Source organism: Brachybacterium sp. sponge (assembly GCF_001613775.1).
Classification (GTDB): Bacteria; Actinomycetota; Actinomycetes; order Actinomycetales; family Dermabacteraceae; genus Brachybacterium; species Brachybacterium conglomeratum.
The window spans coordinates 282,886-509,935 of the sequence record NZ_LRMP01000002.1 but is presented as its reverse complement, the minus strand read 5'-3'; the positions used below and the strand labels follow the sequence as shown (position 1 = coordinate 509,935).

The following is a 227,050-nucleotide window of genomic DNA, read 5'->3' as shown; positions in this document are numbered from 1 at the left end:
TCAGGGCGAGGCCCCGGACCGTGCCGGGATGGCGCAGCGCGTAGAGCGTCGCGACGAGTCCTCCCGCGGAGTGGGCGAGGATCACCGGGGGCGTGCTGCGGCCGATGCGGCGCAGCGAGGCGCCGATCTCCTCGTCGTAGCGGCTGAGGTGGTCGATCTCGGTGGGCGTCTGACCGGGCAGGATGCTGCGGCCGTACTTGCGCAGGTCCAGGCCCCAGACGTCGTGGCCGCGGGCGCCGAGGTGGTCCATCAGGTCACGGTCGAAGACGTAGTCCGACCAGCCGTGCATGAGCAGCACGGGCGGGGTCCGGTCGGTGCGGGGAGCGTCGCCCGGGACGGGCTCGCGGTGGATGAGGCTCGCCTGCAGCGGTCCCTCGCCGTCGCTGCCGAGGTCGATCCGGTGGAGCGTGTAGCCCGCTCCGAGCACCGGGTCGGTGCTCACACGTCCTTGGAGCTCTCCCGCAGCAGCTCGACGACCTCGCCGCGGCGGTAGCGGCGGTGACCGCCGAGGGTGCGCATGTAGGTGAGCTTGCCCGCCTGCGCCCAGCGCGTGACGGTCTTGGGGTCGACATGGAACATGCTCGCGACCTCCGCGGGCGTCATCAGCTCAGCGGCGTCGTCCCCGTCGGGCACTCCACCGGGGTGCTGATCCGTGGAAGCGTTCATCGAGGAGGAGACCTTTCGCTGGGGGAGACGGCTCGAGACGGGACAGGGGTCCCCACTGCACTCGAGTACCGACACAAGACTACCCGGTAAGCTGTATGAGCCGGTAAAAGGCGGGCCGCGAAACGCCCAATTCCTTCGCCGGGCGGTGCTCCGCCTGTCACACCGGGCGCCGCGGAAGGGACGTCGGGCACGTCCGGAGGGTCGCGGTTCGCCGTCGGCCGGAGCGACCATGTACTCTGGGCATCCGAAACTAATGCCATCCTCCGGGTCGTCGAGCACACCCGGCACCCGACGCACAGGGGGTCAGATCCATGGGTCGCGGCCGACAGAAAGCCAAGCACACCAAGGTGGCACGGGACCTCAAGTACTACAGCCCGCCGACGGATCTCTCGGCGCTGCAGCGGGAGCTGCAGTCTCAGCGGAGCGAGACCTCCTCCGCCGACGGAGACGACTGGGGCGAGGACGCCGAGGACTGGGCCGACGAGGACGCCCCGTCCGCACATCGCCGCTGAGCGGCGCGCGGCAGGCTCCGCGGAGCACCGTGACACAGCAGGAGGGCCGACCCGATGGGTCGGCCCTCCTGCTGTGTGCGGGGTGACCGCTCAGACCCAGCCGGGGTGCTGGCCGGCGAGCATGACCGCGCCGCCCTCGACGCCCTTTGCGCCGGCGACGACGTGCTCGAGCGCATGGCCGGGCTCGGGCAGGGACTCTTCGGCCACCACCTCGCCGATCGCACGGGCGCCGAGGCCGCGCTCGGCGAGCACGGCCAGGACCTGGTCGGCCTGCTCCTGCGCGACCAGGGCGACCATGCCGATGCCCATGTTCAGCGTGCCCTCGAGGTCGAGCTGCGGGACGGAGCCCCACCCGGCGATGCGGGAGAACACGGGGGCCGGCTCCCAGAGAGCGCGGTCCACGCGGGCCGCGAGGCCGTGCGGCATGACCCGGGCGAGGTTCGCGGCGAGCCCGCCGCCGGTGACATGGCTGAGGGCGTGGACCGCGCCGGCGGTGCGGGCGTCGCGCAGCACGGCCAGGAGGTCCGCGGTGTAGATGCGGGTGGGCTCCAGGAGCTCCTCCCCCAGGGTGCGGCCGAAGTCCTCGACGCGCTGCTCGAGGGTGAGCCCGGAGGCGGAGACCACGGCGCGGACCAGCGAGTACCCGTTGGAGTGCAGGCCGGACGCGTCCATGCCGATCACGACGTCGCCCTGGCGCACCCGGTCGGGGCCCAGCAGGTCGTCGGCCTCGACCACGCCGACCGCGGCGCCCGCGACGTCGTAGTCCTCGGGGGACATCAGGCCCGGGTGCTCGGCGGTCTCGCCGCCGACGAGGGCGCAGCCCGCGAGGCGGCATCCCTCGGCGATGCCGCGCACGATGTCGGCGATCCGCTCGGGCACCACGGCGCCGCAGGCGATGTAGTCGGTCATCGCGATCGGCGCCGCGCCGACCACGACGATGTCGTCGACGACCATGCCGACCAGGTCCTGGCCGATCGTGTCGTGCACGTCGAGGGCGCGGGCGATCGCGATCTTCGTGCCCACGCCGTCGGTCGAGGAGGCGAGCAGCGGGCGGCGGTACTCCTTCAGCGCGGAGACGTCGACCAGTCCGGCGAAGGCGCCGATCCCGCCGAGGACGTCGGGGCCGTGCGTCGCCGCGACGGCCTCCTTCATCAGCTCGACGGCACGGTCGCCCGCAGCGGTGTCGACACCGGCGGAGGCGTAGGTGATCGCGTCGCCCGAGGCGGGGCGGGGGGTGGTGTTCATGCGTCCTTCCCGACGGCGGCCGGCTCGCCGGGGCGAGCCGGGAGGATGCCCTGTGCCCGGGCGACGGGCTCCGGCAGGGCGACCGGGTACTTCCCGGAGAAGCAGGCGGTGCACAGCCGCTCCTCGGGCTGGCCGGTGGCGGCGATCATCCCCTCCTCGGAGATGAAGCCGAGGGAGTCCGCGCCGAGCGAGCGGGCGATCTCCTCGATGCCCAGGCCGTTGGCGATGAGCTCGGCCCGGGAGGCGAAGTCGATCCCGTAGAAGCAGGGCCAGCGCACCGGCGGCGAGGAGATCCGCACATGGACCTCGGCGGCGCCGGCCTCGCGCAGCATCCGCACCACGGCGCGCTGCGTGTTCCCGCGCACGATGGAGTCGTCGATGACCACGAGACGCTTGCCCTGGATCACCTCGCGCAGCGGGTTGAGCTTCAGGCGGATGCCGAGCTGGCGGATGGTCTGGGAGGGCTGGATGAAGGTGCGGCCCACGTAGGCGTTCTTGACCATGCCCTGCCCGTAGGGGATCCCGGACTCCTGGGCGTAGCCGATCGCGGCGGGGGTCCCGGACTCGGGGGTGGGGATGACCAGGTCGGCCTCGACGGGGTGCTCGCGGGCGAGCTGGCGGCCCATCTCGGCGCGGGACTCGTTCACGCTGCGCCCGGCGATGCGGGTGTCGGGGCGGGCGAGGTAGACGTACTCGAAGACGCAGCCCTTCGGCTCGGCGGGGACGACCTGCTCGCTGTGAAGGCCCTGCTCGTCGACGATGACCATCTCGCCGGGAGCGACCTCGCGCACGAAGCTCGCGCCGCAGATGTCCAGCGCCGCGGTCTCCGAGGCGATGACCCAGCCGCGCTCGAGCCGGCCCAGCACCAGCGGGCGGATGCCCTGCGGGTCCCGCGCCGCGTACAGCGCGGTCTCGTCCATGAGGGTGAAGCAGTAGGCGCCGCGCAGGCGCGGCATGACGTCACGCAGGGAGTCGGCGAGGGTGCCCTCGGAGTTCAGCAGCGCGGTGACCAGGGCGGTGTCGGTGGTGTTGCCGCGGGCGATCTCGCCGGTGCGGGGCGTGCCCTGCCGCTCGTGGATCAGCTCGAGCAGCTCCTCGGTGTTGACGAGGTTGCCGTTGTGGGCGAGCGCGACGGTGCCCTCGTGCCGGGGGCCGAGGGTGGGCTGGGCGTTGGACCAGACGGACCCGCCGGTGGTCGCGTAGCGGGTGTGCCCGATCGCGATGTGCCCCTGGAGGGTGCCGAGGGAGGCCTCGTCGAAGACCTGGGAGACCAGTCCCATGTCCTTGTAGACCAGGATCTGCGAGCCGTCGGAGGTCGCGATGCCCGCGGACTCCTGGCCGCGGTGCTGCAGCGCGTACAGCCCGTAGTAGGTCAGCTTCGAGACGTCCTCGCCGGGGGCGAAGACGCCGAAGACCCCGCAGGCGTCCTGCGGGCCCTTCTCCCCGGGGAGCAGGTCATGGGAGAGTTTTCCGTCGCCGCGTGCCACCGGTCCATGATGCCACAGCGAGGACCTGCCGCCGCCGTGCGGTCCGTCTCGCGGGCAGGGCGCGCGAGGCAGGGGGTCGGCACCCGCCGGCCGACGCGATCCTCGACGCGGGAGGCCTGCGCTCGACCCCGGGGGCGTGCGCGCGGCCAGGGGACGCGGGCGCTCAGCCGCGGCGGCGGTCCTCGCGGCGGTGGCGGCGCGCGTCGACGAACGAGGCGATGGCGGCGAGCGGGAGCCCGATCACGACCATGGCCAGGATCACGAAGTTCACGACGCCGCGGAGGTCGCCGAATCCGAACAGCGGCACGCTCAGCAGGGCCAGGATCCCGGGCACCAGGAAGCACAGCAGGACCCAGAACCCGAGGGCGGGGGCGCGCCGGCGGCGGACGTACAGCGCGGTGCGCGGGCTCTCGGTCTCCTCTGCCTCCCCGGCCCCGTCGGCGTCGGTCGGGTCGCCGGCGGGGGTCGCGTCGGCGGTGTCCTCCGCGGGGTCCGTGCGGCCCGTCAGGTGCTCGCGGTCCTCGTCCTCGGGACGGGCCTGGGGGTTCTCGGTGGTGTTCACGGTGTTCACAGCTCTCCTGCGGCATCGATCGCCGCGGCGACGATCGCCGGGTCGGTCAGGGTCTCGGGGGCGTCGGGCTCGACGGGCGCACCGGGCCGCCGACGGGCGGAGAGGTGCACGGAGCCGACGCCGGAGCGGCGGACGAGGTCCACGACGTCGGCGGGGCGGACCCCTCCCCCGGCGCAGATCTCGACGAGGTCCTCGGCGGCGTCGACCATCGCGGAGAGGTCGTCGGCGCCGTCGAGGGCCCGAGCCTGCCCTCCCGAGCTGAGAACTCGGTGGATACCGAGGCCGATCGCGGCCTGGACGGCGGCGACGCGGGCCTCGCGCGAGGGCATCGCGTCGACGGCGCGGTGCAGGGTGAGGGTCAGTCCGCGGCCGACGCGCTGGGCGGCGAGGAGGGCGCTGTCGCGCACGGCCTCGAGGGCGGGGAGGTCGAGTTCGCCGGCCTCGGTGAGCACGCCGAGCACGACGCCCGCGGCGCCGGCGTCGACGACGGCGGCCGCCTGGTCCGCCATCCGCTCGATCGCATCGGCGTCGGCCGCGAACTCGGCCGGCCGGCCGAGGAAGTCCGCGCTGCTCGCCCGGGGGCGAATCAGCACGTGCACGTCGAGGTGGGGCTTCGCGTCCCGGGCGGCGACGAGCTCGCGGGCGCGGCGCACGGCCTGCTCGACGAGCTCGGGCGCGGGGGTGGTGCCGCCGAGGTCGAGGTCCTGGCACAGCTCGATACGGTCGGCGCCGGCGAGCGCGGCGACCTCGAGTCCGGCGAGGTCCTCCACGGCGATCACGACGGCGGGGCTCATCGCGTCCCCTCGGCCGTCGGCTCGCCGCGGTCCGGGGCCGACCCGTCGTCGTTCGGCGCCTCGCCGTCGGCGGGCTTCGCACCGGTGCCGCGGGCGGTGCGGACCGAACGTCGCGGGCCGGGCAGGGGCAGCAGCTCGGAGAGGTCGCTGCGCTCGCCCGAGGCGGTGACCCGGCCGTCCGCGACGGCGTCGGCCCAGTTCAGGTCTCCGGTGACGAGAGCGAGCCAGGTCGCGGCGTCGGTCTCGACCACGGCGGGCGGGGTGCCGCGGGTGTGGCGGGTGCCGGCGATGGCCTGGACCGCGGCGTAGGGCGGGACCCGCAGCTCCAAGGCACCGCCGGGATGCTCCTCGGCGAAGAGCTCCAGGGTGTGCCGCACGGCGGGGGCGAGCACCGGGCGGCGCGCGGCCGCGGGATCCGTCGCCCAGGCCGCGAGCGCGGCGCGGCCGGCCTCGGGGTCGGTACGGCGGGTCACCACGTCAGGCCGTCGTCTCCGGCAGGAGGTCGTGCACGGCGATGGTGTCGGCGCGGTCCGGGCCCACGCCGATGGCGCTGATGCGGCAGCCGGCGAGCTCCTCGAGGCGGCGCACGTAGGCCTGCGCGTTCTCGGGCAGCTCCTCGAAGGTGCGCGCCTCGGAGAGGTCCTCGGTCCAGCCGGGCAGGGTCTCGTAGACCGGCACGGCGTGGTGGAACTCGGTCTGGGTCATCGGCATCTCGCGGTGGATCACGCCGTCCACGTCGTAGCCGGTGCAGATCGGGACCTCGTCGATGCCGGTGAGGACGTCGAGCTTGGTGAGCACGATGTCGGTGAAGCCGTTGATGCGCACCGCGTGGCGGATCATCAGCGCGTCGTACCAGCCGCAGCGGCGGGGACGGCCGGTGTTCACGCCCACCTCACCGCCGGTCTTCTGGAGGTACTCGCCCCACTTGTCCTCGAGCTCGGTGGGAAACGGTCCGGCGCCCACGCGGGTGGTGTACGCCTTGACGATCCCGATCACCCGGTCGATGCGGGTGGGGCCGACGCCGGTGCCCGTCACGGCGCCGCCCGCGGTGGGGTTGGAGCTGGTGACGAAGGGGTAGGTGCCGTGGTCGACGTCGAGGAAGGTGGCCTGGCCGCCCTCCATCAGCACGACCTCGCCGCGGTCCAGCGCATCGCCCAGCAGCAGGGTGGTGTCCACGACCATGGGGCGCAGGCGCTCCGCGTAGGAGAGCAGGCCCTCGACGATCTCGTCGACCTCGACGGCGCGGCGGTTGTAGAGCTTGACCAGCAGCTCGTTCTTCTGGCGCAGCGCGCCCTCGACCTTCTGGCGCAGGATCGAGGCGTCGTAGAGGTCCTGCACGCGGATGCCGAGACGGCCCACCTTGTCGATGTAGGCGGGGCCGATGCCGCGCCCGGTGGTGCCGATCGCGCGCTTGCCGAGGAAGCGCTCGGTGACCTTGTCGAGGGTCTGGTGGTAGGGCGCGACGATGTGGGCGTTGGCGCTGATGCGCAGACGGGTGGTGTCCACGCCGCGCGCCTCGAGCATGTCGATCTCCTCGAACAGCGCCTCGAGGTTCACCACGACGCCGTTGCCGATCACAGGGGTGACCTGCGGCGAGAGGATTCCGGCGGGGAGGAGCTTGAGCTCGAACTTCTCGCCGTCGACGACCACGGTGTGGCCGGCGTTGTTGCCCCCGTTGGGCTTGACGACGTAGTCGACGCGCTCTCCGAGCAGGTCGGTGGCCTTGCCCTTCCCCTCGTCGCCCCACTGGGCTCCGACGATCACGACGGCGGGCATGGCGACTCCTGGGAACGATGTTTGGACTTCAGCACAGGTGACCGCGTGCGGTGCACAGGGCCGCGTGGATCCTACCAAGCGCCGTCCTGGAGCACGTCCGAGGGGTGACGGCGGGCGCTGCATCCAGTGGCGCTCAGCCGGCATCCGACCCCGCATGCGGCGACGGCTGCGCACTGGGCGCCACTGAGTGCACACGCACCGCCCGCGCTGTCCGGGCCGGCTCCGATCCTGCCAGGCCAGCGCAGGTCCAGCCGGTCCGGCCGGGCTCGCGCAGGCCCGGGCCGGGAGCCGGCTCAGTCCAGCAGGCTCGGGTCCGCCTCGCGCAGGAAGTCGGTGATGCGGTCGGCTTCGGGCTGGTCGCCGAGACGGCGGGAGACTTCTCCCAGCAGCGCGAGAGCCCGCAGCACGCCGCGGTTGGGGGCGTGGGAGGCGGGGATCGGGCCCTGGCCGCGCCAGCCGTTGCGGCGCAGCGCGTCGAGCCCCCGGTGGTAGCCGGTGCGGGCGCAGGCGTAGGCGGTGATCTCGTCACCGTCGCTCAGCGCGTCCTCGGCGAGGGTGGCCCAGGCCAGAGGGGAGTCCAGATGCCGGGCGACCACCTCGCGCGGCTCGCCCTCGACGAGCTCCTCGGCGACCTGGACGTCGACGAAGTCGTCGGGGAGGCGGGTCTCCGGGATGCCCAGGAGATTCCCGCTGGTGAGGTTATCGGTACGATCAGCCATGCAAGCATCGTAGGCGCAGCCGCCCGATGACCACAGAACAGAGTGAATCGCCCATGTCACACACGCAGGACGGCTCCGAGCTGCTCACCGGGCCCGGAGCCGGTGGGCTGCTCCGCTCGGCCGTCGGCAACTCGGGCGGGGTGCTGCACAGCTGGCAGCTCGACCACGTCGACCACCGCCCCGGCCGCAGCACCAAGGCCCTGTACCGCACCCAGGTCTCCTGGCCCGAGCTGGACGGCCCCCAGGCCCCGGCCCGGGAGGAGCTGTTCGGCGCGAGCGCCCATATCGGGGAGCGCGAGAAGAACCTCTACGTCGCCGAGCAGACCCTGGTGATGACCGACGGGGACATCAACGTCCGCGTGTGGCGCTATCCCCACGATCCGTGGCTGCCGATGCTCCCGCAGGTCTGCTATCCCGACATCGTCGGCCGCACCCTGCACGACCTGGGCGTCTCCCTCGGTCCGGACCCGTCCGAGCCGATCGCGATCGACGTCGTCTCCTACCGTCCCGGCCGGCGCGCCGTGCTGCGCGCCTCCCAGGGCCCCGCGGCCGTGTACCTCAAGGTCATGCAGCCGCACCGCAGCGGCGAGATCGTGGAGCGCCATCAGCGCCTGCTCTCCGCCGGGGTGCCGGTGCCCGAGGTCATCGCGCACCATCAGGGTCTCGTCGTGCTCGCGGAGCTGCCGGGCCGGCCGCTCGCCCGCGCGGTGATCGACGAGGGCGTGGACTCCTGCCGCGCCGAGGACCTGGTCGCGCTGCTGGACCGCCTGCCCGCCTCGATGTACGGCCTGTCGCTGCGGCCGCCGTGGACCGACTCGGTCGAGTTCTACGCGGGGATCGTCGCCTCCGCCGTGCCCGCGCTCGGGCCGCGCCTGGACGCGCTGGTGCGGGAGATCCGCGAGGGCCTGGCCGCGATCGAGCAGCGCATCGACATGCGCCCGCACGACGTCGTCCACGGCGACTTCTACGAGGCGCAGGTGTTCGTCCAGGACGGCAGGGTCGTGGGCCTGCTCGACATCGACACCGTCGGCCCGGGTCGCCGCGCCGACGACCTCGCCTGCCTGCTCGCCCATCTCAGCGTCCTCGCCGACTACGGCAACGCCGGGCGCATCGACCGCGGCATGCAGCAGCGGGTCGAGGACGCGATCCGCACCTGGCACGAGACCTTCCAGGAGCGGGTCGATCCGGTGGAGCTCGCACTGCGCTCCGCCGGGGTCGTGCTCTCGCTCGCGACCGGGCCGCACCGTCAGCAGGAGGCGGCCTGGGAGGCCGCGACCGAGGCGATCGTGCGCGTGGCCGAGGAGTGGGTCGCCGCGGCACGCCACGCGGAGCGGCAGCGGATCGACCGGGCCGCTGCGGCGCAGCCCGCGACGCCCGCTCCCGTCCCGCAGCCAGCCGCCCCGCAGCCGGGTCCGGCCGCCGGGGCGCAGCACGCCGCGCAGTCCCATCCGACGCAGGGGCCGACGGGCGTGCGGCAGGTCCCCGCCCAGGGCGTGCATGTGCCGAGCGGTCCCGGGATCGCTCCCCCGTCGGGCTCCTCGGCGGTCCACCAGTCCGCTCCGCCGCAGCGCTCGGCGCCCTCGCAGTCGGCACCGCAGCAGTCGGCCCAGCACCCGTCGGCCCAGCACGTTTCGGCCCCGCAGCACTCGGCACCGGCGCACCACTCGGCGCCGGCGCACCACTCGGCACCGGCCCAGCACTCGGCACCCCCTCAGCAGTCGGCCGCGCCGCAGTACGTCGCCCCGCCGCAGCAGCACGCCGCCCCTGACCGCTCTGCCCCGCCGCAGCAGTTCGCCGCACCGGTCCAGCAGTCGGCACCGACGCAGCCGGCTCCCCCGCAGGCGGCACCTCAGCAAGCGGCGCCTCAGCAAGCGGCGCCTCAGCAGGCCGCTCCCCCGCAGGCTCCGTCGCAGCCGTCCGCTCCCCCACAGGCTCCTTCACAGCCGTTTGCTCCCCCGCCGGACCGCCCGTCCGAGCCGGTCGACCAGCATCCCGAGGACGACTCCCCCACCCAGGAGCGGAGGATATCCTCGATCCCTCCCCGGTGATCCCCTCGATCCCTCCCCGCTGACCCCGCGCCGGCGGAGCCCGCACCTGTGCCACGATCGAGGGCATGCGTGCAGTGCTCCAGAGAGTCGACGGTGCCCGGGTCGAGGTCGAGGGCGAGGTGATCGGCGAGATCACCGGCGAGGGCCTCGTCGCTCTCGTCGGCGTCACCCATGAGGACGGCCCCGAGCAGGTCGCCACGATCGCCCGGAAGATCTCCGAGCTGCGGATCCTGGACGGCGAGCGCTCGGTGCAGGACACGGGCGCACAGGTGCTCGTGATCTCGCAGTTCACCCTCTACGCCGACGTGCGCAAGGGCCGCCGTCCGTCCTGGAACGGCGCCGCTCCGGCCCCGGTCGCCGAGCCGCTCGTGCAGCAGGTGGTCGACGCGCTGCGCGAGCGCGGGATCACGGTCGCGACGGGCCGCTTCGGCGCCCACATGCGGGTGGGGCTGACGAACGACGGGCCGGTGACGATCCTGCTCGAGGCCTGAGCACCCGAAGCCTCGACCCGAGGGTCAAACGCGCAGCATCCGGTGGAGCTCGGGGACGGTCGCGGCGTAGGGCAGGTCGGCGGCGCGCTCGGCGTCCCCGCCGTAGCCCCAGCCCACCAGCACCGCCTCGAGGCCGTGCACGGCGGCGCCCTCCGCGTCGTGCAGCCGGTCCCCCACCATCACGGCCCCGTCGGCCGCGGAGACGCCGAGCCGCTCGAGGACGCTGGCGATCACCTGCGCCTTGTGGGTGCGGCCCCCGGCGAGATCGGTGCCGCCGATCAGGTCGAGGTCCGCGGCGAGGCCCTGGTGCTCCAGCACCCTGCGCGCGGTGGTCTCGGGCTTGTTGGTCGCGATCGCGACGGTGCGGCCGTCGGCGCGCAGCCCGGAGATCAGCTCCGTCATCCCGGCGTACGGGACGCTGAGCCGGTAGCCCTCGGCGAGGTAGTGGTCGGTGTAGGCCAGGCGCAGCGCCTCGGCCCGCTCGGCGTCCATCCCCAGCTCGGAGCGGAAGGAGTCCACCAGCGGCGGCCCGATGAAGGACTGCAGGCGCTCCGCACCGGGATGCTCCTCGCCGCAGGCGGCGAAGGCCTGCTCGAGGGCGGCGAGGATGCCGGGCGCCGACTCGACGACAGTGCCGTCCAGATCCAGCAGCACGACGGGCACGGAGGTGAGATCACGGGAGGTCACGGCGGTCATGTCCCGACCATATCCAGGAGGCCGGTCGTGGGCGCCGGCGGCCCGAGGCGCGGGCACCGGTCCGATGTCCGCCCAGTGGCCGCCGATGGCCTCCGAATGCACGGCCGGCCTCGGCCCGCGTAGGCTGGGCCCATGACCTACACACTCGTGCTGCTCCGCCACGGCGAGAGCGACTGGAACGCGAAGAACCTGTTCACCGGCTGGGTGGACGTCCCCCTCACCGAGAAGGGACGCCAGGAGGCCACGGAGGGCGGCGATCTCATGAAGGAGGCCGGCATCCTCCCCGATGTCGTGCACACCTCCCTGCAGCGTCGCGCCATCATGACCGCGAACCTCTCCCTGGATGCGGCCGACCGCCATTGGATCCCCGTCAAGCGCGACTGGCGCCTGAACGAGCGCCACTACGGCGCGCTGCAGGGCATGAACAAGTCGGAGATCCGCGAGAAGTACGGCGAGGAGAAGTTCATGGCCTGGCGCCGCTCCTACGACACGCCGCCGCCCGAGATCGAGTTCGGCACCGAGTTCTCCCAGGACCAGGACCCGCAGTACGCCGACCTCGGCGATCAGCTGCCGAAGTCCGAGTGCCTCAAGGACGTCGTCGAGCGCTTCCTCCCCTACTGGGAGGAGGGCATCAAGCCCGATCTCGTCGAGGGGAAGACCGTGCTGATCGCCGCCCACGGCAACTCGCTGCGCGCGCTGGTGAAGTACCTCGACGGCATCTCCGACGAGGAGATCTCCGGCCTGAACATCCCCACCGGCCAGCCGCTGGTCTACGAGCTCGACGAGGACTTCCAGCCCGTCGAGAAGGGCGGCCGGTACCTCGACCCGGTCGCCGCGAAGGCCGCCGCCGAGGCCGTCGCCAACCAGGGCAAGAAGTGATCTGACCTCGCCCGACGAGAACGGCGCCCCTCACCCCCGGGTGAGGGGCGCCGTTCTGTTCCCGGCAAGGGTCGACCGGCTCGAGCCAAGCCGCTGACCTGCACGTCCCTTCCGGCTCGGTCTGTCAATGGGCAGTTCTCCCCTTCCCCCACGGCGTCCGGCGTGCATAGCGTCGAGAGGCCGGGACCTCCGGCAGCCGTGCACCCGAAGTCAACGACGAGGTACTCCTCATGACGACCATCGCACCCGACCGCAGGACGTTCCTGAAGACCCTGGGGGTGACCGCCGCGGCGGGACTCGGCACCCTCGCCGTCGCCCCTCGCGCCTCCGCCGCGCAGACCGTGCTGCCCACCGCCTACCAGCAGCAGCCGAACTTCTTCTACTGCGGGCCCACCGCCGTCGCGATCGCGCTCAGCGCGAAGGTGCAGCCCCCGAGCCTGGACACCCTCGCCGCCGAGCTCGCCACGACGAACAACGGCACGAACTTCGGCGCCGTCTCCCCCGTGCTCACCGCCCGGCTCCCGGGGGCGACCTACCGCGACCAGTGGATGGAGGGCACCTCCGCCTCGCAGGCCGATGCGGATCTGCTGTGGGAGCGGGCCACCACCAATGTCGACGACGGCTTCGCGACCGTGTGCAACTGGTGGGTCGTGGCCGGGGAGTACCCGAACTGGGGCGGGAACACCGGGGACATCTTCCACTTCGTGACGATCGACGGGTACGACGCCGCGCACCGCACGCTGCGGATCGCGGATCCTGCCGGGTCCACCCTCTCCGCCTCCCTGCCCAGCCATCACTGGCTGAGCGTGGAGCAGGTCGCGACCTACTGCGCGGGCCGCGGCTACTTCTGGTGAGGAGCGCCCGCCGCTGAGGCGCGTTGAGCGCACCCGCTCGGCCCTCGAGCCGACGTCGGCACCAAGGGGCGCATCTGTCGTCGGGCCCCGAGCCGGCGACGAGCCCGCGAGGCAGGACCACCGTCGGCCCCGCGGGGCGGAGCACAGATCTCCGCTCCGCGGGGCCGACGGCGTCCGACGGTCCGGCTCAGCGGCGCTTGCGGGTCCCGAACAGGGAGCGGCTGATCTCGCGGCCGAGCACCGTGCCGGCCGAGCGGAGGAAGGACTTCACGGCGGGGTTGCCCATGAACCCCTCGTCCTTCTTCGCGGACTTCTTCGCAGCCGGCTCCGCACCCTTCGCGTCGCCCTTCCCCGCGGCCTCCTTCTCCGCGGCCGCGGCATCCTCGGCCTCCGCGTCGGCCGCGGCGCGCTTCTGGAGGATCTCGTAGGCGGACTCGTTGTCCACCGCCTCCCCGTAGTCCTTCATCAGCGGCGAGGCCGCGGCGGACTCCTTGATGACCTGCTCACCGGCGGGCTCCATCGAGCTCTCCGGGGCGCGCACCGCGGTGATCGCGACCGGCGTCGGGGCGCCGTCCTCGCTCATCACGGTCACGATCGCCTCACCGGTGCCGAGCGCAGGGATGACCTCCTCGAGATCGTGCTCGGAGGTGGGGAAGGTCTTCGCGGTGGCCTTGAGCGCCTTCGCGTCGTCCGGGGTGAAGGCGCGCAGCGCGTGCTGGACCCGGTTGCCGAGCTGGGCGAGGACGTCGACGGGGATGTCCTTCGGGGTCTGGGTGATGAAGAAGATGCCCACGCCCTTGGAGCGGATCAGGCGGACGGTCTGGACCACCTGGTCCAGGAACGCCTTGGAGGCGTCCTTGAACAGCAGGTGCGCCTCGTCGAAGAAGAACACCAGCTTCGGCACCTCGGCATCGCCCACCTCAGGCAGCTCCTGGTACAGCTCTGCGAGCATCCACATCATGAAGGTGGAGAACAGCGCCGGGCGGGAGGCGACCCCGGGCAGCTGGAGGCAGGAGATCATGCCCGCGCCGTCCTTCGTGCGCAGCAGCTGTTGGGTGTCGAAGGCGGGCTCGCCGAAGAAGACGTCCGCGCCGGAGGCCTCGAAGGCGGTGAGGCTGCGCAGGATCACGCCGGCGGTCGCGCTCGAGATCCCGCCGATGCCCTTGAGCTCGTCCTTGCCCTCGTCGGAAGTGAGGAACTGGATCAGCGCGCGCAGGTCCTTGAGGTCCAGCAGCGCCAGGCCCTGGGAGTCCGCGTAGTGGAAGATCAGCCCGAGCGAGGACTCCTGGGTGGGGTTCAGCTCGAGCACCTTCGCCATCAGCACCGGCCCGAAGTCGCTGACGGTGGTGCGGATCGGGACGCCCTCGCCCTGCCCGCCGAGGGTGAAGAACTCCGTGGGCGCCGCCCGGGAGACCCACTCCTGACCGCGGGCGGCGGCGCGCGCGGTGAGCTTCTCGGAGGCGGTGCCGGGCACGGCGATGCCGGAGAGGTCGCCCTTCATGTCGGCGACGAACACGGCGGCGCCGGCGTGGGCGGCCTGCTCGGCGATGACCTGGAGGGTGCGGGTCTTGCCGGTGCCGGTGGCGCCCGCGATCAGGCCGTGACGGTTCAGCATCGAGACGGCGAGGTTCACCGGCACGCTCGGGTCCGGCTCGTCCCCGTCGAGCATCGCGCCGAGGTGGATGCGCGCACCCTCGAAGCCGTAGGCGGTGCGGATCGCCTCGGCCTCGGCCGAGCTCGCGGGCGGCGCGTCGGCGTCGGGCGCGGGAGCGTCCTGGGTCTCGGGCGTGGCGGGATCCTGGTGCGGGCTGGTCATCGTGGCCTCCTCGCCGGCGCACCGGCGCGCTCGTGGTCGGGACGCACCGATCGTAGCGGGAGGTTGGGGCTCACCCGTTACCGTGATCACATGAAGCCACCCCCGCCGGCCGAGATCCGCGCCGAGGACGAGCTCGCCGCCGCGGACGTGTGCGTCATGCTCACCGCCCCCTCCCGCACCGCCCTGCTCGAGAACCTCGGGATCACCGACCAGGACGCCTCCGACCTGCTCCCCCTGCTCGACGCCGCCGCGGCCGACGAGGAGGTGCTCGCCGAGGTGACCGCGGCCGCGAACCGCCTGCGCGCCGCCGCCGGGCTCGAGGTGCCCGAGGTCGACCTCGCCGCCGAGAAGGACCGCCACGATGCGCTCCAGCGGCGTCTCTCCCCCGGGGAGGGCCTGCTCGCGATCCTCGCGCTGCTGGTCTCGACCTCGACGGTGCGCGCCTGGCACACCGCCCGCGGCCTCACGCCCGAGCAGTCCTGGGAGGTGCTCGCCGACCTCGGCCAGCAGATGCGGGTCCACCGCGCCGGCACGGGACGCCTGGGACTCCACCAGCTGAACTGGGTGAGCATGAACTGGGCGGGTCGGCTCGTGCAGCTCGGGCGCCTCCAGTTCGACCTGCACCGCCAGCCCGTCGCCCTGCTCGCGGGCACCAGCTCGACACCGTCGGCCGACGGATCGGCTTCCGCGGCCGACGGGCCGGGCGGGCCGGCGGACGGCCCGGTCGCTCCGGCCGCAGGCCCTGCACCGTCGGCCGACGCCCCCCGCCGCTGGGTGCTCGGCACCCACATCCCGGCGCGCGGCCCGCTGGATCCCGCGGAGGTCGACGCCTCCTTCGACGCCGCGACCGCGTACTTCACGGAGCACTACGTGGAGCTCGGCGAGGGGCGCGGCGTGGAGGAGCCCGCGTTCGGCCACGAGTTCGTCTGCGACTCGTGGCTGCTGAGCGACCAGCTCGCCGAGATCACGGGAGAGGGCTCGAACCTCGCCCGCTTCGCCGCGCGCTGGGAGATGCTCGAGCGCTCCCGGATGGACGACGGAGCGCTCTTCTTCGTGTTCGGGCAACGGCCCCCGGTCGACGTCGCCGCGCTCCCCCGCACCTCACGCCTCGAGCGCGGGGTCGCCGAGCGCCTCGAGGACGGGCGCGGCTGGACCGGCGGACTCGGCCGCATGCTCCGCTGAGCCCTGCCCACCTCAGCCCGGGCTCGCGCGGCCTCCGGCTCAGATCTCGGTGCCCGACCCGTCGTAGAGAGTGAGCACCTGGTCGAAGGCGCGGACCGGGTCGATGCCGCGCCGCATAGAGATCGCGAACGCGCTGCGAGTCAGGGCGAAGCTCACCTGCACCAGGATCACCGCATGATCGCGGGCGAACTCGCCCTCGAGCGCCTCGGCGAGCTCCTCGACCAGCTCGGTCTGCATCGCCTGGAGGTTTCCGCTGGAGACCAGGTGCAGGCTCGGCTCCTGCTCCATGACCTGCTTCTTCAGCTCGCGCAGACCGCGGTCGACGGGGACGTTCGCAATCGCTTCGCGCATCATCGAGCGCATCGCCTCACGCGCCGGCATGACCAGGAGCTTCTCCCGCAACGAGGCGATTGCCTGTGCACCCTCCCCGCCGTTGATCCCGAGGATCGCGGACTCCTTGGTCACCCAGTGGTTGAAGAAGGTGCGGGTGGAGACCCCGGCGCGCTCGGCGATCATCTGCGCCGTGACCGCCGAGAGTCCGTGCTCGACCACCAGCTCGAGGGCGGCGCGGTGCATCGCCATGCGGGTCTGGCGCTTCTTCTGCTCCCGCAGGCCGAGCTCCTCCGAGCCCGCGGGGTCATGGTCATCGGTCGTCTGCGCGGAAATCACGCCCCCATCCTAGGTCCGACACATCACAAAATCTGCACTCGATGCAATAGTGCAGTCAGTGCAACAGTTCTGTAGTGTGTGCGAGTCACAGCCCGATGGGGTGCTGCGGCCGCCTCCCCACCGCACACACCCGAGGACCTCATGACTGCATCCACCACCCGGGCACCGCAGCCGGCCGCTGCGGAGCCCGCCGCCTTCACCGGCCTCGACCGCCAGGGCAAGCTCGTCTTCGTCGGGCTCATGCTCGGCATGTTCGTCGCCTCCCTCTCCCAGACCGTCGTCGGCCCCGCCATGCCGCGCATCGTCGCCGAGCTCGGCGGCGTGGAGCACTACAACTGGATCGCGACCGCCGCGATGCTCGTCTCCGCCGTCGCGGTCCCCGTCGTCGGCAAGCTCTCCGACCTCTACGGTCGCCGCTGGTTCTACCTCGGCGGCCTCGCCGTGTTCATGATCGGCTCCGTGCTGGCCGGCCTCGCCCAGGGATTCTGGTTCCTGGTCTTCGCCCGCGCCGTGCAGGGCCTGGGCATGGGCACCCTGATGCCGCTGAGCCAGACCATCATCGGCGACATCATCCCGCCCCGTCAGCGCGGCAAGTACCAGGGCATCATGGGCGCCGTCTTCGGCGTCACCTCGGTCGCCGGCCCGCTGATCGGCGGTGCGATCACCGACCACCTGGGCTGGCGCTGGGCCTTCTTCCTGACCCTCCCGATCGGTGTGGTCGCCTTCGCCTTCATCCTGCGCTTCCTCCACCTGGAGAAGGCCCAGCAGCACGGCAGGGTCGACCACTGGGGCATCCTCACCCTCACCCCCGGGCTCGTGCTCGCGCTGCTGGCCACCACCTGGGGCGGCGGCGACTACGAGTGGACCTCCCCCGTGATCCTGGGGATGTACGCGGTCGCCGCGCTGTTCCTCATCGCGTTCGTGGTGATCGAGACCCGGGTCGAGGAGCCGCTGCTGCCCCTGCACCTGCTGCTGCGCCCGATCGTTGCGCTGTCGGTCGCGGCCTCCTTCGCGATCGCGGTGGCGATGTTCGGCGCGATCATCTACATCCCGGTCTACGCGCAGGGCGTCATGGGCGTCTCCGCGACGAACTCCGGCATGATCCTCGTGCCGCAGTCGCTCGCGATGATCCTCACCTCGATCCTCGTGGGCCTGCTGATCTCGCGCACCGGCCGCTACCGCCCCTTCCTCATCCTGGGCGGCGTGGTGATGGTCGCGGGCTACCTGCTCCTGGCGAACCTCTCCTACGGGGACTCGCAGTGGCACCTGACCCTCGCGATGATCGTGATCGGCCTGGGGCTCGGCCTGTCGATGCAGGTCTACACGCTGGTCGTGCAGAACGCCGTCTCCCGCCGCGAGCTCGGCACCGCGACCGCCGCGATCCAGTTCTTCCGCAACATCGGCTCGACGGTGGGCACCGCCGTGCTCGGCACCGTGATGACCGCCTCGATGTCCACCGCGATCCCCGAGAAGATCGCGGCCCTGCCGCCCGAGCAGCTCGCCGCGCTGCAGAGCACGGGCGGCGCGGTCGACACCAGCACCCTCGAGAACGCGGTGCTGGACCCCTCCGCCCTCGCGAAGCTGCCCGAGTTCCTCGTGGACCCGGTGCGCAGCGGCCTGAGCGATGCGATGCACGACGTGTTCCTCACCGCGGTGCCCTTCGCGGTCCTCGCGCTGGTGCTCTCGCTGTTCATCAAGCACGTGCCGCTGCGCGAGACCGTCGAGACCGCCGAGGAGCAGGTCGCACAGCCCGGCCTCGACGCGGCCGCGGAACTCAGCGGCACCGGCTCCGAGCCGGAGGACCTCCACCCCCGCACCGGGCCGATCCCGGTCGTGGACCCCGAGGCCGACGCCGACGCGAGCGCGGGCCGGCGCCCCGTCGAGGACGGACGCGACCGGGTGACCACCGACCGCTGACCCGCTCGGCGGCCCACTGATCGTCGGCCGCCGATCGGCTCCGGCGACGCACCGGGCAGCATCTCCGAGAGCACCGTTCCACCCGCTCCACCCGGGCGGAACGGTGCTCTCGGCGCTTCGGTCAGGTCGTCTCGACGGGTGGGGCCGTGGCACGGGCCGGCGCCCCATGCCTCGGGAAGAACGCCCAGGCGCCCCGTGCCCGTCGTGAAAAGATGGGCGGATGCTGCTCGTGGATCACTTCCCGCCCGTCCTCCCCGCATCGCTCGAGGGGAGGGTCACCACGCGCCTGCCGATCCCGGCGGACGTCGCGCCGGTGTCCGCGCTGATCACCGCCTCGATGCGCCGCTACGACCCCGAGGCCGCGCCCGACGAGGCCGCGCTGCGCTCGCGCATGGTGGGGCTGAAGTCGTGGGCACGGCGCCAGGTGGTCGTGGTCCCCGTAGCCGCCGACGGCTCTCCCTCCCTCGACCTGCCGCCGCTGGCCTGGATCGCGCTCGAGGACCGCGCCACCGGCCGCACCAACGTCCAGTTCACGATCGCGTCGGAGGCGCCCGAGCGGGATGCGCTCGCCGCCTCCCTGCTGGAGTGGGCCGTCGAGGTCGGCGGGTCCTTCGCCCGCGCCCGCGGCGTGGAGACCTCCAAGCTCACCACCGATGCGAACGAGCTCGACACCGACAAGGAGCGCCTGCTCGCGGCGGCTGGCTACGAGCAGGTCCGCACCTGGCTGCACATGCGCCGTGATGTCACGGCGGAGGAGGCGACGTCGACGCCCGCCCCGCGCGATGGCACGCGGGTGCGCCGGGTCAACCTCCACGACACGGGCCTGCCGGTCGCGCAGGACGTCCGCACCGTGCACCGGATGCTCGAGGAGTCCTTCGCCGACCACTTCAACAGCTACCGCGAGTCCTTCGCCGAGTTCGCCCAGCGCCTCATCGAGAACCCGGAGCAGGCGGACTGGGATCACTGGTGGATCGCCGAGATCGAGCGGGAGGGCCGCTGGCTGCCGGCCGGCGGGCTCGTCGCCGCCCCGATCAGGGCCACCGCCGCCCGCGGCGAAGGCACCTATCTCGAGTACCTCGGCGTGCATCGCAGCGCACGCGGCCACGGGGTGGCGAAGTCGCTGCTGCGCGCCGCGATCCGCGACGCCGCCGAGCGGGGTCGGGAGTTCGTGGACCTCGAGGTCGACGACGACTCCCCCACCGGCGCCGACGGCATCTACGCGTCGATGGGCTGGGAGACCTTCGAGAAGACCCACTCCTGGCACGCGGTCGCCCCCTCGCACCCCTCGCGCCTGCTCGAGCCGCCGACGGAGGTCTGACGGGAGACCTGGCATTCATCGAGCACAGGTATACGAATGACGTATGCTCACGCTCAGTGAAAGGGTGAGATGAAGGATCTGGAGCTCGTGAGGACGATCGCCAGCGCCCCCTTGCGCACGATGCGGTTCCGCGATCTGCAGACCACCGGGACCAACACGTGGCGTCAGCTGGATTCCCTCGTGTCCGGCGGTGCGCTGCTGCGTCTGGCACATGGCATCTACACCGTCCCTCCCGATGGCCGAGATGCACGGCGCTGGCAGCCCGGGCTGGAGAGCGCTGGATTGGCGATCGCGACGGCGCGGCACGGCGAGCGCCGCACGATCCTCATGGGGATCGGTGCAGCCCGCCACTGGGGTGCCATCCCGCGGGCGATCGGCACCACGGTCATCGCGGTCCCGACCGCAGGCCATCATCCTCTGACGATCGGATCCGGAACCGTCCACTTCGTGCAGCGCGACCTCGACCTCGTCGACGCCGCCTTGGAGGAGACCGAGCTGGGTCGAGCACTGGTCACGACTCCGGAGCAGACACACGTCGACCTGCTCATGCGCCCCGCCCAGGGCGGCGACCGCGACACCTCGCTGACCGCGGCCGAAGCTCTCCGCCCGCAGCTGGATCCCGACGAGTACGCGCAGATCATCCGCACGGCGCCCCGGACGAATACCGCGATCCGTCGCACACTCGACGAACTCCGCGCATCACGATGACCTCTCGAGCACCAGGAGTACTCGATACAGGCGAGATGCACGAGATCGCCGAGCTCTTCGGTGTCGGGGAGGCCCAGGTGCGCCGCGACCACGTGATCTCCCACGCACTTGCCGCACTGTCGACTCTCGGGACGCACGACTTCGTCTTCTTCGGCGGCACGGCCCTGTCACGAACTCATCTGCCCGCTCTGCGCCTCTCCGAGGACATCGATCTGATCGCACTCGGCCCTCGGGCCGCCACCGCATCTGCTGTGGGGAAGACGCTCTCACGCCAATTGCGGAGGAGTCTCGGGCGCCCGCGTTTCGCGCCACCCCTCGAGGAGACGCGAGACGCCGATCCGTCGACGATGACGATCGGATCAGTGCGGGTCCAGATCCAGCTGCTCAGCGCATCGCATCTGCCTCCATGGCCGACCGAGATCGTCGACCTCGAACAGCGGTACAGCGATGCCCCGCCCGCCACGATGCGCGTCCTCACACCGGCATCCTTCGCCGCCGCCAAACTTGCCGCCTGGCATGACCGAGCCGCACCGCGCGATCTCTATGACCTCTGGGCTCTGGCCTCCGCCGGGATGATCGATCAGGACGCAGCGACCCTGTTCTCACGCTCCGGTCCGCTGACGTCACCGGAGGCCGTCTCGTTCGCACGGCTCCCCACGCCCGAGGAATGGGAGGCCGCGCTCGGTCACCAATGCCGGCCGGCGGTCACCGCCGACGAAGCCGCCGATGCCGTCCGCAGGGCCTGGGCGCGCTGAACGACCTCGACCCGACGACGAACGGGCCGGGGCCCGAGCCCGCACGCTGTGCGGCGGCTCGGGCCCCGGCCCGTTCGCGGAGGTCACGGCTCAGGCCGCGACGCTCACTCCCACTCGATGGTGCCCGGGGGCTTCGAGGTGATGTCGAGGGTGACGCGGTTGATCTCGGAGACCTCGTTGGTGATGCGGGTCGAGATCCGGGAGAGCACGTCGTAGGGCACCTTGGCCCAGTCCGCGGTCATCGCGTCGTCGCTGGTGACGGGGCGCAGCACGACGGGGTGGCCGTAGGTGCGGCCGTCGCCCTGGACGCCCACGGAGCGCACGTCGGCCAGGAGCACGACGGGGCACTGCCAGATGGTGCGGTCCAGGCCCGCGGCGGTCAGCTCGGCGCGAGCGATCGCGTCGGCGGCGCGCAGGATGTCCAGGCGCTCCTTGGTGACCTCGCCGATGATGCGGATGCCGAGGCCGGGGCCCGGGAAGGGCTGGCGCCAGACGATCTCGTCGGGCAGGCCCAGCTCGGTGCCGACGGCGCGCACCTCGTCCTTGAACAGGGTGCGCAGCGGCTCGACCAGCTCGAAGGAGAGGTCCTCGGGCAGGCCGCCGACGTTGTGGTGGCTCTTGATGTTCGCCGCGCCCTCGCCGCCGCCGGACTCGACGACGTCGGGGTAGAGCGTGCCCTGGACGAGAAAGGCGGTGGACGCCTTCCCGACATGCGCCGAGTCGCCCACGCCCTCGACGACGCCCTGCTCGCGCAGGATCTCCGCCTGGGCCTGCTCGAAGGTGCGGATGAACTCGCGGCCGATGATCTTGCGCTTGGTCTCGGGGTCGGTGACGCCGGCGAGCGCCGTGAGGAACTGCTCCTCGGCATCGACCATGACGAGCTTCGCCCCGCCGGTGGAGGCGCCGAAGGCCTTCTCGATCTGCTCGGACTCGTCCTGGCGCATCAGGCCGTGGTTCACGTACACGCAGGTGAGGCGGTCGCCGATGGCGCGCTGCACGAGCGCCGCGGCGACGGCGGAGTCCACGCCGCCGGAGAGGCCGCAGATCGCGGTGCCCTCGCCCACCTGGGCCCGGATCCGCTCGACCTGCTCCTCGATGACGTTGCCGGTGGTCCAGGACGGCTCGATGCCCGCGCCGCGGTGAAGGAAGTTCTCCAGCACCTCCTGGCCGCGGTCGGAATGGCCCACCTCGGGGTGCCACTGCACGCCGTAGAGCCGCTTCTCGCGGTTCTCGAAGGCGGCGACGGGGCTGGCGGCGGAGGTCGCGACGACGTCGAAGCCCTCGGGCGCCTCGGTCACGGAGTCGCCGTGGCTCATCCACACGTTCTGGTCGACGTCCTGGCCGGAGAGCAGCTCGGAGGAGGCGTCGAGGGCCTCGAGGCGGGTCGCGCCGTACTCGCGCACGCCCGTCGGGGAGACGGTGCCGCCGGCCGCCGCGGCCATCGACTGGAAGCCGTAGCAGAGCCCGAGCACCGGTACGCCGGCCTCGAGCAGGGCCGGGTCCAGGCGGGGCGCGCCCTCGGCGTAGACGGAGCTCGGGCCGCCGGAGAGGATGATCGCGCGGGGGTCCTTCGCGAGCATCTTCTCGACGGTCATCGAGTGCGGGACGATCTCGGAGTAGACCCGGGCCTCGCGCACGCGACGAGCGATGAGCTGTGCGTACTGGGCGCCGAAGTCGACGACGAGGACGGGGCGCTGGTCGGTGTCGGTCACAGGCGCGAGTCTACGTCGCGCCCGGGCCCCGGGGCGCCGCGGTCCGGCTCCCCCGAGGGCGAGCCTGGTCACGCCGGGCTCCGCTCCTCGGGCGCGGGCCCGGCACCGCGGGCCCGGTCGGGAAGGGGCCTGGCGGAAGCGCCCGGGCAGGAAGAGGCCGGACAGGAAGGGTCCGGTCACCCAGCGGTCAGACCCGCTCCTCGTCCTGGATGGTGGGGCGCCGCGCGAGATCGGACTCGACGCGCTGGTGGGTCCAGCGCTCGCCGAAGAAGGACAGCACGGGGACGACGCCGAAGAACATCAGCAGCAGCATCCGCGACAGGCCCCAGCGCATCTTCAGCCACAGGTCGAAGCCGAGCACCACGTAGACCATGTAGATCAGGCCGTGGATCGGGGACCACACCGAGGAGACCTGCTCCCAGAACGGGGAGGTCGAGGTGAACCAGGCGTCGCCGCCGAAGACGACATAGCGCATGGTCATGATGCCCACGAGCACCAGCAGCGCGATCCCCTCCACGATGGAGGCCACGCGGAAGCGGGCGAAGGAGGTCCTGGCGGCGACTTCGTCGAGGGGGCGTTCTGCGGGCACGGTCACACGTCCTTGTCGGGGTTCTGCTGGGGGGTGGGGCGGGAGCTCGGGGCGACGCCCGAGGGGGCGAGTCCGGCGGCGTGGTCCGCGCCGTCTGCCTGATCGGCGGCGGCCCGGTCGGCGGGGGCCGCACCGGCGTCCTGGTCGGGACCGGCCGACGGCCCGGGGCGCGGCCCGTCGTCGGAGGCCTCGGCGAGCAGCCTCTCGACCTCCTCGCGACGGTCGTCGAGCTCGTCGCGATAGGCGGTGCGCACCGAGCGCCACCACAGGTACAGGAAGAACACGCCGAAGGCCACCCATTGGAGGGAGTAGCCGATGTTCTGCCAGTCCAGGCCGCGGGAGAACTGGGACTCCGCCGCGGGCATCGGCGTGAGCGGGGCCTCGGTCTCGTCGAGTGCGAGATAGCCGGCGTACATGGGCGAGCCCCACTCGTTGACCAGCAGCGGGGTCGCGATCTCCCGCGCCACGCCGTCGGCGACGCCGCCGGAGGCGGACTCGCTCGCCTCGAGGCGTCCGGAGAGGTGGACCTCCCCCTCGGGCGCGGCAGGGGCGAGGGAGGGATCGAGCGCGCCATCCTCGCCGGTCACGTCCTCGGCGGGCAGCCAGCCGCGGGCCACGGGCAGGCGGGCCTCGGTGCCGTCCTCGAGCTCGACCAGGAGGGCGGTCACCACGATCACGGCGTCCTCCCCCTCGATCTGGCGACCGGGGACGAGCACCTGCTCGCCGGCGGCGAAGCGTCCGTCGGCCGTGACGATGTCGCCGACCATCTCGTTGGTGACGGCGTCGCCGACGCCGACCACCTCGCGGATGTCGCCGATCTGCTGGGGGCCGTCGGCCTTGTCGGTCAGCGCGCGGTGGGCGCGGTCCCACTGCCATCCGGCGAGGAGACCGCACACGATCGTCGCCACGATCACCAGGGCGAGCAGCCCGAGGAATCGGGGACGGAGGGCGACGCGGAGCATGGCCACCATGGTACGAGGCGGCGCCCGGACGGGGCCTGGAGAGGGACCTCGATCACGTCCGGGTGAACGGGCGACCGGGTCCAGGCCGCCCCACCTGCACCGTTGGGGTCCCCGTCGTCTCGGACCGTCGTCTCGGCGCGGTGCGCGGCGGCCCGTCGGCCGCTCCCCCGTACCCGAGCCGACGGCTCCCGGCCGGGACTCCCGGCCCCGTGCCACGGGAGGGCCGCGCGCCTATGCTGGGGTCGTGTCGCAGAGTGTCTATATCGCCAGCCCGGAGGGGATGACCGGCAAGTCGATGGTGGCTTTCGGTCTGCTCGAAGCCCTCGCCTCCCGATCCGATCGCGTCGGGGTGTTCCGTCCCGTCGTGCGCTCGACGTCCACGCGCGACTACGCGGTGGACCTGCTCATCCGCCATCCCGCCGTCGACCAGGCCTACGAGGACGCGATCGGGGTGGACCACCAGCTGGTCCTGTCCGATCCCGATGCCGCGCACGAGCGGATCCTCGCCCGCCATCGCGAGCTCGCCGAGCGCTACAGCGTGCTGGTCGTGCTCGGCTCGGACTACGACGACCTCGCCAACCCCACCGAGCTCGCCTTCAACGCCGAGGTCGCCGCCAACATGGGCGCTCCGGTGGTGGTGGTGCTCTCGGGGCTGGACCGCAGCCCGGACCAGATCGGGGCGCTCGCAGCGGTCGCCGTCGGCGAGTTCGGCGGCCACCATGCGATGCCGCTGGCCGTCATCGTCAACCGTGCCGAGGCCGCGTCCCTCGACGCCGTGCGCGAGGCCGTCTCGGCGAAGGTGCCCGGCGCGCTGGTCTCCGCGATCCCGGAGAACCCGGTGATCCTGGCGCCGACGGTGCAGGAGCTGAAGGACGCGGTGGACGGCTCGCTGCTGATGGGCAATCCCGAGTGGCTCGAGCGCGTCTCCGTGGGCACGGTCATCGCGGCGATGAGCCTGCCCAACGTCCTCACCCGCCTCACCGAGAACTGCACGGTGATCGCCCCCGGCGACCGCTACGACCTGCTCCCCGGTCTCGTCATGGCGCAGCAGTCGGGCACCTTCCCCGCGCTCTCCTCGATCGTGCTCACGGGCGGCTACGAGGTGCCCGAGGAGGTGGACCGCCTCATCTCCGGCGTGCAGCAGGACCTGCCGATCATCACCTCGGAGCTGTCCACCTTCGACACCGCGGTGCGGATCGCCCGCTCCCGCGGCCGGCTCAGCGCCGCGAGCGCGCAGAAGCTCGACGCGGCGCGTCGCGCGGTCGCCGAGCACCTGCCCACCGAGGAGCTGCTCTCCGCCCTCGAGGTGACCCGCAGCGAGGTGGTCACCCCGATGATGTTCGAGTTCGAGCTGCTGGCCCGCGCCCGCGGGGAGAAGAAGACGATCGTCCTGCCCGAGGGCGAGGACGAGCGGATCCTCGCCGCAGCCGAGTCGATCCTCGCCCGCGGCGTCGCGGACCTGGTACTGCTCGGCGAGGAGAACACGATCCGCGCCAAGGCCTCCCAGCTCGGCCACGACATCTCCGAGGCGCGCGTGGTCTCCCCGCACGATCCGGAGCACGTCGAGCGCTTCGCGGAGGAGTACGCGCGGCTGCGCGCCAAGAAGGGCGTGACCCTCGAGCAGGCCCGCTCGACGGTCCAGGACGTCTCCTACTTCGGCACGATGATGGTGCAGATGGGCGAGGCCGACGGGATGGTCTCCGGCGCGGTCCACTCCACCGCCCACACGATCCGCCCCTCCTTCGAGATCATCAAGACCAGGCCCGGCGCGAAGATCGTCTCCTCGGTGTTCCTGATGGCGCTCGAGGACCGGGTGCTGGTCTACGGCGACTGCGCCGTGAACCCCGACCCCACCGCCGAGCAGCTCGCGGACATCGCGGTGCAGTCCGCGACCACCGCCGCGCAGTTCGGCGTGGACCCGCGGATCGCGATGCTCTCCTACTCCACCGGCACCTCGGGCAGCGGCGCCGACGTGGACAAGGTGCGCGAGGCGACCGAGCTGGTGCGCTCCACCGACCCGTCGCTCGACGTGGAGGGTCCGATCCAGTACGACGCCGCGGTGGACGCCTCGGTCGCCAAGACCAAGCTGCCGGACTCCTCGGTCGCGGGCCGTGCGACGGTGTTCGTCTTCCCGGACCTCAACACCGGCAACAACACCTACAAGGCCGTGCAGCGCTCGGCCGGCGCGATCGCGATCGGCCCCGTCCTGCAGGGCCTGAACAAGCCGGTCAACGACCTCTCCCGCGGAGCGCTCGTGGACGACATCATCAACACCGTCGTGATCACCGCGATCCAGGCCCAGGCGGCCGACGCGGAGAACGCCTCGACGGACCCGACGAAGGAGAAGGCATGACCACCTCCGCCCACGCCTCCTCCGACAGCGCCGAGCACCCCCGGACGATCCCGGACGCCGCGACGGTGCTCGTGCTGAACTCGGGCTCCTCCTCGCTGAAGTTCCAGCTGCTGGACCCGACCGCGGAGGAGGTCTTCGCCTCCGGGATCGTCGAGCGGATCGGCCTGGACAACGGCGTCGCGCGGCTGGAGACGGGCTCGGTCACCCAGCCCTTCTCGGGCGAGGTGCCGAACCACGTCGTGGCCATGGAAGTGGTCGTGCGGCTGTTCGAGCAGGCGGGTCTCTCCCTCGAGGAGGCGAACGTGGTCGCGGTCGGCCACCGCGTGGTGCAGGGCGGGGCGCGCTTCTCGGCCCCGAAGCTCATCGACTCCTGGGTGCGGGACCAGATCAAGGACCTCGGCGCGCTCGCGCCGCTGCACAACCCCGCGGCGGTCGACGGGATCGACGCGGCCCGCAAGCTATTCCCCGCGATCCCGCACGTGGCCGTGTTCGACACCGCCTTCTTCACCACTTTGCCGGACGCGGCGCGCACCTATGCGCTGAACAAGCAGGTCGCCGACGAGTACCGGATCCGTCGCTACGGCGCCCACGGCACCAGCCACCGCTACGTCTCCGAGCAGGTCACCGCGCACTTCGCCGCGCGGGGCGAGGACACCTCCGCGCTGCGCCAGATCGTGCTCCACCTCGGCAACGGCGCCTCCGCCTCGGCGGTGCGCGGCGGCGAGCCGGTGGAGACCTCCATGGGGCTCACCCCGCTCGAGGGCCTCGTGATGGGCACCCGGACCGGGGACATCGACCCGGCCGTGTACGCCCACCTCTCCCGCAGCGCGGGGATGGACATCGACGAGATCGACACCCTGCTGAACAAGCGCTCCGGCATGCAGGGGCTGTGCGGGATGAGCGACTTCCGCGACATCACCGCCGCGATCCGCGACGGGAACCAGGACGCGGAGCTGGCGATGCAGGTGTACGTGCACCGGCTGCGCAAGTACGTCGGCTCCTACGCCTTCGTGCTCGGCGGCCTCGACGCGATCACCTTCACCGCCGGCATCGGCGAGAACGTGCCGGAGGTGCGCGAGCGCGTGCTCTCCGGGCTCGAGGGCTTCGGGATCCGCCTGGACCCCGCCCGCAACGCCGAGCGCGTCAAGGGCGTCCGGGTCATCTCGGCCGACGACTCGCCGGTGACCGTGCTGATCGTCCCCACCGACGAGGAGCTCGCGATCGCGCAGCAGGCGCTGGAGGTCGCGCGCGCGAAGCGCTGAGCAGGTCGAGCGGGCGGCGAGGTCGACCCGGCGGAGCACCGCCTCGCGCTCGCACGCGCTCAGGAGCTCGCGTCGGCGTCCGGGGCCTCGTCCTCGTCCAGCACGTTGGTCCCGCTCTCGTAGACGGAGGTCGGCGTGTAGACGCTGTAGGACGACGAGGTCGGGGTGTACAGCGAGCCGACGGCACGCTCGTCCGACGGCGCGGCGTCCGTCGACGCAGCGCCTGATGCCGCAGCATTCGTCGGCGCAGCAGTGGTCGGAGCAGCGCCGGTCGGAGCAGCAGCGGTCGGCGCAGCAGCGGTCGGCGCAGCATCGGTCCCAGCGGCACCCCAGGCGGCGGCGCTCGTCGGCGCCGGGTCCGTCAGTGCGGCGTCGGGTGGGGCGGAGTCGGGAGTCACGGTCCGGGCGGCGTCGGGACCGTCCGCCCCGGTCGCGCTCCGTGTCTCGGCGGCCGCGGCGAGCACCGAGGCCGTCGCGGCGAGACCCACGGCGCGGGCCGGATCCTCCAGGTGCGGGGTCGGGATCGCTCGGCCGGCCCGTCCTTCGCCGCAGCGCCGGTGGCCGGCGCGTCCGTGCGGGTCCGCTGCACGCGGCGCACGGTCCGGGTCCGCGTGACGGACGAGCGGGTCTCCCGGCGAGCGGTCCCGATCCAGGAGTCGTCGCCGGGCTCCTAGTCCTTCGCGTTCAGGTGCTTGATGGCCCCGGCGAAGACCCCGACGACCACCAGCATCAGGACGAAGAATCCCTCCATCGTCGCTCCCCCTCATCCGTCCACCACCGTCGGTCCGCATCGCTGCGGAGCAGTTCAGTGTGCCAGGCGCCGCCGCCGCGCGACAGAGCTCACTCGCACGATGCCGCTCTCGTCGAGCGCGACGAACCGCCCCGGTCGGCGGGCGCCGGCCAGCCGCGCCGCTGGATATCCTGTGCTTCGCATCCATGCGTCCTGAGGGGGAACCGATGACCTATCCGCCTGCCTACGGCCCTGCCCACAGCTACGCCCCGGCCCCGCGCCGTCGCCGTCGTGGGGTGAAGCGCACTGTCTTCGGCGCGCTCGGGCTCGTCGCCAACGCCGTCGGGCTCGTCGTGATGCCGATCGTCGCGGCGCTCATCGGCAGTGCGATGGTCATCGCCGGGAACACCGAGATGACGCCGCTGGACCCCTCCGGGGACACCTTCCAGGCCTCCTCATGGTCGATGTACACGATCGCCGCGCCTGCGGACGACCACGGCACGACGAGCTGCGAGATCGAGGGCGCGGACATCTCCGTCTCGCCGTCGGAGGCCCAGGACGTCTCAGTGGGGAGCGTGGACGGCGAGCCCTATTACGACCTCTACGACGTGCAGGTCTACGGCGATCAGGAGGTGAGCGTGACCTGCACGGGCGCCGAGGCCATCGCCCTCTGGGACGCGGGGATGGGAGGCATCCTGGTGAGCCTCGGGATCGGCGTGCTCCTGCCCGTGGTGCTCGGCCTCATCGCGCTGGTGATGACGATCTGGGGGATCATCGCGCTGGTGCGCTCCGCCTGAGCTCCTGCGCCGAGGAGCCTGCAGCTCGAGATCTCGCAGGGATCCCGACGCGAGGAGCTCGCGTCGCGCAACGGCGCGGCAGGCCGTCGCAGGTGTGCCTCCTCGCCGCTCAGCCGAGGGGGTCCGCGGCGCGTCGCTGCGCGGCCTCGAGGCAGGCGACGGCCCAGCCCTGATGGTCGTGGACGAACTCGTCGCGCCAGGTGATGCCGAGCGCCTCCGCCATCTCCCAGCGGTGCTGCGCGCCGAGCTCGCGGAAGGTCCCGCCGGGGATCCGCAGACGCTCCCGCTCCCTGTCGGCCTCCCCGTCGTGCACCGCACCCGGGAGATCCGTCGCGGCGGCGATGCGCTCGGAGCCCTCGGACCGTCCCGCTCCCTCGCCGTCCCGTGCGCGGGAGCGAGCACGGCCCTTCCTGCTCCGCGTCGCCTCCGTCGCATCCGCGCGGCGGGGCCGGCGCAGCAGGAGCAGGGGCACCTGGACCACGAGCCCCAGGGCGAGGGTGAGCGGGATCAGCCCGGAGCCGAGGTCGACCACCCAGCGGATCGAGAACCCCAGCAGGCCCGGCCGCAGCGCCCAGTGGTCCTGTGAGGTGAGGATCCACAGCGCGAGGAAGAACGCGGCCGCGAACAGGTAGTAGGAGCGCCGCAGCTTCGCCTCGAGGCGCATGTCCTCCTCGGTCATCTCCTCGTCGCTCATCGCCCCTCCTCCCGGTCGCCGTCATCATCGGAGAGGTCGTCCGACGCGTCCTCACCACCCTGTCCGGAGCTGTACAGGGTGGTGGGGGTGTAGACCGAGCCGATGTCGCCGGGGCTCCACAGCGCGTGATCGGATGCTGCCGGATCCGAGGAGACCGTCGCCTCCCCGCCGACAGGGGCGGAAGTCTCGGGATCGGAAGGCGCCGCGTCGGTGCGTTCGACGGGCGCGGACTCCCCCGCCTCGGTCACCGTCGCTGCCGTCGCCGTCGCAGCCGCCGCCGGGGTCCCCGCCGCCCGGCGGACCTTCGTCGGCCCGTCCTGGAGTGCGTGCAGGATCTCGAGGAAGCCCCGCGCCCCGCCCTCGGTCTCGTAGCGGCTGTGCCAGGGCAGTCCGGCCTCGTCCGCGAGGCCCCGCAGCTCGGCGATCCCGAGCTCGAGCTCCTCCCCCGGCGTGGCACCGGCAACGCCGATGCTGCCGTCGTCGGAGAAGACGAGGGAGTCGAGACGGTCACGGTCCCGCCTCCCGGCGCGCGGCGTCCCGCCCCGGGCACCGCCCTCACGCGCGCGGCCCGTCCGGGAGCTCGACGTGCCGGAGCGCGTCGCCCGGGCGCCGTCCGCACGGGGATCGTCCTGCTGCCGCTCGGCACCGGCCGCATCGGCGTGGCGGGGCCGTCGACCGAGCGCGACGGCGGCGGGAAGCACGGCCATGACCAGTACGAGCACCACGATCAGCAGCGGCACGAAGTCGTACATCGCCCAGGAGGCGAGCCGATGGAGCACGCCGAGATCGGAGGCCTGCGCGCCGCTGCTCATCAGGGACGCGAGGGACCGGTGCAGGTACCACCCCGGTGCCTCGTAGTCCGCGCCGTGGAACGGCCCGTACAGCAGCAGCATCACGACGGCGACGCCGAAGAGCCCGAGGCCGAGCACCACGAGCGGCCGGCGACCCCTCCTCGCCGCGGGCGCTGTCATCCCCGTCGTCTCAGACGGTGGTGACGACCTCGACCCGCTGGAACTCCTTGAGGTCGAGGTAGCCGGTGGTCGCCATCGCGTGGCGCAGCGCGCCGACGAGGTTGGTGGTGCCGTCGGCGGAGATCGACGGGCCGAAGAGGATCTGCTCGAGCGGGGCGACGGTCCCGACCGGGACGCGGTGGCCGCGGGTGAGCGTGGGGTGGTGCGCCTCGCTGCCCCAGTGGTGGCCGCGGCCGGGCGCCTCCTCGGCGCGGGCCAGGGCCGCGCCGACCATCAGGCCGTCGGCGCCGCAGGCGATCGCCTTGACCAGGTCTCCGCTGCGGCCCAGCCCGCCGTCGGCGATGACGTGCACGTAGCGGCCGCCGGACTCGTCCATGTAGTCGCGGCGGGCGGCGGCGACGTCGGCCACGGCGCTGGCGAGCGGGACCTGGATGCCGAGGGTCTCGCGGGTGGTCTGCGAGGCGCCGCCGCCGAAGCCGACGAGCACTCCCGCGGCGCCGGTGCGCATCAGGTGCAGGGCCGCGGTGTAGGTCGCGCAGCCGCCGACGATGACGGGGACGTCGAGCTCGTAGATGAACCGCTTGAGGTTCAGCGGCTCACGGCCGGTGGAGACGTGCTCGGCGGAGACGGTGGTGCCGCGGATGAAGAAGAGGTCCACGCCCGCGTCGACGACCGTCTTCCAGTGCTCCTGGGTGCGCTGCGGGGAGAGGGAGCCGGCCGCGGTCACGCCCGCCTCGCGCAGCTGCTGGATGCGGTCGCGGATCAGCTCGGGCTTGATCGGCTCCTCGTAGACGCTGCGCATCACCTCGACCACGCCCTCCTCGGAGGCGGCGGCGATGCGGTCGAACTGCGCGGAGGGGTCCTCGTAGCGGGTCCACAGGCCCTCGAGGTCCAGCACGCCGAGTCCGCCGTGCTCGCCGAGCGCGATCGCGGTCTCCGGGGACATCAGGGAGTCCATCGGGGCGGCGAAGATCGGGATGTCGAAGTGGTAGGCGTCCACCTGCCAGGCGGTGGAGACGTCCTCCGGGTCCCGGGTGCGTCGGGAGGGGACCACCGCCACGTCGTCGAAGCTGTAGCTGCGGCGTCCCCGCTTGTTGCGGCCGATCTCGATCTCGCTCATCACACCGGGGAGTCTACCGATCCCGGGGACCGCGACGGGCCGGCCGCCGGGGAGGGCCGCCGCCCCGGGTCGTCACAGCGGCCAGGCGGTGTTCACGTCCGGGGTCCTGCCCTTCTTCGTGAGCCACTCGTTCATGCCCTCGGCCCAGCGCCCATGCCAGCCCACCTGCTCGCGGTGGAGCTCCTCGAGGGCGGAGGAGGCGACCTGCGGGTACTTCGCGGCGATCGCGCGGACCACGTCGAGGGTGGCGGAGACGTCGACGTCGGCGGTGTGGAGGCGGCCGTCCTGCTCGAGGCCGTAGTGGGCGAGGACGTCGGTGAGGGTGCGCTTGCCCTTGCGGTAGCGATCCACGCCGCGGTCGATGACGAGCCCGTCGATCACGGGCGCGATGTCGTGGCCGAGCCGCTGGACGAGCGTGGGCAGGCCCAGGCGGGTCAGCTCGTTCTCGAGGATCGCCAGGTCGAAGCCGATGTTGAAGGCGACCAGCGGAACCTCCTTCCCGAGCGCCTCGACGATCATGCCCGCGACCTCGTCGAGCGCCTCGGCGGGCTGCATGCCGTGCTCGCGGGCGTGCTCGGTGCTGATCCCGTGCACGCGCTGGGCGGGCTCGGGGATCTCCACCCCCGGGTCGATCAGCCAGGTCGCGACGGTCTCGTTCTCGCGGCCGGGGCCGACGGAGTGCACGAGCGCGACCGTGACGATCCGGTCCCGCTCGACGTTCGTGCCGGTGGTCTCGGTGTCGAAGCCCAGCAGCGGGGCGTCGATCCAGGAGGGGGTGCTCATGCCCTCAAGGCTAGAGCCCGTCGCCCACAGCTCGTCCCGCACGGCAAGTGCTGTGGACGCGAGGGCCATGGGGAGGAATGATCACGGGGCACGACCCGCTTCCCGACCTCGAGGAGACCCGATGCCCGCTCCCGCCCTGTACCTGCACCTGCCCGGCACCGCCGCCGAGGCGCTCGATTTCTACCAGGGGGTCTTCGGCGGGGAGACCTCGACCGCGACCTATGCCGAGTTCGGTCGGACCGACGGCCCCGGCTCCGCGATCGCCCACGGCATGCTGCGTGGCGCGGTGGACCTGTACGTCTCCGACGCGGGCGAGCACGACGAGCCGTTCTCCGCCCGCGGGCTCATGGTCGCGCTGCTCGGCGCGGCCGAGCCCACCACGCTGCGCACCTGGTTCGCGGCGCTCGCCGAGGGAGGCGACGTGGTCGACCCGCTGCAGCGGCGCGACTGGGGCGCTTCCGACGGCCAGGTCCGCGACCGCTACGCGGTGCTGTGGCTGATCGGCTACGAGCACGGCACGGACCCGACGGCCGACGCCACCAGCACGCAGGGGGACACCACCATCACGCAGGAGTGACCGGGCCGTCGGCCGACGGAGCGCAGCACCGCCGGGTGCCCGATGACGTCGGCGCGACGAACCCGGCGGCCTCCCTCAGCGCGAGGAGTAGTTCGGGGCCTCCATGATCGCGGCCATGTCGTGGGGGTGGGACTCCTTGAGCCCGGCCGCGGTGATGCGCACGAACTTCCCGCGCTCCTTCAGCTCGGGCACGGTGTTCGCGCCGACGTAGAACATCGACTGGTGCAGACCGCCGATGAGCTGGTGGACGACGGAGCCGAGCTGCCCCTTGTAGGAGACGCGGCCCTCGATGCCCTCGGGGACGATCTTGTCGTCGCTGGGGACGTCGGCCTGGAAGTAGCGGTCCTTGGAGAAGGACTTCTTGCCGCGCGAGGACATCGCGCCGAGCGAGCCCATGCCGCGGTAGGCCTTGTACTGCTTGCCGCCGACGAGCACGACCTCGCCCGGGGACTCCTCGGTGCCGGCCAGCAGGGAGCCGACCATGACCGTGTCGGCGCCGGCGACGAGCGCCTTGGCGATGTCGCCGGAGTACTGCAGGCCGCCGTCGCCGATCAGCGGCACGCCCGCGGGGCCGCAGGCCTTGGCGGCCTCGTGGATCGCGGTGACCTGCGGGACGCCGACGCCGGCGACCACGCGGGTGGTGCAGATCGAGCCGGGGCCCACGCCGACCTTGACCGCGTCGGCGCCCGCGTCGACGAGCGCCTGCGCGCCCTCGCGGGTGGCGACGTTGCCGCCGATGATCTGGACGTCGGCGAAGTAGGGGTCGTTCTTCAGGGTGCGGATCATCTCCAGCGCCAGGCGGGCGTGGCCGTTGGCGGTGTCGACGACGAGCACGTCGGCGCCGGCGTCGCGCAGCTGGCCGGCGCGCTCGAGAGAGTCGCCGAAGAAGCCGACGCCCGCGCCGACGAGGAGGCGGCCCTGGCTGTCCTTGGAGGCGTCGGGGAACTGCTCGGACTTCACGAAGTCCTTCACGGTGATGAGCCCGGTCAGGCGGCCCTCGGCGTCGATCAGCGGGAGGCGCTCGCGCTTGTTCTTCCGCAGCAGGGCGGTGGCCTGCTCGGGGGTGACGTCCTCCGGCGCGGTGAACAGCTCGGTGGTCATCACGTCGGCGACGCGGGTGGTGGACCACTCGGCGACGGGGATGAAGCGCAGGTCGCGGTTGGTGCAGATGCCCAGCAGGCGCTGGCCCTGGTCGACGACGGGCAGGCCGGAGACGCGGAACTGGCCGCACAGGGCGTCGAAGTCCTCGAGTGTCGCCTCGGGGCCGATCGTGACGGGGTTCGTGATGCGGCCGGTCTGGGTGCGCTTGACGAGGTCGACCTGGTGGGCCTGGTCCTCGATGGAGAGGTTGCGGTGGAGGATGCCGATGCCGCCGTGGCGGGCCATCGCGATCGCCATCCGCGACTCGGTCACGGTGTCCATCGCGGCGCTGGCGAGGGGGAGCTTGAGGGTGATCTCCCTGGTGAGCCGGGAGGAGGTGTCCGCCTCGGAGGGGATCACGTCGGTCTCCCCGGGAAGCAGCAGGACGTCGTCGTAGGTCAGGCCGATGAAACCGAAGGGATCCGCGCTCGTCATGCAGAAATGCTACGTCCCGGCACGCGGTGACGGGCAGGCCGTCCGACGTGGGAACGGCCACGTCCTCGGCCCGCTCCCGCCCCGGGAGTTCACCCCGAAGTCACCACGAGGACACTTCTGGGCCTAGAGTGGCCGCGGCGCGCGCGGGCCGTCCCGGCCCTCGCTCCCCCTCCCCCGCCCCTCCTCACCCCGGGAACGCGACGATGGCACGCACCTCCGCCCAGGACTCGACCGACGCCCCCGCGACCAAGGGCTTCCTCGGTCCCGACCGCAACTGGCACCTCGGTGCCGGGCTGATGACCCTCGCGACCGTGGTCGCGTTCACGATCTGGGCCTTCACCCACACCGGCACCGACGTCAACGCCTTCCTGCTGATCCTCGCGATCGCGTTCGGGCTGTTCATGGCGTTCAACATCGGCGGCAACGACGTCGCGAACTCCTTCGGCACGAGCGTCGGCGCCGGCACGCTGACCATGAAGCAGGCGCTCGTCGTCGCGGCGGTCTTCGAGGTCTCCGGCGCGGTGCTCGCCGGTGGCTCCGTCACCGAGACCGTGCGCAGCGGCATCGTGGACCTCGAGGGCATGTCGATCGACCCGCTCGCGTTCGCGCTGATCATGATGTCGGCCCTGCTGGGCGCTGCGGTGTGGCTGCTGCTGGCGACCAGGATGGGCTGGCCGGTCTCCACCACCCACGCGATCATCGGCGGCATCGTCGGCGCGGCGGTGACCACCGGCCTGGTCACCGGCACCGGCGGCTTCGCCATGGTGCAGTGGGGCGAGATCGGGAAGATCGCCGTGTCCTGGATCCTCTCCCCTCTGCTGGGCGGCATCGCCTCCTTCCTCCTGTTCGGGGCGATCAAGCGCCGGATCCTCGCCCCCGCCGCCCGCGCGATCGCGCTCGGCTCGCGTGGCTACGACGACGCGGAGGACGACGAGGACGACGATGAGGAAGACGACGCGGACGAGTCGTGGCAGCGTCACGTGCCCGCCTCCGAGCGCATGACGGAGCTGCAGCAGTCCGCCTTCGCCGAGTCCGCGGCGCTGGACCTCACCCCGGGCGGCCCCGGCGCCGAGCTCGTCGAAGCGTCCGCGGGGCTGACCAAGAAGGAGCGCAAGGCGGCCCGCAAGGTGGAGCGCAAGGCCGCCTACCATGCCCTGGAGAAGCGGGTCCCGCCGCTGGCCGCGGGCGCCGCGGTGCTCCTGGCCGCGATGCTGGTGTTCAAGGGCCTGAAGAACGTGGGGCTGGAGCTCACCGTCGGCGGCGGCATCCTGCTGCTGACGATGATCGCGCTCGGCGTGTGGATGGCGACGACAATCTTCGCGCGCGCGCTGAAGAAGCAGTCGATCTCGCGCGCCACCTTCATCATGTTCAGCTGGATGCAGGTGTTCACCGCCTGCGCCTTCGCCTTCTCCCACGGCGCCAACGACATCGCCAACGCGATCGGCCCCTTCGTGGCGGTCCTCGACGTGCTCAAGACCGGTCAGATCGGTGCCGAGGCCGCGGTGCCCACCGCCGCCCTGATCGCCTTCGGCATCGCGCTGGTCTCGGGGCTGTGGTTCGTGGGCCGCAAGGTGATCCACACCGTCGGCACCGGTCTGACCGCGATGCATCCCTCCTCGGGCTTCGCCGCGGAGCTGGCGGCGGCGACGATCGTGCTGCTCGCCTCGGTGCTCGGCCTGCCCGTCTCCTCCACGCACATCCTGATCGGCGCGGTGCTCGGCGTCGGGGTCGTCAACCACGCCGCGAACTGGCGGCTCATGCGGCCGATCGCGCTCGCCTGGATCATCACCCTGCCCGCCGCCGCGGGCATCGGCGCGGTGGTCGTGCTGGTGCTCCGCGCGATCTTCTGAGGCCCCGGCCTCCCGGGCGCACGTCTCCGCGGCCCTCCGCCGCGGTACCCGCACCCCGGCCGCGTCCACGAGGACGCCGCCGGGGTGCGGTCGTCTCAGGGGCGCGGATCGCCGTCCCGGGGCTCCTCCCGCCCGCCGAGCACCCGGCGCACCCGGTCGAACTCGGCCTGGAAGGCGGCCTCGTCGTGCGCGTACTCCTCCCGCCAGGGCATGCCGAGGCGGGCGGCGAGCTCGCGGTGCGCCGCCTCGACGCGGCCGCGCCGCTCCTCCCTCACGAGCACCTCGCGGGGCGGCGCCGGACAGAATCCCGCCGCGGTCTGCAGGACGCGCAGTCCGTCGAAGGAGGCGGCGTCCCAGCCGATCTCCGGCACGACCCACTGCCGCACCTGCTCCTGCCCCGGTGCGCGCACGCCGATCAGGCCGAGGCCGCCGCGCACCGCGTCCCCCACCGCGTACTCGACCTCGCCGAGCGCGGCCCGGTCGCGGGTGCGCAGCCCCTTGCGCAGGCGCAGGGTGCGCGCCTGCTCGTCCAGGAGCACGACGGTGCGGGTCAGCAGCAGCGGGACCAGGGCCCACAGCGCGAACAGGGCCCAGAGGGCGAGGGCGCCCAGCAGCAGCTGGGTCCAGGCCGGGGCGAGCAGCTGCTCGAGCTGCCCGTCGTGCCCGTCCCGGAGCCGGGAGATCCGCCACTGCTGGAATCCCGCGCCGCCGAAGGGGCTCAGCAGCAGGGAGACCAGCGGCAGTCCAATCAGCGCGCCGGGCAGGTAGCGGCCGCGGATCGAGGGGCCGACGAGCACCTCGCCGGTGCGGGTGCGCCGCGGGGCGGGGGCGGTCGCGGCGGGGTCCGCGGGCGGGGTCGTGCTCACGATGACCAGCGTACGGTCCCCCGGAGCGCACCCGGTCCACTCCCCGCTCGGCCCCGATGCCCCGTCCCCGACCGGCCCTTTTCTGCAGCGGTTGTGGACAGTCGTCGTCGGCCGATGCGTTCTGGGCTACTGTCGTCTCAGCGAGCGCGCCGGGCGGGAGGGGCCCGTGGCGAGCGCGCCGAGGGGGAATGCCGTATGAGCGCACGCGTGCGCACCGCCCGTGGTCGGACCGCTGTGATCGGGGCGCTGGCCGCAGCGCTCGTGGTCTCGGGATGCTCCGGGCCGACGTCCGGCTGGCGGTTCCAGGGCAAGCCGCTGCACGAGGTCGAGGAGTCGCTCGCGACGATGACCGAGACCTGGCGCTCCGCGATGACCTCCGAGGGCGTCGAGGTGGCGATCCCCGAGGATGCGGGCTGCTATCTCCAGGTCGCCGACGACGAGCTGGTGGGCGAGGAGCTCCTCTGCGGCCCGATGGCCTTCATGGGGGCGGAGGCCACCCAGTGGGTGGTCGCACCGCTCTCGGCGATGCAGACCAAGGACGACTCCGTGCGACTGGTGCTCGACCAGGAGCCTGCCTGGGACCTCGGCACCGCGAACCCGAACTCGGTCCCGGTCGATGCCGAGGGCACCGAGGCGGATCTGGATCAGCAGGTCGAGCCGCCGTCGGCTCCGCCCGCGGAGATGGGGCAGGTGATCCCGCTGGGGACCGAGGAGATCGAGGCGGTCGAGGAGCCGTACGAGCTGGTCACGGTCGATGCGACGTACTCGATCACGACCCTCGGGGTGGTGCCCCAGGTCGGGCCGGCCACCGACCCCGTCGGCGCGCCCGAGGGCGGTTCCCTGATCACGGTGGGCGTCTCCCGCCAGGGTCACCAGGGCGTGCCCACATCGCCCACCAGCAAGGCGGTGCTGACAGTCGGCGGCGAGGAGATCGACGTGCCCGAGGAGACCAGCGCGATCGCGGTCGAGGGAGACGGCTCCGACGCCGTGATCGCCGTGGAGTACGACGGCAACACCCAGGAGTACGACCTCGCGACCGGCGAGCTCGTCGGCGGCAGGCCGTTCTCCGCCCGGCAGTTCGAACCGGTCAACGCCCCCGAGCGGGAGCTGATCGGCGACGAGAGCAAGGGCGAGTCGGCCTCGTACAGGTTCCGCCTCGACGGCGGCACGACCTCCTGGAGCGAGAGCGAGGGCTGGGCGGCCGACGGCAAGGACCGCATGTTCATGGACCTCTCCTTCGAGTCCGACATCCAGTTCGCGAACGACGGCGACACCGTCCGCTACCACGACAAGACGTATTCGCTGGCCTCGCTCTCGGTGACGGCCGACGGCGAGGAGGTCGCGGTGGACCCCAAGAGCATCGACCTCGCCCCGCGCGCCGACGGCGACTTCGAGAACCTCGGGACGGTCGCGAGCCTCGTGCTCGACGTCCCTGCCGATGCGGAGGAGATCACGATCGCGGCGTCCGTCGACGTGAAGGCCGTGCCGGTGCAGGACGAGATCACGAACTACATGCGCGAACACACCGACGGGGAGCCGGAGAGCATCTCGAAGACCCTCGAGCTGACCGAGGTCACTCTCAAGCCTCAGGGCGCGAACAGCTGATCAGCACGGCGCTCTCGTCGGTCCGCACTCCTCCTCACTCGAGGGCGGCGAGCCGGCGCCCGCTGCGGAACTCCCTCGCCTGCCCGGTCACCGGATCGGTGAAGGCGAGCGAGCGGGCCAGCAGTCGGAGCGGCCCGGCCGGCTCCGGGCAGGGCTCGGGGTAGAGGTCCTCGCCGGCGATCGGGGCGCCGCGGGAGGAGAGCTGGAGGCGCAGCTGGTGGGTGCGTCCGGTGCGGGGGCGCAGCCCCAGCAGCAGCGCACGGCCCTCCGCAGAGCAGGCCCCCGAAGCCCCGTCCTCCGTCGTGCCGGCCTCCCCGGCGCCGTCCGCTCCCTGCCTGCGTGCGGCGAGCACCTCGAGCTCGGTGTGCGCGTTCGGCGGGCCGGGCACGAGCCTCGCTGTGAGCTCGCCGCGCCGCTTCTCCATCCGGTCCGCGAGCTCGGCCCGCTCCCCGACGGTCTGCGGCAGCGTGCACCCGGGATCGGGCACGACGAGCGCCTCGTAGCGCTTGTCGACCTCGCGCCTCGCGAAGAGCTGCTGATAGGCGCTGCGCTCCTCGGGACGCACCCCGAACGCGAGCACCCCGGCGGTGCGACGGTCCAGGCGGTGCAGCGGCACCAGCTGCTCGATCCCCGTGTCGCGGCGCAGGCGGACCAGGGCGCTGGCGAGCACATGGGCCCCGCGGGGCATGGTCGCCACGTCATGGGGCTTGTCGATCACCAGCAGGTGCTCGTCGCGGAAGAGGATCGGCAGCGGCTCGGCCGGCACCTCCTCCGCGCGCAGCTCGCGGTGGAACCACAGCTCGTCGCCGGCGCCGACGGCATCGTCGGCCGCCCACGCGCGCCCGCGGGCGTCGACCACCTCCCCGGCGGCGAAGCGCTCGGCCAGCGGGGTGGCGGCCGGGTCCGCGAGGGCGGGGAAGCGTGCGAGGAGCATCGAGGCCGCCGGTCCGACGGGCGCGTCCCGCGGCACGAGCCAGCGCACCGCATCCAGACCGTCCCGCTGCGGCAGCGGGGGCGGGAGCCGTCGGGCGCGGCGGCGGGCGGCGCGGCCGGGCCGGCGCTCCTCCCCCGGCCCGCCCGTCGACCCCGGGCCCGTCGGCCCCGCGCCCGACTGATCCTCCCGTGGCGAGCCTGACGCCGACAGCCCTGACGACGGCGGGCCCTGCGGCGTCACAGCCCCCACACGGCGAAGGTCAGCACGTTGTGGCCGATGTAGAACGCCAGCAGCGCGAGCAGCAGCAGCGTGGGGTGGCGGTCCACGAAGGTCAGCGCCTGCGGGGCCTCGCGCCTCAGCTCGGCGGGGGTGATCGCATCGATGTGCTCGATGCGGATCCCCGCCTCGCGGGCCCGCTGCAGCGCCATCCGCTGAGCCCTCTCGCCGAAGAAGCGGCTCGACACGGCGAGGAGCCGTCGACCCTGGCGGTCCAGCACGTAGACGCCGTCGTAGGCGGTCTCCGGCGGGTCGAGCATCTCCGTGGGACCGGAGCCGCGGGCGATGTCCCGCACCGCGATCACGGAGCCGACCTCGTCCCAGCGGGCCCTGCGCGTGGGACGGAAGAGGCTGCGCAGCTCGAAGCCGTCCTCGTCCAGCTGCAGCCACAGCGTCACCACCCGCAGGGTCATCACGCTCGAGACGACGGCGACCAGCACCCACAGCACCAGCGGGAGGGTGAACAGGGCATCGTGCATGAGCTCCGGATGGCGCCAGAGCCGCTGACCGACGAAGCTGATGATCACGAGGAACTCGAGCACGACGGTGAACACGAGGCCGATGATCAGCGAGCCGATCACCACGGCGGCGGGCGGCCCGTAGGTCCGCGTGGGGAGGTCCCCTCCGGCGGCCGGGGGCAGCGTGTCCGGCGTGCTCATCACCACGGCTCCTCCGACTCTCGTTCCCAGGACGGTCCCGGCGCATCCCGGGCGGGTCCGCTCATCTTAGGACTCGCACCGGACGGGCGAGCGGATTGACCCGAGGAACGGACGTGCCCGTCGGCCCTGGTGGGACCAGGGCCGACGGGCACGTCACGGCAGGGCCGGAGCGGCCGGATCCTCCTCCCTCAGGAGGTCGGGACCGCGCCGTGCGTGGACGGGGTGAGCACGCTCGCCCCGCCGACCTCCGCGGCGTAGCTGAGGTACTGCACGTGGTTCTCGTAGCGGTCCAGCACGTCGTTGATGATCTGCTGGCGGGTGAGCCCGTCGACGTCGTAGCCCTCCGCGCCGGTCTGCGTGAACACCTCCAGGCGCTGGTAGGTGGTGCGCTCCTGCGCCTGGCGGGCGCCGAAGGTCGGCACCGGCGTCGGGACCGGGGCGACGCGGTAGAGGAAGTCGCGCTCCTCCCCCATCCGGATCACGAGCGTGTTGATCGCGATACCGTTCTCCTCGTCGATCTCCTGGGCGATCTCCGCCGCATAGCCCTGCTCGACGAACTCGCGCGAGACGTCCTCGAGGGCCGGGGCGACGGTCTGCGTCGAGAACTGCGCGACCGACCGGACGCTCGGGTAGGAGCGCATGTTCGCCAGGCGCTGGCGCCAGGACTTCTCGGGCGCGTAGCCGCCGTGGGCGGTGACGTCGGAGCGTCGCAGCACGCGGCCCTCGCGGTCGGCGCGCTCCATCCGCAGCGCCTTCGAGAAGCTCGCCATCACCAGGTAGGCGACGACCGTGACGGGCAGCCCGAAGATCAGCGTCGCGTACTCCATCGTGGTCACGCCGCCCGCGGTCAGCATCGCGATGGTCAGCAGCGCGGTCAGCAGCGCCCAGAAGATGCGCAGCCACTTCGCGCCGTCCTGCTCCGGGTCGGGGATGGTGGAGGAGAAGTTGCTCATCACCAGGGCGCCGGAGTTGGCGCTGGTGAGGTAGAACAGCAGCCCGGACAGGGTCGCGAGGCCGATCAGGAAGGCGGCGCCGGGGAACATCTCCAGCAGCGCGTACCAGCCCGCCTCGGGGCTGTCGATCGCCAGCTGCGCGAAGGCGCGGGAGGCCGGGGTGTCCTCGAGCACGACGGACAGGGCGCTGTTGCCGAAGATCGTCACGACCAGCAGGTCGCACAGCACCGGCGCGGTGATCGCGGCGAGCACGAACTCGCGCAGGGTGCGGCCGCGGGAGATGCGGGCCAGGAACATGCCCACGAACGGGCCCCAGGCCAGCCAGAAGGCCCAGAAGAACAGGGTCGCCCCGGCCATCCAGTCCGAGCCCCCGGGCTCGTAGGCCATGGTCTGCAGCGTGCGCTCGGGCAGGGTCGCCACGAAGCGGCCGATGTTCTCGACGATGGCGTTGAGCAGGAAGGAGGTCTTCCCCGTCACGAGGATGTACAGCAGCATCGCGCCGGCGCTCCAGAGGTTCAGCTCGGAGATCAGGCGGATGCCCTTGTCGACGCCGGAGGTGCAGGCGGCGATGGTCATCACGACGGCGACGATCACGAGCGCGATCTGCAGGCCGAGCCCCTGGGGCAGGCCGAACAGCCAGGAGAAGCCGACGTTCAGCAGCACCACGCCGATGCCCATCGAGGTCGCGACGCCGAAGACGGTGCCGACGAGGGCGAAGATGTCGATGACGTTGCCGGCGGCGCCGCGCACGCGCTTGCCCAGCAGCGGGTAGAGCGCGGCCCGGATCGACAGGGGCATCCCCCAGCGGTAGGCGAAGTAGCCCATGGCCATGCCCAGCAGGGAGTACATCGACCAGCCGGCCACGCCGTAGTGGAACATCGTCCAGATCACGGAGTCCTGGAGCGCGGCGGCGGAGCCGGGCTCGGCGTTCGGCGGATCGATGTAGTGGGAGATCGGTCCGGTGACCGAGTAGAAGAGCATGTCGATGCCGACGCCCGCGGCGAAGAGCATCGCGACCCAGGTGAAGAGGTTGTACTCGGGGCGGGAGTGGTCCGGCCCGAGCCGCACGCCGCCCTCCTTGGACAGCGCCACCCACAGCACGAACAGGATCACGAGCGTCACGGTGAGCACGTAGAACCAGCCGAGGTTAGCGGAGATCCAGGTGACGACCTGCAGCATCGTGTCGGCCGCCATCTGCGGGGCGAGGATCGTCCACAGCGAGAAGGCCAGGATGATCGCCGACGAGGTCAGGAACACGACCCAGTTCACGCGCGGGCCGCGGCGGGTCGCGGGCTCGGCGGCGGCCTCCGGCTCGAGCTCCTCGCGCGGCGCGCTCGGCTCGAGCGTCTCGACCTGCTCGCGCCTCTCCCGCTGCTCACGCTCCTCCCGGCGGTACTGGGTGAGGTCCTCCGGCCCCCTGGTGAGGTCCTCCTTCTTCACCGGTGCACGCTTGGCCTCGCGCTCCACCCGCCTCTCGCGACGGGGCTCGGCGCCGAGCTTCCCCCGGGCGATCTCGCCCGCCGCGCGCTCGCCGTCGAGCTGCTGGCGGGGGTTCTGCTCCTGGGAGGGATCTGCGGATCCGGACGTGCCCTCGGGATGGTCCTCGGGCTTCGGCGGCGTGCTCGATTCCTGCATGCGCTCCTCCAAGACGGTTCGGCGACGGTGGGCCGGTACCGGAGGTTCGCACACGACCTCGGGCCGCGCGGCGGCTCCCGAGGCATCCGGGCGGTGTGTGGGTCCACTGTGTCCCACCGGTACCCGGCTCTGTCACGGTAGATGAAAATTGTCTGAACGACAACTTGTCGGCAACCGAGATCGGTCACATCGGGCACGGGGGCGATGCGGGTCGCCGCACGGCAGAGCCGCCGCATCGGGGACGGAGGAGCCGTGGGCCTCCGCGCCGCCGGTGCCCGCACGACGACGGGGCGGGCGGCGCGGGTCTCCCCGCACCGCCCGCCCCGTCGGGTCGGACGCGATCGGCGGACGCCGATCGTCGACTCGGAGGATCAGGCCTCCTCGTCCTCGTCCTTCTTCTCGATGACCAGGGTCTCGGTGGTCAGCACCATGCCCGCGATCGAGGCCGCGTTCCGCAGGGCGGAGCGGGTGACCTTGACCGGGTCGATGATGCCGGCGGAGACCAGGTCGACGTACTCGCCGGTCGCGGCGTTCAGACCGGTGCCGACCTGCGCCTCCTTGACCTTCTCCACGACGACGTAGCCCTCGAGGCCCGCGTTCTCGGAGATCCAGCGCAGCGGCTCGACGACCGCACGGGCCACGGCGCGCACGCCCACGGCCTCGTCACCGGTCAGGCCGAGGTCGTCGACCAGCACGGAGGACGCCTGCACGATGGCGGAGCCGCCGCCGGCGACGATGCCCTCCTCGATGGCAGCGCGGGTCGCGGAGACCGCGTCCTCGATGCGCATCTTCTTCTCCTTGAGCTCCACCTCGGTGTGAGCCCCGACCTTGATCACGGACACTCCGCCGGCCAGCTTCGCGAGGCGCTCCTGGAGCTTCTCGCGATCCCAGTCGGAGTCGGTGTTCTCGATCTCGGCACGGATCTGCGCGACGCGGTCGGCCACGGCCTGGTCGTCGCCGGCCCCGCCCACGATGGTGGTGGAGTCCTTGGTGACGACGACGCGGCCGGCGTGGCCGAGCACGTCGGTGTCGACGGTCTTGAGGTCCAGGCCGAGGTCGGAGGTGATGACCTGGGCGCCGGTGAGCACGGCGATGTCCTGGAGCATGGCCTTGCGGCGGTCGCCGAAGGCGGGCGCCTTGACGGCCGCGCCCTTGAAGGCGCCGCGGATCTTGTTGACGACCAGCGTGGACAGGGCCTCGCCGTCGACGTCCTCGGCGATGATGAACAGCGGCTTGCCGCTCTCCACCACCTTCTCGAGCAGCGGGAGGATGTCGGCCACGGCCGAGATCTTGCCCTGGTGCAGCAGCACCTGCGCGTCCTCGAGGACGACCTCCTGGCGGTCCGCATCGGTGACGAAATGCGGGGAGATGAAGCCCTTGTCGAACTGCATTCCCTCGGTGAAGTCGAGCTCCATCGCGGTGGTGGAGGACTCCTCCACCGTGATGACGCCGTCCTTGCCGACCTTGTCGAAGGCCTCGGCGAGCAGGTCGCCGATCTCGCGGTCCTGGCTCGAGACCGAGGCGACCGAGGCGATCTGGGCCTTGCCGTCGACCGGGGTCGAGATCTCCCCGAGCTTCTCGGAGAGGGCCTCGACGGCCTTCTCGATGCCGCGCTTGAGGGCGGCGGGCGCCGCGCCCGAGGCGACGTTGCGCAGACCCTCGTGCACGATGGCCTGGGCGAGGACGGTGGCGGTGGTGGTGCCGTCGCCGGCCACGTCGTTGGTCTTGGTCGCGACCTCCTTGGTGAGCTGAGCGCCGAGGTTCTCGTAGGGATCCTCGAGCTCGATCTCACGGGCGATGGTCACGCCGTCGTTGGTGATGGTGGGGGCGCCCCACTTCTTGTCGAGGACGACGTTACGGCCCTTGGGCCCGAGCGTCACCTTGACGGTGTTGGCGAGCTTGTCCACGCCCCGCTCGAGCGCACGGCGCGCGTCCTCGTTGTACAGGATCTCCTTGGCCATGGATCAGGCCTCGATGATCGCGAGGATGTCGCGCGCGCCGAGGACCAGGAACTCCTCGTTGCCGTACTTGAGCTCGGTGCCGCCGTACTTGGAGAAGACGACCTTGTCGCCGACCTTGACGTCCATGGGGACGCGCTCGCCCTTGTCGTCGAAGCGACCGGCGCCGACGGCGACGACCTCGCCCTCCTGGGGCTTCTCCTTCGCGGTGTCCGGGATGACCAGGCCGGAGGCGGTGGTCTGCTCCGCCTCGAGCGGCTTGACGACGACGCGGTCCTCGAGGGGCTTGATGGAGACCGACATGCGGCTCACTCCTTCATGAAGAGACTGACTCTGTATGAGTTCGGGGTCGGGGCCCGGGTCCGATCGTCGTCGCGGTGCCGACCGGGACGGGTCCCTCGCGGCAGCTTCTGGCACTCTCGGCCATCGACTGCCAACGGCGCTCACTCTAGGACGACGGCTGGCACTCACGCAAGGCGAGTGCTAGATCTGAGCCGGGTGCCGGCTCGACGCGTCGCGCTGCACGCGTCGCCGCAGGCCACGCGACAGGAGGACGCCGAGGAGAAGGCCGAGAGCCGCGGCCGCGAACACCCCGATGATCAGCGCGATCCCAGGATCCAGCCCGGCGGTGGTCAGCGAGAGGACGCGATCACCGTACGCCTCGCGGTACCACTCGCCGCCCCGCAGGAAGGAGCCCGGGGCCAGCAGCAGTGCACCGAGGCAGCTGAGGATCAGCAGGAGGCCGCCGCACGCTCCCCAGCCGTGGAGCGTGCGGGCCCTGCGCCGAGCGAGCGGACGCTCGTGCACGACGTTCCCTGACTCCGCCAGCTCCGCGACTCCGGAGAGCGCGCCGATCACGATCAGGGACAGCAGCAGCGCCGCCGACGAGACGATCCCGATCCGCGGGATCGCGAGATCCCCGACCCAGTCCGGATCGATGCCCAGCACCCCCACCTGGATCCCGGTCGCGAGGACCACCAGCATGGCCGCGGCCTGGATCGCGATGCGGGTCCTGCCGAACCGGAGCGCGCGGCGACCGAGCTCGCGACGCTCAGACTGCCGCGCCTCCCACTCCGCTCGCCGGGCCCGCGCCTCCCCCTCCGCGACCCGCTGCGCGTCGATCTCCGCGGCGGCGACGGATGCCGCGGGCGCGTCCGGATCACCCCGGCCCGCGCGGTTCTCGGCGAGGAGGCGAGTGAGCAGCGGTGCGAGGACCAGACGGGAGCGCAGGGCCCGGATCGGGATGAGCCGGTCGCGGGTCTCCCGCGGCAGGTCGTCGAGGACGTCGAGGATCCGCCCCACCTCCCCCGGTCGCGGCAGCACCGACTGCACCTCGAGCAGCCCTCCGGGGTCCATCCGGTCCAGCTCCCGGACCGTCTGCTCGAGTCGGGGGATGAGCGTCTCGTATCCCGCCCGCCCCAGCGCGGGCAGGTCCAGTGCGGCGAGCCGGTCCTGCATCGTGCGGAGTTGCTCGGCGGCGACCCGGTGGTCCATGCCGATCAGCTCGGTGCGCACGCGCCGGCGGAGCAGAGCGTCGAGGACCTGTTCGGCGAGGTCGAGGACGACCCCGGCGCCGTCCTCGATCCAGCGCGCGAGCGTCGTGGCCGGCAGGTGCTCCTGGAGCTGTGCAAACGTCTCGGGGTCGGCGTCGAGGCCCCCGAGCCCGAAGGTCATGGTCCCGTCGTCGCCCGCCCCGAGCACCAGGTCGAGCTCCTCGAGGGTGGTGACCTCCTCGAGTCGTCGGACCTCGACGCCCTGGGCCCGCTGCACCTCGCGGCACTCCTCGAGGATCTCCTGCAGCACGCCGAGGCGTCGCACCGACTCCCGCGGGACGCCGAGCGCCAGGAGCAGCTGCCCGGCGGCGACCCAGAGGAAGGTCTCGTCGAGCCATCCGCGCATCCATCGGGGCACGGGCGTCCCGGAGTCCGCGCGGCGCGCGCCCGACCGACCGTCTCTCCCCCAAGTCATGTCCCGATTCTCGCCCACCCCGGGGAGTCGACGGGGCCGACGTCCGGGTTCTCGGAGCGCTGCGGCCTCCGGCTCCGGCGACCTCGGCCCCCGCGCCCCCGAAGGACGGCGCCCGCACCCCCGAAGGACGGTGCCCGCACCTCCGAAGGGCTCGAGAGATGCCCAGGTCACACCCTTTTTGTGAATCCGATAACTTGTCGTCCCCGGAGGCGTGACGCCGCCCCTGCGCGCGCGATAGGACTGGGGATGTCGAGACCGACGGCGCACCTGCGATCCAGGGCCCGTCCGCACCGCTCACGCCCCTCCGAACCCGAGGAGATTCTCCATGGCCTTCATCCGCACCCTCCGCTCCGCCCTCCGTCGCCGCGACGACCAGCTCGCGCAGGACATCGTCGAGGCGGGCGCGCACCGCGACCATCGCGCCGATGCCACCGCCTCCGTCGCCCGTCACGGCTCCCAGGGCATCCGCCCTTACGGCTTCGGCTACTGATCTCCCCCGGCGCGCGCCCTGCGCCGCCGACGACGACGCCCCTGCAGGCCGTGCCTGCAGGGGCGTCGTGCATGGCGCGGGCGCCAGGCCACTCAGTGCCCGGGCTCGGAGCGGCCGGGCGAGGTCCCGCCGGTCAGCGCCCGGCGGCCTCGAGGATCTGCGCGACCTGCTCGGGGGTGAAGCGGTAGACCGGGCGCTCCGCATCGGCGAGGGTGTCGCCGGCGTTCGGGAACACCGAGCTGACCACGCGCGGCGTCCCCTCCCCCAGCTCCACCAGGTTCACGCCGGACAGGGCGAGCGACTGCTCGTCCGCGCCCGCCCCGACGGGGTCGACGACGTTGGTGATCCCGGGGGCGACGTGCACCGGGATCCCGGCGATCTCGCCGGTCATCTCGTGGTGGTAGTGGCCCGAGAGCACGATCCGCACGTCGGAGCCGTCGAGCACCGAGGCGAGCTCGTCGAGCCCGTCGAGGTCGAGTCCGCGCAGCAGCGGGGTCGCCGCGACGAGCGGCGGGTGGTGGATCGCGAGCACGGTCCCGCCGGGCGCAGGCTCGGCGAGGACGCCGCGCAGCCAGTCCATCTGCTCGGGATCGAGGTGGCCGTAGCCGGCGCCGGGGACGCTCGAGTCGAGCACGACCACGCGGGCCCCGCCGGCGAGCGGCACGACCCGGTCCTGGCTCAGCGCGGTCCGCTCGCCCGGGACGACCGCCTCGCCGTAGACGGCGGAGACGTCGTGGTTGCCCATGACGATCGCGAGCGGCGCGTCGAGCGCGGCGGCGAAGGGGTCGAGGATCTCGTGGAGCAGGCGGTAGCTCTCGGCGGTGCCGTCCTCGGAAGCGTCGCCGGTGTGGACCACGGCGTCGATGTCCGCGAGGCCCTCCAGACGGGCCAGGAGCCCGCGCAGGGCCGCGGTGGTGTCGATCCGGTCGTAGTGGCGGGCGGACGGATCGCCGTAGAGGTGCGTGTCGGTCAGGTGCAGGATGCGCATGCCGGGAACGGTAGCGGCCGCAGGTGTCGCGCAGGTGTCGGAGTCGACCGGGTTCAGCCCAGCGCCCCCACCCATTCGCTCGCGCCGTCGTCGAAGACCTGGTGCTTCCAGATCGGGACGCGCAGCTTGACGGTGTCCACGAGCTCGTCGCAGGCGACGAAGGCCTGCTTGCGGTGCGGGGCCGCGATCGCGCACACGAGGGCGGAGTCGCCGATGGCGAGGGGGCCGACGCGATGGGCGACCGCGACGAGGACGTCCGGATAGCGCTCTGCGATCTCGGCGGCGACCTCGGCGATCACGGCGGGGGCGGAGGGGTGGGAGGTGTACTCGAGCCGGTCCACGCCGCGCCCGCCGTCGTGGTCGCGCACCACGCCGTCGAAGGTGACCACGGCGCCGCAGCGCGGGTCGGCCACTGCCTCCGCCATGGCGGCCACGGTGATCTCCTCGGTGCCGACCGCGGCATGGCGCACCCGCTGCGGGGCCTCCCCCATCGCGGGGTCGCCCGCGATCCGCAGCCCCTGGGCCTGGGCGTCGCCGCGCTCGTCGGCGCCGACCGCCGGGAAGGCGGTCGTACCGCGGGTGGGATCGGACTGGTCCGACGGGGTCGCCGGATCCGTCGCCTCCGCGATCGGGTCGGTCCCGCTCATCGCCGCCGTGGTCGTGGCGGCGCGGGCCGAGCCGGCCGAGTCGTCGGCCCCGTCGGCCCTCGCCCTGCTCTCCGGCCCGTGGTCCCCGCCGTCGCGCTGCTCGAGCAGGTGGTCCAGCAGCGGGTCGATCACGGCGATGCCGTCCTTCACCCCGCCGCGGGAGCCGGGCAGGTTCGCCACGAAGCTCCGTCCCGCCATGCCGGCGATGCCGCGGCTGAGCAGGGCGGTGGCCTTCGCCGACTCGCCCCGGCGGCGCACGGCCTCGAGGATCCCGGGCATCTCCCGTTCGATCAGCGGTGCGGTCTGCTCGGGGGTGACGTCGGTGGGGCTGATGCCGGTGCCGCCGGAGGTGATGACCACGTCGACCCCGTCGGCGATCGCCTCGGCGAGCGCGCGCCCCACTTCGGGGCCGTCGGCCACGACCTGCTTCTCGACGGGGGTCAGGCCCCGACCGCACAGCCATCGCTCGAGCCGCGGGCCGGTGCGGTCCTCGTAGGTGCCGTCGGCCGCGCGGGTCGAGGCGATGACGATCCGGGCGCTGCCGTGCAGGAGCGGCGGCGCGTCCGGATCCTCGCGCACCGTGCAGTCCTCGTCGGTGCGCCGGGCGGGCATCTGCCTCATCGTTCCTCCTCCTGCGTCATCGCTGGTGGCGCGCAGTCATCGCTGGTCATGCACGGCCATCGCTCGTCATGCGCGGCCCTCGCCGGTCGCGCGCGGTCATCCCTGGTCCTCACGGCGCCAGTCCCCGCTCTTCCCGCCGGACTTCGCGAGCACGCGGATCTCCTCGATCACGGCGAGGTGGTCCACGGCCTTGATCATGTCGTAGAGGGTCAGCGCCGCGGTGCTCGCCGCTGTCAGCGCCTCCATCTCCACACCGGTGACGCCCTTGGTGCGCACCCTCGCGGTGATCTCGACGCGGTCCCCGCGCGGGTCGAGGTCCACCTCGATGCCGGTCAGCGGCAGCGGATGGCACAGCGGGATCAGCTCGGCAGTGCGCTTGGCGCCCATGATCCCGGCCAGGCGCGTGGTGGCGAGCGCCTCGCCCTTGGGCAGGTCGCCGCTCGCGATCCGGGCCACCACGTCCTCCCGGGTGACGAGGACGGCGCGGGCGGTCGCCTCGCGGGAGGTGACCTGCTTGGCGGTCACGTCGACCATGTGGGCGGTGCCGTCGGCCCGCACGTGCGAGAGCTCGCCCGCGTCGGTCGACCGGCCGGCGGGGTCGGGGGCGGTGGTCATGAGTCTCCTCCGGGGATCAGCAGGGTCTCGAGCAGGTCGCCGTCGCGCACGACGGCGGTGCCGACGGGGACGATCGCGAGCGCATCGGCCGCGGCGTACCCGCCGATCAGGTGCGAGGACGCGCCGCCCACCAGGCGCACGTGCCCGGAGGGCAGGACCCTCGCCCGACGGTACTGCTCCAGGTGCTCGGGCGAGGACTCCTCGGCCTCGAGGCGGACGGGCAGGCGCAGCCGCCGGCGCGGCGGCGCGCCGAGGGCGGGGCGGGCGATCAGCTCGCAGCTCAGCAGCGCGGAGACCGGGTTGCCGGGGAAGGCGAGCCAGGGCACGCGCCGCCCGTCCACCTCGAGGGTGCCGATGCCCTGGGGGCCGCCGGGCTGCATCGCGAGGGTGGGGAAGGCGAGGGTCGTCCCGGGCAGTTCGGCGGCGTGGCGCACCACCTCGAAGGCACCCATGCTCACGCCGCCGCTGGTGACGATCAGGTCGGCGTCGTGCGCGAGGACCTCGTCGCGCAGTCGCTCCAGCAGCAGGGTCGCGTCGTCGGGTACGGCGCCGCGGTGGACCACCTCGGCGCCCGCCTCGGTGAGCGCGGCGGCGAGTCCGGGTCCGTTCGCGTCGTGGAGGGTGCCGGGGGCGGGCTCCGCACCCGAGGGGACGCGCACCTCGGACCCGGTCGAGAGCACCACGACCCGCACCGGCGCACCCACCTCGACCTCGCTCAGGCCGCAGGCGGCGAGGTGCGCGATCCGCGCGGGGGTGAGCATCTGCCCCTCGCGCAGCACGGTGTCGCCGCGGTGGGTGTCGGAACCGCGGCGGCGCACGAAGCGGCCGGGGGCGGCATCGGCCGGAGTGAGCGTCACGGTCTCCGAGTCCGTGCCGTGCGCGGAGTCCGCTCCTCCGGCACCCGCTCCGCCTCCCTCGGCACCCGCGCCGCCGAAGTCGAAGCGCCCCTGGGCGCTCTCCTCGACCGGGATCACGAGGTCCGCGCCGTCCGGGACCGGCGCACCGGTCATGATCGGCCGTGCCTGCCCGGGCTCGAGTCGGCCCGGCGCATCGCCGGCCGCGATCGTCGGCCCGAGCGGGAGCGTCACCGCGGCGCCGGGGCCCGCGAGATCGGCCGACGCGACGGCGAAGCCGTCCATCTGCGAGTTGTCCACCCCGGGCACGTCCACGTGCGAGCGCAGCGGCCGGGCGGCGACACGGCCGACGGCCCGGCCGTCCAGCGCGACCGGCTCGGTCACCCGCACGGCGGCGAGCAGCGCGACGGCGTCGGCCACGTGGTCGGCCAGCGGGCTGCGCTGCGCACGGGTCATCGCTCGGACCTCCTTCTCCTGTGCCTCATCGGCCCGTCCTGGTCCCCTCCAGTATGGCGCTCGCGACCGCCGCTGCCCGACCGGACTCCGGACGCGCGGGCCCCTCCCCCGTCCGGCCCGCTCCAGACTCCGCCCTTACCCGGTCCGGCTTCGGCCCTGACCCGGTCCGCGTCCGGTCAGCGCCTGGACCGTGCCCGGTCTGTGTCGCGTCAGTGCCCGGTCCCACCCCGAGGTCCCGCCCCCGCCCCGCCGAGTCGTCCTATCCTGGAGGGACCCCGGAGCTGCCGGGCCGCTGAGCAGGAGGTGCGCGCATGTCGTCCCGACGGGTCTCCCTCGGCATCCCGGTGCCGCGCCGCACCGACGAGGCGGCCGACGCGCTCCCGGACACCACCGACCGACCGGACACTCCGGCGCTCGCGGACCGCTTCGGACGCGAGGCCACGGACCTGCGCCTGTCGCTGACCGATTTCTGCAACTTGCGCTGCACCTACTGCATGCCCGAGTCCGGGATGGTGTTCCTCAAGAAGGACCAGCTGCTCTCGGTCGAGGAGATCGTGCGCCTGGTGCGCATCGGGGTGGAGCGGCTCGGCATCGAGCAGGTCCGCTTCACCGGCGGGGAGCCGCTGACCCGGCCCGATCTCGAGGAGATCATCTCCGGGGTTGCCTCGCTGGAGCGCCGCCCCGACATCTCCCTGACCACCAACGCGATCGGCCTGGACCATCGGGCGGAGCGGCTGCGGGAAGCGGGGCTCGACCGGATCAACGTCTCGCTCGACTCGGTGGTCTCGGAGACCTTCGAGCGCCTCACCCGCAGGCCCCTGCTGCACCGTGTGCTCGCCGGGATCGACGGGGCGCGCGCGGCGGGCCTGGACCCGATCAAGGTCAACGCGGTGCTGATGCCCGGGATCAACGACCACGAGCTGCCCGATCTGCTGGACTGGTGCCTCGAGCGGGACCTGCAGCTGCGGGTGATCGAGCAGATGCCGCTGGACGCGGACCACCGCTGGGAGCGCTCGACCATGATCACCGCCGGGGACGTGCACGAGATGCTCGCGCCCCGATATGCGCTCGCCCCGGTCGCCGAGCCGCGCGACGGCGCGCCCGCCGAGCTGTACGAGGTCGCCGACCGCGCCACCGGCCAGCACCGAGGCCGGGTGGGGATCATCGCCTCGGTGACGCGCCCCTTCTGCGCCGACTGCCGCCGCACCCGCCTGACCGCCGAAGGCCGCGTGCGCACCTGCCTGTTCTCCCGCGAGGAGACCGACCTGCGCACCGCCCTGCGCTCGGGAGCGGATGACGAGGCGATCGCCGAGATCTGGCGCGCCGCCCAGTGGGGCAAGAAGGCAGGCCACGGCATGGACCGAGCCGATTTCGTGCAGCCGGAGCGCCCGATGAGCGCGATCGGCGGATGAGGAGTACCCGATGACCGACACCGCAGCCACCGACGCCTCCGCACCCGAGATCGCGGTGCGCCTCTTCGCGGGCGCCGCCGCCGAGTTGGGGGCCGACGACGCGACCGTGCGCGCCCGCACCGTGGGCGAGCTCGTCCAGGCCCTCACCGCAGGTGCGACCCCTGAGGCGGCCCGGGTGATCGGTCGCTCGAGCCTCCTGGTCGACGGCGTGGCCTGCACCGATCACGGCCGCGTGCTCGCCCCCGGCTCGCGCGTGGACGTGCTCCCGCCCTTCGCCGGCGGCTGAGCCCGCACGCTGCCCGACCGTTGAGCCCGGGCACTTCCTGACAGCTGAGCCCGGGTCCTGCCCGGCGGCAGGGGTCGCGCCCTGCCGGGCCGTGTCAGAGCCGCTGGATCTCGACCTCGCTGCCGGCCAGCCCGTCGAAGCCGCCCGTGAGCGAGCGCACCCGGATCCCCCGCTTTGCGAGCGCCCTCTGCGTGCTCGCCGAGCGCTTGCCCGCCGCGCAGTACAGCACCGCGCCCGCGACCTCGTGATCGGCACCGCGCAGCAGCTCCCCCATCGGGAGGTGCTCGGCGCCGGCGACCATGCCGCCCTCGGCAAGCTCCCGCTCCTCGCGGATGTCGATCACCCTCGTCCCGGCCGCGAGCAGGGCGGGCAGCTCCTCGGCGGTGACCTCGTCGCGGGCAGGGCCCGTCGGCCCCGGCAGCCCGCAGGTGAGCATCACGTCCTCGATCTCCGTGACCGGCAGCCGCTGCGGGTCCCGGACCAGCGGCAGCTCGTCCCAGCGGGCGCGCAGCGCGTCGTAGAGTGCGAGTCGCCCGAAGAGCACGTCGCCCATCCCGGCGAGCACCTTCACGGCCTCCATCGCCATGGTCGAGCCGATCACGCCGCAGAGCATCCCGAGCACCCCGGCCTCCGCGCAGCTGGGCACCTCGCCGGGCCGCGGCGGGACAGGGTGGACGTCGCGATAGGTGACGCCGCGCCCGCCTGCGCCCCAGAACACGCTGACCTGTCCGGAGAAGGCGAGGATCGAGCCCCACACCAGCGGCAGGTCGAGGATCTCGCAGGCATCGGAGGCGAGATAGCGGGTGGGGAAGTTGTCGGTCCCGTCCAGGACGAGGTCGTGGCCCTCGAGCTGCTCGAGGGCGTTCGCGGGGGTGAGGGTCTCGACCACGGCGCGCACCGAGACCTGCGGCGACTGCGCGTGCAGGTGCTCGGCGGCGGCGACGGCCTTGGAACGGCCGAGGTCCGCCTCGGTGAACAGCACCTGCCGATGCAGGTTCGTCGCGTCGACGGTGTCGGGGTCGAACAGGGTGATCTCGCCGATCCCCGCCGCCGCGAGATAGGTCAGGGCCGGGGCGCCGAGCCCGCCCGCGCCGATCACCGCGACCCGTGCCCCGGCGAGGCGGCGCTGACCGGTCTCGCCCAGCTGCGGCAGTCGCATCTGGCGCAGGTACCGGCCGAGATCGTGCCGCTGCGCCGCGGGCCGGTCAGCCGGCACGGCGCGGTCGCGGATCCGGGGCGGGACGGGGACGGGCAGGTCGGCGGAGCTCATGGGCCCAGTCTCCCCCACGTCCCGCGGTGAGGTGCGACCTCGGTCCCGCAGACACCGGGCGCGCCGCCACGAGACCGGGGGTCCAGGCTCCGGGCTCGGCCCACGAGGTCCGTTTTCCGCCGGTCAGGTCAGGGCCGGCCCCACGAACGGGGACGGGGCCCCGGGCGTCTCCGCCCGGGGCCCCGTCCTCAGGGTGCGTCCGCTCAGCCTTCGAGCTTGGCGGAACCCGTCACGTAACCGATCTTGGTCCAGTCCGGCCGCTCGAAGCCCCACGCGCCGAAGTTCGCGAGGTCCTCGTTCTGGACGAAGAAGTCGTAGGACTGCCACAGCGGGACGACCCCGGCGAGCTCCCACAGGTTCGCGTCGATCTGGTTGATCAGCTCGAGGCGCGCGGCCGGGTCGGTCTCGACGGCTGCCTGGTCGATGAGCTTGTCCGTGTCCGGATCGCCGACCTTGCCGAAGTTCTGCTCGCCCTCGGACTTCCAGATGGAGTCGCCGGAGGAGAGGAACGGGTTGCCGACCCAGCCGAAGAGGGTGAGGTCGAACTCGCCGGGGATGACGTACTTCGAGAAGAGGTCCGTCGGCGGAACCTTCTGGACCTTCATGGTGATGCCCACAGCCTTGAGCTGCTCCTGGACCACCGGGACCACGGCCTCGTTGGTCTTCGAGCCGTCGTTGTAGACGTAGGTGATCTCGATCGGCGTGCCGTCCTTGGAGGCGACGAGGCTCTCGCCCTCGCCCTCCAGGGTGTAGCCCGCGTCCTCGAGCAGCTTCTTCGCGGCCTCGGGGTCGTAGCTGCCGAGGTCGCCGGCGTTGTCCTGGTACCCCTCCTGGTTGGTCATCAGGAGGTGGTTGTTCAGCGGCTCGGTGTTCTCCGGGTAGGGCATCGTGGCGTTGACCGAGAGGAAGACCTCCTCGCGGTCGATCGCACGGAAGATCGCCTGGCGCACGGCCTGGTCGGCCAGCGGCCGGCCCTCGGCGCCGTTGAGGGTGATGTGGGTCCAGTTCGGGCCGGCGGCCTGACGGAGCACCGCACCGTTGCCGATCAGCGGCTCGACCACCGAGTAGGTCGCCGGGACGGTGGTCTCGATGACGTCCAGCTGGCCGTTCTGGAAGCTGGTCGCGGTCGCGGCCGGATCCTCGATGGTGGTGAACAGGACCTGCGAGAGGAACGGCTTGTCGCCCCACCAGTTCTCGTCGGGCTCGACCAGCACGGTCTTGTTGCCGGAGTCGATCTTGCCGATCTTGAAGGGGCCGGCCGTGACCTGCGGCCCCTCGAGCCAGCCGGTGTTGAAGGCCTCGGCCGATTCGGCGAGGGAGTCCGGCATGACCGCAGCGAGGCCGATCCAGTCGGCGTACTTCTCCTTGAAGGTGATCACTGCGATCAGGTCGCTGTCGCCCTGCTCGATCTTCTCGACCTTGTTGTAGCCCTCGGAGGACGCGATCGCGTACTCCTCCTGGGAGCCGTCCATGACCTTGAAGACGTTCTCGATCGACTTGTAGTCGATCGGGGTGCCGTCGGACCAGCTCATGCCCTCGTTGAGCTCGATCTCCATGACCTGCGGATCCTCGGAGGTCAGCTCGATGCGCTTGGTGTAGTGCGGGTTCGCGGAGACCTCACCGGCAGCGTTCGACCACCACACCTCGAGCGGGAAGATCGTCCGCAGGATGTCGGAGGTGTTGGCCTCGTTGCCGTCGGAGTGGAACGGGTTCCAGTTCGCGGGGAACGCATTATTGGCCAGGCGGAGGACGCCGCCCTCGCCGATCTCCTCGCGCTCCTTGGGGTTGATGTCGTTCTGGTCGGAGGCGATCTGCTCGCCCTCGCCGCCGCCGTCGGAGGCGCCGCCGCTGCCGCCGGTCCCCGGGTCCTGGCTGCACGCCGCCAGCGCGGTCATCGAGACGGTCAGAGCCGTCGCCCCCAGGATGGAACGCCGCGTCACACGCATATGAATCTCCTTCGCTCACGGTCCTCGAGATCATCGAGCCCGCTGGATGCACTGTCCCGGCAGATGTGGTCGGCGTTGACCACCGTGGTCGCGCCCTTCTCGCCGGTGTGAGCAGTCTGTCACCGGCGAGTTCCCGACGCGGACCAGGAACGCCCTTGTTACCCGTTCGCAACATGCAGGGCATCTGTCCGCGACCGACCCGGCACGGCCCCTCTCCCGGCGCGCCGACGACGGGCGGCGCACTGTGAGCGCCGCCCGTCGTCTCAAGCGTCCTCCCTGGTCAGGGAAGGGTCACTGGGAGTCCTCCCGGTCCGCGAGGAAGCCGCCGAAAGTTCCTTCGAAGGCCTTGCGGTCGATGGCCTTTCGCCGCCGCGAGCGAGCCACCTCGGGGTCCGGGATCGGCACCGCGGAGAGCAGCTCCTTGCTGTAGGGATGCTGCGGGTTCGTGAAGACCTCCTCGGTGTCGCCCAGCTCGACGATCCTCCCCTTCTGCATCACGGCGATGCGGTCGGAGATGTGGCGGACCACGGAGAGGTCGTGCGAGACGAACAGGAAGCTCACCCCGAGGCGCGCCCGGAGGTCGGCGAGCATCGCGAGCACGCCGGCCTGGACGGTGACGTCCAGCGCCGAGGTGGGCTCGTCGAGGATGATCAGCTTCGGGTCGCAGGCCAGCGCACGGGCCACGCCGACGCGCTGTCGCTGGCCGCCGGAGAACTCGGTGGGGAAGCGCGCAGCATGCTCTGGCAGCAGGCCCACCATCTTCAGCAGCCAGTCCACCCGCTCGTCCATGCGCTCCTTGCTGTAGCCCTGGACGCGCATCGGCTCCTTGATGATGTCCGCGATCGGCATCCTGGGGTCGAGGGAGGCCATCGGGTCCTGGAAGACCACCGTGATGTCGGAGCGCAGCGACGCCCGTTCCGCGCGGGTCAGCGCGCCGGTCTCCGTGCCGCCGATGCGGATGACCCCCTCCTGCGGGGTGCGCAGCTGCATGATCTCCATCAGCGTGGTGGTCTTCCCGCTGCCGGACTCGCCGACCAGCGCCAGGCACTCCCCCTCGCGGATGTCGAAGGAGATGCCGTCCACGGCACGCTGCTCGCCGATCTTCCGGCGCACGATCGCGCCCTTGGTGATCGGGAAGACCTTCGCCAGGTCCTCGACCTCGAGCACAGTCGGCAGCTCCTCGCGCGGCGGCCGGTCCTCGCCGAGGTCGGCGAGCTTCTGCATCGCGGAGCCGGCGACGCTGCGGGACTCGCCCGCCTCGCCGGCGTCGACCCGCGGGACGGCGGCCAGCAGGTCCTGCGTGTACTTCTCGCGGGGGCTGTAGAAGATCTCGTCGACGGTGCCGAGCTCGACCATCCGCGACTCCTTCATGACCAGGACCCGGTCGGCGAAGCCCGCGACCACGCCCATGTCATGGGTGATCAGCACCGTCGCGGCGCCGATGAGCTCCTGCGCGGACTTCAGCAGGTCCATCACCTGCGCCTGGATCGTCACGTCCAGGGCGGTGGTGGGCTCGTCGGCGATGATCAGCTCCGGCTCGTTCGCGATCGCCATCGCGATCATCGCGCGCTGGCGCATGCCGCCGGAGAACTCGTGGGGGTACTGGCTCGCACGACGACCGGGCTCGGGGATGCCCACCGCGTCCAGCAGCTCCTCGGCCCGCTGGCGGGCGCGGACCTTAGAGACCTCGGGATGGTGGATCCGCACGACCTCGGCGATCTGGTCCCCCACCCGGTACACCGGCGTGAGCGCCGAGAGCGGGTCCTGGAAGACCATGGAGATCGTGTTGCCGCGCAGGCGCGAGAGCTGCTTGTCGTCGAGCTCGAACATCCTGTGGCCGAGCATCTCGATCTCGCCGCTGATGGTGGCCGTGCGCGGGAGCAGGCCCATCACGGCCAGGGAGCTGACGGACTTGCCGGAGCCGGACTCGCCGACGATGGCGAGGGCCTCGCCCTTGTGCACCTCGTAGCTGAGGTCCTGGACGGCGCGCACGGTCCCGTACTCGGAGGGGAAGGAGACGTTCAGGTCCCGTACGGAAAGGATCGGTTCGGACATTCTTCTTCCTCAGATCCGGCTGGAGCCGCTGGTCGGGTCGAGGGCGTCGCGCAGCGCTTCGCCCATCAGGTTGATGGAGATGACCAGGGCGGCCAGCACCACCGCGGGCGGGATCCAGGTGTAGGGGGCGGAGATGTTGTAGTCCTGCAGGACGGTGCCGAGGGACACCTGCGGGTACTGGATGCCGAAGCCGATGAACGACAGTCCGGTCTCGCCGAGGATCGCGGCGCTCACGCCGAGCGTGGTGTCGATGATGATCCAGCTGGCGATGTTCGGGATGATGTGCCGCGTCATGGTGACGATCGGGTTCACGCCCATGAACCGGGCCGCCTCGACGTACTCGGTGCGCACCAGCTGCTGGGTCATCGCGCGCAGCACACGGGCGGTGAGCATCCAGGCGAAGCCCGCCAGCAGCGGGATCATCCACAGCCAGCTCGCCTGCTGCAGCGCGGGGCTGAACAGCATCAGCAGCAGGATCGAGGGGATCACCAGGAACAGGTTGATGAGGTTCACCAGGGCGCCGTCGACGAACGCGCCCCACTTCCCCTTGTGGCTCACGTACCCGGCGACAATGCCGACGAGGAGAGCGAGGAAGGTCGTCAGGACCGCGGTGCCGATGCCGATGACCAGCGAGATGCGCAGGCCCTGCATCGTCCGGGCGAAGATGTCCAGCCCGTTCTCGTTCACGCCGAACCAGTGGTACGGGCTCGGGCCGGTCAGGGCGTTGCGCAGGTCCCGCTCGAACGGGCCGTACTGGTAGACCATCGGGCCGATGATCGCCATCAGCACGAGCGCCGCGAAGATGACCATGCCGATCCATGCGCTCGGGTTGCGCAGGAACCGGCGCCGCAGGAGCTCGCCGCGGCTGAGCGACTCGATCGCCGGGCCGGCGCTCTCGTCGAGCTGGGCGTCCTGCAGGTCGGGGTCGTCGACCCCGGAGCCGATGACGGGATTCGCCTCGGGATCGGTGGACCGGCGCAGCTTGGAGGCGTCCTCGGTGCCGCGGATGTCGTTGGGGTTCGTCATCGTGTCACCGGATCCTCGGGTCGAGCGCACCCTGCAGGATGTCTGCGAAGGTGGCGGAGAGCAGGGTCAGGATCGCCGTGTACAGGACGACGCCGGCGGTGCCGTTGACGTCGGCCATCTGGATCGCGGAGATCGCGAAGCGGCCGATGCCCTGCCAGTTGAACATCAGCTCGACGAACAGCGAGCCGGAGAACGCGCCGCCGACGGCGAAGGCGAAGTACTGGCCCATGGGGATCAGCGCCATCCGCAGGCCGTGGCGGTTCATCGCCTTGCCGCGGGTGAGGCCCTTGGCCCGAGCGGTGCGGAGGTAGTCGCTGCCCAGCACGTCCAGGGTCGTCACCTTCATGTACCGCGAGTAGGAGGCGGCGGCGGTGACGGCCAGCACGATCGTGGGCATGACCAGGGCCTTGGCCTGGTACTTGAAGGACTCCCAGGAGCCCGGTTCGAGCAGCGGGTTGATCGGGTTGATCGCCGGGAGCCCCCAGCCGGAGAGGTCCATGATCCCCTGGTTGGCCTGCTGGACGATCAGGATGATCACCGGGGTGGGCAGGGAGAGGATGAAGAAGGCGAGCAGCGTCGAGAGGCGGTCGCCGACCGAGTCGCGGCGCACCGCGGCGAGCATGCCCAAGACGATGCCGAGCACGGTGCCGATCGCGGTGCCGAGGACGACCAGGCGCAGGCTGATCGGGATCCGGGTCTTCAGCTCGTCGAGCACCGGGACCATCGACTTGTTCGTGCCGGTGGTCACGCCGAGGTCACCGCGGATGAGGCCGCCGAGCCAGTTGGCGTACCGCTCGAACAGCGGGGTGTCGGGGTTGACGTTGCGCACGTCGAGGTAGTGCTGGGCGGTCGCCGCCGGGACCGGCTCCGTCGCGATCGGCGGGTACAGCACCTCTTCGGGATGCATGAGCGAGGCGGACAGGAGGTACGCGAAGCTCGTGGCGACGAACGCCAGGATCACGTAGGTCAGCACTCTGAGGGAGACGAACCTAATCACGCTTCCCCCTCGACACGCTGTTGATCATCCGTCGGGTCCCTTCCCTGCGTCATCCGTCTCGTCGTCGGCGCGCCGCGGGCGCGCCCTGTCCCACCGGGGCGGCGCCACGCTCGGTCACGGCGACGTGACCCGGCGGCCATGTACGCCCGGGACCTGGTTGTGGCCCAGGTCTCTCGGCAGGCACGGCTCACCATAACGCCTGCGATGGACGCGGCTTGACGAAACTGACCCACGGGTACGGGGTGCGGCGAAGCTATGCTCGAATCGTGACCTTTCTGCACCTGCTCGTGCTCGCGCTCGGCATCGTCGCCGCGATCGCGCTGAGCGATCTGCTCGGACACCGGGGAGTCGGCGCGTGGCCCATCGGGCTCGGGGCCCTCGTCCTGGCCCTGGGCGCCGGGCTCCTCTACAGCCCCTGGCTCGCCGCCCTGTCCCTCGGTCTCGCCCTCGGGGCGGCGATCTCGATGATGGCCTCCTGGGCCCGCGACATCGTCCGACGCCGCCACGCCCGGCGCGAGCAGACGCGACGATCCCAGGACGCTCGACGGAGCCAGCTGGAGGAGTCTGGCACCTCGCGTCGCTGAGGGACGCAGGAGCGTCACAGCGCCAGGACGAGCACGCTCCGCTCCGGCGCACTGGCGAGCTCGCCGCTCCCGGCCTCCGTCGGGCCGTCGGCCTCCGTCCAGCCGTTAGCCGCTGCGCCGCCGTCGGGTCCCGTCCCGCTGTCGTCCGTCCCGCCGCCGTCGGGCCCCTCCGATTCCAGGAGCACCATCGAGTCCGCCCGTCCGTAGGGGGCGAGCCGCCGACCCGGCACGAGGTGCACGACCTCCCGGCCGTCGGCCGCGATCTCCCGCCGCCCGGGCAGGGCGTGCACGGTGCCGGCGGGACCGCGCCGGAGACCGTCCCCCTCCCCGCCCAGGAGCATCCGCCGGGGCGCGGCGCCGTCACGATCCAGCAGCGGGCGCACGAACAGGTGGTAGCCCACCAGCGCGCCGACGGGCGTGCCCGGCAGGTGCACGACGGGGACACCGCCGGGCAGGGTGCCACGGCCCTGGGGACCGCCGGGGCGCAGTGCGAGATGCACGAAGCGGGAGGTCCCCGCTCCTCGCTCGCCGAGCAGCAGCTTCACGACGTCGTAGGCGCCGTGGCCGATTCCGCCGGTGGTGAGCACGAGGTCGGCCTCACCCGCCGCGATGTCGAGCGTCTCCCGCAGGTCAGCAGGGTCGTCGCCGCAGTGCCGGGGCGGGAGCGCATGCGCGCCGTCGGCGGCGAGGGCGGCGGCGAGCATCGTCCCGTTGGACTCGCGCACCGCGCCCGGCAGGGGGTCCGCGCCGGGTCGGTCGGAGGAGCTGTCCGCGGTGAGCTCGTCGCCCGTGACCACCACGGCGACGCGCAGCGGGCGGAGCACCTCGAGGGCGTCGATCCCGAGCGTCCGGGCGAGGCCGACGAGCCCCGCGCCGACGCGGTCCCCGGCCAGGGCCAGAGGCGCGTCCAGCGGGATCTCCTCCCCCGCCCCACGCACGTGACGGCCCGGGACGGGAAGGCTCTCGAGGGCGAGGGCGACGACGGCGGGGGCCGGACCGAAGGGGTCGGAGTCGGTCGCCTCCACCTCGACGACGGCGTCGGCGCCGCGGGGCACGGGGGCGCCGGTCATGATCCGGGCGGCGCTGCCCGAGGGCAGGTCGGGGACCTCGCCGGGGCGGGCCGGCAGCTCGGCCGCGACCGGGAGCACGGTGGTGCCGGGCGCGGTGAGATCCGCCCTCCGTACGGCGAAGCCGTCCATCGCCGCGATCGGCAGCGCCGGGACCTGCTCCGGGCTGCGCACCGCGGCGGCGAGCACCCGGCCGCGGGCCTGCTCGAGCGGGACGGTGTCGACGGAGCGCGGCGGCGTGACCGCGGTGAGGATCTCCTCGCGCCACTGCCAGGGCGAGAGTCTCTCGACGCTCATGGTCCTCCTTCTGCGGCGGGTCGAGGCGCAGGTCGCGGCGGGCCGATGTCGCCGCGGGCGAGGCTCCATGATCCCCCATGCCCGGCCGCGGCGGACGGGACCGTCGCTGGCTCCCGGCGGGCTGATCGCGGCTGCCGGCCCGCTTCGTCGCGGCCCCCGTCCATAGCCATGGCCACGAGCGGCGCGGCAGGTGCATCATGGTGGGCATGCGCGAGATCCGATACGACAGCTTCGGGGGCCCCGAGGTCCTGACCCTCCACCACGACGCCCCGGTGCCCGAGCCGGGCCCCGAGGAGGTCCTCGTCCAGGTCGGCTTCGTGGGGCTGAACCCGCTGGACTACAAGATCCGCGACGGGTCCTCGGGACGGGCGAAGGACCTCGCGCTGCCCGCGGGGACCGGCCGTGAGATGGCCGGCACCGTGATCGGCGCGGGCTCCGGCCTGGACGAGGCGGAGCTCGGCTCGCGCGGCCTCACCGTCGGCACGCGCGTGTTCGGCATGCGCGGCCCGAGCGATTCCCGCGGCGTCGCCGCCGAGGTCATCGCGATCTCGGCCGACGACCTCGCCCCGATCCCCGGCGAGACCGCCGAGGAGGACCTGCCCCGCTGGGCCGGGCTGGCGCTCGTCGGCCTCACCGCGATCGCCGTCGTGCAGGACACCGCCCGGATCGCCGAGCACGAGACGGTGCTGATCCACGGCGGCACCGGCGGCGTGGGCCAGCTGCTGATCCCGATGGCGCTCGAGGCCGGGGCCTCCCAGGTGCTCGCCACCGGCCGCGCCGCGAACGCCGAGCGGATCCGGGAGCTGGGCGCGACCCCGATCCCCTACGACACGAGCGACTGGGCCGAGGAGGTCCAGCGCCTCACCGACGGGCGCGGCGTCGACGTCGTGCTGGACACCCACTACCACTCGACCTTCCTGCCGAGCCTGGACCAGCTCGCCGACGGCGGCCGCATCGTCGCCCTGCCCAGCCTCGCCGACCTCTCCCCCGCCCTCGAGCGCGGTATCGAGGCGCGGGTGCCGTCGATCGTGCCGGGACGGGACCGGCTGGATCGCCTCGCGCAGGGCATCCGCTCGGGCCGCTATCCGCTGGAGGTCTCCGAGGTGCTGCCACTGGCGCAGATCGCCGAGGCGCACCGCCGGCTCGAGGAGGGCCACACCCGCGGCAAGCTGGTCCTGGACGTGCGCGCCTGAGCGACGACCCGTGCCGCGACGATCGGCGCCGCGGCATGGGCGGTACGCTGGCACGATGGTCGCCCCCACCTCCGATGACGCCGCTGCCGCGATGCGCGGGATCGAGCCCGTGCTGCAGCCCTCCGGGTGGGCGCTGCTGAACGCCCTACCGCCCTACGAGGAGAAGGAGGCGCTGCGGGTCTCGACCCGCCTGCGCGAGGCAGGCCACTCCCCCGAGCTCGTCTCCGCGGTGCTCACCCAGTCCCGTCTGCGCGCCCGCGCCGCGGAGAAGTTCGGGGAGTTCGCGAGCACCATGCTGTTCACCCCGCACGGCCTCGAGCAGGCCACGCGCCTGCCCGTCGCCGCGATGCACGCAGAGCGCTTCCAGCGCGCCGGAGTCGCCTCCGTCGCGGATCTCGGCTGCGGCATCGGCGGGGACTCGATGGCGATGGCCGCGCTGGGCCTGGACGTCCAGGCGGTGGACCGCGATCCGGTCACCGTCGCCGTCGCCACCGTGAACCTGCGCCCCTTCCCGAACGCGAGCGCGCGCCTGGGCCGGGCGGAGGGCCACGACCCCCGCGACACCGAGGGGATCTGGCTGGACCCTGCCCGACGCGCCCCCGCCCGCGGCGGCTCCCGCCGCCTCCACGACCCCGAGGAGTACGAGCCGCCGCTCTCGGCCGTGCTCGACCTCGCCCGACGCCTCGGCCGCGACGGCGCCGCCGGCCCGCTCGGCGCGAAGCTCGGCCCCGGCATCGACCGCGACGCCCTGCCGGAGGACGTCGAGGTGCAGTGGCTGTCCTTCCACGGGCAGGTGCTCGAGGCGACCGCCTGGTGCGGGCCGCTCGCCCGGGAGGGCATCGCCTCCTCCGCCGTGCTGATCGGCCGCGACGGCGCGCACCGTCTGGACCGCGGCGCGGACTCCGCCGGCGACCCCTCCGTCGGCCCGCTCGCCGACCACCTCTACGAGCCCGACGGCGCCGTGATCCGCGCCGGGCTGATCGGAGAGCTCGCCGCCCGGATCGACGGCCGCACCCTGGACCCCACGATCGCGTACCTGACCTCCGAGCGCCGCGTCACCACCCCCTTCGCGAAGGGCTACGCGGTGCGGGATGTGATGCCCTTCGGCCTCAAGCGCCTCACCTCCTACCTGCGCGAGCACCGGCTCGGGGTGCTCGAGATCAAGAAGCGGGGCACCGCGGTCGAGCCCGACGAGCTGCGTCGCAAGCTGCGGCCCCGCCGCTTCGGCGAGGAGCGCGCCACGCTGATCCTCACCCGCATCGACGGGGAGCAGTCCGTCGTGGTCGCCTCCCCGCACGCCGCACCGCCCGGCGAGGAGCCCGATCGGCCGTGAGCACCGCCCAGGGGACGCAGCGTCGCGTCATCGCCCTGCTGCTGCTCCTCGCCGCGCTGGGAGGACTCGGCGCGGTCGCCCTCGGGGCCGCCGCCGAGCGTGCTCCGATCACGTGCTCGGGCGGATCGAGGGAGCGGGAGGAGCCGTCCCCTGCGCCGACCGCCGAGGGCTGGTCGGACCCCGGCTGGAGCACCCCGGAAGCCCCGGACCGGCGGCCCCGGGCCGAACTCGGCGCCGCCCCGCTGCTCGTGCTGCTCTCCCTCCTCGGTCTGGCCCTCGCGGTCCTCGCGGTGTGGCTCGCGGTGCGGATGAGGGCGCTGGCCCGACCCGCTCCGGCCCCGGCGACCGCCGCCTCCGAGGACGAGCTCACCGCCGCGCAGGCCCGGACCGCGCTCGCCGAGGCCCGGGACCCGCTCGCACGCCTGGTCGACGCGCAGGACGCGGTGATCGCGGCGTGGACGGCGCTGGAGCGCTCCCTCGCCGCGGCGGGCGTCACCCGGCACCCCTCCCGCACCACATTCGAGTTCATCGTGGAGGTGCTGGCCGCGCTCGACCTGGACCGCGCCGCCCTCGACGACCTCGCCGCCCTCTACGGTAGGGCGCTGTTCGATCCGGAGCCGCTCACGGAGGAGGACCGCGCCGTCGCGATGACGAGCCTGGACCGCCTCACGGCGGGGCTCGAGGCCACGGCGGCGGCGCGCATGTCCGGCGCCCGCGCCCGCGACGACGGCTCCGCCGACGGCGGGGCCGCCCACGACGTCGGGTCGATGACCGGCGCGCGCCCCCGCAGCGGCAGGCCCGCGGCCGGTCAGAGCTCCCGCGACATCGGGCCCGCCGGCGGTCGGCGTGCCCGCGGCGGCGACGGGGGTGCAGACGCATGAACACCCTCCTGGGCCTGATGTGGCGGACCGTCGTGACCACGGCGGCCGCGGTCCTGCTCACCCTCGCCCTCGCGCTGATGGGCCTCGTGCTCCCGCTGCCGCTGCCGATCGCGCTGGGCCTCCTCGCCGGGGCAGCCTGGTGGTTCCTCCACGTCGGCGCCGACCGGGCCGAGCCCTCGCGCGCCCCGCGCCTCGACCTCGACGCCGACTACGCCCTCCCCCATGCCCAGGACGTGCGGGTGCGTCGGCTGGAGGATCTGATCCACGGCGCGCAGCCGCACCGCCGCATGACCGGCCGCGGCCTCGCCCTGGTCCTGGCCGACATCGCCGACGAACGGTCTCGCGACCCGGATGCCCCGCCGCTCGGCCCGGAGCTCTCCGAGCTCGTCCGCGCCGCCCGCGCCGCGGAGGGCTCCCAGCAGCCCTTCCCGCCGATCGACCGCAGAGCCCTGCACCGCTATCTCGACGAGCTCGCCCCGCGCGAGGAGAGGCCCCGATGACCACCACCCCCGCCCTCAGCACCACCGCCGCGACCGACGCCGCACGGCGCGTGCTCGACACCGTCGAGACGGCCGTCGTCGGCAAGCGGCAGTCCCTCGAGCTGGTGCTCACGGGACTCCTCGCCGGCGGCCACGTCCTCCTCGAGGACCTGCCCGGGCTGGGCAAGACCCTCGCCGCCCGCTCCTTCGCCCAGGCGCTCGGCCTGCCCTTCGCCCGCGCCCAGTTCACTCCCGACCTGCTGCCCGCCGATCTCACCGGCGCCGAGGTGTTCGATCAGCGCACCGGCGAGTTCGTGTTCCGTCCCGGCCCCGTGTTCACCGGCCTTCTGCTGGCCGACGAGATCAACCGCACCCCGCCGAAGACCCAGTCGGCGCTGCTCGAGGCGATGCAGGAGCGGCAGGTCTCCGTCGAGGGCACCACCCGGCCGCTGCCCGTCCCCTTCCATGTGCTCGCCACCGCCAACCCCATCGAGCACGAGGGCACCTATCCGCTGCCCGAGGCGCAGCTGGACCGCTTCCTGCTGCGGCTGTCCTTCGGCTATCCGAGCGCCGAGCAGGAATGGGAGGTGGTCTCCCGCCGGATCGACCGCCGGCGCGAGGAGCAGACCGTCGCGCAGGTGCTCGACGCGGAGCAGCTGCTCGCCCTGCAGGCGGCGGTCGAGGAGGTGCACGTCGAGGACGCCGTGGGCCGCTATGCCGTGGACCTCGTCGCCGCGACCAGGCGCCACCAGAACGCCCTGGTCGGCTCCTCGCCGCGCGGCACCCTCGCCCTGATCACCTGCGCCCGCGCCCTCGCGGTGATCCGCGGTCGCGGCTACGTGGTGCCGGAGGATGTCAAGGAGCTCGCGCATCCGGCGCTGGACCATCGCGTGACCGTCCGGCCCGAGCTGTGGCTGCAGAACGCGACCGGCGCGGGCGTCGTCGACGCGGTCCTCGAGCAGGTGCCGGTGCCGGTCGCCTCCCCGCAGCCGGCCCGGTCCCCGTCATGAGCCCGGCCGCGGGAGAAGGAGGAGCGGACAGGGCCTCGGGGGCACCGGGGACCGAAGGAGCGACAGGAGCCTCGGGAGCGCCGGGCATCGGAATGGCGAGGACGACGTTCGGTACGGCGGGTGCTCAGCGAACAGCAGGGTCCACGGGGACGTCGGGTCGCACGGAGCCGCCCGCACCCGCGCTGCGCCCCCGTCCCACCGCTGCGCTCGTCCGCGCCTCCGCGGTGGGCGTGCTCGCCCTGGCCCTCGCGCTTCTGCGCGGGGAGCCCGCGCTGATCCTCGCCGGGCTGCCCCTGCTGGCCTGGTCTCTGCTGGCGCTCGCCCGCCGCACGGCCCGTGGCGAGGAGCGCTCCTACCCCGCCCCGTCGCTGCAGTTGAACCGTCGGCGGATCGACGAGGACGGTGCGGCGCGCGCCACGGTGACCGCAGGTCCGGGCCTGCTGACCACGGCGAGCGTCCCGAGGCCGCCGCATGCGGATCTGGCCCCGCGCCACGGCTCCCTCACCGGCGACGGCGGGGCGGCGCTGCGCATCGGGGCCCGGCGCTGGGGCCGGATCGAGGTGGGGCCGGTGCACGTGCTGGTCGCGGATCCGCTGGGCGCCTTCCGGGCGCAGGTAGACCTGCCCCCGGTGTCGCTCCAGGTGGTCCCCTCCTCCGTGGTGCTGGATGCCCCTGTGGACGTCCCCACCCCGATCGGGGTGAGCGGTGCGCACCTCTCGCGGCGCCTCGGCGACGGCACCGCGCTGTCGGAGGTGCGCGCCTTCCGGCCCGGGGACCGACTGCACCGGATCAACTGGCGGGTCACGAGTCGCACCGGGCAGCTGCACACCAATGCGACTTTCACCGAGCAGGACACCGAGGTCCTCGTCGTCACCGACACCACCGCGGACGTCTCCCCCGCGCCCTGGGCCGGCGAGGACGCGCCCACCAGCCTCGACATGACGATCCGGGCCACGACCGCCGTGGCACGCCACTATCTCGGCGTCGGCGACCGGGTCGCGCTGCTCGACATCGGACGGCTGATCGGCGCGGTGCCGCCCGGCTCCGGCCCCCGTCAGCTGCGGGTGCTCACCGATGCGCTGTCCCGCGCGGCCCGAGACCCGGGCGCGCTCCGTCCCCTCCCCCGCCTGCCCGCGGTGCGGACCGGCACGCTGACGGTGGTGTGCTCGCCCCTGCTCCGCCCCGAGGTGATCACCAGGATTGGGGAGCTCGTCGCCCACGGCGCGGATGTGATCGTCGTGGACACGCTCCCGCCGAGCGTCGGGGACACCTCCGTGCTGCGCGGGCGGCCGTTGCGGCTCGAGGGCCGGGTCTCCGAGCGCTTCTGGCCCGAGGCGTGGGCGCTGCGGAGGCTCGAGCGGGAGCGGACGGTGCGCGAGCTGCGGGAGGCGGGCGTCCCGGTCACCGCGTGGGAGGGACCCGCCTCGCTGGCCCCGGTGCTGCTGTCGCTGTCCGCCGCGCGCGGTGCACCGCGACGGAGGAGGTCCTGATGCGGCTGACGTCCCTGCTCGACCCGGTCGCCGATGCGCTTCTCGCGCTGCGCGGGATCAGTCCCGTGCAGTGGGTGCTGCGCGGCACCGGCACCGCGGCGACGCTCGCCGCGGCGGCGCTCGCGCTGTCCGGCCCGGGACTGGCAGCGATGCACCTGGGCGTCGTGCTGGTGGGGCTCGCCTGTCTGACGGCCCTCGCCGCGCAGTGGCTCGATCCCGACACCGACCTCGGGCTGCTGGCGCCGACGACGGTGGTGATCGCGCTGGCGGTGCGGGCCGATCTGGACATCGTGCTCGCCGGGTCGACGGGTCTGCTGCTGCTCGCGGGCCATGCCGCCTTCGCGCTCGCGGCAGTCATGCCCGCGCACGGGGCTCTCGACCGCGACGCCCTGCGCCTCGCGCTGCGTGCGCTCACCGGGGTGCTCGTGCTGACGCTGGTGGGCGGGATGCTCGTCGTGCTGCTCGCGCAGGTGCAGCTCGGACCGTGGGCCCTGGTGGTCGCTGCGGTCGCCGTCGTCGCACTGTGGATCGCCGTGATGCCGCGAGGCCGGTGAGATCCGGGGTGGCCGGGCCGCAGTGCGGGCCGACGCGAGTCGACCACGGCTGATCAGCCCGTGCGCGCTTCCGGCAGCTCCTCGGGATCCGACGGCCCGTCATCGTCGTCCGCGACGGTCGTGCTCTGCCGATGAGCGGGGTCCGGGGCGTCGCGGTCGTCGACGGGCTCGTCCGCGAGGATCTCAGCGCGGGCTCCGTCCTCCCCGTCCAGGAGATTTCTCAGCAGCGGGGAGGTGGAGTGATAGACGTGCCCGGTGGGGGTCCTGATCGTGAGGCGGTGCGCTCGGTCATCGCTCGAGGGGTCGACCGTCGACTCCCATCCCGGCATCTCCTTGACGAGGTTGAAGCGCTGGCAGTGGCCGATGCCGTTGTCCGCGTCGGTGCTGCCGCCGTCGGCGAAGCGATGGGCGTGGTCGATGTCGTGGATCGGCGCATCGCACCAGGGCGTGCGGCAGCGCTGATCGCGCAGCAGGATGAAGCGGCGGACCTGTCCGCGGAAGAGGCGCCGCCTGGCGTCGACCCCGGTCAGATCTCCGGTCCTGACATCGGCGTAGAGGCGACGGATCCATCGTGCCCCGCTGCTGAGCTCGGGCGGGGGTGCGGGAGCATCTGCGGCCACGTGTCCTGGGGACGGGAGCGTCGGCACACCGAGCGCGAGGTCGCGGGCGATTCGTCCGGGAAGCGGATGGCCGTCGATCCATGCCGTCGCCTCCTCGTCGGCGAGGAGGGTCATGTCGGTCATGAGCAGCTGGATCTCGACGGGGATGTCGTCGGGGCTCTCGAGCCCGCAGGCGCGGGCGGTGAGGGTGTCGGCCATGATCTGGCCCTTGGTGCGCGGATCTCCCGCGGCCTTCGCCGATCGCGCGGCCTCGGTGAGCATTCTCAGCACCGCGACGTCGTCCTTCACGGGGAGGGTGGCGCGAAGGATGCACATGCCGTCGACGGCCGGCTGGAGCGAGACCCGTCGGCCGGCGACCGCGCGCTGGTGCCGCCGCACCGCCGCTCCGGCGTCGAGCTCCTGTGCCCGGGCGCGGGCGAGGTCTCCGGCCCGCCGTGCGGTGACCGATGGCAGCTGGTCGGCGAGGTCGACATCGACGCGGGCCCGGTCCTCCTCCTCGAGCACCAGCACGTTCTCGGCGACCCGGCGGGCGGCGTACTCGCTGATCTCCCCCGCCTCGAGCAGCTCGCTGGTGCGCGGCAGGGATCCGAGCAGCACCCGGTGGAGCGCGACCTCGTCGGACGCCTGCTTCGGGGTGATGCGACGGGCGAGGGCGACCTGGTCGGAGATGCCGCGGCCCCGCTGTCCCCTGGGCACTCCCTGTCGCTGCTGATCGCGGATCTGCGCATCCCAGAAGGCGGCCTCGGCCCGGGCCTGCGCCGCAGCGAGACGTCCCTTGGCACGCTCCGTCGCAGCGATCAGATCGATCAGCGCGGCGTCCTCCTCTGCGGCGAGCGCCTCGGCCGACGGGGCAGTGTCGAGGAGACGCGACAGCTGATCGGCCCAGTCCAGTGCGGACTCCGACATGGCTCTCCTCCCCTCGCTCTGCGGTGGTCGCGACAGCTCCGAGAGCGGCGCGACCTGACGAGCCCAGCCTGGTCGCCTCGTCGACGACGCGCCAGCATCGGCGCAAGGATGTGGATCGCCCGGCATGTGGAGGAGACGTCCGACAACGGACAGCAGCGGGCTTGCCCGGGGCTCTCGATGCGTGACGCCGAAGTCTCGCCCCTCCTCCCGATGCGTGGTGCCGGGCCCTCGCCTTCTCTCCCGATGCGTGGTGCCGGGGTCTCCGCTTCTCGCTGTCACGCCCTCGGCGGAACCGGCGTGACCGGCGTCGCTCGCCCTTCCCGCTCGGTGCCGACCGGGGCTACCGTGCTGGGCATGTGGCAGATGATGGATCTCCTGTACGCGCACAAGAAGGACATGGTCGCGCCGGAGGACGCCCTGCCCGGCCGCGACGCCTACCCCTACCCGCTCGCGCGCGAGCACCTCGTGCTCGGCACCGACATGCTCGGGCCCGACGCGCCCCGCGACCCGCACCCGTGGCCGGAGGGCTCCGAGGAGCTGATCCTCGCCGGCGGCTGCTTCTGGGGCATCGAGCGGATCGCCTGGCAGATCCCCGGCGTGCACACCACCTCGGCCGGCTACGCGGGCGGGTACACGCCGCACCCCACCTATGAAGAGGTGTTCTCCGCCCGGACCGGCCACGCCGAGGCCGTGCGCGTGATCTACACCGGCGGCGAGGACACCCTGCGAGCGCTGCTGACCGAGTTCTGGCAGCAGCACGACCCGACCACCGCGAACCGCCAGGGCAACGACGTGGGCACCGAGTACCGCAGCGCCGTGTACTGGACCACGGACGCGCAGGGCGAGATCGTGCGCGACTCCGCCACCCGCTACCAGGAGGCGCTGGACTCCGCCGGTCGCGGGGCGATCACCACCGAGCTCGCGCCGCTGGCCGAGGCCGGAAACGGCGTCTACTACACCGCCGAGCCCGAGCACCAGCAGTACCTCGAGAAGAACCCCACCGGTTACTGCAACCACGGGTTCAACGGGGTCGCCTGCTCGCTCTGAGGCGGCGAGCCAGCAATCCGACGGGTCTGCGGGCCGACGGGACGATGCCCCCGGGCTGCGGGTCCTGTTCGCCGAGGACCCGCAAGGGCACCCGCCCCGGCCCCCGAGGCGTCAGCGCCCGGGCAGGCCGTCCCCGGTGTCGCCGCCCATGAGGTTGCGCCGCCCGCCGATGTCGGGACCGCCCGACGGCCGGGCTGCGGCCGGCGCGGCGCCCATGAGCTGGGCCGCGAAGCCGCCGGCCTCGCGCGGGAGCGGAGCCGCACCGCCCGGACCGCAGGCCGCGGCGGCCGCCGACGGCTTCGCCCGCTCGGCCGCGCCCGCCTGCGCGAAGCGCTGCATCTGCGAGGTGGTCGGGTAGGTGCCGCTGACCACGATGTCGAGGCCCAGCAGGGTCACCGGCAGCACGGCATCCCCCGCGGACTCCATCAGGGCGCGGACGGGCTCACACTCCTCGAAGGCCCAGGCGTCCTCGTCCTGCAGGTACACCGTGATCGGCTGACCGTCCAGGGCGAGCGCCGCGGCCTCGTCGAGGAAGGCCTCCTGCCGCTCCACATCGGGCGGCGGGGACGGGAGGAAGATGTCCAGCCCCGCGAGCTGCGGGGAGTCGTCGGCGTCGGTCATGACCCCACCGTAGCGCGGCACGTGATTGTTACCGTGCGGGCATGGACTCTGCGGCCGACAGCCCCCGACCCTCGACCCTCCTGGCCCATGACACGCTCGTGATGCAGCAGGTCACGGGCTTCATGTCCAACGACTTCGACATCCTCGACGCCGCCGGTGAGCGCGCCGTGGGGCGCGTGACCACCACCGGGAGCGGCGTCGCCCGGTTCTTCTCGGGCGCACGATCGCTCGACGTCGCCGATGCGGACGGCACGCCGCTGCTCCATGTCGAGGACCCGCCCGGGATCGGCTTCGACCGCTTCGAGCTCTCCGCGCCCGACGGCACTCCGGTCGCCGAGCTGCGCAGCCGCTTCTCGGTCTTCTCGACGAAGGTGAGCATGACCCTCGCCGACGGGGCGGAGCTCGAGCTGCACGGCGACATGCTGGGGCTCGACTACGAGTTCCGGTACGGCGAGGCCGTCGCCGCGCGGTCGGCCCGGGAGTGGGCCGGTCTCAGCCGGGGGTTCCTCGGGCACAGCCGGTACGTGCTCGGCTTCGATCCCACGGTGCCGCCACCCCTGCGCCTGGCGATCGTCGGTGGCTGCATCGTGCTGGATCTGATCCGGGCGAAGAGGGCGCGCAGCAGCAATTGAGGCGTCGCGGAGCGCTCAGAGCAGCAGGAGCCGTGCCGTCCGCAGCCAGCTCTCTCCCTCCGACGCCCAGCCGAGGCTGCGCAGGTGGATCCCGGTGGTGACCCGTTCGAGGTGCGCCCACGCCGTGATCCGTTCGGGATCGAGCTCGAGCCGCTGCGCCGTCCGCGCGACGAGGGCGCCATGGCGTCGCCGTGCGGCACCGGGGGCGCGGCGTTCCAGGTCGTCGAGGAGCTGCTGGTGGTCCCGCAGGGCGACGCCCGCGTCGCACTCGGGCTCGCCGAGGAAGCCGTCGGGGTCGATGAGCACGTGCTCGGCTCCCCGCCGCAGGGCGTTGCCGGCATGCGGGTCCCCGTGCAGGACGACCTGGCGCGGCGAGGGGTCCTCGACCAGGGCGACGGCGAGTCGGCGGGCCGCCTCGAGCACGGGGCGGTGCCGGTCCGCGGGCGCCTCGAGCGCGCCGTCGACGAGGGCGAGCAGCGACCTCGCCTTCTGCGACGGGGCGTGCGGCTCCCCGACCGCGCTCGGCAGGTCCCAGGTGGCCGGGAGCAGGTCGGCGAGCGTGTCGACCTCGGCCTCCGGCGTGGCGGCGGTGGCGTGCAGCGGCGCCCCGAGGCGCTCGAGGAGCGTCGCGCCGATCTCTTCGGAATGGTCGAGCACGCGCACGTAGCCGCGCCCGTCGGCCGCACGGAGGACCCGCACCTGCTGGTCGTGATCACTGCCGTGCCCGCACAGCTTCAGCACGGCGGGGCCGTTGCCGCGACCGCGCACCTCGAGCACCGGCAGCTCCGCGCCGTCGGTGTAGGCCCACACGATCCGGAGGTCCCAGCGCGTCAGGGCCGCGCGGAGACGGCCGGGGAAGGAGTCGACGAGCTCGCGGGCCCATGGCGCGCCCGCCCAGGGCCGGGCGCGGACCAGATCGAGGACGTCCTCCGGCTCCACGGCGCTCAGGCCTCTCCGAGGGGAGCGTCCTCGCCCTCCCCGGCGGCGTCGAGCACGCGGCCCAGCGGCCGGTAGTGCTGGTGGACGGCCTCGCGGTATGCCGCCGCGTCCCCCGCCTCGAGCGCGGTGAGCATCGCGCGGTGCGCCTCGACGGTATCGAGGATGTCCTGGGCCGGGGCGATCCCCAGCAGCGGCACGGCGGTGGTGTGCACCTCCCAGAACGCCTGGGCGAGCTGTCGCAGGAGGCTGTTGGGCAGACGGGAGAACAGGACGGTGTGGAAGGCGGCGTCGGCCTCGGGGAAGGGCTCCCCCGCCGAGGCGAGCTCGCGCATGGTCTCCACGTGGCCCTCGAGCTCGGGGTTCTCGGTGCCGCGGTAGATCTCCACCAGCTGCTCGGCGACCGCGAGGTCCAGCGCGATCCGCAGCTCGACCACCTCGCGCAGCGCGCGCAGGTCGCCGTGGTCATCGAGCCGGGTGCGGAACAGCAGCCCGTCCACGAGCGGGGAGAGGGAGAGGGCGCCGACGAAGGTGCCGTGGCCGTGGCGCACCTCGACGATGTCGAGGGAGGCGAGGGTGCGCATCGCCTCGCGCACCGAGGAGCGGGAGATCCCCAGCCGCTCGCAGAGCGCGGCCTCGGTGGGCATCGGGTCGCCGGGCGCGAGCCCCTCCTCCAGGATCAGCTCCTGGATGCGGTCGACGGCGGTGACGCCGGTCCCCTTGCTGCGCACGATGCGCCTCCTCCCCGGGCCCGCCGTCATCGACGGCCGTGCCCCATCATGCCTGCATTCTGACGTCTGCCTGCGAAAGCCGTTCCTCCCGAGGTCCGGGCCGGAGGGCGCTGCTCCTGCTCGGGCCGCCCTCCGCCCCGCACGCTCGACGGCGCACGGGAAACGGACCCGGACCAGGTCACCGCTCGATCACGGCCGCCTCACCGGGTGGCGGCGACCGCACCGACTGTGATGTACTCTTCCCAGTCATCAGACATCATACGTCTGATCTTCGCAGGGCGGCGAGAGTTCCGTCGACTCGCGAGGACGGGCTCCGCTCGACCCCCGGCGCCACGGGCCCCGGGGACACCCACAGAAGGGATGCATCAACGGTGATCACCAACCCCTCCAGCCGTCTCGGCCGACGCGGCTTCCTCCGCGGCACCGCCGCCCTCGCCGGCGCCGCCGGCATCGTCGCCGGGATCGGCGCCTGCGCCCCGCGCGACGGCGGCTCCGGCGGCTCCTCCGACGCGGGCGGCGCGCCCGCCGGCGAGCCGAACCCCGACGGCCACATCGACGCCGCGATCAGCTACGAGCTCGGCACCAACGGCTACGACCCGATGACCACCTCGGCGGCGCTCACCGTCGCGGTCAACTGGCACACCCTCGAGGGCCTCACCGAACTGCACCCCGTGACCCGCGAGGTCTATGCGGCGCTCGCCACCGAGGTCCCCGCGACCGACGGGACCAGCGTCGACATCGCGCTGCGCGAGGGCGCCGTCTTCCACGACGGCACCCCCGTCACCCCCGAGGACGTCGTGTTCTCCTTCGAGCGCGTGCAGGATCCGGCGAACGCCTCGCTGTACGCGCAGTTCATCCCCTTCGTCGAGTCGGTCGAGAAGAAGGACGGCACCACCGTCACCTTCACCCTCGCCCACCCCACCGCTGTGCTCGCCGAGCGCCTCTCGACGGTGAAGATCGTCCCGAAGGCCGCCGTCGAGGCGGATCCCGACGCCTTCGACTCGAACCCCGTCGGCTCGGGCCCGTGGAAGATGACCGACAACTCCGCAGCCTCGAAGATCGTCGAGTTCGAGCGCTTCGACGACTACACCGGCCCGATGCCCGCCAAGGCGAAGACGATGAGCTGGCAGGTCATCCCCGACCCGTCCACCCGCACCAATGCGCTGCAGTCGCAGACCGTGCAGGCCATCGACTCGGTCCCCTATCTCTCGATCGACCAGCTGAAGGCGACCGGCGAGGTCGAGTCCGTCGGCGGCTTCGGTCTGCTCTTCGCGATGTTCAACAACAGCGAGGACAACCCCTTCCACGACGTGAAGAACCGCCAGGCCTTCCTCTACGCGATCGACATGGACAAGGTCATCGAGACGGGCCTGTCCGGTCAGGCCGAGGCGGCGAGCTGCTTCGTGCAGAAGGAGCACCCGAACTACAAGGAGGCCTCGACCGTCTACTCGCTCGATGCCGAGAAGGCGAAGTCCCTCTTCGCCGAGACGGGCCTGACCTCCTTCCGGATGCTGTGCACCGACCACGACTGGGTCGCCCAGTGCACCCCGATCATCCAGGAGTCCCTCGCCGCGGCCGGCGTCGAGGTCGCCTTCGAGCAGAAGCAGTCCGCCGACGTGTACACCACGATCGACGGGAAGCCCGACGCCTACGACGTGGTGATCGCCCCCGGCGACCCCTCCGTCTTCGGCAACGACCCCGACCTGCTCATGCGCTGGTGGTACGGCGGCGACGTCTGGACCGACACCCGCATGCACTGGAAGGGTCAGGAGTCCTACGAGGAGGTCCAGTCGCTGCTGGCCGAGGGCCTGGAGACCACGGACACCGCGGCCCAGGAGGCCACCTGGGGCGAGCTGTTCGACCTGCTCTCCGAGGAGGTCCCGCTGTACCCGCTGTTCCACCGCAAGGCCCCGACGGCCTGGGACGGCTCCTCGCTGGTCGGCTTCGAGCCGATCTCCCTGACCGGTCTGAGCTTCGTCGAGGTCGCCTCGACGAAGGCCCCGTGACCCGTCCCTGAGCCCCGCCGCCGGGGCCGACGACCCGCTCGTCGACCCCGGCGGCCGCTCCCCCGTCGGCCCCGCGCCGGGCCCCGTGCTCGGGCCCGTGCCCGGCACTGCGCCGGGCCCTCGTCCCGGCCGCCCGCGCGACCACCGGCCCCGCATCCCGCCCGGCCGCCGCCCCTGCCCCTCGCTCTTCCACGGAGGACCGCGTGTCCCAACTCGTCCGCCTGATAGGGCGACGACTGCTCGCCCTGCCGCTGATGATCCTCGGCGTCACCCTGCTCGTCTTCGTCATCATGTCGTTCTCGCCGTCGGATCCCGCCCGGCTCGCGCTCGGGGAGTCCGCCTCCCCCGAGGCGCTGGAGCTGTACCGGGAGAACAACGGCCTGAACGACCCGATCTGGATTCGCTACTTCACCTTCCTCGGCGGGATGCTGCGCGGCGACCTCGGCACCACCAGCGGCAACGTGCCCGTCACCGAGGTGGTCGCCAGCGCCTTCCCGATCACTCTGCAGCTGACCTTCCTCGGCCTCGCGATCGCGATCGTGCTCTCCGCGGTCCTCGGCGTGCTCGCCGCCCTTTTCCGCGACCGATGGGTCGACCAGGTGATCCGCGTGCTGACGATCGCCGCTCTCGCGACCCCGTCGTTCTGGCTCGCGATCCTGATGATCCAGTGGCTCGGCGAGGTCCCCGGCGGGTGGGGCATCTTCCCCGCCCTGGTGACCCGCTGGGTCGGGTTCTTCGAGGACCCCGCCGCCTATCTGCGCAACATCGCGCTGCCCGCGATCGCGCTGGCGATCCCCGTGGCCGGCTCGCTCACCCGCGTGGTCCGCACCGCGATGGTCGAGGAGCTGGACCGCGACTACGTGCGCACCGCCGTCGGCGCCGGCATCCCCTATCCCGTCGTCGTCTCCCGCAACGTGCTGCGCAACGCCCTGATCACCCCGATCACGGTGCTGGGCCTGCGCGTCGGCTACCTCATGGGCGGCGCCGTGATCATCGAGATCATCTTCAACATCCAGGCCATGGGACAGCTCATCCTCGACGGCGTCACCCGCAACGACGTCTTCCTCGTCCAGGGCGTGACGCTCGTCGTCGCGATCGCCTTCATCGTGGTGAACATCCTGGTCGACCTCCTCTACGTCGTCGTCAACCCCCGGATCAGGAGCATCTGACATGCGACCGAAGCTCGGATCCCGCCTCCAGTCCGTCAGCGGCAGCCCGCTGGCCCCCTTCACCGCCCTGCCCTGGGCCTCCCGCCTCGCGGTGGTCTTCCTCGTCCTGCTCGCGATCCTGGCCGTCTTCGCGCCGCTGATCGCCCCGCACGGCCCGCTCACCACCGGCACGCCGGTGCAGCCGCCCGGCGGCGAGCACTGGATGGGCACCGACGCGATCGGGCGGGACATCTTCTCCCGCGTCGCCCACGGCGCCCGCTCCTCGCTGCTGATCGGCCTGGCCGCCACCGGCGCCGCGCTGGTGGCCGCCGCGGTGATCGGCTCGATCGCCGCGACCGGCGCGAAGCTCCTGGCCGAGATCGTCATGCGCGTGCTCGACGTGGTCATGTCCTTTCCCGGCATCGCGCTCGCAGCCGTGTTCGTGGCCGTGTTCGGCAACTCGCTGCCGGTGCTGATCTTCGCGATCGCGTTCCTCTACGTGCCGCAGCTGGCCCGCGTGGTGCGCGCCAACGTGCTCGCCCAGTTCGGCGAGGACTACGTCGCCGCCTCGCAGGTCATGGGCGCCTCCACCGCCTGGATCCTCGCCAAGCACGTCGCCCGCAACTGCATCGCCCCGATCATGGTGTTCGCGACCGTGCTGGTGGCCGACGCGATCGTGCTCGAGGCCTCGCTGTCCTTCATCAACGCGGGCGTGCAGCCGCCGAACCCGTCGTGGGGCAACATCCTCTCCGACGGCAAGCAGCTGCTGCTGTCCGGCTACTGGTGGCCCACCTTCTTCCCGGGCCTGATGATCCTGCTGACCACCCTCGCGCTGAACATCCTCTCCGAGGGCCTCACCGACGCGATGGCGAGCCCGCGCGTGAAGGTGAAGGTCGACGTCGAGGCCGACGAGAAGGCGCTCGAGGAGCAGGCCGAGCAGACCCCTGCTGCCGATGGCGCCGACGAGCCCGACGTGCTCGGGGTGACCGACGAGGAGACGACCCGGCGCCTGCTGCACGAGTCCCTCGCCGCGCTGCGCACCGCCGAGCTGGCCCGTCCCGAGCGGCCGACGATCGACCCGGGGATCCCACCGCTGCTCGAGGTGCAGGACCTGCGCGTCGCCTTCCCCGAGGCGCACGGCGAGGTGGACATCCTCGACGGCATCTCCTTCCAGGTGCGGCCCGGGGAGACCATGGGCCTGGTCGGCGAGTCCGGCTCCGGCAAGTCCGTGGCGAGCCTGGCGGTCATGGGGCTGCTGCCCCGCACCGCCCGGATCAGCGGGAAGGTGCTGCTGAACGGCCAGGACCTCCTCTCCCTCGCCCCCAAGCAGGTCAACGCCCTGCGCGGCCACGAGATCGCGATGATCTACCAGGACGCGCTGAGCTCGCTGAACCCCTCGATGCTGATCCGCTCCCAGATGGCGCAGCTGACCCGGCGCGGCGGCACCCGCAGCGCCGAGGAGCTGCTGGAGCTGGTGGGTCTGGAGCCCCAGCGGATGCTGAACTCCTACCCGCACGAGCTCTCCGGCGGCCAGCGCCAGCGCGTGCTCATCGCGATGGCCCTGACCCGCGACCCGAAGCTCGTGATCGCCGACGAGCCGACCACCGCCCTCGACGTCACCGTGCAGAAGCAGGTCGTGGACCTGCTGAACCGGCTGAAGGACGAGCTCGGCTTCGCGATGGTGTTCGTCAGCCACGACCTGGCGCTGGTCTCCCAGCTCGCCGACCGCGTCACCGTCATGTACGCGGGCCAGGTCATGGAGCAGGGCAGCAACCGCCAGATCCTCGTCGATCCCCGCCACGAGTACACCCGCGGGCTGCTCGGCTCGGTGCTGTCGATCGAGGCGGGTGCCGCCCGGCTCCACCAGGTCCAGGGCACGGTGCCCTCGCCGCGCGACTTCGCCCCCGGCGACCGCTTCGCCCCGCGCTCGCTGGACCCGTCGGCCGATCCGACGACCCGGCCCCGCCTGGTCACCACCGGGGCCGACGACCATCTCGTGTCCACGACGGGCGAGCTGCCCGGCCCCCTCGAAGGAGCATCGCGATGACCGACGCCAGCCACGCCGCCGACCGGGCCGGCGACCCCCGCCGGGCGACGCCGACGATCGAGCTGCGCGACGTGCACGTCGTGCACCGCCTCCGCTCCGGCGGCATCCTCCGCCCGGACACCCTGCGCGCGGTCGACGGGGTCAGCGTCTCCGTCCGCCGCGGCGAGGTGCTCGGCATCGTCGGCGAGTCCGGCTCCGGCAAGTCCACGCTCGCCCGGGTGATGACCGGCCTGCAGCCGGTCACCGAGGGCGAGGTCCTCTTCGACGGGACGCCGCTGCGGCACGGCCGGGCCGCCCGTCGGGAGCTCGGACGGAAGGTGTCGGTCGTCTTCCAGGACCCCTCGACCGCGCTGAACCCGCGCCTGCCGGTGCGGGAGACGCTCGTGGACCCGTTGCGGGTGCACGGCATCGGCGACGACGCCTCGCGCCTGTCGCGGGTGCGGGAGCTGCTGCACCTGGTGGGCCTGCCCCAGTCGGCGCTCGAGGTGCTGCCCCGGCAGCTCTCGGGCGGCCAGCGCCAGCGCGTCGCGATCGCCCGCGCCCTCGCGCTGGAGCCGGAGATCATCGTCGCCGACGAGCCGACCAGCGCCCTGGACGTGTCCGTCCGCGCCCAGGTGCTGAACCTGCTCACCGATCTGAAGCGGGAGCTGGGACTGGGCCTGGTGTTCATCTCCCACGATATGAGCACGGTCCGCTTCATCTCCGACTCGATCATCGTCATGAACGGCGGAAGGGTCGTCGAGCACGACACCACCGACCGCATCTTCACCGAGGCGCGGGACGAGTACACCCGCAGCCTGCTCGCCGCAGCGCCCTCGCTGCTCTGAGCCACCGCACCGCACGCACCCCCGACGCATCCAGGAGACCCTCCATGACCACCGCCTCCCGCGCCCTGACCGGCGTCGTCCCCCCGCTGCTGACCCCGCTGACCGCCGAGGGCGAGATCGACCTGCCCTCGCTCGAGCGGCTCGTCGGCCGTCTGCTCGAGGGCGGGGTCGACGGCATCTTCGCCCTCGGCTCCTCCGGCGAGGTCGCCTTCTGGGACGACGCACGCCGCGAGGCGGTCCTCGAGGCCGTCACCGGCACCGTCGCCGGGCAGGTCCCCGTGATCGCGGGCGTGATCGACATGCAGACCGACCGGGTGATCCAGCACGTCCGCGCGGCGGAGCGCTTCGACCTCGCCGGCTACGTGGCCACCGCCCCGTTCTACGCGGTGACCGGCCCCGAGGAGATCGAGCGGCACTTCCGCGCCGTCGCCGCGGCGACCGAGCTGCCGCTGTGGGCCTATGACATACCCGTCTGCGTGCACACCAAGCTCTCCCCCGCCCAGCTGCTGCGGCTGGGTCAGGACGGCGTGATCGCCGGGGTGAAGGACTCCAGCGGCGACGACGTCTCCTTCCGCCGCCTGGCGGCGGCGAACCGTGCCGCGGGCTCGCCGCTCGCGCTGCTGACCGGCCACGAGGTCGTCGTCGACGGCGCCTATCTCGCCGGGGCCGACGGCTCCGTGCCGGGGCTCGGCAACGTGGACCCGGCCGGCTACGTGCGCATGCACCGCGCCGCGCAGGCGGAGGACTGGGCGCAGGTGCGCGCCGAGCAGGACCGCCTGACGCAGCTGTTCGAGATCGTCTTCCAGCCGGCCGACAAGGTGGGGCCGGCCGCGGGCGTCGGCGCGTTCAAGACGGCGCTGCGCGAGCTCGGCGTCTTCTCCACCAACGTCATGGCCTCGCCGATGACGCCGATCGAGGGCGAGGCGGTGGACCGCATCCGCGAGATCCTCGCCGCCGTCGGCCTGCTGGACGGGGCGGGCGCCGGTGCCTGATCCGGTCCTCGCCCTCGACCTGGGCGGCACGAAGATCCGCGCCGCCCTAGTCCACGGCATCGAGCCCGGCGGGCCCGCGGCCGGGAGCCACGCGGCCGACGGGTCCGGCGCGGGCACGCGCGATGCCGACGGGGCCGCTGAGTCGCCGCGTCTCGAGCGGGTCGCGGAGGTGCCGACGCCTGCGTCCGAGGGCGCGGCGGCGATCCTCGGCGCGGCGCTCGAGCTGGCCGAGCGCGTGCGCGGCGGGGCCCGGGTGTCCGCGGTCGGGATCTCCTCGGCCGGGGTCGTGGACACGGTCCGCGGCCGCATCACCCACGCCACAGACTCCCTGACCGGCTGGGCCGGCACGGAGATCGCCGAGCCCTTCGCGGAGCGGTTCGGCGTGCCGGTCGCGGTGCTCAACGACGTGCACGCGCACGGGATCGGCGAGGCGCGCTTCGGCGCCGGCAGGGGGCGCGACTCGCTGCTGCTGATGGCCGTCGGCACCGGGATCGGCGGATGCCAGGTGCAGGGCGGACGGGCGGTGGTCGGCGCGCACGGCGCCGCCGGGCACGTCGGCCACGTGCCCGTGCCGGGAGCCGAGGGCGTCCCCTGCCCCTGCGGCCGCAGCGGGCATCTCGAGGGCCTCGCCTCCGGCCCGGGCATCGTGCGCCTCGCAGAACGGCTGGGTGTGTCCGACGCCGACGGTGCACCCGTCTCCACGTCGACCTCCGCGGCCGCGCTCCGGGACGGCCGGGAGCTCGCCGCCGCGGCCGCCCGCGGCGACCGCGCCGCGCTCGAGGCCTACCGCCGCGCCGGTCGCGCGACCGGCCGGGTGCTCGGCGCGCTGCTGAACGTCCTGGACCCCGACGTCGTCGCCCTCACCGGCGGGGTCGCCGAGGCGGACATGCCCGCCTGGCGGGAGGCGCTGGACGCGGGGATCGCCGAGGAGGCGATGGACGTCGTCGCCCTGACCCCCGTGCTGCCCGCGAGCGCCGGCTCGCACGCCGCCCTGCTCGGCGCCGCCGTCCGCGCTGTCGAGGCTCCCGTCCGCTAGCCGCCCGCGCCGTCCGGCGCCGTCGACCGTCCCCTCGCCCGCCCGCTCGTCCCCGGAAGGATCCTCTCCATGACTTCCCCGCTCCCGCCGCTCGTCGCCGCGCTCGAGGGCACCCTGATCGTCTCCTGCCAGGCCTATCCCGGAGAGCCGATGCGCGATCCGCGCACCATGGCGCAGGTCGCCGCGGCCGTGGCCGAGGGCGGCGCCTCCGCCGTCCGCGCCCAGGGGCTCGAGGACATCCGCCAGGTCAGGGCCGCCGTGGACGTGCCCGTGATCGGCATCTGGAAGGACGGCGAGGAGGGCGTGTTCATCACCCCCACCCTCGATCACGCCCTCGCCGTGATCGACGCGGGCGCCGACATCCTCGCCCTGGACGCCACGGACCGGCCCCGCCCCGACGGCCGCAGCCTCGCCGAGACCGTCGAGGCGCTCCGCGCCCGCAGCGACATCCCGCTGATGGCCGACTGCGACAGCGCCGACTCCGCCCGCCGCGCCGCGGAGCTCGGCATCGAGATCATCGGCACCACCCTCGCCGGATACACGCCCGCCCGCGAGAAGACCACCGGACCCGACCTCGCCCTGCTCGGCGAGCTCGCGGGCACCCTGCCCGAGACCTCGCTGCTCGTGGCCGAGGGCCGCGTGCACACCCTCGAGCAGGCCACCGCCGCGAGGAGCGCCGGTGCGCGCGCCGTCGTCGTCGGCACCGCCATCACCCACCCCACCAGCATCACCCGCTGGTTCCGCGAGGCCGTCACCGGCGCCTGACCGAGACTCTCGCCCCGTCCCGGGGCGAGTCCAGAAGGACCCCTGTCCCTGCCGTCGGCAGGACCACACGAAGGAGAACACCCGATGGATGCACGTATGACCCGACGTGGGATGCTCGGCACCGCCGCCGCGCTCGCCGCCCTCGGCACCGGAGCCGCAGGCGCCTCCGCGGCGCCGGCCGGCGCCGCCCTCCCCCCGGTGAAGGACCGCGGCCGCCGCCAGGGCAGCTACGAGGAGCAGGTCCTCGCCGCCCCCGGCGACTGGGGGGTGGCGAACTTCCGCATCCCCGCCCTCGCCGTCGCCCCGAACGGGGATCTGCTCGCCGCCTTCGACAAGCGGCCCGTGCACGGCGACGCCCCCGCCCCGAACTCGATCTGGCAGCGCCGCTCCACCGACGGCGGCCGCACCTGGGGCGAGCCCGAGGTGGTCCGCGCCGGGAACGAGTCCACCGTCCCCGGCGAGAAGACCGGCTACTCCGACCCCTCCTACGTGGTCGACGTCGAGACCGGCACGATCTTCCTGTTCTGCGTGTACTCGAAGGACGCGGGCATCTGGAACGGCGAGTACGGCAACGACGACGAGGACCGCATGGTCACCAGCGCGAACCTCTCGGTGAGCCACGACTCGGGGCTCACGTGGGAGCACCGCTCGGTCACCGAGGTCGCCAAGCCCGAGGACTGCCGCGCCATGTTCGCCTCCTCGGGCGCCGGCATCCAGCTGCGCTACGGCGCGCACAGGGGCCGCCTGGTCCAGCAGTACGCGGGCTTCTTCCGCAACGACGCCGGCGGGCAGGACGTCTCCGCGTACTCGCTGTTCTCCGACGACCACGGCGAGACCTGGCAGATGGGCACCCGGGTCGGCACCCAGATGGACGAGAACAAGGTCGCCGAGCTCTCCGACGGCACCCTCATGATGAACTCCCGCGAGAACGTGCGCACCGGCCGGCGCTGGGTGGCGCTCAGCCATGACGGCGGTGAGACCTGGGTGGACCTCCACCGCGATCCCTCGCTCGTGGACCCGGGCAACAACGCCCAGCTCTCCCGCGCCTACCCGGACGCGCCCCGCGGCTCCGCGAAGGCGAAGGTGCTGCTGTTCTCGCACGCCGACCACGTCCCGAACGACCGCGTGAACGGGGCCGTGGAGATCTCCACCGACGACGGCGCGTCCTGGGAGCGCAAGCGGGTCTTCGCGCCCGGCGCCTGCCAGTACTCGGTGATCATCCCCGTGGGCCGGGACGAGTTCCTCCTCGCCTACGAGGGCGAGCAGGAGACCATCATGATCGCCCGCCTGGACATGGACTGGATCCTGTCGCGATGATCCGCCTCGGCCACGACCCCTCCCCCACGCCCGAGCTGCCGGTGCTGACCGGTGCGTCCACGGTCCTCGCCCGCGCCGGGGAGGGGCCGTGGCCGCGGTACCGCATCGTCGCCCTCGCCGATCTCGGCGGCGGCGAGCTGCTCGCCGCCTTCGACGGCCGCGAGACCGGCCAGGACGTCCCGGACCCGACGGGCCTGGTCCAGCGCCGTTCCCTCGACGGGGGCCGCACCTGGGAGGGGTTCGAGACCCTGCGGGAGGCGGACCGCGCGGACCGGCACTGGTACTGCGATCCGAGCTTCATCGTGGACGAGCCCGCCGGGCGGGTGCACGTCTTCCACACCCATGCGAAGGACCGCGGGGTGTGGGACGCCGCGGCCGGCACCGACGACGCGGACCGGGACGTGATGGGCTCCGCGGTCTCCACCAGCACCGACGGGGGCCGCACCTGGACCCACCGCTCGGTGACCGCGATCGCCGCGCCGCCCGACCTGATCCGCACCGCCTTCCCCACCTCCGGGACGGGGCTGCGGCTGCGGCAGGGACCGCATGCGGGACGGCTGGTCCAGCCGTACGCGGGCTGGTTCCTCGCCGGCGAGGGCGCGGGCACGGGCACGACAGACGGCGAGGGCACGGCCGACGGCGAGAGCCCGGCCGACGGGGAGCGCCCGTCCGACAGCGAGAGCACGGCCGACGGGGCCCGCAAGGTCGACAGCGAGAGCGCGGCCGACGGGGCCCGCGAGGTCGTGCGCTCCTACGTGCTCTGGTCCGACGACCACGGGGAGACCTGGCATCGCGGCGAGCCCGTGGGCGAGGACATGGACGAGACCACGATCGTCGAGCTCTCCGACGGGCGGATCCTGCTGAACTCCCGCGATCACGCGCGCGGCGGGCACCGCCGCATCGCTCTCTCCTCCGACGGCGGCGAGACCTGGGCGGACCTCGGGATCGACGAGCAGTTCGTCGACCCGGGCAACAACGCCCAGCTCGCCCGGCGCTTCCCCGAAGCGCAGCCCGGGGACCCGCGGGCGCAGGAGCTGCTGTTCACCAACAGCCACGATCCCTTCGCGCGGCGGCTCGGCACCCTGTCGCGCTCGCTCGACGACGGTGCGACCTGGGAGCCGGTGGGCCTGTTCGAGCCCGGGAACCTCGACTACTCGGTCGTCCAGCCGCTGGACGACGGGGCGATCGGGATACTGTGGGAGGTCGAGGCGCGGGAGATCCGCTTCACCCGGCTCGAGCCGGAGGACCTGCCCGAGGAGTGACCTGGCGCGAGCACGACGACGAGGACGGGGCGGCGGCACCATCGAGGTGCCGCCGCCCCGTCCTCGGGTGGCGTCTCGCCGGGCTCAGCGGGCCCCGGGCTGACGCGGGTTCGCGTAGTCGATCGTGAACTGCGGCGAGGTCCAGGTCTCCCAGTGCTCCGGGTTCTCCGGATCGCCGAGGGGCTTGAGGACCTTCATCTCCAGAACGTAGTCGCCGTCCTTCACGCTGCGGGACTTCTGGTTCTTCATCGAGAAGGTGCCGTCCCAGGCGTACAGCTCGGGCTCGGAGGAACGGCCCAGGTGATCGGTCGCGTCGATCGTGCCCACGGAGGGGTTGACGACCTTGAGCTTCCCGTTGGCCCGCACCTCGTAGGCCGAGATCTCGAGCCTCTCGGCCGGGAGCGCGAAGGCGTAGGCGAGGTAGGGCACGTCGCCGTCGGCCATCGTGTAGGTGTGGCCGCCCTCGGGATCCAGCAACACGCTGCCGGCGCCGTCGCTGACGCCGAGGCCGGGCAGGCCCATCCCCATGTCGTCCAGGACGGCGAGGGCCTGGTAGTCGCCGGAGAGGCCGGCGAAGGGCACCACGAGGTCGTCGTCGGCGCCGGTCAGGGTGATCCAGCCGCCGTAGATGAGGCCGTCCATCCCGAAGTCCTCGCCGAGGGTCACGGTGACATCCGCGCTGCCGTGCGCGGGCACGGTCACCTGCTCGGCAGAGGTGCCGGTGGTCGCCTCGGCCGTGTAGAACTCGGGGTTGCTGGTCGGGATCGCGGTCGCGACGCCGCTCTCGAAGCCGACGTCGTACACCTTCTCGGCGTCGGAGTCGTTGGTGACCGTCAGGGTGACGTCCTTCGGGCCCGCCTCGCCCTCGCCGAGGGAAATCGTGGGGGTCGTGACGGTCGAGGTCGCGTGCACCGCGGCGACCATGTTCAGCATGCCCGCGCCCTGACGGTGGACGGGCTCGAGATAGCCCTGCTCCGGCAGCAGCGACCAGGTGAGCTGGTCGGCGGTGTTCATCATCGCGGTCTTCACGTCCGCGGGGGCGAGATCCGGCTTCGCCTCCAGCAGCAGCGCGGCCGCGCCGGCGACGTGCGGCGCCGCCATGGACGTGCCGGACATGGAGCCGTGGCCGCCGCTCTCGAGCGGCAACGTCGACCAGATCGAGCCGCCGGGCGCGGCGACGTCAGGCTTGAGGTCGAGGTCGGCGGTCAGGCCGTAGGAGGAGAAGTCGGAGACGAGACCGCCGGTCCCGTTCTCGACCGTGGTGGAGCCGGACTGCCAGGCCCAGGTGACCGGGCCGGCCGCGAGGGCCTCCTGCAGGGCCAGGCCGTCGGCCTGGGAGAGCATCACGACCGGGACGGTGAGCGCGGGATCGCCCTCGACCGTCGGGTTCACGACGCCGGGGGCGTTGTCGTACAGGATCACGGCGTCGTAGCCGGCCTGCTCGCCGGCGACGGCCTTCTCGCGGAACGCGCAGGTGCCGCGCTCGACGAGCAGGGCCTGGCCCGGCTCGGCGGCGGGCACGGCCGCCGGATCGCAGGCCTGCGCGGCAGGGGTGCCGGGAGCGCCGGCGGCGACGAGCGCGAGCTCGCCCGCGGTCGGCGGCTGCGGCGAGCCGGTCGCGGCCGAGTAGGGCCGGTCGGCCCCGCCCGCGGTCGCGAAGGGCGCGGAGCGGTGGGTGTTGTCGACGGAGGCGACGGTGATCGCGCTCTCGGCCACGCCCGGGGCGCCGCTCGAGAACAGGCCCGCGGCCCCCTCGTTGCCCGCGGAGATGACCACGGTGACGTCGTCGTCGACGAGCGTCTCGACCATCTGCGCGGTCGGATAGTCCTGCCAGGTCATGAAGGAGGCGCCGAGGGACATGTTGACCACGTCCGCGCCGTCGTCCATCGCCCGCTCCATCGCCTCGAGGATCACCTCGGTGTCGCTGGAGCCCTCGCAGCCGAACACGCGGTAGGAGAGCAGGTCGACCTTCGGGGCCACGCCGACGACCTCGCCGTCGGCGCCGATGATGCCGGCGACGTGGGAGCCGTGGCCGCCGCAGTCGTCGGGGAACTCGTCGGGGACGGGGGCCTCACCGGTGCGGGAGTCGTAGGCGTCGCCGACGAGGTCGTAGCCGCCGACGACGCGGTCGTTCGGGAAGTCCTTCGTCTCGTCGTCCACTCCGGAGCCGCCGAGATCGGGATGGTTGTAGTCGATGCCGGAGTCGATCACCGCGACGGTGACTCCCTCGCCGCTGAGGCCGTCGACCTGCTGGACCTGGTCCACGCCGGTCATCGCGTTGCCGTAGACGTCCGAGGGCGTCGCGTCGGCCGGCTCGGGAGCGGCGACCTCGAGCACGGGGTACACGGCCCGCACGCCCTCGACCTCGCTGAGCTTCTGCGCATCGGCGTCGTCCATCTCGACGGACATGCCGTTCCAGCCGGTGGTGAAGTTCTCCTGGACCTTGAGCGGGATCGCGGCGTCCTCGGCGCGTTCGGCCACGGTCTCCTGCGCGGCGGTCGCCGACGCCTTCGAGCCGCCGCGGAGCGTGGGCTGCCCCTCGACCTCGACCAGCCAGCGGCCGGGGACGGTGGTCTCCCCCGCGGCACGGAGCTCGTCGGCCGTGGGGACCTCGACGCCGAGCTCGGCGGCGGTGCCGAGCTTCTCGGGGGTCTCGCCGTCGGCGAGCGCGGGGGCGCTCACCAGCATGCCGGCGACGAGCGCCGTGCCGGCGGAGGCCGCGAGCAGGCCGCGGGGTCTGGGAAGATCTGGTCTGGGCAGAGGCATCGGCGCCGTCCTTCGAGGAGAGAGGGAGGACGGTGCGCGCGCGAAGGGTCGCCCCGGGAGGTCCGGTGCGCACCGCCGCTCACCATTTGATCATGTGACTCCCCTCACCGGGAGTCGAACGACCGGATTGCGGGAGGGAGGGTCCCGATCAGGTCACGGATCCGCGCCGCCGGCGGTCGCGCGGACGCTCAGGGGGTAGGGCTCAGGGCGGTCCGGCTCCCGGCTGGGGACGGCTCGGCCTCCGGGCTCAGGGCTCAGGGCGCAGGGCTCAGGGCGCCTCGGTCTCCCGGCGCAGCGCGATCCGGTCCGGGTCGGGCAGCACGAAGGCCGGGGAGGCGAGCTGGGAGAGGGCGTGCTCGAGCCGGGGCTCCTCGTCGGGGACCATCACCGAGAGCATCCCGAGCCGGCCCCCGTCGATCTGGAGCTCGAGCTCGTAGCGGATCCCGCCGCGGAGGAACTCGCCGCGCACCGGCCACTGCTGCTGGCGCGGCACCGCGAGGCGCCGGGGATCCTCCACCACGAGCTGCAGGTCCGCGCCGACCCCGCCGGTGTCGAGGACCCGTGCGGTCTCGAGCTGCTCGCGCAGCGCCTCCGCCCCCGGCGGGGCCGGGGCGTCCGGGGCGTCGGCCAGGAGCGCGGCGATCAGGGCCCGCGCCTCGGAGGGCAGCGGCACACCGGCGGGCTCCCCGAAGGTCTCCTCGCGCAGCGACCACCCGCGGTCGGGGTCCCCCAGGTGCGGCAGCGCGATCACGGCCGCGGTACCCGCCGCGCCCAGCGCCGCGAGCGCGAGGCGGGGCCGGGTCATCCCGAGCCCGCGCAGGACGTCGACCATCCGGGCGTCGAAGCTCTCGAGCACGTCCATCAGCCCCAGCGTCACGCCGCCGGCGACGACGCCGTCCCGCACCGGGTCCAGCACCGGCAGGTCGTAGCGGGAGGAGTCCGCGACGAGCGCGGCGGTCGCCGCGGCGACGCCCACCCGGTAGGCGCCGTGCGCGAGCGGCCCCAGCCGACGCGGCTCGACGAGCGACAGCGCCCCGACGGCGCCGGCACCGGCGGCGACTCGGAGCATCCGTGCCCTGGTCAGCGAGATCATGCTCGGAGTCTAGAGCCCGCGGGGCGGGATCGACGTGCGGTCCGCGGCGACTACCCTCTCCTCTGTGAGCCAGGCACCCGAGATCTCCCGCCGGGCGCGCCCCGCTCCCGAGCCCGCCGAGCCGACGCGCCTGCGCCTCCTGGTGCCCGCGCTGCTCGCGCTCGCCGGCACCCTCGCCTATGGCCTGCTGGGCAGCCAGCAGTTCCGGAACCTCGTCGCGAAGTCCTGGGACCTGGGGATCTTCACCCAGCTCCTCCGCGCCTACGGGGAGCTGCGCGCCCCGATCGTGCCGATCAAGGGCGATGCGGTGAACCTGCTGGGCGACCACTTCCATCCGCTGCTCGCGCTGCTGGCGCCGGTGTGGTGGATCTGGCCCAGCGGCGAGGCGCTGCTGTGGACCCAGGCGCTGCTGTTCGGGATCTCCGCGATCCCGCTGACCCGTCTCGCGATCGACCGGCTCGGAGCGGGCCTCGGCACGGTGGCGGGCGCCGCCTACGTCTTCTCCTTCGGGCTGCAGTCCGCGGCGGCGGTGCAGTTCCACGAGATCGCGCTCGCCGTGCCCCTGCTGGCCTTCTCGCTGACCGCCCTGCTGCGTGGGAGGGTGCTCGCCGCGGCGCTGTGGGCGGCGCCGCTGGTGCTGGTCAAGGAGGATCTGGGGCTGACCGTCGCGGTGCTCGGACTCGTGATCGCGCTGCGGGGCAGGGAGCACCGCCCGCTCGGCGTGCTGCTCGCCTCCTGGGGCGCGATGTGGTTCGTGCTGGCGACCTTCGTGATCCTCCCGGCGCTGAACACCGCCGGGCAGTACGACTACACCGACAACCTCGGCTCGCCGCTGGACGTGATCTGGCCTCCGGTGAAGTGGCTGACCGTGCTGATGCTTCTCGCGCTCGCCGGCGGGATCGGCGCCCGCTCGCCGCTGATCTGGCTGATGGTGCCGACCCTCGCGTGGCGCTTCACCGGGACGGTCGAGTTCTACTGGGACTGGTACTGGCACTACAACGCCGTGCTCATGCCGATCGCGCTCGCGGCCCTGCTGGACGCCCTCGGCGACCGCCGCACCGGGTGTGCCACGTCCTGGCTGCGCCGGGACGCGCCGCGGCCGCCCAGGCCGGTGCGGACCGCCGCGGTCGCGCTGTGCGCCGCGGTCACGCTGGTGCTCGGCCCCCAGATGCCCGTGCTGGACGTGCTGCGCCCGCAGCAGTGGGAGCCGACGTGGCGGGCCGAGCCCGCGCAGGCCGCGCTCGAGGCGGTGCCCGACGACGCGGTCCTCGCAGCGGACATCACGCTCCTCGCCCAGGCCGTGCCCGACCACGACGTGCAGTGGCTGCACGGCCCGAACGACCGCGTCCCCGACTGCGTGCTCGGGGACTGGTACGCGTTCTCCTGGAACTCGATGCCGCCCGATGACCTGGCGGTCTGGGCGCAGCAGCGCTGGGGCGCCGAGTACCGGGCGGTGTTCGACGAGGGCGGCTTCACGGTGGCCTGCCGGGCCTGAGCCGAGCGCCGGAGGGCCGGTCGGTCGGGGCGGGTTCGGAGAGCCGGTCGGTCGGGGCTCGTCGGACCGGGCCGGCGGTGCTCGTCAGACGGGGTCCTCCCGGACGGTGCCGGTGCGTCGGCCCCGCTGACCTCGGGAGGTCGCCTGCGCCCGCTCCAGCAGGTGCCGCTCCCGCTCCGCCCGCGCGGACTCGAGCCGGAGCCGCCACGGCGAGTGCCGTTCCGCCGCCAGCGCGATCTGCAGGCCCCGTGAGAGGGCCCGGTCGCTCGCGGAGACCGGCAGCGCCGCGAGCTCCGCGGCGTGCTCGGGCAGCCGGTGCGCGACCCCGCAGGCGCTCCAGCGCGCCGCGATCTGGAGGATGCGGCTGCGGGTGTCGAGCATCGAGTGGCCCGCGCCGCGGATCTCCAGCAGCTGCGCGCCGGGAATCCGCCCGGCGACCTCCCGGGCGACCTGCGTCGGGCTGACCAGGTCCTGGCTCCCCGAGATCACCAGGGTCGGGGCGGTGATCGCGGGGGCGAGGGCGTGCAGGTCGATCGGCTCGCGCGCGAAGGGCGGCACGGCCCGGCGCTCCTCGCCCGTGAGCAGCAGCGGGTCCAGCGGCCCCCCGTCGGCGTACGCCCCGTACCCGAGCTCCGTGTGCACGAGACGGGCCACGAGGTCGTGCTCGACCACGAACGGGGTCGACTCGAGCCAGGCCCGGTTCAGCACCTTCCGCACGCTGGACCAGGTCAGGGAGCCGCGACCGACGGCGAGCAGGTCCACGAGATCGCGCACCGCGGCCGGTCCTCCGTGCTCGTGGACGGCGAGCACGACGGGGCCGGCGCGGGAGGCCTCCACCTTCCCCTCCGCGGCGAGGCGACGCAGCACGGCGGCGGTGGACGAGGTGGTCGCCTCGCCGCCGTCCCAGTACAGCTCGCGCAGACGTCGCTGGGCGACCAGCTCGTCGGTCGCGGCGCTGCGCGGGGAGTCCAGCACCAGGGAGTGCACCCGCTCCGGGTGCAGGATCGCGAGGATCTGGGCGAGCTGGGCGCCGTAGCCGGTGCCGACGAGCGCCGCCCGCTCGACGCCGGCGTGGTCGAGCACGGCGAGCACGTCCCGCACCACCTCCCGCAGCGTGATCGCCCGGGCGGGCAGGTCCTCCCCGACGGCGTCCAGCCGAGAGAAGCCGACGCCGCGATGCTCCATCATCAGCACGTCCACCCCGCGCGCGGCGAGGCTGCGGCGCAGCACGTCGTAGGGCAGCACCGAGGCCCGCGCCGGACCGTCGGGCAGGATCAGGACCGGCACCTCGGGGGTCAGGGACTCGGGCGGCGGGCTCCCGTCCGCTCCCCGCACCCGGCGGGGACGGCGCGGGGTCGCGCGGGCGTAGCGCAGCGGGAACAGCTCCGGCCCCTCCCCCTCCACCTCGCGGTAGACGGTCATGAGGTCGTTGCGGATCTGCAGCAGCTCGTCCTGGGTGGCGCGCTCGATGATCTCGACCGGCCGCGCCCAGGGCGCGATCCGCCGGGGCAGGGGCAGGGCCGGCAGCCCGGACGTGGGGGTCCGGGAGGTGCGGGGCTCCTCGCTCATCGCCGTCCTCTCATCGCGTCCGACGGGGCACGGGGCGTCTCATGCGTCGCCGCCCGTCGCACCGCTGCCCGTCGCACTGCCGATCGTGTCCCACAGGAAGGTGTACAGCAGCGCGTTCATCCGCGCCACCTGCTCGTTGTTCGCCGCGCCGCCGTGCCCGCCCTCGATGTTCTCCCAGGAGCGCACGTCGGCGCCGAGCGACTCGAGCGCCGCGGTGAACTTCCGGGCGTGGCCGGGATGGACGCGGTCGTCGCGGGTGGAGGTGAGCACGAAGGTGGGCGGGTAGTCCGCGGCCCGCTCCTCGGAGAGCAGGTGGTACGGGCTGAAGGTGCGCATGAACTCCCAGTCCTCGGTGTCGGGGTCGCCGTACTCCGCCATCCACGACGCTCCGGCCAGCAGGTGGCTGTAGCGCTTCATGTCCAGCAGCGGCACCTGGATGATCACCGCGCCGAACAGCTCGGGGTACTGGGTGAGCATGTTGCCGGTGAGCAGGCCGCCGTTGGAGCCGCCGCGCACCGCGAGGTGGTCGCGGTCGGTGACGCCCCGCTCGACGAGGTCCTTCGCGACCGAGGAGAAGTCCTCGTAGGCGCGATGGCGCTCCTCCTTCAGCGCCGCCTGGTGCCAGGCAGGGCCGTACTCGCCGCCGCCGCGGATGTTGGCGAGCACGTAGGTGCCGCCGCGCTCGAGCCAGGTCTTCCCGATCGCGCCGAGGTAGGACGGGGTCAGGGAGATCTCGAAGCCGCCGTAGCCGTAGAGCAGGGTGGGACGCGGGCCGGGCTCCTCCCCCTCCTGGCGCACCTGGGAGATCTCGAAGTACGGGATGCGGGTGCCGTCGTCGCTGGTCGCGAAGTGCTGGGTGACCTCGAGCCCCTCGGCGTCGAAGCGGGCCGGCGCGGACTTCACCGGCTCGAGGTCCGTCGGCTCGCCGCCGCCGGCGACCTCGGCAAGGTCCCCGAGCAGCAGCGCCGTCGGCTCGATGAAGTCGGTGACGGTCACCCAGATCTCGTCGCTCTCGTCGGCGTCGACCGCGGAGACGCCGATCGAGCCGCGCAGCTCGGGGTACAGATCTCGGCGCACCCACTGCCCGTGCTCGTCGCGGGTGTGGACCTCGAGGCGGTGCACGACGTCCTCGAGGATGGAGAGGACCACGGCGGTGCGGGTGATCGTCATGTCCGCCAGCGAGGTGGAGGCGGTGGGCTCGAAGAGCATGTGCAGCTCCGGCTCACCGGCCTGGAAGCGGGCGAAGTCGCCGACGACGAGGGATCCGGCCGGGTAGACGTCCTCCCCCACCTGCCAGGCGCTGCGGGGGCTGAAGATCCCCAGGTCCCTGTGCGCGGTCGCCTCGAGGTCGCGGGGAACCTCGATCGTCGTCAGCTCCGGCGGGGTCGCGGAGCGGTCCACGACGTGCACGGTCTGGTCGTAGAAGGCGTGCGCCTCGACGATCCAGTCCCGTTCCCAGCCGGGGGTGTGGTCCTGCGCGGCGAAGACCGCCATGTCCGAGGCGGGGATCTCGTGGACGAGCTCGGCCTCCGCCAGCGGCGTCCCGCGTCGCCAGATCCGGGCCTGGCGGGCGTAGCCGGAGCTGGTCATGGTGTCCTCGCCGAAGTCGGTGCAGGCCCAGACGGTGTCCTCGTCGATCCAGGACAGGGAGCCCTTGGCCTCGGGGCGCACGAAGCCGCCCTCGGACTCGGGGACGAAGGAGAGGGTCTCGAGGTCGAACTCGCGCGTGACGTCCGCGTCGGAGCCGCCGTGGGAGAGCGCGACCAGGGCGCGGCGGTAGGGCTCCCCGTCGGCCAGGCCCGCGGGGCGGAGCAGGCGCGCGCCGTGCCACACCCAGTCCTCGCCCTCGGCCTCGTTCAGCGCGTCGACGTCCAGCAGGATCTCCCACTCGGGCTCGTCCGTGCGGTAGGACTCCATCGTGGTGCGGCGCCACAGCCCGCGCTCGTGCTCGGCGTCGGTCCAGACGTTGTACAGGTGCTCGCCGCGCTTCGTGACCCCGGGGATGCGGTCCTTCGCGTCGAGGATCTCCCGGATCTGTCCCTGCAGGGTCTCCGCGAGCGGGGCGCCGTCGGGGTCGGCGGGGTCCCGGACGCTCTCCAGCGCGGACTCGGCACGGGCGTTGCGCTCGCGCACCCAGTCCAGCGCCTCCGCGCCGGTGACATCCTCCAGCCAGGCGTGCGGGTCCGTGCTGCCGTCGGGCGCGGGGAGCTGCGCGGTGCGCTCGGCCTGGTCGGTGCTGTCGGTCATCGAGGGGATCTCCGTGGTCGAGGTGCGGTCGGTCGTCGGGGCGGGGCCGGTCACCGGTCGCCCTGCCCGGTGCTCTGCGCGTCGGGGAGCGCGGTGAACTCGCCGAGCACGCCCTTCCAGGCGTCCTTCCAGGCGGTCCGCGCGTCGGCCGTCTCCAGGCCCTTGTGCTCGATGCCGAGGGTGCTGCGCCCCTCGTCCTTCGCGGCGATGTTCACCGAGACGCGGCTGCCGTCGGCGACGGCCGCGCGCCAGTAGCGCCACTTGTCCGTGTCGCTGAGCGAGGGCTCCTCGAGCCCGAGGCCGTCACGGCGGGCATCGGTCATGAACGCGTCCCAGCGGTCGCGCACCTGGGCCGGCGTACCGGGGACGGTGCGGGAGGCGGAGGCGGAGAAGTCCCCGTCGCAGCTCTGCCCCACCACGCGGCGCCCGATCACCTGCTCGTAGGCGACGGTGACGCCCTGCGCCCACCATCCCTCCACGTCCCAGCGCTCCACCAGGAGCCGGGCGATCGCGGTGTGGTCGAGGTCCCGGCCGCCGGCCTCGTCGAGCCGGTCCGTCCACTCGGCCAGCGAGGTGCCGGTGCCGTTCTCGAGCCGGGCGGCGTGCGGATGGTCCTGCGGGAGGATCTGGTCGCTCATGGAGGACACGATACGGCGAGCGCGGGGCCCGGGCACCCGGTCCGACAGGCCCGCTGCGCGCATGGAACACTGGCGGGATGCGACGTCGTCACCTGCTCGCCCTCGCCCCCGCGGCCGCTCTCGCCGCCTGCACCGGCCCTGGAGAGGACCCCGCGTCCCCGGGCAGCGACGACCGGGGCGCGGCCCCCTCCGACGGCGGAGACGGCGGCACCGCCCCGTCCGACGGCGATCCCTCCGACAGCGAGGAGCCGACGACGACCGCCCCGCCGAGCGCGGCCGAGCAGCTGCTCGAGGGGCTCTCGCCGCGCGAGGTCGCCGGACAGCTGGTCCTCGTCGGCATCGCCGCCGGCTCCGAGATCCCGACCTCGACGTTCGATGAGCACCACGCCGGAGGGATCTTCCTGCTGCAGGTGTGGGAGAGCGCCGAGCAGGTCGACGCCGTCGTCGACTCCGCCTTCTCGCTCGCCCGCCCCGAGCTGCCGCCGCTGCTGGCCGTGGACCAGGAGGGCGGCCAGGTGCGGATGCTGCGGGGCGACGCGGCACGGGAGACGGCCTCGGCCGAGACCCTCGGCGCCGAGGGTCCGCAGGCGGTGGCCGACGCGTACACGAGCATCGGCGAGGACCTCTCCGCGCGGGGGCTGCACGTGGCCCTCTCCCCCGTCGCCGACGTCGTCGACCCGGAGCTCGGCGACGCGAACGAGCCCGTGGGCGGCCTGGACCGCGGCTTCGGCACCGATCCCGAGCAGGTCGCCGACTGCGTGGCCACCGCGGTCGAGGCGCTCTCCGAGCAGGGCATCGGCGCGACGCTGAAGCATTTCCCGGGCCTGGGCCGGGTGGAGCAGAACACGGACTTCTCCGCCGAGGGGATCGAGGATGCGACCACCGGGCCCGAGGACCCGTTCCTCGAGTCCTTCCGCGCCGGGATCGACGCCGGCGCGCAGCTGGTGATGATGTCCTCCGCGATCTACCCGCGGATCGAGCCGGACGTCCCGGCGATGTTCTCCGCCGCCGCGATCCAGGACCTGCTGCGCGACGGCCTCGGCTTCGAGGGGCTCGTGGTCACCGACGACATCGGCGCCGCGCAGGCCGTCGCCGACGTCCCCGTCGCCGAGCGCGCGACCCGGCTGCTCGAGGCAGGCGGCGACGCGGTGCTCACCGCCGACCCGTCCCTGACCGGCGAGCTCGTCGACGCGATCGAGGAATGGGCAGGGCGCGGCGAGGAGCAGGAGCAGCGGGTGCGGGAGTCCGCCGGCCGCATGCTCGCCCTGAAGGAGGAGCTGGGACTGCTCTGACCGCGCGCGGCGCCAGGAAGCAGCCCCGCGCTTCCGAGCGGCCCGGCCGGGCGCTCCGCCCGGCTCAGTCCTGTCCCTTCGCCCGAGCTCCTACCGGCTCGTCCCTCGCCAGTACGTCGCTCAGTCCTTGCCGAGGGTGATGAGGTGGTTCACCGGGCCGTGGCCGCCGGCGGTGCGGGAGAGGCGCCAGTCCTGCGCGTTCTCGGTCGCGCTGGCCACGAACTCGCGCGCCGAGGCGACGATCGTGGGCATGTCGTCGTCCGTGCCCGACTCGCCGATCTCCTGCAGCTCCCCCGCCCGGTCGAACTCGGCGATCCGTGCGAGCTGCGCCGTCAGCGCGGCCGACAGGGTCGTGCCCGCCCCGCGCAGCGCCCGTCCCTCGATCCGCTGCGCCCGCAGCAGGTCCGTGCCGCCGGGATGGACCAGCACGTCCACGACCTCGTCGCCCGGGAGCGAGCCGCCCGTGATCAGGACGGACCGGGGCCCCTTCGCGACGAGCGCGAGCGCCTGATCGCGCATCTCCTCGATCGAGGTCGCCACCGCCCGGCGCAGCAGCTGCGCGGATTCCGTCATGGTCAGCACCAGCACGTCCACGAGCGGGAGCAGGTCGTGCTCGATCGCCGCGGCGCCCTCCGCCGAGATCAGCGCCGTCCCGTCGGCGCTGACCATCACCGGGTCCAGCACCACGGTGCCGAAGCGCTCGCGATGGGCGCGCAGCGCGGCCACGACCTCGGCGACCACGGCGGCGCTGCCCAGCGAGCCGATCTTCGTCGCGTCCAGCAGCAGCTCCTCGGAGACCGCGTCGATCTGGGAGCGCACCACCTCGGCCGGCAGCGGGTGCACCCCGCGCACGCCCTGCGGGGACGCGGAGACCACCATCGTCACGGCGCTCGCACCGTAGGAGCCCAGCGCCGTGAAGGTCTTCAGGTCCGCCTGGACGCCGGCGGCGCCGTCGGACTCCGATCCGGCGATGGACAGGACGAGGGGCGGGCGCATGCGATCTCCATCCGACGAGTGGACCGGGTCCCGGGTGACCCGTGAGCGGAGAGTACCAACCGTGCCTGGCATCCCCCTGCCGGGACGCGGCGGCCCGGGTGCCCGGCGGACGCGCCCAGTCGTGGGACAATCTCCCCCGGACGGGGGTCACGGGGACCCCGCCGGGAGGCGACCGGGGACAGGGCCCGGGACAGGGGAGGTGCCGATGACGCAGGAGCCGCACGGCGAGGGCGCGCCCCAGAGCGCCCCCCTGCCCGACTTCGCCTCCTCGTCCTCCCCGACGGGACTCCCCGACTTCGGCGAGGACCACGGGCCGGCGACCCTCGGCGAGCCGAGCGAGCGCGCCCGGCACCGCACCCGGCTGACGATGATCGCCGTGATCGGCGGCTCGGTCGTGATCCTGCTCATGCTGGCGCTGATCCTCTCCCAGACCGTCTTCCGCTCCGTGCTCGAGGATCCGGAGCCGTCGGCCTATTCGACCGGGCCCCGCAGCGCCGAGGGCCAGTCCGAGTACGTCCCCGATCCCGAGGACCCTGACATCGCCCCTCCCCCGCCGATCTTCACCCAGGCCCCCACCACCGAGTGCACGGTCCCGCAGAACACGACCCCGCCGCAGCCCTCCGGCGCCGGGAAGGTGCGCGGCGGCGGGCTGGAGTACACCAGCCCCGAGGGCTGGGGCGACGGCTGGGCCGTCCACTCCCTGCCCTATCTCACCGAGCTCGCGGCCGACGGCCGACGGGTCGAGGGCAGCTGGTACAGCGTCGTGAACCTCGGCCGGGTCACCTTCCCCGAGGACGAGGGCGGCTATCCCGGCCTGGAGGCCGCGGCCGTCGCGATCTTCCAGTGCTACGCGACCACCTCCGGGGTCGTCTCCCACTTCGGCGAGCACCCGGAGGTGACCGACTACCGCTCCGAGGTGATGACGGTGGACGGCACCGCCGCCTGGATCGTCCAGGCCACCTACCACTTCGAGGACCCCGAGGTGCTGGACACCTCGAGCGCCTCGATCGTCACGTCGGTCGTCGTCGAGACGCCGAACGGCCCCAGCGCCCTGGCCAGCGACGTCGCCGCCGACCAGCCCGAGCATGTCCAGAACCTCGAGGACATCATCGCGAGCCTCGACGTCGTCGAGTGACCGACCGCGTCCCGATACCCCTGCAGGAGCAGCCGTGCACACCGGACCGCAGTTCACCTCCACCCGGCCCACCACCCCCGGCGGGGGCGGCGGACGGGCGACGCCGCTGCTGATCGGCGGGATCGCCTTCGCCGCGGTGTTCCTGCTGATCGTCGGCGGGACGATCGGCTATCTCGTGCTCCGCGGGAACGGCGGCGATCCCTCCTCCGGCGGGACCACGACCGCGACGGATCCGTCGAGCGCCTCGGCGAGCGCATCGGCGACGCCGACGGGCGAGGTCGAGGAGGAGCGCTGCTGGCAGCCGGAGACCATGGAGCGCGCCGGCGAGAACCCCTCCGGGAAACTGCGCGGCGGGGGCCTGCAGTTCATCCCGCCCGCGGTCTACGACCAGCGGCAGACGCCCCGCGGCGTCGCCTACATGAACGACGCCCAGGGCGCCTACGCGCAGGTCGAGGACGGCTGGTACTCGGGGATGTTCGTCGGCGCCGTCGAGTGGCAGCCCGGCATCGAGTACCCGGGCGACGAGGTCGCCTCCGAGAAGATCGTCGCGTGCTACTTCGCCGCGTCGATCTGGGGCGACACCGAGGGGCGCACGCTCGACGACCAGGTCACCGAACCGGTGACGATCGCGGGTCTGCCCGGCTATCGCACCACCGCCACCGTGAACTTCGCGAAGGCCCCGATGGAGAAGACCTCCGCGACCAGCCTGACGGTCATCGTGCTGGACACCCCGCAGGGCCCGAGCGTGTTCATGCTCGAGACCGCGGTCGGCGTCGCCGAGCACGAGGAGGCCGCCGCCGAGGCCCTGGAGTCCCTCACCGGCGTCTCCTGAGCTCCTCCCCTCGCCCGGGTCCTCCCCTGGGCCAGGGCTCGCCGTCCGGCCCGGGCGCTCCCTCAGACCACGGAGGAGGCGAGGCGGCAGAGGTTGTCGATGACCTGCATGGTGCGGGGACGGGACTCCCACTCCTCGCGCGTCAGCTGCCGGCTGCGGGAGCGGTAGGTGTCCTCCACCTCGCACATCTTCTCCATGAAGTCGGTGCCGCCCACCATCAGCGAGCACTCCATCTGCAGCAGGAACGAGCGCATGTCCATGTTGGAGGAGCCGATCACGCTGACCGAGTCGTCGATGGTGACGTGCTTGGCGTGCAGGATCGTCGGGGCGCGGTAGAGCCAGATCTTCACCCCCGCCTCCAGCAGCGTCGAGTAGTAGGAGCGCTGGGCGTGGAAGACGAGGAACTGGTCGCCGATCTCGGAGACGAACAGCTCCACCTCGACCCCGCGCCGCGCGGCGGTGATGAGGGCGGAGAGCATCGACTCGTCGGGCACGAAGTAGGGCGAGACCGCGACGATGCGCCGGGTCGCCGAGTAGAACAGCTGGTTGAACAGCAGCAGGTTGTTCTCCGCGACGAAGCCGGGGCCGCTGGGCACGAGCTGGCACTCGTAGGTGCCGGAGGTGTCCGGCGAGGGCCGCACCAGCGTCTGCTCGTCGAGCATCTCGTCGGACTCGTAGTACCAGTCGGAGGCGAACAGCAGGTTCAGCTCCGAGACGATCGGGCCGCGGAAGCGGGCCATCGTCTCCTGCCAGTGCAGGCCGCGGCGGATGTTCGCTGGCTTGTCGTAGTGGGCGGCGATGAGGTTCTGGCTGCCCATCCAGCCGATCTCGCCGTCGACGATCACCATCTTGCGGTGGTTGCGCAGGTCCGGGCGCTGGAAGGCGCCGTCGCGGAACAGACGGATCGGCATCATCGGGGCGTGCTGGATGCCGTGGGCGTCGAGCTTCTCCCGCATCGCACGGTACACGGCGCGGTGGCTGACCGCGCCCCAGTGGTCGTACAGCACCCGCACGGTCACGCCGGCGTCGGCCCGCTCCGCGAGCGCCTCGAAGAAGTCCTCCGTGGCCTCGTCGAGGCCCATGATGTAGAAGAGCACGTGGACGCTCTCGCGCGCGGTGCGGATGTCCTCCGCCATCCGCGCGATCGAGGTGTCGTAGTCGATCTCGAGCTCGGCCGAGTTGTTGCCGGTCAGCGGGAAGGCGCCGAGCTCGCGGTTCAGCTGCACGGCGGACTGCAGCCAGCTGGGCGCGTCCTCGTCGAGCTCGCTGTCGGGGATCTCGTGGGCCCGCACCCGCAGCAGCCGGTTCACGGCCTTCTGCTTCGCGAGCCGGCGCTTCGGGAGCTGGGAGCGGCCCAGCAGCAGGAACAGCGGGAAGCCGACGATCGGCAGCACCATGATCGCCAGCAGCCAGGCGAGCGCCGAGCCGGGCCGACGGTTCCGGGGGACGACGACGAGGCTGATCAGCCGCAGGACGACATCGATGCCGACGTAGAGATAGGTCCACACCAGGGCCCAGTTGTCGAGCACCCACTGCCACAGTCCCATCGGCGGTCTCCTCCTGCGTCGTCGGGTCCCCGGAAGGCGGAACGGCGGGCCCCCGAGGGGACCCGCCGTTCAGCATACGGAGTGCGACGCCGGCGACGCCGCGCGGTGGCGTCAGTCGTTGCCGCGCAGGATCATCAGGATCCGCAGCACCTCGATGTACAGCCACACCATGGTCACGGCGATGCCGAAGCCGAGGCGCCAGGCGTAGTTCCGCGACACCCCCGCCTCGACGGAGCGCTGGACGTCCTCGAAGTCCATCACCAGCGAGTAGGAGGCCATGACGACGGCGATGCCGCCGATGACGAGGCCGAGCAGGCCGTCGCGCAGGCTCTGCCCGGAGAGCAGCAGGTAGCCGATGTTCACGAAGCCGAAGAGCAGGTACGCGACCATCGCGACGAAGAAGATCTTGTTCAGGCGCGGGGAGGTGCGCAGGATGCCGACGCGGAAGAGGATCAGCACGGTGGCGGCCACCGCGAGGGTGCCGAGCACGGCCTGCAGGCCGATGCCGCGGTAAGCGCCGCCCGCCGCCCACTCGAGGCTGCCGGTGATGCCGCCGAGGAACATGCCCTCGAAGGCTGCGTAGGCGAGCACCGCGATCGCCGAGGGCTTCTTCTTGAAGATGTTGATCAGCGAGGCCACGAGCCCGCCGATGACGCCGACGAGGGTCAGGACACCGGTGACCGCGAGACCGATCTGGATGCCCTGCGTGCCGGCGACGAGGCCGAGGGCGAGCGGCAGCATCGCGACGGCGAAGCCGACCACGACGATGACGCCGAGGGTGGCGCTGATGGCGTTGAGCGCATCGCGCATGGTCATGCGGCCGGTGTCGTGGCCGGTGGCGGACGGCCGGGCGTACATCGCCTCGAGCTGGTCGCCGCCCTGCCGGTCGAAACCGGAGGACCACTGGGTGTCGGGGGCGGGTCCGGTCTGCGCGGCCTGGCCGAAGCGGGGGCCGTTGTACGCGCTGCCGCCCTGCTGCACTGCCTGGTCACGGCCGAACACGATGTTGTGGCGTGCCATGTGACTCCTCACGTGGGAATGGTCGGGGGTCGACGGCGGCGCCCACGGATCTGCGGGAGGGTCCACCGGACCGACCGGTTCAGCCTATCGGCCGTTCCCGAGATATGCCTGGGCACGGCCTGCGCCGTGAGCGAAGCGTGACCCCTCCCCCGTCCCGTCGAGGCCTCGCCGCGGCTCAGACGGAGCTGATCACCTCGCGGAAGCGGCGCAGGCGCTCGTCAGTGCTGGAGAAGAACTCCTCCGGGCTGCCGTCCTGGAGGATCCGCCCGTCCTCGAGGAAGACCACCCGGTCCGCGACCCGTCGGGCGAAGGCGAGCGAGTGGGTGACCACCACGAGGGTGCGGTGCTCGGCGGCGAGGTCGGAGAGCACCGCGACCACCTCGGCGGCCAGCTCGGGGTCCAGCGCGGAGGTCGGCTCGTCGAACAGCAGCACGTCGGGGTCCATGGCCAGCGCCCGGGCGATCGCGACGCGCTGCTGCTGGCCGCCGGAGAGCCGGTCGGGATAGGCCTCCGCCTTGTCGGCGAGACCCACCTTCCCCAGCAGCTCGCGCCCGCGCGTCTCGGCCTCCGCCCGGTCCAGGCCCAGGTTCTCGATCGGGGCGAGGGTGACGTTCCCGAGGGCGGTCAGGTGCGGGAAGAGGTTGAACTGCTGGAAGACCATCGTCGAGCGGGAGCGGATCTGCCGGACGGTCCGGGCCGGGAGCCTGCCGCCCACGTCGATCGGGCCGTCGCCCAGGTCGAGGGCCCCCGCATCGGGCTGCTCGAGCAGGTTCAGGCAGCGCAGCAGGGTGGACTTGCCCGAGCCCGAGGGGCCCAGCAGCACCGTCGTGGTACCGCGCTCGATCTCCAGCGAGACCCCCTCGAGGGCGACGAGCTCCCCGAAGGTCTTGCGCAGGCCGGCCACGCTCAGCGGCGGCCGGACGTCGGGAGCGTTCTCAGGCGCGGACATGGGCGGACACCTTCCTCTCCAGCTGGTTCTGCCCGAGGCTCAGCAGCGACACCACGACGAGGTAGATCAGGGCCACCAGGGTGTACATGATCAGCGGCTCGTAGGTGGTCGCCGCGATCTGCCGGCCCACCTGGAACAGGTCGATGAGCGTGATCGCGAAGACGAGGCTGGTGCCCTTGACCAGGTCGATGAAGTCATTGGCCAGCGGCGGGAGCACGATCCGCATCGCCTGCGGGGCCACGACCCGGCGGAAGGTCGCCGCGCGCGAGAGGTTCAGGGACCTGGCCGCCTCGAACTGGCCGCGCGGGATCGAGAGGATCGAGGCGCGCACGGCCTCGGAGGCGTACGCGCCCGTGTTCAGCGCGAGCGTGATCACGGCGGCGGGGAAGGCGTCCAGCTCGATCCCGATCCGCGGCAGCCCGAAGTAGACGATGAACAGCTGCACCACCAGCGGGGTGCCGCGGAACACCTGCACGTACGTCCAGGCCACCAGGTTCAGCGGGAAGGGCACGTACAGCCGCACGAGCGCCACCAGCACCGCGATCACGAGCGCGATCGCGAAGGAGAGCAGGGACAGCGGGATCGTGATCTCGACCAGCGCGGCCAGCAGCCGCGGCAGGGACTCGATCCACAGTTCGAGGAAGCGGGGCACGGTCCCTCAGCCCTCCGGGGTGATGTCCTGACCCACCCACTCCTCGTAGATGGCGGTGAGCGAGCCGTCGTGCTTCATCTCCTCGAGGATCGCGTTCACCTCGGTCAGCAGCGGCTCCTGGCCCTGCTGCATGATCACGCCGACGGTGGTGTCGTCAGGCAGCTCCTCGTCGAGGAGGCGGAAGGACGCCTCCGGGTGCTCCTCCTGGTAGGTCTGGAAGGAGATCAGGTCGTTCGCCGTCGCGTCGGCCCGGCCCTGGAGCACCAGCTCGATCGCCTCGGCGAAGCCCTGCACGGGCACGACCTCGGCGCCGAGGCCCTCCATCTGCGCGGCCCAGTTGCTGGTCGCGGTCTGGGCGGCGCGGACGCCGTCGAGCTCGGCGAGGGTCTGCAGCTCGGAGTCCTCGGGCACGGCGACCCGGCCGATCGAGCGGGCGTAGGGCTCGGAGAAGGCGTAGACCTGCTCGCGCTCGGGGGTGATGCCGACGTTGTTGACCACGAGGTCGTAGCGGTCCACGTCGAGCCCCGCGATGAGCGAGTCCCATTCGGTCTCGACGTACTCGGGCGTCGCCCCGAGCCCCTCGGCGATGCGATCGGCGATCTCCTTCTCGAAGCCGACGAGCTCGCCGGAGCCGTCGTGGAAGGCATAGGGGCGGTAGGTGCCCTCGAGCCCGATGCGCACGGTGCCGCTCTCCTGGATCCGGGCGAGGACGTCCTCGCCGCTGCCGCCGCCGTCGGAGGCGCCGGAGCCTCCCTCGGAGCTGCAGGCCGCCAGGACGGCGAGCACGGAGGTGCCGCCGAGGGCGAGGGCCAGACGACGGGTGGGGCGCGGAGCGGGGCTCATGGTGATGTCCTCTGCGGTGGGGAGCGGTCGGGGCGGGTCAGCTGGCGGCGTCGAGGGCCTGGTCGAGGTCCTCGAGGAGATCGGCGAGGTCCTCGATGCCGACGCTCAGGCGCAGCATCTCGGTGCTGATGCCCGCCGCGGCCTGGGCCTCGGGGGTCATCGCCTCGTGGGTCATGGTGGCGGGGCGGCAGATCAGCGACTCGACGCCGCCGAGGCTCACCGCGTAGGCCGGATAGCGCAGGGCGCGCAGGAAGGCGACGCGGTCCAGGCCGTCGGCGAGCTCGAAGGAGAGCACGGCGCCGCGGCCCGTGGCCTGGGCGTCGTGCAGGCGCGCCTCCTCCTCGCTGTGCGAGCCGGGGTACCAGACCCGGGCGATGCGCTCGTGACCGCGAAGATGCTCCACGATCGCCTCGGCGTTGGCCTGCTGGCGCTCCAGGCGCAGCGGGAGGGTCTTGATCGACTGGATCAGGCGGAAGGAGTCCTGCGGGCCGAGCACCCCGCCCTGGGCCTTCTGGGCGAGGCGGAGCGCGTCGGCGAGCTCGTCGTCGTCGGTGGTGACGGCCCCGGCGAGGAGGTCGGAGTGGCCGGCGAGGTACTTCGTGGCGGACTGCACGACGATGTCGACGCCGAGTGCGAGCGGCTTCTGCAGCACGGGCGTCATGAAGGTGTTGTCGACGATCACGAGGGCGTCGTGGCGGTGGGCGAGCTCGACGATGCGGCGCAGGTCGGTGATGCGCAGGGTCGGGTTCGCGGGGGTCTCGACGAACACGGCGCGGGTGGCGGGGGTGAAGTCCTCGTCGGTGAGCTCGGCGAGGTCCGCGACGAAGCGGCCGGTGATGCCCCGTCCCGGCAGCACGAGGTCGACCAGGCGATAGGTGCCGCCGTAGACGCTCGCGGGGAGGATCACCTCGTCGCCGACCTCGAGGGTGGACAGCGAGGCGGCGGTCGCGGCCATGCCGGAGGCGAAGGCGAAGCCGTGGCGGGCGCCGTCCAGCGCCGCGAGGACCTGCTCGAGCTGGGCGCGGGTGGGGTTCGCCCCGCGCTGGTAGGCGTAGGCGCCGTCCTCGGTGGCGGGGTCGAGCTCGAAGGTCGAGGCCAGGTGCACCGGTGGGACGACGGCTCCGTGCTCGAAATCGCGCAGGGTGTGCACGGCGGCGGTCTGGATGTGCACGGCAGCTCCTCATAGGGGGACGTCGGGGATGCGGTCACACTAGGTCGCCGCCTCCCCGGCAGCCAGGTGGGATGAACGACTGTGACGCCCAAGTGGAGCCGAAACTACGCCCAAGATCACTTTATGGGCAGGGACGTGGGACCCGTGCCCGCCGAGCCGCGCCTCGGCCCCACGGCAGGTTGCGGGGCCGACCCGGCGACCGGCGGTCCGACGCGCGCGTCGCACGCGGCGCCCGTCGGCCCCGAGGATGCACGAGGGCCCGCGACCGTGATGGTCGCCTCGCGGCGGGGGTCCAGCGGGGTCGGGCGCCGACGGGACGCCCGCCGCGCTCAGACGCCGGCCGGGACGACGGGGATCGAGCCGGTGATGGTCTCCTCGTGCTCGCTGAGCACCTGCAGGGTGCGGCGCGAGCGGACCTTCAGCGCGATCAGCGTGGTGACGACCATGGCGAAGCCGGTGCTCGCCAGCACGATCGCGACCACCATCGGCGCCTCGTAGCCGAAGCCCGCGGCGATCACGGCACCGCCGAGGGTGGCGCCGAGGGCGTTGGCGACGTTGAACGCGGCCTGGTTCATCGAGGCGCCCAGCAGCTCGGAGCGGTGCGCGATGCGGATCATCCAGGTCTGCATCGCGGGGCTCAGCGAGGAGTTCACCAGGTTCGCCGCGAAGAACGCGATGATCAGCGCGGTCAGCGAGGTGTGGGCGACCGCGAAGAGCACCACGAGCGCGGTGATGTACAGCGGGAAGCCGATCAGCAGGGTGCCCTTCAGGGAGCGGTCGGTGGTCACGCCGCCGACGATGTTGCCGATGGTCATGCCGAGGCCTGCGGCGGCGAGCACCCACGGCACGGAGCTCGCGGGGGCGCCGGTGACCTGGGTGGTGATGTCGGCGACGTAGCTGAACACGGCGAAGGCGCCGGAGAAGCCGACCGCGGCGATGCCGATGACGATCCACAGCTGGAGGCGCTTGAGCGCCACGAGCTCGTCGACCATGCGGCGGCCGATCACCTTCTCCTGGTGCGGGACGGTCAGGTAGAGCGCTGCGAACGTCGCGACGAACACGCCGGCCAGCAGCAGGTAGACCACGCGCCAGCCGGCCGCCTGGCCGACGGCGGTGAGGATCGGGACGCCGATCAGGTTCGCGACGGTCAGCCCGGACAGGGCGAGCGCCGTGCCCTTCCCCTGGCTGCCGGGGCCCATCAGGGAGGCGGCCAGCAGCGAGGCGACGCCGAAGTAGGCGCCGTGCGGGATGCCGGCGACGAAGCGGGCGAGCACGGTGAGCTCGAAGGTCGGCATCACGCCGGAGAGCAGGGTGCCGACGGCGAGCGCGATCGCGAGCAGCATGATCATCGTGGTGCGGCTCCAGCGCACCGAGAGGAGCGCCAGGGCGGGGGCGCCGACGACGACGCCGAGGGCGTAGGCGGTGATCGCGATGCCGGCGCGGGCGATGCCGCCCTCGGGGTCGGCGGCCATCATCTCGGGCAGCAGGCCGTGGGCGATGCCGGGCAGCAGGCCCATGGAGACGAATTCGGAGCCGCCGATGCCGAAGCCTCCCAACGCGATCGCGAGCAGGGCGAGGCGGACGCGGGTAGGGCTGAGCTCGGAGGCGGCGGGGCGCGGGGTGTCGAGGAGGGTCATGAGGGGACCTCGGAGTTCGGGAGCGGACGGTCAGGGGACGGGCTCCATCGACCCGGGGCACAAGAATAAGCAAACGCTGTTGCGTTAGGTCAAGGGGGTGGCGGGGATCTGGTGGATCACACAGGCGCGCGGCACCTCGCCTCGGAGCGCTGCTGCCCGGTCACAGCGTCGTGGCGTGCAAGGATGGCCGCGTGAGACCGACCACCCCGCTGGACCGCATGGCGGGCGCGCACGACGCCGCCGTCCTCGCCGTCGCGCGCCGCGGAGACCCGGTCTCCCGCTCCGCCCTCGCCCAGGAGCTGCAGGTGACCCCGCAGGCGATCTCGAAGATCCTGGCGCGGCTGATGGAGCGCGGCCTCATCGAGGAGGCCGGCACCGTGACCTCGGGCCCCGGCAAGCCCACGACCCTGTACGAGATCGTCCCCGGCTCGCGGCGTGCGATCGGGCTGCACCTGACCCGCTCGCGGCTCCACTCCGTCGTGGTCGATCTCACCGGGGAGATCCTCGAGCGCCGCGAGCTCGAGATCGGCCGCCTCCAGCCGGTGCCCGAGCTGGTGGCCACCCTCGCCGACGAGGCGCGCGCGCTGCAGGACGTCGGTCCGGGGATCCTGCTCGGCGTCGGCGTCGGGATGCCCGGCCCGGTCGACGGGGAGGAGGGCGTCTACCGCGGCACCTCCGACCCCGATCCCTGGCGGGGCGCGCCGATCCGCCGCCTGCTCGCCGAGGAGCTCGGCATGCCGGTGCTGCTGGACCACGACTCCCGTGCGGCGCTGGTGGGCGAGGCCTGGTCCCAGCCCGGGCTGCTCCGCAACGCCGCGCTGCTGCTGGTCGAGGACGGGCTCGGGGCGGCGCTGTGCCTGGACGACCAGATCGTGCGCGGCGCCCACTCCCACGCCGGGGAGATCGGGCACACCGTGGTGCGGATGGACGGGATCCCCTGCCCCTGCGGCCGCCGCGGCTGCGCGCAGACGGAGCACCGGGCTGCGCTCGAGCGAGGGGAGGACGAGGTCGCCGCGCGCATCCTCGCCGAGGTGGTGGTGAACCTGGTGCGCCTGGTGGACGTGGACCGCGTGGTGCTCGGCGGGCGGACCGTCCACGAGCAGCACGAGGCGTCGATGGACGCGATCCGCGAGGCGCTGACCGCCGGGCTCAGCGACGAGCCGTGGGTGCACGTCGAGGTGATGCTCTCCACCCGCGGCACGGACCTGATCGCCGTGGGTGCGGCCTGCGAGGTGCTCGAGCACGAGTACGGGCTGCCGCAGGTGCTCGTCGGCCCCGAGTGACGCGGCGGGCCGGCCCGGTAGGAGGCGTCGGCCCGGAGGGAGGGGTCGACCCGAGGGGTCGGGTCGATCGCCGGGACGCCGCTCGCCGGAGCCGGGTCAGTCCCGGGGGCCGAAGAGCGCCGAGCCGACGCGCACGATGGTCGCGCCCTCCTCGACGGCGATCTCGAGGTCGCCGCTCATCCCCATCGACAGCTCGGTGAGCTCGGGGCTCCCGAGCTGCTCGCGCAGTCCGTCCCGCAGCTCGCGCAGGGAGCGCAGCGAGGCGCGCACCGCGGTCTCGTCGCTCGTGTTCGCCCCGATGGTCATGAGGCCGACGGGGCGCAGGTGCTCGCTGCCGCGCAGTCGCTCCACGATCGGCGCGAGCGCCTCGAGGGTCGGGGCGAAGCCGCCCTTGGACTCCTCGCCGGACGTGTTGACCTGCACCAGCACGTCGCGGTGGAGGTCCGCGAGCTCGGCCCGGCGCTCGAGGGCGTCGGCGATGTCGTCCCGGTCCACGCTGTGCACGAGCTCGGCGAAGGCGATCACATCGCGGGCCTTGTTCGTCTGGAGCCGGCCGATGAAGTGTCGGGGCACGCCGTTGCCCGCGAGCAACGGGTCCTCGTGCTTGGCGATCTCCTGGGCCCGGTTCTCCCCCACCGCGATCCGTCGGCCGCGCTCGCGCAGCAGCTCGATCATCTCCGCGATCTGCGCGGGGGTGCGGGTCTTGGTGGCCAGCAGCAGCGTGATCTCCGCGCCGTCGCGCCCGGCACGGGCCGCGGCGGCGTCGATCCGCCCGAGCACCTCGTCGAGGCGGGCGATGAGCTGGGGGTCGGCGGAGGAGGCGGTCATGGCCTCCATTGTGGCCGATCCCGGGCGTGCCCGGCACGCGGGCATCCGGTGCCCCCAGCGGGACTCGAACCCGCACTGTGCCGCTTTTAAGGCGGCCGCCTCTGCCGATTGGGCTATGGGGGCGTGCACGCGCCGGCGCTCGCGGTGGTGCGACCGGCGGCGGCGTCACCCTATGCTGGAATGCATCATGACCGCTGTGATCCGGTCCCTCGCGGACTCCCTGCGACGGTTCGGCGACGACCGCCTCGAGGCCCTGCTCGTCGCCCGACCGGATCTCGCCTCGCCCCTGCCCCGGGGGATCGGCCCCCTGGCCGCGCGCGCCGGAGGCAGCACGTCGGCCCGCCGCGCGCTGGACTCGCTCACCCTGCCCGAGCTGCATCTCGTCGAGGCGCTCGCCGTGCTCGATGACGGCTCCTCCCCCGCCGCGCTCGCCGCCGCGGTCTCCTCCGACCCGGCGACGATCGCCCCGTCCCTCGAGCGGCTGATCACCCTCGCGATCGTGTGGGGCGAGGACGAGCTGCACCTGCTGCGGCCGCTGCGCGACGGCCTGCGCGCCCCGGCCGGGCTCGCCGCCGCGACCGCCGCCGATCCCGACGCTGAGGAGGCCGCGCGCCGCGTCGAGGCGGCCCGCGACCGGCTCGGCCCGGCGCTCGACGCGCTCGCCTGGGGACCCAGCGCCGTCACCGGCAGCGGGAAGCTCGCCGCCGCGCTGCGCCAGGCCGGGATCGTCGAGCCCGACGGGGAGAGCCTGCACATCCCCCGCTCCGTGCACCTCGCCCTGCGCGACGGGAGGGTGCGTCGCAGCCACACGGCGCAGCGCCCCGTGCTCGAGGGTCCGGAAGTCACCGAGCGGATCCCAGGCTCCCGCACCGCGCAGGCCGTCGAGCGGGCCTTCGAGGCGCTGCGCCTGCTGGGCACCGTGCGCGGCTTCGACGAGGACCCGCCCGGGGTGCTCAAGCGCGGCGGGCTCCCCCAGCGGGACCTGCGCCGCCTCGCCGAGCGCGCCGGCGCCCCGCTGCTGGACCACGCGACCGTGCTGCAGAGCGCCTGGCAGGCCGGGCTCATCGGGCACGACGGCCAGGAGTGGCATCCCACCCGCGACTGGGACGTGCACCGGATGCTGCCCCCGTCCCAGCGCTGGGCCGAGCTCGTGCTGGCCTGGGCGCGCGGGCACCACCTCGCCGCCGTGGTCGGCACCCCCGACTCCTCGGGGACGGGCCGCTCGCTGCTGTCGGACCTCACCCGACGCGACGGCGTGCGCACCCGGCGCGGCAGCCTGCTGCGCCTGCTGCGCACGAGCCCGGGCGTGGACGCGACCGAGGACTCGCTCGTCGCGGCGCTCGCCTGGGCGTTCCCGCTGGTGCCCTCCGAGGTGCTGCGGGAGGAGACCTCGGCGCTGCTGGTCGAGGGCCGGGCACTCGGCGTGCTCGACGGCGGCAGCCTCACCGTGCTCGGCCAGGCACTGGTCCCGGCCCTCGACGAGGACATCACCACCGCCGACGCCCGCCTCGCCGCGGCGCTGGAGGAGGTCGCCCCCGCCCCGGTCGAAGAGGTGCTGCTGGACGCGGACCTCACCGCCGTGATCCCGGGCCGCCCCGCCGAGCGCCTGCTGCCGCTGCTGGACTGGACCGAGGTGATCTCCCGCGGCGGCGCGCTCACGCTCCGCTTCAGCGCCGCCACGGTGCGGCGGGCCCTCGGCGACGGCCGCGATGCCGAGGCGCTCCTCGCCCTGCTCGAGGACGTCTCCCGCTCCCCCGTCCCGCAGGCTTTGACCTATCTGCTGCGCGACGAGCAGCGACGGCACGGCCGGGTGCAGGTCTCCCGCGCCTCGACCGTCCTCACCGCCGAGCCCGAGGTGCTGGACCTGCTGCAGGCCGCGTCCGAGGCGGTGCCGCTGGGGCTGCACCGTCTCGCGCCGACCGTCGCCGTGACCCTCTCGGATCCGGGCTTCGCCCTGCAGATCGCCCGGCAGGCAGGACTGTCGCCGCAGGCCGTCGGCCCCGATGGGAAGCCCGTGTCCGAGGAGCTGTCGCACTCGCTGCGCCCCGGACCGGTCGATCCCGATCTCGTGACCGTCGAGGGCCCGGAGCTGCGGATCCCCGCCGCGGAGGCGGTCGCACGCATCCGCGACGCCGAGGAGGGCGGCACCGACCTCAGCGTCACCGACCGGCTGCTGGACGCGATCGCCCGGTCCACCGCGATCCCGCTCGGCATCGTCGACGGGCAGGGCGGCGTGGTCGTCAAGCAGGCCCTCCCGCTCTCCCTCGAGGGCGGGCGGCTGCGGGCCCGCGAAGCCGGCAGCCAGGAGGAGTTCACCGTGCTCGTGCACCGGGTGACTCTCGGCTGAGCACGGCCCTGCGGCGGTGCAGGTCACGGATCGGTCCATGGGGAGCACTCCCCATGGCGGAGCACCTCCCGCATCGGGGTACTATTCCGCTCGCCAGGCACGGGGCGACCTCAGCGCCTCCCTGGGGCCCGGGCGCATCCGTCTCGGGGCATGATCATCAGGAAAGAGGGGTTTCCCATGACCGCACCCGTCCCTAACGCCGCGAGCGAGAAGATCAAGAAGAACGCGCTGATCGCCATGATCGTCGGCTTCGTCTGCGGCGGCGTCCTGCCCGGCGTGCTGGGCCTGCTCGGCTACCTCAAGGCCGATCAGGAGCCGGAGACCGCCCGCAAGTTCACGAAGTGGGCCTGGATCGTCTTCGCGATCTGCTGGGTTCTGGCGATCATCTTCATCGTCATCTACGTCATCGTCATCGTCTCGGTCGCGAGCTCGGGCATGGACTACTGAGCCCCCTGCTTTACGACGAAGGCCCCGGACCGTTCGGTCCGGGGCCTTCGTGGATCAGCGGCGATGTCGCCGGGCGATCAGTCCTGCATCACTCCGACTGAGCTCCTACCGCTCGTACCTCGCAGTACGTCGATCAGTCCTGCGTCCGATCGACTGATCTCCTACCGCTCGTACCTCGCAGTACGTCGATCAGTCCTGCTTGGTCTCGCGACGGTCCTGGGTCCACTCGACGTGGAAGGTGCCCTCGGTGTCCACGCGCTGGTAGGTGTGGGCGCCGAAGTAGTCGCGCTGGGCCTGGACCAGGGCGGCCGGGAGGCGCTCGGCGCGCACCGCGTCGTAGTAGGACAGGGTCGAGGAGAAGACCGGGACCGGGTAGCCGGAGGCCGCCGCGAAGGCGACGATGCGGCGCCAGGCCGGGATGCACTTGGCGATCTCCTCGGTGAAGTACGCATCGGCCAGGAGCAGCGGCAGGTTCGCGTCGCGCTCGTAGGCCTCGGTGATGCGGTTGAGGAAGCGGGCGCGGATGATGCAGCCGCCGCGCCAGATCCGAGCCATCGCGCCGAGGTCGATGTCCCAGCCGTACTCCTTCGCGCCGGCCGCGATCTCGTCGAAGCCCTGCGAGTAGGAGACGAGCTTCGCCGCGTACAGCGCCTTCTGGAGATCGTCGATGAACTGCGCCCTGTCGGCGATCTCGAGGGTCTGCGCCTCGGCCTTCAGCACGCCGCGGGCGGCCTCGCGCTGCGGGGTCGAGCCGGAGGTGGAGCGGGCGAAGGTCGCCTCGGCGATGCCGGTGACCGGGACGCCGAGGTCCAGCGCGGTCTGCACGGTCCAGGCGCCGGTGCCCTTCTGGGCGGCGCGGTCGAGGATGACGTCGACGAAGGGCTTGCCCGAGGTCTGGTCGGTGTGGTGGAGCACCTCGGCGGTGATCTCGATGAGGAAGGACTCCAGGTCGCCCTTGTTCCACTCGGCGAAGACGTCACCGATCTCGGAGGCACCCATGCCGAGCGCCTTCGACATCATGTCGTAGGCCTCGGAGATGACCTGCATGTCCGCGTACTCGATGCCGTTGTGGACCATCTTCACGAAGTGGCCCGCACCGTCGGCGCCGACGTGGGTGCAGCAGGGGACGCCGTCCACGTGGGCGGAGATCTTCTCGAACATCGGGCCGAGGCGGTCGTAGGACTCCTTCGTGCCGCCGGGCATGATCGAGGGGCCGTTCAGGGCGCCCTCCTCACCGCCGGAGACGCCGGAGCCGACGAAGTGCAGGCCCTTCTCGCGCAGCGCGGCCTCACGACGACGGGTGTCGCCGAACAGGGCGTTGCCCGCGTCGACGATGATGTCGCCCTCCTCCATGAGGGAGGCGAGCTCGTCGATCACGGCGTCGGTGGGCTTGCCGGCCTTGACCATGATGATCGCCACGCGCGGCTTCTGCAGGGAGGCGACGAAGTCGGCCATGGACTCCGACGGGTAGAACTCGCCCTCGGAGGCGTAGTTGTCCATGACCGTCTCGGTCTTGCCGACGGAGCGGTTGTGGATCGCGACCTTGAAGCCGTTGCGGGCGAAGTTGCGGGCGAGGTTCGAGCCCATCACCGCCATACCGGTGACGCCGATGTCCGCGACATCGGCAGGGGACGGAGCAAAGCTGGCCATGGGTTCTCCTCAGATCGAGTGACTGTCGAGCCGGGCCGAACCGCGGCGCCGAGGGCGTCGGCGGGCATCGCGGGCCCGACCCATCGCGGTCCATCCTAGGGAATTCCGGCCCGAGACGTTTCCGTGTGCCAGCGCTTGCCGCGCGAGGGTGGCCGCCGACACGGTACCGTCGCCCCGGGGAAAGCGGGAGGACGCTCTCCCCGCACGCCCGGACACACCTCGAGAGCGAGCCACCCGATGACTCAATCCCCGTACGATCCGCAGCCGTCTCCCGGCGCCCCGCGCGCCCACGACCCGTACGGGCAGGACCCCTTCGCCCACGGCGCACAGCCGCAGGGCGCACCGGCCCACGACTCCCCCGGTGCCGCACCGCAGGGCGCCGCCGGCGCTCCCGGCCCGGCCCCGGGCACCGACCTCGGCGCCGACCTCGGGGCGGGTCTGCGCTTTGCGGGCACCGGCCTGCTGCGCGGCGCGGCCGCGCTGCTGGGCGGCGGCGCGCTCTACGCCGTGGCCGTGGTCGTGGTGCTCGGCGTCGGCTTCGCCCTCACGCTCTTCCTCTCGATCGCGATGGTCGAGACGTCCTCGTCGGCGGGCGGCGATCCCTCCTTCGGCCAGATGATCGTGATCTTCGCGCTGTGCTTCGTGCTGGTGCTGGTCACCGGAGTGGTCGGAGCGCTGTGGCAGGCGGGTGCCGCGCAGGCCGGCGGGATCCTCGCCGGCGGCGAGCGTCCGAGCTTCCGGCAGGGCCTGACCGGCCCCGGCCGGGTGGTCATCACCGCCGTGCTGGTGCTCGTGATCGTGATGATCGGCTCGGTGCTGCTCTACCTGCCCGGCATCATCGCCGCCGTGCTGCTGTTCTACGCGATCCCCGCGGCGCTGCGCGGAGCGTCCCCCGGCCAGGCGCTGCGGGAGTCGGTCTCGACGGCCACGTCGAACCTCGGCGTCACGATCATCGGCTTCCTGATCACGATGGTGGTCTCCTCGATCGGCGGGACGCTGGTCGTCGGCTTCATCGCGGTCATCCCCTTCACCGTGCTGCTCCAGATCGGGCTCTACGAGAGGGTCAACGGGCGCACGCCGTCCCTGCCCGCCTGATCCTCGCCCCGCCCCACCCCGCATCCGAGCCCGCGCCCCGTCCTGGGAGCGCGGGCTCGTGCACGTGCCGGCCCGGGGAGGCGCCCCTCACGTCGCCCCCTCCCCGGCCCGGACGGGACGTAGCCTGATCCGATGACCGACGGCCCCCTCATCGTCCAGAGCGACAAGTCCCTCCTGCTCGAGGTCGACCATCCCTCGGCGCAGGCCGCCCGGATCGCGATCGCGGCCTTCGCCGAGCTCGAGCGGGCGCCCGAGCACGTGCACACCTACCGCATCACCGACCTCGGGCTGTGGAACGCGCGCGCCGCCGGCTACGACGCGGAGACCGTCGTCGCGGCGCTCGTGGACCACTCCCGCTACCCGGTCCCCCACTCGCTGCTGATCGACGTGGCGGACACGATGGACCGCTACGGGCGCCTGCAGCTGCTCTCCGACCCGCAGCAGGGGCTCGTGCTGCACGGCCTGGACCGCGCGGTGCTCGAGGAGGTCACCCGCGCCAAGCGAGTGCAGGGCATGCTCGGCGAGCGCGTCGACGACACCACGGTCAAGGTTCATCCCTCCGAGCGGGGCGCGCTCAAGCAGGCGCTGCTGAAGCTCGGCTGGCCCGCCGAGGACCTCGCCGGCTACGTCGACGGCGAGGCGCACCCGATCGCGCTGGCGGAGGACGGCTGGCAGCTGCGCCCGTACCAGACCGAGGCCGTAGACGGCTTCCGCCACGGCGGCTCGGGCGTGGTGGTCCTCCCCTGCGGCGCGGGCAAGACCCTCGTCGGCGCCGGGGCGATGGCCGCGATGCAGCGCACCACGCTGATCCTGGTGACCAACACCGTCTCCGCCCGCCAGTGGCGGGACGAGCTGCTGGCCCGCACCACCCTCACCGAGGACGAGATCGGCGAGTACTCCGGCACGACGAAGGAGATCCGCCCGGTCACGATCGCCACGTACCAGGTCCTCACCATGAAGCGGAAGGGCGTCCACCCGCACCTGGAGCTGATGAGCGCCCGCGACTGGGGTCTGATCCTCTATGACGAGGTGCACCTGCTGCCCGCGCCCGTGTTCCGCATGACTGCGGACCTGCAGGCGCGGCGACGCCTGGGACTGACGGCGACGCTCGTGCGCGAGGACGGCCGCGAGGGCGAGGTCTTCTCGCTGATCGGGCCGAAGCGCTACGACGCGCCGTGGAAGGACATCGAGGCGCAGGGCTACATCGCCCCGGCCGTCTGCACCGAGGTGCGGGTGACGCTGCCCGCCTCGGACCGCATGGCGTACGCGATGGCGGAGGCCTCCGACCGGCCCCGCCTCGGCGCCGCGCACGGTGCGAAGGTGCCGGTGGTCGAGCGGATCGCCCGCGCCCATCCCGGGGAGCCGCTGCTGGTGATCGGCCAGTACCTCGACCAGCTCGAGGAGATCGCGGAGCACCTCGGCGCGGAGCTGCTGACCGGGCAGACCCCGGTCAAGCGTCGCCAGCAGCTGTTCGCCGACTTCCGCGAGGGCCGGATCGACCGCCTGGTCGTCTCGAAGGTCGCGAACTTCTCGGTCGACCTGCCCGAGGCCTCGGTCGCGATCCAGGTCAGCGGCGCCTTCGGCTCCCGCCAGGAGGAGGCCCAGCGCCTCGGCCGCCTGCTGCGCCCCAAGGCCGACGGGCGCTCCGCGCACTTCTACACCGTCGTCATGCGCGACACCCAGGACCAGGACTTCGCCGCGCACCGTCAGCGGTTCCTCGCCGAGCAGGGATACGCCTACTCGATCGTGGACGCCGAGCAGCTCGACGGGGCGCTCGACGCGGGCTGAGCCGCCCCGGGCCGCACGTCCGTCGGCCCGGCGCCACGGCGAGGGGACGCGACGTCGTTACAGTGGGCACGCACGACATCCCCGCCGGCCCTGCCGGCGCTTCCCCGCCGCCCCGTCGGCCGTCCCCAGGAGATCGACATGACCGCACCCGACGATCCCGCCCGCACCTCCGGCCCCGACGGCGCCGCGCGCCCCGCGGACGACCCGACGCCCACCCCCGAGGCGACCCGTCCCGCGGACCCCGCGCCGACGGGCCGACGCGCCGCCGAGCGCCCCTCCTCCCAGGACCCCGCCCCGCAGGCGGAGGAGGTCCCCTCCTCCGGCGGCAAGACCGCGACGACCTGGATCGCGCTGATCCTCGGCGCGATCGTGCTGGTGCTGCTGCTGATCTTCGTGATCCAGAACAACCAGACGGCCGGCTTCGAGTATTTCTCGGCGCAGTTCGACCTTCCGCTGGGCGTCGCGATGCTGCTCGCCGCGATCGCGGGCGCGCTGGTCATGGCCCTGGTCGGCTCGGTGCGGATGATCCAGATGGGCTGGACGATCCGCAAGCTGCGCAAGCAGCAGGAGAAGGTCCAGCGCTCCCTGCGCTGAGGTCGCCCAGGAGACGTCCAGCCATCTCCCAAGCAGAGGGAGGACGGTAGAGCCATGACTGCTGCGAGCGAGGAGAACGACTACGAGGCACGCCTCCTGGTCGTCGACGACGAGCCCAACATCCGCGACCTCCTGGCCACCTCCCTGCGCTTCGCAGGCTTCGAGGTGTTCACCGCCTCCACCGGCAACGAGGCGATCCGGGAGGCGACCGAGCACCAGCCGGACCTCGTGGTCCTGGACGTGATGCTCCCGGACATGGACGGCTTCACCGTCACGCGCCGCCTGCGCGACCGCGGCGAGCAGTACCCGATCCTCTTCCTCACCGCGAAGGACGAGACGCAGGACAAGGTCGCCGGCCTCACCGTCGGCGGCGACGACTACGTCACCAAGCCCTTCAGCCTCGAGGAGGTCGTCGCCCGGATCCGGGCCGTGCTGCGCCGCACCCACGGCGGCTCGGAGACGGCCGTGGACAGCGCCCTCGTCGTCGGCGACCTGCGCCTGGACGAGGACTCCCATGAGGTGCACCGCGGGGACGTGAACATCGAGCTGTCCCCCACCGAGTTCAAGCTCCTGCGCTATCTCATGCTGAACGCGGGCCGCGTGGTCTCCAAGACCCAGATCCTCGACCACGTGTGGGACTACGACTGGTCCGGCGAGGTGGGCATCGTCGAGTCCTACATCTCCTACCTGCGCCGCAAGATCGACGTGGTGGGCGAGCCGATGATCCACACCAAGCGCGGCATCGGCTACGTGCTGCGCGCCGCCGAGGGCGCCTGACCCCGACGCCCGACCCGAGGAGCACCACCCCGTGGCCCTGCCGAGCCTGCGCACCGAGCGCCCGATGTCCCTGTGGACCCGGATCGTCGCGCTGATCTCGCTGCTGCTGGTGCTCGGCGTGGTCGTGACCGGGAGCCTGTCGCTGTTCCTGCTGAACCGCACCCTGATCCAGTCGGTCGACAACAACCTGCAGTCCTCGATCAGCGAGATGCTCTCCCTGGCGCAGCACGAGCTCGCCGGGGACGACGACGCCGTCACCTCGAGCACGTACATCCCCGTGGAGTACGCGGTCGAGATCCGCGACGAGCAGGGACGGCCGATCGAGCAGGAGGTCTTCCACTACGGGCCCGGGAAGGTCTCGGTGCAGTTCCCGGACCTCACCGACGAGCAGATCCTGCAGCGCGGCGGGCGCCCCTTCACGGTGCTGGACTCCTCCGAGAACCGCTGGCGGGTCATCGCGATGGTCAACTCCGGGCCGGACAAGGGCAGCGTGTACGTGGCCCTGCCGCTGACCTCGGTGGACCGCACCATGCACGAGATGGCGCTGATCATCGTGCTGGTCGGAACCCTCGTGGTGCTGGTCGGGATGGGCGCGGGAGGCTATGTCACCCATCGGGCGCTCGAGCCGCTGCGGGACGTGGAGGCCACCGCCTCCCAGATCGCCGGGGGCGACCTCTCCCAGCGCGTGCCCGTGACGGACACGAGCCTCGAGGTGCACGACCTCGCGCTGTCGCTGAACGAGATGCTGGTGCGGATCGAGCAGGCCTTCGCCGCGCAGTCCGCCTCGGAGGAGAGGGCCACCGCCTCGGAGGCGAGGATGCGCCGCTTCGTGGGCGACGCCTCCCATGAGCTGCGCACGCCGCTGGCCGCGATCCGCGGCTTCGGGGAGCTGTACCGGATGGGGGCCCTGCGCACCGACGAGGACACCGCCTCCGCGATGCGTCGGATCGAGGACGAGGCGCGGCGGATGGGCTCCCTCGTGGAGAACCTGCTGCGCCTGGCACGGCTCGACGAGCGGCCCGACCTCGACCTCGAGCCGCTCGACCTCACCGACGCCCTCTTCGACGCCGCCCAGGACCTGCGCGCCCTGGACCCGGACCGACAGGTCATGGTCGTCTCCCTGCAGGGGACGCCGCTGTCGGTGCAGCCGCACGTCCCCTTCGGGGTGCTGGGCGACGAGGGCTCGCTGCGCCAGGTGATCCTGAACCTGGTGGGCAACGCGAACCGCCACACCCCCAAGGGATCTCCGGTCGAGTTCGCGGTGGGCCGCCTCGAGGACGGCCGGGTCCGGATCGAGGTGCGCGACCACGGCGAGGGCATCGACGACGACCAGCGGGAGAAGGTGTTCGAGCGGTTCTACCGCACCGACTCCTCCCGGGTCCGCTCGGCGAGCCAGGGCGGCGGCGCGGGCCTGGGCCTGTCGATCGCGGCGACCATCGTCCAGCAGCATCGCGGCGCGATCGGCGTGCAGCCGACGCCCGGGGGCGGCGCGACCTTCTGGATCGAGCTGCAGGGCACGGACCTCGACCCCGAGCAGCAGGTGGAGCCGGACCAGCTGCGGGCGCTGACGGGCTCCTCCCCTGCGAGCCCGTCCGCCCCGCCCGCGCAGGACTGATCCGCGCATTCCCCGCCGCTCCCTGCGACGACGCCCTGACGTGCGCATTTACGCAACACCACCATGTCGCAAATCGGACATTCGTCGCCCATCGACTGTTCATCACGGCTTCACCGGGACCCCATGTCGTGCTCCACCTCACCGTCCATGGTGAAGGGGTCGCGAGCTCCACCCACTCGCGGACACCCGCTCACGACCTGAGGAGCCCCCATGCTCAAGCGTCATCTCCCCATGCTCGGCCACACCCGTGGCAACCGCCTCGCCATCACCTGCGAGCTCAAGTGCGGCAGCGCCTGCTCTCACCCGGTCCCCAACACCTCCGACAACTCCCACTTCCGCGACATCGCCGACGCCGCGATCTCGCGCCGCGTCGCCCTCGGCGCGGGCGGCGGCCTGGCCGCCGCGGTGGTCGTCGGCGCGAACGTCGCCGGCGCCCCGGCGGCGCGGGCCGACCACGGCGCCCACCCCCAGGGCGACGGGACCCTCACCTTCCAGGCCATCGACCCGGTGCCCCGCGTCGTCGACGACATGACGGTGCCCCGCGGCTACGACTGGACCCCGATCATCCGCTGGGGCGACCCGCTGTTCGAGGACTCCCCCGAGTTCGACCTCGAGAACCAGACCCGCGAGTCGCAGGAGAAGCAGTTCGGCTACAACTCCGACTACCTCAACGTCATCGTCGACGACGAGGAGGGCACCACCGGCTATCTCGTGAACAACCACGAGTACACCAACGAGAACATCATGTTCTCCCCGGAGTACATCGCCTCGAACCCCGAGGACGTCGTGGGCGCCGCGATCGCCGCCCACGGCCTGTCGATCGTGGACCTCGCGCGCACCGGCCGGGGCGAGCCCTGGTCCTACGTCGTCGGCGGCCGCCGCAATCGGCGCATCACCGGCTTCACCCCCTTCACCGTGGACGGCCCCGCCGCGGGCTCGGACCTGCTGAAGACCGTCGAGGACCCCGAGGGCATGACCGTGCTCGGGACCCTGAACAACTGCGCCGGCGGCACCACCCCGTGGGGCACCGTCCTCTCGGGGGAGGAGAACTTCGACCAGTACTTCGTGGGCACCGCGGGCGTCGAGGAGCAGGAGCGCGTGGGCATCTCCCCCGGCCCCACCTCGCGCCGCTGGGACCTCGTCCACCCCCGCTTCAACCTCAACAACGAGGGCTACGAGAACGAGGCCAACCGCTTCGGCTGGATCGTCGAGATCGACCCCGACGACCCGACCTCGACCCCCGTCAAGCACACGGCGCTGGGCCGCTTCAAGCACGAGGCCGGCACCGTGCACATCGCCCGCACCGGCCACGCCGTCGTCTACTCCGGCGACGACCAGACGGACGACTACATCTACAAGTTCGTCTCCCGTCGCGTGTACCGCGAGGGCGACAAGGCGAACAACATGAAGCTGCTCAGCGAGGGCACGCTCTACGTCGCTCGCTTCGAGGGCAACTCCCCCGCCGGCGAGATCGACGGCTCCGGCGACGTGCCGTCCGACGGCGCCTTCGACGGCGCGGGCACCTGGGTTCCGCTGGTGCGCAACAACCGCTCCCTGGTCCCCGGCTTCACCGTCGAGGAGGTCCTGGTCAACACCCGTCTCGCGGCCGACACCGTCGGGGCGACCAAGATGGACCGCCCCGAGGACGTCGAGCCCAGCCCCACCAGCGGCAAGATCTACGTGGCGCTGACCAACAACTCGGGGCGCTCCCCCGACTACGTCGACGAGGCCAACCCCGTCGCCGTGCCCGACGGCGGCAACCGCGACGGCCACGTCATCGAGATCACCGAGCAGCGCGACGACCACACCTCGACCCGCTTCAACTGGTCGATCCTGCTGCTGGCCGGCGATCCCTCCACCTCGGAGACCGCCTACTTCTCGGGCTTCCCGAAGGACCAGGTCTCCCCGATCTCCTGCCCGGACAACCTGGCCTTCGACTCGAAGGGCACGCTGTGGATCTCCACCGACGGCCAGCCGGGCAAGATCGGCTACTCCGACGCGCTCCACAAGGTCACCCTCGAGGGCGAGGACCGCGGCAAGGTCGAGCAGTTCCTGGCCGTCCCCGCCGACGCCGAGACCTGCGGCCCGGTCATCCACGACCTCGACGACTCGGTCTTCGTCGCGGTCCAGCACCCGGGCGAGGGCGGCGAGTGGGGCGCCCACACCTCCTACTTCCCGGACTTCGCTCCCGGCGGCGGGCTGAAGGGCGACCTGGTCGCCGTGCCGCGTGCCGCCGTGGTCCAGGTCTACCTCGACGTCCTCGACTCCGACGGCGACGAGGGCTGACCTCCTCCTGCACGCCGCCTGATGCGGACGGGCCTCTCACTGCGGTGAGGGGCCCGTCCCGTCGTCCGGGGCGCAGCACGGGCGGGGAACGGTGTCGACGGGCCCGTCCGGTTCGTCCCGTCGGCGGGCCCGTCCGGTTCGTCCGGTCGGCGGGCCCGTCGTCGCTCAGCCCGTCGGCGGGCCGTCCATCGCCTGGCCGACGAAGCCGGGCTCCCCGGCCTCGCGGGCGAGCGCATCGAGCCGTGCCAGCAGCGCCTCGGCGCGGCGTCGGCCCTGCGCGTCGTGCGCCTCGACCCGTGCGTCCCCGTGCGGCACGTCGCGGGTGAGGCGGAAGGAGCCGGGCTCCGCGGGCAGCGGGTCCACATGGCCGACGAGTCCGACGATCAGGTCGCGCGGCACGGGGTCGAGGCCCAGCTCCGCGGCGTGGGCGGCGCTGCGTCGGGCCCGGGCGGCGGGGCGCTCGGAGAGCTTCACCCGCAGCCCGGAGCGCAGCAGGATCCGGGTCAGCTCGCGGTCGCCGACGAAGCTCACCCCGGCGGCCTCGAGATCCTCGCGGGCGGAGGCGGGCCAGTCGTAGTGGTCGAGGTCGAAGGCGCGCGGGGGCAGTCCGCCACGGGCGGCGGCCTCGTGCAGCTCCTCGAGGGAGCGGTCCGAGACGAGATGGCCCCACACGGTGCCGTGGCGGGGCCAGCGCGGGGTGTCGGCGAAGACGGTCATCGGGTTCCTCCGCGGGCTCGGTGGGCGTCGGCGGTGTGGGGTGTGCGCGGGGTGCGGGGCGTGCTCGATCCTGCCAGAGCGCGCAGCACGTGCTCCATCGGCCCGCGTCGTCCGCTCCGGCGCAGCAGCACGGCGGGCGGGAGCATGAGGAGCCAGCCAGCGAGCACCAGCGCCGAGGCGCCCGCGCTTCCGAGCTGCGCGCCGAGGTCGAGGGTGTACGGCGGGAACAGGAGCAGGCACAGGACCGACTGGGCGAGATAGGCGCTGAGCGAGACCGCGCCGAGCGCCTCGACGGCGCGCACCGCCGCGCCGAGGGGGCCGCGGGCTCCGGCCGGGGGCGGGCCCGTGGCGGAGGCCGTGGCCGTGACCGTGGCCATGACCGTAGGTGTGGCGGCCGCGAGGCCGCCGTCGGCGCCCGGTGCACGCGCCACGGGGCGCGGATCCCACCGCGCGGCCAGCAGCGCGGTCCCGGCGGCGAGGCCGACGGCCCCGGCGAGGCCGCTGACCTGGTGGAGCACGCCGAGGATGCCCAGCACGATCTCGGCGTCGAGCCGGGCATGGGCGGGATCCAGGACCAGCACGGCGGCGAGCGGCACCGCGCCGACCAGGCCGATCGCGAAGCCCCACCGGGCGAGCCGGCCGAGCCGCCGGCGATGCGCGGGAACGTCCTCGAGCAGGGCGCTGCGGGCCATGAGTGCGCCGAGCGCCATCGGGGAGAGCAGTCCGATCTCCTCGATCGGGGCGAGCATCAGTCCGTGCAGGGCGTCAGGCGCTCGAATCCCGACGCCGGCGAGATAGTCCGCCGCGGAGGCGGCCGCGTAGCCGCTGCCGCCGCCGAGCCCGACCGTGCCGTCCACCCATCCCCACACGCCGAGCGCCGGCAGCGTCACGATCGCCGCGGCGGCGAGCACCACCCGTCCCCGGGTCATCAGCAGCGCGCAGAGCATCCCGATCACCGCGTAACCGACCAGGATGTCCCCGCTGAACAGCAGGATCGCGTGGGCGAGGCCGATCGCGAGCAGCACGAGATGGCGGCGCAGCATGCGCCGGAGGAACCGTCCCGTACGCTCCCCGCGCTCGAGGGAGCGGCGGCGGAGGATCCCGATCCCGTACCCGAACAGCAGCGCGAACAGCGGGAAGCCGCGGTTGTCGACGAGCAGGGCGAGCAGCACGTCCACGACGCGGTCCGCGGCGCTCGCGTCCTGCTGCTTCAGCAGCGCCGTCCAGGCGGAGCCGTGCAGCCAGCCCACCAGGTTCGCCAGCGCGATGCCGAGCAGGGCGATCCCGCGCGCGAGGTCGGGACCGCCCGCACGGGCGTCGAGCGGGACGGAGACGGTCACCGTCCTCCGGCGCTCTCCGGAGTGCCCTGGTGGTGGCGCAGCAGCCAGCGGCCCCTCTCCTTCACCCACACCGAGCTGCGGCGGACGGTGCCGTCCGGGCCGGTGGTGACATAGCGCAGGAGGATCGCGCCGGGCGCGATCTCGTCGGCGAGGAACTCCTCGGCCTGCACGTCCACCAGCGGGGCGAGGGCGGAGATGATCTCGTCCCGGTCGTAGCTGCGCCCGCTCGCGCCGATCTCGGTGAAGGCGGGGTGCAGCAGCTCGGCCGCGCTCGGGGCGTCGGCGCGCAGCGCGTCGGTGAGCAGCGCCTGCTCACGCGTGATGACCTGCTCGAAGTCGCTGGTGCCGGGGGCGTCGGCGACGAGCACCGTGTCCTCGACCGCGGTGGAGCAGGAGGCCGCGGGGGCGGGATCGGCGGTGTCGAAGAGGCTGAAGAGGTCATCCGGATCGCCGGCCGCGCCGATCTGCGAGGAGGACGGCGCGGTCGACGGGGAGCCCGTCGACGAGGAGCCGGCCGACCGTGCGTGAGAGGAGCCGCCCTGCGCGGCGCCGCTCCCCCGGTACCCGGGCCCGACCTGCGGGTCCTGCTTCTTGGAGAACGCGGTCGCGGCGGCATTGGCGCGCCGGTCGGCGGCCTCGTTCATCGCGTGCCCGGCATGGCCCTTGACCCACTCGAACTCGACGCTGCGCCCGGCGAGCGCCCGGTCGATGTCCTTCAGCAGCTCGACGTTCATGACGGGCTTGCCGTCCTTCTTGCGCCAGCCCTTGCGCTTCCAGCCCGGCATCCACTTGGTGATGGAGTTGATGACGTACTGGCTGTCGCACAGGATGTGCAGGTGCTGGTCGGCGTCGACGGCCGTCGCCTCGAGGAGGTCCAGGACGGCCTTGAGCTCGCCCATGTTGTTGGTGCCGTGGGGCCAGCCGCCCGCACGCCAGGTGTCCTCGTCGATGTACCAGGCCCAGCCGGCGGGTCCGGGATTGCCGAGGGCGGAACCGTCGGCCGCAGCGGTGATCGTCATGGGCGCAATCGTTCCACAGCCCGGCGACGTCGCCGGTCACGACGGCCGGGCCGGTGTGGCCCTCCGCTCACCCGTCGACCCGCCGCAGCGGCCGGATTCGGATCACGCCGCGGACATCGCCCGAGCGGCGACACCGGAATCGAGCCGACGGATCCAGGCGCGGACGCGCCGGCGCAGCACCAGGAGAGCCACCGCGAGCAGCACGGCCACCCCGGCGCACACGAACAGAGAGGTCGCCACGGCGCCGTTCGACAGCTCGACCGCCGCGAGCGGCAGCCCGATGAGCATTGAGCTGAGCAGTCCCGCGCCGAGATACACGACGAGGCTCAGCAGCGCCATCGAGCGGGCGGAGCGGTGGGTGAGGCAGTCCCCGCCGACAGCGATCCCGGTGAGCGCGAGGACCAGCGCGGCGTGGAGCGTGCCCGCCAGGGCGATCAGGGCGCCGGACAGGCCAGGGGGCCCGGAGACGACGAAGGTGGGGCCGGGGGTCACGGACGTCCCGAGCCCCGTCGCCGACGAGACCAGTGCGGCGAGCACGGCGGTGCCCAGGAGCATCCCGGTCTCGAGCCCGATCAGCGCCACCCGCCCGCGAACGCCGTCCGCACGGGAGAGCCCGAGCGTCGCTCTCAGCTCTGCCCGCTCGACGGTCTCCGGACGGCCGTAGCGGTACCAGGCGAGCGCTCCCCAGATCGGGAGCGCCGCCACCAGCGCGTCCGTGATCGCCGCCGCGAGGACGAGGGTCAGCGCGCACAGGGCGACCGTGAGGGAGAAGCGTCCGCTGTTCAGACGCAGCTCCATGGACATCGCCTGCCGGATCGGGGTCATTCCGCTCCCCTCCTCGGGGTCGTGGCGGGCGAGGGAGCCCGGCGCCCGGAGGTGTCTGCGGCGCGGAGGCAGTGGGTCACCAGCTCGTTCATCGTCGGTCGGCGCAGCGAGGCCTCGGGAGCCTGCCCGGCGGCGTCGTCGACCGCGACGAGGCCTCGCGTCGTGCCGCCGGCCGTGGTCGGGCCGATCAGGTCTGGTCCGCTCTCCCCGCTGGGCTTCGCCTCCCGGGCCTGCTCGACCAGCAGGAACTCCTCGCAGAGGGTCTCGACGTCCCCCTCGAGGACCGCACGGCCGTCGGCGATCACCACGAGGTGGTCGACGAAGCGGTCCATGCCCTCGAGGTCGTGAGTGGAGAACAGGAGGGTGCGGTCGTCGTGCGCCATCAGATCGCGCAGCTCGTCGACCAGCTCGGTGCGTGCCAACGGATCGAGGCGGGCGAGGGGCTCGTCGAGGATCAGCAGGCGGGGGCCCTGGGCGAGCGCTGCCGAGATCGCCAGCTGGGTGAGCTGGCCGCGCGAGAGGCGGCCGACAGGGCGATCGAGCGGCACCTGGTGAGCGGTGAGGCGGGCCTCGAACAGTGCTGGGTCGACGGGGCCGACGGTGCTGTGCGCCCGGGCGACCGTGCGCGCCGTCCAGCGGTCCGGGTAGTCGGGGGTGTCGGGGACGACCGCGACCCCGGCCGGCAGGGCCACGCCGGCCGCCCCCATCTCGGTGCCGAGCACCTCGATGCTCCCGGCCACCCAGGGCAAGGCTCCGATCATCGTGCGCAGCGTCGTGGTCTTGCCGGCGCCGTTGGTGCCGACGAGGGCAGTGACCCGGCCGGCCGGCACGCTCAGGTCGAGCTCCCGGACGGCCCGGATCGGAGCGGCGTAGGGGCGGTCGCGGGACGGCAGCTCGACGGTCACGCCCTGGACGCGCACCGCCGTCGGCGGCGTCGTGATCGCGGTGGACGGCTGATGGTCTCCCTGGTCGTGAGGCTCGGGACGCACGGCGCTCATCGCTCCTCCTCCTGGGCATGAGGGTCTTCCTCGTGGACGCGCTCGAGGCGGGCCCGGAGCTCCTCGGGGGCGATCCCTGCCGTCCTCGCCGCACGGACGGCCTCGCCGAGCGCGGCGTCGACGCGCTCGAGCGCCCGCAGACGCACCCCATCGGGCTGCTGGGCCCGGACGAACACGCCCTTGCCGCGCACCGCGTCCACCAGACCGTCGGCCACCAGCTCGTTGTAGGCGCGGGTGGTCGTGATGACGCTGACCCGCAGGTCACGGGCGAGGACGCGGATCGACGGCAGCGCCTGCCCGGCGCCGAGGTCGCCGCGCAGGATCGCCTCGGCCAGGTGCGCGCGGATCTGCTCGTAGATGGGCTCGGGCGCGGAGGGGTCGATCGGGATGTGCATCCTCGCCCCCTTTCCGTCCGGTGGAGCGATCGTCCACGACGGCCGCACCTACTGTCCATAGACACTATGGACAGTAGGTGCGGTGGAGGTCAAGGGGGCGCGCGGGGAGGCCGCGCCGGACTCCGCCTCAGCCCACCGGCTTCTCGTAGGTCGCGTAGACGTGCGCGCGCTCGAAGCCGACGGCATCGTAGAGCCGGGTCGCGCCGGTGATGGACTCGGCATCGACCTCGAGGACGGCGGCGGTGAAGCCGGCCTCCGCCCCGGAGGCGAGGGTGCGGGCGAGCACCGCGCGGGCGAGGCCCCGGCCGCGCGCCTCGGGACGGGTGCCGACGAGCGCCACGTGCAGCACGCCGGGGCGGTCCTCGGAGGTGACGGCATAGGCGAGCACGGTGCCGTCCGGGGCGAGGGCGATCGTGGAGTGCTCGGGCCGGGAGGTGTGGGAGGTGGTCCACAGCTGCCAGGTCTCTGCATCGATCGGGGCGGAGCCCCAGTGGTCCGCGAAGGCGGCGACGTGGGCGAGCCGCACGGCCTCGCTCTGCTCCGGGGCGGGGGCGAGGATCCGGGCCCCTTCCGGGGCGCGGAGCTCCAGCGCCGGCCCGGGCAGCTCGCACTCCATCTCGAGCCAGGAGCGGACCCGCCGGTACCCGCGCCGCTCGAGCACGGGGCGTATGTCGGCCCCGCCCGGGCCGGCGCCCGGCTCGGGATCGCGACCGCCGCTCGTGCGCAGCACAGCGGGCAGTCCGGGATGCCGCTGCGCGGCGAGGGTGCTGCCGCGCGCCTCGAGCAGCTCCAGGATCGAGGTGCCGATCCCCTGACGCCGATGCTCGGGGTGCACGGCGCCGCTGAGCTGGACGCGGGCGCGGCTGTCGCGGTCGGGATGCGCGGAGACGGTGACCAGTCCGAAGCCGACGATCTGCTCGCCGGCCCGCAGGGCGACCGTGTCCTCGGCAAGGTCCAGGCGCGGCGTCTGCAGCCATTCGCGGATGCTCGGCTCCTCGACGGGCTCTCCGAGCTCGTCGTGGCCGTCGACCGTGTTCAGCAGCGCGGTGAGCGCGGGGACGTCCTCGAGGGTCAGCGCGTCGCGGTGGAGGGCCGCCGGCGACCCCGCGGGGCGGGCCGACGAGTCGAGAGCGGGACGGGTCACGGGGTTCCTCCGGGGAGTCGGTAGACGGTGACGTGGCTGCGGGAGTCGGCGGTGAACTCGCTGCGGTCCCAGCCCGCCCAGCGGGACTCCCTGGTGAATCCTGCCAGCTGCGCCATGAGGTCGAGCTCGGCGGGCCACGCGTAGCGCTGCGGGGTGCGGCCCAGGCGGGCCCCGCGCGCCCCGTAGACCGCGGGGTCGAAGCCCACACGATGGGAGACGAGCTGCTGCGAGACGGGGTCGCGACGCGGCCGGTGCCGATCGCGAGCTCGGCCAGCACCTCGACCGTCGGCCCCAGCACCTCGGGCGCGAACACGCCCAGGCCGGGGGTGTCGTACTCGGCGGCGGCCTGCGCGTCTTAGAGGCGGCTCTGATCGATCACGCGCCCATGGTCACGCCCCGTCGCCGTCGGCGCCACGGATCTCTCCGGCACCGACGCCGACGGGGCGGGAGAGCGCCCGGAGGCTCAGCCCTCGGTCTCGTACGCCGCGGGCCGCTCCTGGACCGCGCGGAGCCGGGCGAGGTCGAGCTTGCGGCCGCGGGCGAAGTCGACCACGCCGTTCTTCTCCTGGAACACGTCGGTCATCTGCGTGTAGCAGTAGCCGAACATCAGCGGGTCCTCGAGCAGCACGCGGGTGAGCCCCTCGAAGCGGGCATAGAGCTCCTCCTCGCTGGTGATCCGCTGGCCGTAGCCCCAGGACTCGGCGGCGTTGTTCCCGGCGCGCGCCGCTTCGGCGGCGTCCTTCGCCTCCTGCTCGTTCCACCAGATGCCGCCGTACTCCGAGACGAAGTAGGGCTGGCCGGCGAAGGGCAGGGAGAACTCGCCGTCGGCGAAGGGGTACTCGTCCGGGGCCAGGTCGCGGCGGTTGGCGAAGGGGCGGCCCTCGGCGAGCCCGGCCTGCTCGGCGCGGAACCGCTCGGGATCCTGCTCGTAGGAGTGGGAGTCGTAGACGTCGGCGCCGCGCACCCGGTGGGAGTAGCCGGAGGCGTCGAGCACGGGGCGGGAGGGGTCGGCGAGCTTGGTCGCGTCGTACATCGCCTGGGTGACGACGTCGAGCTGCGTGAAGCGGTCGTGGAGGATCTGGTGGGTCTCGTTCAGCGGGCACCAGCCGATGATCGAGGGGTGGTTGATGTCGCGGGCGACCGCCTCGATCCACTGCCCGATGAAGGAGGCGGTGGGCTGCTGGTTGTCGCCGAGCGGGCCGAGGCCCGAGACGCCCCAGTCCCCGAACTCGCCCCAGGTGAGATAGCCGTGCAGGTCCGCCCAGAAGAGCATGCGCTGGTCGAAGACCTTCTGGTGGAGACGGGCGCCGTTGAAGCCGGCCTCCATCGCGAGGCGGATGTCGGTGGTGAAGGCATCGTCCGACGGGGCGGTCATGAACGAGTCCTCCCAGTAGCCCTGGTCCAGGACCAGGCGCTGGAAGACCTTCTCGCCGTTCAGGCGGTACTCGTGGGCGTTCAGGGAGGTCGAGCGCAGGCCCGCGTAGGAGCGGACCTCGTCGAGCACGGCGCCGTGGGCATCCAGCAGCCGCACCTGCAGGGCGTAGAGCTCGGGCGCGCCGGCGCCCCACACGCGCACGTGCTCCTCGGGGATCGTCAGCGCCAGGTGCGGGGCGAGGTCGAGGTCCGCGCGGACGCTCGTGCGCGCGACCTCCTCCCCGCCGGGCACGGAGGCGATGACCTCGAGGGAGGTGCCGGGGGTGCTGCGCGAGAGCGGCACGTCGATCGCGAAGGACGCGGAGGCGAGCGAGGGGATGATCCGCAGGGAGCGGATCTCGTCGGCCGGCACGCCCTCGAGCCAGACGCTCTGCCAGATGCCGGTGGTGCGGTGGTAGTTGGCGTGGGTGGGGCGGAACCAGGTGGACTGCTTGCCGCGGGCCTGGGGCGCATCGTGCGGATCACGGGCACGGACGACGACGCTGACCTCGCTGCCGGCGCCGACGCCGGGGACCTGCGAGAGATCGGCCGCGAAGGGCGTGAAGGCGCCGCGATGGCGGGCGACCTCGACGCCGTTCGCCCAGACGGTTGCGTCCTGGTCCACCGCCTCGAAGCGCAGGATCGGGCGCAGTCCCTCCCAGCCGGCGGGGATCGTGACCGTGCGGCGGTACCAGACGGCCTCGAGGAAGTCGCGGTCGCCGATCCCGGAGGCCGCGGTCTCGGGCGCGAAGGGCACCGTGATCTCGTCCTCGAGCGCGCGGTCCAGCAGGCCGCGCTCCCGGCCCGTGTCGCCGCGATCGATCTCGAACTCCCAGGTCCCGTTGAGGTTCAGCCAGGTGGGGCGCTGCAGCTGGGGGCGCGGGTGCTCGGGGCGGGGCACGTCGGGTGCGGCGGGGAGCGGGGCGTCCAGCTGGGCCGCGAGCTCGTCGGCTCGCGTGAACAGCGCGGCGAGCGCCTCGGGCAGCGCGGGGGTCGGAGGGGTCATCACAGAGGCTCCTGGCGCGTGATCGGCGGTGATCTGTCGGGAGCCAGTCAACCCCATCACCCCAGAATGTGCAACGTTGGAAATCTGGGGCGGGCGGCCGACGGGGATGCAGGCCGCGGCAGGAGGACCCGGTGGTATCTCACATGCGGGGAGCCGCCCGTCGCCTGCGAGGTGACCGCCGCGTAAGGTGGGCAGGAGTGCCGTCCTCCCGCCGCGGCACAGGTCCCGTCCGGGCAGCCCCGCACCCCTCGACGCACGGCGTCGGGCACGAGGAGCGGCAGGCCCCGCCGACGGCGACAGCGTCGGCCGGAGAGGACCACCTCGAGCGGTCCCCGACGCGACGACGACGTGCGGGGTGCAACGCACAGAGAACGGATCACCCTTCGTGACCACCCCTGACTTCGCACGCCTCGGCGTGCCCGCCTCCCTCACCGCCGCCCTCGCGCCGCTGGGGATCACCGACCCCACCCCCATCCAGGCCGCGACGCTGCCGGACTCCCTGGCCGGGCGCGACGTGCTGGGCCGGGGCCGCACCGGCTCGGGCAAGACCTACGCCTTCCTGCTGCCGCTGGTGGCGCGCCTGCTGGAGACCCCGAAGCGCCGCACCGCCCGTCGGCCGCGCTCGCTCGTGCTCGCCCCCACCCGCGAGCTCGCCTCGCAGATCGCCGACTCGCTGAAGCCGCTGGAGAAGGCCGCCGGCCTGCGCAGCGCCGTCGTCTTCGGCGGCGTCGGCCAGAACCCGCAGGTGAACGCCCTCGCGGGCGGCGTCGACGTGCTCATCGCCTGCCCCGGACGGCTCCTGGACCTGATGGGCCAGGGCCACGCCGATCTCGGCGCCATCGAGATCACCGTGATCGACGAGGCCGACCACATGGCCGACATGGGCTTCCTGCCCATGGTGCGCCGCATCCTCGAGGCGACCCCGCGCCGCGGCCAGCGCATGCTGTTCTCCGCGACCCTCGACTCCGGCGTGAACAAGCTGGTCAAGGAGTTCCTCCACGACCCGGTCACGCACTCCGCGGACCCCGCGACGAGCCCCGTGGGCACGATGGAGCACCACGTGCTCGAGGTCGACAAGGAGACGCGCTTCGACGTGCTGCGCGACCTCGCGGCCGCCCCCGGCCGCACCATCATGTTCACCCGCACCAAGTACGGCGCGAAGAACCTCGCCCGCAAGCTCTCCGCCCGCGGCGTGGACGCGGTGGACCTGCACGGGAACCTCTCGCAGAACGCCCGCACCCGGAACCTCGAGGCCTTCGGCTCCGGCACCGCGACGACGATGGTCTGCACCGACATCGCCGCGCGCGGCATCCACGTGGACGAGGTCGCGCTCGTGGTCCACGCCGACCCGCCCGTCGAGCACAAGGCCTACCTGCACCGCTCGGGCCGCACCGCGCGCGCCGGCGAGTCCGGCACGGTCATCACCGTGCAGACCCCGGACCAGAAGCGCGACGTGAACGACCTGATGCGCAAGGCCGGGATCACCCCCACCTACCACCAGCAGGTCGTCTCGACCAGCCCCGTCCTCACCGAGCTCGCCCCCGGCGAGCGCGTGGCGACCCATGAGCCGCGCCAGCCGGAGGAGCCGCTGGACGAGCGCCGCATGGCGGGCGAGCGCCGCGGCGGCGGCCAGGGCGGTCGCGGTCGCGGCGGTCAGGGCGGCGGACGCGGCCAGGGCGGCCGCGGCCAGGCCGGACGCGATGGCCAGGGCCGCGGGCGCGGCGAGGGTCAGCAGGCCGGTCGCGGCCAGGGCGGCCGCGGCGGCGAGGGCGGCTCCGGCGGCCAGGGACGTCCGGGCGGCCAGGGCCGCTCGAACAGCCAGGGCCGCTCGAACAGCCAGGGGCGCAGCGGCGGCCAGGGCGGCGGGCGCCGCGGCGGTCAGGGCCAGGGCTCCGGCGGCGGGCGCCGTCAGGGCCGTCCGGCCCCCACCACCTACTCGACCAGCTCCGAGGGCTCCGGCAGCGGGAACACCGTCGGCGGCGGCCTCGCGGCCTTCTCCTCCGGGCGGCGCCGATGACGGAGCCGTCGGCAGCCCACGGCCGTCGGCGCGCCGAGGCGTCCGCCGGCCACGGGATCGACGAGGTCCTCGCCGCCGCGCGTCGGGGCGTGGACCGCGTCGAACCCGCCGACCTCGCCGCCGCGCAGGCGGCCGGGGCGCACGTGATCGACATCCGCTCGGCCGTGACGCGCGAGCCCGAGGGGCACGTCCCCGGGGCGACCGTGGTCGAGCGCCTCGTGCTCGAGTGGCGGCTGGACCCCTCCTCCGCGCACCGCATGGACGGCGGGCCGGGCCACGACGAGCTCGTGATCGTGCTGTGCAACGAGGGGTACTACTCCTCGCTCGCCGCCCGCGACCTGCGCGACCTCGGCTTCCACCGGGCCACCGACCTGGTCGGCGGGTTCCGCGCCTATGCGCAGGCCGGCCTCCCGGTCGACGAGGAGCCCACCCGCTACGTGGACTGAGCCCCTCCGCTGCACGACCCGAGCCCGCCCGCGGCGACCGGATCACCGGTCCCTGCGGGCGGGCTCTTGTGCGCCCAGTGCAGTGCCGCTCGGTCCGACACCGCACGCTCCGGCGCCGGCGGCGTCAGCGCAGCTCGCGCTTGAGGATCTTCCCGGTGGAGGTCATCGGGAGGGACTCGGCGAGGACGATCTCGCGCGGGTACTTGTAGTCCGCCATCTGCTCCTTCGCCCAGGCCCTCAGCTCCTCGGCGGTGGCGGTCGCGCCGTCGACGAGGATGAGGTGCGCGACCACCTCCTCCCCCAGGCGCTCGTGCGGGACGCCCACCACGGCGGCGAGGGAGATCTGCTCGTGGGTCAGCAGCACCTCCTCGACCTCGCGCGGGTACACGTTGTAGCCGGCGCGCACGATCATGTCCTTGGAGCGGTCGACGACCCAGTAGAAGCCCTCCGCATCGCGGCGTCCGAGATCGCCGGTGCGGAACCAGCCGTCCCGCAGCACCGCGGCGGTCTCCTCGGGGCGGCCCAGGTAGCCGGTCATGACGTTGTGGCCGCGCACGATGATCTCCCCGATCTCGTCGACCTCGCCCACGCGGGCCCAGTCGGGATCGGCGGGATCGATCAGGTCCATCTCCACGCCCCACACCGGCAGGCCGATCGATCCGGGGCGCGGGCGCTCGCGGCGGGAGAAGGAGGCGACCGGGGAGGTCTCGGACAGCCCGTAGCCCTCCATGATCGAGATCCCGAGGTGCTCCTGCACGCCGCGCAGGATCTCGACCGGCAGCGGGGCGCCGCCGGAGATGCCCAGGCGCAGGTGCTCGGAGAGCCCCTCGGCCGCGGCGCCGCCGGTGAGCAGGCGCAGCAGCGCCCACCACATTGTGGGCACGCCCGCGAAGACGCTCACGCGGTGGCGCAGCAGCAGCTCGAGGGCCTGCTGCGGTTCGAAGCGGGGCAGCAGCACGAGGGTCGCCCCCATCGAGAAGCCGGCATTCATGTTCACCGTCGCCCCGAAGGTGTGGAACAGCGGCAGGACGACCAGGTGGGTGTCCTCCCCCGGCCGCGAGTCGAACAGCCGGTTGCAGGTCAGGGCGTTCATGAGCTGGTTGGAGTGGCTGAGCTCGGCGCCCTTGGGCCGCCCGGTGGTGCCCGAGGTGTAGAGGACCACGGCGGTGTCGGTCTCGGCGCGCTGCACGGTGGGGAAGGTCCCGGGCCACTCGGCGACGGCGCCGGCGAGGGTGGGCACCCCCTCGTAGGGGCTCTCGGCCGACGGGTCGGCGGTGATCAGCACGATCTGCGGCGGACGCGCCGCGGCCGCGGCGCCCTCGACCACGTGGCGGCCGATGGGCAGCTCCTCGGTGCCCTCGAAGCAGAAGGCGACCGCGGCGTCGGTGTCGTCGAGGTAGTAGGTGATCTCGCGGGGCTTGTTCAGCACGTTCAGCGGGACGACGACGGCCCCGGCCTTGAGGATCCCGAAGTACACGATCGGGAACTGCGGCAGGTTGGGGCAGCTCAGCGCCACCTTGTCCCCCGGCTCGACCCCGAGCTCGACCAGGAGGTGCGCGACGCGGCAGGCGGCGGCGTCGACCTCGGCGTAGGTCAGGGAGGTCTCGCCCAGCACCAGGGCGGGACGGTCGGGGGCGGTGCGGGCGCTGTCCTCGAGCACCACGGAGAGGTTGTACATGCGGCGGTCTCCTTCGTCGACGTCACTGTGACGGGGGCCTCACAGTACGCCGCGCCGTCGCCGCTCAGGGCGCACTCCCCGTCGGGCGCACCACATCGTCCATTTCGTCAGTTGCGCGAATGACGAAACGTTAGGGAGGATGGCGGGCATGACGACACCCCCGGAGGGCCGCGCGCCCACCGAGCCGCAGCTCGCCGCGGCCGCGGACACCTTCTCGATGCTGGCCAGCCCTGCTCGCCTCCATCTGGTGCAGCTGATGAGCACGGGCCGCTACGACGTGGGCGAGCTCGCGGAGCGGGTGGGCCTGAGCCTGCCCACCACCAGCCAGCACCTGCGCAAGCTGCGCCTGACCGGCATCGTCTCGGCGACCCGCGAGGGCCGCCACAGCTACTACACCGTCGAGGACCCGCACGTGGTCCAGCTCGTCGAGCAGATCTTCGAGCACATCGCCCCCGACGGCTCCCTCGCCCCCGACCCTCCCCGCAAGGACCATCCATGAGCAGCACCGAGACCTCCTCCCGTCCCGTCCGCCAGAAGGTGGACCTGACGAAGTTCGCGTGGCTCTCGATCGCCGCGGCGATCGTCACGATCACGCTCAAGGCCGGCGCCTGGGTGATGACCGGCTCCGTCGGCCTGCTCTCCGACGCGGCGGAGTCGGTGGTGAACCTCGTCGCCGCGGTCGTCGCGCTGATCGCGCTGCGCGTCGCGTTCCGCCCGGCCACCGAGCGCTTCCTCTACGGCCGCGCGAAGGCGGAGTACTTCTCCGCCGCGGTCGAGGGCGTGATGATCTTCGCCGCCGCCGGCGTCATCCTCGTCACCGCCGTCGAGCGCTTCCTGAACCCGCGGCCCCTCGAGAACGTCGGCTGGGGCCTGGCGATCTCCGTGATCGCCTCGCTGGTCAACGGCGGCGTGGCGCTCGTGCTGCTGCGCGCCGGGCGGAAGCACAGCTCGATCACCCTGCGCGCCGACGGCAAGCACCTGATGACCGACGTGGTCACGAGCGCGGGAGTGCTGGTGGGCGTGGCGCTGGTGGTGCTGACCGGCTGGGAGCGACTGGATGCGCTCGTCGCCTTCGCCGTCGGCGTGAACATCATCGTCACCGGCATCGGCCTGATCACCGAGTCCGTCTCCGGACTGCTGGACAAGGCGCTGCCGGACGAGGAGCACGAGGTGATCACCGAGATCCTGCGCCGCCGCACCGACGGGACCGTCACCTTCCACGGCCTGCAGACCCGCGAGGCGGGGCAGGAGAAGTACATGAACGTGCACGTGCTCGTGCCCGACGACTGGACGGTCAAGCGCGGCCACGACTACATCGAGGGCCTCGAGCACGAGCTGATGGGCGTCATGCCGACCCTGCACGTGCTCACCCATCTCGAGCCGATCTCCGATCCTGCGAGCTACGAGGACATCCCCGAGGCGCACGTCCCGATCCACGGCGAGGACGAGACCGCGCTGCGCCCGCCCCGGGACGACGCGGACGCGCAGGGCTGAGCCCGTCCACATCCTCGTCGGCCCCGGACAGGTGTCCGATCCCGCCCGTACGATGAGCGGAGTCGACCGAGGGGGACGCCGATGACGCATCCGGGGCACGACGGGCACGGGCCCGTGATCGAGGGGACGACGGTGCCGCCGCGCGGCCTCGCACCGCAGGGACGGGAGTACGACCCGTTCGCGACCGGCGCGCCAGGGGGCGCGCACGGCGGGCCGACCGGCGGAACCGTCCCGCACGGCGCGGTGCAGCCGTGGGTCCCGGCGCAGGGCGCCTACGGACCGCCGCCGACGGTCGTGATGCCCGCCGAGAAGAGCGTGGGGGTCGCCTTCGTGCTGACCTTCTTCTTCGGGGTGCTCGGCATGTTCTACGCGACCGTGCCGGGGGCGCTGATCCTGCTCGGCATCACGCTCGGCGCGATCCTGCTGGCCTCGCTCCTGATCGGCGTGCTCTCGGTGCTGACCCTCGGATTCGGGGCGATCCTCTTCACCCTGGTGCCGCTGATCGGGATCGCCGCATGGATCGCGAGCATCGTCTGGGGGTGCCTGGCCGCCTCCCGCCACAACGAGCGCGTGCGCGCGCAGTACACACAGGCCGGGTTCCGCCCGCCCGGGCGCTGACCAGGATCTCGAGAGGTCCTCTCGACGAGGCCTCGCCGCTCTGTGACCGGCGGGGCCTCGTCACGTCCGGACGCGGGAGGTCGGACCTGGAGGGGGGGACGCGGAGGGCACGGACACGGAGAGGGCCGGCGCAGAGCAGGTCGACGCGGAGAGGGCGGACGCACCCTCCGGGATGCCGCAGATCACCCACCGTGACGACTTATGACGGTCAGCACTTGCACTTATGAAGGGCGAGGGCGCACCCTGGGCCACGACCACAGCCCGGCCCACCTGGAGTCCCGCCCCGTGACCAGCCTCGCCAGCCCCCTCACCGACGCCCGCCCCGCCGAGCGCCTCGCCGAGCTCGCCGCGCACCTGCGCCCCCTGCTCGGGGACGAGGCGGTGATCGAGGACCCCGCGCCGCGCTACGCCGGCGACACGGCTGTGCAGGCTCCGGACGGCACCGCCTTCCTCCTGGTCCTGCCGGCGGACACCGCCGGGGTGCAGGAGGTGCTGCGCCTGGCCCACGAGACCCGCACCCCCGTCGTGCCGCGCGGCGCAGGCTCCGGCCTCTCCGGCGGCGCCGCCCCGAGCACCGGCGCGATCGTGCTGGGCCTGGAGCGGCTCACCCGGATCCGTGAGATCGACCTGCTCGACGAGGTCGCGGTGGTCGAGGCCGGGGTGATCACCGCCGACCTCTCCGCCGCCCTCGCCCCGCACGGCGTCTTCTACGCCCCCGATCCCGCGAGCGCGCGCCTGTCCACGATCGGCGGGAACATCGCGACCAACGCGGGCGGGCTGCACTGCGCGAAGTACGGGGTGACACGCGAGTCCGTGCTCGGCCTCGAGGCGGTCCTCGCCGACGGCACGCTGCTGCGCACCGGGCACCGCTCGATCAAGGGCGTTACCGGCCTCGACCTCACCCAGCTGCTGATCGGCTCCGAGGGCACCCTCGCCGTCATCACCGCCGCGACCGTGCGGATCCGTCCGCTGCCCGTCGCACGACGCACCGTCATGGCGCGCTTCGACTCGGCGGGCGCCGCGGCCGAGGGGGTGAACGCGATCTCCCGCAGCCCCGTCCGGCCCGCCGCGACCGAGCTGATGGACGGCCCCACCCTCGCCGACATCGACGCGCATACCGGCTCCGAGCTCGCCCGCGGCGAGAGCACGATCCTGCTGATCGAGCTCGACGGATACGGCGTCGACGAGCAGCTCGCGGACCTCGCCGCCGCGCTAACCGCGGCCGGCGGCACCGTGCGCGAGATCGAGGACGAGGCCGAGGCGGAGCACCTGTGGGAGCTGCGCCGCTCCGGCCGCGGCTCCGGCGCAGGCGGGCACCGCCTCGGCGAGGACGTCGCGGTGCCGAAGTCCCGCCTCGGCGAGATGTTCGAGGCGCTGACCGGCATCGGCCGCCGCCACGGCGTGGAGACCTCCGCGATCGCCCATGCCGGCGACGGGAACCTCCACCCCTCCCTCGCCCTCCCCCACTCCGACAACCACGCGCCCGGGCAGCTGCCCGCCCCGCTGCTGGCAGCGGCCGACGAGCTGGTCCGCACCGCGCTCGCACTCGGCGGCACCGTCAGCGGGGAGCACGGCATCGGCACCGCGAAGCGCGGCTGGCTCGACCTCGAGCTCTCCCCCGCCTCCCGCGACCTCCAGCACCGCCTGAAGTCCGCCTTCGACCCCCATCAGCTCCTCAACCCCGGGAAGGCCCTGTGATGAGCACGACCGCCCTCGACCCCGCCGCCCTGACCCCGGAGAGCCTCTCCGCGGGGCTGCTCTCCCGACTCGGCGCACGCGAGGACCTCGCCCGCGGCTTCGGCCCCGTCGCCGCTCCCCTGCCCGGCGCCGTCTCCCTCCTCGGCGGTGCGCCGAGCGCCGGGGACCTCCCGCTGGAGGCGCTGCACCGCGCGGCCGAGGACCTCACCTCCGATCCCGCCGCGCTCGTCGGCGCGCTGCAGTACAGCACCCCGGCGGGCATCGCGCCGCTGCGGGAGTGGATCGCGCGCCGCGAGGGCGTGGACGCCTCCCGGGTGCTGCTCACCAACGGCGCCTTCCACGGCCTCTCCCTGCTGTTCGACGCGCTGCTGGATCGCGGCGACCGGATCGTGGTGGAGGACCCGACCTATCCGCTGATCTTCCGCGACCTCCAGCCCCACGAGGTCGAGGTGCTGCCCCTGCCGCTCACCGCTGAGGGGCTGGACCTGGACGCCCTCGAGGACCGGCTCGAGGCCGGTGCGCGGCCGAAGCTGCTCTACACGGTGCCCGACTTCCACAACCCGACCGGCCTGATCACCCCGGCTCTGCAGCGCGAGCGGCTGACCGCCCTCGCCGAGCACTACGGCTTCGTGATCGTCTCCGACAACGCCTACGCGGGCCTCGCCTTCCCCGGCGTCCAGGTGCCCGAGGACTATCCGACCGACTCGGAGCTCGTGGTGCGCGTGCGCACCTTCTCGAAGATCCTCGGGCCCGGGCTGCGCCTGGGCTATCTGGTGCTGCCGAGCTGGCTCGTCGGCCCCGTGACCCGCCTGCGCGCCAACCAGGACCAGCACTCCTCCGTGCTGGTGCAGTCGGTGGTCGAACGGGTCGTCGGCGCCGGGGGACGCGAGGGGCTCGACGGAGGCCTCGACGCGATCGCGGACCGCGCCCGCACCCGCTACGCCCTCCGCGCCGACCTCCTCGCGCACCTGCTCGAGACCGGTGTGCCCGGCGGCGTGCGCATCGAACAGCGCACCGGCGGGATCTTCCTGTGGGCGCGGGTGCTGGACGACGGGATCGACCTCGCCGCGGCGCAGCGCCTGGCCCGCGAGCGCTTCGGCACCGACATGGCGCTGGGGCGGTACTTCTTCCTCGCCGGGGACGACGAGGACCACGGCCGCCTGCGCGTGGGCATCAGCCACCTCGACGAGGCCGCGCTGACCGACGGCGCCGAGCGCCTGATCGCCGCCCTGACCGCCCCCGAGGCCCGTCGATGAGCGCCCGCCGCCCCGATCCGAGCCGCCGCCGTCTGCTGCAGGGCCTCGGCGCCGGTGCGCTCGGCCTCGCCGCGCTGCCCCTGGCCGGCTGCGCCCTGGACGGCGCCCTCGCCGACGGGGGCGGCCGCGGCGGCGCGGGCGACGACCTCGAGCTGTCCTTCCTCATCTCGAACCTCGACGGCGGCTGGGTCCCCTCCAAGAGCGCGATCTCCAGCTACGAGGCGAACGTGTGGCAGCAGCTGACCGACAAGCTCGTCCACACCGATCCCGAGGGAGCCGTCACCCCCTGGATCGCGACGCACTGGGAGCAGAACGAGGAGGCGACCGAGTACGTGCTGCACCTGCGGGGCGGCGTCACCTTCTCCGACGGCACCCCGCTGGACGCCGAGGCGGTGCTCGCGAACCTCGAGGCCTGGGCCGTCGGCCGCCCCGACGAGGGCCTGGCGCGGGTGGGCCTGTTCCCCGGCGGCACCTACGAGGGCGCCGAGGCGCTGGATCCGCTGACGGTGCGGGTCACCTTCACCGCGCCGACGCTGTCCTTCCTGCCCACCCTCGGCTATCACGGCTGCCAGCTGATGGCCCCCTCCTCCCTCGCCCTCTCCCTCGAGGAGCAGGCCGACCTGGCCCGCCAGATCGGCTCTGGACCTTTCGTGCTGGAGAGCTGGGAGCCGCGGCAGCGCGTGCGCCTGGTGCGGCGCGAGGACTACGACTGGGCTCCGGAGGCGCTCGGTGCGAGCGGGCCGGCGCAGCTCGCCGCGATCACCTTCACCGTCCTGCCCGACGACACCCTGCGCGCATCGGCCGCCAGGGCCGGCCAGACCGATCTCTCCTACAACGTGAACCCGCAGGTGCTGGATGCCTTCACCGAGGCCGGATTCGTGATCGAGGTGCCCCGCTACCTGGGCTTCGTGCACGGCTACAGCCTGCGCACGCAGGTGGCGCCCTTCGACGACGTGCGGGTGCGGCAGGCCGTCACCCGCGGCATCGACCGCGCGGAGATCCTCCGCACCGTGTTCACCGACGCCTGGGAGCCGGCGACCAGCTGGCTGCAGGCCGGGGTGCCGGAGACCACCGACCTCACCGAGCTGTTCTCCTACGATCCCGAGCTCGCCGCGACCCTCCTCGACGAGGCGGGTTGGACCGGCCGGAACGAGGACGGCTTCCGGGAGAAGGACGGGGTCGAGCTGGGCTTCACCATCTACCCGACCCCGTATCTCACCGGCTCCGTCCCGGAGGCGGAGCTGATCTCCCAGCATCTGGGACGTCTCGGGATCCGGGTGGCCACCCAGAAGCTCGACATCCCCACCTGGACCGAACGGGTCACCAACAACCCCGAGCAGGGCGTGAACGAGGTGACGCGCAGCTTCGTGGACGTCGGCACGGTCGCCGGGGTGATCACCGATGAGGGCGAGGACTGGTTCCAGACCGGCTCCTCCGATGCGGAGCTGGTGCGGCTGCGGGACGAGGTCGCCGGCGCCGCGACCCGCGAGGAGCGGGCGCCGCTGGTCGAGGAGCTCTCCCGCCACGTGCTCGAGCAGGCGTACTTCATCCCGCTCGAGCAGAACGTGCAGCGCATCTACGTCCAGTCCCCCGACCTCCGCGGCATCACCTTCAACGCGGTCGCGATCCCCTCCTATCACGCCGCCCGCAAGGAGGCCTCATGAGCGCCCTGTCCCCCAGCGCGACCCCCGCCGCCCCGGGCGGGCCGACGGGTGCCCTCGCCCCCGCGGCCCCGTCGGCCGCCGCGCGCACCGCCCGCCGCTACGCCTCCTTCGCCGCGCGCCGCACCGGGCAGGCGCTGATCGTGGTGGTGCTCGCCTACGTGCTGGTGTTCGCGGTGCTCGCCGCGATCCCGGGTGATCCGATCTCGGCGCAGCTCGAGGACCCCCAGGCCGGGTACACCGAGGAGGAGAAGGCGCAGATCCGGGCCTTCCACGGCCTGGACCGGCCCGTGCCCGTCCAGCTCGTCGTCTCGCTCGGCCATGCGCTGACGGGCGACCTGGGCACCTCGCTGTCGACCTCCCAGCCGGTCACCGCGATGCTCGCCGCGGCGATCCCCTCGACGCTCGCGCTGGCCGCGACCGCGCTCGTCCTCGCCGTGCTGATCGCGTCGGTGCTGGCCCTGGCCTCCCGGCTGCTGCCCGAGGGTCCCGTGAACACCCTGGTGCGCGCCCTGCCCGCGGTGTTCCTCTCGACCCCGAACTTCCTGATCGGCCTGGTGCTGATCCAGGTGCTGGCGGTGACGCTGGGGCTGTTCAGCCTCGTCGAGCCGCACAGCCCCGGCTCCACCCTCGCCGCCGCCCTGACCCTCGCGATCCCGGTCTCCGCGCAGATCGCGCAGGTGTTCATCACGGCGCTGGACGAGGCGGCCGGGCAGGACTACGCCGAGGTCGCCCTCGCGCGCGGCCTGCGCCCGGGCCAGGTGGTGGTGCGGCACCTGCTGCGCCCCTCCCTGCTGCCGACGGTGACGATCATCGGGCTGGTGCTCGGCGAGGTGCTCGGCGGCTCGCTGATCACCGAGGCGATCTTCGGCCGCTCCGGCGTGGGCACGCTGGTGCAAAAGGCGGTCGCCGCGCAGGACGTGCCGGTGCTGCTCGCGGCCGTGGTGCTCTCCGCCCTGGTGTTCGTGGTGGTGAACCTCGTGATCGACCTGCTCTATCCGCTGCTGGACCCGCGCCTGCGCGGGAAGGAGGATCTGCGATGAGCGTCCTGGATGCCACCGCCCCCGGCCCGGTCGCGGGCGGTCCCGTCGCCGCCGCGACGGCCCCGGCCCGTGCCCTCTCCCGTCGTCTCCCGCCCGCGAGCGTGCTGGCGAGCCTCGCCGTGCTCGCCGTCGTGCTCCTGTGGTCGCTGGTCCCGGGCCTGGTCACGGGGCACGATCCCGCCGTCGGCGTGCCGGACGACAAGTTCACCGCGCCCGGCGCCGAGTACTGGCTGGGCACCGACCACCTGGGCCGGGACCTGCTCACCCGCATCGTCCACGGCTCCGCCTCCTCGATGACCAGCGCCCTGATCGCGGTCGCGATCGGCGTGCTCGCCGGCGGGCTGCTGGGCCTGCTGGGCGGGTACCTGGGCGGCTGGGTCGACGCGGTGATCGGCCGCGTGGTCGAGGTGCTCCTGGCGATCCCGGGCTTCCTGCTCGCGGTGGTGATCGTGACCGCGCTCGGCTACGACACCCGCAATGCGGCGATCGCGACCGGCGTCTCGGCGGTGGCGGTGTTCGCGCGGCTGATGCGCTCGGAGGTGCTGCGGGTGCGCACCAGCGTGTTCATCGAGGCGGCCCGCCTCAGCGGCGCCTCGGCCGGATACGTCCTGCTGCGCCATGTGCTCCCGAACGCGGTGCGCCCCGTGCTCTCGCTCGCGGTGCTCCAGTTCGGCATCGCGATCCTGGTGATCGCCGGCCTCGCCTTCCTCGGCTACGGCGATCCGCCGCCCGCCTCCGACTGGGGCCTGCTCGTCTCCGACGGCCGCGAGCACCTCCTGCACGCCCCGTGGCTCGTGATCGCCCCGGGCCTCGTCATCGCCGTCGTCGTGCTGTCCGTGAGCCGCCTGTCCAGCTGGCTCGACCTCGGGAGGAACCGATGAACTCCACTGCCGCATCCACCGCCGACGCCTCCGCCGCCGAGGCTCCCGACGCCACCGCAGCGACCGCCGACACCGCCGCCCCTGCCCCGCCGCTGCTGCAGGTCGAGGACCTGCGCGTCGCCTACGGCCCCGCCGAGGTGGTCCACGGGGTCTCATTCGCCGTCGGCGCGGGCCGGGCGCTGGCCCTGATCGGCGAGTCCGGCTCGGGCAAGTCCACGATCGCGCGGGCCGTGCTGCGCCTGCTCGGCACCCGCCGCGCCCGCGTGGACGGGTCGATCCGGATCGAGGGCCGCGAGGTGACGGGCCTGCGCGAGCGGGAGTTCCTGCCGCTGCGCGGGAGGGTGCTGGGCTTCGTGCCGCAGGACCCGGGCTCCTCCCTGAACCCGGTGCGCACGATCCGGGCGCAGGCCCTCGAGGCGGCGGCGCTCCTGCCCGGCGCCCGTCGCGGCGAGGAGCGCGAGGCGCTCGTGCATGCGGCGCTCGAGCGGGTGGGCCTGCCCGAGCCGGGTCGGATCCTCGACTCCTTCCCCCATCAGCTCTCCGGCGGGCAGCTGCAGCGGGTGCTGATCGCGCTCGCGATCCTGCCCGGCCCGCGGCTGCTGATCGCCGACGAGCCCACCAGCGCCCTCGACGTCACCGTCCAGAAGCAGATCCTCGACCTGCTCGACGAGCTGCGGGCCGAGCTCGGGATCGGGATCCTGCTGATCACCCACGACCTCGCCCTCGCCGCCTCCCGCGCCGACGAGGTGGTGGTGCTGCAGCAGGGCGAGGTGCAGGAGGCCGGCCCCACCGCGACCGTGTTCACGGCGCCCCGCGCGGAGTACACCCGTGCGCTGCAGGCCGACGTGCCGGGGCTGAACCCGGACCGCTTCGCCCCGCTGCGCGCCGAGCGGGACGAGCGCCACCCGGCCGGCGTCGCGCACGTCGAGGCAGGCCGCATCTCTCGCACCTTCCGCACCCGCGACCGGGAGGTGCGCGCCCTCGCGGAGGTCTCCTTCGCGATCCCCCGCGGGCGCACCCATGCGCTGGTCGGCGAGTCGGGCTCGGGGAAGTCCACCGCGGCCCGGGCGCTGCTGAGGCTCGAGACGCTGGATGCCGGCACCCTCTCCGTCGGCGGCCGTCCCGTCGACCCCGCCGATCCCGTCGGGCTGCGGGCGCTGCGGCGCGACCTGCAGCTCGTCCACCAGAACCCCTTCACCTCGCTGGACCCGCGCTTCACCGTCGAGCGGATCGTGCGCGAGCCGCTCGAGCACTACCGGGTGGGCGACCGCGCCGACCGGGCGGAGCGGACGGCGTGGGCGCTCGAGGCGGTGCGTCTGCCCGAGGCGCTGCGCGGCCGGCGCCCAGGGGCGCTCTCGGGCGGGCAGCGACAGCGGGTCGCGATCGCCCGCGCCCTCGCGCTGCGTCCCGAGGTGCTCGTGCTCGACGAGCCGACCAGCGCCCTGGACGTGACGGTGCAGGCCTCGATCCTCGAGGTGCTCGCCACGCTGCAGCGGGACCTGGGCCTGACCTACCTGTTCATCTCGCACGACCTCGGGGTGGTGCGTCAGTTCGCGGACACCCTCACCGTGCTCCGACGCGGCGAGGTGGTCGAGTCCGGGAGGGTCGAGGAGGTCTTCGCGGCACCGCGCGAGGAGTACACGCGAGCGCTCATCGCCTCGATCCCCGCGCGTGAGGACGTGGGGGTGGGCGCATGACGACCACGGCGACCGGCACCGTCGACCTGCCCGGCGGCCGCGTCCTCACCTGGGCGGAGACCGACTGGGACGATCCGCGGGCGGCGGCGCTGCGCGCGGCGATGGACGGGGAGATCGCGCCTCGCTACGCGGCCCTGCGTCAGGGCTCCCCGCCCCCGGCCCCGCCGAGCGGCGAGGACGTCGCCGTGGTGGTGCTCGCCCTGGTCGACGGCGCCCCCGCCGCGACCGGGACCCTGCGCCGCCTGCCGGACCGCTGGGAGGTCAAGCGCCTGCTCGTCGACGCGGACCATCGACGGCTGGGCCTCGCGGGCCGGGTCCTCGCCCGGCTCGAGGACGCGGCCCGGGACCGCGGCGCGGACGAGCTGTTCCTCCAGACCGGCAACCGCCAGCCCGAGGCGATCGCGCTCTACGAGCGCGAGGGCTGGGAGCGGATCGAGGTGTTCGCGCCCTACGACCCGGCCGACGGGATCAGCGTGTGCTTCCGGAAGGCGCTGCGGGCGGAGCCCTGAGTTCCTTACGGCTCAGCGAGTCCACGGGTCGAAGAGCGCCACCGGAACCCTGGTGAAGTCCTTGATGTTCCGGGTGACCAGCGTGAGGCCATGGACCAGCGCGGTCCCGGCGATGAGCGCATCCATCTCCGGCATGGGGTCCGGGACGTGCAGGGCTGCTGCCGCGACCGCGACGTCGTCGTCGACCGGGAGCACTCGCCGTGCGAAGGTCGCGCGAACGTCCTCCTCGAGCCATCGTCGCAGCGGGCCGGCGCCGACGGGATCCGTGCGCTCCTTCCGACGGACTCCACGCTCGAGCTCCAGCAATGTGATGGCGCTGAGGCGGAGATCGACCATCGGCTGCTCCTCGAGCCAGGCCATCAGCTCGGGCGACCTCTTCGCTCGGGCATCGCTGAGGACGATCGTGTCCAGCAGATATCTCACAAGTCGTCCCCGCGAGGAGCTTCGATCCGTCTCGGCGGCAGCTCGAGGTCGATCTCCTCCGTCCCCCGCGCCCAGAGCCGATCCCCCAGATGCTCGCGCGCCCCGCTGAGCCGGTCGAACTCCTCGGCTGTCAGGAGCACGTGCGAGCGCCGGCCGTGATCGGTGATGGTCACCGGCCCGTCCTCCGCGGCACGCTTCGCCGCCGAGACGTCGCGATTGAACTCCCTGCTCGTGATCGTGGTCCCCACGCCGCCCTCCTCCCGAGATGTACCTTCAGTAGGTATTTTACGAGGGGTCGAGGCAGGGCGCCGGAGCCATGACAGCTGTCATGGAATCGGGCGAATCACCCCCGCGCAGCTCTCGGGGTGCCACGATCTGGGCATGGCTCGCGCCGACAGAGATTCCATCCCTCCCCTCCGCCCGCACGCTCCTCGTCAACAGCCTCGTCGCCGCGCTGATCGCGAGCGCGCTGATGATCTTCCTGCACGAGCTCGCTCATCTCGTCACCGGCCTCCTGTTCGGGCACGGCGGGACCCTGTACCCCTTCGGCGTCCTCCACCACGGCGATCTCACCGTCTCCGCGGAGGTCGTGGCCCTGCTCGCCGGACCGGCGTTCAGCCTCGTCACGGGTGTCCTGCTGCAGCGGTGGGCCCCGCTGCGGGGCCGCGGGGACCTCGCCCACCTGGTCTGGGTCTGGTTCGCCTTCGTCTCCGTGCAGGAGGGCGTGACCTACCTGTGCCTGACGCCGTTCGGCGCCGGGGACACGGGAATGGCAGCGCAGTTGCTGGGCCTGCCGATCGTGGCCCAGTTCGCTCTGCTGGGCGTGGGCGTCGGCGGGATGTTCGCCAACGCCTGGGCCTTCGCCCCGTACATGGCGCGCTTCGCGGGTGAGGACCCCGTGCGGCGTAACGCCGTGACCCTGTTCCCCTGGCTGTGGGGGATGATCGCCTCGGTGCTGCTGGCCCTGCTGTATCTCGTGCTCAGCGGGGCGGAGATGGGAGCGGGCGAGCAGATCGCGATCCTCGCGGCAGGCACGGCCACCTTCGTGTTCGCGCCGATGGCGCACCTCTTCTCCCGACGGGTCCGGGAGGTGCGCCCCGAGCCGCTGCGGCTGCGGGCAGTGCCTGTCGTCGGCCTCGTGGTGCTCGCGGCGATGATCGCCGGGAACATCGCGCTGAGCGCCGGGCTCGACATCGGCTGAGCGGCGGACGGGGGTCGGCAGGCAGGCGGAGCCGGCTGGCAGGCATGTCGGGCCGGCACACAGACCGGGCCGACGCCGCTCAGCCCAGCAGCTGCATCACCCGCGCATCGGAGTCGGCGAGCGCAGCGCGGTCGAAGGTCGCCCCTGCGGCGAGGAGCTCGTCGGCCCCGGTCGCCTCGAGCACCCGCTCCACCCGGGGCCGCAGGTTCGCTGGGCTGCCCGCCCACGCGCTGGCGAGGCCCTTCTCCACCCGGTCGCGCTCGCGCGAGGAGAGCTCCTGTGCCCGGATGCGGGCCGGGTCCTCCAGCGGCGGGAAGGCGCCGGTCTCCCGGGAGCGGACCATCGCCCACACCTCGGGGAGCGCGAGCTCGCGGGCCTCGGCGTCGGTATCGGCGACGAGCAGGTCCATCGAGACCATCACGTGCGGGGCGCTGCCGCGGTGCGGGCGGAACGCGCGCCGGTAGGCGGCGACGCGCTCGCCCACGTCGCCCATGTGCAGGACGGGTCCGCCGAGCACCACGCCGAGCCCGAGCCGGGCGGCGATGCCGAGCCCGGCGCCGGTGGCGAGCAGGTGCATCGGCGGGGGCTCGGCCGTGACGGGCCGGGCGGTGAGCGGCGCGGTGCCCTCGAGCAGGTCGCGCACCTGCCCCACCTCGGCCGCGAAGTCCTCCGTGCTCGCCTCGGTGCGTCCCAGCGCCTCGCGGACCGGGGCGGTGAAGCCGAGGGAGCGGCCGAGCCCGAGGTCGATGCGTCCCGGGGTGAGCGCCTCGAGCATCAGGAACTGCTCGGCGACGACGAGGGGACGGTGGTTCGGGAGCATCACCCCGCCGGAGCCGAGCCGGATCCGCTCGGTGCGCTGCCCGATCGCGGCGAGCAGCACGGCCGGAGCGCCGCTGGCGATGCCCGGCACGGTGTGGTGCTCGGCGACCCAGAAGCGGTGGTATCCGAGCTGCTCGGCGGCGACTGCCCGCTCGACGCTGTCGGCGAGGGCGGCCTGTTCGTCGCGGCCGGCGCGCGTGCGGGAGCGGTCGAGCAGGGAGAACCTCATGTCGCCGGGAACGCATCCGAGGTGCGGAAGCTTCCCGCCGACGGGGTCGAGAACCTCTCACCCTGCGCTCCCCCCGCCCCGCACCCGCGTCGATAGCCTGAGCAGTATGAACGCTCCTCACGTGCCCCTGTCGATCCTCGATCTCGTCTCCATCTCCGACGGCCAGAGCACCCGCGACGCCATCGCCGCCTCGATGGAGGGCGCGCAGGCCGCGGACCGGCTCGGCTACGAGCGGTACTGGTTCGCCGAGCACCACAACACCGACTCCCTCGCCTCCTCGGCGACCTCGCTGCTGATCGACCGCGCCGCCTCGATGACGAAGCGGATCCGCGTCGGGTCCGGCGGGATCATGCTCCCGAACCACTCGCCGCTCGCGGTGATCGAGCAGTTCGGCACCCTCGTGCAGTTCCACGGCGACCGGATCGACCTCGGCCTCGGCCGCGCGCCCGGCACCGACCAGCTCACCGCGCAGCTGCTGGCCCGTACCTCCGCCGAGCCCGGCGCCTTCATCGCCGCGGTCGAGCAGATGCGGGACTGGTCCCGTGAGACGCCCACCTCCGGCGGGCTGCCGATCACCGCAGAGGTCGCCCGCGGCACCGAGGTGCCGATGTGGATCCTCGGCTCGACGGCGAACGGTGCGCGACTGGCGGCGCAGCTGGGCATGCCCTTCTCGGTCGCCTCCCACTTCGCGCCCTTCCAGTACCTGCACGCGCTGGAGACCTACCGCGCCCACTTCGACCCCGACGCCGCCTCCGCGCAGATCGAGCAGCCCCACACGATGGTGGGCGTGAACCTCGTGGTCGCCGAGACCGACGAGGAGGCGCAGCGCCAGTTCACGACCCTGCAGCAGATGTTCCTCGGCGTCGTCACCGGGCAGCGGCAGAAGATCCAGCCCCCGCGGGACATCACCGAGGTCGCCCCGGAGCACCTCCTGCAGAAGGTGGACCAGACCCTGTCGATCAAGGCCGTCGGCTCCCCCGCCGCCGTCGTCTCCCAGCTCGAGGAGATCGTCGCCGCGACGAAGGCCGACGAGCTGATCCTCACCGCCTACCACTACGACCCGGCGGACCGGCTGAGGAGCCTCGAGCTGCTCGCCGAGGCCTGGGGGCTGGGGCTCTGACCCCCGCGCCCCGTCTCCGCACCTGCCTCACCGGCGCGCTCGTCACCGCGCTGCTGCTCGGCGGCTGCGGGCTGAGGGGCGGGGACACCGACCGGGACGAGCCCGACTGGGTGCAGGACGAGGCCTCCGAGCGGTACTTCCGGCCGGACCTCGTCGGACACTCCCCCGAGCTCGTCGAGGTGCACTTCCCCGTGCTCGAGGGCGTGGGAGCGGTGACCGTCGCCGAGGGCCGGTTCACCGACCCGTACGAGAGGGTGCCGATCCCCGCTCAGGACGACTACTGGTGGCAGGCGGTGATCGAGCTGGAGCCCGCGCAGGTCGACGAGCTCGTCTCCGCCACGGCAGCGGCCGGCGCCTCCGACCACGGCGGGGCGGGCGCGCCGGAGCCGGTCTCCGAGGACGAGGTGCTCGACGCGCTCGTCCCCACCCTCGAGGGCGAGGTCCAGGACTGCCCGGGCGGCTGGGTCGACGTGTCGCCCGCGCTCGCCCAGGAGAAGGGACCGGACGTCTCCGACGCGGGCGACCTGCTCGAGCTCACCGCCGTGTGCGCGGGCGGGTCGCAGCTGCTCACCTCGGCCCGCGACATGTGAGACGGGACGGGCGGCGCGTCAGCGCCCCGTCGGCCGCACCCGCGCGGTGACCGTCGCGTGGTCGCTCGCCGCACGGCCCTCCAGCAGCGGCACGCGGGCCGCGTACTCCTCGACGACGAGGTCGCGGACGAGGATCCAGTCGATCCGGGTACCGCCCACCTCCGGGGTGCCGTAGTCGGGGAAGGTGCCGATGTCCTCCCCCACCTGCGCGGCGGCGACGTCGTGGGCGTCCTCGAAGCCGGCGTCGCGCAGCACCCGCCACGGGATGCTGTCGCCGCCTGCGGCGTTGAAGTCGCCCAGCAGCACCACGGGAACGCCGTCGGCGGCTTCGCGCAGGTGCTGGGCGAGCAGTCCGGCGCCCTTCGCCCTCGCCTCGTGCCCCTCGTGGTCCAGGTGCGTCACCGCGGCGACCAGCTCGCCGCCGCTCTCCCGGTCCCGCACCCGGGCCCACACCGCGATCCGCGGGCACATCCCGTCCCAGCCCGTCGATCCGATCCGGTCGGGCTCCTCGGAGAGCCACAGCTGGTCCCAGTCCAGCAGCTCGAAACGGTCCCGGCGCAGCAGCAGGAGGTTGTGCTCCCCGCGTCCGCCGCCCTCGCGGCCGATGCCGAGGCGCAGGTGGGTGGCGGCGAGCGTCTCGTCGATCACGGGGATCTGCGAGGCGAGCACCTCCTGCAGGCCGACGATGTCCGCGTCGGCCTCGCCGAGGAGCCGGGCGAGCACCGGGGCCCGCTCGGGCCAGTGGTCGGCCTGCCCGGGGAGAGTGCTCTCGTCGTGGTACCGGATGTTCTGGGTGAGGAGCGAGAGGGCGGGCAGCTGCGCGTCGGTGGGTGCCATCGCTCCATCCTCGCGCACGACGGGCGCGGCCCGATTCGGCGGGAGCGGTGCCGCCGCCGCGCCGCGCCTGCCATGCTGAGGCCATGACGACGCCGTCGGCCGACGCCCCCGCGGATCCCGCGGACCCCGCGGAGCCCGCCCCCGCCTCGCGCCTCGCGCTGCTGCCGGCGATCGGGGTATCCGCCTCCGCGTTCCTGCTGTTCGCCCTGCAGCTGTCCGGCTGGGGTCACCTGCTGCTGGCCCTCAGCCTGCTCGGCGCGGTGCTCGTCTCCCGGGAGCTCGCGAAGGACCTCGCCCTGATAGGGGTCGGCATCACGATCGTCTCGACCACCTCGGTCGTCGCCTCGGTGGACTGGGACCGCTTCCTCACCATCGGGGCCGTGCTGCTGCTGGCGGTGCTGGTGCCCGTGCTGGTGGACCGCCTGCTGCTGCGCCGGCGCGCGATCCGGTTCCCGCTGCGCACGGGCGAGCCGTGGACCCGCCTCGAGAAGGGCTACATCGTGGCCGTGCCCTTCCTGGGCTGGCTGATCCTGCCGTTCTACTTCATCACCTCGGGCGTCTACCGCAACTGGCCGCACCTGGCCGACGGCGGGGAGGTGGCGCGCTTCTTCGCGGGCGTGAACTTCGTGGGCACCTGGGACGAGCTGTTCTTCATCTGCACCTGCTTCGCGCTGCTGCGCCGGCACTTCGGGGTGTGGACCGCGAACCTGCTGCAGGCGACGATCTTCGTGTCGTTCCTGTGGGAGCTCGGCTACCAGGCCTGGGGGCCGCTGCTCACCGCGCCCTTCGCGCTGCTGCAGGGCTGGCTGTTCGCCCGCACCGGCTCGCTGCTGTACGTGCTGATCGTGCACCTGCTGTTCGACGTGGTCGTCTTCCTCGCGATCGTGCACGCCCGTCACCCGGGCGCGATCCCGATCTTCCTCGTCTGAGCGGCCGCGGACCGGACGGCGAGGACCCCGCCGCCCGACCCTCCCTGCGAGGATCGGACGACGGGGTCCGCGACGGCGACGGCGGAAACTACTCCGCCGCGCTGCTCATGCCCAGCAGGTCCGGCAGCAGCATCGTGATCTGCGGGACGAACACCACCAGCAGCAGTCCGATCAGCAGCGCCGCGAAGAAGGGCAGCATCTGCCTGATCACCGGCTCGACCCTCACGCCTCCGACCTTCGCGGCGATGAACAGGATGTTCCCCACCGGCGGGGTGATCGTGCCCAGCGAGAGGTTGAAGGTGATCATCAGGCCGAAGTGGATCGGGTCCACCCCCAGCTCCAGCGCGATCGGCAGGAAGATCGGCGTGAAGATCAGGATCGCCGGCGTGGGGTCCATGAAGGCGCCCACGATCAGCAGGATCACCATCATCAGCAGCAGGATCACCGTCTTGGAGTCCGCCAGGCCCAGCAGCGCCGAGGAGATCGACTGCGGGATCATCGCGTAGGACAGCACCCAGCTCAGCGCCGAGGACACCGCCACCAGCAGCATCACGACCGCCGTGGTGCGGGCAGCGCCCGCGATCACGGTGGGGAGGTTCTTCAGCGTGAGCTGGCGGTAGACGAGCCCGAGGACGAACGAGTAGGCCACGGCGATCACCGCGGACTCGGTCGCGGTGAAGAACCCGGCCAGCAGGCCGCCGATCACGATCACGATCATGAGGATCGCGGGCACGGCCTTCAGCAGCGTGGTGTTCGCGAGGCCGAAGGGGACCTTCTCGCCGCGGGCGCTCATGCCCGGACGGGTGCGAGAGAGGATCGCGACGACCACGAGGCAGGCGAGCACCCACACGAGGCCCGGGCCGTAACCCGCGACGAACAGCGTGGCCACGGAGGTCGAGGAGACCAGCGAGTACACGATCAGGGTGTTCGACGGCGGGATCATCATGCCGGCCGGGGCGGAGGCCGCGTTCACGGCCGCGGAGACCGAGGTGTCGTAGCCCTCGCGCTTCATGCGCGGGCCGAGGGTCGAGCCCATCGCCGCAGCCGACGCGACGGCCGCGCCGGAGACGGAGCCGAACAGCGCGTTGGCGACGACGTTGGTCTGGGCGAGGGAGCCAGGCATCCGGCCGACCAGCACCTTGGCGGCGTCGATGAGCCGTTCGGCGATGCCGCCGGTGTTCATCAGCGATCCGGCGAGCACGAAGAACGGGATCGCCAGCAGCGTGAACGAGCTGGCGCCGGTGAACATGCGCTGGGAGGCGACGAACACGGCCTGCTCGGTGCCGACCACGGCGGCGAGCGCCACGATCGAGGGGAGGCCGATCGCGATCGCGATCGGGGCGCCGACGCCGATGAGCACGACGACTCCGGCGATGAGGATGACTCCGGCGAGAGTTGCGGGATCCACGGCTCAGGCCTCCTTCTGCTCGGTCGGGCTGGTCGGGGAGGCCGGGGTCGGCCCGTCGGCCGACGCGCGCCCGCCCTCGGGCGCGCCGTCCGCGTCGGCGCCGGCCGACTGGAGCGCGGCCTCGGTCTGGGCGTCGTCGCCGGCGAGCATGTCGTCGCCGCGCGCGGCGCGCACGAGGTCCTCGAGGGCGAACAGGGCGATGAGGACGCCCGCGATCGGCAGGGCCAGGTACATCTGCCCCACGGTCACCGGCAGGCCCGGGATCGCCTGGTCGAAGGAGATCGACATGCCGCGGATCCCGCCCCAGACCAGGCCCAGCAGCGCGAAGGCGAGGACGGAGAGCTCGACGAGCACGGACGTGATGCGCTGCGCGGGACGGGGCACCAGGCGGGCGAAGAAGTCCACCGCCACATGGCCCCGCTCCCCGAACACCATCGCGACCGAGAACAGCACCAGCCAGATGAACAGGTACTGCGAGACGGTGGTGGTCCAGCCGCTGGGCGATTGCAGCACCTGGCGGGTGAACACCTGCCAGAACACCACGAGCACCAGCACCACGAACAGGGCGATGCTGATCCAGGTCAGGCCCTGGACGGTCCTCCTGCGCGGCGCGCTCATCGCTCCACCCCCATCTCGTCGGCGAGCGCGCGTACGCGCTCGTACAGGTCCTCGTCCTCGGGGCTGTCCAGGAAGGAGCGCCCCACCTCCTCGATCGCCGGGGTGAACGCCTCGGGATCGGGCTCGGTGATCTCCACGCCGGCCTCCTCCATCGCCAGGATGCTGGCCTCGGTCTCCTGCGCCCACAGCGTCACGAAGTCCTCCTGCGCGGCGGCGAAGGACTCGGTGAACGCGGTCTGGTCGGCCTCGTCCATCTCCTCGATCCGGTCCATGTTGGCCATGACGTAGTCCAGGCCGACGAGGTGGTTGGTGAGGGTGAAGTGCGGGGCGATCTCGTAGTGGCGCTGGGTCACGTAGCTGACCTCGTTGTTCTCGGCGCCGTTGAGCACCCCGGCCTGCAGGGCGGTGTACACCTCGCCGTAGGCCATCGGGGTGGGCGAGGCGCCGAGCGCGCGGGTGAGCGCCATGAAGACGTCGGACTCCTGGACACGGATCTTGAGCCCGGCGAGGTCCTCGGGTCCCTCGATCGGACCGCGGTCGGTGTAGACGTGGCGGGAGCCCTGGGTGAAGCCGCCGAGCACGCGCAGGCGGCGCTCGTCCTCGAGGGAGGAGAACAGCTCGCCCACGATCGAGTCGTCCTTGAGCACGGCGGTCTGGTGCTCGATGTCCACGAAGGCGCCGGGCAGGTTCAGGGGCCGGAACGCCATGGAGAGGTTCTCGACCTGCGGCGCGGAGATCACGGCCATGTCGACGCTGCCGTCGGAGACGAGCTGGACCACCTCCTGCTGCGCGCCGAGCGCCTCGTTGGCGTAGACGCGGGCGCCCCAGCGTCCCTCGGTCGCCTCGGCGAGCTTCTCGCCGAAGGCCGTCAGCGCGAGATAGCTGGGGTGCGTCTCGGTCTGGTTCAGGGAGATCGTCAGGATGTTCTCGACGTCGGTGGCGGCGCCGGCGTCGTCCGGTGCGCAGCCGCCGAGCGCGAGCGCTCCGGCGCCCAGCAGCGGGATCCCTGTCAGCAGTGTGCGCCGCGCCGGGCGTGGCGTCGGCGGTCTCGGGGTCGTCCTCGACCTCATGCGTTCCTCCTCCTCAAGGCGTCGAGGAGTCGCACAGCGGCGTCCTCGACGGGGTACGCCGCCCATCCTGACCGCGAACGCGGCGGACCGCCGGTCCTTGCCGGAGGTTTCCCGAGTGGTCAGCGGGCGGTGAGCACCTCGCGGATCGCAGCGAGGGTGGCGGGGATGCCCTCCCGTGCCGCCGCATGGCGGATCGCGATCTCCTCCTCCGCCCGCTCGCCGTAGCGCTCGACGAACACCTCCTCGAGGCGCGCGGTGGTGCGGGTGTACTCGATCAGTTCGGTCCCGCCGCCCGGCGCGGGACGCATCCGGTACCCCCATTCGGCACGGCCCGGCCCGACGGACCAGGCGAAGTGCTCCCCGGGAACGTCCGCGACCACCTCGGAGACGGTCTCCCACTCCCGCTGCGGGGTGCGGTTGTGGCCGATGAACCGGGCGCCGACGCCCCGCCGCTCGTCCTCCCACTCGCAGCGGTGGCACTGTCGGCTCCACTCCCCCGTCCGGGTGACGTCGCTGAGCAGCGCGTGCACCTCCTCCGGGTCGGCGTCGACGTGGATCGAGTCCTGCAGCTCGTAGGTCATGGCGACATTGTGTCGTGCCTGCCGACCAGCGCACTGTGCGGCCGCTCGCTCATTCACCGGGCGGAGTCGTCCTCCGGCCCTCCGGGGGAGACGATCAGCGGACCTCGCTGAGACGTACCCGGACGGTCCGCGGGTCCGCGTCGTCGACGAGCACCATGCGCTCGAAGGCGCTCCCCTGTATCGACGTCTCCTCGATCCGCCAGGTGTCCGGCACATCCTCGATGTCCATGGCATCCTTCACCTCCTGCGGCGTCACCCAGGCCCGCCCGATCCCGCCGGGGTCGCCGTAGCTGTCGACCATCCAGCGCTCGAGCTCGTCGGCAGGTGCCTCGAACCTCACTTCGACGGCCCATGCCTCGAACTCCGAGATCGTGGCGCTCTCGACCAGCTGCACCTGCGCACCCTCGGGGGGCGGGGCGAGTTCCGCGCACTCGAGGACGCCGTCCACGGTGTTCGGCACGTCGTGCGACGCCGTCGTCGACGGCCCCGGGTCCTCGGCATGGTCGACGCATCCGAGGAGCGACAGCACCAGGGCCGATCCCGCGGCGACGAGGACCCGACGTCGCCTCACCGCATGCGCTTCTCGGACCATTGCTCCCCCGGTGTCTTCCGCCCCAGGTGCTCACCGTAGGCCTGGCCCGGGCCCCCGTCGATGGGGAGGACTCCCCTCCTCGGCGCCACAGCGACGAGCCCCGACCCTCGCCAGAGGATCGGGGCTCGTCGAGCGCTCGGGTGGAGCGGCAGGTGATCTCGCGATCTGCTGGTCTCCTACCGGCTCGCTGCGCTCGCCAGTACGTCGACCAGCGAGATCACATCATGCCGCCCATGCCCCCCATGCCGCCCATGTCGCCGCCGGCGGCCGGGGCCTCGGGCTCCGGCTTGTCGGCCACGACGGCCTCGGTGGTGAGGAATAGGCCCGCGATGGACGCCGCGTTCTGCAGCGCGGAGCGGGTCACCTTGACGGGGTCGATGATCCCGGCCGCGACCAGGTCCTCGTACTCGCCGGTGGCCGCGTTCAGACCCTGGCCGACGGGAAGGTTCTTGACCTTCTCCGCCACGACGCCGCCCTCGAGACCGGCGTTGACCGCGATCTGCTTGAGCGGGGCCTCGATGGCGACCTTGACGATGTTGCCACCGGTGGCCTCGTCGCCCTCGAGGGCGAGCTTGCCGAAGGTGTCCGCACCGGCCTGCAGCAGCGCGACGCCGCCACCGGCGACGACGCCCTCGTCCACGGCGGCCTTGGCGTTGCGCACGGCATCCTCGATGCGGTGCTTGCGCTCCTTGAGCTCGACCTCGGTCGCGGCGCCGGCCTTGATGACGGCGACGCCGCCGGCCAGCTTCGCGAGGCGCTCCTGGAGCTTCTCGCGGTCGTAGTCCGAGTCGGAGTTCTCGATCTCGGCGCGGATCTGGGAGACGCGGCCGGCGATGCGGTCGGCGTCGCCGGTGCCCTCGACGATGGTGGTCTCGTCCTTGGTGACGACGATCTTGCGCGCCTGGCCGAGCTGCTCGAGACCAGCGGTCTCCAGCTTGAGGCCGACCTCCTCGGCGATGACCTGGCCGCCGGTGAGGATGGCCATGTCCTCCAGCATCGCCTTGCGGCGGTCGCCGAAGCCGGGGGCCTTGACGGCCACGGACTTGAAGGAGCCCTTGAGCTTGTTCACCACGAGCACCGCGAGAGCCTCGCCCTCGACGTCCTCGGCGATGATCGCCAGCGGCTTGCCGGCCTGGATGACCTTCTCCAGCAGCGGCAGAAGGTCCTTGACGGAGGACACCTTGGAGGAGAGCAGGAGGATGTAGGGATCCTCGAGCACGGTCTCCTGGCGCTCGGCGTCGGTGACGAAGTACGGCGAGATGAAGCCCTTGTCGAAGCGCATGCCCTCGGTGAGCTCCAGCTCGAGGCCCATGGTGTTGGACTCCTCGACCGTGATCACGCCCTCCTTGCCGACCTTGTCGAGGGCCTCGGCGATGAGCTCGCCGATGGCCGGGTCGGCCGCGGAGATGGCGGCGGTGGAGGCGATCTGCTCCTTGGTCTCGATCTCCTTGGCCTGCTTGAGCAGGGTCTCGGAGACCGCGGCCACGGCCTGGTCGATGCCGCGCTTGAGCGCGATCGGGTTGGCGCCCGCGGCGACGTTGCGCAGGCCCTCCTTGACCAGGGCCTGGGCGAGGACGGTGGCGGTGGTGGTGCCGTCGCCGGCGATGTCGTCGGTCTTCTTGGCGACCTCCTTCACCAGCTCGGCGCCGATCTTCTCGTAGGGATCGTCGAGCTCGATCTCCTTGGCGATCGACACGCCGTCGTTGGTGATGGTGGGGGCGCCCCAGGACTTCTCGAGCACGACGTTGCGACCCTTGGGGCCGAGGGTGACCTTGACGGCGTCGGCGAGCTGGTTCATTCCCCGCTCGAGGCCGCGCCGGGCCTCCTCGTCGTAAGAGATGAGCTTGGCCATTGTGGAATCTCTCCCGTGTCTGTGATGTCCACCCGGCCCAGTGCCCGCGACGGACGGGAGCCGGCTCCGTGTTCATGTCCCACGGCGCCGACGCCCTCACGGGGCCGGAATGTTCAGGTCCCGGTGCGCGGAGGCTATGCGCGGGGGCTGTCACTCCCGTGCACCGAGTGCCAGATCATCATAAGCACTCTGCCCCTGAGAGTGCTAACTCTCCGCGAGGAGCGGACACGGCCCCGTCGGTCGGGCCGGACGTCGCCCGGGGGACATCTCGCCGACCGGTGCCGGCGGGCTCGCCGGACGGCGCCGACGGGCGCGCGCCCCGACCCGGCCGCACTCCCCGCACGCGCGGACGCGCCGCCCCTCCCTGAGGAGGAGCGGCGCGTCGCGGGGCCGCAGCGGCGTGCGGGGAGGGGTCAGCCCTCGCCCTCGCCGCCCTGATCACCCTGGTCGCCGTCGCCGCCGTCGCCCTCGTCGCCGCCGTCACCGGGCTCGGTGACCGCGATAAAGGTCAGGGGCGAGTCGTACTCGTCGCTCTGGCGGGCCTCGCCGGCGCCGACCTGCTCGGCGAGCGCCTGGGCGGTGTCCGCGTCGGCCTCGTCGCGGTAGAACACGACGGGCTCCTGCTGGGGGCTGTCGGCGGTGGCGACGCTGACGTCCTCCCAGCCCTCGCCCTGCAGCTCCTCCTGCCAGGTGCCGGCGAGGCCGTTGATGCTGCCGGCGTTGATCACCTGGACGGGCACGGAGAGGTCGGGCTCCGGGGCGGGCTCCTCCGAGGGGCTCTCCTCGGGGGCGGCCTCGCTCGAGGCGCTCTCGGACGCGGAGGCCGGGCCCTCGGCGCCGTCGTCGCCGCCGCCCATGCCGCCGATCACGAAGAGCAGCACCACCAGCAGCACCACGGCCGCGCCGATGATGATGATGTACAGCAGGTTCTCCCGCCAGAAGGGGAGCTCGGCGCGGTGGGCGCCGTGGAAGGTGACGGCGTCCGCCTCGTCGTCGAATCGGTCCGGCGGGTAGGGATACTGGGAATCAGCCACGGACCCATTTAACATGGTCGACCCGGATCGGGGGTGGAGCACACGCCCCGGAGACGGATGGCTCAGGCCACGCGATGGTCGCCGTCGAGGGAGGCGCCGCCGTCCTCGGAGGTGCGCCGGGCGCGGAGCCGGTTGACGACGGCGGGGGCCGCGCGCAGCGCCGCCGGCTCGTCGAGCAGGGCGTTCAGCCGCACGTAGTAGGCGACCTTCGACAGCCCGATCTCCTCGCGGATCGCCCGCTCCTTCGCGCCGACGTAGCGGAAGGTGCGCCCCTCGAGCGCGAGGATCCGCCGGTCCCGCTCGGTGAGCGCCCCCTGCGGCCCCGGCAGCGCGACCTCGGACGGCACGCGCTCGGACGCCGAGCTCTCCGACGACATGCGCTCCGACGACGGGGCGTCGGAGGGTCGCGCGTCGGCGCGGGCGGGCTCGTCGGAGGCGGAGGGCATGGACCGAGGCTACGCACCCGCGACCGCTCCCCCGCGCTGCCACGCCGCCGACCTGCGCAGGTCGTGAGGGATGCCTCGCCGGGAGGGGCCGACGCGCCCCGACGGCGCCGCCCGCGGATGGTTGACTGCCTCCATGGCTGCTCCCCTGACCGAGATCATCGCCCCCGACTGGGCCGAGGCCCTCCGCCCCGTCGAGGACCGCCTCCACGAGATCGGCGGCTTCCTGCGCGAGGAGGTCCGCGCGGGCCGCGGCTACCTGCCCGCCGGCGAGGCGGTGCTGCGCGCCTTCACCCGGCCGATGTCCGAGGTGCGGGTGCTGATCGTCGGCCAGGACCCGTATCCCACCCCGGGGCACCCGATCGGTCTGTCCTTCGCGGTGGAGCGGCACGTGCGCCCGCTCCCCCGCTCCCTGACCAACATCTACAAGGAGCTCGAGAGCGATCTCGGCATCGCCCCCGCCGCGCACGGCGACCTCTCCTCCTGGCAGGACCAGGGGGTGCTGCTGCTGAACCGGGTCCTCACCGTCGCGCCCGGCGCCCCGGCCTCCCACCGCCGTCGCGGCTGGGAGGAGATCACCGAGCACGCGATCCGCGCCCTGGTGTCCCGCGGCGGGCCGCTCGCGGCGATCCTCTGGGGCCGCGACGCGCAGTCGCTGATCCCGCTGCTGGGCGAGGTGCCGCATGTGGCGAGCCCGCACCCGAGCCCCCTGTCGGCCTCCCGCGGCTTCTTCGGCTCCCGTCCCTTCTCGCAGGTGAACGCGCTGCTCGAGGCGCAGGGCGCCGGACCCGTGGACTGGCGGATCGCGGACTGAGACCGGGGCGGGAGGAGACCGCACGGTCCGTCGGCCGCCGAAGGTGTCCGCGCCGCCGCGGCGGACACTACTGTGGGGGCATCGCGTCCGCCGTCCCAGCCGCCGTGGAGGTCCCGATGCCCCTGAACCCCGCCCAGTTCTCCCCGCAGGGCCCGGGGGTCGACTACGACCCGCACTGGTACCGCAAGGCCGTGTTCTACGAGGTGCTGGTGCGCGCCTTCGCCGACGGCAACGGCGACGGGACCGGGGACTTCACCGGCCTCATCGAGCGCCTGGACTACCTCCAGTGGCTCGGCATCGACTGCTTGTGGTTGCCGCCCTTCTTCGCCTCCCCGCTGCGGGACGGCGGCTACGACATCTCCGACTACGAGCAGGTGCTGCCGGAGTTCGGCTCGATCACCGACTTCGAGCGACTGGTCTCCGAGGCGCACCGGCGCGGGATCCGCGTGATCATCGACCTGCCGATGAACCACACCTCCGACAAGCACCCCTGGTTCCTCGAGTCCCGCTCCGACCCCGAGGGCCCCTACGGGGACTTCTACGTCTGGTCCGACACGGACGAGAAGTACCAGGACGCGCGCATCATCTTCGTGGACACGGAGGAGAGCAACTGGTCCTTCGACCCGGTGCGTCGGCAGTTCTTCTGGCACCGCTTCTTCTCCCACCAACCGGACCTGAACTTCGAGAACCCCGCGGTGCGCGAGGCGATGTTCGAGGTGGTGCGCTTCTGGCTGGACAAGGGCATCGACGGGTTCCGCGCCGACGCGATCCCATACCTCTTCGAGGAGGAGGGCACCGACGGGGAGAACCTGCCGGCCACCCACGAGTTCCTCGCCGAGCTGCGGGAGTTCGTGGACGAGAGCTGGCCGGGCCGCGTGATCATCGCCGAGGCGAACCAGTGGCCGGCCGACGTGGTGGAGTACTTCGGCACCCCTGAGCGGCCCGAGTGCCACATGTGCTTCCACTTCCCGGTGATGCCGCGGCTGTTCTACGCGCTGCGCGAGGGCAGCGCCCGGCACATCATCGACATCCTCGAGGACACCCCCGAGATCCCCGCCGGCGCCCAGTGGGGCACCTTCCTGCGCAACCACGACGAGCTGACCCTCGAGATGGTCTCCGGCGAGGACCGCTCGGCGATGCTCGGCTGGTACGCGCCCGATACGCGGATGCGCGCGAACGTCGGCATCCGTCGGCGACTGGCGCCGCTGCTGGACAACTCCCGCTCCGAGCTCGAGCTGATCCACGCCCTGCTGCTGTCCCTGCCCGGCTCCCCGTTCCTCTACTACGGGGACGAGATCGCGATGGGCGACAACATCTGGCTCGAGGACCGCGACGCGGTGCGCACCCCGATGCAGTGGACCCCGGACCGCAACGCCGGGTTCAGCGAGATCACCGACCCGGGCAAGCTCTACCTGCCGGTGATCCAGTCGCTCGTCTACCACTACTCGACCACCAACGTCGAGGCGCACATGGCGCACTCCGGCTCCCTGCTGCACTACGTGCGGTGGATGCTCGCGGTGCGCAAGGAGCACGACGCCTTCGGGCTCGGCGCGTACCGGAACATCCCGGCGGACTCCGAGCGGGTGCTCGCCTTCACCCGCACCTACGACGGCGCCGAGCACGGCGAGGACGCGGAGGCGCACGCCGAGACGCTGCTGTGCGTGTTCAACCTGTCCTCCCAGCCGGTCACCGCGAGGCTCGAGATGACCGGGATGGACCGGCGCACCGTCCGGGACCTCTTCGGCGGGCACGAGTTCCCGGCGGTGGACGAGGCCGGCACCCTCACCCTCACCCTCGGCGGGCACGGCGTCTACTGGCTGAAGGTGCGTCCGCTGGACGCCCACGGCGAGCCGATGACGACCACCACCGCGCTGCCGGTGATCGCCGCGGGCTGACCGCGCTGGACCCTGCCGGCGGGCGACGGCGCCCGCGCCCCTTCTGCCGCCTCTACGCGCGAGACCCCCGTCACATGTCTGCTCCGCGGGGCATCGAGAGGGCTGGGCGCGTGGTCGCCGCAGGTCAGGGTGCACCCCGGCCGGTCCGACGAGTGGGCCACGAGACCCCGGTGACCTGCAGGTCACCGTTGTGAGGGGCGGTCTCGCAGTGCCTCGGAGCGCGCCGGTGTGCCATTCTCATGGATCGGCAGGCCGCCCCCGCGAGCCGTGAGCGCCCTGCCGTGACCCCGTAAGGAAGGGAGAGCACGGTGGCAGAGCACCGTTCGACGGCGGAGGAGGCGGCCGATCCGGGCACGAGTCCGGAACGCCTCCTCGAGCTCACCGAGAAGCACCCCCAGCTGCATCGGCTGATCGTCATGAACCCCTCGGCCCCCGAGGTCGCGCGCCAGTGGATCCTGGCCACGAACCAGTGGGCGAAGCAGGCCTACGAGGCCGGCACCCTGCCGTCCGACGAGGACGGCGCCGCCGCCGAGACCGCGGGCGTGCCCGAGGGCGGGAGCACGGACGCGAGCGCCGTCGGGACGGCGGCCGCCCCCGCCGGCCCGGCCTCCGGCGATGCCCCGTCCGACGAGGACGACGACCTCGACGAGGGCGAGCCCACTCAGCTGCACCAGGTGGTCCCCGACGAGGATCAGGCGCCCGCGGACCCGGAGCAGACCGCCGCGCAGGAGTCGCAGTCCCCCGAGGAGCAGCCCGCGTCGCCCTCGCAGCCCGGACCCGATGACGACGCCTCCGCCTGGGACGAGGTCCCCGAGGCGCTCGTCTGGGGCACCGCCGCCGGAGCGACCGGCGCCGCCGCAGCCGGCGCCGCGGGTGCGGGAGCCGTAGGAGCCGACGCCTCCGCCGACGAGCGCCTCGGCACGACGCCGCCCCCGGCCCCGCCCGCGCAGCAGGCCCCCGTCGGCGGGCCGGCGTCTGCCGCGCAGCCGTCGCCCTCCACACAGGGCCCGACCGAGGGATCGCCCTCGGTACGGCTGTCGCCGAAGGCCTCCGTGGTCCCGCTCGGCGCCGCCCCTGGCATGCAGACGTCCCCGTCCGCGCAGACCTCTCCGGCACCGCGGGCCTCGCCCGCCCCGCAGGCCGGCCCGCCGACCCGGCAGATGCCGGCCGTCGCCGCATCCGCCGCCGCCACGGGCGCCGCCGCCTCACCGCACCCGACCGGCACCCAGGGCCCCTACGGACAGCAGCAGTACCCCTACGGAGAGCAGGGCCCGTCGTCCCAGGGCCCGGCGGCGCAGGGGCCCGCCTCGGCCCCGCCGCCCGTCGGCCGACCTCCCCAGGACGACGACGATTCCGACGACGGCAGCCGGAAGCGGGCCCTGATCGCCTGCGGCGGCTGCCTCGTGCTCGCCCTGATCCTGCTGCTCGTGATCGGGCTGGGTGCCCGCGCCCTGTTCGCTCCCGACGAGGAGCAGTACCAGCGCGACAGCTCGACGACCAGCGCCGAGGCCGCGCCGGAGGAGACCACCGAGGAGGAGACGACCGAGGAGACCACCGAGGATCCCGTCTCCCCGGCCCCCGAGGGCGCCGAGGAGATGTCCGAGCTGCGCTCCCCCACCGGCAACATCAGCTGCCACCTCGAGGAGGACTCCGTCTCCTGCTCCCTCGTGGAGCGTGACTTCTCCGAGGCGGGGCTCGAGGACTGCGAGAACGGACCGTTCTCGATCACCGTCGCGGGCGAGGACGCCGAGCGCGCCTGCGGCACGTCCTTCCTCAGCGACTCCGCGCCCACCCTCGAGTACGACCGCAGCGCACAGCGCGGCGACGTGGCGTGCACGAGCCGCTTCGACGGGATGACCTGCTGGAACGTCATGACCGGCAAGGGCTTCACGGTGAACAAGGTGTCCTACGAGACGTTCTGACCCACCGGGCCCGCCCCGTACGAACGAGCCCCTCGCCGGAGTGATCCGGCGAGGGGCTCTGCGCTGCGGGGCTGCCGCGCGGTCCCGAGGGGACCGGGGAGAGAGCTGGAGACGGTGTCTGGATCCACGACATCGTTGACGGGTCCGACCTCGGGCTTTCCGGGTGATTGTTGACCGGTGAGTCGGGGCATGGGCGACGGTTCGAGGCTCGTGATCGTTGACCGGTGAGTCGGGACATCGACGACGCCCTTGTCGCGGGTCGACGATGACGCATGAACAGCCGGGACAAGAACCTCGTCATCGTCCGCTCGGTCCTGGATCAGGGCCTTTCCATCGCAGAGGCCGCTGCCCGCTTCTCCGTCTCCCGCCAGTGGATCCACGTCCTCCTCGCCCGCTACCGGCTCGAGGGCCCCGCCGGCCTCGAACCCCGCTCCCGTGCTCCCCGCACACACCCCGGCGCGACTCCCGAAGCGCTGCGCCAAGAGATCCTCCGACTACGACGTTCGCTGATGGCCGATGGCGCCGACGCCGGCCCTCTCACCATCGCCTGGCACCTCGAACAGGCCGGCCTGCACGCCCCCTCGACCTCCACGATCCGCCGTCTCCTGCGCGCCGAGGGCCTCATCACCCCCGCCCCGAAGAAACGCCCCCGCAGCTCCCATCGACGGTTCCAGGCCGAGCTGCCCAACGAGTGCTGGCAGGCAGACATCACCCACGCCTTCCTCGCCACCGGGCGACGAGTCGAGGTCCTCGACTTCCTCGACGACCACTCCCGCTACCTGCTCCACCTCCGCGCCGCTGCCGCGTTCACCGGCCCGATGATCGTCGACGCGATGAACACCCTGATCACCACCAACGGGGCACCGGCCTCGACCCTCACCGACAACGGACTGGTCTTCACCGCCCGCCTCGCCGGCCGCAAAGGGGGACGCAACGGCTTTGAGAAGCTGCTCCAAGCCCACCGGATCCGGCAGAAGAACGGCCGTCCCGGCCACCCCCAGACCCAGGGCAAGATCGAACGGTTCCACCAGACCCTGCACCGCTGGCTCGACGCACGGCCCCGCCCCGAGACCATCGAGAAGCTCCAGGACCTGCTGGATCAGTTCCGGAACTGGTACAACGCCGCCCGCCCCCACCGCGCCACCGGCCGTCGCACTCCCGAGCAGGCCTACACCGCCTTGCCCAAAACGACCCCCGACACCCTCGCAGAGCCCGAGTGGCGCACCCGAGTCGACACCGTGGACCGCAACGGGAAGGTCTCACTGCGCTACGCCGGAAAGATGCGCGACCTCGGCATCGGCCGCGCCCACATCGGCGAGCACATCCTCATGCTCATCCACGACGATCAAGTCACCGTCACCAACGCCGCGACCGGATACCGGAGAAGTCCTCGCCGAACACCTCATCGACCCGATCAAGGACTACCAGCCCGCGCTCGAGCGAACCCACAGGCCACGCCGCCAGAAGCCCCCACCCGACCGGACAGCGAACCCACGCAAAAAATCCTGAGCCGCGACACCCTCCGTAAAGGATGTCGCGACTCAGGACAAGAGAGCTGGAGACGGGAATCGAACCCGCAACCACCTGTTTACAAGACAGGTGCGCTACCGTTGCGCCACTCCAGCGAGAGGGGACCGACCGCGGTGCGGCCGGTCCCCTGAGAGTGTAGAGGCCCGTGGGCCCCGGGGTGGCCTGCGGCTCAGCCCTCGCCGCCGTCGGAGGCAGACCCGCCGCCCGCGGAGAGCACGGCCTCGCGCAGCTGGCCGGGCTGGGACCACTGGTCCGAGCCGAAGGTCTCGCCGTCGATCTCGACGTACGGGGTGCCGCCGCCGGTCTCCTCGCCGTAGGGGTCCACGACCTGGCGCACCCACGGCTGGTAGGTCTTCGAGCTCATGCAGGACTGGACCTCGTCGGAGGCGCCGGCCTCCTGGGCGTAGCCCCAGATCTGCTCGTCGGTCAGGCCCGCGCTGCCCTCGGCGGGCTGGTTGGCGAACATGAGTTGCTGGAAGCCGATGGCGTTGTCGGGGTTGTCCTCCCACACGCAGGCCAGAGCGTTCGCGGCGCGGGAGGAGTAGTCACCGGTGGTGGACTGGGTGTCCAGGAAGCGGCGCGGCACGAGGTGCACGGTGGCCTCCTCGTTCTCGACGATCTGCTGGAGGTCCGCGCCGTTGATCTCCTCGAACTGGCCGCAGACGGGGCACATGAAGTCGAGGTGGATCTCGAGCACCGGCTTGCCCGAGTCCTCGGGGGCGCCGATCGGGAGATAGGGCTGGTCCTCGGCGACGCCCTCGGGGGTCGCGACGGGGCCTGCCGGCTGCGCCTGGCGGTAGATGAACAGGCCGGCGGCGGCGACCAGCACGAGCGCGACGACGGTGACCGCCGCGATCACGATGGTGCGGACGGTGCGCTGACGCTTGAGCTCTGCCTGGCGCTGCGTGCGCAGGGCCTCGCGCTGTGCTTCGCGGCGCTCCTGCGCCGACTGGGACGGACCGGACGCGGCCATGTGATCTCCTCGCCCCGGGCTGGGGCAGCGGTCGGTGGTGGGTCGTGCAGAGTTTAACCGTGGCCGCCTGGACGGGGCCGGACGGGATGAGCGACCTCACCCGCCCCCGCGCGGTGAGCACCCGCGCCCCCGTGCAGGAGGGCCGTCGTCACCGTCTCCACAGCGCGATGTCATCCAGCCGCGGCCCCTGCGGGAAGGGGAGGTAGTCCACCATCCCCTCGCGGGCCACCAGCGCGAAGACCACCGCGCCGAGCAGCAGCAGGAGCAGCACCAGCACGATCGCGCCCCACAGCATGTCGGGCGCGGCCGCGTCGAGCATCCGGTGGGCGCCGTCGCGGGTGGTGCGGCTGCTGATCCCGACCCAGGTGATCAGCAGGGTGATCGCCATGGCGGTCGCGAAGGCGACCCCGTCGGGCAGCGGCGAGCCCTGCAGCAGCGTCCAGGCGGCGTCGAGGGCCAGACCCACGAGCAGGCCGAGGATCAGCGGGAACAGTGCCTGCAGCGCGATCTCGAGCAGTCCCAGCAGGAAGCGGAAGGGGCTGGCGAGCCCTGCCGCCCAGGTCGGCCCCGAGCCGGTCGAGCCGCGCATCCGCTGCGCGGTCACGGAGCGGTGGCTGCGCTCCCAGGTGCGGGCGAGCGCGCCGAGCAGGAGCAGCACGCCGAGCGAGATGTAGGGGGCGAGCGCGGCGAGGGCGACGATCAGCAGGTGCCCGGTCCACACCAGCAGCGGTCGGCGGGGCGGGGCCGGCGGCGCCGCCCACATGCCCTGCTGCGGCGCCATCTGCCCCGGCGCCATCGGGTGGGGCGCCATCTGCTGGGGCGCGAGCTGCTGCGGAGGCACCCCGTGCTGGTGAGCGAGCTGCTGAGGGGCGAGCTGCTGGGGCGCGGTCTGCCCGCCGCCGTGCGCGGGCCGCTGCGTCGGCGCCGGCTGCGGGTACGGCTGCGAGTGCTGCTGCGGGGCCGTCCGCTGGGGCGATGCGGCCGCGTCGTAGGGCGAGGCGTCCTGCGGCGCGGAGCCGTACGGGTCCGCGGCTCCGACGGGCCCGGCCGACGGCGGCACCACGGGCAGCGCCCGGGTGGGCGTGCCCGTCACCGGGATCACCTCGGTGGGCGGATCGTCCGGGGTCGCGAAGCGGGGCAGGGCCTCCGTGGGTTGCTCTCCCGCGTCCGCGACGCGGGGCAGCGCCTCGGTCGCGGTGTCGCCGGCCGGCAGGGCCTCGGTCGCGCCGTCGGCGCCCGTCCCGTCCAGCTCGTCCGTCGGGGTCGCGGCACCGGCCGCGGGGGCGCCGTCCGCAGGGGCCCCGTCCGCCCCGAGGACGGGCAGCACCGCAGTGCGCGGCCCGGCCTCGAACGCCTCGGTGTCGCCGGGGTCGTCGTAGCGGTCCAGGTCGAGCTCGGCGAGGCGCGCCAGCAGCTCCTCGGGCGTCGCGCGCTCGGCGGGGTCGGCACACAGGGCCGAGCGCAGCCAGTCGCCGAGCTCGGTGGGCACGCCGTCGATGTCGATCTCCCCGCGCTCCGCGCGCAGGAACACGAGGTCCGCCCGTCCGGTGCCGAAGGGCTCCCGCCCGGTCGCGGCGAAGGCGAGCATCGCCGCCCAGGACCACCAGTCCCCCGCCTCGACGGTGCGGTCGGTGCGCACCACCTCCGGGTCGAGATAGGCGGCGGTGCCCATCACCAGGCCGGTCGAGGTCAGCCGCGACTCCTCCGCGGCGATCGCGATGCCGAAGTCGATGATCACGGGGTCCAGGCCGTCCCCGTCGGGGTCGAAGCCCGAGAGGTCCCCCTCGGTCGCGCCGCGCAGCAGCACGTTGCTGGGCTTGAGATCGCGGTGGATCACGCCCGCCTCGTGGATGACGCGCAGCGTCTCCCCCAGCACCAGGCCCACCTCGCGCACCGCCTCGGGGTGCAGGCCGCCATGCGTGCGCACTGCGTCCTCGAGCGTCGGCCCGGGCACGAACTCGGTGACCACGAAGGCGTCGGAGGACTCCAGCTCCGCGTCCAGGATCCGCACGATGTTGTCGTTGCGCACCCGCTGCTGGGCGGCGACCTCGCGGGCCAGCCGCTCCCTCGCACGGGGGTCGTCGGCGATCTCGTGGCGCAGCATCTTGATCGCGACGTCTCTCCCGTCGGCGTCGTGCGCGCGATAGACGATGCCCATCCCGCCCGCGCCGATCCGCCCCAGCACCTCGTAGCCGGAGTCCTCGGCGAGCGCCTCCAGCCGCGGATCGCTGGCGGCCGGAGGTCGTCGGGGCGTGCGCGAGTCGGACATGGGCCCCATGCTACGAGGCCCTGCACGGGCGAGCGGCGGCTTCACCGCACCCCCACAGGGTCCCCACGCGGCCCCGGACGTGAGACGATCCCACCGCGGCGCGGTGGGCGTCGCAGGGAATCCATCGACCGATGCCGGTCGACCGACGAGATGAGGGGCCATGCGCTCGAACCTGTTCGACGCCTCCAACCAGGAGCGCCAGACCAACGACCGATGGGCGCTGCAGTCCTCCAAGATGCTGCGGTGCGCGCTGAACCCGCAGGCCCCGGAGATCATCTCCGCCGCGGGCGCGATGGTCGCCTACCAGGGGCAGATGGACTTCTCCTACCAGGGCTCCGGCGGCGGCATGAAGCTGCTGAAGAAGATGGCCACCGGCGAGGGCGGGAACATGATGCGCACCCGCGGCCAGGGCGAGATCTTCTTCGCCCGCCAGAACAACGAGATCTTCCTGCTGCAGCTGGAGGGCGACGCGCTGACCCTCAACACCCGCAACATGCTCGCCTTCGACTCCTCGATCCAGTGGGACATCCGTTCGCTGGGCGGGGCGGGCTTCATGGCCGGCGGCCTGTTCAACCTGTTCCTGCAGGGGCAGGGGATGGTCGCGGTCACCTCCGACGGGCCGCCGATGCTGCTGGACTGCTCCCAGCAGCCCACCTTCGTGGATCCGCAGGCCGCGGTGTGCTGGTCCGCGAACCTCCAGCCGCAGATCAAGAACGACTTCAAGATGGGCTCGCTGATCGGCCGCGGCTCCGGGGAGTCCTTCCAGCTGGGCTTCCACGGCCCGGGCTTCGTCGTCGTCCAGCCCTCCGAGGGCGCGCCGGTGGTCGCCGCCTCCTGAGCGTGCCCGCGGCGACCCGGCGGGGCCGACCGCTCGGCCCCGCCGTCACCGCACGTCCGGGCGGCGTGTCTACGATGTCCCGGTGACCATCACGCATCCGCAGGCCCTGGCCGAGGAGCTCACCGCCCTCGGCCCCACGGGTCGACGGCGGGCGGCAGCGAGCGCCGCGACGATGTTCGCGGCAGACGTCTCCGCCCCGTCCACCGCCCTCGATCCGGTGCCCGTCGTGCTGGACGCGGAGTCCTGGGCGGAGCTGTCGGCGGGGCTCGTGCAGCGGGTGCGGCTCCTGGACGCCCTGTACGCGGACCTGTACGGACCGCGCACCGTGCTCGACACCGAGGTCGCGCCGGCGGCCGAGCTGCTCGCGGACCTCGCCTACCTGCGCCCCGCGGTGGGGATCCCCGCCCGCGGCGCCCATCACCTCTTCGCCGTCAGCACCACCGTCTCCCGCACCGCCGAGGGCGCCTGGGTGGTGCACGAGGACGCGGTGGACGTCCCCCGCGGCGCGGGCCTCACCCTCGAGCTGCGGCGGGTGCTCTCCCGCAGCGCGCCGTCGCTGTACCGCAGCACGGAGATGCGCCGCCTCCATCCCTTCTTCGACACGCTGCGCACGTCCTTCCATCAGCGCACCCGGGCCGACGGGCGCGCCGGACGGCCCGTCGTGCTCCTCGACGACGCTGAGGAGCCGCTGGCCGCCTTCGACCACAGCTGGCTGGCGAACCTGCTGGGCGCGCCGACGGTGTCGGTCGGGGACCTGCGCGCCGGTGCGGGCGCCGTGACCCTGCGACTGTCGGGCCTGGCCTCCGCCCCGGGCGAGCCGGTCGACGCGGTGCTGCGGCTGGTCCCCTCACATCTGCTGGACCCCCTGGACCTCGGGCCGACGCCTCTGGGCGGGGTGACGGGCCTGGTCGAGGCGGCGCGCTGCGGCGACGTGGAGATCGTGAACCCGCTGGGCGCGGGCCTGCTCGAGAACCCGGCCCTGCGCGCGGCGCTGCCCGACCTGTGCCGGCAGATGCTGCACGAGGACCTGCAGCTGCGCCCCGCTCCCGCCGACGCCGCCCCCGCGCTGTGGCCCTCCCTGGACCCGTCGGGCGGCGAGGAGCTCACGGGACGGCCAGTGACGCTGAGCCTGCTGGTGATGGGCACCGAGGACGGCTTCGAGGTGCTGCCCGGCGGGATCGCGCGCACGGCCGACGAGGGCCCCGAGGCGCTCAAGGACGTGTGGGTCGCCGTCCCCGACACGTCCGCGGTCCCCGACGAGGAGCCGGCCGGCCGCCCGGTCGTGGAGCCGGCGTCGCGGCGCGCGAGCGTCTCCGCCTATCCGACGATGACCCGCTCGGTCGGCTCGGACCTGTTCTGGTTCGGCCGCTATCTCGAGCGCGTCGACTCCACCGCCCGCCTGCTGCGCACCGTGCTGGACACCTCCAACGACCTTGACGCCGAGCACAGCCGCAGCGCCCGCACCGCCCGCACGGTGCTGCTGCGGGCGGTGACCGAGGTGACCACCACCTATCCCGGCTTCCTCGACCTGGACCTCCGCGACGCCGAGGCGGTGCGGCTGGAGATCGAGAGCCTGCTGAGCGACGTCGGCAGGCCCGGCTCCCTCGCGCAGTCCGCCGCGGCGCTCGCCCACACCACCCGCACCCTGCGCGACCTCATCTCCGACGACGTGTGGCCGGTGATCACGCGGATGCGGCTCCAGGTGCGCGGCGGGAGCGTGGACCCGCGCCCGCTGGAGCAGTGGCTCACCGACATCGTCGACGGCTGCCTGACCCTCTCCGGCGCGGTCGCCGACGCGATGCCCCGCAACCTCGGCTGGGACCTCACCGAGATCGGCCGCAAGATCGAGCGGACGATGAGCCTGCTGGCGCTGCTGCGCGCCGCCCTCGGCCATCGCCGCGGCCGCGCCGCGGAGGAGCGGATCGCGGGCGCGGTCGCGCTGATCACCGAGTCCGGCGCCTCCTACCGCCGCTCCTTCCACGCCGCCGTGCAGCCGGAGCTGCTGGTCGAGCTGCTGCTCAGCGACACCACGCTGCCGCGCTCGCTCGCCTTCCAGCTGGACCGGCTCGGCCAGGCCCTGGACCGGCTGCCCGAGACCGCGCCCTCCCCCGAGCTGCGCGCCCCGATGTCGGCGCTGCGCACCCGCCTCGCCGCCTGGGAGCCGCACGAGCTGCTGCGTCCGCTGCCGGGCGCGCCCGCCGGCGAGGACGCGCCCACCGCGCTGCTGGCGGAGATCGACGCCGCGACGGAGTCCCTGCGCTCCCTCGCCACCGCCCTCGAGGACCGCTTCTTCCGCGCCTCGGAATCCACCTCGCGATGGGGGGTCGACGATGTCTGAGAACGCCGCCGGCGCCCGGCCCGGACAGGACGGCGGGACCCCTCACGGCGCACGGCCGCTGATCCCGCTGCGCCAGGAGGACGCCCCCGCCCTGGACCCGGTGCACTACCGGGTCCACCACCTCACCTCCTACCGCTACGCGAAGCCGGTCACCCGCAACTACGGCCGCGCCCACGTCGAGCCGCGCGCCACCCCGCACCAGCGCGTGCTCTCGCACGAGGTGGTCGTCGATCCGGCGCCCGCCCGGCTCACCGCGCACACCGACTTCTACGGGAACTCCTCGACCTACCTCCTGGTCGACGCCCCGCACGAGCAGCTCGACGTGCACTCCCACGCCCGGGTCTCCGTCGCCGAGCGCCGCTACGGGCTCGAGCCGATGTCCCGTCCCTGGGAGCAGTGCACCCCCGAGCACTGGGGCGCGCCGATGCCCGGGGCGAGCCTGGACTTCGTCCACCCCTCCCCGCGGGTCCCGGGCGGGACCGCCGCCCGGGAGATCAGCGCCGAGGTGTTCCGGCCGGGACGCGCCGTCGGCGAGTGCCTCGCGGAGCTGACCGCGCTGATCCACACCGAGTTCACCTACGACTCCGCGGCCACCACCGTCACCTCCACCCTCGAGGAGGTGCTGGGGGCCCGGCACGGCGTCTGCCAGGACTTCTCCCATGTGGGAGTCGCCGCGGTGCGGGAGGCGGGGCTCGCCGCCCGGTACGTCTCCGGCTACCTGCGCACCGCCCCGTCGGCCGGCGGGGCGCTGGGCACCGAGCCGGCCGGGGAGATGATCGGCTCGGCCGCCTCGCACGCCTGGCTGAGCGTGCTCGTGCCCGGCACGGGATGGGTCGACATCGATCCCACCAACCGCACCTTCGTGGACCAGCGCTTCGTCACCACGGCCTGGGGCCGGGACTACGCGGACGTGCCGCCGCTGAAGGGCATCGTGGTCGGCCCGCCCGGGGCCAGCAGCACCCTGAGGGTCGCCGTCGGCGTCGTGCCCGAGACGGCGGGGACCGAGTCCGCCGACTGACCGGCCGGACGGCCGGAGCCGGGCGGGAACCGGCACCGAGGACTCGCCGGTCCCACGGTGCGGGCGTACCCTGACTCGCGGTTACCGCCAGGGAACACGGCGGGCTCCTCACGTGCCGCGCCCTCGCAGCACGGCGGCCGCCCCTCGAACCTCCGTCCCCGACAGCGCGGGGACGCCCCCTGCCCCCCCCAGAGAAAGACCTCCTCCGATGACCAGTCCCGCCCCCGGATCCCGCACCACCGCGCCGGCGCCCGCACCGTCCACCGCCGCGACCGCTCCGAAGCCCCTCACCAAGGCGCTCGAGGACGCGATGTTCGCGAAGGCGACGGCACCGCTGGGAAAGATGTTCCTCGCATCCCTCAGCGGCGGCGCCTTCATCGCGCTCGGCTTCGTGTTCATGGTGACCTCGCAGCAGGGCATGGGCGAGTGGCCGGTCGGGATCGCGAAGCTGATCGGCGGCGTCGTCTTCTCCGTCGGCCTGGGCCTCGTGGTGATCAGCGGCTCCGACCTGTTCACCGGCACCACGATGACCTCCATGCCGCGCCTGTCCCGCCGGATCACGACCGGCCAGATGCTGCGCCACTGGGGCGTCTCCGCGGGCGGCAACCTGATCGGCTCGGTCACCGTCGCGCTGCTGGTGTTCCTCGCCGGCACGCACGCCACCAACGGCTCCGCCTGGGGGATGGTGGTGCTGGACACCACCCAGGCGAAGGTCTCCCACGACTGGCACCAGGCCTTCTTCCTCGGCGTGCTCGCGAACTTCGCCGTGTGCCTGGCCGTGTGGGCGGCGACGGCCGGCAAGACCGTCGCCGACAAGGTCCTCGCCGTCGCCGGCCCCATCGCGCTGTTCGTCGCCACCGGCTTCGAGCACTCGGTCGCGAACATGTTCATGCTCCCCATGGGCCTGCTGGTCAAGTACGGCGCCGGCGCCGGCTTCTGGGAGGGCGAGGCGCTGACCGAGGCCGGGAAGTCGCTCGGGGACTACTCCTCGATCACGGTCGGCGCCGCGATCTGGGACAACCTCATCCCCGTGCTGCTGGGCAACATCGTCGGCGGCGCGGTGCTGGTCGGTGCGTACTTCTGGTCGATCCACCGCCGCGGCGCAGAGGACCTCGCGGAGGGCTGAGACCCGCCCGGCGGCTCCCCCACGATCGGAGGAGCCGCCGGTCGTGGCGTCGAGCGGCTCACAGTGACCGGGGTGATGACGAATTCCGCGTATAGAGTGGTGCGGAAATCATTGCGACCCGGCGCCACGGCGCCACGAGACCGAGGTGTGATGTCCTCCTCCCAGCAGCCCTTCCGCCTGGCCGTCATCGGCTCCGGCCCCGCCGGTGTGTACGCCGCAGAGACCCTGCTGCGCTCCGCTCCGGTCAAGAGCGGCGAGCTCGAGGTCAGCATCGACCTGTTCGACCGCTTCCCCGCCCCGTTCGGCCTGATCCGCTACGGCGTCGCCCCCGATCATCCGCGCATCAAGGGCATCATCACCGCCCTGCACCGGATCCTCGGCCGCGGTGACATCCGCTTCCTCGGCGACGTCGAGTTCGGCACCGACCTCACCGCCGAGGACCTCCGCACCCACTACGACGCGGTGATCTACGCGACCGGCGCACTCAAGGACGCGGACCTCCGGATCCCCGGCATCGAACTCGAGGGCTCCCACGGCGCGGCCGACTTCGTGGCCTGGTACGACGGGAATCCCGACTACCCCCGCACCTGGGAGCTCGACGCGGAGTCCGTGGCCGTGATCGGCAACGGCAACGTCGCCCTCGACGTCGCCCGCGTGCTCTCCAAGAGCGCCGACGAGCTGCTGCGCACCGAGATCCCGGCGAACGTGCACGAGGGCCTGCAGGCCGCGCGCACGACGGACGTGCACGTCTTCGGCCGCCGCGGCCCCGCGCAGACGAAGTTCTCGCCGCTCGAGGCGCGCGAGCTCGCCCACCCCAAGGGCCTGCAGGTCGTGATGGACCCCCGCGATCTCGAGCAGATCACCGAGGCGCAGTGGGAGGCCATCAAGGCCGACAAGCGCACCGACCAGGTCGTGCAGACCTTCGTCGGCTGGCTCGAGGAGCAGCAGCGCCGCGAGGCCGCGGGCGAGGAGCCGACGGACCGCGAGGGCGGGCCGGTCCAGCGCCGCCTCCACATGCACTTCTGGCACCGCCCCGTCGAGGTGCTCGGCGAGGACGGCAAGGTCACCGGCATGCGCTTCGAGCGGACCCGCCTGGACGAGGACGGCGAGCTCGTGGGCACCGGCGAGATGATCGACTACGACCTCGGCGCCGTCTACCGGGCCGTCGGCTACCACGGCTCCGAGCTGCCGGGCGTGCCCTACGACGCCCGCCGCGGCGTCATCCTCAACCAGGCCGGCCGCGTCACCGAGGCCGACGGCTCCGTCATCCCCGGCGCCTACACCAACGGCTGGATCAAGCGCGGCCCCGTCGGCCTGATCGGCGCGACGAAGTCCGACGCGATCGAGACCATCACCTGCCTGCTCGAGGACATCGAGGCCGGTCGCCTCTCCCCCGCCCCCGAGCGGGACGACGATGCGATCCTGCGCCTGCTCGAGGACCGGGGCGTGCAGTACACGACCTGGGACGGCTGGATGGCGCTGGACGAGCACGAGAAGAGCCTCGGCGCCGCCGCGGTGGACGCCGACGGCGAGCCCCGCGCACGCATCAAGGTCGTCGAGCGCGAGGAGATGGTGCGCGTCTCCCGCGAGGGCGCACCGCAGCCCACGCACGCCTGAGCCGCGCACGAGCAGCAGGCACCCGGCCGCAGGGCCGGGGGTCGGACCGGAGCACCGGTCCCGACCCCCGGCCCTTCTGCATCGCCCGGCGCCGTCGCGGCCGCGGCTGTGAGACCCGGAACAGCACGGCCCGCGCACGGTGCAGGGAGGCGCCCCGCCGCTATAATGGAATGACTGTTCCACAATCGAGAGGCGATCCCATGCTCACCGTCACCTACGACCGCTTCGGCGATCCCGCCGACGTCCTGCGCACCGCCGAGACCGATGCCCCTGTTCCGGCCGCCGGCGAGGCCCTGCTGAGGATGTCGCTGAGCCCGATCCACCACCACGACCTGTGGACGATCCGCGGCTCCTACGGCGTCCGCCCCGCGCTGCCCTCGGGCGCCGGCAGCGAGGCCGTCGCGGTGGTGGAGGCACTCGGCGAGGGCGTCGCGGGCTACGCCGTCGGCGACCGCGTCGCGGCGACCGGGATCACCGGAGCCTGGGCGGACCTGTTCACCGCCCCCGCCTCCTCGCTGATCCCGCTGCCCGCCGAGCTGCCGGACGAGGCCGCCGCCCAGCTCGTGGCCATGCCCTTCAGCGCCGTCTCCCTGCTCGAGCACCTCGACCTCGCGCCCGGCGAGGTGCTCGTGCAGAACGCCGCGACCGGGGCCGTCGGCCGCCTCGTCGCGCAGTTCGCACGACTGCGCGGGATCCGCGTCATCAGCCTGGTGCGGCGCGGCAGCGGGGTCGAGGAGCTCGCGGCGCAGGGCATCGGGGACGTCGTCGCCACCGATCGGGAGGACTGGCAGGAGCAGGCGCGCGCCCTGATCGGCGAGGCGCGCGTCGCGGCGGGGCTGGACTCCGTGGGCGGCGAGGCGGCGGGCCAGGTGCTCTCCCTGCTCGGGGACGGCGGTCGCCTGGTGGTCTTCGGGGCGATGGGCGGCTCGACCATGGCGCTCCCCTCGGGCCCGATCATCTTCCGCGATCTGAAGGTCGAGGGCTTCTGGGGCTCCCGCGTCTCGGCGGAGATGGCGCCGGAGGTGCGGCGCCGGCTCATCGGCGAGATCCTCTCCGGGCTGCTCTCCGGCGAGGTCACGCTGCCGGTCGCGGCCACCTTCCCGCTGGACGAGGTCGTCGACGCCGTGGCGGCCACGCTGACCGACGGCCGACAGGGCAAGGTGCTGCTGCGACCGTGAGCGGCATCGCCGCAGGACGAGGAGCCCCGGCGGGAGCGATCCCGCCGGGGCTCCTCGCACCTGCCCGACGCCTGCAGGCAGGACGCGGAGCGGTCAGTCGTCGGTGACGGTGACGACCACCGGGATGTTGCCCCGAGTGGCGTTCGAGTACGGGCACACCTGGTGCGCGGCGTCGGCCAGCGCCTGGGCGGTGTCGTGGTCGAGCTCCGGGATGACCACCTCGAGCTCGACGGCCAACGAGAAGCCGCCGGACTCCTCGGAGCCGATGGTGACGCGGGCGCCGACGCTCGAGCCGTCGATCGCGACCTTCTGCTGCCGGGCGACGGCCTGCAGGGCGGAGTGGAAGCAGGCGGAGTACCCGGCGGCGAAGAGCTGCTCGGGGTTGGCGCCGGCGCCAGTGCCGCCCATGGCGGTCGGGACGGCGAGGTCGAAGGCGAGATCCGACTCGGCGACATCGACGTGTCCGTCGCGGCCGCCGCCGGTGGCCAGGGCTTCGGTGGTGTAGAGGGGCTTCATGGGTGTGTGTGCTCCTGATGCTGGATTGCGGTGAGGGCGGAGTCGAGCGCGGCGGTGGCCGCATCCCGGTCCACCCGGGTCATGACCAGCGCGCTGATCAGCAGCGCGACGCAGGTCTCGACGAGCTGCGCGCGCTCCTGCGGCGACTGGTCGGGGCGTCGGGCCTGCGCGCCGCGGGTGAAGGCGGCGAGCAGCTCGGCGCGATAGGCGCGCACGGCCTCGGCGATCCCGTAGTCCCGGGCGAGCCCGGAGCAGGCGGTGTTCACCAGCAGGCATCCGTCGGGGAGGGTGCGGCCGGACGGGTCCGCGAACAGCGCGCGGGCCGAGAGGAAGTAGCGCTCGAGAGCATCGGGGGCGACCTCGGGCGCGCGCAGCGGGGCGAGCCCGGGACGGACGGCGCGCTCGAGGTAGTCCTCGATCGCGGCGTCGAACAGACCGCGCTTGGAGCCGAAGGCATGGTAGATGCTGCTGGCGTTCAGTCCGGTGGCCCGCTGGAGGCTCGCCATGGAGGCACCCTCGTACCCTTCGCTCCAGAACACGTCGCGGGCGGAGCGCACGGCGTCCTCCCGCACGAAGGCGGACTGTCGTCCCATGAGCCCTCCTGCTCGCTACCTGCTCGTCGTCGTTCCTCGCCCGGGCTGTCGGCACCGGGCACGCCCCACTATAGTGGAACGATCATTCCAAGAGACCTCGGAGGTCGCGATGCTCACCCTCGGCTCGATCCTGGCCCTCGCCGCAGCCGCTCTCCACGTGGTCATCTTCCGTCTGGAGTCCCTCGCATGGGGCGGGACGCAGGCGCAGAAGGTGTTCGGCGAGCAGAGCCCGCAGGAGGTCGCCGCGACCCGCGAGCTGGCTTTCAACCAGGGCTTCTACAACCTGTTCCTCGCCGTGCTCGCGGCGCTCGGCGCGGTGCTCGTCCTCGTGGGCACGACGATCGTGGGGGCGACCCTGCTGCTGGCCGGGACCGGGTCGATGCTCGCCGCCGCGAGCGTGTTGCTGCTGAGCTCCCCGGCGCACCGCGCCGCCGCCGTGAAGCAGGGCGCGCTCCCGCTGCTGACCGTGCTCGCGACGGCGATCGGCCTGCTGCTCTGACCCTCCCCGTCCGCGGAGCGCCCGGGCGCCCTCAGCGGCGGATCGAGGCGAGGTGGTCGGCGATGCGGTCCACGGCGTCGGCGAGCACGTCGGCCTGCGGGAGGGTCACTAGGCGCAGGTGGTCGGGCTCGGGGTAGTTGAAGCCGGTGCCGTGGTTGACCAGCAGCTTCTTCGAGCGCAGCAGGTCGTAGGCGAACTGCTCGTCATCCTCGAGGCGGTACATCTCGCGGTCGATGCGCGGGAACATGTACAGCGCCCCCGAGGCCTTCACGACGCTCACGCCGTCGATCGCGCTGAGGCCCTCGTAGGCGACGTCCCGCTGCTCGCGCAGGCGGCCGCCGGGCAGCAGCAGCTCGGTCACGCTCTGGTAGCCGCCCAGCGCCGTGGCGACCACGTGCTGGGCGGGGACGTTCGGGCACAGGCGCATGTTCGAGAGCACATCGAGGCCCTCGATGAAGCTGGCCGCATGCTCCTTCGGCCCGTACAGCGCCATCCAGCCGGCGCGGAAGCCCGCCACCCGGTACGCCTTGGACAGCCCGTTGAAGGTGATGGTCAGCAGGTCCGGGGCGAGCTTCGCGATGTGGGTGTGGACCGCGTCGTCGTAGAGGATCTTGTCGTAGATCTCGTCGGCCAGGATCATCAGCCCGTGCTTGCGGGCGACCTCGACGATCTCCCGCAGCACGTGCTCGGGATAGACAGCGCCGGTGGGGTTGTTGGGGTTGATGACCACGATCGCCTTGGTGCGCGGGGTGACCTTGTCGGCGATGTCGGAGACGTCGGGCCACCACTGCTGCTCCTCGTCGCAGCGGTAGTGGACGGCGCGTCCGCCCGCGAGCGCGATCGAGGCGGTCCACAGCGGGTAGTCCGGGGCGGGGACGAGCACCTCGTCGCCGTCGTCCACGAGGGCCTGGCAGGTCATCTGGATCAGCTCGGAGACGCCGTTGCCGAGGTAGATGTCGTCCAGCCCCATGCCGGGCATGCCCTTGGTCTGGTAGTACTGCGCGACCGCGCGACGGGCGGAGACGATGCCCTTGGAGTCCGAGTACCCCTGCGCGGTGGGCAGGGTCCGGATCATGTCCACGAGGATCTCGTCGGGCGCCTCGAAGCCGAAGGGGGCAGGGTTGCCGATGTTGAGCTTGAGGATCTTGTGGCCCTCGGCCTCCATGCGGGCGGCCTCTGCGGGGACCGGCCCGCGGATCTCGTAGCAGACGTCGCGCAGCTTGGAGGACTGGGTGAAGATCATGCGGGGCTCCTGGCCTTCTCGGGGTGGGCGACAGGGTATCGCCGCAGGCGCGGCGACGCCGAGCCGTCTCGCACCGCCCCGCCCGCCGGCGCCACTCAGCCCAGGCGGATGCCGTTGCCCGGACCGACGGGGAGGTCCAGCCCCCAGAACACCAGCAGCACCGCGGTCCACGCCGTGAGGAACACGAGCGTGAAGGGCAAAAGGCGCGCGACGAGGGTGCCGAGGCCGGCCCCGGGCTCGTAGCGGCGCACCATCCCCAGCAGCACGATGAGATACGGACTCAGCGGCGTGATGATCTGGGTGGAGGAGTCGCCGATGCGGAAGGCGGCCTGCACGAAGGCGGGCTCCAGCCCGCTGAGGGCGAGCATCGGCACGAACACCACCGCCATCAGCCCCCACATCGAGGTGCCGGAGGTGATCAGCAGGTTCGTCAACGCGCACAGCACCACGAAGCCGAGCACCACGGGGAGGCCGCCGAGGTCGGCGTGCTCCAGCAGCGCGGCGCCGTGCACCGCGAGATAGGTGCCGATCCCGCTCCAGGAGAACAGGGCCAGGAACTGGGCGAGGGCGAAGGCGACCACGAGGAAGCCGGTCATCGAGCGCAGACCCTGGCCCATGAGGGCGGCGACGTCGGCCCCGGAGCGGACCGTGCCGGCGATCGCGCCGTAGACGATGCCGGTGACGGAGAAGGCGACCACCAGGTAGAACACGATCGATCCCATGAAGGGCGAGTCGGGCAGCAGTCCCCCGCCCTCCTTCTGCCACGGCGAGCCGGGCACCGTCGCGAGCGCGGCGATCAGCACGACGACCGCGACCAGCGAGGCCGCCGCCCAGCGCAGCCCCCGCCGCTCCAGCGGGCTGATCGAGCCGTCGGCGCTCGCCTCGGAGCCCGCGGCGGCGCCGTCGTCCTCGGGGGCGAGGGTGCGGGGCACGCCGGCGCGCTCCAGCCGCGGCTCGAGCACCCGGTCGATCAGGAAGCCGCAGGCCACGACCAGCACGAGGGAGGAGGCGAGGTTGATCCAGTAGTTCGAGACCACGGTGACCGGGGCGGCGCCGAGCGAGGCGGGCAGCGACTCCATCACCGAGGCGGTGATGCCGGAGAAGTTCGCGTCGATCGGCGAGGGGATCATCGCGGTGGAGAAGGAGGCGCCGACGGCGGCGAAGCCCCCGATCATGCCGGCCAGCGGATGCCGGCCCGCGGCGGCGAAGACGAGGGCGGCCAGCGGAGGGATCACCACGAAGGAGGTGTCGGACATGAGGTTGCCGTTGACGCCGACGAGCGCGACCACATACGGCAGCAGCCAGCGCGGGGCGGAGCCGAACAGGCGCCTGATCGCGGCGCTGAGCAGCCCGGACCCCTCCGCGATGCCGACGGCGAGCACGATCGGCAGCACGTTCACCAGCGGCGGGAAGCCGATGTAGTTCTCCCCCAGCGTGGTGGTGAACCAGGTCAGCCCCTCGCCGCTGAAGAAGGAGCGCACCGGCTGCGGCTCTTCCTCGCCGGGCACCTGCACCTCGGCGCCGGAGGCGGCGAGGAGCGTGGTGAGCAGGGCCGTGACCAGGAAGAGCCCCGCGAAGAGCACCAGCGGGTGCGGGAGCCGGTTGCCGGCCCGCTCGACGAGGTCGAGCACGCGGTCCAGTCGGCGCGGCCCGGCGGCCGTGGTGGTGGAGGGCATCATGCTCCCGCGGGGATCGAGGACGGCGTCCGACGGTGCGGGCGGAGCGCGCGGGGGCGCGCACGACCCTCCACCATAGTCGGGCGCCGCCGACCTCTGCGGGGCCGCCCGACCTTGTCGGCGCAGGCGATGGCAGAGCTCTCGACGAGCATTACTTTCATGGTTATAGTTAATCCGTCGCGCTGTCGCGCCGCCGCTCGGCGACCGTCCGCGACAGCACAGAGAGCCGCAGACCGGAGGTCATCGATGTCCCCGCAGCCCGCCGCACCCGACCGCGAGGTGACCTCGCCCCGCCCCGGGGCCGCCCACCGCGTCCACCTCACCGTGAGCGGGGTCTCCGTGCTGCTGGACGTCACCGACGGGCGCGTCCCCGCGATCGCGCACTGGGGCCGTGCTCTCGGCGCGCTCGGGCCCGAGGGCCTGGATGCGCTGTGCGAGGCGACGACCCCGCCGGTCCCGCAGAACCTCGTGGACGTCCCGGTGCGCGTCGGCCTCCTCCCCCAGGTCTCCGACGGCTGGCTCGGGCGCCCGGGCCTGGCCGGCTCCCGCCCGGACGGCTCGGGCTGGACCCCGCGCCTGATCACCCGCGGCCTGCGGATCGACGGGACGCCGCTGGCCGACGCGCACGCCGAGACGGGCGCGGCGCACGTCGAGATCGACCTCGAGGACCCGGAGGAGTGCCTCGCGGTCCTGCTCGAGCTCGAGCTGCTGCCCACGGGCCTGCTGCGCCTGCGCGCCCGCCTGACGAACACCGGCACCGACCCCTACCGCCTCGACGAGCTCACCCTCTCCCTCCCCGTCCCCGCCACGGCCGACGAGCTGCTGGACTTCGCGGGTCGCTGGACGAAGGAGCGCACCCCGCAGCGCCGCGCCTTCACCGTCGGCACCCATCTGCGGGAGAACCGACGCGGCCGCACCGGAGCGGACTCCGCCCACGTGCTCCACGTCGGACGGCCCGGATTCGGCTTCCGCGAGGGCGAGGTGTGGGCGGTGCACACCGCCTTCTCCGGCAACCACCGCCACCTCGCCGAGCGCACGAGCTCCGACCAGCGCCTGGTCGGCGGCGGCGAGCTGCTGCTGCCCGGCGAGGTCGCCCTCGAGCAGGGAGGGACGTACGAGAGCCCATGGCTGTACGCCTCCTACGGCGACGGCCTCGACCAGGTCGCCGCCCGCTTCCACCGCCACCTGCGCTCGCGCCCCCATCACGTCGACGCCCGCCGCCCCGTCACCCTGAACGTGTGGGAGGCGGTCTACTTCGACCACGACCTGGAGCGGCTCACCGACCTCGCCGACCGCGCCGCCGCGCTCGGGGTCGAGCGCTTCGTCCTGGACGACGGGTGGTTCGGCTCCCGCCGGGACGACACCTCCGGCCTCGGCGACTGGGTCGTCTCGCCCGAGGTGTGGCCGGACGGGCTCGGCCCCCTGATCGACCACGTGCGGGCGCACGGCATGGAGTTCGGGCTCTGGTTCGAGCCGGAGATGGTCAGCGAGGACTCCGACGTCGCCCGCGCGCATCCCGAGTGGATCATGGCCCCCTCCCCCGACCGGATGCCGCTGCGCTCGCGCAGCCAGCAGGTGCTGAACCTGTCGATCCCCGAGGCGTACGCGCACGTGCGCGACCAGATGCTCGCCCTGCTCGGCGCCCACGAGATCGGCTACATCAAGTGGGACCAGAACCGGGACCTGCTGGAGTCCGCGACCCGCGCCACGGGCCGGGCCGCCGTGCACGACCAGACCCGCGCCGCCTACCGCCTCATGGACGAGCTGCGCGCGGCGCACCCGGGCCTGGAGATCGAGGCCTGCGCCTCGGGCGGGGCGCGCGTGGACCTCGGCGTGCTCGAGCACACCGACCGGGTGTGGGTCTCGGACTGCATCGACCCGCTCGAGCGCCAGCAGATGCACCGCTGGACCTCGCAGCTGATCCCGCTGGAGCTGATGGGCAGCCACATCGCCTCCGGCCGCTCCCACACCACCGGGCGCCTGCACACCCTCGGCTTCCGCGCCCACTCGGCGCTGATGGGCCACCTCGGCATCGAATGGGACCTCGCCGCCGCGAGCGAGGAGGAGCTCGCCGAGCTCACCGCCTGGATCACGCTCTACAAGGAGCGCCGCGAGCTGCTGTTCACGGGCGATCTCGTGCGCGCCGACCGCGGCGAGAGCCCCCTGTGGCTGCAGGGCGTGGTCTCCCCCGACCAGGGCGAGGCGCTGTTCGCGCTGAGCGCCGTCGGCCGCGCCGACACCGCCCAGCACCCGCGCCTGGTGCTGCCGGGCCTGGATCCCGCCGCCGCCTACCGGGTGCGCGCCCTGCTGCCCAGCGGCCAGCCCTCGCATCTCACGCCCCCGCCCTGGCTCGCCCGCGTGCTCGAGGCGGACGGGGCGGTGCTGCCCGGCGCGGCGCTGGCCGTCGCCGGCCTCGCCGCTCCCCTGCTCGACCCCGAGCAGGGCCTGCTGCTGTCCCTGACCCGCGAGACCGCCGCCGGCGCGTCCCGCTGACCCGTCCCCCACCACCACGGAAGAAGGCACCCATGTCCACCGCGACGACGTCGACGCGGTCGGCCCCGACGAGGCGCCGCCGGAAGGACGACACGAAGCTCGCGCTGCTGTTCATCGCGCCCGCCTCGGTCGGCCTGCTGGTGTTCCTCGTCTGGCCGCTGCTGACCGGCCTGTACTACTCCTTCACGGAGTACACGACCCTCACCCCGCCCACCTGGGTCGGGCTCGAGAACTATCGCCGGCTCCTGGCCGACCCCGTCTTCTGGAACTCGCTGAAGGTGACGGTGCTGTACGTCGTCATCAACATCGGCGTGCAGACCCTCGTCGCGCTCGTCATCGCGGTGCTCATGCAGCGCCTGACCCAGTCCACCGTGCTGCGCTCGCTGGTGCTGGCGCCCTATCTCGTCTCGAACGTGGTCGCCGCGATCGTGTTCCTGTGGATCCTGGACACCCAGCTGGGCATCTTCAACATCCTCCTGCAGTGGATCGGCTTCGACCCGATCGCCTTCTGGGCCAGCGAGACCTGGGTGATCCCGACGGTCGCGCTGGTGAACGTGTGGCGGCACATGGGCTACACGGCGCTGCTGCTCTTCGCGGGCCTGCAGTCGATCCCCGCCCACCTCTACGAGGCCGCGCGCACCGAGGGCGCCGGGGAGATCGCGATGTTCCGCCGCATCACCCTGCCGCTGCTGCGCCCGATCCTGGCACTGGTGCTGATCATGACGATCATCGGCTCCTTCCAGGTGTTCGACACCATCTCGGTCACCACCCAGGGCGGTCCCGCCGACGCCTCCAAGGTGCTGCAGATGTACATCTACGAGAACGCCTTCGCCCAGTACGAGTTCGGCTACGCCTCGGCGCTGTCCGTCGCGCTGCTCGTGATCCTCATGGTGATCACCTTCGCGCAGTACTGGATGAGCCGTGCCGGCCAGTCGGACCTGGACTGAGAGGACAGCGCGATGACCACGACCACGCAGCGGCCCGACAGCGCGCCGCGCACCGACGCCGACCGCCCCGCGCCCCGGCACCGCCGCAGCATCCCCTGGGGGAGGATCGCGGCCTGGGCCGTGATGGTGATCTTCCTGCTGATCACCCTGTTCCCCTTCTACTGGATGCTGCGCACGGCGCTGTCCAGCAACAACGCCCTGGCCACCGACCCGGCCAGCCTCCTGCCCGTCGGCCTGAACACGGGCGGCTTCGAGCGCGTCTTCGGCCTGCAGGACGTCGAGACCGCGATCTCGCAGGGCGGCTCCGGCGCCTCGATCACCTTCTGGCGCTACCTGCTGAACTCGGTGATCGTCGCGACCACGATCACCGTGGTCCAGACCTTCTCCTGCGCGATGGCCGCCTACGCCTTCTCGCGCCTGCGCTGGCGCGGCCGGGACACCGTGTTCATGATCTTCCTCGGCTCGCTGATGATCCCGCAGATCTTCACCCTGCTGCCCAACTTCATCCTGATCAAGAACCTGGGACTGGTGGACACGCTGCTGGGGATCATGCTCCCCACCCTGTTCATCTCGAGCTTCGCGATCTTCTTCCTGCGCCAGTTCTTCAACAACATCTCGCGCGAGGTCGAGGAGGCCGCGCTGATCGACGGTGCGAGCAAGGCGAGGGTGTTCTTCACGCTCATCCTGCCGATCGCCTCCGCGCCGCTGGCGACGCTGGCGCTGCTGACCTACATGACGGCCTGGAACGAGTACTTCTGGTCGCTGATGGTCTCCTACACCGACCAGTCCCGCGTGCTCACCGTCGCGCTCGGCGTGTTCCGCGCCCAGGCCCCGGGCACGGGCCCGGACTGGTCCGGGCTGATGGCGGCGACCCTCGTCGCGGCCGCGCCCATGCTGATCCTCTTCGCCCTGTTCGCGAAGAAGATCGTGAACTCCATCGGCTTCAGCGGGATCAAGTGAGGTGCCCGAGATGACACAGAACCGCCTTCCCCTCCCGCCCTCCGACTCCCCCGCCGGCGCCCCTCCACGCGGGCTGAGCCGTCGCCGGCTCCTCACGGGCACGGCGGCGCTGGCCGCGGGCGCCGCGGGCACCGTCGCGCTCAGCTCCTGCGGGACGAGCGCCGCCCCGCCCGGCGCCACCGAGATCGACTACTGGCTGTGGGACGCGAACCAGCTGCCCGCCTACTCCGCCGCGATCGATGCGTTCATGGCCCAGAACCCCGACGTCTTCGTGCGGATCACCCAGCTCGGCTGGGACGACTACTGGACGAAGCTCACCGCGGGCTTCGTCGCGGGTGCCGGCCCCGACGCCTTCGCCGACCACCTGGCGCGCTTCCCGGAGTTCGTCAGCCTCGACGTGATCGCACCGCTGGACGATCTCGCACCGCTGGCCGACGTCACCGCCGACCGCTTCCAGAACGGCCTGCAGGAGCTGTGGACCGGCCAGGACGGCAAACGCTACGGCGTCCCGAAGGACTACGACACCATCGCGGTGATGTACGACAAGGGGATGCTCGAGGAGGAGGGGCTGAGCGAGGACGACCTCGCGAGCCTGGACTGGAACCCCGAGGACGGCGGCTCCTTCGAGCGCCTGCTCGCCCGGCTCACGATCGACGAGAACGGCGTGCGCGGCGACGAGGAGGGCTTCGATCCGACGCGCGTGGCGCGCTACGGCATGGGCGCCGACGCCGGCATCGACTACGTCGGCCAGTCCACCTGGTCCGCCTTCGCCTTCTCGACCGGCTGGACCTTCACCGACGCCGACACCTGGGGCACGACCTTCCACTACGACGACGACCGCTTCGCGGCGACGATCGACTGGTACTTCGGGCTCGTGGACAAGGGCTTCTTCCCGCCCTTCGGCATGTTCGGCGACTCCAGCCCCGTCCAGACCCAGGTGCAGTCCGGGAAGGCGGCGCTGGGCCTGGCCGGGTCGTGGATGATCACGACCTGGGCGAACCTCGAGGGCGTCGACCTCGGGATCGCCCCGCTGCCGACGGGGCCGATCGGCACCCCGATGTCGATGTTCAACGGCCTGGGCGACTCGATCGCCGCGCAGTCGGAGAACAAGGAGGAGGCGTCGCGGCTGATCGCCTTCCTCGCCTCCGACGAGGCGCAGCGGATCATCGGCGAGCGCGCCCCGTTCTTCCCCGCGACCGACGTGGGCACGGAGACCGCGATCGCGGCCTATGCGGAGCGGGGCCTGGACGTCACCCCGTTCACGGACCGGGTCGCCGAAGGCGAGACGGGCCGGTACCCGCTGGTGGAGAACTCCGCCGCGATCATGTCGATCATGCAGCCGGCCTTCGACCAGTGCTGGATGCGGCGGATCGACGGCGCGGACTTCGCGGCCTACAACGAGCGGGTCAACGCGCTGTTCCAGTGACGGCTGCGTCCACGTGACGTCCATGCCCGGGCTGCGATGCCCGGGAGCCGGGGCGTCGGCGGCGGGGTCGCTCAGACCTCGCCGCCGACGAACTCCTGGATCGCGATGACCGCGGCGCCGCGCGCCCACTGGTCGAAGTCCCCGCCGAGCTCGCGGATCACGAGGTCCTGCTGGGCGGTGGGGAGCGAGGCGCGCAGGGTCCGCTCGAACTCCCCGTCGGCCGCGAGCACCAGGTCGATCGTCTCCCCGCCGAGCACGATCGCCTCGGGGTCGACCACGGCGACCACGGCGGCGGCGGCGCGGGCGAGGGTGCGGGCGAGGTCCGCGCTGAGGGCGCGGGCGGCGGGGTCGCCGGCCGCGAGCAGGGCCCGCAGGCGCTCGACGCCCTCGCCCTCCCCCAGCACCCCGGCCTCCCGCGCCGCCTCGACCACCGCGGCGGTCCGCGCCGAGCGCCAGAAGGGCTCGGGGGCGCCGTCCTCCCGTGCGGCGACGGGCAGGCGGCCGGTGAGCCCGGCGAGATGGGAGCGTCCCTGCAGCAGCCGCCCCTCGACGACGGTGCCGATCGCGACGCCGACCCCGATCGTGAGGACCGCGAAGGTGCGATAGGCGCGGCCGATCCCGAACCAGTTCAGGCCGTGGATCATGGCGGCGATGTCGTTGTCGACGGTGACCGGCAGGGCGAGGCGCTCCTCGAGCCGATCCGCGAGGTCGACGGGACGCTCCCAGCCGAGGATCCAGGAGGAGTCCACGCGTCTCCGGTCGGCGACCCGGCCGCCGATGCTGACGCCCACCCCGGCCACGTGCGGATGCGCGCCGGCGAGGGCGAGGACCGGGTCGACCACCGCGTCCGCGACCGCCTCGGCGGAGGTGTCCGGCAGCGGCATCACGAGCTCCTCGAGGGCGTTGCCGCGCGCGGTGGTGACCACGGCGTGGACCTCGTCGGCCGTGACCTTGACCCCGATGAACCGAGGGCCGTGGTTCTCCTCGATGTCCAGCGGCTGCTGGGGACGGCCCTTGGCGAGCGCCACGGTGTCCAGCGGGTGGAGGTGGCCGGCCTCGAGCAGATCGCGGGTCACGCGAGTGACCGTCGGCGCGGACAGGCCGAGGCGCTCGGTGAGATCGCGGCGGGAGCGGGGGCCGAAGCGCAGCAGGTCCCGGTACACGGCCCGGGCGCTGGTGCCGCCGAGGTCGGGCACCGCCGTGACGTGCCCCGCGACGTGCTCCGCGTGCTCGCGCTGCTCCCCGTGCATCCCGCGAGTCTAGCTGCGGGAGCAGGTCGCACCCTCCCGGCCCGATCTGCGATGCTTTCGTCGACAGCTGCGCCCGGCCGCCGCAGGAGGCGGCCGGCTCCACGACGCCCGAGGGGGAACACCGATGAGCGAGTCCGCGTGCGCCGGCACCGACCGTCCCGAGGTCACGATATACACCGCCTACGAGATCGACTTCATGCTCGGCCTGCGCGACACCGAGAACGCGCGGATCACGCGCGAGCAGATCGGGCTGCGCAGCGCCCCGGAGCAGGCGCGCGAGTTCGTCACGGCCGCGGTCACCTCGGGGCTGCGCGCCCGCGGGAAGGTGGAGCGCTCCGCGGACGGCCAGTGGCTGCTGGGCGAGGAGGGCCAGGTCATCGCCGGCGCCCTGACGGCGGCGGACCGCTGGCTCGGGATCGCGCTGGCCGAGGGCGAGGCGATGCGGATGGCCTTCATCATCAAGGCGAACGACGCGATCCTCATGCTCACCCAGGACGAGCTGGACTCCTTCGTGGTCTCGGCCCTGCCCGACGCCGCGCACGTGCCCGCCTCTGTCTCCGACATCGTCCTGGCCTTCCTCGAGGACGGCGCCGAGCGCACCGTCTCGCTGCGCCGCACCGAGATCTCCTCCCCCGCCGATCCGGTGCCGCTGATGGTGCACGTCGAGGCCGACGGCTCCTGGCGCCTCGGCCACCTGCCGCTGGACGACCAGGGCGTGCTGACGGTCTCCGAGGTCGCGGCTGCGCAGCTGCCCGAGGTCGTGCGCGCGCTGTGGGAGGACGGCACGAGCGCGGCGCCCGCCGCCTGAACGCGGGCCACGACGTCGTCGGCGACGTCCGCCGGCCGGTCCCGGACCGGTCTCAGGCCGATCTGTGGGTCCCGTCCGCGCGTCGGGCCCGGGCCTCCCGCAGCCGGGCGCGCAGGTCCCGGTAGGCGCGATGGATACGCACTATCGCCCAGATCCCGAGGCCCAGCAGCACGAGTGCGAGCAGTGCGGCGGCCGCCGGGAACACGATCGCGAGCAGCCCCATCACGACCGCGGCGACGTCCTCCCCGGTGGAGACCAGGACGTTCGAGACCGGCTCCGGGGAGACGTTGACCGCCGCCCGGGTCGTGGTCTTCGCGGCGTGGGAGCCGAAGGCCGCGGCCGCGCCCAGCACCGCCATCACGATCGCGGAGGTCGTGTCCGTCTCCCCGCCGAGCAGGAAGCCGATGGCGCCGCCCGCGATCGGCCGCACCACGGTGTGCAGCTGGTCCCAGAAGGAGTCGAGGAAGGCGATCTTGTCCGCCGCGAGGTCCACCAGCAGCAGGATCCCGGTGATCACCAGCAGGTCGGTGCGCTGCAGCACCTCGGGGACCTGCTCGAGGGAGAAGAGCCGACCACTCAGGCCCAGCAGGAAGATCATGAAGTACGGCCTGATCCCGCTGACCCAGCCCGAGCCCAGGGTCATCATCAGAGCTTCCACGGCTTCCCCTGTCGTCAGTCGCTGTCGTGTCCGGCGCCCTGGCCTCTCAGCGCCGCCCGGGGCCCGACTGTCGGCGCCGGTGCAGCTCCGTGCGCAGCGCGCGGATGTCCTGCCCGGAGGGCCGAGTGTAGGTCCATACAGCGCGGTCGAAGGCGGGCATCACGATCCGAGTGCCGTCCTCGAGGCGCAGCGCGGCGGTGAGCCAGTGCACCGGATGCACCACGCGGGACTCGATCGCCGCGATCCGCTCCCAGGCCACGTCCCGGTGCCGCACCGGGCCGAACACCCGCAGCCCGTCCGCGGAGATCTCGACCCGGGCTCGCGCCGTGCCCAGCGCCACGATCCCGAAGCGGACCCCCAGCAGCCCCAGCAGCAGCGCGAGCGCGCCCAGCGCCGCGACGACCGCCAGCAGTCCGAGCCCCGGGGAGCGGCCGTCCGGCACCGTGCCCAGCAGCAGCACCATGCCCAGCACGCTCACCAGCGCCGTGCCCAGCAGCGCGGCCGCGACGACGGCGCGCGCGGCGGTGTCCCGCGTGGCGTGCGCGGGCAGCAGCGCCCGCACCCGTCCCCGGTCGCGGCCCGTGCGGGCCGGATCGAGCGCGGCGACCATCCGCTCGACGGTCGCGCTGCTGCGGGAGTAGTCGGGCAGCGCGGTGCGCGGCCCGGTCTCGGGGCCGAGCCGGCGGGGGATGGTCATGGACCCAGCGTAGGGTGCGGGGCATGTCCCCGCACGACTCCTCCGCCCCTCGCTTCCGCCGTCCCGCCTCGATGTATCCCTCGGTCGCCGCGTCGATCCCCGGCGAGCCGGATCCCGCGACCTCGATGGATCTCGCGCACGACTCGGCCCGGGCGCTGCTGGACGGCGTGTTCCACAGCTCCGATCCGGAGGTGGTGCGGCGGGTCGTCGCGCTCGCGGCCGACGATGGGCTGACGGAGCTGGCGGCGCTGTGGTCGGCCGCGCCCGCCTCGACCCTGCCCGGGGCGCTGTGGCGACTGTACGTGCTGCACACCTGGGTGCAGCGCAGCGGCGACGAGGTCGCCCGACGCTACCGCGCCGGCTCCCGCACCGTCCCCGGGCTGCGCTATCTCACGGGCTTCGCGGAGCCGCCGGAGGTGACGCAGGTGCAGGAGACGATGGACGACATCCTGCGCGGCGCGTTCACCGGCGATCTCGGCCTCGCCCTGCGACGCGCCGGAGCGGTCGCGACGCTGCTCGCCCACGGCACGGCGCACCTGGCGGACGAGGATCCCGGGGAGGAGCGGACCCGGCAGGCGGAGCGGCTGCTGCGCACCGGCGAGGAGCTCACGGAGGCGGGACGGCACGCGGAGGAGGGTCGCCTCGACTGATGCCATGAGGCACGGCCGCCGCCCCGTCGGCCGATGCCCGTCGGGCACTGCGATCTGCACGGACTGAGGTCCTCGCCATACTCCCCGGGGGCGGTGCTTGCACCGTCTCGGGGCCCGTGCTCTACGATGGGCGGGCGCCGGGCCGCGGTTGCCCCGGGCTCCAACATCTGCCGCTTCGAGCGGCCTTCGCGCCGACAGGCGCATCCCGGTCCGGCGCCTCAGCATCACGAGCAGGAGCCCGCGTCCCACCGCACGGACCGCGAGGCGTTCAGGCGCCCACGGCGCGAGGAGGCGACGCGAGGTGGTGCAGTTCTTCTCCCGGCTGTTCCCCGCGCGCACGGAGCGCCCCCTCAGCGATCTCCTCTCCGAGCTCGCTGAGCTGCTCGTCCAGGCGGCCGACACCCATTCGAAGCTGCTGGGGAACGGCTACCGCGAGCGCACCCGCATCGCGCCGACGCTGCACGAGCAGTCCACGGTCGCCGAGGAGCTGTGCCGCCGCATCGCCCAGCGTCTCGCGCACTCGCTGATCACCCCATACGAGGCGGAGCTGCTCTACGACTTCTCGCTCACGCTCGCCGACGTGGTCGACGCGATGGAGCACACCGGCGAGCTGCTGGTCGTCTCCCAGGTGGGGACGCTGCCCACCCCGCTGCTGGATGCGGCCAAGGGGATCGAGCGCGCCGCGGAGCTCACCGTCGCCGCGTCCTGGAAGCTCAACGACACCCAGGACCTCGGCGACTACTACGTCCAGATCCGCAAGCTCAAGCGTCAGGGCGAGCGGCTCGTGCGGCAGTCCCTCGGCGCGCTGTACAAGCGCGGCGGCTCCACCCAGGAGCTGCTCCCCCTGCACGACGTCTCCGAGTCGATCCGCCACACGATCGCGCTGCAGGAGCGGGCGGCGCGGATCGCGGACCTGCTGCGGATCAAGGACGCCTGAGTGACGCCGCTGCTGCTCGCGCTGGTGGTGGCCCTGGCGCTGGTCGTGGCCTATATGAACGGCTTCCACGACGCCTCCAACGCCATCTCGACCACCATCACGACCCGTGCGCTGAAGGCCTCCTCGGCGCTGTGGGCGGCGGCGATCCTCAACACCCTCGGCGCGCTGCTGGGGATGGCGCTGCTGGTGATGACCGTGCCGTGGGCGGTGCGCCTGCTGGGCCTCGGCCCGATCGTCGAGCAGCTCGCCGCGAGCCCCGACACGCTGGGCGCGGCGCTGCTGGTGCTCATGCTCGGCACCTTCCTCTGGGACCTGCTGACCTGGTGGATGGGGCTGCCGGCCTCGACCTGGCACGCCTTCTTCGGCACCTCCTTCGGCGTCTCCCTCGTGATCGGCACCTCGGCCGCCTGGGACCGGCTGGGACTGATGCTCGCGGTCTCCGTCGTGGGCCCCGTCATCTCGGCGACGGTCGCGTACCTGCTGATGCAGCTGATCCTGCGCATGGCCCGGTCCGAGCTGCTCGGACCCGGCCACATCCGGTTCGCGCAGACCTTCTCGGCGAGCACGGTCGCGGCGGGGCACGGCCTGAACGACGCCCGCCTCCCGCTCGCGGTGGTCGTGATCGCGCTGGGCAGCGCCGGGACGGACCTGTCCGGGACCACGACCACGGTGCTCATGAGCACGGTCGCGGTCGCCGTCGGCGCCGGCACCCTGATGGGCGGGCACCGGATCATCCGCACCCTGGGCCGCCGGCTCACGGACCTCACCGCGGCGCAGGGACTGGCGGCGGAGTCCTCCGCGGCGCTGACGATGTCGCTGGGCGTGTTCGGGCTCGAGTCCCCGGTCTCCACCAGCCAGGCGCTGGCCTCGAGCGTGGTCGGCGCGGGCGTCGCCCGGGGCCGGCGCACCGTGCGCTGGTCGGTCGCGCGGGAGATCCTCATGATCTGGCTGGTGACCCCGCTGGCCTGCGCGGTCGTCGGGGCCGCCCTGCTCGGCGTCGCGCTCGAGCTGCCCGGTCTCTGAGCGGAGGGCCCGCCCGGCCCGCGTGCAGGCGGGACCACTATCCTGGGCGGAGCCGAACCGAGAGGGAGCCGATGTCCGACGGTGAGTCCACCCCGCCCGCCCCGAGGAAGCGCCCGAGCTTCGGGCTGCCGGGGCCGACGACGCCCGCTCCGGGCGCGGACCCGCAGCAGGGCGCCCCGGCCCACGACCCCTACGGCCAGGCCCCGCAGCAGGGGCACGGCCAGGCCTCGTACGGGACCTCCTTCGCCGACGGCCCGCAGACGGGACCGCTGCCGCCCAGCGCCCTCGCCGCCTCGCACACCTCCGGCTCCTCGGCCTCCGGTCCCGGGCGGTCCGGCCGGTCCGGGCGCCGGCGCGGCGTGCTGCCGCTCGTGATCGGCCTGGTGCTCCTGCTGGTCATCGCCCCGGCCGCCACGATCATCGGGATCGTGTGGTCGCTCGGATCGCTCGTCGGCGATGCGTCCGAGGGGCCGACGCCGATGGAGGCGAGCTCGGCCACGCTCGAGCTGTCCGCCAACGAGATGGTCATCGTCTACGTGCCCGCGGCGGACGCCGCCACGGCCGAGTGCACCGCGGAGGGCTCCGATCCCGGGGCGGTCACCACGGTGCCGAGCTCGACCGCGACCACCTTCGGCAACGGCGAGGAGTACGTGCAGGTGCTCGGGGTCGCCTCCCTCCAGGACACCACCGCCACGATCTCCTGCACGGGCACCGACGCTCCCGCCCATCTGGGCCCCTACAGCCTGTTCGGGATGATGGCCCCGCTGGTCATCGGTCCGATCATCGGCGTGGTCGCGGGCCTGGTGGGCCTGGTGCTGACGATCGTGGGGATCGTGCTGCTGGTCCGCTCCCGCCGCGCCTGAGGCCCGGCCGGCCCGCCGCCGTCTCACTCCCGGCGCTCCCGTGCTGAGGTCCCCTCGAAGGACCTAGAGTGGCGATCAGCCCCAGCTACCGAGGATGGAGTGGTGATCATGCACCCCCGTGCAGGCCAGAAGGCACAGCAGGAGGACCTCGTCGACGTCGACGCGCTCCTCGACTCCTACTACGACCTCCACCCGGATCCCGCGGATCCCGACCAGGCGGTCTCCTTCGGCACCTCCGGGCACCGCGGCTCCTCGCTGGACGTCGCGTTCAACGAGGACCACATCGCCGCGACCACGCAGGCGATCGCCGAGTACCGGGCGGCGCAGGGCATCCGCGGCCCGCTGTTCATCGGCCGGGACACCCACGCCCTCTCGCGCCCCGCCTTCGACACGGCGCTCGAGGTCCTCGCGGGCAACGACGTGGCCGCCCAGGTCGACGCGCTCGACGGCTACACCCCCACCCCGGCGGTCTCGCACGCGATCCTGGTCCACAACCGAGGTCGGGCGGCGAACGATCCCGGCCGGGCCGACGGCATCGTCGTCACCCCGAGCCACAACCCGCCGCGCGACGGCGGCTTCAAGTACAACCCGCCCCACGGCGGTCCCGCGGACACCGAGGCGACCTCGTGGATCGCCGACCGCGCGAACGAGCTGCTGCGCGACGGGCTCAAGGGCGTGCGCCGGCACGGACGGCAGAAGGCCCTGCAGGACGCCGCTCGCTACGACTACCTGCGCACCTATGTGCAGGACCTCCCGAGCGTCGTCGACATCGAGGCGATCCGCCGGGCGGGCGTGCGCATCGGCGCGGATCCGCTGGGCGGCGCTGCGGTGGACTACTGGGCCGAGATCGGCGAGATGCACGACCTCGACCTCACCGTCGTCAACCCCGCGGTCGACCCGCAGTGGTCCTTCATGACCCTGGACCGCGACGGGAAGATCCGCATGGACTGCTCGAGCCCGTGGGCGATGGCGTCGCTGCTGGAGAAGCGCGACGAGTACGACATCGCCACCGGCAACGACGCGGATGCGGACCGCCACGGGATCGTCACCCCGGACGGCGGCCTGATGAACCCCAACCACTACCTGGCCACGGCCATCACCTACCTGTTCGCGCACCGCCCGGACTGGCCGGCGGGCGCGAAGGTCGGCAAGACGGTGGTCTCCTCGAGCCTGATCGACCGCGTCGTCGCGGACCTGGGTCGGGAGCTGTTCGAGGTGCCGGTGGGCTTCAAGTGGTTCGTGCCGGGCCTGATCGACTCCTCGGTCGGCTTCGGCGGCGAGGAGAGCGCGGGCGCCTCGTTCCTGCGCCGCGACGGCTCGGTGTGGACCACCGACAAGGACGGCATCATCCTCGCACTGCTGGCCTCGGAGATCCTCGCGGTGACCGGGCGCTCCCCCAGCACCCTGCACGCGGAGCTCGTGGAGAGGTTCGGCAGCAGCGCCTACTCCCGCACCGACGCCCCGGCGGACCGCGAGGCCAAGGCGAAGCTCAAGGCGCTCAGCCCCGCACAGGTGACCGCGACGGAGCTCGCGGGCGAGCCGATCGTCTCGGCGATCACGGAGGCCCCCTCCGGCGGCGCGATCGGCGGGCTGAAGGTGTCCACCGAGTCCGCCTGGTTCGCGGCGCGCCCCTCGGGCACCGAGGACATCTACAAGATCTACGCCGAGTCCTTCAAGGGCGAGGAGCACCTCGCTGAGGTGCAGCAGGCCGCGAAGGACCTCGTGGACGGGGCGCTCGCGGACTGAGCGCAGGGGCGGACCCGACGGTCCGCGCGGCGCCGCGGAAGCGGCTGTCGGCTCCCCGGCCCCGATGCGGTCGCTGCGACCGCACCGCTCCTGGCCGACCATTCCTCCACATCCTGATCCTCGGCCCCGCCCCTGCACCACCCGATGCTGTCGACGGACGGCGCGACACTCTCGCGCCGTCCGTCGACGCGCACGGAGGCTTTCGAACACCCGGCGCTGACCTGCAGGTCCGTAACGTTTCAGCAACGACCGCAGCCTCCGGGCGGCAAAGGGACGGTCAAGCGCTCCCCAATTTGAGGTATGTCACCCGGCGGTGGCGCCGTCCACACGCCCCTTGCGCGGCCCAAGGAGCCCGTGAAGCATGGGGTGGGTAAGTAAAGGATCAGTAGGGTAGTGTGCTTCGGCGGACCCGCCGGCAAGCACGCCGACCGCAGCGCTCGCGCGCGGAGAGAACGACGGAGAGGGGCACGACATGCGACTGCGGACACGCGTCTGCGCGGCCTCTGCCGCCCTCGCCCTGACCGCTCTCCCCTTCGCCACCACCAGCGCGCTCGCCGACGGGACCGGTGACGCCGCCGAGAGCACGGACGTCGCCCCCGCGGACGACGACCCCGCGACGGCCACCGTGGACGGGACGATCGCGCCCGAGGCCACCACCCTCACCTCCCCCTCGGAAGCGCGCACGGACGACGACGCCGCCGAGGACGAGGAGCCCTCCGAGCAGGACGAGGACAGCTCGACCCCCGCCGAGGACGATCCGGAGTCCGAGGAGGACGATCCCTCGGGCACCGACGGGGTCCCCGAGGAGCCCGAGCAGCCGCCCGAGGATCCCGAGGTCTCGGAGGATCCCCCGGTCGAAGACCCCACGACCCCCACCGCCCCCACCACGGAGGGCGACAAGACCACGACGACGGACCCCGGGACGCCGACGGCGACGGAGTCCGAGGCCCCCACGGCGACGAAGGCCGGGACGCCGACGAACACCGAGGGCACGGGCGACTCCACCACGACGCGCACGGATGACCCCGACGGGGAACCCACGGATGGCTCCACCGAGACGGTGACCGACCCCGACGACGACGCCACCTGCGACGGCGGAGCCGGCGACAACTCCGCGGGAGACACCTCTGCACAGGAGCCCGCGCGCGATGTGGAGGGCGCCATCCTCCCCCGCCTGATCGCGCAGCAGAGCGCGACGACCGAGAAGCAGCAGTCCCAGAGCCCGACCGCGAGCACCGACGGCGACGCCACGGACTGCCCCTGCAACTGCCCCACCGAGAGCGGGGACGGCGAGTCGGAGCAGCCGACCGACGACGAGGAGTCCCCCACCCCGAGCGAGACCCCGACCGGTGAGGACACCACCGGCGGAGGCAGCGGCGAGACGACCGACGACGAGAAGACCACCCCCGCGCCGGACCAGGGCTCCACTCCGACCGCGAGCCCCTCGGCTACCCCGGAGATGTCCGAGCCGTCGACGCCCGCGCAGCCGGACCCCGAGCCCGAGCGGCGCGCACAGCCGCTCCCCGCTCCCCCGCCGAGCGAGGACCCCGAGCCCACCACGGAGCCGGCCCCCGAGCCGACCCCGGAGGCTCCCTCCGAGACCCCGGTCCAGGAGCCCGAGACGACCGCCGAGTCGAGCACCACCGAGGAGACCGAGGTCGCCGGCGTCGGCACCGAGGAGCCCAGCACTCCGGCGCCGCAGGCCGCGCAGCCCACGTCCTCCGGCGACGGCGGCCCCGTGGTGCGCCTGTTCAACGCGATCTCCGACGACTCGAACACGGCCTTCGGCCAGATGCGCCAGGTCCTGATCGCCGCGCTCGCGATCGGCTTCCTCACCACGGCCGGCTTCGTCGGCGCGACCTGGCACTCGCGCCGCAGCAACCACCGCCGCTGACCCGTCGGCCCACGGCCGGACAGGCGCGCCACCGCTGAGCAGGTGCTACCGCCGGCGGGCGGGTCCACCGCTCAGCGCTGGGCGAGCAGCTCGCGCACGCGCTCCAGGATCCCCGGCACGGCGCGCTCCATGTCCTTCACGGTGCGGTCGAAGGCCGCCTGCCCCTCGTACCAGGGGTCCTCGACCACGAGCTCGGTCTCCGCGAGCCCCTCCGCCCCCGGCTCGAAGGCGCGCCACATCGTGATCAGCGGCGGGGTCGCCCCCTCGGGGGCCTGATCGGCCATGCGACGCATCGTCTGGGCGTGCTCGGGCGTCATCGCCAGCACGAGATCCCAGGCCATCAGCTCGGTGAGGTGGATGGTGCGGGCGGTGTGCTCGAAGGGACGCGGATAGCCGGCGCGCTCCAGCGAGAGCTCGATCCGGTCGTCCATCGGCATTCCCTCCACCTCCCAGGTGGTCCCGGCCGAGCCGACCTCGACCTCTGAGTCGAGGCCCTCGAGCTCGAGGGCGCGGCGCAGCACCACCGCGGCCGCTGGGGAGCGGCAGACATTGCCGGTGCACACGGTGAGGAGTCGGAGCGGCTTCATCCCCCCATTGTGTCAACCTCCAGGCGGTGGGAGCGTGGAACCGCCGATCGCCGTACACTGTGAGGCGGAGTGCATGCGGTTCTCGGGTCAGCACGAGAGCATGATCGCCAGGGCATCACGCCCGTGACCACGCCACCACGGCTCAGGAGGACACCGATGGCCGAAATCATCCGCGCCCACGACGAGGACTGGTCGCTCGTGCGGGAGATCCGACTCCGTTCGCTCAGCACGGACCCCAGCGCCTTCGGGCAGAGCTGGGAGAAGGAGTCCACCTACGAGGACTCCGTCTGGGAGCAGCGCGTCTCGGACGCCGCCTGGTTCCTCGCGGTCGAAGGTGATCAGCCGGTCGCGGTCGTCGCCGTCCGCCAGGAGGAAGACTCCCCCGCCAACGAGCGGGAGCTGCAGGCCATGTGGGTCACCCCTGGCTCGCGCCACTCCGGCATCGCCGGTCGCCTCGCGGAGGCCGTGTTCGAGTGGGCCCGCGAGGACGGCGCCGACACGATCACCCTCTACGTCGGCCCCGAGAACACCGGCGCCCGCGCCCTCTACGAGAGCCTCGGCTTCTCCGACAGCGGCGAGCGCTGGCAGATCGTCGAGGACGATCCCGACGGCGCCTGGCTGAAGATGACCCGCGGCCTCTGAGGCCCGTGCGCATCCCCGCGCCCCTCCCCTCCGCCCGCTCCGTGCTGCGTCACGACGCCGCCGGGGCGGGCTCCGATCGTCCCCACTGGGCGGCGCGCGCAGAGGACGTGAAGAACCGCCTCGTCGGCAGCACCCTGCGCCGTCTGCACTGGGACCTGCGCCTGCAGCCCTTCCACGGATACGGCTCGGCGACGCAGGCACGGGTCCTGGCGAAGGTCCTGTACGCCTCCCCCCGCACCTCCGCGGACTTCCACGACCAGCCCGTCCACGACATGCGGACCGTCGCGGTGCGCGGCTGGCGGAACTTCACCAGCCAGGTCGCGCCGCACCGCACCGTCCACATCCGCCTCGGCGGCGAGGAGTTCACGGTGCGGGCGGACCGCTCCGGCATCGTCGACGCGACCCTCGAGGTGTCCCTGAGCCCCGGCAAGCACCAGGCGGTGCTGTGGACGGTCCCCGGCAACGAGGTCACGGCCGACGTCACGATCGTCCCGCCCGAGGCTCGCGTGGGCATGGTCAGCGACATCGACGACACCGTGATGGTCACCTGGCTGCCCCGTCCCCTGCTGGCCTTCTGGAACGCCTTCGTGGTCCATCAGTCCTCCCGCCAGGTCGTCCCCGGGATGCCGATGCTGTACCAGCGCCTGGCGCGGGAGCACCCGCACATGCCGGTGTTCTACCTGTCCACGGGCGCGTGGAACGTGTTCCCCGTGCTCAAGCGCTTCCTCTACCGCAACGGGTATCCGGACGGGCCGCTGCTGCTGACGGACTGGGGCCCCACCCACACCGGCTTCTTCCGCTCCGGCCCCGAGCACAAGACACGCTCGCTCGAGCGCCTCGCCGCCGCCTATCCGGACGTCCGCTGGATCCTGGTCGGCGACGACGGCCAGCACGACCCCTCGCTCTACGCAGCCTTCGCCGAGCGGCACCCGGAGCTCGTCGAGTCGATCCTGATCCGCCAGCTCACCGAGCCCGAGCAGCTCCTCGCCCACGGCACCCTGCGCCCGTTGGTCGGCTCCAGCCCCGGCGGCCGGGGACCGCTCGCCCTCGCCGCCCCGAACGGCCACGGCCTGCTCGCCGCCCTGCAGCGACACGGGAGGATGTCCCGATGATTTCCCTGCGACCCGCCGCCGGGACGGACGTCCCCCGGATCGTGGAGCTGGTCCAGGCCGCGTACCGCGGCCAGGGCGGCTGGACCACCGAGGCGCACCTCGTGGACGGCCACCGCACCGACGCAGCGGAAGTCCGCGCGATGCTCGCCGACCCCGCGGTGACGCTGCTGGTCGCGACCGGGGACGGGAACGGCGCGGACGACGGAGGAACGGGCCTTGAGCGCGGGAGCGCCGCCGAGCGGGTGCTCGGATGCTGCTACACCCGCCGCGAGGCGCCCGACGAGGACGGAGAGGTCCGAGCCGAGCTCGGGCTGTTCGCGGTCGACCCCGCCGCGCAGGGCGCGGGGCTCGGCGGACGCCTGCTGGAGGCGCAGGCGGCCTCCCTCGCGGCCGACGGGGTGGACGTGCTGGTGATCCAGGTGCTCCAGTCGCGCCCCGAGCTGCACCGCTGGTACGAGCGCCACGGCTTCACCGGCACCGGGCAGGCCGTGCCCTTCGCGGGCGATGCGGCGCTGCTGAAGGTCGAGGGGCTCGGGATGGACATCATGGAGCGCCGGCTGCCCGTCGAGGACCGGGTCGCCCGCCCCTCCGCCTGAGCCCGGCGCCCGATCCCCGGAGCACGAAGCACCGATCGCGAGCACCCGGCCGGCGCGGCGGCCTGCGCACCGCACACCGACATGACGACGGGGCCGGGCCGGGCGTCTGCCCTTCCCGGCCCCGTCGACTGCCGCGATGGCGCGGCCCGGGAGTGACTCGGTGCCGGCTCAGCCGGTGTTCTTCAGCCCCGCGGCGACGCCGTTGATGGTGGTCAGCAGCGCGCGCTGCAGCTCGGGCGAGAGCTCCTCGCCCCGCTCCTTCGCCGCGCGGACCCGCTGCAGCATCGCGACCTGCATGTAGGAGATCGGATCCAGGTAGCGGTCGCGCACGGCGAGGGTCCGCTTGAGGATCGGCTGGTTGTCCAGCAGGTTCAGCACGCCGGTGAGACGCTCGATCTCGGAGACCGCGAGCTCGTACTCCTCGCGGATGCGGTCGAAGAGGTACCAGAGGTTCTCCGGCACCAGCGAGTGCACGTAATGCGCCGCGATCTGCATGTCCGTCTTCGCCAGCGTCATCTCGACGTTGCTGATGACGGTGCGGAAGAAGTGCCAGGAGCGGTACATCTCGTGCAGGTCCGGCTCGAGGCCGGCCTCGCGGGCGGCCTTCAGGCCGGAGCCGGCGCCGAACCAGCCGGGCACGATCTGGCGCGACTGGGTCCAGCCGAACACCCACGGGATCGCCCGCAGGCCGTCCAGGCCCTTGTCGGAGGTGGTGCGCTTGGAGGGGCGCGAGCCGATGTTCAGGTCGCCGAGCTGCTCCACGGGGGTGGAGGAGACGAAGTACTCGGGCAGGTTCTCGTCGTCCACCAGGGTGCGGTAGCGGGAGAACGCCGCGTCGGAGACCGACTGCATCACCTCACCGAAGCGCTCCAGCTGCTCGGCGGTCGAGCGCGGGGCGGTGTGCAGGGCCGAGCCCTCGAGCACCGCGGCGAGCGACAGGTCCAGGTTCTCCCGGGCGAGGGAGGGGAGCATGTACTTGTCGGAGATGACCTCGCCCTGCTCGGTGAACTTGATCGCGCCCTCGAGCACCCCGTAGGGCTGGGCGAGGATCGCGTCGTAGGTCGGGCCGCCGCCGCGGCCGACGGAGCCGCCGCGGCCGTGGAAGAGGCGCAGGGTGACGCCGTGCCGGGCCGCGGTGTCGCGCAGGGCGCGCTGGGCCTGGTGGATCTCCCACTGGCTGGTGATGACTCCGGCGTCCTTGTTGCCGTCGGAATAGCCGAGCATGACCTCCTGGAGGTCGCCGCGCAGGCGCACGATCTCCCGATAGGAGGGGTCCGAGAGCAGCTGGTCGAGGATCTCGCCGGCGTGGCGCAGCTCGGAGACCTCCTCCAGCAGCGGCACGAAGCCGAGGTCGGCGCGCTTCTCCTCGCGACCGGTGAGGTCGAGCAGTCCGGCCTCGCGGGCGAGCAGCGCGGCGGCGAGCACGTCGTCGGCGCCGTGGGTCATCGAGATGATGTAGGTCTCGATGACGGAGGTGCCGTACAGGCGGTGCGCGTCGCGGATCTCGCGGAACACCCCGTAGGTGGTGCGCGTCGCGTCGTCGAGGATCGACTCGTCCTCGGTGATCGCGGAGCCGACCAGCGGGCGCCGGCTGCCGAGCTCGCGGGAGAGCACGCGGGTGCGCTCGGCGCGGTCGAGCTCGGTGTAGGGACGGTCCAGCTCGCCGACGCGGTCGAAGAGGCGCGCGACGACCTCGTGGTGCTTCTCGGAGTGCTCGCGCACGTCGAGAGCGGCGAGATTCAGACCGGAGGCGGCCAGGACCTGCTGGGCGATGGCGAGCGCCCCGTCGGCGGCACGGCGACCTCCGTGGCGGCGCAGCGCCTCGCGCAGGACCTGGAAGTCGTCCTGCAGCTCCTGGGTGTCGCCGTAGTCGGCGCCGTGGACGTGCGCCTCGCCGGAGCGGATCCGCTCGCGGGTGGCGTTGAGCTTGGAGCGCATCGCGCCGAGCTTGAGCCGGTAGGGCTCCTGGTCGTAGAGCGACTGCTGGGTGCTGTCGACCTCGGAGTCGTGGGAGAGGTCCTCGGCGAGGCTGGCGCGCAGCTCCTCGTCGTCCCCGGTCAGCTCGGAGGAGACCGAGAGCTCGAGGATCAGGTCCGAGATGATCTCCAGCGACACGTCGATCGCGGCCTCGGCCTGCAGCTTCAGCACGTCGCGGGTGACCTCGGCGGTCACGAACGGGTTGCCGTCGCGGTCGCCGCCGATCCAGGAGCCGAAGCGCAGCGGCACCTGGCCGTCGTGCAGGTCGGCGCCGTGGGCGCGCAGCTCCTCGCGCAGGTCGTCGAGCACCTCCGGCATGGTCTGGCGGAAGATCTGGCGCAGGTAGTAGAGGGCGTTGCGGGCCTCGTCCTGTGGGGTGGGGCGCGAGCGGCGCAGCTCGTCGGTCTGCCAGAGCGTCTCGATCAGCTCGGCGAGGTCGCGGTCCTGGCGACGGCGCTCGGGGGTGTCCTCCTCGGTCTCCTCGGCGAGGAGGTCGGAGATGCGGCGCAGCTTGGTCAGCACGGCGCGGCGCGAGGCCTCGGTGGGGTGCGCGGTGAACACCAGGCGCACGTCGAGGGAGTCGACGGCCTTCTGCAGGCCCTCGGCGCCGAGCTCCTCGTGGACGGCGCGCACGGTGCGCGGCACCCACGACTCGCTCGAGGGCCGCTCGTCGAGGGCGCGGACGCGGTAGACCTGCTCGGCGGCGTTCGCCAGCAGGAAGTACTGGGTGAAGGCGCGGGTCAGCGCGGTCGCCTGCTCGATGGGCAGGGAGGCGAGGCGGGCCTGGACGTCCTGGGCGCTGGCCTCGGAGTCGGCGGACTTCGCCTCCTTCGTGAGCTTGCGGACCTGCTCGACGAGGTCGAGCATCTCCTGACCGTGCTGGTCGGCCAGGGTGCGGCCGAGCAGGGTCGAGAGGCGGCGGACCGTCGCCCGCAGCGGGGCGTCGATATGGGGGTCGTCGCCGACGACGGGGAACTCGCTCGTCAGGGTCGGGACGGCGATGGCGTCGGAATGTGGCACAGGGCCTCCTGGGGTCGGCACGCCGACGGACGGCCGCCTGCCGACGCGCCGAGGGCGCGCTCAGAGCGACCGCGTCGGCGCGGAACGAACGGGCACAGACTACAGGCGCTCGCAGCGGAGCCGTCCCGGTCCTCACTGGGCGGACACGAGCCGACGGGCCCGCGCGGCGGAGGACGGGGCGTCCGGCGAGGGCGGACGGGACGAGGACGGAGTCGGCCGGTGGGTGCCTCCCCCGTCGGCCGCACCTGCTCAGAGCACCGCGCGGAGGAAGTCGCGGGTGCGCTGGTGCGCGGGCTCGGAGAAGATCTGCGCGGGAGGACCCTCCTCCACGATCGAGCCCTGGTCGAACATCATCACGCGATCGGAGACGTCGCGGGCGAACTGCATCTCGTGGGTGACGATGAGCATCGAGATGTCGGTCTCCGCGGCGATGTCCTTGAGCACCGCGAGCACCTCCCCCACCAGCTCTGGGTCCAGCGCCGAGGTCACCTCGTCCAGCAGCAGGATCTCGGGGTCCATCGCGAGGGCGCGGGCGATGGCGACGCGCTGCTGCTGGCCGCCGGAGAGCTGCGAGGGCTTCATGTCCCGCTTCTCACCCATCCCCACCTTCGCCAGCAGCCCCTCGGCCTTCGAGACCGCGTCGGCGCGCGAGAGTCCCTTGACGTGGATCGGCGCCTCGACGATGTTCTCCAGCACCGTCATGTTCGGGAAGAGGTTGAAGTGCTGGAACACCATCCCGATGTCCGTGGTGGTGCGGCGCCGGCGCTTGTCCGGGATGCGCACCCGCTTCCCGCCGTGCTCCTCGTACTGCAGCGGCACGCCGCCGACGTGGATGTACCCGTCGGTGAGCTCCTCGAGGGTCATCACCAGGCGCAGGATCGTGGTCTTGCCCGAGCCCGAGGGGCCGATGAGGGTGACCCGCTCCCCGCGGGAGACGGTGAAGTCCAGGCCCTGCAGGACGGTGTTGTCGCCGAACCGCTTGACGACGTCGCGGAACTCGATGTGGGGCGCGCTCCCGGCGGCGGGCGCGGCGGTGTTGTCAGGCAAGCTTCTTCTCCAGTTTCCGGATCAGGAGGGAGGTGGGGTAGCTGGCGGCCAGGAAGATCAGGCCCGCGAGCGTGATCGCCTCGGTGTAGCGGAAGTAGGTCGAGCCGTAGTTCTGCGCGACCCGCACCAGCTCGGGGATGTAGATGACCACGAAGAACGGGGTCTCCTTGAACATCGAGATCGCGTAGTTGCCGAGCGCCGGCAGGGTGTTGCGGATCGCCTGCGGCACCACGATCGCCCGCCAGGTGCGCAGTCGCGGCAGGGACAGCGCGGTGGCCGCCTCCCATTGGCCCGTCGGCACCGAGTCGATGCCGGCGCGGTACACCTCGGCCATGTAGGTCGTGTAGTGGATGCCGAGCACCCAGATGCCGATGGCGAGGGTCGAGTCGATGTACGGCGAGAGCACGAGGTTCGCGAACACGAGCTGGACCACCAGCGGCGTCATCCGGATGAACTCCACCACCCAGGTGAAGGGCGTGGCGATCACGGTGGGGGCGGTGCGGCGGATGATCGCGACGGCCAGGCCGAGCACGAGCGCGATGAGGGTGCCGAGCACTGTCGCGATCAGCGTGATCTTCAGGCCCTCGAGGAGGAGCGAGGGCAGGACGGCGGCGGCGTGGCTCCAGTCCCACCAGGACGTGGACGGGTTCATGCCGCAGCTCCTTCCTTGGTGTTCGCTCCGGGCGCCTGGAAGAGCGCGCGCCAGGAGGAGGTGAGGGCGGGGCCGCGTCCGATCTTGTGCTTCGCTCGGATCTCCAGGCCGTTCATGATGATCACGATGACCCAGGCGATCAGGTAGTAGGCCAGCAGCGCGAAGAGATAGGCGAACCAGGTGCCCGTCCGGTCACGGACCTGCTCGACCTGGAAGAAGAGGTCGTACAGCGAGACGGTGCCGACGATCGCGCTGCCCTTGAGCAGCTGGATCCAGAGGTTGGACAGGGAGGGCAGCATGAGCGCCCACGCCTGCGGGATCACGATCCGGAACATGCCCCGGGCGGGGCTGAGGCTCAGCGCGCTGATCGCCTCGTACTGCCCCTTGGGCACCGAGCCGATCGATCCGCGCACCACCTCGGCGCCGTAGGCCCCGTAGTTCAGCCCCAGCGCGAGCACGCCGATGAGCAGCGGCTCGAGCTGGAAGCCGAAGGGATAGGGCAGCTGCGGCAGCACGAACGCCAGCCAGAACAGCTGGACCACGAGCGAGGTGCCGCGGAAGAACTCCACGAAGATGCGCGCGACCACGCGCACCGCGGAGAACTTCACGACCTGCGCGATGCCGAACACGAACGAGATCAGCAGCGCGAGCAGGCCGCCGAGGATCGTCGCGAGCACCGTGATCTGCAGGCCCTGCAGGATCTGCGGCGAGCGGTCGAACAGGATCTGCAGGTTCGGCCCGAGGTCCTGGAAGAAGCCGATCACGCCGTCCATCGGCACCTCACATCGTGCGTCGGGAAGTCCCGGTCGGGCCGCGCGAGGCTCACTGCAGGGAGGAGAGATCGCCCGAGCAGAGGATCTCGGCGGTCATCTCCTCCGGCGGCAGCTCCTGCTCACCGAAGCCGAACTCGCCGACGATGGAGAGGTACCGCTCGGGATCGGCGATGATCTCGGCGAGCTTCTCGTTGTAGGCGTCCAGCAGCGAGGTGTCCTCCTGACGGAACACCGTGCCGCCGGCGCCGACCTGCTTCACGCCGTCGATCTCCTGCACGAAGCTCTCGGTGACCTCGACGTCGTCGACGGTGTTGTCCGCGAGGTAGTTCAGGGAGATGGCGGTCAGGGCGAAGGCGTCGGCGTTGCCGGACTTCAGCGCGTCCACGCCGTCCTGCGGCCCGCCCACCTCGATGCTGTCGAGCTCGAGGGCGGCGACGTAGTCGGACTCGACCGCGCCGGCCATGGTCGCGACGGTCAGGCCCGAGTCGACGAAGGAGTCCATGGTCTCGAGCCCCTCGGGGTTGCCCACGGGGACCATCAGCGCGGTCGTGTACTGGAACTCGGGCTCGCTGAAGGCGGCCTGCGCGCAGCGGTCGGGGAGGATCGACATCCCGGCGCTGACCGCGTCGAACTGGCCGGCGTTCAGGCCGGGGATGAGCGAGCCCCAGTCGGTGAGCTTGCCCTCGACGGTGTCGATGCCGAGCTCGCCGAAGATCTCGCGGTGCAGGGCGACGGTCGCGCCGATGACCTCGCCGCCCTCCTCGAAGCTGTAGGGCGCCTCGCCGGCGAAGCCGACGGTGATGGTGCCGGCCTCCTGCAGACGGCTGAGCAGGTCGTCGCCGCCTTCGTCGCTGCCGGACTCGCCCCCGCCGCCGGTGCTGGTGCGGCTGCAGGCGGCGAGCCCGCCGCCCAGGGCCGCGGCGGAGAGCACCAGGCCCGTGCCGCGGAAGAAGGTTCGTCGGTCGTGCGTGCTGCGGTGCGTCGTGCGGCCCATCTGCATGGTTTCCCTCTCGCCGGGAGATCCTTGCCGTGCACGCTCGTCGTGTCGGACAATCGGATCTCTGGATATCGGATTCCTGGTCACCGTACCGGTGGGTCGACAGTCGTCCACGACCTGCGGCTCTTTTGTGATGGGGTCGTGATCCTTCCGCGACGCCCGTGACTGTGACAGCGATGACTCCCTCTGCGCGTGCGCCGGGGCGGGGAGGGAACGGATGATGGTGTCCTCGCACGCCCACCGGCGGCGCACCGTCACAGGAGGACCCATGCCCCCTCGTCAGGACTCCGTCCGGCTGCCGATGATGCAGCCGATCCGCCGTCCTTCGATCATCGACCAGGCCGAGCTCGAGCTGCGCAACGCCATCTTCGTCGGCGACCTCCGCCCCGGGGACACCATCCCCGAGGTCCAGGTCTCCAAGCAGATGGGCATCTCCCGCTCCTCGCTGCGCGAGGCGTGCCAGCGCCTGGTGCGCGACGGGCTGCTCACGCAGATCCCGGGCCGCGGCCTGTTCGTGACGACGATGGACGCAGGCACCCTGTCGGACTTCATCGACTACCGCCTCGGCATCGAGATGCAGGCGGCGACCAACGTCGCCGAGCACGTGGCCGCGCTGCGCGCCGACGGCGACGAGGAGCAGATCCCGGCCCTGCTGTTCCCGCTGCGGGAGTGCGTGGAGCGGACCCGTCGCGCGCTCGCGGCGGGCGAGGTGATCGAGGCGGGCAACGCCGACCTCGACCTCCATCAGCGCCTCGCGGAGATCTCCCGCAACCGCTTCCTGGTCACGGCGATGAACACGATCGTGATCCTCACCCGCATGGGCACCTTCTCCGATCCTCGCGGCTACGGCGTGCGCGCGGACCTCACCGACACCCATGAGCAGCTCGTCGCCGCGCTCGAGGCGGGCGACGCCTCCACCGCGCGCAAGCTCCTGCGCGAGTCGCTGCGGGCGCTCGCGGCACGGCTGCGCGGGGACGAGGAGGAGCAGGACCTGGTGCGCGACCCGGACCTGCTGGAGTCCGACGGGCCGGAGTGGACCACCCTGGAGGGCGAGTCGCCGGCCCTGTGAGGGCCGGACACGAGAAGGGCCCCTCCCGGCGAGATCATCGCTGGTGAGGGGCCTTTTCGGCGGAGACGAGAGGATTTGAACCTCCGAGGCGATTGTAGTCGCCTACTCCCTTAGCAGGGGAGCGCATTCGGCCGCTCTGCCACGTCTCCTGGCGCCGCGGTGTCGCGGCACGCCGAGCCAGCATACGGGAGCGAGCGGGGTGCGCCAAAGCGAGGCGGAGCGGTTCGCGTCACACCTCTCCCCGCCCGGCCGCGGCTCAGAGGCTGAGCTTCTCCTGCAGCAGGGCGATGTGCTTCGGGGTGCCGACGCGGTACTTCACGAAGGTGAGGACGCCCGCCTCGTCGATCGCGAAGGTCGAGCGGATCGTGCCCTGGACGATCTTCCCGTACATGTTCTTCTCGCCCCAGGCGCCGTAGGCGGTCATCACCTCGTGGGACTCGTCGGAGGCGAGGGTAAAGGGCAGGTCCTGCTCGGCGACGAAGCGGTCGAGCTCGGGGACCGGATCGGGCGAGATCCCGATGACGCGGTAGCCGGCGTCGAGGAACATCCGGTGGTTGTCGCGCAGGTCGCAGGCCTGCTTGGTGCACAGCGAGGTGTTCGCGGCGGGATAGAACCACAGCAGCGCCGGCGCGCCGCGGAGGTCCTCGAGGGTGATCCTGCCGCCGCCCGCGATGGGCAGGTCGAGGGCGGGGGCGGCATCGCCGACGGCGAGCTTGACGGGAGCGGACGACATGGTCCTCCGAAACGGGTCAGATGCGGGGCAGGACGTCCAGCCTAGCGACGGCGCAGGCCGCGTCCGAGATAGGTCTCGCGGAAGCGCCGCTCGGCGTGGCGGTCCCCGAGCAGCAGCAGCTGCACCTCGGACGAGGCGGGGATCGACTCGGTGTCGTAGCCCAGGGTGCCGTCCGCCTCGAGCACCGCGACGATGTCGCAGCCGGTGCGGCGGTGCACCTCGTCGTCCCGGAGCGGGCGGCGCATGAGGGAGGCCGGGCAGGGGGCGAGGAACAGCTCGTTGCCCTCGGCCAACAGCACTCGGTGGCTGAAGCCGGCGTGGTTCCACAGGTCGGTGGCGCCGATGGTGGCATAGGAGAGCACCCCGTCGGCCCCGGCCCGGTAGAGGGTGGCGACGTTGCGCTCGTAGGTGGCGCGGGAGACGATCTGTAGCTCGGGCCGCAGGCGCCGGCAGAACAGGGTGAGGTAGACGTTCAGGTCGTCGTCGCGCGGGGTGACCAGCACGGCGGAGGCGTGCTCGAGGCCGGCGCGGCGCAGGATCCGCTGGTCGGCGGCGTCCCCGTGGACCACGGCGTAGCTCGCGGTCCCCTCGAGCACCGAATAGGAGTTCTCGACCCGGCCCGGTGTGATCTCGACGATCGTGTTCGGGACGCCTCCGTCGCTGAGCGCCCGGGAGGCGGCGCGGCCCACGCGCCCGCCGCCGAGGATCACGACCGGCTGCTCCTCGGAGACCTCGCCGCACTGGAACCGGCGGTCGTACTGGGCCAGGTCCTCGGCGGTGCCCGCCAGGACAAGCACGGTCCCGTCGGTGATCCGCAGGTCCGGGGTCATCGCGCGCAGCCGGCCCTTGCGCAGCACGGCGAGGATCCGCACCCGGGAGCGCTGCATCTCGACGGCCTCGCCGAGGAACTTCCCCACCAGCTCGGTGCCGCGCGCCGCGGCCTCGGCGATGATCGTGTCGCCGATGGTGCCGATCGCGTGGACGCGGCCGGTGGAGCCGAGCACGCGGGAGGCCATCTCGCGGCCGAGGACCTGCCCGAGCTCGAGCACGTGGTCGGCGCCGGCGAGGTTCAGCACGTCCACCGAGGCGGGCTTCGAGGCGGTCACGGCCACGGGCACGGTGGCGGCGGCCTGGCGCACTGTGAAGGCGACGTTGGTGTTGGCGTGGTCGGAGAGGGTGGAGATCACCAGCCGCGCCCGTGCCGCGCCCGCGTTGCGATAGGTGAACGCGGAGTCGAGAGGGCCGACCACGACCTGCCGGCCCTGGTCGTGCAGCTCCCCCGCCTTCACGGCGTCCTCCAGCAGCATCACGGCGGGGATGCCGGAGCGCTCGGCGCGGGCGGCGAAGGCCTGGGTGACGGCGTCGGAGCCGACCAGCAGCACGTGGTCGCTGACCCCCGGGGCGACCTTGCGCGGGGTGCGGGTGGCGCGTCGATGGTCCAGCCACGGCGTGACCAGGTACTGGATGACGAAGAAGGGCAGCAGCACGAGCATGTAGACCACGCCGCTGAGCAGCACCCAGAGGGAGAACACGCGCCCCGCGTCGTCGTCGAAGGTGATGTCGCCGTAGCCGAGCGTGGACATCGTGGTGATGGTCCAGTAGATCGCGCTCGGCCAGGAGTGCTCGTCGCCCTCGAGGTGCATGAGCAGCTTGAAGCCCGCGGCATGGGCGATGACCATCGCCGCTCCGACGCCGAGGATCACGAATCCTGCTTTGGAGCGTCGGCCGACGAGCGGATGCCGCTCCGCACGTCGGCGCTCGCGCGCCGTCTGGCCCATGGCTGCCCCCGCTCTCCGGTCGGTGTCCGCGGCCGCGCGGTCGCGGCCGCTCGAATCGTAGGCCCACGGCGGGCTGAGGACGACCCCTCTCCCGATGCCTGAGCCGAGCCTCACCTCGTCCCCACCCCGCCCGGCGCCCGGAGGGGCGCGGCCGACCAGATCGCCTTCACCCTGATCGACCGGCTCGGCCGGGCGATGGTCTACGATATAGCCTTCATCGTGCTGGCTCGTTGATCGTCGCGGTGGCGCACCAGGCGAGGATGCCGTTCATGAAGCTGGCGATCCCCGCCGGTGGGCCTCGGGATGGTGCTGCTGCTCTCGCTGTTCGTCGCCTGATCCGAGGGTGCGGGCTCAGCACACGGTGCCGGGCCCGCTCTCCCAGGCATGGGCGACGAGCTCCTCGAGCACCGCCTCGTCGATGTCCGGCAGCTTTTTCACCCACACGCAGCCCACGCCGCGGCGGTGCTTGCCGAGCTTCTCGAGCAGCTCGTCGGAGCGGGGGAAGCCCTGGATGCCGTAGAGGGCGAGGTCGGCCTTGCGGGGGCTGAAGCCGAGCTGGAAGGTGTCGCCCTCACGGCCGGTGGCGTAACGGTAGTGCACCTCGCCGTAGCCGATCATGCTCGGCCCCCACATCGTGGCCTGCTCGCCGGTGGCGCGGCCGAAGAGCTCCAGCAGCCGTGCTCCCTCCTCGCGGCGCCTGCCCTCGAGACCCGCGACGTACGCGGCGGGGTCGACGGCGGTGGCGTGGGTGACGATGTCCTTCGCGTTCTTCCCCGTCGCGCCCTTCGTGACGGTGGAGAGGCGCCGGTCCGGCGCAGGCGGGTTCGTCATCCCCTCGCCGTGCTCGAGCAGCAGGGCCTGCAGCCGCCTGCCCGAGGCGGGACCCACCCCGTGCAGCTCGGCGAGCTCGGCCCAGTCCCGACCGACGAGCTGGTCGACGGTGGTGATCCCCTGCTCGGCGAAGGCGCGGGCAGCGGGGGCGCCGACGCCGGGGACGTCGCCGATGGGTGTGCTCGGTGTGCTCATGCCAGGAAGTATGACCGAGCCCCGCGGCCGACGGGAAGGCGTCGGCGGCGGGGCTCGGGACGGTGCGGCGGGCAGGACCGCCGGGGATCAGCGGCGCTCGTCGAGGGCGCGCACGCCCTTCCACGCGGCGGGGATCAGCAGCGCGGCGAGCGCGGCCTTGACCAGGCCGCCGGGGATGAAGGGCCACAGGCCCGCGGCGAGCACGGCGCCGAGGTCGGCGCCCGCGCCCATCACGGCGTTGAGGATCATCGCGAGGTACGGCACGCCGACGAGGAAGGGCACGACGCTCGCGGCGACGAAACCGGTCATGGCGAGCACGGGGCGGCGGTCCCAGGCACGCTCGGCGAACCAGCCGGCGACGAAGGCGGCGGGGATGAAGCCGAGCACGAAGCCGAAGCTCGGCGAGAGGACCATCGCGGGCCCGCCGGAGAACTCGGCGAAGACGGGCGCGCCGGCGAGGCCGACGGCCATGTAGGTCGCCAGCGAGATCGCCCCGCGACGGGAGCCCAGCGCCGCGCCGACGAGGATCACGCCGAGGGTCTGTCCGGTGATCGGCACGAGCGGCAGCGGGATCGTGACCTGGGCGAGGACCGCGACGACCGCGGCGCCGACGGCGACGAGCAGGGCGTCGCGCAGCAGGGTGCGGTGCGGGGCCAGGGCGTCGGCCAGGACGGGACGGCGAGCCGGGACGGCGATCGCGGACATGGGACTCCTCGGAGGCTGGAAAGCTACGGCGAGGTCCCAGGGTACGCACTCACCGCCGCGCGATCACCCCGAGGTCCGTCGCGACCCATCGTGCGCCGCCGCCGCTTCGCTCCTCGCGGCGGGCGAAGCGGTAGAGGCTGTACCGCACGCGCAGCGCCGTCGGCGCTCGGCCGTCGAAGGGGTCGCGCGCGAGCAGGCGGCGCACGCCGGGGTCCCCGTCGGCGAGGCGTTCGAGCAGCGCCACGAACCACGGCTCGGCGCCGGGCCGCAGCGCGAGGAACCACATCTGCCAGTCGAGCCGCAGGTGATACGGCGCGACCTGGCGGGGCAGTCGGCGCAGGTCACCGGGCTTCCCCCGGAACTCGTAGGCCCGCCAGGTCTCCTCCGCGGCGTCCTGCCCCGCGGCGTTCTCGGTCCCCTCGATGAGCACCTCGTACCGCCGCTCGGTCATCGAGCCGAAGGCGCCGTAGGCGTTCACGAGGTGGAAGCGGTCGAAGCTCGCATTCATGAGCTGGTGCGAGGAGAACAGGTTCGCGAGCGGCTTCCGGGAGAGCACGGCGAGCAGGGCGAACGCGACGGCGACCAGCACCGTCCACCACAGCGGCGAGGACACATCCGCATCCGCGCCGCCGCCGTCGGCCTTCAGCGGCACCCCGAACCAGCTCCACCCCGGGAACGGGCCGCCGAGCAGCCAGCGCCAGACCCCGTCGGAGATGGCGGCGCAGGCCACGAGGATCGTCAGCCAGTTCAGCCAGGCGTAGTTCCCGGTCATGACCAGGAACAGCTGGGTGGCGATCACGGCGCAGGCAGCGAAGGACGCGACCGGCTGCGGGGCGAGCACGAGCCAGATGATCCCGAGCTGCACGGCGTGGCTGCCGAGCACCTCGGCCCGGTGCCACCAGCGGGGCATCAGGTGGGCGGTGCGGCTGAGCGGGCCGGGCATCGGCTGGGTCTCGTGGTGGTGGTCCATGGCGGTGAGGTCCCGCCAGGAGCGGTCCCCGCGCATCTTGATCATCCCGGCCCCGAACTCGAGGCGGATCAGCAGCCAGAGGAGGAACAGCATCATCAGCTGCGGCGGCGGGACGGCGTGCGAGCCGAGCAGGCCCACGAGCGCACCGCACTCCAGCAGCATCGACTCCCAGCCGTAGCCGTAGAAGATCTGCCCCACCGAGACGATCGACAGGTACATCGCCCACATCGCCCCGAACACCGCGAGCATGCTCCAGGCGGGTCCCTGCTGCGGCAGTCCGAGCACGACGGCGAGCCCGAGCAGCATCCCCACCAGGCACATCCCGCGCAGCAGGGCATCGCTGTAGGGGACGTGGCGGAAGAGCGTGGGCCCGGCGCGCCTGCCCGCCCGGTCCAGGAAGGCGGGGACGGGCAGCAGTCCCCTCTCCCCCAGCAGCACCGGGAACTGATGGAAGGTCGAGAGGAAGGCGAGCACGTACACCGCCGCGACGCCCCGCTGCACGATCTCGCGGGCGATCCACGAGTCCTGGGCGTCCAGCAGGCCGATCCAGCTCGTCCAGTCCATGCTCCTCACCTCCGCGCCTCGGGTGCTCCCCGATTCTCACCCTCGCCGCCTGCGCGCGCCATCGCGTCGGCCGCGCGCCGTGGCGAGGGAGTTCTCGGCGGGCCTCAGCGCAGCAGATCCACCAGCGTCGCGCCCGCCCACCAGCTGCCCAGCGCGATCACGAGCGCGAAGCTGAGGTTCCACAGCGCGGCCGGGAGAGGCGTGAGCTGGGCGAGCTGGCCGGGGTCGTCCTGCCGCCCGCCGCGGCGGAGCACGGAGCCGAGGTGGCGCCAGGCCCCCAGCAGCAGGAACACCCCGGCGGCGAGGGTGAGCAGGGCGGTGAGCGCGGGGCTGCCCCACCACCACAGCGCCCCGAGCCCGGCGGCGCTCGCGAGCACGGCGAGGACGGTGTGCCCGGAGCGGGTGAACACGAGGGAGACCACCAGCACGACGAGCGCCGCGAACAGGGCGGTGCGCGCCCAGCCGTGCAGCGCGATCTGCACCAGCAGCGCGCCGACGACCGCGGGCGCCGGGTAGCCGGCCCAGGTCGAGAGGATCCGGCCGATCCCGCGGCGGGGGCCGACGGTGACGGCGTGGCCGGACATGTCGGCGGAGACGACGAAGCCGGTGAAGCGCCGGCCCATGAGGATCCCGACGGCGGCGTGGCCGAGCTCGTGCACGATCGTCACGCCGGGTCGCAGCAGCCGCCACAGCGGCGGCACCACCACGGCGAGCACCGCGACGGCCAGGGCGAGCAGGATCCAGGGCCCGTCGTCGGGGACGGGTCCGGGCGCGAGGCGCCCTCCGATCGCGTCGAGGATCTCGCCGATGTCCATCGGGCCATGGTGGCACCGGTGCCCCGGAGGCGGCTGGGAGCGTGGAAGACTGACGGGACCCGTCGTCGAGGACTCCAGGAGCAGGTGGCACCGCATGTCCCCCCGTGATCGCCGCATCGATCCCGCGCTCGCGTCCTGGATCACCGCCCCCGGTGAGGACCCGCAGAACCCGCTGCTGCGGCTCTCCTTCGCGCTGGACTCCCCGCCGGTCTCGGCCCGCCTGCTCATGACGGGGCTCGGCACCTTCCGCGCCGCGCTCAACGGCGCCGCGGTGGACGATGCACGCCTGGACCCCGGCCTCACCGATCCCCGTGCGCGCATCCAGGTGCGGGAGCTCGAGGTGGGGACGCTGCTGCACCGCGGCGAGAACGTGCTGGGCATCGAGCTGGGTCGCGGTTTCCATGCGATGACCACCCCGAACGTGTGGCGCTGGCACCTAGCGCCCTGGCGGGGCCCGGTGCGGGCCTGGGCGCATCTGCGGATGCATCTGGCCGACGGCTCCTCCCGCGCGGTCGCCACCGGCTCGGACTGGCGCACCCGGCCGGGCCCGGTGGCCTTCGACTCGATGTACGAGGGCGAGACCTTCGCCCCGGACGAGGACCCGGAGGCCTGGCTGCTGCCCGGCTACGACGACTCGGACTGGGCGCCGGTGCTGGCGGCGTCCTCGCGGCGCGGCGCCCGACGGGGCGGCCACGGCCGCGAGATCGCTGAGCCGCTGATGGTCCGGCAGGTGCAGGAGCCGATCCGGGAGCAGCAGGAGATCACGCCCGTGGTCGTCTCCTCCACGCCCACCCGGACGGTGCTGGACATGGGCCGGGTGATCGCCGGCTGGTGCCGCTTCTCGCTGCGCGAGGACGTCCCGGCCGACGCCTCGCCGCTGCTGCTGGTCGCCCGCCATGCGGAGAAGCTGCGGGACGACGGGAGCGTCGAGGCGTTCGACGAGCACGTGCACACGGACCGCTTCCAGGAGGACCGCCTCCGGCTGGAGCCCGGATTCGCCCGCGCCTTCGCACCGCGCCACTCCTACAAGGGGTTCCGCTACGTCGAGGTCGAGACGGCGCCGGGGGAGCTCGACCGTCTCGAGGTCACCGGCATCCTCGCCCACGCCGACCTGCGCCCCGCGAGCGCGCTGACCAGCTCGGACGCGCACGTCAAGGCGATGGACCGCGCGATGCGAGCCTCGCTGCGGAACAACATGCACCACGTCCCCACCGACACCCCGAGCCTGGAGAAGAACGGCTGGACCGGGGACGCGCTGACGTCTCTCGCGGCGATGACCACGAGCTTCGACATGCGCCGGATGCTGCTCAAGTGGCTGGAGGACCAGGTGGACGGCCAGCGGGCCGACGGCTCCCTCGCGGTGATCTCCCCGAATCCCGGCTGGGGCTATGAGGAGCTCTCCCCCGCCCCGGAGTGGACGTGCCTGCTGCCGGTGCTGCTGGACGAGATGGTGTGCGAGTACGGGGAGACGGGCCTCGTCGCGCGGCACGCTCCGGCCGCCGCCCGGTACCTCGCCCATGAGCTGGGCCGACGGGACGAGGACGGGCTGATCTCCTCGGTGCTCGGCGACTACCTCTCCCCCGGCAGCCCGGGCCCCGCCCCAGAGGACAGGCGTCTGTCGGGCACGCTCCTGGTGGCCCACGCCCTGCGCCGCCTGGCCCATGCGCTCGAGCGCGCGACATCGGCCGGCAAACCGCTCGCACCGGACCTCCCCGCCCCGGACACGCTCCGCACCGACGCCTCCACCCTCGAGCAGGCGGTGAACTCCGTCTTCCTCGACGCGACCCGCGGCCTCTACCGCGACCCGGGCACGGCCGCGGAACCCGGCACGAGCACGTACCGCCAGACCTCGAACATCCTCCCCCTGGCCTTCGGGATCGTCCCGCCCGAGCACAGCGGCGCCGTCGTCGATCACCTCGTCGCCGACCTCACCGCCCGCGGCGACCACCACGACTGCGGCCACCTCGGGGTCCGCTTCCTGCTCCCGGTCCTCTCCGCGCACGGCCACGGCGCGCTCGCGTGGCGGGTGCTCTCGAATCCGACAGCGCCCGGCTGGCGGGCCTGGCTCGAGGCCGGCAACTCGACCTTCGCGGAGATGTGGGAGCAGCCGCGCTCGCACTCCCACTACTTCATGGGCACGCCCGTGACCTGGCTCCACGAGCACGTGGCCGGGCTGCGCCGCGGCGCCGAGGGCTGGGAGGAGTTCGTCGTCGCCCCGGACCCGGACGTCCCCGTCGGCCGCATCGCGATGACCCGCGCGACGAACGCCGGCGAGATCACCCTGGACCTCGACCGCGAGGCCCGCACCCTCGCCCTCACAGTTCCGGACGGCACCCGCGCGACGGTGGTGCTCCCGCAGGAGCCGGGCACGGCGGCGCCGCAGGAGCTCGGGCCCGGAGAGCACCTGCTCCGCTGGTGACCGTGCCGCGGCCGCGGGCGCTGCGCGGCTCCCCCGGGAACGACGACGCCCGCCGCCCCGGCAGGTGCCGGGACGACGGGCGTCGAGGTGGTGCGGAAGCTCAGATGCCGCGGATGTTCGTCGCCTGCAGGCCCTTGGGGCCCTGCTCGACGTCGAACTCCACGCGCTGGTTCTCCTCGAGGTCACGACGGCCGGTGCCGACGATCGCGGAGAAGTGCGCGAACACATCAGCGGAGCCGTCCTCGGGGGCGATGAAGCCGTAGCCCTTGTCGGAGTTGAACCAGTTGACGATGCCAGTAGCCATGGCGGTATTTCCTTCGTTGTCGTGAGTCACGGTCCGTGACCCGTAGATCCGTGACGGCGGCGCCGTCGCGGATGGGAGCATCCCGGGAGCACGGCGACCGGTGTGGTCGTCGCGGCGGGGTGCGGGGGCGGCCACGGGGGCCGCCTGAGCCGCGGCCGACGACGTGACGTCGCCGATGCGGCCATTCTGGGGCCCGAAGGCCGTGGGTGCCCCTCCGGCGAGCGCGGCGACGAGGGCGTCGGCATCGGCTCGCAGCCGGGAGGGGGCGGAGCGCTCGGCGGGGACTGCGAGCGACCGGGGATGGTGCGGAGAGGAGTTCGTGGGCAGTGCGGAGGAGGTGATGGAGTCCCTGTCTCGTCGGTGATGCGCGACCGTCGTCGGTCGCCCCCGAGGGAGGCATCCTGCGCCGTGCACGCCAAGACTACGTCATCGGCGGGGCTGCGGGGGCTCGGGTGTGATCCAGGAGACCCCGCCATGAGCCCGGGCCCCCTCATGTCTCCCACCGCACCTGCTCGGCCCGCTTGTCCGGGCGCCATCCGCGCCACACGGGATGGCGCAGCCGGCCGTCCTCGGTGCGTTCGGCATGCTGCACCTCCCCCACCAGGTCGGCGCGGACCCATTCCGCATCGCGCCGGTCCTCGGAGGGGACGTCGTCGACCGGCGGGGTCTTCCGGGAGCGGGAGCGGAGCCGGCCCGCGATCTCCTCGAGATCGCGAGTGGAGAACCCGGTGCCCACGCGGCCGGCGTAGTGCAGATCCCCGCTCGGGTCGGGGACGGCGACCAGGAGGGAACCGATCGTCCCGGAACGCTCCCCCTTGCCGTGGCGCCACCCGATCACCACGACCTCCTGGTGACGGGCGTTCTTGAGCTTGATCCAGGTGCGGGTGCGCTTGCCCGGCCGGTAGACGCCGCTCTCCGTCTTCGCCATCACCCCCTCGAGCTGGAGCTCCTTCGACAGGGCGATCGCCTGGTCCACGTCGCCGTGATCGGCGTGCGGCAGCTGGACGTGGTCGGTGGCGTGCACCGCCTCGAACAGCCGGTCGCGCCGCTGCCGGTAGGGGGTGCGCAGCAGCGAGTCGCCTCCCTGCACGAGCAGGTCGAAGAGCATCACGTGGACCTCGACGTCCTTCCGGGCCCGCTCGACGTCGCGCTCCCGGGTGAGGCCGAGCCGCTGCTGGAGGCGGGAGAAGGAGGGCCGGTCACGGCCGTCCAGGGCCACGATCTCCCCGTCGAGCACGGTCTCCCCCGCCTCCCGCAGGGGCGGCGCCACGGCGTCGACGAGCTCGGCCAGCTCGGGGAACGTGACGGTGAGGTCCTTGCCGCCGCGACTGGTCAGACGGACCCGGTCTCCCAGGACGGTCGCGATGACACGCACCCCGTCCCACTTCATCTCGAAGGCCCACTCGTCCTCCTCGCGGATGTCCTCCCGGCTCCCGAGGGTGGCGAGCATCGGCGCGATCGGCTCGCCCATCTCGACGTCCTCCGACGGCACCGTGGGGGCGGGGCCTGGCCCCTCTGCGCCTTCGGCCTCGGGCTGGTCCTTCATCAGATGCAGCAGCCAGTTCGCCTCGGCCTTCTCCTGCGCCGCCTCGGAGCGGCGCGATCCGCCCATGCCGCCGGTGTGGAGGAGGGCGAAACGTCGGGGCACGCCGCCGAGCCCGCCGTCGGGTCGTCCGTGGCAGACCACGATCACCTCGCGCCCCTCGCGCCACTTCTCGATCTCGATGGTGCCGGTGTCCCAGAGGGTGACGTCGCCGCCGCCGTACTCGTCCTTCGGGATGGTGCCCTCGAAGGTGCCGTACTCGAGCGGGTGGTCCTCGGTCTGCACGGCCAGACGGTTGACGCCCGTCTCGAGCGGCGGCCCCTTGGGCACCGCCCAGGAGACCAGCACACCCTCGTGCTGGAGGCGGAAGTCCCAGTGCAGGCGGCTGGCGTGGTGCTCCTGGACGACGAACATCGGCTCCGCGTCCTCGAGCGCCTCCTGCGCGGCGGCGCTGCCGACGTCGGGGGCGGGGACGGGTTCGGGCGTGCGCTCGGGGTCGCGCTTCGATCGGTACACCTCGAGCCGGTCGCGGGCCCGCCCGGCCGACGCGGCGCCGCCCTCCTCGTCCTGCCCGAGGGGCGCGAGGAGGTCGATCCCGCCCTCGACCCGTTCGAGCACCTCGGCCATCTCGAGGTGCGCGAGCGCGGGGTCCTCGATCTCCTCCCACGTGCGCGGGGCGGCGACGGTGGGCCGCAGGCGTCCGCGCAGCGAGTAGGGGCAGACCGTCGTCTTCTTGCCGTTGTTCTGCGACCAGTCCACGAGGACCTTGCCGGTGCGCTTCGAACGGGACTGGGTGCTGATCACCTCCTCGGGGTGGTCGGTCTCGAGAGCTCGGGCGAGCTCGTGCGCGACCTGGTCGACCTCCTCGGAGCTCGCGCTGCCGTCCAGCGGCGCGTAGAGGTGGATGCCCTTGGAGCCGGAGGTCACCGGGAAGCTCTCGAGGCCCATGTCGGTGAGGATCTCGCGGCACCAGGCCGCCGCACGGGCGCACTCCGCCAGCCCGGCCCCCTCGCCGGGGTCGAGATCCAGGACCATCCGATCGGGGCGTGCGGGCTCGAGGTCCGCGTCGAAGCGCCACTGGGGCGTGTGGACCTCGAGCGCGGCGAGCTGGGCGAGCCAGACGAGGACGGCCGCCTCGTCCACGAGCGGGTAGGTGGAGACGCCGTCGCTGTGCTCGATGTCGGCGCGCGGGATCCAGTCGGGGGCGTGGTCCTCGAGGTCCTTGCGGAAGAACACCTTGCCCGGCGACTCGGCGGTGCCCACCCCGTCCACCCAGCGCTTGCGCGTCGCCGGGCGACGCGTCGCCTGCGGGACCATCACCGGGGCGATGCGGTGGTAGTAGTCGATCACCTCGCCCTTGGTGGTGCCCGTGGCCGGGTAGAGGACCTTGTCGAGGTTCGACAGCCTCAGCCGGCGCCCGTCGATCTCCACCTGCTGCTCTCGAGTGGCCATGTCCCCACTGTGCCCCCGATCACCGAATCCGTCACGCGCCGGGCCGCGGCGCCGACCGATCGTTCCTGGCGGCGCGCCGCGCCCCGTGGTGTCATGGGGCATGCGTGCGATATGGAGCGGTGAGATCACCTTCGGACTCGTGAACGTGCCGGTGAAGCTCTACGGGGCGACACGTTCGCACGACATCTCCTTCCACCAGGTGCACGACGACGACCAGGGGAGGATCCGCTACGAGCGGCGCTGCGAGGTGTGCGGGCGGGAGATCGACTACGAGCACATCGACAAGGCCTACGAGGACGGCGACAAGACGGTCGTGCTCTCCGACGAGGAGCTCGATGCTCTCCCGGCGGAGGAGAGCGACGAGATCGACGTGGTCCAGTTCGTGCCCTCGGACCAGGTGGACCCGATCCTGCTGGGCACCTCGTACTTCCTCGAGCCCGTCGGCCGCTCCTCGAAGGCCTACGTGCTGCTGCGGCGGACCCTCGAGGAGACCGAGCGCACCGCGATCGTCACCTTCACGCTGCGGACGAAGACGCGCCTGGGCGTGCTCCGGGTGCACGAGGACCTGCTGGCCCTGCAGACCCTGCGCTGGCCGACCGATCTCAAGGACGTCGACTTCGGGCCCTCGAGGTCGAAGGTCTCCGCGAAGGAGATGGAGATGTCCGCCGCGCTGGTCGAGCAGTTCAGCGACGACTTCCATCCCGAGCAGTTCACGGACGAGTACCAGGCGGAGCTGCGCCGGCTGCTCGAGGCGAAGCTCGAGGAGGGAGACACGGTGGACACCGACGCGACCTTCGGGAAGCAGAGCTCCGGGGAGGACTCGGAGGAGGGCGGCAAGGTCATCAGCCTCATGGACGCCCTCGAGCGCAGCGTGCGGAGGCGCCGCGGCGGCGACACGGGAGCGAGCGACAACGAGACGTCGCGCGACACCAAGAAGTCCGGCGGCACCAAGAAATCGGGCGGCACGAAGAAATCCGGAGGCACGAAGAAGTCCGGCAGCAAGAAGTCCGGCAGCACCAAGAAGTCCGGCGGCAAGAAATCCGGCAGCACCAAGAAGTCCGGTACCGCCAAAAAGTCAGGCGCTTCGAAGAAGTCCGCCTGAGGCAGAGCGCCGACGGACAGGAGCGCCACGCCGGCACTCGAGGGCTGTGCCTCGCGGACATCGTCCGCCGAGGAGCACGGCTGACCGACCTCGTGGGACGCGGTGGAACGGTTCAGTCGAGCACGGCACCATGGGGGACGATCAGTGTTCCTGCACCCCGAGGAGTTCCCATGACCGTCGTCGTCACCGCCGTCTTCCAGCCCAAGCCCGGCAAGCAGAAGGAGCTCGCGGAGGCCATGCGCCGCGGCATCGAGGCCGTCCACACCGAGAAGGGCTGCGAGCTCTACGCGATCCACGACGCCGAGGACGGCACCGTGACCATGATCGAGAAGTGGACGACGGTGGAGGACCTCGACGTCCACGGCGACAGCGACCAGGTGAAGATCCTCCGCACCGACATCGCCGACCTCATCGAGGGCCCCGCGACCGTCACCCGCATGACCCCGATCCCCGCGGGGACGGAGTCGCAGGGCGCCCTCTGAGCACCTCCGAGCGCACGAGCCCCGGGGCGGAGCGGGACAGCACGCCCTGGGGCTCCATCGCGCGCAACGTCGCGCTCGTCGCAGCGTCGCTGGCGATGGTGTGGCTCGCGCTGAACGTGCGCCTGCCCTCGCTGGACGAGCTGCGCGCGGACATCGACGACTTCGGCGCCTGGGCACCGCTGGCCTTCATCGCCCTCTACGCCCTGGTGGCGCTGACCCCGATCCCGGTGACGATCATGGCGGTCGCCGGCGGGATGCTGTTCGGCCTGGGTCCCGGCACGCTCCTGTCGATGATCGGGGTGACGGCCGGCTGCTTCGGCGCGTACTGGCTCGCCCGGGCGCTGGGCCGCGAGACGGTGATGCGGGCGCTCGGCTCGCACCGTGACGTCGTCGAGGAGCGCCTGGAGGGCGGCGGCTTCTACGCGGTGTGCACGCTGCGGCTGATGCCCGGGATCCCCTACTGGCCGGTGAACTACGGCAGCGGCGCGCTCGGCATCCCGAGCCGTGAGTTCCTGCTGGCCACAGCGCTCTCGGCGCTGCCCGGCCAAGTCTCCCTCATCGCGATCGGCGCCTTCCTCGCCTCCCCGGACGTGCTCCACGGCGCGTTCGTCGTGGCCTCCTGGATCGTGGTGCTCGTCCTGACCGTCGTGTCGTACCGGCGCTGGCGGGAAACGCGCCGCAGGACCGGACACGCGGACGGGTCGGCCGACGGGTCGCCCGTCGGCGCCTGACCCCGCCGCTGCTCGCTCACCTCGCACGACGCAGGACCGGCGACCGCCGTCAGAGCCCGCTCCGGGTCTAGACTGCGGGGCACGCCGACGGAGCAGGCCCACGGTTCCTCGAGAGGGCACGGCCCCGACCGGCCGCAGCGGGCCGCCCGGCCCGTGCCGTCGCCCACCGAGGACCAGCCCCGTGGTCCCGCACCCCCGTGAGGATGGCTCATGACCGCCACGACCGAGACCAAGAGCGGGGCCAGCCCGCGCGTCGTCCTGCAGAAGGTCGGCACATCACTGTCGAACATGGTGATGCCGAACATCCCGGCGCTGATCGCCTGGGGCATCCTCACCGCCTTCTTCATCCCGGACGGCTGGACCCCGAACGAGCCGCTCGCCGCGGTCGTCGGCCCGATGATCCACTACCTGCTGCCGCTGCTCATCGCGAACACCGGCGGCCGGATGGTCTACGAGGCGCGCGGCGCCGTCGTCGGCGTGATCGCGACGATGGGCGTGATCGGCGGCTCGGACTGGCTGATCGCCCAGGAGAACGCGCAGCTGCTCGAGCAGTGGGTGGCCTCCGGCAAGGACGCCGCGGACTACGCCCCGCTCGGCGAGGTGCACATGTTCATCGGCGCGATGATCATGGCGCCGCTGGCGGCCTGGATCATGAAGAAGCTCGACCGGCTCTGGCAGGACCACATCCCCGCCGGCTTCGAGATGCTCGTGAACATGTTCTCCGCCGGCATCATCGGCTTCGGCCTGCTGGCGGCGGGCTTCTTCGGCCTCGCCCCGCTGGTGAACGGCCTGATGACCCTGCTCTCCAACGGCGTCGCGGCGCTCGTGAACGCCGGTCTCCTGCCGCTGGTCTCGATCCTGATCGAGCCCGCGAAGGTCTTCTTCCTCAACAACGCCATCAACCACGGCGTGCTCACCCCGCTGGGCATCTCCGAGGCGGCGATCAACGGGAAGTCCGTCCTGTTCCTGCTCGAGTCGAACCCCGGCCCGGGCGTCGGCATCCTGCTGGCCTACACCTTCTTCGGTCGCGGTGCTGCAAGGGCCTCCGCCCCTGGTGCTGCGATCATCCAATTCTTCGGCGGCATCCACGAGATCTACTTCCCCTACGTGCTGATGAAGCCGCTCCTGATCCTCGCCGCGATCGGCGGCGGCATGACGGGCGTGGCGATCAACGTCGCCTTCGGCACGGGCCTCATCGCCCCTGCCTCCCCCGGCTCGATCTTCGCGATCTTCGGCGTCGCGGCCCGCGACTCCTATCTGGGCATCGCGCTCGCGGTCGCAGGCGCCGCACTGGTCAGCTTCCTGCTCTCCGCCCTGTTCCTGAAGATCGGCAAGCAGGACGACGGCGACATCGCCTCCGCCACCGCCAAGATGGAGCAGATGAAGGGCAAGAAGTCCTCCGTCGCGGGCGCGCTCACCGGCGCCGGTGCGGCGGGCGCGGGTGCGGCCGCCGCGGCCGACGCCTCCGGCCACACCGGCCCGATCCGGAAGATCGTCTTCGCCTGCGATGCGGGCATGGGCTCCTCCGCCATGGGCGCGACCGTGCTGCGCAAGAAGGTGCGCGCGGCCGGCTTCGACGACGTCGAGGTCACGAACAAGGCCATCTCGAGCCTGAACGACGAATGGGACGTGGTGGTGACCCAGAAGGAGCTCACCGACCGCGCCCGTCAGCGCACCGGCTCGGCCGTGCACGTCAGCGTCGACCAGTTCATGAACTCGCCCCGCTACGACGAGGTCGTGGAGCTCGTGGGCAGGCGCAACGATCCGGAAGCCCAGACCGACGGCGACACCGGCGCTGGGGCGAGCACCGCCGCGGCGGCGGGCGCTGGGGCAACCGGCGCCGGAGCGGCGACCGCCGCGACCACCCCGTCGGCCGACGAGTCCCCGCGCGGCCGCCACGCGGCACCCCGCCCGGACGAGGAGAAGACGGCGAAGGACTCCGCAGACTCCGCCCCGCAGATCCTCGCCCCCTCCAGCATCGTCCTGGA

At 72.7% G+C, this 227,050-nt stretch carries 199 protein-coding genes, 3 tRNA genes and 1 pseudogene (2 of these 203 running past the window's edge); 98 read left to right on the top strand and 105 right to left on the bottom strand.

Annotated elements, in window-relative coordinates; translation table 11 throughout:
• Positions 1–442 carry the 5' portion of an alpha/beta hydrolase gene (locus tag A4A78_RS10335; protein WP_062948939.1) on the bottom strand. Its footprint begins 575 nt before the window's first position, so 442 of the gene's 1,017 nt are visible here — the first part of the coding sequence; its start codon is at positions 440–442; the stop codon falls past the left edge of the window.
• A complete protein-coding gene (locus A4A78_RS10330) occupies positions 439–666 on the bottom strand; it encodes a BldC family transcriptional regulator (RefSeq protein ID WP_050815757.1) in 228 nt (75 codons plus the stop codon). Before A4A78_RS10330 ends, A4A78_RS10335 begins: the two co-directional genes overlap by 4 nt.
• A 311-nt stretch (positions 667–977) precedes the next feature.
• Between A4A78_RS10330 and A4A78_RS10325 the strand changes: the two genes are divergently transcribed.
• Entirely contained in the window at positions 978–1,178 is a 201-nt protein-coding gene (locus A4A78_RS10325; RefSeq protein ID WP_029360640.1) for a DUF3073 domain-containing protein, read from the top strand.
• Positions 1,179–1,268: 90 nt separating this feature from the next.
• Here A4A78_RS10325 and purM read toward each other — a convergent pair whose 3' ends face one another.
• The 7 genes from purM to A4A78_RS10290 all read right to left on the bottom strand — a co-directional run bounded on the left by purM (position 1,269) and on the right by A4A78_RS10290 (position 7,770).
• Complete coding sequence (gene purM, locus A4A78_RS10320) at positions 1,269–2,423, bottom strand: phosphoribosylformylglycinamidine cyclo-ligase (protein WP_062948937.1); 1,155 nt, start codon at positions 2,421–2,423, stop codon at positions 1,269–1,271.
• Entirely contained in the window at positions 2,420–3,910 is a 1,491-nt protein-coding gene (gene purF, locus A4A78_RS10315; protein ID WP_062948935.1) for an amidophosphoribosyltransferase, read from the bottom strand. Before purF ends, purM begins: the two co-directional genes overlap by 4 nt.
• 163 nt (positions 3,911–4,073) lie before the next feature.
• A complete protein-coding gene (locus A4A78_RS10310) occupies positions 4,074–4,481 on the bottom strand; it encodes a hypothetical protein (RefSeq protein WP_062948933.1) in 408 nt (135 codons plus the stop codon).
• On the bottom strand, positions 4,478–5,275 hold the full coding sequence (locus A4A78_RS10305; protein ID WP_062948931.1) for a copper homeostasis protein CutC: 798 nt from the start codon (positions 5,273–5,275) through the stop codon (positions 4,478–4,480). The genes A4A78_RS10310 and A4A78_RS10305 overlap by 4 nt, the downstream gene beginning before the upstream one ends.
• Positions 5,272–5,748: a sterol carrier family protein gene (locus A4A78_RS10300; RefSeq protein ID WP_369816749.1), complete on the bottom strand. Its 477-nt coding sequence runs from the start codon at positions 5,746–5,748 to the stop codon at positions 5,272–5,274. Before A4A78_RS10300 ends, A4A78_RS10305 begins: the two co-directional genes overlap by 4 nt.
• A 4-nt stretch (positions 5,749–5,752) precedes the next feature.
• A complete protein-coding gene (locus A4A78_RS10295) occupies positions 5,753–7,051 on the bottom strand; it encodes an adenylosuccinate synthase (RefSeq protein WP_062948927.1) in 1,299 nt (432 codons plus the stop codon).
• A 293-nt stretch (positions 7,052–7,344) separates the two neighbouring features.
• On the bottom strand, positions 7,345–7,770 hold the full coding sequence (locus A4A78_RS10290; protein ID WP_010551222.1) for a DUF3151 domain-containing protein: 426 nt from the start codon (positions 7,768–7,770) through the stop codon (positions 7,345–7,347).
• A 53-nt stretch (positions 7,771–7,823) separates the two neighbouring features.
• Here A4A78_RS10290 and A4A78_RS10285 point away from each other — a divergent pair, with 53 nt between their 5' ends.
• Positions 7,824–9,818: a phosphotransferase gene (locus tag A4A78_RS10285; RefSeq protein WP_062948925.1), complete on the top strand. Its 1,995-nt coding sequence runs from the start codon at positions 7,824–7,826 to the stop codon at positions 9,816–9,818.
• A 65-nt stretch (positions 9,819–9,883) separates the two neighbouring features.
• A complete protein-coding gene (gene dtd / locus A4A78_RS10280; protein ID WP_062948923.1) occupies positions 9,884–10,309 on the top strand; it encodes a D-aminoacyl-tRNA deacylase in 426 nt (141 codons plus the stop codon).
• A 24-nt stretch (positions 10,310–10,333) separates the two neighbouring features.
• Here the strand turns inward: dtd and A4A78_RS10275 are convergent, their stop codons facing one another.
• Complete coding sequence (locus A4A78_RS10275) at positions 10,334–11,005, bottom strand: HAD hydrolase-like protein (RefSeq protein ID WP_062948921.1); 672 nt, start codon at positions 11,003–11,005, stop codon at positions 10,334–10,336.
• Between the two features lie 132 nt (positions 11,006–11,137).
• Here A4A78_RS10275 and A4A78_RS10270 point away from each other — a divergent pair, with 132 nt between their 5' ends.
• Entirely contained in the window at positions 11,138–11,884 is a 747-nt protein-coding gene (locus A4A78_RS10270) for a phosphoglyceromutase (RefSeq protein ID WP_053917896.1), read from the top strand.
• Between the two features lie 230 nt (positions 11,885–12,114).
• A complete protein-coding gene (locus A4A78_RS10265; RefSeq protein ID WP_062948919.1) occupies positions 12,115–12,738 on the top strand; it encodes a C39 family peptidase in 624 nt (207 codons plus the stop codon).
• 187 nt (positions 12,739–12,925) lie between these two features.
• Here A4A78_RS10265 and A4A78_RS10260 read toward each other — a convergent pair whose 3' ends face one another.
• Positions 12,926–14,554 (bottom strand): helicase HerA-like domain-containing protein, encoded by a 1,629-nt coding sequence (locus A4A78_RS10260; RefSeq protein WP_062948915.1) that lies wholly within the window; start codon positions 14,552–14,554, stop codon positions 12,926–12,928.
• 90 nt (positions 14,555–14,644) lie between these two features.
• On the opposite strand from A4A78_RS10260, the gene A4A78_RS10255 reads away from it, so the two are divergent.
• Positions 14,645–15,736: an acyltransferase domain-containing protein gene (locus A4A78_RS10255; protein WP_062948913.1), complete on the top strand. Its 1,092-nt coding sequence runs from the start codon at positions 14,645–14,647 to the stop codon at positions 15,734–15,736.
• Between the two features lie 39 nt (positions 15,737–15,775).
• Here A4A78_RS10255 and A4A78_RS10250 read toward each other — a convergent pair whose 3' ends face one another.
• Positions 15,776–16,405, bottom strand: coding sequence for a TetR/AcrR family transcriptional regulator (locus tag A4A78_RS10250; protein WP_062948911.1), 630 nt, complete (start codon positions 16,403–16,405; stop codon positions 15,776–15,778).
• Positions 16,406–16,546: 141 nt separating this feature from the next.
• Between A4A78_RS10250 and A4A78_RS10245 the strand changes: the two genes are divergently transcribed.
• From A4A78_RS10245 to A4A78_RS10230, 4 genes are all read left to right on the top strand, one after another.
• Positions 16,547–18,322 carry an MDR family MFS transporter gene (locus A4A78_RS10245; protein ID WP_062948909.1) on the top strand — a complete coding sequence of 592 codons (1,776 nt, stop codon included), beginning with the start codon at positions 16,547–16,549 and terminating at the stop codon, positions 18,320–18,322.
• Between the two features lie 220 nt (positions 18,323–18,542).
• Positions 18,543–19,640: a GNAT family N-acetyltransferase gene (locus A4A78_RS10240; RefSeq protein ID WP_062948905.1), complete on the top strand. Its 1,098-nt coding sequence runs from the start codon at positions 18,543–18,545 to the stop codon at positions 19,638–19,640.
• Positions 19,641–19,709: 69 nt separating this feature from the next.
• Positions 19,710–20,348 carry a type IV toxin-antitoxin system AbiEi family antitoxin gene (locus A4A78_RS10235; protein ID WP_062948903.1) on the top strand — a complete coding sequence of 213 codons (639 nt, stop codon included), beginning with the start codon at positions 19,710–19,712 and terminating at the stop codon, positions 20,346–20,348.
• Between the two features lie 35 nt (positions 20,349–20,383).
• Complete coding sequence (locus A4A78_RS10230; protein ID WP_197466667.1) at positions 20,384–21,103, top strand: nucleotidyl transferase AbiEii/AbiGii toxin family protein; 720 nt, start codon at positions 20,384–20,386, stop codon at positions 21,101–21,103.
• A gap of 104 nt (positions 21,104–21,207) precedes the next feature.
• Here the strand turns inward: A4A78_RS10230 and guaA are convergent, their stop codons facing one another.
• From guaA to A4A78_RS10215, 3 genes are all read right to left on the bottom strand, one after another.
• On the bottom strand, positions 21,208–22,815 hold the full coding sequence (gene guaA, locus A4A78_RS10225) for a glutamine-hydrolyzing GMP synthase (RefSeq protein ID WP_062948899.1): 1,608 nt from the start codon (positions 22,813–22,815) through the stop codon (positions 21,208–21,210).
• 187 nt (positions 22,816–23,002) lie between these two features.
• Positions 23,003–23,404, bottom strand: coding sequence for a DUF3817 domain-containing protein (locus A4A78_RS10220; RefSeq protein ID WP_231881012.1), 402 nt, complete (start codon positions 23,402–23,404; stop codon positions 23,003–23,005).
• 2 nt (positions 23,405–23,406) lie between these two features.
• A complete protein-coding gene (locus A4A78_RS10215) occupies positions 23,407–24,366 on the bottom strand; it encodes an SURF1 family protein (protein WP_062948895.1) in 960 nt (319 codons plus the stop codon).
• 244 nt (positions 24,367–24,610) lie between these two features.
• Here A4A78_RS10215 and pta point away from each other — a divergent pair, with 244 nt between their 5' ends.
• On the top strand, positions 24,611–26,719 hold the full coding sequence (pta, locus tag A4A78_RS10210) for a phosphate acetyltransferase (protein ID WP_082835295.1): 2,109 nt from the start codon (positions 24,611–24,613) through the stop codon (positions 26,717–26,719).
• Entirely contained in the window at positions 26,716–27,981 is a 1,266-nt protein-coding gene (locus A4A78_RS10205; RefSeq protein ID WP_197466666.1) for an acetate kinase, read from the top strand. Before pta ends, A4A78_RS10205 begins: the two co-directional genes overlap by 4 nt.
• Before the next feature lie 59 nt (positions 27,982–28,040).
• On the opposite strand, the gene A4A78_RS10200 is transcribed toward A4A78_RS10205, so the two are convergent.
• Positions 28,041–28,469 (bottom strand): hypothetical protein, encoded by a 429-nt coding sequence (locus A4A78_RS10200; RefSeq protein ID WP_062948891.1) that lies wholly within the window; start codon positions 28,467–28,469, stop codon positions 28,041–28,043.
• 469 nt (positions 28,470–28,938) lie between these two features.
• Between A4A78_RS10200 and A4A78_RS10195 the strand changes: the two genes are divergently transcribed.
• Complete coding sequence (locus A4A78_RS10195; RefSeq protein WP_062948889.1) at positions 28,939–29,508, top strand: hypothetical protein; 570 nt, start codon at positions 28,939–28,941, stop codon at positions 29,506–29,508.
• A 109-nt stretch (positions 29,509–29,617) separates the two neighbouring features.
• On the opposite strand, the gene A4A78_RS10190 is transcribed toward A4A78_RS10195, so the two are convergent.
• The 4 genes from A4A78_RS10190 to A4A78_RS10175 form a co-directional block, all read right to left on the bottom strand.
• A complete protein-coding gene (locus tag A4A78_RS10190; RefSeq protein WP_062948887.1) occupies positions 29,618–30,202 on the bottom strand; it encodes a hypothetical protein in 585 nt (194 codons plus the stop codon).
• Positions 30,199–31,173 (bottom strand): hypothetical protein, encoded by a 975-nt coding sequence (locus A4A78_RS10185; protein WP_156488604.1) that lies wholly within the window; start codon positions 31,171–31,173, stop codon positions 30,199–30,201. Before A4A78_RS10185 ends, A4A78_RS10190 begins: the two co-directional genes overlap by 4 nt.
• 10 nt (positions 31,174–31,183) lie before the next feature.
• Positions 31,184–32,293 carry a GuaB3 family IMP dehydrogenase-related protein gene (locus A4A78_RS10180; protein WP_197466665.1) on the bottom strand — a complete coding sequence of 370 codons (1,110 nt, stop codon included), beginning with the start codon at positions 32,291–32,293 and terminating at the stop codon, positions 31,184–31,186.
• A gap of 72 nt (positions 32,294–32,365) precedes the next feature.
• Entirely contained in the window at positions 32,366–33,076 is a 711-nt protein-coding gene (locus A4A78_RS10175) for an exonuclease domain-containing protein (RefSeq protein WP_062948881.1), read from the bottom strand.
• Positions 33,077–33,197: 121 nt separating this feature from the next.
• On the opposite strand from A4A78_RS10175, the gene A4A78_RS10170 reads away from it, so the two are divergent.
• Positions 33,198–33,653 (top strand): VOC family protein, encoded by a 456-nt coding sequence (locus A4A78_RS10170; RefSeq protein WP_062948879.1) that lies wholly within the window; start codon positions 33,198–33,200, stop codon positions 33,651–33,653.
• 75 nt (positions 33,654–33,728) lie between these two features.
• On the opposite strand, the gene guaB is transcribed toward A4A78_RS10170, so the two are convergent.
• Complete coding sequence (gene guaB, locus A4A78_RS10165) at positions 33,729–35,228, bottom strand: IMP dehydrogenase (RefSeq protein ID WP_062948877.1); 1,500 nt, start codon at positions 35,226–35,228, stop codon at positions 33,729–33,731.
• 203 nt (positions 35,229–35,431) lie between these two features.
• Between guaB and A4A78_RS10160 the strand changes: the two genes are divergently transcribed.
• Complete coding sequence (locus A4A78_RS10160; RefSeq protein WP_062948875.1) at positions 35,432–37,078, top strand: inorganic phosphate transporter; 1,647 nt, start codon at positions 35,432–35,434, stop codon at positions 37,076–37,078.
• Between the two features lie 95 nt (positions 37,079–37,173).
• On the opposite strand, the gene A4A78_RS10155 is transcribed toward A4A78_RS10160, so the two are convergent.
• Complete coding sequence (locus tag A4A78_RS10155) at positions 37,174–37,944, bottom strand: hypothetical protein (protein WP_062948873.1); 771 nt, start codon at positions 37,942–37,944, stop codon at positions 37,174–37,176.
• A gap of 195 nt (positions 37,945–38,139) precedes the next feature.
• Here A4A78_RS10155 and A4A78_RS10150 point away from each other — a divergent pair, with 195 nt between their 5' ends.
• Positions 38,140–39,549 carry a hypothetical protein gene (locus A4A78_RS10150; protein ID WP_062948871.1) on the top strand — a complete coding sequence of 470 codons (1,410 nt, stop codon included), beginning with the start codon at positions 38,140–38,142 and terminating at the stop codon, positions 39,547–39,549.
• Between the two features lie 34 nt (positions 39,550–39,583).
• On the opposite strand, the gene A4A78_RS10145 is transcribed toward A4A78_RS10150, so the two are convergent.
• The 6 genes from A4A78_RS10145 to A4A78_RS10120 all read right to left on the bottom strand — a co-directional run bounded on the left by A4A78_RS10145 (position 39,584) and on the right by A4A78_RS10120 (position 47,932).
• A complete protein-coding gene (locus A4A78_RS10145) occupies positions 39,584–40,483 on the bottom strand; it encodes a pseudouridine synthase (RefSeq protein ID WP_231881011.1) in 900 nt (299 codons plus the stop codon).
• Positions 40,484–40,719: 236 nt separating this feature from the next.
• The gene (locus tag A4A78_RS10140) at positions 40,720–41,418 is read right to left on the bottom strand and encodes a hypothetical protein (RefSeq protein WP_062948867.1); all 699 of its coding nucleotides are present in this window, start codon (positions 41,416–41,418) and stop codon (positions 40,720–40,722) included.
• Between the two features lie 188 nt (positions 41,419–41,606).
• On the bottom strand, positions 41,607–44,006 hold the full coding sequence (gene betT, locus A4A78_RS10135) for a choline BCCT transporter BetT (protein WP_082835293.1): 2,400 nt from the start codon (positions 44,004–44,006) through the stop codon (positions 41,607–41,609).
• Between the two features lie 371 nt (positions 44,007–44,377).
• Positions 44,378–45,967 carry a chaperonin GroEL gene (gene groL, locus A4A78_RS10130; protein WP_062948865.1) on the bottom strand — a complete coding sequence of 530 codons (1,590 nt, stop codon included), beginning with the start codon at positions 45,965–45,967 and terminating at the stop codon, positions 44,378–44,380.
• A 3-nt stretch (positions 45,968–45,970) separates the two neighbouring features.
• Positions 45,971–46,267 (bottom strand): co-chaperone GroES, encoded by a 297-nt coding sequence (gene groES / locus A4A78_RS10125; RefSeq protein WP_010551191.1) that lies wholly within the window; start codon positions 46,265–46,267, stop codon positions 45,971–45,973.
• Positions 46,268–46,447: 180 nt separating this feature from the next.
• On the bottom strand, positions 46,448–47,932 hold the full coding sequence (locus tag A4A78_RS10120) for a hypothetical protein (RefSeq protein ID WP_156488603.1): 1,485 nt from the start codon (positions 47,930–47,932) through the stop codon (positions 46,448–46,450).
• A gap of 325 nt (positions 47,933–48,257) precedes the next feature.
• Here A4A78_RS10120 and A4A78_RS17795 point away from each other — a divergent pair, with 325 nt between their 5' ends.
• Positions 48,258–48,422, top strand: coding sequence for a hypothetical protein (locus tag A4A78_RS17795; RefSeq protein ID WP_156488602.1), 165 nt, complete (start codon positions 48,258–48,260; stop codon positions 48,420–48,422).
• Positions 48,423–48,555: 133 nt separating this feature from the next.
• Here the strand turns inward: A4A78_RS17795 and A4A78_RS10115 are convergent, their stop codons facing one another.
• The 4 genes from A4A78_RS10115 to glp all read right to left on the bottom strand — a co-directional run bounded on the left by A4A78_RS10115 (position 48,556) and on the right by glp (position 52,603).
• Positions 48,556–49,410 (bottom strand): metallophosphoesterase, encoded by an 855-nt coding sequence (locus A4A78_RS10115; RefSeq protein ID WP_062948859.1) that lies wholly within the window; start codon positions 49,408–49,410, stop codon positions 48,556–48,558.
• Positions 49,411–49,463: 53 nt separating this feature from the next.
• Positions 49,464–50,678, bottom strand: coding sequence for a molybdenum cofactor biosynthesis protein MoaE (locus A4A78_RS18305; protein ID WP_082835290.1), 1,215 nt, complete (start codon positions 50,676–50,678; stop codon positions 49,464–49,466).
• Positions 50,679–50,774: 96 nt separating this feature from the next.
• Positions 50,775–51,293: a cyclic pyranopterin monophosphate synthase MoaC gene (moaC, locus tag A4A78_RS10105; RefSeq protein WP_062948857.1), complete on the bottom strand. Its 519-nt coding sequence runs from the start codon at positions 51,291–51,293 to the stop codon at positions 50,775–50,777.
• The gene (gene glp, locus A4A78_RS10100) at positions 51,290–52,603 is read right to left on the bottom strand and encodes a gephyrin-like molybdotransferase Glp (protein ID WP_062948855.1); all 1,314 of its coding nucleotides are present in this window, start codon (positions 52,601–52,603) and stop codon (positions 51,290–51,292) included. The genes moaC and glp overlap by 4 nt, the downstream gene beginning before the upstream one ends.
• Positions 52,604–52,914: 311 nt before the next feature.
• Here glp and moaA point away from each other — a divergent pair, with 311 nt between their 5' ends.
• Entirely contained in the window at positions 52,915–54,015 is a 1,101-nt protein-coding gene (gene moaA, locus A4A78_RS10095) for a GTP 3',8-cyclase MoaA (protein ID WP_062948853.1), read from the top strand.
• A gap of 10 nt (positions 54,016–54,025) precedes the next feature.
• The gene (locus A4A78_RS10090) at positions 54,026–54,301 is read left to right on the top strand and encodes a MoaD/ThiS family protein (protein WP_062948851.1); all 276 of its coding nucleotides are present in this window, start codon (positions 54,026–54,028) and stop codon (positions 54,299–54,301) included.
• 94 nt (positions 54,302–54,395) lie between these two features.
• On the opposite strand, the gene A4A78_RS10085 is transcribed toward A4A78_RS10090, so the two are convergent.
• The 5 genes from A4A78_RS10085 to A4A78_RS10065 all read right to left on the bottom strand — a co-directional run bounded on the left by A4A78_RS10085 (position 54,396) and on the right by A4A78_RS10065 (position 61,595).
• A complete protein-coding gene (locus tag A4A78_RS10085; protein WP_062948849.1) occupies positions 54,396–55,571 on the bottom strand; it encodes a ThiF family adenylyltransferase in 1,176 nt (391 codons plus the stop codon).
• Positions 55,572–55,774: 203 nt separating this feature from the next.
• The gene (locus A4A78_RS10080) at positions 55,775–57,517 is read right to left on the bottom strand and encodes an ABC transporter family substrate-binding protein (protein WP_062948847.1); all 1,743 of its coding nucleotides are present in this window, start codon (positions 57,515–57,517) and stop codon (positions 55,775–55,777) included.
• Between the two features lie 291 nt (positions 57,518–57,808).
• Positions 57,809–59,572, bottom strand: a complete 1,764-nt coding sequence (locus tag A4A78_RS10075) for an ABC transporter ATP-binding protein (protein WP_062948845.1) — start codon at positions 59,570–59,572, stop codon at positions 57,809–57,811.
• A 9-nt stretch (positions 59,573–59,581) separates the two neighbouring features.
• On the bottom strand, positions 59,582–60,598 hold the full coding sequence (locus A4A78_RS10070; protein ID WP_062948843.1) for an ABC transporter permease: 1,017 nt from the start codon (positions 60,596–60,598) through the stop codon (positions 59,582–59,584).
• Positions 60,599–60,602: 4 nt separating this feature from the next.
• The gene (locus A4A78_RS10065) at positions 60,603–61,595 is read right to left on the bottom strand and encodes an ABC transporter permease (protein WP_040367497.1); all 993 of its coding nucleotides are present in this window, start codon (positions 61,593–61,595) and stop codon (positions 60,603–60,605) included.
• A gap of 266 nt (positions 61,596–61,861) precedes the next feature.
• Between A4A78_RS10065 and A4A78_RS10060 the strand changes: the two genes are divergently transcribed.
• Positions 61,862–62,179 (top strand): hypothetical protein, encoded by a 318-nt coding sequence (locus A4A78_RS10060; RefSeq protein WP_062948841.1) that lies wholly within the window; start codon positions 61,862–61,864, stop codon positions 62,177–62,179.
• Between the two features lie 14 nt (positions 62,180–62,193).
• On the opposite strand, the gene A4A78_RS10055 is transcribed toward A4A78_RS10060, so the two are convergent.
• On the bottom strand, positions 62,194–63,543 hold the full coding sequence (locus A4A78_RS10055) for a molybdopterin molybdotransferase MoeA (protein WP_082835289.1): 1,350 nt from the start codon (positions 63,541–63,543) through the stop codon (positions 62,194–62,196).
• A gap of 206 nt (positions 63,544–63,749) precedes the next feature.
• On the opposite strand from A4A78_RS10055, the gene A4A78_RS10050 reads away from it, so the two are divergent.
• From A4A78_RS10050 to A4A78_RS10020, 7 genes are all read left to right on the top strand, one after another.
• Complete coding sequence (locus tag A4A78_RS10050) at positions 63,750–64,736, top strand: NADP-dependent oxidoreductase (RefSeq protein WP_029360625.1); 987 nt, start codon at positions 63,750–63,752, stop codon at positions 64,734–64,736.
• A gap of 55 nt (positions 64,737–64,791) precedes the next feature.
• Positions 64,792–66,069: a hypothetical protein gene (locus tag A4A78_RS10045; protein WP_062948839.1), complete on the top strand. Its 1,278-nt coding sequence runs from the start codon at positions 64,792–64,794 to the stop codon at positions 66,067–66,069.
• Positions 66,066–66,950 (top strand): DUF4129 domain-containing protein, encoded by an 885-nt coding sequence (locus A4A78_RS10040; protein ID WP_062948837.1) that lies wholly within the window; start codon positions 66,066–66,068, stop codon positions 66,948–66,950. Before A4A78_RS10045 ends, A4A78_RS10040 begins: the two co-directional genes overlap by 4 nt.
• Positions 66,947–67,450 carry a hypothetical protein gene (locus A4A78_RS10035; protein WP_062948835.1) on the top strand — a complete coding sequence of 168 codons (504 nt, stop codon included), beginning with the start codon at positions 66,947–66,949 and terminating at the stop codon, positions 67,448–67,450. The genes A4A78_RS10040 and A4A78_RS10035 overlap by 4 nt, the downstream gene beginning before the upstream one ends.
• The gene (locus A4A78_RS10030) at positions 67,447–68,439 is read left to right on the top strand and encodes a MoxR family ATPase (protein ID WP_062948833.1); all 993 of its coding nucleotides are present in this window, start codon (positions 67,447–67,449) and stop codon (positions 68,437–68,439) included. The genes A4A78_RS10035 and A4A78_RS10030 overlap by 4 nt, the downstream gene beginning before the upstream one ends.
• A gap of 230 nt (positions 68,440–68,669) precedes the next feature.
• A complete protein-coding gene (locus A4A78_RS10025; protein ID WP_062948831.1) occupies positions 68,670–69,929 on the top strand; it encodes a DUF58 domain-containing protein in 1,260 nt (419 codons plus the stop codon).
• Positions 69,929–70,483, top strand: a complete 555-nt coding sequence (locus A4A78_RS10020; RefSeq protein WP_062948829.1) for a hypothetical protein — start codon at positions 69,929–69,931, stop codon at positions 70,481–70,483. The genes A4A78_RS10025 and A4A78_RS10020 overlap by 1 nt, the downstream gene beginning before the upstream one ends.
• Before the next feature lie 53 nt (positions 70,484–70,536).
• On the opposite strand, the gene A4A78_RS10015 is transcribed toward A4A78_RS10020, so the two are convergent.
• Positions 70,537–72,009 (bottom strand): HNH endonuclease signature motif containing protein, encoded by a 1,473-nt coding sequence (locus tag A4A78_RS10015; RefSeq protein WP_062948827.1) that lies wholly within the window; start codon positions 72,007–72,009, stop codon positions 70,537–70,539.
• Between the two features lie 354 nt (positions 72,010–72,363).
• Here A4A78_RS10015 and msrA point away from each other — a divergent pair, with 354 nt between their 5' ends.
• Positions 72,364–73,056, top strand: a complete 693-nt coding sequence (gene msrA, locus A4A78_RS10010; RefSeq protein ID WP_062949826.1) for a peptide-methionine (S)-S-oxide reductase MsrA — start codon at positions 72,364–72,366, stop codon at positions 73,054–73,056.
• Between the two features lie 111 nt (positions 73,057–73,167).
• On the opposite strand, the gene A4A78_RS10005 is transcribed toward msrA, so the two are convergent.
• A complete protein-coding gene (locus tag A4A78_RS10005) occupies positions 73,168–73,677 on the bottom strand; it encodes an arsenic metallochaperone ArsD family protein (protein WP_062948825.1) in 510 nt (169 codons plus the stop codon).
• Between the two features lie 41 nt (positions 73,678–73,718).
• Between A4A78_RS10005 and A4A78_RS10000 the strand changes: the two genes are divergently transcribed.
• On the top strand, positions 73,719–74,309 hold the full coding sequence (locus A4A78_RS10000; protein WP_197466664.1) for an LURP-one-related/scramblase family protein: 591 nt from the start codon (positions 73,719–73,721) through the stop codon (positions 74,307–74,309).
• Between the two features lie 15 nt (positions 74,310–74,324).
• On the opposite strand, the gene A4A78_RS09995 is transcribed toward A4A78_RS10000, so the two are convergent.
• A complete protein-coding gene (locus tag A4A78_RS09995; protein WP_062948823.1) occupies positions 74,325–75,248 on the bottom strand; it encodes an aminoglycoside phosphotransferase family protein in 924 nt (307 codons plus the stop codon).
• 5 nt (positions 75,249–75,253) lie between these two features.
• Complete coding sequence (locus A4A78_RS09990) at positions 75,254–75,976, bottom strand: FadR/GntR family transcriptional regulator (RefSeq protein ID WP_333489904.1); 723 nt, start codon at positions 75,974–75,976, stop codon at positions 75,254–75,256.
• 371 nt (positions 75,977–76,347) lie between these two features.
• Between A4A78_RS09990 and A4A78_RS09985 the strand changes: the two genes are divergently transcribed.
• The 9 genes from A4A78_RS09985 to A4A78_RS09945 all read left to right on the top strand — a co-directional run bounded on the left by A4A78_RS09985 (position 76,348) and on the right by A4A78_RS09945 (position 87,376).
• Positions 76,348–77,982, top strand: a complete 1,635-nt coding sequence (locus A4A78_RS09985) for an ABC transporter substrate-binding protein (RefSeq protein ID WP_156488600.1) — start codon at positions 76,348–76,350, stop codon at positions 77,980–77,982.
• Positions 77,983–78,185: 203 nt separating this feature from the next.
• A complete protein-coding gene (locus A4A78_RS09980) occupies positions 78,186–79,151 on the top strand; it encodes an ABC transporter permease (RefSeq protein WP_062948821.1) in 966 nt (321 codons plus the stop codon).
• A gap of 1 nt (position 79,152) precedes the next feature.
• Entirely contained in the window at positions 79,153–81,177 is a 2,025-nt protein-coding gene (locus A4A78_RS09975) for a dipeptide/oligopeptide/nickel ABC transporter permease/ATP-binding protein (protein ID WP_062948819.1), read from the top strand.
• Positions 81,174–82,004 (top strand): ABC transporter ATP-binding protein, encoded by an 831-nt coding sequence (locus tag A4A78_RS09970; protein WP_053917854.1) that lies wholly within the window; start codon positions 81,174–81,176, stop codon positions 82,002–82,004. The genes A4A78_RS09975 and A4A78_RS09970 overlap by 4 nt, the downstream gene beginning before the upstream one ends.
• 44 nt (positions 82,005–82,048) lie before the next feature.
• Positions 82,049–82,996, top strand: coding sequence for a dihydrodipicolinate synthase family protein (locus A4A78_RS09965; protein ID WP_062948817.1), 948 nt, complete (start codon positions 82,049–82,051; stop codon positions 82,994–82,996).
• Entirely contained in the window at positions 82,989–84,032 is a 1,044-nt protein-coding gene (locus tag A4A78_RS09960; protein WP_062948815.1) for an ROK family protein, read from the top strand. The genes A4A78_RS09965 and A4A78_RS09960 overlap by 8 nt, the downstream gene beginning before the upstream one ends.
• A gap of 69 nt (positions 84,033–84,101) precedes the next feature.
• On the top strand, positions 84,102–84,797 hold the full coding sequence (locus A4A78_RS09955) for an N-acetylmannosamine-6-phosphate 2-epimerase (protein ID WP_062948813.1): 696 nt from the start codon (positions 84,102–84,104) through the stop codon (positions 84,795–84,797).
• A gap of 84 nt (positions 84,798–84,881) precedes the next feature.
• Entirely contained in the window at positions 84,882–86,114 is a 1,233-nt protein-coding gene (locus A4A78_RS09950; RefSeq protein ID WP_082835286.1) for an exo-alpha-sialidase, read from the top strand.
• Positions 86,111–87,376, top strand: coding sequence for an exo-alpha-sialidase (locus tag A4A78_RS09945; RefSeq protein ID WP_062948809.1), 1,266 nt, complete (start codon positions 86,111–86,113; stop codon positions 87,374–87,376). The genes A4A78_RS09950 and A4A78_RS09945 overlap by 4 nt, the downstream gene beginning before the upstream one ends.
• A gap of 84 nt (positions 87,377–87,460) precedes the next feature.
• Here the strand turns inward: A4A78_RS09945 and A4A78_RS18300 are convergent, their stop codons facing one another.
• A complete protein-coding gene (locus tag A4A78_RS18300) occupies positions 87,461–90,142 on the bottom strand; it encodes a S8 family serine peptidase (protein WP_062948807.1) in 2,682 nt (893 codons plus the stop codon).
• A 268-nt stretch (positions 90,143–90,410) separates the two neighbouring features.
• Positions 90,411–91,235, bottom strand: coding sequence for a hypothetical protein (locus tag A4A78_RS09935; protein WP_156488599.1), 825 nt, complete (start codon positions 91,233–91,235; stop codon positions 90,411–90,413).
• A 64-nt stretch (positions 91,236–91,299) separates the two neighbouring features.
• On the opposite strand from A4A78_RS09935, the gene A4A78_RS09930 reads away from it, so the two are divergent.
• The gene (locus tag A4A78_RS09930) at positions 91,300–92,730 is read left to right on the top strand and encodes a DUF2079 domain-containing protein (protein WP_231881010.1); all 1,431 of its coding nucleotides are present in this window, start codon (positions 91,300–91,302) and stop codon (positions 92,728–92,730) included.
• A gap of 84 nt (positions 92,731–92,814) precedes the next feature.
• Here the strand turns inward: A4A78_RS09930 and A4A78_RS09925 are convergent, their stop codons facing one another.
• From A4A78_RS09925 to A4A78_RS09915, 3 genes are read right to left on the bottom strand one after another with little or no spacing between them, the layout of a single operon-like run.
• On the bottom strand, positions 92,815–94,299 hold the full coding sequence (locus A4A78_RS09925; RefSeq protein ID WP_062948804.1) for an alpha/beta fold hydrolase: 1,485 nt from the start codon (positions 94,297–94,299) through the stop codon (positions 92,815–92,817).
• A gap of 39 nt (positions 94,300–94,338) precedes the next feature.
• A complete protein-coding gene (locus tag A4A78_RS09920) occupies positions 94,339–96,546 on the bottom strand; it encodes a prolyl oligopeptidase family protein (protein ID WP_062949816.1) in 2,208 nt (735 codons plus the stop codon).
• Positions 96,547–96,596: 50 nt separating this feature from the next.
• Positions 96,597–97,184 (bottom strand): hypothetical protein, encoded by a 588-nt coding sequence (locus A4A78_RS09915; protein ID WP_062948802.1) that lies wholly within the window; start codon positions 97,182–97,184, stop codon positions 96,597–96,599.
• 77 nt (positions 97,185–97,261) lie between these two features.
• Between A4A78_RS09915 and A4A78_RS09910 the strand changes: the two genes are divergently transcribed.
• Positions 97,262–98,476, top strand: coding sequence for a glycoside hydrolase family 3 N-terminal domain-containing protein (locus A4A78_RS09910; protein ID WP_062948800.1), 1,215 nt, complete (start codon positions 97,262–97,264; stop codon positions 98,474–98,476).
• A 120-nt stretch (positions 98,477–98,596) separates the two neighbouring features.
• On the opposite strand, the gene A4A78_RS09905 is transcribed toward A4A78_RS09910, so the two are convergent.
• The gene (locus A4A78_RS09905) at positions 98,597–99,472 is read right to left on the bottom strand and encodes a bifunctional hydroxymethylpyrimidine kinase/phosphomethylpyrimidine kinase (RefSeq protein ID WP_062948798.1); all 876 of its coding nucleotides are present in this window, start codon (positions 99,470–99,472) and stop codon (positions 98,597–98,599) included.
• Positions 99,473–99,677: 205 nt separating this feature from the next.
• On the opposite strand from A4A78_RS09905, the gene A4A78_RS09900 reads away from it, so the two are divergent.
• Both A4A78_RS09900 and A4A78_RS09895 read left to right on the top strand, forming a co-directional pair.
• Entirely contained in the window at positions 99,678–100,607 is a 930-nt protein-coding gene (locus A4A78_RS09900) for a hypothetical protein (protein ID WP_062948796.1), read from the top strand.
• Between the two features lie 34 nt (positions 100,608–100,641).
• Complete coding sequence (locus tag A4A78_RS09895; protein WP_062948794.1) at positions 100,642–101,439, top strand: hypothetical protein; 798 nt, start codon at positions 100,642–100,644, stop codon at positions 101,437–101,439.
• Positions 101,440–101,501: 62 nt separating this feature from the next.
• On the opposite strand, the gene cls is transcribed toward A4A78_RS09895, so the two are convergent.
• From cls to A4A78_RS09860, 7 genes are all read right to left on the bottom strand, one after another.
• A complete protein-coding gene (gene cls, locus A4A78_RS09890) occupies positions 101,502–102,986 on the bottom strand; it encodes a cardiolipin synthase (RefSeq protein ID WP_062948792.1) in 1,485 nt (494 codons plus the stop codon).
• A 111-nt stretch (positions 102,987–103,097) separates the two neighbouring features.
• Positions 103,098–104,006, bottom strand: coding sequence for a Bax inhibitor-1/YccA family protein (locus A4A78_RS09885; protein ID WP_062948790.1), 909 nt, complete (start codon positions 104,004–104,006; stop codon positions 103,098–103,100).
• A gap of 175 nt (positions 104,007–104,181) precedes the next feature.
• Entirely contained in the window at positions 104,182–104,955 is a 774-nt protein-coding gene (locus A4A78_RS09880) for an amino acid ABC transporter ATP-binding protein (RefSeq protein WP_062948788.1), read from the bottom strand.
• The gene (locus A4A78_RS09875) at positions 104,942–105,607 is read right to left on the bottom strand and encodes an amino acid ABC transporter permease (RefSeq protein WP_062948786.1); all 666 of its coding nucleotides are present in this window, start codon (positions 105,605–105,607) and stop codon (positions 104,942–104,944) included. The genes A4A78_RS09880 and A4A78_RS09875 overlap by 14 nt, the downstream gene beginning before the upstream one ends.
• A 6-nt stretch (positions 105,608–105,613) precedes the next feature.
• Positions 105,614–106,450, bottom strand: a complete 837-nt coding sequence (locus tag A4A78_RS09870; protein ID WP_062948784.1) for a transporter substrate-binding domain-containing protein — start codon at positions 106,448–106,450, stop codon at positions 105,614–105,616.
• Positions 106,451–106,487: 37 nt separating this feature from the next.
• Positions 106,488–107,621, bottom strand: coding sequence for a PLP-dependent aspartate aminotransferase family protein (locus A4A78_RS09865; protein WP_062948782.1), 1,134 nt, complete (start codon positions 107,619–107,621; stop codon positions 106,488–106,490).
• Positions 107,622–107,950: 329 nt separating this feature from the next.
• The gene (locus tag A4A78_RS09860; protein WP_062948780.1) at positions 107,951–109,258 is read right to left on the bottom strand and encodes an MFS transporter; all 1,308 of its coding nucleotides are present in this window, start codon (positions 109,256–109,258) and stop codon (positions 107,951–107,953) included.
• A 191-nt stretch (positions 109,259–109,449) separates the two neighbouring features.
• Here A4A78_RS09860 and A4A78_RS09855 point away from each other — a divergent pair, with 191 nt between their 5' ends.
• On the top strand, positions 109,450–110,541 hold the full coding sequence (locus tag A4A78_RS09855; RefSeq protein ID WP_082835285.1) for an ROK family transcriptional regulator: 1,092 nt from the start codon (positions 109,450–109,452) through the stop codon (positions 110,539–110,541).
• Positions 110,542–110,637: 96 nt separating this feature from the next.
• Here A4A78_RS09855 and A4A78_RS09850 read toward each other — a convergent pair whose 3' ends face one another.
• On the bottom strand, positions 110,638–111,369 hold the full coding sequence (locus tag A4A78_RS09850; RefSeq protein WP_062948778.1) for a YggS family pyridoxal phosphate-dependent enzyme: 732 nt from the start codon (positions 111,367–111,369) through the stop codon (positions 110,638–110,640).
• Positions 111,370–111,418: 49 nt separating this feature from the next.
• Positions 111,419–111,492 (bottom strand) — tRNA-Leu (locus tag A4A78_RS09845).
• Between the two features lie 64 nt (positions 111,493–111,556).
• Between A4A78_RS09845 and A4A78_RS09840 the strand changes: the two genes are divergently transcribed.
• Together A4A78_RS09840 and A4A78_RS09835 are read left to right on the top strand one after the other, a co-directional pair.
• Entirely contained in the window at positions 111,557–113,716 is a 2,160-nt protein-coding gene (locus tag A4A78_RS09840) for a helicase-associated domain-containing protein (protein ID WP_062948777.1), read from the top strand.
• A 177-nt stretch (positions 113,717–113,893) separates the two neighbouring features.
• Positions 113,894–114,163, top strand: a complete 270-nt coding sequence (locus A4A78_RS09835; RefSeq protein ID WP_062948776.1) for a DUF2700 domain-containing protein — start codon at positions 113,894–113,896, stop codon at positions 114,161–114,163.
• Between the two features lie 189 nt (positions 114,164–114,352).
• Here A4A78_RS09835 and gndA read toward each other — a convergent pair whose 3' ends face one another.
• Entirely contained in the window at positions 114,353–115,813 is a 1,461-nt protein-coding gene (gndA, locus tag A4A78_RS09830) for an NADP-dependent phosphogluconate dehydrogenase (protein WP_062948774.1), read from the bottom strand.
• A gap of 237 nt (positions 115,814–116,050) precedes the next feature.
• Here gndA and A4A78_RS09825 point away from each other — a divergent pair, with 237 nt between their 5' ends.
• The 6 genes from A4A78_RS09825 (at position 116,051) to A4A78_RS09800 (ending at position 123,968) form a co-directional block, all read left to right on the top strand.
• Positions 116,051–116,908: a hypothetical protein gene (locus A4A78_RS09825; protein ID WP_062948772.1), complete on the top strand. Its 858-nt coding sequence runs from the start codon at positions 116,051–116,053 to the stop codon at positions 116,906–116,908.
• Between the two features lie 132 nt (positions 116,909–117,040).
• Positions 117,041–118,696, top strand: a complete 1,656-nt coding sequence (locus A4A78_RS09820) for a DNA repair helicase XPB (RefSeq protein ID WP_062948770.1) — start codon at positions 117,041–117,043, stop codon at positions 118,694–118,696.
• 138 nt (positions 118,697–118,834) lie between these two features.
• On the top strand, positions 118,835–119,290 hold the full coding sequence (locus A4A78_RS09815) for a lipopolysaccharide assembly LapA domain-containing protein (RefSeq protein ID WP_062948768.1): 456 nt from the start codon (positions 118,835–118,837) through the stop codon (positions 119,288–119,290).
• A 54-nt stretch (positions 119,291–119,344) separates the two neighbouring features.
• Positions 119,345–120,067 (top strand): response regulator transcription factor, encoded by a 723-nt coding sequence (locus A4A78_RS09810; RefSeq protein WP_062948766.1) that lies wholly within the window; start codon positions 119,345–119,347, stop codon positions 120,065–120,067.
• Between the two features lie 31 nt (positions 120,068–120,098).
• On the top strand, positions 120,099–121,682 hold the full coding sequence (locus tag A4A78_RS09805; RefSeq protein ID WP_062948764.1) for a HAMP domain-containing sensor histidine kinase: 1,584 nt from the start codon (positions 120,099–120,101) through the stop codon (positions 121,680–121,682).
• Positions 121,683–121,892: 210 nt separating this feature from the next.
• Positions 121,893–123,968 (top strand): PhoX family phosphatase, encoded by a 2,076-nt coding sequence (locus A4A78_RS09800; RefSeq protein ID WP_062948762.1) that lies wholly within the window; start codon positions 121,893–121,895, stop codon positions 123,966–123,968.
• Positions 123,969–124,133: 165 nt separating this feature from the next.
• On the opposite strand, the gene A4A78_RS09795 is transcribed toward A4A78_RS09800, so the two are convergent.
• The 9 genes from A4A78_RS09795 to A4A78_RS09755 form a co-directional block, all read right to left on the bottom strand.
• Positions 124,134–124,685: a DUF4031 domain-containing protein gene (locus tag A4A78_RS09795; RefSeq protein ID WP_062948760.1), complete on the bottom strand. Its 552-nt coding sequence runs from the start codon at positions 124,683–124,685 to the stop codon at positions 124,134–124,136.
• On the bottom strand, positions 124,682–126,025 hold the full coding sequence (locus tag A4A78_RS09790; RefSeq protein ID WP_062948758.1) for a DUF418 domain-containing protein: 1,344 nt from the start codon (positions 126,023–126,025) through the stop codon (positions 124,682–124,684). Before A4A78_RS09790 ends, A4A78_RS09795 begins: the two co-directional genes overlap by 4 nt.
• Complete coding sequence (locus A4A78_RS09785) at positions 126,022–127,044, bottom strand: ribonuclease HI family protein (RefSeq protein ID WP_062948756.1); 1,023 nt, start codon at positions 127,042–127,044, stop codon at positions 126,022–126,024. Before A4A78_RS09785 ends, A4A78_RS09790 begins: the two co-directional genes overlap by 4 nt.
• A gap of 102 nt (positions 127,045–127,146) precedes the next feature.
• Positions 127,147–127,869, bottom strand: a complete 723-nt coding sequence (locus tag A4A78_RS09780; protein WP_062948754.1) for a hypothetical protein — start codon at positions 127,867–127,869, stop codon at positions 127,147–127,149.
• Complete coding sequence (locus tag A4A78_RS09775; protein WP_062948752.1) at positions 127,866–128,867, bottom strand: ATP-binding cassette domain-containing protein; 1,002 nt, start codon at positions 128,865–128,867, stop codon at positions 127,866–127,868. The genes A4A78_RS09780 and A4A78_RS09775 overlap by 4 nt, the downstream gene beginning before the upstream one ends.
• On the bottom strand, positions 128,864–129,262 hold the full coding sequence (locus A4A78_RS09770; RefSeq protein WP_062948750.1) for a GntR family transcriptional regulator: 399 nt from the start codon (positions 129,260–129,262) through the stop codon (positions 128,864–128,866). The genes A4A78_RS09775 and A4A78_RS09770 overlap by 4 nt, the downstream gene beginning before the upstream one ends.
• Before the next feature lie 127 nt (positions 129,263–129,389).
• Positions 129,390–130,406: a GNAT family N-acetyltransferase gene (locus A4A78_RS09765; RefSeq protein WP_197466662.1), complete on the bottom strand. Its 1,017-nt coding sequence runs from the start codon at positions 130,404–130,406 to the stop codon at positions 129,390–129,392.
• Positions 130,403–130,612: a hypothetical protein gene (locus A4A78_RS18150; protein ID WP_062948748.1), complete on the bottom strand. Its 210-nt coding sequence runs from the start codon at positions 130,610–130,612 to the stop codon at positions 130,403–130,405. The genes A4A78_RS09765 and A4A78_RS18150 overlap by 4 nt, the downstream gene beginning before the upstream one ends.
• 257 nt (positions 130,613–130,869) lie before the next feature.
• Entirely contained in the window at positions 130,870–132,825 is a 1,956-nt protein-coding gene (locus A4A78_RS09755) for a glycoside hydrolase family 2 protein (RefSeq protein WP_082835284.1), read from the bottom strand.
• Between the two features lie 385 nt (positions 132,826–133,210).
• On the opposite strand from A4A78_RS09755, the gene A4A78_RS09750 reads away from it, so the two are divergent.
• Together A4A78_RS09750 and A4A78_RS09745 are read left to right on the top strand one after the other, a co-directional pair.
• Positions 133,211–134,842: a DEAD/DEAH box helicase gene (locus tag A4A78_RS09750; protein WP_062948746.1), complete on the top strand. Its 1,632-nt coding sequence runs from the start codon at positions 133,211–133,213 to the stop codon at positions 134,840–134,842.
• Positions 134,839–135,288 (top strand): rhodanese-like domain-containing protein, encoded by a 450-nt coding sequence (locus tag A4A78_RS09745; protein WP_062948744.1) that lies wholly within the window; start codon positions 134,839–134,841, stop codon positions 135,286–135,288. The genes A4A78_RS09750 and A4A78_RS09745 overlap by 4 nt, the downstream gene beginning before the upstream one ends.
• Before the next feature lie 124 nt (positions 135,289–135,412).
• Here A4A78_RS09745 and A4A78_RS09740 read toward each other — a convergent pair whose 3' ends face one another.
• On the bottom strand, positions 135,413–136,966 hold the full coding sequence (locus tag A4A78_RS09740) for a long-chain fatty acid--CoA ligase (RefSeq protein ID WP_062948742.1): 1,554 nt from the start codon (positions 136,964–136,966) through the stop codon (positions 135,413–135,415).
• 148 nt (positions 136,967–137,114) lie between these two features.
• On the opposite strand from A4A78_RS09740, the gene A4A78_RS09735 reads away from it, so the two are divergent.
• The 10 genes from A4A78_RS09735 to A4A78_RS09690 all read left to right on the top strand — a co-directional run bounded on the left by A4A78_RS09735 (position 137,115) and on the right by A4A78_RS09690 (position 147,823).
• On the top strand, positions 137,115–137,465 hold the full coding sequence (locus tag A4A78_RS09735; protein WP_062948740.1) for a helix-turn-helix transcriptional regulator: 351 nt from the start codon (positions 137,115–137,117) through the stop codon (positions 137,463–137,465).
• A complete protein-coding gene (locus A4A78_RS09730; RefSeq protein ID WP_062948738.1) occupies positions 137,462–138,460 on the top strand; it encodes a cation diffusion facilitator family transporter in 999 nt (332 codons plus the stop codon). The genes A4A78_RS09735 and A4A78_RS09730 overlap by 4 nt, the downstream gene beginning before the upstream one ends.
• Positions 138,461–138,541: 81 nt before the next feature.
• The gene (locus A4A78_RS18145; protein WP_062948736.1) at positions 138,542–139,078 is read left to right on the top strand and encodes a hypothetical protein; all 537 of its coding nucleotides are present in this window, start codon (positions 138,542–138,544) and stop codon (positions 139,076–139,078) included.
• A gap of 285 nt (positions 139,079–139,363) precedes the next feature.
• Positions 139,364–140,776, top strand: coding sequence for an FAD-binding oxidoreductase (locus A4A78_RS09720; RefSeq protein WP_062948734.1), 1,413 nt, complete (start codon positions 139,364–139,366; stop codon positions 140,774–140,776).
• Entirely contained in the window at positions 140,776–142,032 is a 1,257-nt protein-coding gene (locus tag A4A78_RS09715; RefSeq protein ID WP_062948730.1) for a PLP-dependent aminotransferase family protein, read from the top strand. Before A4A78_RS09720 ends, A4A78_RS09715 begins: the two co-directional genes overlap by 1 nt.
• The gene (locus A4A78_RS09710) at positions 142,029–143,696 is read left to right on the top strand and encodes an ABC transporter substrate-binding protein (RefSeq protein WP_062948728.1); all 1,668 of its coding nucleotides are present in this window, start codon (positions 142,029–142,031) and stop codon (positions 143,694–143,696) included. The genes A4A78_RS09715 and A4A78_RS09710 overlap by 4 nt, the downstream gene beginning before the upstream one ends.
• Complete coding sequence (locus A4A78_RS09705) at positions 143,693–144,736, top strand: ABC transporter permease (protein WP_062948726.1); 1,044 nt, start codon at positions 143,693–143,695, stop codon at positions 144,734–144,736. Before A4A78_RS09710 ends, A4A78_RS09705 begins: the two co-directional genes overlap by 4 nt.
• Positions 144,733–145,617, top strand: a complete 885-nt coding sequence (locus A4A78_RS09700) for an ABC transporter permease (RefSeq protein ID WP_062948724.1) — start codon at positions 144,733–144,735, stop codon at positions 145,615–145,617. The genes A4A78_RS09705 and A4A78_RS09700 overlap by 4 nt, the downstream gene beginning before the upstream one ends.
• Entirely contained in the window at positions 145,614–147,314 is a 1,701-nt protein-coding gene (locus A4A78_RS09695) for an ABC transporter ATP-binding protein (protein WP_082835283.1), read from the top strand. Before A4A78_RS09700 ends, A4A78_RS09695 begins: the two co-directional genes overlap by 4 nt.
• The gene (locus A4A78_RS09690) at positions 147,311–147,823 is read left to right on the top strand and encodes a GNAT family N-acetyltransferase (protein ID WP_062948721.1); all 513 of its coding nucleotides are present in this window, start codon (positions 147,311–147,313) and stop codon (positions 147,821–147,823) included. The genes A4A78_RS09695 and A4A78_RS09690 overlap by 4 nt, the downstream gene beginning before the upstream one ends.
• A 12-nt stretch (positions 147,824–147,835) precedes the next feature.
• Here the strand turns inward: A4A78_RS09690 and A4A78_RS09685 are convergent, their stop codons facing one another.
• Positions 147,836–148,246 carry a type II toxin-antitoxin system VapC family toxin gene (locus A4A78_RS09685; protein WP_062948719.1) on the bottom strand — a complete coding sequence of 137 codons (411 nt, stop codon included), beginning with the start codon at positions 148,244–148,246 and terminating at the stop codon, positions 147,836–147,838.
• A complete protein-coding gene (locus A4A78_RS09680) occupies positions 148,243–148,494 on the bottom strand; it encodes a type II toxin-antitoxin system Phd/YefM family antitoxin (RefSeq protein WP_062948717.1) in 252 nt (83 codons plus the stop codon). Before A4A78_RS09680 ends, A4A78_RS09685 begins: the two co-directional genes overlap by 4 nt.
• Positions 148,495–148,562: 68 nt before the next feature.
• On the opposite strand from A4A78_RS09680, the gene A4A78_RS09675 reads away from it, so the two are divergent.
• On the top strand, positions 148,563–149,447 hold the full coding sequence (locus A4A78_RS09675) for a hypothetical protein (protein WP_231881009.1): 885 nt from the start codon (positions 148,563–148,565) through the stop codon (positions 149,445–149,447).
• Between the two features lie 79 nt (positions 149,448–149,526).
• On the opposite strand, the gene A4A78_RS09670 is transcribed toward A4A78_RS09675, so the two are convergent.
• Complete coding sequence (locus A4A78_RS09670; RefSeq protein WP_062948715.1) at positions 149,527–150,495, bottom strand: MsnO8 family LLM class oxidoreductase; 969 nt, start codon at positions 150,493–150,495, stop codon at positions 149,527–149,529.
• Between the two features lie 106 nt (positions 150,496–150,601).
• On the opposite strand from A4A78_RS09670, the gene A4A78_RS09665 reads away from it, so the two are divergent.
• The gene (locus A4A78_RS09665; RefSeq protein ID WP_062948713.1) at positions 150,602–151,615 is read left to right on the top strand and encodes an LLM class flavin-dependent oxidoreductase; all 1,014 of its coding nucleotides are present in this window, start codon (positions 150,602–150,604) and stop codon (positions 151,613–151,615) included.
• A 110-nt stretch (positions 151,616–151,725) separates the two neighbouring features.
• A complete protein-coding gene (locus A4A78_RS09660) occupies positions 151,726–152,205 on the top strand; it encodes a hypothetical protein (RefSeq protein ID WP_062948711.1) in 480 nt (159 codons plus the stop codon).
• 18 nt (positions 152,206–152,223) lie between these two features.
• On the opposite strand, the gene A4A78_RS09655 is transcribed toward A4A78_RS09660, so the two are convergent.
• Positions 152,224–153,042 (bottom strand): endonuclease/exonuclease/phosphatase family protein, encoded by an 819-nt coding sequence (locus A4A78_RS09655; RefSeq protein WP_062948709.1) that lies wholly within the window; start codon positions 153,040–153,042, stop codon positions 152,224–152,226.
• Positions 153,043–153,125: 83 nt separating this feature from the next.
• Here A4A78_RS09655 and A4A78_RS09650 point away from each other — a divergent pair, with 83 nt between their 5' ends.
• Positions 153,126–153,971 carry a CPBP family intramembrane glutamic endopeptidase gene (locus A4A78_RS09650; RefSeq protein WP_062948707.1) on the top strand — a complete coding sequence of 282 codons (846 nt, stop codon included), beginning with the start codon at positions 153,126–153,128 and terminating at the stop codon, positions 153,969–153,971.
• An 88-nt stretch (positions 153,972–154,059) separates the two neighbouring features.
• Here A4A78_RS09650 and A4A78_RS09645 read toward each other — a convergent pair whose 3' ends face one another.
• From A4A78_RS09645 to A4A78_RS09610, 8 genes are all read right to left on the bottom strand, one after another.
• Positions 154,060–155,379, bottom strand: coding sequence for a TRAP transporter large permease (locus A4A78_RS09645; protein ID WP_062948705.1), 1,320 nt, complete (start codon positions 155,377–155,379; stop codon positions 154,060–154,062).
• A gap of 3 nt (positions 155,380–155,382) precedes the next feature.
• On the bottom strand, positions 155,383–155,997 hold the full coding sequence (locus A4A78_RS09640) for a TRAP transporter small permease (protein WP_082835282.1): 615 nt from the start codon (positions 155,995–155,997) through the stop codon (positions 155,383–155,385).
• Positions 155,994–157,067 (bottom strand): TRAP transporter substrate-binding protein, encoded by a 1,074-nt coding sequence (locus A4A78_RS09635; RefSeq protein ID WP_062948703.1) that lies wholly within the window; start codon positions 157,065–157,067, stop codon positions 155,994–155,996. The genes A4A78_RS09640 and A4A78_RS09635 overlap by 4 nt, the downstream gene beginning before the upstream one ends.
• A gap of 119 nt (positions 157,068–157,186) precedes the next feature.
• Positions 157,187–157,648 carry an SRPBCC family protein gene (locus A4A78_RS09630; RefSeq protein ID WP_062948701.1) on the bottom strand — a complete coding sequence of 154 codons (462 nt, stop codon included), beginning with the start codon at positions 157,646–157,648 and terminating at the stop codon, positions 157,187–157,189.
• A gap of 94 nt (positions 157,649–157,742) precedes the next feature.
• The gene (locus A4A78_RS09625; RefSeq protein ID WP_197466661.1) at positions 157,743–158,108 is read right to left on the bottom strand and encodes a hypothetical protein; all 366 of its coding nucleotides are present in this window, start codon (positions 158,106–158,108) and stop codon (positions 157,743–157,745) included.
• 349 nt (positions 158,109–158,457) lie between these two features.
• Entirely contained in the window at positions 158,458–160,092 is a 1,635-nt protein-coding gene (gene groL / locus A4A78_RS09620; protein ID WP_062948697.1) for a chaperonin GroEL, read from the bottom strand.
• Between the two features lie 413 nt (positions 160,093–160,505).
• Positions 160,506–161,126 (bottom strand): LytR C-terminal domain-containing protein, encoded by a 621-nt coding sequence (locus A4A78_RS09615; protein WP_062948695.1) that lies wholly within the window; start codon positions 161,124–161,126, stop codon positions 160,506–160,508.
• Positions 161,127–161,188: 62 nt separating this feature from the next.
• A complete protein-coding gene (locus A4A78_RS09610) occupies positions 161,189–161,572 on the bottom strand; it encodes a DUF3263 domain-containing protein (protein WP_082835281.1) in 384 nt (127 codons plus the stop codon).
• Positions 161,573–161,705: 133 nt separating this feature from the next.
• On the opposite strand from A4A78_RS09610, the gene A4A78_RS09605 reads away from it, so the two are divergent.
• The 4 genes and pseudogenes from A4A78_RS09605 to A4A78_RS18355 form a co-directional block, all read left to right on the top strand.
• Entirely contained in the window at positions 161,706–162,383 is a 678-nt protein-coding gene (locus A4A78_RS09605; protein WP_062948693.1) for a uracil-DNA glycosylase, read from the top strand.
• 116 nt (positions 162,384–162,499) lie between these two features.
• The gene (gene treS, locus A4A78_RS09600; RefSeq protein WP_062948691.1) at positions 162,500–164,278 is read left to right on the top strand and encodes a maltose alpha-D-glucosyltransferase; all 1,779 of its coding nucleotides are present in this window, start codon (positions 162,500–162,502) and stop codon (positions 164,276–164,278) included.
• 308 nt (positions 164,279–164,586) lie between these two features.
• A complete protein-coding gene (locus A4A78_RS09595) occupies positions 164,587–166,200 on the top strand; it encodes a hypothetical protein (protein ID WP_062948689.1) in 1,614 nt (537 codons plus the stop codon).
• 272 nt (positions 166,201–166,472) lie between these two features.
• Positions 166,473–167,312 (top strand): annotated as a pseudogene (locus A4A78_RS18355) (DDE-type integrase/transposase/recombinase); the annotation flags it as partial.
• 441 nt (positions 167,313–167,753) lie between these two features.
• On the opposite strand, the gene A4A78_RS09585 reads toward A4A78_RS18355, so the two are convergent.
• From A4A78_RS09585 to A4A78_RS09575, 3 genes are all read right to left on the bottom strand, one after another.
• Positions 167,754–167,825, bottom strand: a tRNA-Thr gene (locus A4A78_RS09585).
• A 74-nt stretch (positions 167,826–167,899) separates the two neighbouring features.
• Complete coding sequence (locus tag A4A78_RS09580; RefSeq protein ID WP_062948685.1) at positions 167,900–168,703, bottom strand: thioredoxin domain-containing protein; 804 nt, start codon at positions 168,701–168,703, stop codon at positions 167,900–167,902.
• 148 nt (positions 168,704–168,851) lie between these two features.
• Complete coding sequence (locus tag A4A78_RS09575; RefSeq protein ID WP_062948683.1) at positions 168,852–170,972, bottom strand: serine/threonine-protein kinase; 2,121 nt, start codon at positions 170,970–170,972, stop codon at positions 168,852–168,854.
• Positions 170,973–171,132: 160 nt separating this feature from the next.
• On the opposite strand from A4A78_RS09575, the gene A4A78_RS09570 reads away from it, so the two are divergent.
• The 6 genes from A4A78_RS09570 (at position 171,133) to A4A78_RS09545 (ending at position 179,087) form a co-directional block, all read left to right on the top strand.
• On the top strand, positions 171,133–171,810 hold the full coding sequence (locus A4A78_RS09570; RefSeq protein ID WP_010550086.1) for an AIM24 family protein: 678 nt from the start codon (positions 171,133–171,135) through the stop codon (positions 171,808–171,810).
• An 82-nt stretch (positions 171,811–171,892) separates the two neighbouring features.
• The gene (locus A4A78_RS09565; RefSeq protein WP_062948681.1) at positions 171,893–174,148 is read left to right on the top strand and encodes a circularly permuted type 2 ATP-grasp protein; all 2,256 of its coding nucleotides are present in this window, start codon (positions 171,893–171,895) and stop codon (positions 174,146–174,148) included.
• A complete protein-coding gene (locus A4A78_RS09560; RefSeq protein ID WP_062948679.1) occupies positions 174,141–175,166 on the top strand; it encodes a transglutaminase family protein in 1,026 nt (341 codons plus the stop codon). Before A4A78_RS09565 ends, A4A78_RS09560 begins: the two co-directional genes overlap by 8 nt.
• A gap of 208 nt (positions 175,167–175,374) precedes the next feature.
• Positions 175,375–176,292 carry a formate transporter FocA gene (locus A4A78_RS09555; protein ID WP_062948677.1) on the top strand — a complete coding sequence of 306 codons (918 nt, stop codon included), beginning with the start codon at positions 175,375–175,377 and terminating at the stop codon, positions 176,290–176,292.
• 150 nt (positions 176,293–176,442) lie between these two features.
• Positions 176,443–177,909, top strand: coding sequence for an FAD-dependent oxidoreductase (locus tag A4A78_RS09550; protein WP_062948675.1), 1,467 nt, complete (start codon positions 176,443–176,445; stop codon positions 177,907–177,909).
• Between the two features lie 200 nt (positions 177,910–178,109).
• Positions 178,110–179,087 carry a zinc-binding dehydrogenase gene (locus A4A78_RS09545; protein ID WP_062948673.1) on the top strand — a complete coding sequence of 326 codons (978 nt, stop codon included), beginning with the start codon at positions 178,110–178,112 and terminating at the stop codon, positions 179,085–179,087.
• 93 nt (positions 179,088–179,180) lie between these two features.
• On the opposite strand, the gene A4A78_RS09540 is transcribed toward A4A78_RS09545, so the two are convergent.
• Together A4A78_RS09540 and A4A78_RS09535 are read right to left on the bottom strand one after the other, a co-directional pair.
• Positions 179,181–179,603, bottom strand: coding sequence for an organic hydroperoxide resistance protein (locus A4A78_RS09540; RefSeq protein WP_010550080.1), 423 nt, complete (start codon positions 179,601–179,603; stop codon positions 179,181–179,183).
• Entirely contained in the window at positions 179,600–180,196 is a 597-nt protein-coding gene (locus tag A4A78_RS09535) for a TetR/AcrR family transcriptional regulator (RefSeq protein WP_062948671.1), read from the bottom strand. Before A4A78_RS09535 ends, A4A78_RS09540 begins: the two co-directional genes overlap by 4 nt.
• A gap of 109 nt (positions 180,197–180,305) precedes the next feature.
• Here A4A78_RS09535 and A4A78_RS09530 point away from each other — a divergent pair, with 109 nt between their 5' ends.
• Entirely contained in the window at positions 180,306–180,695 is a 390-nt protein-coding gene (locus A4A78_RS09530) for a DUF1304 domain-containing protein (protein WP_062948669.1), read from the top strand.
• A 31-nt stretch (positions 180,696–180,726) separates the two neighbouring features.
• On the opposite strand, the gene A4A78_RS09525 is transcribed toward A4A78_RS09530, so the two are convergent.
• Both A4A78_RS09525 and A4A78_RS09520 read right to left on the bottom strand, forming a co-directional pair.
• Complete coding sequence (locus tag A4A78_RS09525; protein ID WP_062948667.1) at positions 180,727–181,938, bottom strand: pyridoxal phosphate-dependent aminotransferase; 1,212 nt, start codon at positions 181,936–181,938, stop codon at positions 180,727–180,729.
• Between the two features lie 95 nt (positions 181,939–182,033).
• Positions 182,034–183,617, bottom strand: a complete 1,584-nt coding sequence (locus A4A78_RS09520; protein WP_082835280.1) for an AbgT family transporter — start codon at positions 183,615–183,617, stop codon at positions 182,034–182,036.
• A gap of 243 nt (positions 183,618–183,860) precedes the next feature.
• Here A4A78_RS09520 and A4A78_RS09515 point away from each other — a divergent pair, with 243 nt between their 5' ends.
• The 4 genes from A4A78_RS09515 to A4A78_RS09500 are packed head-to-tail and all read left to right on the top strand — an operon-like array spanning position 183,861 to position 189,440.
• Positions 183,861–186,107: an alpha-galactosidase gene (locus A4A78_RS09515; RefSeq protein WP_062948663.1), complete on the top strand. Its 2,247-nt coding sequence runs from the start codon at positions 183,861–183,863 to the stop codon at positions 186,105–186,107.
• Between the two features lie 32 nt (positions 186,108–186,139).
• Complete coding sequence (locus A4A78_RS09510) at positions 186,140–187,054, top strand: carbohydrate ABC transporter permease (RefSeq protein ID WP_062948661.1); 915 nt, start codon at positions 186,140–186,142, stop codon at positions 187,052–187,054.
• A gap of 12 nt (positions 187,055–187,066) precedes the next feature.
• The gene (locus A4A78_RS09505) at positions 187,067–188,014 is read left to right on the top strand and encodes a carbohydrate ABC transporter permease (protein WP_062948659.1); all 948 of its coding nucleotides are present in this window, start codon (positions 187,067–187,069) and stop codon (positions 188,012–188,014) included.
• Between the two features lie 10 nt (positions 188,015–188,024).
• Positions 188,025–189,440, top strand: a complete 1,416-nt coding sequence (locus A4A78_RS09500) for a sugar ABC transporter substrate-binding protein (RefSeq protein ID WP_062949802.1) — start codon at positions 188,025–188,027, stop codon at positions 189,438–189,440.
• A gap of 71 nt (positions 189,441–189,511) precedes the next feature.
• On the opposite strand, the gene A4A78_RS09495 is transcribed toward A4A78_RS09500, so the two are convergent.
• A complete protein-coding gene (locus A4A78_RS09495) occupies positions 189,512–190,690 on the bottom strand; it encodes an ROK family transcriptional regulator (protein WP_062948657.1) in 1,179 nt (392 codons plus the stop codon).
• A gap of 124 nt (positions 190,691–190,814) precedes the next feature.
• Between A4A78_RS09495 and A4A78_RS09490 the strand changes: the two genes are divergently transcribed.
• On the top strand, positions 190,815–191,498 hold the full coding sequence (locus tag A4A78_RS09490; RefSeq protein ID WP_062948654.1) for a hypothetical protein: 684 nt from the start codon (positions 190,815–190,817) through the stop codon (positions 191,496–191,498).
• Positions 191,499–191,550: 52 nt separating this feature from the next.
• On the opposite strand, the gene A4A78_RS09485 is transcribed toward A4A78_RS09490, so the two are convergent.
• Together A4A78_RS09485 and A4A78_RS09480 are read right to left on the bottom strand one after the other, a co-directional pair.
• Positions 191,551–192,144 (bottom strand): DUF4126 domain-containing protein, encoded by a 594-nt coding sequence (locus A4A78_RS09485; RefSeq protein WP_082835279.1) that lies wholly within the window; start codon positions 192,142–192,144, stop codon positions 191,551–191,553.
• Positions 192,145–192,202: 58 nt separating this feature from the next.
• Entirely contained in the window at positions 192,203–192,853 is a 651-nt protein-coding gene (locus A4A78_RS09480; protein WP_062948650.1) for a PH domain-containing protein, read from the bottom strand.
• Positions 192,854–192,876: 23 nt separating this feature from the next.
• Between A4A78_RS09480 and A4A78_RS09475 the strand changes: the two genes are divergently transcribed.
• The 6 genes from A4A78_RS09475 to A4A78_RS09450 all read left to right on the top strand — a co-directional run bounded on the left by A4A78_RS09475 (position 192,877) and on the right by A4A78_RS09450 (position 199,966).
• The gene (locus A4A78_RS09475; protein WP_062948648.1) at positions 192,877–193,503 is read left to right on the top strand and encodes a hypothetical protein; all 627 of its coding nucleotides are present in this window, start codon (positions 192,877–192,879) and stop codon (positions 193,501–193,503) included.
• A gap of 301 nt (positions 193,504–193,804) precedes the next feature.
• The gene (locus A4A78_RS09470) at positions 193,805–194,440 is read left to right on the top strand and encodes a DUF47 domain-containing protein (RefSeq protein ID WP_062948646.1); all 636 of its coding nucleotides are present in this window, start codon (positions 193,805–193,807) and stop codon (positions 194,438–194,440) included.
• Entirely contained in the window at positions 194,441–195,463 is a 1,023-nt protein-coding gene (locus A4A78_RS09465; protein WP_062948644.1) for an inorganic phosphate transporter, read from the top strand.
• Positions 195,464–195,534: 71 nt separating this feature from the next.
• A complete protein-coding gene (locus A4A78_RS09460; RefSeq protein ID WP_062948642.1) occupies positions 195,535–196,326 on the top strand; it encodes a hypothetical protein in 792 nt (263 codons plus the stop codon).
• Positions 196,327–196,434: 108 nt separating this feature from the next.
• The gene (gene pgm / locus A4A78_RS09455) at positions 196,435–198,072 is read left to right on the top strand and encodes a phosphoglucomutase (alpha-D-glucose-1,6-bisphosphate-dependent) (RefSeq protein WP_053918080.1); all 1,638 of its coding nucleotides are present in this window, start codon (positions 196,435–196,437) and stop codon (positions 198,070–198,072) included.
• Between the two features lie 472 nt (positions 198,073–198,544).
• Positions 198,545–199,966: a hypothetical protein gene (locus tag A4A78_RS09450; RefSeq protein WP_062948640.1), complete on the top strand. Its 1,422-nt coding sequence runs from the start codon at positions 198,545–198,547 to the stop codon at positions 199,964–199,966.
• A gap of 71 nt (positions 199,967–200,037) precedes the next feature.
• On the opposite strand, the gene A4A78_RS09445 is transcribed toward A4A78_RS09450, so the two are convergent.
• Positions 200,038–200,553, bottom strand: coding sequence for a protein tyrosine phosphatase (locus A4A78_RS09445; RefSeq protein ID WP_062948638.1), 516 nt, complete (start codon positions 200,551–200,553; stop codon positions 200,038–200,040).
• Positions 200,554–200,709: 156 nt separating this feature from the next.
• Here A4A78_RS09445 and A4A78_RS09440 point away from each other — a divergent pair, with 156 nt between their 5' ends.
• From A4A78_RS09440 to A4A78_RS09430, 3 genes are read left to right on the top strand one after another with little or no spacing between them, the layout of a single operon-like run.
• A complete protein-coding gene (locus A4A78_RS09440) occupies positions 200,710–201,195 on the top strand; it encodes a GNAT family N-acetyltransferase (RefSeq protein WP_062948636.1) in 486 nt (161 codons plus the stop codon).
• A gap of 5 nt (positions 201,196–201,200) precedes the next feature.
• Positions 201,201–202,307, top strand: coding sequence for an App1 family protein (locus tag A4A78_RS09435; RefSeq protein ID WP_062948635.1), 1,107 nt, complete (start codon positions 201,201–201,203; stop codon positions 202,305–202,307).
• The gene (locus tag A4A78_RS09430; RefSeq protein WP_062948634.1) at positions 202,304–202,903 is read left to right on the top strand and encodes a GNAT family N-acetyltransferase; all 600 of its coding nucleotides are present in this window, start codon (positions 202,304–202,306) and stop codon (positions 202,901–202,903) included. Before A4A78_RS09435 ends, A4A78_RS09430 begins: the two co-directional genes overlap by 4 nt.
• Before the next feature lie 168 nt (positions 202,904–203,071).
• Here the strand turns inward: A4A78_RS09430 and ppc are convergent, their stop codons facing one another.
• The 5 genes from ppc to A4A78_RS09405 form a co-directional block, all read right to left on the bottom strand.
• The gene (gene ppc / locus A4A78_RS09425) at positions 203,072–205,900 is read right to left on the bottom strand and encodes a phosphoenolpyruvate carboxylase (RefSeq protein ID WP_062948633.1); all 2,829 of its coding nucleotides are present in this window, start codon (positions 205,898–205,900) and stop codon (positions 203,072–203,074) included.
• 249 nt (positions 205,901–206,149) lie between these two features.
• Positions 206,150–206,947, bottom strand: coding sequence for an ectoine/hydroxyectoine ABC transporter ATP-binding protein EhuA (gene ehuA, locus A4A78_RS09420; protein WP_062948631.1), 798 nt, complete (start codon positions 206,945–206,947; stop codon positions 206,150–206,152).
• Positions 206,940–207,599 (bottom strand): ectoine/hydroxyectoine ABC transporter permease subunit EhuD, encoded by a 660-nt coding sequence (ehuD, locus tag A4A78_RS09415; protein WP_062948629.1) that lies wholly within the window; start codon positions 207,597–207,599, stop codon positions 206,940–206,942. Before ehuD ends, ehuA begins: the two co-directional genes overlap by 8 nt.
• The gene (gene ehuC / locus A4A78_RS09410) at positions 207,596–208,372 is read right to left on the bottom strand and encodes an ectoine/hydroxyectoine ABC transporter permease subunit EhuC (RefSeq protein ID WP_062948627.1); all 777 of its coding nucleotides are present in this window, start codon (positions 208,370–208,372) and stop codon (positions 207,596–207,598) included. Before ehuC ends, ehuD begins: the two co-directional genes overlap by 4 nt.
• A 49-nt stretch (positions 208,373–208,421) precedes the next feature.
• Positions 208,422–209,372, bottom strand: coding sequence for a transporter substrate-binding domain-containing protein (locus tag A4A78_RS09405; RefSeq protein WP_197466660.1), 951 nt, complete (start codon positions 209,370–209,372; stop codon positions 208,422–208,424).
• Positions 209,373–209,637: 265 nt separating this feature from the next.
• On the opposite strand from A4A78_RS09405, the gene A4A78_RS09400 reads away from it, so the two are divergent.
• Complete coding sequence (locus tag A4A78_RS09400) at positions 209,638–210,438, top strand: GntR family transcriptional regulator (RefSeq protein WP_062948624.1); 801 nt, start codon at positions 209,638–209,640, stop codon at positions 210,436–210,438.
• A gap of 60 nt (positions 210,439–210,498) precedes the next feature.
• Here A4A78_RS09400 and A4A78_RS09395 read toward each other — a convergent pair.
• The 7 genes from A4A78_RS09395 to A4A78_RS09365 all read right to left on the bottom strand — a co-directional run bounded on the left by A4A78_RS09395 (position 210,499) and on the right by A4A78_RS09365 (position 217,029).
• Positions 210,499–210,587: transfer RNA gene (locus A4A78_RS09395), tRNA-Ser, on the bottom strand.
• A gap of 107 nt (positions 210,588–210,694) precedes the next feature.
• Positions 210,695–211,171 carry a peroxiredoxin gene (locus tag A4A78_RS09390; protein ID WP_062948622.1) on the bottom strand — a complete coding sequence of 159 codons (477 nt, stop codon included), beginning with the start codon at positions 211,169–211,171 and terminating at the stop codon, positions 210,695–210,697.
• 41 nt (positions 211,172–211,212) lie between these two features.
• Positions 211,213–212,949, bottom strand: a complete 1,737-nt coding sequence (locus tag A4A78_RS09385) for a TrkA family potassium uptake protein (RefSeq protein ID WP_062948620.1) — start codon at positions 212,947–212,949, stop codon at positions 211,213–211,215.
• A 351-nt stretch (positions 212,950–213,300) separates the two neighbouring features.
• Positions 213,301–213,975, bottom strand: a complete 675-nt coding sequence (locus A4A78_RS09380) for a DUF1801 domain-containing protein (protein WP_062948618.1) — start codon at positions 213,973–213,975, stop codon at positions 213,301–213,303.
• Positions 213,976–214,062: 87 nt separating this feature from the next.
• Entirely contained in the window at positions 214,063–214,680 is a 618-nt protein-coding gene (locus tag A4A78_RS09375) for a biotin transporter BioY (RefSeq protein ID WP_062948616.1), read from the bottom strand.
• A 49-nt stretch (positions 214,681–214,729) separates the two neighbouring features.
• On the bottom strand, positions 214,730–216,214 hold the full coding sequence (locus A4A78_RS09370; RefSeq protein ID WP_062948614.1) for a lipase maturation factor family protein: 1,485 nt from the start codon (positions 216,212–216,214) through the stop codon (positions 214,730–214,732).
• Positions 216,215–216,318: 104 nt separating this feature from the next.
• A complete protein-coding gene (locus tag A4A78_RS09365; RefSeq protein ID WP_062948612.1) occupies positions 216,319–217,029 on the bottom strand; it encodes a M50 family metallopeptidase in 711 nt (236 codons plus the stop codon).
• 94 nt (positions 217,030–217,123) lie between these two features.
• On the opposite strand from A4A78_RS09365, the gene A4A78_RS09360 reads away from it, so the two are divergent.
• Positions 217,124–219,448, top strand: a complete 2,325-nt coding sequence (locus A4A78_RS09360; RefSeq protein ID WP_062948610.1) for a family 78 glycoside hydrolase catalytic domain — start codon at positions 217,124–217,126, stop codon at positions 219,446–219,448.
• Between the two features lie 100 nt (positions 219,449–219,548).
• Here A4A78_RS09360 and A4A78_RS09355 read toward each other — a convergent pair whose 3' ends face one another.
• Together A4A78_RS09355 and A4A78_RS09350 are read right to left on the bottom strand one after the other, a co-directional pair.
• Complete coding sequence (locus tag A4A78_RS09355; protein WP_062948608.1) at positions 219,549–219,752, bottom strand: cold-shock protein; 204 nt, start codon at positions 219,750–219,752, stop codon at positions 219,549–219,551.
• Between the two features lie 490 nt (positions 219,753–220,242).
• Positions 220,243–222,747 (bottom strand): ATP-dependent DNA ligase, encoded by a 2,505-nt coding sequence (locus A4A78_RS09350; protein ID WP_062948606.1) that lies wholly within the window; start codon positions 222,745–222,747, stop codon positions 220,243–220,245.
• A gap of 100 nt (positions 222,748–222,847) precedes the next feature.
• Between A4A78_RS09350 and A4A78_RS09345 the strand changes: the two genes are divergently transcribed.
• The 4 genes from A4A78_RS09345 to A4A78_RS09330 form a co-directional block, all read left to right on the top strand.
• Complete coding sequence (locus tag A4A78_RS09345; protein WP_062948604.1) at positions 222,848–223,849, top strand: Ku protein; 1,002 nt, start codon at positions 222,848–222,850, stop codon at positions 223,847–223,849.
• Between the two features lie 170 nt (positions 223,850–224,019).
• Positions 224,020–224,331 (top strand): putative quinol monooxygenase, encoded by a 312-nt coding sequence (locus tag A4A78_RS09340; protein WP_062948602.1) that lies wholly within the window; start codon positions 224,020–224,022, stop codon positions 224,329–224,331.
• Positions 224,332–224,426: 95 nt separating this feature from the next.
• Entirely contained in the window at positions 224,427–225,062 is a 636-nt protein-coding gene (locus A4A78_RS09335; RefSeq protein ID WP_062948599.1) for a TVP38/TMEM64 family protein, read from the top strand.
• 210 nt (positions 225,063–225,272) lie between these two features.
• Positions 225,273–227,050: the 5' portion of a PTS sugar transporter subunit IIA gene (locus tag A4A78_RS09330; RefSeq protein ID WP_062948596.1), read on the top strand. The gene runs 397 nt beyond the window's last position; 1,778 of the gene's 2,175 nt are visible here — the first part of the coding sequence; it begins with the start codon at positions 225,273–225,275; its stop codon lies off the right edge, out of view.

Bases quoted from the DNA above. Each gene is read 5' to 3' on its own strand.
- A4A78_RS10330 (WP_050815757.1), bottom strand. From the start codon at position 666: ATGAACGCTTCCACGGATCAGCACCCCGGTGGAGTGCCCGACGGGGAC.
- A4A78_RS10325 (WP_029360640.1), top strand. From the start codon at position 978: ATGGGTCGCGGCCGACAGAAAGCCAAGCACACCAAGGTGGCACGGGAC.
- purM (WP_062948937.1), bottom strand. From the start codon at position 2,423: ATGAACACCACCCCCCGCCCCGCCTCGGGCGACGCGATCACCTACGCC.
- A4A78_RS10305 (WP_062948931.1), bottom strand. From the start codon at position 5,275: ATGAGCCCCGCCGTCGTGATCGCCGTGGAGGACCTCGCCGGACTCGAG.
- A4A78_RS10295 (WP_062948927.1), bottom strand. From the start codon at position 7,051: ATGCCCGCCGTCGTGATCGTCGGAGCCCAGTGGGGCGACGAGGGGAAG.
- A4A78_RS10290 (WP_010551222.1), bottom strand. From the start codon at position 7,770: ATGGCTGATCGTACCGATAACCTCACCAGCGGGAATCTCCTGGGCATC.
- A4A78_RS10285 (WP_062948925.1), top strand. From the start codon at position 7,824: ATGTCACACACGCAGGACGGCTCCGAGCTGCTCACCGGGCCCGGAGCC.
- dtd (WP_062948923.1), top strand. From the start codon at position 9,884: ATGCGTGCAGTGCTCCAGAGAGTCGACGGTGCCCGGGTCGAGGTCGAG.
- A4A78_RS10275 (WP_062948921.1), bottom strand. From the start codon at position 11,005: ATGACCGCCGTGACCTCCCGTGATCTCACCTCCGTGCCCGTCGTGCTG.
- A4A78_RS10270 (WP_053917896.1), top strand. From the start codon at position 11,138: ATGACCTACACACTCGTGCTGCTCCGCCACGGCGAGAGCGACTGGAAC.
- A4A78_RS10265 (WP_062948919.1), top strand. From the start codon at position 12,115: ATGACGACCATCGCACCCGACCGCAGGACGTTCCTGAAGACCCTGGGG.
- A4A78_RS10260 (WP_062948915.1), bottom strand. From the start codon at position 14,554: ATGACCAGCCCGCACCAGGATCCCGCCACGCCCGAGACCCAGGACGCT.
- A4A78_RS10255 (WP_062948913.1), top strand. From the start codon at position 14,645: ATGAAGCCACCCCCGCCGGCCGAGATCCGCGCCGAGGACGAGCTCGCC.
- A4A78_RS10245 (WP_062948909.1), top strand. From the start codon at position 16,547: ATGACTGCATCCACCACCCGGGCACCGCAGCCGGCCGCTGCGGAGCCC.
- A4A78_RS10240 (WP_062948905.1), top strand. From the start codon at position 18,543: ATGCTGCTCGTGGATCACTTCCCGCCCGTCCTCCCCGCATCGCTCGAG.
- A4A78_RS10235 (WP_062948903.1), top strand. From the start codon at position 19,710: ATGAAGGATCTGGAGCTCGTGAGGACGATCGCCAGCGCCCCCTTGCGC.
- A4A78_RS10230 (WP_197466667.1), top strand. From the start codon at position 20,384: ATGCACGAGATCGCCGAGCTCTTCGGTGTCGGGGAGGCCCAGGTGCGC.
- A4A78_RS10215 (WP_062948895.1), bottom strand. From the start codon at position 24,366: ATGCTCCGCGTCGCCCTCCGTCCCCGATTCCTCGGGCTGCTCGCCCTG.
- A4A78_RS10205 (WP_197466666.1), top strand. From the start codon at position 26,716: ATGACCACCTCCGCCCACGCCTCCTCCGACAGCGCCGAGCACCCCCGG.
- A4A78_RS10195 (WP_062948889.1), top strand. From the start codon at position 28,939: ATGACCTATCCGCCTGCCTACGGCCCTGCCCACAGCTACGCCCCGGCC.
- A4A78_RS10190 (WP_062948887.1), bottom strand. From the start codon at position 30,202: ATGAGCGACGAGGAGATGACCGAGGAGGACATGCGCCTCGAGGCGAAG.
- A4A78_RS10185 (WP_156488604.1), bottom strand. From the start codon at position 31,173: ATGACAGCGCCCGCGGCGAGGAGGGGTCGCCGGCCGCTCGTGGTGCTC.
- A4A78_RS10180 (WP_197466665.1), bottom strand. From the start codon at position 32,293: ATGAGCGAGATCGAGATCGGCCGCAACAAGCGGGGACGCCGCAGCTAC.
- A4A78_RS10175 (WP_062948881.1), bottom strand. From the start codon at position 33,076: ATGAGCACCCCCTCCTGGATCGACGCCCCGCTGCTGGGCTTCGACACC.
- A4A78_RS10170 (WP_062948879.1), top strand. From the start codon at position 33,198: ATGCCCGCTCCCGCCCTGTACCTGCACCTGCCCGGCACCGCCGCCGAG.
- guaB (WP_062948877.1), bottom strand. From the start codon at position 35,228: ATGACGAGCGCGGATCCCTTCGGTTTCATCGGCCTGACCTACGACGAC.
- A4A78_RS10160 (WP_062948875.1), top strand. From the start codon at position 35,432: ATGGCACGCACCTCCGCCCAGGACTCGACCGACGCCCCCGCGACCAAG.
- A4A78_RS10150 (WP_062948871.1), top strand. From the start codon at position 38,140: ATGAGCGCACGCGTGCGCACCGCCCGTGGTCGGACCGCTGTGATCGGG.
- A4A78_RS10145 (WP_231881011.1), bottom strand. From the start codon at position 40,483: ATGCTCCTCGCACGCTTCCCCGCCCTCGCGGACCCGGCCGCCACCCCG.
- A4A78_RS10140 (WP_062948867.1), bottom strand. From the start codon at position 41,418: ATGAGCACGCCGGACACGCTGCCCCCGGCCGCCGGAGGGGACCTCCCC.
- betT (WP_082835293.1), bottom strand. From the start codon at position 44,006: ATGCAGGAATCGAGCACGCCGCCGAAGCCCGAGGACCATCCCGAGGGC.
- groL (WP_062948865.1), bottom strand. From the start codon at position 45,967: ATGGCCAAGGAGATCCTGTACAACGAGGACGCGCGCCGTGCGCTCGAG.
- groES (WP_010551191.1), bottom strand. From the start codon at position 46,267: ATGTCGGTCTCCATCAAGCCCCTCGAGGACCGCGTCGTCGTCAAGCCG.
- A4A78_RS10120 (WP_156488603.1), bottom strand. From the start codon at position 47,932: ATGACTTGGGGGAGAGACGGTCGGTCGGGCGCGCGCCGCGCGGACTCC.
- A4A78_RS17795 (WP_156488602.1), top strand. From the start codon at position 48,258: ATGGCCTTCATCCGCACCCTCCGCTCCGCCCTCCGTCGCCGCGACGAC.
- A4A78_RS10115 (WP_062948859.1), bottom strand. From the start codon at position 49,410: ATGCGCATCCTGCACCTGACCGACACGCACCTCTACGGCGATCCGTCC.
- A4A78_RS18305 (WP_082835290.1), bottom strand. From the start codon at position 50,678: ATGAGGCAGATGCCCGCCCGGCGCACCGACGAGGACTGCACGGTGCGC.
- moaC (WP_062948857.1), bottom strand. From the start codon at position 51,293: ATGACCACCGCCCCCGACCCCGCCGGCCGGTCGACCGACGCGGGCGAG.
- glp (WP_062948855.1), bottom strand. From the start codon at position 52,603: ATGACCCGTGCGCAGCGCAGCCCGCTGGCCGACCACGTGGCCGACGCC.
- moaA (WP_062948853.1), top strand. From the start codon at position 52,915: ATGTCGTCCCGACGGGTCTCCCTCGGCATCCCGGTGCCGCGCCGCACC.
- A4A78_RS10090 (WP_062948851.1), top strand. From the start codon at position 54,026: ATGACCGACACCGCAGCCACCGACGCCTCCGCACCCGAGATCGCGGTG.
- A4A78_RS10085 (WP_062948849.1), bottom strand. From the start codon at position 55,571: ATGAGCTCCGCCGACCTGCCCGTCCCCGTCCCGCCCCGGATCCGCGAC.
- A4A78_RS10080 (WP_062948847.1), bottom strand. From the start codon at position 57,517: ATGCGTGTGACGCGGCGTTCCATCCTGGGGGCGACGGCTCTGACCGTC.
- A4A78_RS10075 (WP_062948845.1), bottom strand. From the start codon at position 59,572: ATGTCCGAACCGATCCTTTCCGTACGGGACCTGAACGTCTCCTTCCCC.
- A4A78_RS10070 (WP_062948843.1), bottom strand. From the start codon at position 60,598: ATGACGAACCCCAACGACATCCGCGGCACCGAGGACGCCTCCAAGCTG.
- A4A78_RS10055 (WP_082835289.1), bottom strand. From the start codon at position 63,543: ATGAGCGTCGAGAGACTCTCGCCCTGGCAGTGGCGCGAGGAGATCCTC.
- A4A78_RS10050 (WP_029360625.1), top strand. From the start codon at position 63,750: ATGCGCGAGATCCGATACGACAGCTTCGGGGGCCCCGAGGTCCTGACC.
- A4A78_RS10045 (WP_062948839.1), top strand. From the start codon at position 64,792: ATGGTCGCCCCCACCTCCGATGACGCCGCTGCCGCGATGCGCGGGATC.
- A4A78_RS10035 (WP_062948835.1), top strand. From the start codon at position 66,947: ATGAACACCCTCCTGGGCCTGATGTGGCGGACCGTCGTGACCACGGCG.
- A4A78_RS10030 (WP_062948833.1), top strand. From the start codon at position 67,447: ATGACCACCACCCCCGCCCTCAGCACCACCGCCGCGACCGACGCCGCA.
- A4A78_RS10020 (WP_062948829.1), top strand. From the start codon at position 69,929: ATGCGGCTGACGTCCCTGCTCGACCCGGTCGCCGATGCGCTTCTCGCG.
- A4A78_RS10015 (WP_062948827.1), bottom strand. From the start codon at position 72,009: ATGTCGGAGTCCGCACTGGACTGGGCCGATCAGCTGTCGCGTCTCCTC.
- msrA (WP_062949826.1), top strand. From the start codon at position 72,364: ATGTGGCAGATGATGGATCTCCTGTACGCGCACAAGAAGGACATGGTC.
- A4A78_RS10005 (WP_062948825.1), bottom strand. From the start codon at position 73,677: ATGACCGACGCCGACGACTCCCCGCAGCTCGCGGGGCTGGACATCTTC.
- A4A78_RS10000 (WP_197466664.1), top strand. From the start codon at position 73,719: ATGGACTCTGCGGCCGACAGCCCCCGACCCTCGACCCTCCTGGCCCAT.
- A4A78_RS09975 (WP_062948819.1), top strand. From the start codon at position 79,153: ATGCGACCGAAGCTCGGATCCCGCCTCCAGTCCGTCAGCGGCAGCCCG.
- A4A78_RS09970 (WP_053917854.1), top strand. From the start codon at position 81,174: ATGACCGACGCCAGCCACGCCGCCGACCGGGCCGGCGACCCCCGCCGG.
- A4A78_RS09965 (WP_062948817.1), top strand. From the start codon at position 82,049: ATGACCACCGCCTCCCGCGCCCTGACCGGCGTCGTCCCCCCGCTGCTG.
- A4A78_RS09955 (WP_062948813.1), top strand. From the start codon at position 84,102: ATGACTTCCCCGCTCCCGCCGCTCGTCGCCGCGCTCGAGGGCACCCTG.
- A4A78_RS09950 (WP_082835286.1), top strand. From the start codon at position 84,882: ATGGATGCACGTATGACCCGACGTGGGATGCTCGGCACCGCCGCCGCG.
- A4A78_RS09945 (WP_062948809.1), top strand. From the start codon at position 86,111: ATGATCCGCCTCGGCCACGACCCCTCCCCCACGCCCGAGCTGCCGGTG.
- A4A78_RS18300 (WP_062948807.1), bottom strand. From the start codon at position 90,142: ATGCCTCTGCCCAGACCAGATCTTCCCAGACCCCGCGGCCTGCTCGCG.
- A4A78_RS09935 (WP_156488599.1), bottom strand. From the start codon at position 91,235: ATGATCTCGCTGACCAGGGCACGGATGCTCCGAGTCGCCGCCGGTGCC.
- A4A78_RS09925 (WP_062948804.1), bottom strand. From the start codon at position 94,299: ATGAGCGAGGAGCCCCGCACCTCCCGGACCCCCACGTCCGGGCTGCCG.
- A4A78_RS09920 (WP_062949816.1), bottom strand. From the start codon at position 96,546: ATGACCGACAGCACCGACCAGGCCGAGCGCACCGCGCAGCTCCCCGCG.
- A4A78_RS09915 (WP_062948802.1), bottom strand. From the start codon at position 97,184: ATGAGCGACCAGATCCTCCCGCAGGACCATCCGCACGCCGCCCGGCTC.
- A4A78_RS09910 (WP_062948800.1), top strand. From the start codon at position 97,262: ATGCGACGTCGTCACCTGCTCGCCCTCGCCCCCGCGGCCGCTCTCGCC.
- A4A78_RS09905 (WP_062948798.1), bottom strand. From the start codon at position 99,472: ATGCGCCCGCCCCTCGTCCTGTCCATCGCCGGATCGGAGTCCGACGGC.
- A4A78_RS09900 (WP_062948796.1), top strand. From the start codon at position 99,678: ATGACGCAGGAGCCGCACGGCGAGGGCGCGCCCCAGAGCGCCCCCCTG.
- cls (WP_062948792.1), bottom strand. From the start codon at position 102,986: ATGGGACTGTGGCAGTGGGTGCTCGACAACTGGGCCCTGGTGTGGACC.
- A4A78_RS09885 (WP_062948790.1), bottom strand. From the start codon at position 104,006: ATGGCACGCCACAACATCGTGTTCGGCCGTGACCAGGCAGTGCAGCAG.
- A4A78_RS09880 (WP_062948788.1), bottom strand. From the start codon at position 104,955: ATGTCCGCGCCTGAGAACGCTCCCGACGTCCGGCCGCCGCTGAGCGTG.
- A4A78_RS09870 (WP_062948784.1), bottom strand. From the start codon at position 106,450: ATGAGCCCCGCTCCGCGCCCCACCCGTCGTCTGGCCCTCGCCCTCGGC.
- A4A78_RS09860 (WP_062948780.1), bottom strand. From the start codon at position 109,258: ATGACCCTCCTCGACACCCCGCGCCCCGCCGCCTCCGAGCTCAGCCCT.
- A4A78_RS09850 (WP_062948778.1), bottom strand. From the start codon at position 111,369: ATGACCGCCTCCTCCGCCGACCCCCAGCTCATCGCCCGCCTCGACGAG.
- A4A78_RS09840 (WP_062948777.1), top strand. From the start codon at position 111,557: ATGACCGCTGTGATCCGGTCCCTCGCGGACTCCCTGCGACGGTTCGGC.
- A4A78_RS09835 (WP_062948776.1), top strand. From the start codon at position 113,894: ATGACCGCACCCGTCCCTAACGCCGCGAGCGAGAAGATCAAGAAGAAC.
- gndA (WP_062948774.1), bottom strand. From the start codon at position 115,813: ATGGCCAGCTTTGCTCCGTCCCCTGCCGATGTCGCGGACATCGGCGTC.
- A4A78_RS09825 (WP_062948772.1), top strand. From the start codon at position 116,051: ATGACTCAATCCCCGTACGATCCGCAGCCGTCTCCCGGCGCCCCGCGC.
- A4A78_RS09820 (WP_062948770.1), top strand. From the start codon at position 117,041: ATGACCGACGGCCCCCTCATCGTCCAGAGCGACAAGTCCCTCCTGCTC.
- A4A78_RS09815 (WP_062948768.1), top strand. From the start codon at position 118,835: ATGACCGCACCCGACGATCCCGCCCGCACCTCCGGCCCCGACGGCGCC.
- A4A78_RS09810 (WP_062948766.1), top strand. From the start codon at position 119,345: ATGACTGCTGCGAGCGAGGAGAACGACTACGAGGCACGCCTCCTGGTC.
- A4A78_RS09800 (WP_062948762.1), top strand. From the start codon at position 121,893: ATGCTCAAGCGTCATCTCCCCATGCTCGGCCACACCCGTGGCAACCGC.
- A4A78_RS09795 (WP_062948760.1), bottom strand. From the start codon at position 124,685: ATGACCGTCTTCGCCGACACCCCGCGCTGGCCCCGCCACGGCACCGTG.
- A4A78_RS09785 (WP_062948756.1), bottom strand. From the start codon at position 127,044: ATGACGATCACCGCTGCGGCCGACGGTTCCGCCCTCGGCAATCCCGGA.
- A4A78_RS09780 (WP_062948754.1), bottom strand. From the start codon at position 127,869: ATGACCCCGATCCGGCAGGCGATGTCCATGGAGCTGCGTCTGAACAGC.
- A4A78_RS09775 (WP_062948752.1), bottom strand. From the start codon at position 128,867: ATGAGCGCCGTGCGTCCCGAGCCTCACGACCAGGGAGACCATCAGCCG.
- A4A78_RS09770 (WP_062948750.1), bottom strand. From the start codon at position 129,262: ATGCACATCCCGATCGACCCCTCCGCGCCCGAGCCCATCTACGAGCAG.
- A4A78_RS09755 (WP_082835284.1), bottom strand. From the start codon at position 132,825: ATGACCCCTCCGACCCCCGCGCTGCCCGAGGCGCTCGCCGCGCTGTTC.
- A4A78_RS09745 (WP_062948744.1), top strand. From the start codon at position 134,839: ATGACGGAGCCGTCGGCAGCCCACGGCCGTCGGCGCGCCGAGGCGTCC.
- A4A78_RS09740 (WP_062948742.1), bottom strand. From the start codon at position 136,966: ATGTACAACCTCTCCGTGGTGCTCGAGGACAGCGCCCGCACCGCCCCC.
- A4A78_RS09735 (WP_062948740.1), top strand. From the start codon at position 137,115: ATGACGACACCCCCGGAGGGCCGCGCGCCCACCGAGCCGCAGCTCGCC.
- A4A78_RS09730 (WP_062948738.1), top strand. From the start codon at position 137,462: ATGAGCAGCACCGAGACCTCCTCCCGTCCCGTCCGCCAGAAGGTGGAC.
- A4A78_RS18145 (WP_062948736.1), top strand. From the start codon at position 138,542: ATGACGCATCCGGGGCACGACGGGCACGGGCCCGTGATCGAGGGGACG.
- A4A78_RS09715 (WP_062948730.1), top strand. From the start codon at position 140,776: ATGAGCACGACCGCCCTCGACCCCGCCGCCCTGACCCCGGAGAGCCTC.
- A4A78_RS09710 (WP_062948728.1), top strand. From the start codon at position 142,029: ATGAGCGCCCGCCGCCCCGATCCGAGCCGCCGCCGTCTGCTGCAGGGC.
- A4A78_RS09705 (WP_062948726.1), top strand. From the start codon at position 143,693: ATGAGCGCCCTGTCCCCCAGCGCGACCCCCGCCGCCCCGGGCGGGCCG.
- A4A78_RS09700 (WP_062948724.1), top strand. From the start codon at position 144,733: ATGAGCGTCCTGGATGCCACCGCCCCCGGCCCGGTCGCGGGCGGTCCC.
- A4A78_RS09695 (WP_082835283.1), top strand. From the start codon at position 145,614: ATGAACTCCACTGCCGCATCCACCGCCGACGCCTCCGCCGCCGAGGCT.
- A4A78_RS09690 (WP_062948721.1), top strand. From the start codon at position 147,311: ATGACGACCACGGCGACCGGCACCGTCGACCTGCCCGGCGGCCGCGTC.
- A4A78_RS09675 (WP_231881009.1), top strand. From the start codon at position 148,563: ATGACAGCTGTCATGGAATCGGGCGAATCACCCCCGCGCAGCTCTCGG.
- A4A78_RS09670 (WP_062948715.1), bottom strand. From the start codon at position 150,495: ATGAGGTTCTCCCTGCTCGACCGCTCCCGCACGCGCGCCGGCCGCGAC.
- A4A78_RS09665 (WP_062948713.1), top strand. From the start codon at position 150,602: ATGAACGCTCCTCACGTGCCCCTGTCGATCCTCGATCTCGTCTCCATC.
- A4A78_RS09655 (WP_062948709.1), bottom strand. From the start codon at position 153,042: ATGGCACCCACCGACGCGCAGCTGCCCGCCCTCTCGCTCCTCACCCAG.
- A4A78_RS09650 (WP_062948707.1), top strand. From the start codon at position 153,126: ATGACGACGCCGTCGGCCGACGCCCCCGCGGATCCCGCGGACCCCGCG.
- A4A78_RS09640 (WP_082835282.1), bottom strand. From the start codon at position 155,997: ATGAGCGCGCCGCGCAGGAGGACCGTCCAGGGCCTGACCTGGATCAGC.
- A4A78_RS09635 (WP_062948703.1), bottom strand. From the start codon at position 157,067: ATGAGGTCGAGGACGACCCCGAGACCGCCGACGCCACGCCCGGCGCGG.
- A4A78_RS09630 (WP_062948701.1), bottom strand. From the start codon at position 157,648: ATGACCTACGAGCTGCAGGACTCGATCCACGTCGACGCCGACCCGGAG.
- groL (WP_062948697.1), bottom strand. From the start codon at position 160,092: ATGGCCAAGCTCATCTCTTACGACGAGGAGGCCCGGCGCGGCCTCGAG.
- A4A78_RS09610 (WP_082835281.1), bottom strand. From the start codon at position 161,572: ATGCCCTCCGCCTCCGACGAGCCCGCCCGCGCCGACGCGCGACCCTCC.
- A4A78_RS09605 (WP_062948693.1), top strand. From the start codon at position 161,706: ATGGCTGCTCCCCTGACCGAGATCATCGCCCCCGACTGGGCCGAGGCC.
- treS (WP_062948691.1), top strand. From the start codon at position 162,500: ATGCCCCTGAACCCCGCCCAGTTCTCCCCGCAGGGCCCGGGGGTCGAC.
- A4A78_RS09580 (WP_062948685.1), bottom strand. From the start codon at position 168,703: ATGGCCGCGTCCGGTCCGTCCCAGTCGGCGCAGGAGCGCCGCGAAGCA.
- A4A78_RS09575 (WP_062948683.1), bottom strand. From the start codon at position 170,972: ATGTCCGACTCGCGCACGCCCCGACGACCTCCGGCCGCCAGCGATCCG.
- A4A78_RS09570 (WP_010550086.1), top strand. From the start codon at position 171,133: ATGCGCTCGAACCTGTTCGACGCCTCCAACCAGGAGCGCCAGACCAAC.
- A4A78_RS09560 (WP_062948679.1), top strand. From the start codon at position 174,141: ATGTCTGAGAACGCCGCCGGCGCCCGGCCCGGACAGGACGGCGGGACC.
- A4A78_RS09555 (WP_062948677.1), top strand. From the start codon at position 175,375: ATGACCAGTCCCGCCCCCGGATCCCGCACCACCGCGCCGGCGCCCGCA.
- A4A78_RS09550 (WP_062948675.1), top strand. From the start codon at position 176,443: ATGTCCTCCTCCCAGCAGCCCTTCCGCCTGGCCGTCATCGGCTCCGGC.
- A4A78_RS09545 (WP_062948673.1), top strand. From the start codon at position 178,110: ATGCTCACCGTCACCTACGACCGCTTCGGCGATCCCGCCGACGTCCTG.
- A4A78_RS09540 (WP_010550080.1), bottom strand. From the start codon at position 179,603: ATGAAGCCCCTCTACACCACCGAAGCCCTGGCCACCGGCGGCGGCCGC.
- A4A78_RS09535 (WP_062948671.1), bottom strand. From the start codon at position 180,196: ATGGGACGACAGTCCGCCTTCGTGCGGGAGGACGCCGTGCGCTCCGCC.
- A4A78_RS09530 (WP_062948669.1), top strand. From the start codon at position 180,306: ATGCTCACCCTCGGCTCGATCCTGGCCCTCGCCGCAGCCGCTCTCCAC.
- A4A78_RS09525 (WP_062948667.1), bottom strand. From the start codon at position 181,938: ATGATCTTCACCCAGTCCTCCAAGCTGCGCGACGTCTGCTACGAGATC.
- A4A78_RS09520 (WP_082835280.1), bottom strand. From the start codon at position 183,617: ATGATGCCCTCCACCACCACGGCCGCCGGGCCGCGCCGACTGGACCGC.
- A4A78_RS09515 (WP_062948663.1), top strand. From the start codon at position 183,861: ATGTCCCCGCAGCCCGCCGCACCCGACCGCGAGGTGACCTCGCCCCGC.
- A4A78_RS09510 (WP_062948661.1), top strand. From the start codon at position 186,140: ATGTCCACCGCGACGACGTCGACGCGGTCGGCCCCGACGAGGCGCCGC.
- A4A78_RS09505 (WP_062948659.1), top strand. From the start codon at position 187,067: ATGACCACGACCACGCAGCGGCCCGACAGCGCGCCGCGCACCGACGCC.
- A4A78_RS09500 (WP_062949802.1), top strand. From the start codon at position 188,025: ATGACACAGAACCGCCTTCCCCTCCCGCCCTCCGACTCCCCCGCCGGC.
- A4A78_RS09495 (WP_062948657.1), bottom strand. From the start codon at position 190,690: ATGCACGGGGAGCAGCGCGAGCACGCGGAGCACGTCGCGGGGCACGTC.
- A4A78_RS09490 (WP_062948654.1), top strand. From the start codon at position 190,815: ATGAGCGAGTCCGCGTGCGCCGGCACCGACCGTCCCGAGGTCACGATA.
- A4A78_RS09485 (WP_082835279.1), bottom strand. From the start codon at position 192,144: ATGATGACCCTGGGCTCGGGCTGGGTCAGCGGGATCAGGCCGTACTTC.
- A4A78_RS09480 (WP_062948650.1), bottom strand. From the start codon at position 192,853: ATGACCATCCCCCGCCGGCTCGGCCCCGAGACCGGGCCGCGCACCGCG.
- A4A78_RS09475 (WP_062948648.1), top strand. From the start codon at position 192,877: ATGTCCCCGCACGACTCCTCCGCCCCTCGCTTCCGCCGTCCCGCCTCG.
- A4A78_RS09460 (WP_062948642.1), top strand. From the start codon at position 195,535: ATGTCCGACGGTGAGTCCACCCCGCCCGCCCCGAGGAAGCGCCCGAGC.
- pgm (WP_053918080.1), top strand. From the start codon at position 196,435: ATGCACCCCCGTGCAGGCCAGAAGGCACAGCAGGAGGACCTCGTCGAC.
- A4A78_RS09450 (WP_062948640.1), top strand. From the start codon at position 198,545: ATGCGACTGCGGACACGCGTCTGCGCGGCCTCTGCCGCCCTCGCCCTG.
- A4A78_RS09445 (WP_062948638.1), bottom strand. From the start codon at position 200,553: ATGAAGCCGCTCCGACTCCTCACCGTGTGCACCGGCAATGTCTGCCGC.
- A4A78_RS09440 (WP_062948636.1), top strand. From the start codon at position 200,710: ATGGCCGAAATCATCCGCGCCCACGACGAGGACTGGTCGCTCGTGCGG.
- A4A78_RS09430 (WP_062948634.1), top strand. From the start codon at position 202,304: ATGATTTCCCTGCGACCCGCCGCCGGGACGGACGTCCCCCGGATCGTG.
- ehuD (WP_062948629.1), bottom strand. From the start codon at position 207,599: ATGAACCCGTCCACGTCCTGGTGGGACTGGAGCCACGCCGCCGCCGTC.
- ehuC (WP_062948627.1), bottom strand. From the start codon at position 208,372: ATGGACGGCGTGATCGGCTTCTTCCAGGACCTCGGGCCGAACCTGCAG.
- A4A78_RS09405 (WP_197466660.1), bottom strand. From the start codon at position 209,372: ATGCAGATGGGCCGCACGACGCACCGCAGCACGCACGACCGACGAACC.
- A4A78_RS09400 (WP_062948624.1), top strand. From the start codon at position 209,638: ATGCCCCCTCGTCAGGACTCCGTCCGGCTGCCGATGATGCAGCCGATC.
- A4A78_RS09390 (WP_062948622.1), bottom strand. From the start codon at position 211,171: ATGTCGTCCGCTCCCGTCAAGCTCGCCGTCGGCGATGCCGCCCCCGCC.
- A4A78_RS09385 (WP_062948620.1), bottom strand. From the start codon at position 212,949: ATGGGCCAGACGGCGCGCGAGCGCCGACGTGCGGAGCGGCATCCGCTC.
- A4A78_RS09380 (WP_062948618.1), bottom strand. From the start codon at position 213,975: ATGAGCACACCGAGCACACCCATCGGCGACGTCCCCGGCGTCGGCGCC.
- A4A78_RS09375 (WP_062948616.1), bottom strand. From the start codon at position 214,680: ATGTCCGCGATCGCCGTCCCGGCTCGCCGTCCCGTCCTGGCCGACGCC.
- A4A78_RS09370 (WP_062948614.1), bottom strand. From the start codon at position 216,214: ATGGACTGGACGAGCTGGATCGGCCTGCTGGACGCCCAGGACTCGTGG.
- A4A78_RS09365 (WP_062948612.1), bottom strand. From the start codon at position 217,029: ATGGACATCGGCGAGATCCTCGACGCGATCGGAGGGCGCCTCGCGCCC.
- A4A78_RS09360 (WP_062948610.1), top strand. From the start codon at position 217,124: ATGTCCCCCCGTGATCGCCGCATCGATCCCGCGCTCGCGTCCTGGATC.
- A4A78_RS09355 (WP_062948608.1), bottom strand. From the start codon at position 219,752: ATGGCTACTGGCATCGTCAACTGGTTCAACTCCGACAAGGGCTACGGC.
- A4A78_RS09350 (WP_062948606.1), bottom strand. From the start codon at position 222,747: ATGGCCACTCGAGAGCAGCAGGTGGAGATCGACGGGCGCCGGCTGAGG.
- A4A78_RS09345 (WP_062948604.1), top strand. From the start codon at position 222,848: ATGCGTGCGATATGGAGCGGTGAGATCACCTTCGGACTCGTGAACGTG.
- A4A78_RS09340 (WP_062948602.1), top strand. From the start codon at position 224,020: ATGACCGTCGTCGTCACCGCCGTCTTCCAGCCCAAGCCCGGCAAGCAG.
- A4A78_RS09335 (WP_062948599.1), top strand. From the start codon at position 224,427: ATGGTGTGGCTCGCGCTGAACGTGCGCCTGCCCTCGCTGGACGAGCTG.